Here is a 183304-nt window from a genome sequence, read left to right on the forward strand (position 1 = left end):
GCCCTGCCTTCATGCGCCAGCCGTCCGGAGATCACTCGTGCGGGAAACCTGTTCGACCTCCACGTTCCATGATCGGTTGAGATACGGCTTCTCAACCTGTTCCGACGGCCAGCCTCAGCCGTTGACTTCCCGTCGCAGCATCTCCAGTGCCTCGGGACAGGCGGCTAGTTCGGCGGCCCCGGCCGGGCCCAGGAACGCGGCGCCGTCGCCGCAGTGGAAGAACCATTGGGGTTCCTGCCACGCGATGAAGCCCGGAGTGTGCCGGTCCACCGCCGCGAAGACCTCAAGGGGGACGTCGTCGCCCAGGCATGTTCCCGCCGTGAAGTGAGCGTCGAACCGTTCGGCGGCGCTGCCGTCCGCGATGCACCACGGACACAGTCGGCCCCCGAGCTCGTCGGCGGCGTAGACCGGGCCCTTGTAGACATACCCGCGTTCCCGCCCACAGCAGGTGCAGGCCGTGTCCGAGGGCGCGATCACGCCCGTGGCAACGGGGTCGGGATGGTACGGGAACTCAGGAAGCAGCTCAGTCACAGCCCATAACCGTAGCAATCGACACGAACAGTCAGCGAAGTCGTCGGGAGGACGCAGCCCCGTGGTCGGCCGGGGCATCGGAGGTGATTTGGGGGAGCAGCAGGATGGTGTGGGTCCACGCGTGGTGCCTCAGCATGCTGCACATGACGAGTCGGGCTGCTGGCTTTACAGGGGAGCCGTGGCGCCGCCGCGTCCTGGCAGCGGTCCGGTTGCCCCGCTGCCCCCAGCCCGGTCCACATCAGCGATGAGATGTCGACTTTCCAGAGCGATGCCGATGCCTCCGAGGAGCGTCGAGTGATTGGCGTCGCGTCAGATATCCGGCGTACCGCCGCCTACTTGCACCCCACGCTTGCCCCGGGCATCTACTTCTGATTCACTCCACTCCCAAGATTGCTTCACACAATCTTTACGTGTTGCCTGCAAGGAGCTACACGCGATTCCGCATGGGCGTAACGATCACGCCGCCGCGCCGCTCCCGGTGTTCACGGCTCTGACCGCGAACACGGCCGGCCAGGCGTGCCGTTGCTGAGAGAAGGAGAATCACCACATGGGTAGACGGATAGCGCTGTCTGTCGCCGCCGCGCTCGGAGTCGTCGGCATGGTGGCTCCGTCGGCGTACGCCGACGGCGGCTACGGCGACACCGAGATCCTCGGCGTGACCGTCAACAATGGTTCCAGCGTGATCATCGGCACCACCTATGCGAAGACGTTCGACGTGGAGATCGACGCCTACGACGACTCGGGTCTGTTGTCTGCGGACACCGACCTGGACGGCCCAGGTGCCGGGTACGAGAACGACAAGACCGTCTGCGAATCCGACTCGTCCTGCACGCACTCGTTCACCATCGACCCCCGCGTCGACCTGGACAACAGTCGCGCCGGAACCTGGTACGTCGGGTCCTGGGTGGATGCCATCGACGGCGACTACCGATGGGACGAGCGCATCGACAGCTTCCGCCTCAAGCGCGCCAGCAGGCTCACGACGAATGCGTCCCCCGAGCCGGTGACGAAAGGCAGGACGCTCACCGTCACGGGCACCCTCCAGCGCGCAAGCTGGGACGACTACAAGTACCACGGCTACACCAGCCAGTCGGTCACGCTGCAGTTCCGCAAGAAGGGCTCCAGCAGCTACAAGAACGTCAAGACGGTGAAGACCAACAGCACCGGCGCGTTGAAGACCACGGTCACCGCCTCCGCTGACGGCTACTGGCGATGGACTTTCGCCGGCACGACGACCACCAGCGCCAAGACCTCCACCAGCGACTACGTCGACGTGCGCTAAGTCCAGTCTCCGGGCCGCCGGCCCGCTATCAACTCCCGTTCACTTGCTCGATTTCCCAAGGGGGGATCCTTTTGCGCGCTCGTCTTGCTGCCGCAACCGCGGCCGCCGTCGCCGGTGTCTTCTTCAGCGCACCGGCCGCTTCCGCGGCGACGCTGCCGTCGACCAACACCGCGCACCGCTGCGTCCACCACACCACCGGGGTATGCGGCTGGACGCACAACAAGAAGCCCAAGGACAAGTACGAGACGGCCAAGTGCAAGGACGCCTCGCTCTCGTACTCGCGGCACTCGCAGGGCACCTGCTCCCACCATCACGGCGTCCGCTACTGGTTCAAGTAGATCCACCTTCGCGGACGCCGGCCGCCTGCTGTGCACACCAGCAGGCGGCCGGCGTCCGTCCGCCGCGCCCGACCCGGCCTGCGCGCGGATCCGCAGGGAGCGACCAGGACGAGCCCGAGGGCCTTCAGAGCGAGGGTGTCCGCGCACGGCTCGCCCGCATCCGTGCCGGGCAGTGCGGTGACGCGGACGACGATCCGTTCGGCGACGTCGACGAACAGCTCAGGCATCCGTGGCTCGGTACCGGCGAACTCGCGGGCGGCTTAACTCGCGGGCGGCTTCGATATATGCCTCCGCCGTCTGCGGACATCATCCTGAAGCGATCAGCTGGCTACGCTGAACCACCCCGGCCGCACCTCGGATAGAAGCGGTTGCAGCGACCGCACTGCGGACCGCAGGTCCTCATCCGTGACGTCAAGAGGATCCGGCCCTCATGGCCCCGTCAATTGCGTTCAGAGCACGGACGTAACCGAGCACAGGGCATCGCCGTCGGGCGACGGGGCTACCCGACGGCACCAGGGGAGCCGAACGGGGGTTCACGCCGAGCTCGGCGGCGATGTGTGAGACGGGCCGGACCGACGAACGGGCCGGCGCCACCGCGTCGGCCCGGAACTCCGCCGAGTAGTCGTAGGTCCCCACCCGGGACTCCTCTCCCTGAATTCAAGATCCAGTGCCTGTGTCGGGCTGCGACGTCTTCACTTGTGGTCGCGCAGGAAGGCAGGGATCTCCTCGCGGGTCGGGTAGTTCGGCAGGGGTGCCGGCTTGTCCTGAAGGAACGCGGTGATGACAGCGGCGGCCCGGTCGTTGTTGTCGTCGAGGCCGTTCCACATGTGGTGTCCGACTCCGGGCAGGTACTGGGTGCGCTGGATGGCGGGGTCGTTGGCAAGGACGGTGGTTTCCCACTGACGGATCTGGGAGGAGCACTCGGCGATCAACAGCATGGCGGGGGTCCGGGACTTCCTCAGTTGTGCCGCGATGGACGGTGAGTCCTTGACCGTCTGCTGGATGCGGAGGCTGGCGGCGGGGCTGAAGGAGAAGTTCCGTGGGATGTCCTCGGCGGGGAGGCGGTGCGCGTCGCGCGCGCAGTAGGCGGATGCGGTGTCGCTGCCGAGGTCGGCGGCGGCGAAGGCGTTGTCGCCTTCAGCCTGTCCGATCAGTCCGGTTTCGGGGCTGAGGAGTCCGAGTCGCATGAGGCCGAATGCCACGGCGTACCGGGGGACGTGCGTCGATCGCCGTCCGCTCGGGGCCGGCGCGAAGCCGCGTGCGGATCTTCTGCCCTTGTGCCCGGTGATGTGTGCGGTGGGGCCGTCCATGGGACCGGGCTCGGCGATGATCGCCCGGTGCAGGTGTGCGGCGACGCTCGGGTCGGCCAGGGATCGGGTGAGCACGGCCCCGCCTGAGGAGAAACCGAGGATGTCTACCTTGCCTTTGTTCAGGCGGTCGATGAAGGCGGCGAGGTCGCTGACCGTTCTGGAGATCGTGTACTGGCGCATGGGGAGCAAGTTGCTGCGTCCGCCGCCGGCTTGTTCGTAGGCGTAGACGTCGTAGCCCTGGCGCCCCAGGAGTTGCAGGAACCGGTGGTCGAGCACCGAGATGCCGCGGACCGGTCCGCCGTTGAGGTACACGAGCGGGATGGGATGCCGAGGGCTGTGGTGCGTGGGCGGGTAGTGGTACACCGCGACCCGGCTGCCGGTGGTCAGGCTCCAGTGTTGCGTGGTCACGAAGGGCAGGGCGGGCGGGTACCGCCGGGCCGTCGGCACGGTCGGGATGCAGACCGACGCCGTCAATGCTGCCGCGACAGCCACCGGCAGGAACGGCGCGAGCCGCCCTGGCCAAGTGCGGCGCCGCCCCCGCCACATCGCGAGGACAGCCCCGACTCCAAGGGTCGTCAACCATGCGGCGAGCCCCGAGCCTGCCCCGTCTGTGAGAGCGATCAGCGCGAGAAAGACGACGACCAGCACCGTGACGGCAGCTACGGCCAGCAGTAAGCGCCCGGCGAAGTGGACGAGACGTATGGCGGACGTGGGCATGGCGGACCTCCAACAGTTTCAGAACGCTGTTTCAAAACGACGTTATCAGAGAGGGTAGGCTGCTGGTCGTGGGTAGGCCGAGAACAAACGACGAAGCCGTCAAAGAGCGGCTTGTGGAGTGCGCGACCGAGATGCTCGCCACCCGTCCGCGGGAGTCGCTCACGGTCCGCGCCGTGGCCGCTGCTGCCGAGGCGTCGACTACGGCGGTGTACTCCTTGTTCGGTGGCAAGGAAGGGCTGATCGGTGCAGTGCGCGACAGAGCCGTCACCGGCCTGTTCCAAAACCTGTCGACGGCGCAGACCTCCGCTGACCCTCTCGCCGACCTCTACGCGCTGGCCGTCGCCTACCGTCGTTGGGGGCGCGGACACAGCCACCTGTACACGGTGCTGTTCGGTGGTGTGCAGTCCTTCGACCCGTCGGGGGAGGTCGGTGCCAGTGACCCGATCCTTCCGCTCCTCGCAGCGATCGATCGCGCGCTGGAGGCGTCCGTCCTGGTCGGCGAAGCAACGTCGATCGCCCTGTCGATCTGGGCCACCCTGCACGGACTGGTGACTCTCGAACTGGCTGGGGCCCTCGACGACGCCACCGCCGAAACCGCATTCCGATCGGCTATGCACGCCACATTGCGCGGATGGGCGACCCCGGCGGTGTTCCGCAGCCTTCGCCAAGCCGACGTCGCTCATTGACAGGAGGAATCGCCCTACCACCTGAGCGGTGACATCACCTCGTACACCGAGAGAGACGCGCCGACTCCCCGTCGGCCGTCGCCAACTCACACCACCCGAGTCACACCGTTTAGCTGGACAGACCCGATCTCGGTGGTTGCCGGCTGGGTCTCAGCTGACGGCTTCGATGGTGACGTCGGCCGTGCCGTCGTACTTCTTGAGGGCATCGGCGGTTCCAGAGCCCGATCGACTACGGACACGACTACTGGGCCGGCCTCGGTGAGGGGCTGGCTGCACGGGAAGGTCTCCACTATTCGAGGGGATCGGCAGGTCTCCGCGGCGACTGGCGGAGTAGGAACAGCGTGGTCACGCGCTCAGGGGGTAACGGATCTACCAGGAGATCCCGGAAGGGCCGTCGGCTGGAAGGGCTGCCACGTGGAACGTGACGACTGGCTGCTCACCCCCGCTCAGCGGGGGAATCCCGCGTCGCGCGTGGACCGCCGTCATGCCGACGGTGCGGCGTGGTCCACGGGCAACGACGTCCGCCCCCTGGTACACGGGGCGGTGTACTTCGCCGAGCTGCTCGCGGCCGTGCGGGCGCAGCGGGCCGGCGACATATTGATGTTCACGGACTGGCGCGGTGACCCTGACGAGCTGCTGGATGGTCCGAACAGCGCTATCAGCGACGTGTTGTGCGACGCCGCACGCCGGGGTGTCGTCGTGAAGGGGCTGGTGTGGCGCTCGCACCTGGATCGGTTCCAGTTCAGCGAACAGGAGAACTATCACCTGGGGGAGGAGATCGAGGAGGCGGGAGGGGAGTGCCTGCTCGACATGCGGGTGCGGCCGGGTGGCTCGCACCATCAGAAGTTCGTGGTGCTGCGCCACCCCGGTCGGCCCGAGCGGGACGTCGCCTTCGTCGGCGGGATCGATCTGTGCCACAGCCGTCGGGACGACGCCGCCCATCAAGGTGACCCGCAGGCGCAAAGCATCGCCGACGCCTACGGTTCCCGTCCGCCCTGGCATGACGTCCAGCTGGCGGTGCGCGGGCCCGCCGTGGGCGATGTCGAGGCCACGTTCCGTGAGCGGTGGACGGACCCGGCTCCGCTCAGTCGCAGCCCGCGCAGCCGACTGAGAGCGGCGCTCCGGGGCGAGGACACCAAGGCGGATCCGCTCCCGGTACAGCAACCCGACCCGGGACCCCGCGGTTCCCACACGGTCCAGATCCTGCGCACCTACCCGAACCGCCTCAGGGGCTATCCCTTCGCTCCCGAGGGTGAACGCAGCATCGCCCGCGCCTACATCAAGTCCCTGCGGCGGGCACGCCGGCTGATCTACCTAGAAGACCAGTACTTGTGGTCGGAGAGTGCCGCCCGGCCGTTCGCTCAGGCTCTCGCAGACCAACCGGACCTGCGGATGATCGCCGTCCTGCCGCCACTGCCGGACCAAGAAGGGCGGATCAGCACACCGATGAATCTGCTGGGCCGGATCCGCGCCCTGGAAGTCCTGCGACGGGGTGGCGGTGACCGGGTGGCCGTCTACAGCCTCGAGAATCACGCCGGGACGCCCGTGTACGTCCATGCCAAGGTCTGTGTCATCGACGATGTCTGGGCCTCGGTCGGTTCCGACAACGTCAACCGACGCTCCTGGACCCACGATTCGGAACTCAGCTGCGCTGTCCTCGACGAGACCCGTGACCGCCGTGAACCGATGGACCCCGGCGGCCTGGGTGACGGCGCCCGTGTCTTCGCGCGCGAGCTGCGGTTGTCGTTGAATCTCGAACACCTTGACCGCGACGGGGACGGGGAAGCGGCTGCACTCTGCGACCCGGACCGCGCCTTCGCGGCCTACGCCGACTCGGCCGCCGCTCTGGACGCGTGGCACGACGGCGGCCGTCACGGGCCACGACCGCCGGGACGGCTGCGCACCTATCACCCGCCGCATCTGTCCCGCATCACACGGGCCCTGACCGACCCGCTCTACCGGGTCGTCGCCGATCCAGACGGCCGACCGCGCTCCCTGCGTCGGCGGGGTGCCTTCTGACAGTGTCCCGGAGGTGGACCAGGCAGGAGAGCCGGGCACACCCCGGTCCAGAACCCCTGGCGGGGGAACGCGACTGTCCAACTGGCAGCCGTGGCAGACGATGGTGCAGCGGCCCGTTGGCATCCCGCGGGCTACGGCGTTCCGGCTGCAGGCCTCCGAGGGCGTCTTCGGGCGTCGCCCGTGCAGCAAGTAGGCCGGTCCCACCAGACAGCGCCCCGAGATACGACGCGGGCCGCACCGGCGCCTCCCACCCGACGACGGTCAACGAAGCCGAGCTCGTGCTGCTGCGCCCGAAGCCGGACCTGTCCCAGATCGCCAGCGAGCCGGTCGATGCCCGCGCCGCCGCGCAGGCCGCCGTCGACGTGCCCCCGCCGGGCTGGACGTCATCGCCTCCTACGCGACCGAGGTGGCGCTGCCCGCGACCGGCGCCTGGTCTACCCCCGGCAGGGGTGGCGCCCAGGCGGACATAGTCATCACCGCGTCCTAGGACGGGGTGCAGCCGCCGTTCGTGGAGACCGACTACTGCTTCGAGTCCGCGCGGATCCTCGCCGCGAAGATCGCCAAGTACAGGCCGGCGGCGAAGGCACGGGCCAGTGGGTCGCGAAACAGGGGGTTCTCCCGCTCGGTCTCCAGCGCCCGCGCCCGGGCCCCCGGACCGCCGTGGCCCGCCCACACTCCCGACGTCCACACCCGCTCGCGCTCCTCAGTCACCGTGCCGGCCTGGAGCCACCGACTCCCCGGCAGAAGCCTGGTCGGTCGCCGTGGCCCCCGCCGCCCAGGGAGGGCGGTGGGGCGGGTGGGTCAGCCGTGGAACTGGTTGGGCGGGACGGGGAGCCCGTGGTGCTCGCGCAGGGTCGTGCCCTCGTACTCCTCGCGGAACAGGCCCTTGCCGCGGAGGATCGGCAGGACGTGCTCGGCGAAGGCCGCCAGGCCCGAGGGCAGGGCGGGGGCCATGATGTTGAAGCCGTCGGCGGCACCGCCTTCGAACCAGGCGATGATCGTGTCCGCGATCTGCTCGGGCGTACCGACGAACTCGAAGTGGCCGCGGCCGCCGCCGAGCCGGGAGATGACCTGGCGGACGGTGAGCCGTTCACGTACCGCGAGGTCGATGATCAGGTCGGCGCGGCTCTGTGCGCCTTCGAGCTTGGGCCGGGCGAGGATGAAGTCGGGCAGGGGCCGGTCGAGTTCGAAGACGGAAGGGTCGGTCTCGAACACGGCGGCCAGCTGCCGCAGTCCGTACTCCGGTACGCGCAGCTCGTCGAAGTCCCGGGCGAGCGCGCGGGCTTCCTGTTCGGTGGAGCCGATGTAGGGGACGATGCCCGGCAGGACGATGACGGACTCCGGATCGCGTCCCGCGGCCCGCGTGCGGGCCTTGATGTCGGCGTAGAAGTCGGCGGCGCGCTCGTATGTCGTGTGGGCGGTGAAGATGGCCTCGGCGTGGCGTGCCGCGAAGTTCTTGCCGTCCGGTGAGGAGCCGGCCTGGACGAGGAGCGGGTGGCCCTGTGGGGGGCGTTCGACGTTGAGAGGGCCGGCCACTTTGAAGTGGGTGCCGTCGTGGTCGAGGCGGTGCAGTCGTGCGGGGTCGGCGTAGCGTCCCGTGGCCCTGTCGGCGATGACGGCCTCGGACTCCCAGCTGTCCCACAGGGCCTTGGCGACGCGGAGGAACTCGTCGGCGCGGGCGTAGCGTTCGGCGTGGCCGGGACGGTCGGCGAGGCCGAAGTTGGCGGCTTCGTCCGCTCCGGCGGAGGTGACGATGTTCCAGCCGGCGCGGCCGCCGCTGACGTGGTCGACGGAGGCGAGGCGGCGGGCGAGGTTGTAGGGCTCGTTGTAGGTGGAGGAGACGGTCGCGATGAGGCCGATCCTGCTGGTCGCCTGGGACAGGGCGGTCAGCAGGGTGAGTGGTTCGAGCTGGCCCGGGGGGCGGAACTCGCCGGTGCCGATGAGGGCGGGGCCGTCCGCGAGGAACAGGGAGTCGAACTTGGCGTTCTCGGCCAGCCGGGCCAGCTCGATCCAGTGCGTGAGGTCGAAGTCCGCGCGGGGGTTGCTGTGCGGGAGCCGCCAGGCTGCTTCGTGGTGGCCCGCTTCCATGAGGAACGCGTTGAGGTGGAGTTGGCGGCGTGGGGTGCTCATGAGGTGACCTTCAGCTTGGAGCTGTCGTAGCCGGCCGGGAGGAGGTTGTCGGTGATCGACTTGACGTCGACCTTCTTGGTGATCTGCCCGGCTTCCCGGAAGGCGTCGGCGAGTTTCTGCTCGAGTGCGATGTCGGAGGGTCCCACGGGGGTGAGCCGGTTGGAGTAGGCGGCCAGTTCGGCCTTGGCGTCGGCCAGCGGGATGCCCTGTTCCTGGGAGAGTGCCTGTGCGTACTTGTCGGGGTTCTTCACCGCCCAGGCGAACTCCCGGGAGAGCCGCTGGAGTACGTCGGTGAGAGCCGCCCGCCGGGTCTTGTCCTTGAGGAGCTTGTCGTTGGCGATGTAGTAGTTGCTGGTCTGGTCGATCGGCGGCAGGCCCTTGACCAGGACGCGTGCGCCGTTCTTGACGGCGATCGCCGACTGCGGGTTCCAGATCGACCAGGCGTCCACCTTGCCGGTGTTGAACGCGGTCGCGCCGGCCGCGGGGTCGAGGAAGACCAGTTTCACGTCTTCGGGGGTGAGGCCGACGCTCTTGAGGGCGTTCAGGGCCAGGCCGTGGGCCGAACTGCCCTGAGGAATGGCGATCTTCTTGCCCCTGAGGTCGGCGGCCGTCTTCAGCTTCGACCCCTTGGGCACGATGATGTTCTCCGCTGCCTGATCGGGGCGGAGCGAGCGGTTGACGGCGACGATCTTGAAGCCGTACTCCTTCGCGGCGCCGGTGATCGGGGGGACGTCGCCGACGCTGCCGAGGTCGATGTCGCCCGAGGCGGCGGCCTGCACCAGCGGCGGACCGAAGGTGAAGCGGGCGAACTTGACGTGGTAGGGGGCGTTGTCGAACACACCGGTCAGCTTCGCCAGGGCCTCGCTGCCGTCACCGCCGTTGTCGCCGACGGTGAAGGTGTACTTGCTCCACTCGGGGTGCTTGGCGTCACTCGCCTGGGCGGCGTCGCTGAGCGGTGCGGCGGTGTCCGACTGCGAGCCGCAGCCGGTCAGGACACCGGCGAGGGCGAGTGATGCGGCGGCGCCGATGACGCGGCTGGTTCTGTGATGCATGGTATGTCGTGCCTTCTGTGCTGGGGGTGAGGTGCTGGCGGGAGGTCAGTGCCGGCCGGCGAGACCGAGGTCTTGCAGGAGGCGGGTGCGCAGGTCTTCGCGTGCGGTGCTCGCTTGCCGGTCCGGGGCGCTGAGGTGGACCTCGTGGGAGGCGCCGATGCGGCCGTCGCTCATGACGACGATGCGGTCGGCGAGGGCGATCGCCTCGTCGACGTCGTGGGTGACGAGCAGCATGGCGGCGTGGTGCCTGGTGCGCAGTCCCCGCACGAGGTCGTGCATACGCAGCCGGGTGATGGCGTCCAGGGCCGCGAACGGCTCGTCGAGCAGGACGAGTTCGGGTTCCGAGACCAAGGCCCTGGCGAGGGAGACACGTTGCGCCTCGCCGCCGGAGAGCTCCTTGGGCCATGCCTTCTCCCGGCCCGCGAGCCCGACTTCCGCGAGTACGTCGCGGGCCCGCTGTTCGGCGTCCGCGCCGTGCAGGCCGAGGGTGACGTTGCGCAGGACGCGCTGCCAGGGCAGCAGGCGATCGGCCTGAAAGACGATCGCCCGCTTCGCCGGGACCTCGACACGCCCCGCGTCGGGCCGGTCGAGTCCGGCGAGCAGCCGCAGCAGGGTGCTCTTGCCGCAGCCGGACGGGCCGAGCAGGATCACCAACTCCTCGTCGTCGAGGGTGAGATCGAGGTGGTCCAGGACGAGGCGGTCACCGAAGCGGCGGACCACCTGCTCGACGACGGCGCCGGTGCGGCGGCGCGGCTGTGTGAGGGGCGTGCTGCTCATGACGCCTCATAACTGGGCCGCCACCGCAGCAGCACCCGCTCCAGAGCCCGGACGAACTGGTCGGCGAGCAGGCCGAGCAGTGAGTAGATCACCAGCCCCACGAACACCTGGTTGGTCTGCAGATAGGTCTGCCCCTGGGTGATGAGGAAGCCGAGTCCCTTGTCGGCGTTGACCGTCTCGGCGGCGACCAGGCCCAGGACGCTGTAGGCGAGGGAGAAGCGCAGGCCGACGAGGAAGCCGGGCAGGGCTCCGGGCACCAGCACACGCGTCACCAGCCGCAGCCGGCTGGCGCCCGTGGTGCGCGCCATCTCGATCAGGCGCTGGTCGACGGCGCGGATCGCGGCGAACAGGTTGAGGTACATCGGGACTCCGGCCCCGAAGGAGATCAGCAATACCTTCGTGAGCTCGTCGATGCCGAACCACACGATCATCAGCGGCAGCACCGCGAGGAGAGGGATCGTGTTGAACACCTGCACGATCCCGTTGAACAGGTACTCGCCGCTGCGCAGCAGTCCACCGAGCACCCCGGCGGCGATGCCGGCCGTCAGGCCGAGCGCCAGACCGGTGCCGGCCCGCTGCAGCGAGATGGCCACGTCCGGTCCCAGGACGCCCTGTTGCCACAGGTCGATCGCGGAGGAGACGATCGAGGTGGGTGCCGGGGCGCTGGTCTTCGGCAGCACTCCCGCCCGGGCGAGCACCTCCCAGGCGAGGAGGATCACGGCGGGGGTGGTGTAGATGCCCAGCGGCCAGCGCAGCCGCTCGCGGAGCGTGGTGAGCGGCGTGCGGCGGCGGGCGCCGTCCGGTACGAACACCTCGCGCTCGGGTTCCTTCGCTCTCTGGGCGTCCGGGGCCTTGGCCAGGGCCGGCGCCGGGATGCGGACGTCGCTCACGCCGCCACCGCCAAAACCTTGCTGTAGTGCGAGGCGTCGCCGACCAGTTGCTCGCTGCGGTGGCCGTCGGGGCCGACCGGTACCTCTCCGGCGACCGTCACCCGGTTGAGGCGGCGCGGGTGGTCGTCGTAGTTGTCGACCGCGTAGTGCTGGGTGATCCGGTTGTCGAAGATCAGCAGCTGGTTCGGGGACCAGCTCCAGCGCAGGATGTTCTCCGGACGCGTCACGTACGACTGGAACAGGCGCAGCAGGTCGGCCGAGTCACTGGGCGACAGGCCCACGATGCGTTTGGCGAACCCGCCGATGAACAGGCCGCGTTCGCCCGTCAGCGGATGTACCCGCACCAGCGGGTGCTCGGCCTCGTACGGCGTCGCGACGAACACGCGGTCGTACTGCTGGCGTTGGGTCGTCGTCGCGGTGGGGCGCGCGTAGTCGTACTGGTTGGTGTGCACCACGCGCAGCGAGTCGGCGAGGGCCCGCAGCGGCGCGGGCAGGTCGCGGTAGGCCGCGGCGGTGTTGGCGATGAGCGTCTCGCCGCCGTAGGGCGTGGTCACCAGGGAGCGGAGCGTGGTGAGCTGCGGCGGGTTGACGACGAAGGTGACGTCCGTGTGCCACTCGTTGGCCTTGGACGTCTCGCTGTCGACGGCGAGGACGTGCGCCGTGCCGTCGGCGGCCGGCACGTTCGGGTGGGCGGTGGTGAGGTCGCCGAACCAGCCGGCGACGCGTTCCTGGCCGGCGTTGTCGAGGCCGGCGTCGTCGAAGACGATCGCCTTGTGCTCGTCGAGGGCGTCTCGCAGCGCTGTGACCGTCGAGGGGTCGGGCGTCGCCGTGAGGTCGACACCCTCGACGACCGCGCCGATACGGCCGGTGAGCTTACGGATGGACACAGGCATGGAGAAGTCCTTCTGGAGGTAGGTGGGCGCACCACCAGGTGCTTGAGGGGTGGCGTGGCGAGTTGACGTGCGGGTGCGGGTGCGGGTGCGGGTGCGGGTGCGGCTCGGGCCTCGGGCGAGGGAGCACGTGGCAGGCCGGCGCGATCCGTGCCTGAGGAGCGGCCGCCGCCGGCCACGGCGCAGGACCGCTCGCCGGTCCGCGGCGCGGGAGCAGCCTGGGACGGCGGGGATCAGGGGGAAAGCGTGGCCGGGCGGATCGGGCCGCCTGAGGAGTGCTGCTGAGTCACCGGATGCGAGGACGCGCCGGGCAGGCGCTCAGCCTGCCAGGACGACGGTGCCGGGGGCCGTGTGCCGGGTCAGCGACAACAAAACGCGCTGGAGACGTGCGCCAGATCGATGTGGCGCCGCCGGGTGAGGTCCACGCGCGGGTTCATGGGACGAGAGTTCAGCAGAGGTCCACCACGCCGGTCAATGTTTTCCCGGGCAGGTCTTGCATGGCGGACACGCAGCCGGCGCCCCGGCGCGGAGCGTCCGAGGGACTGGCAGTGGCGCGGTCGGTGACGCGACGTGGGGTCAGTCGGGCAGGTGGTCGGCTCCGGCCGCGCTCTCGGGCAAGGTTTCGGGGCGCGCGGCAAGGGCGTCGGCGACGGTGGCGTACACGGGCAGCAGGCGGGAGATGCCGGTCAGGGTCACCATGCGCATGAGGCGGCCGGGGATCCGGGCGAGGCGGAGCGAGCCGATTGCTTCTCGCGTCGCGTACAGCAGGGTGATGAGAGTGCTCAGGCCGGTGGAGTCGACGCGGTCGATGTGGGTCAGATCCAGGACGAGGTGGCGGGAGGCCCTGTTGGACGACGGCCAGGGCGCGCGTGTGCAGGGGGGTGCGGTGTGCAGGCCCAGGTTCCCGTTGTTCATGCGGGGGGCCCGGGGAGTGCACGGTGGCAAGGTCGGCGAGGCCTGGGACGGTCAGGATGGGCTCAGCAGGGGGTGACGATGAGCCAGGGGGTGACGATGAGCTCCAGCCGGTCGGCGTGGGTGAAGGGCACGCTCAGGCCCCGCGCTGTCGAGGTACTCCACCTCGGTCAGGTCCAGGACGGGGGGCCCGCGCGTGCGTCGGGGACTTGGCTTCGGTGAGGAAGCCGGCGTTGTTCATGTCGATCTCGCCGCTGACCATGAGGCGCAAGGTGCCGTCCGGGTGCCGCCCGGAGGTGAGCATGAGCGGGGTGGCCGTCAGGAGATCGACTTCTGCGTGCCGACGATGGTGCCGGACGGGCCGGGCGTGACGGTGACCTGCTGCGTCATGGCCCGCATGAGGGTGATCCCCCGGCCCCGGTGGGGGTTGCGCTCGGGCCGGGGGACCTTCCACAGGCCGCTGTCGGCGACCGTCAGGTGCAGGTGGTCGACCAAGGCTTCGGCCCGCAGCCGACGGGACTCGACCAGATCCTCACGTTGCACTCCAGCGTCGAGGAGGCGGTCGACGCCTTCAGCGCCGGCTGAGCAGGAGCCGGCCGCAGACCCGACGGCAGCTCACCGGGGGCGGGGGCGGGGCCGGACTCGTCAGGGGCGGGGCGTGAGGATTTCCAGGGCGCCGGTCTCGGTGTCGTAGCTGCGCAGGGTGACGAGACGCGCCGACAGCGGTGGGGGCGGCAGGAGTTGGGGGATCTGCCGGGCGCTGAAGGCGCCGGCCCGGCGGGTGCGGCCGAGGGTGATGTGCGGGCTCCAGCGCGCGGGGGCGTGGAAGGGGTTGAGGGTCTCGGGCGGGCTGTCCGAGGCCACCGCCTCCCACACCCGGCGGTGCAGGCCGGCCAGTGCGGAGTCGAGGTCCAGCGCCCAGGCCAGAACCGAGGTCGGCCGCTCGAAGCGGATCACGCCGGTGAACCGCACCGGCAGCGGCAGAGCGGCGGCCACCTCGGCGAGCTCCCAGCGGATCGGGGCGGTCAGCTCCGGACAGGCGGCCAGGGTGAGGTGCGGGCTGTTGGTCGGCGAGCGGTGGCGGGCCTGGCTGGGCAGGCCCGCGTCCGCGAGTCGCCGCCAGGCCTGTCGGACCGCCAGCTCCGCCGCTTCGTCCAACAGGAGCTCGACCGTGCGCACCGCCACAGCTTACCGGCGATCACCCGCGGCCGTGCCGGGCGGCAGATCGGTGTGCCTTGCTCTGAGTCTGCTCAAGTCGCTTGGCAGACAGCGGGCATGGCCGTCAGGCTGATCTTCATGACAGGGATCATGGGACTGGGCAGGAAGAGCGACGTCGTGCTGGCCCTCCGGGACGCGGACGTGGTCGCGGCGGCTCTGCGTCAGGCGCTGGCAGAGGCTCCACCGCAGGAGCGTCCCGGCCTGGAACGTGCCGCCGCGCTGGTGGAGTCCACGGCCGCCGCGACCGAGGACCAGCTGCGTGCTCGCTGGGTCCACGCCCGGCTTGCCGCTGTCGGCTTCACCGGCGACATCGCCTCCGTCGCGGCGGTCAGGGCCCTGCGCCAGGCGGAGCCGAGGCTGAGCCTGCTCGCGGCGGTACAGCTGCAGAAGGACGCCGTGGCCCATCCGGAGTAGCCCCCGGCGCGGGCGCCGCGCGCAGTGGATGTGGCGCCGGTTCACCGGGGTGTTCCGGCGCGAGCGACGGTTCCCCACTGGCCGGGTTGCTCGGTGATGATGTCGCACGCCTCGGTGGTGACCCGGTCACTGATCCAGCCGAGGGGTTCGACGGCCGTCACGAGGGGTTCGTTGTCGGGGCCGCGGGCCGTCTCGCGGCCGCGCAGCAGCCACGGCCGGGTGCGCGGGTCCTTGAGCCGGGGCAGATGGCAGTAGCCGTACAGCCGGCGGCGACCCAGATGTTCGCGGGTGCCAGGGGGTGGGGGCCGTCGGCCGGGGGAGAGGCCCCTGGAGCGCGAACCGGCGACGGAGGTGGAGCGGCGGGTGCCGGCGCGGAAAGCGCACAGCCTAATCCGGAGTTGAGAGCGCCCCGGCAGGACAAGCAGCGCCGAGGCCCAGCTGGACGATGTGGGTGTGCCGCTGTGGCTGACCAACTGGAAGACCGATGAGGGCAGGGCCTGGGCGGACCGCCGCATCATGGCCCTGGTAGGAGGCGCCTACGCCGGTCGTTTTCGACGCCTACTTCCACTCCGACGGGCAGGCCGTTCGCACCAAGCAACTGGAGCCGTAATGTGCGTCCATCATCACCGAGGCCAAGCCCGCCTGCGGTAGCGGGGCTCAACGCTACCCCACCGCCTGGATCGACCACGGCGGGTGGGGCCCGCAGACAACGCTGTGGTGGGACCGCTACGACGAACCCGCGCCGGAACGCAACATCCACAACCTCCCGCCAGCCGAGTGGGCGAGATACTTCGACCCGGTCGGTGGCGCGCGGGCCAGAAAGCCTGCAACGCTCACCAGAACCGGTATCAGGGCGTGAACGGTCACCAGGAAGCGGCGTTCGGGTTTCGTAACGCGTCCGATCTCGTCGCTCGTCCGAGCGATCCGGTAGAACGCCGTACGCGAGATGGTCGCCGCATGACTGACACCCCCCAACACACCGACCCGCAGAGCGCCCCCGACCCGGCCGAGGGCCCGGCCGGCGCCACCCGCAGGTCCGTCATCGCCACCCTCGGCGGCGCCGCGCTCGGCGTGGCCGCACTGGGACTCACCGCCACGCAGGCAGCGGCCACGGCACCCCGGAGCGCGGACCGGCCCGTTCCCCCGCTCGCCGCGGCGTGCGTCCTCACTCCCGAGCAGACCGAGGGCCCCTACTACCTGGACCTGGAACGGGTCCGCAAGGACATCACCGAGGGCAAGGCCGGCGTTCCGCTGACCCTGCGCGTCACGGTCATAGACAGCACCACGTGCGCCACGCTCCCCAACACGGCCGTCGACATCTGGCACTGTGACGCGCTGGGTTATTCCGGCTACGTCGCCGGCGGATCCACCCCCGACACGACCTTCCTGCGCGGTGTGCAGCTCACCGACGCGTCCGGGGTCGCGGAATTCACCACCGTCTACCCGGGGTGGTACGTCGGCCGGGCCCTGCACATCCACGTCAAGACGCACGCCGGCGGCACCATCTCCAACGGGACTTATCACGGAGGCCATGTGTCCCACACCGGCCAGCTCTACTTCCCCGAGACGTACAACACCAGAGTCGCCGCCCTGTCCCCCTACCGGAACAACACGGCCACGCGCACGCTCAACGCGAGGGATGGCATCTACCGCAACGGCGGTTCGGCCACCCTGTTGACCCTCACCCAGTCGGGCAGCGACCTGAGCAAGGGCGTGACCGGGACCGTCGTGCTCGGGATCGACCCCGGCGCCACACCCTGACGGTCCTCCGGGAGCGGTGGCCGGCCCTGGGACGGTTCCGGCCGCCGCGCGGACCGCCCACTCACCGCGCGTGGTTTCGGCGCGAGAACGCGCGGCCAGGAATCGGGGATGAACCGGAGTCGAACGTGCGAGGTTTGCGGTACGGCGCTGATCACGAGGCCGCAGGGCGGCCGGCCGGCTCGGTACTGTTCCAACGCCTGCCGACAGCGGGCGCTCCGGCGGCGGACGGCAGCGCGGGACACCGTCCGTGCCCAGGGTGCCGCGTCGGTTGCGGCTCGCACTGTGGCACCCGCCGTGGTGACCGCGGCAACCCGTGACCACGCTCTGCCACCCGCGCTCGACTCCTTCGTCGGCCGGCGGCGGGAGCTGTCTGGCCTGCGCGCACTGCTCAGGAGCACACGGCTGCTCACGCTGACAGGTGCGGGCGGTGTGGGCAAGACGCGGCTGGCGTTGGAGTTCGCCAGAGGGTTATCGAGCCGGTACGCCCGGCTCGACCTGGTGGAGCTCGGCTCGCTGCGGGACGGAGCGACTCTGACGCAGGCCGTGGCCGCCGCGCTGGGCGTGCGCGAACGGGCAGGCCACACCGGGATCGACCTCCTGGTCGGTGCCATCGGTGACGCCTCCCAGCTGCTGCTTCTGGACAACTGCGAGCACCTCGCGGAGCCGTGCGCCCGGTTGGTCGTAAGCCTGCTGGGCCGCTGCCCCCGGCTGCGGATCCTGGCCACGAGCCGTGAGGCGTTGCGGGTGCCCGGGGAGACCGTGTTCCGGGTCGGCGAGCTGTCCCTGCCGCCGGCGGACGCCGGGGACGACGTGACGGCCCTGCTGAGAGCAGACGCGGTACGGCTGTTCGTGGAGCGCGCCGCGCGCCGCTCGCCCGGGTTCGCGCTGGAGCGGAACAACGGCCGGCTGGTCGCGGAGATCTGCCGACGGTTGGACGGCCTGACCCTCGCCGTGGAATTAGCGGCCGGTCACATCGGCACTCTCGCGCCGGGCGACATCCTCGCGGGCCTGGACGACCAGTTGTGCCAGCTGGACCTCCTGGCCGGTGGCAGCAGGACCGGGCCCTTGCGGCACAGCGGGCTCGCCACCGCCGTCGATTGGAGCCACCGGCTGCTGGATCCGGCGGAACAGGCCGTCTTTCGGCGCCTCGCTGTCCTTGTCGGAGGATTCGATCTGGCCGCGGCGCGCTCGGTGTGCGTCGGCGGCGGCATCGGGCCGCGAGAGGTGTTTCCCCTCTTGTGCGCGCTTGAGGAGAAGTCACTGATCGTGCGGCTGCCGGGGGACGCGGCGCCCACCCGCTTCCGCCAGCTCGGTGTCATCCGCGCGTACGCCATGGAACGTCTGCGCGCATCCGGCGAGCTGGGCTCCACCCTGCGCAGTGCCCTCGCGTGGCTTCACGAAGTGGCCGAGCGAGATGGCGGGGATGTGTTCGCCGACCAGGCGAGCAGCCCGCTGACGGTGGAACGGGACAACCTCGCCTCGGTGCCGGCCCACGCCACCGGCCAGGGCGAGGCCGCGCGGGTACGGCTGACCCTGGAGCTGGCCCGGGTGCACTACCAGCAGGAGCAACCGTCGGCCGCGGGCGCACTGCTGAGCGGACTGCTGCGGGAACCTTGCGGTCGGACACTGGGCGGGGAGGTGGCCGCGCTCGCCGCACGTGTGGCCGCCCAGCAGGCCGACCCGCACCGAGCACTGTCCCTGGGGGAGCGGGCGGTGAGTCTGGAGCGGCGGCGAGACGTGCCCGCCGGGCTCGCCAACGCACTCGACGCCAGGGCCGCGGCGTGGCTGTGTCGTGGTGCCTTCGCGGAGGCCGTCACGGATCTGCGCGCGTGCCTCGACATCGTCACCCCGCTCAGCTCGCCCGAGGACGTCGCGTGGTGCACCCAGCACCTGGCCTGGGCGCTGCTCCAGGCGGGCTGGGAGTGCGAGGCCGACGAGCTGATGGCGGATTGCCTTCCGGTGCTCAGGCAGGCGCCCTGGCCCCGGGCCGCGGCCGCGCTGCACACCGCGGGCGCCGTACGGTTGGCTCTGGGGCAACTGGAGAGCGCCGAGGCCCTCTTCGTCGAAGCGCTGCGCATTGCCCCCGGGGGGAGCTTCCACGCGCTGTACCCGGTCGAGGGTTTGGCGCTGGTGGCCACAGAGAGCGGTGACATGCAGCGCGCTCTGCGCTTGTGCGAGGCGAGCGCCCAGGCGCGACGCCGGCTGGACACCGAGCCCGAAGCGCCCTGGCGGCGCAGGATCGAGCAGGCGGCGGCCTGTGCCCGGACCCTGCTGCCGACGACGGCGCGGGAGGCCGCGGTCGTCAGCGCTCGCAAGTTGCGCGGGGACCGGCTCGTCGCCTACGCCCTGCGAACAGGGGGCGGTGAGCAAGTCCGGCGTGGGCCGGACACCTTGAGGATCGACGAGGAGCGGTGGCGGCTGACCGCAAGGGAGTTGATGGTGGTCGAACGCGTCGCGAAGGGGCTGACCAACCGGCAGATCGCGGAGGTGCTCGGGCTTTCGGCTCATACGGTCGCCACGCACCTGAACAGGGTGCGCGACAAGCTGGGTCTTCGCTCCCGCACACAGATCGCCCTGTGGTTCGGTCGAAGGGATGCCGAAGCCTCGGTTCCCCTGCGGCCGCGCTGAAGGTGGCCTTGTCGCGCTGGAAATCTTCGAGGGCGGCATCGCGCCGGTGCAGGGCACGGCGCAGCTGCGCCTCCCGGATGAGGTCGGCGGTGGCGTGCCGGGCGGTGTCGGTGAGCGGGGTTCCGTTCTCCTGGGCGGGGCGCCCACCCGGGATGCTCCTCCCGACACCAGGCGAGCCCCTGCTGACGGGCATGGAGTGCGGCATACAGCTCGGCGAGCCGGAGCTGCGCGGCGATCAGGTTCGGCAGGGAAGGCCTTGGGTCGGAACTCCCTCCCCTCTGCCTCTTCGGGGGTGTTCTTGACCTCCGCGTCGGGGGCGGGGTGCTCATGAGGCGGAGCTTGGTTCGAGCCACCGACAATCCGCCCCGGCTGGGGGACGACGCGACGCGAACCCTGAGTGCGTCCCAGAGCGTGTACCGCGTCGAGGTCAGGCCGCGCCGAAGCACCGCAGGGGCGCCGCGACGGCGGTGCCGTGGACGGTGCGCCGTCTCTGCTGGGCGTGGCGGCGATCATCGGGTTGCCCCCCCGGTCGGGGCCCGCTGATAGACAGATCCGATGGCGGATGACGACGCGCAGGGATTACCGGCTGGGCAGTCGGGGCTGATGGCGAGGGTTCCGGAGGCGGAGGCTTTGGCGCGAGCGGGGCGTGACCGGCTCGACCCTTCCGGCCCGTGCGGGTGTTCCCGCGCATGTCACGGTGCTCTTTCTCTTCCTCGACGCGAGCCGCATCGACGAGGGTGTCTGCGCCGCGATCGGCCGGCAACCGTCCTTGAGGGGCTGGCGTCACTGTGTGTGGCCGCCGAGTTGGAGGCGCTGGCTCTTGCGGACTCTCCGTAGTGAGGCGAGCGGTCACGCCACTGGCCGGATCCGGTCACCGGTCGCCTGGCGCAGTGCGGCCTGGAGGCGGTCCCGGACTGCGGTCTGGGCGGCGATGCGCTCGTTGAGGACCGCCAGTCGCTCCACTGCGACCTGGATGCCCTTGTCAGACGGCGGCGTTGTGGTCATGTCTCCGTCCAGACACGGTAGGAAGACCTGCACGTCGTCCAGGGTGAGCCCGGCGGCCAAGAGGTAGCGGATGTTGTGGACCCGCACCACCGCCCGCTCGTCATAGACGCGGTAACCATTGAGGGCACGTGCCGAGGAGATCAACCCCGCCTGCTCGTAATGCCGCAGCGCACGGGCGGTCACCCCGGTCGCCTTGGCCAGCTCACCGATCTGCACTCACTCCCCCTCCGGGGTGCAATTCCTATCACGCCACCACCGCCCCGCCGTCGACCGGGAGTACGACCCCGGTGACAAACGACGCGGCCGGTGCGGCGAGCTGGGTAATCGCCCAGGCCACCTCCTCCGGTCGGCCGATCCGGCCCAACGGGGTGTGTGCCAGCTGCCACTTTCGGACTGTGGCCATCCGTTCAGGCGTCAGCCCCTGGTGCTCGCCGATCGGGGTGTCGATCGCGCCTGGCGCGACCGCCGCTACTCGAATCCCGCGAGGTGCCAGCTCGACCGCCCAACTGCGGGTCAGCGTCTCCAGCGCGGTCTTGGTCGCCGCGTAGACAGAGCTGCCCGGCCAGGCCCGCTGCCCCACCGACGTACTCACGTTGACGATCACTCCGCCCGACGCTTCCAGGGACGGCAGCGCGGCCTGGGCCAGCAGGATAGGTGCGATCAGGTTGGTAGCGATCAGCGGCGCGATCATCTCCGGCGTGAGCGCGCCGAGGGCACCGCTGTGCACGATGCCGGCATTGTTGACCAGCACGTCCAACCGGCCGTGCATCTCCAGCGCGGTCCGGACAATCAGCTCGGGGCCATCGGCGGCTGTGAGGTCGACCGCCAGCGGGGTGATTCGGTCATGCCCGGCGGCGGTCTCGTTGAGCGGTTCGGCCCGTCGTCCGACGGCGAGGACGTGTGCGCCCTCGGCGGCGAAAGCGCGGGCTGTGGCCCGGCCGATCCCGGTGCCGGCCCCGGTGACGGCGACGATCCTGCTGATCTGGGGTGTGGTGCTGCTGTCCATGCCGGCCATCGTTCAACCCTGCCGCCAGCGGTAAGGTCAAGCGGCGCCTGGTGGGCTTGTGATCAGCGGGTGTGGTCACCGGGCGCATAGTGACACCAGGTTCCTCCAGCCTCTTCGGCGAGCCGGGCTGTGGTTTCGCCGTTGTAGCCGAGCATCCGGGCGGTCACCGGAGCTGGGGCGGGCCCTGGAGGACGAGTTGGCGGATCGCCGATTGTGCGTCCTTGCCCGGTCGGGAAGCCCAGTTGGCGGAAGAGGAGCTGCAGGCGCTCCGGCTCGCCGAGCGGGAGATGACCGAGGCGCTGATCGGCAACTAGCGCCGTGTCCTGCCATGGAATGAACCATCAGGATCATCAGCTCCACGAGGAACAGCCGACAGCATGTCGTTCCTCTCGGCTTGGAGGAGCTTTACATGACTGCAGAACCGGAAGGATCGACCGCTCTTGTCACCGGCGCCACCGCCGGCATCGGCAGGGCCGTTGTCCTGCGCCTGGCAGCGTTGGGGGCCTCGGTCATCGTCCACGGGCGGGACGAGCAGCGAGGCGCTGAGACGGCCGAGCGGCTGCGGTACCTGCGGGACATGTTCACCAGGGCGACCGCCGACTCCTGCGCTCGCGCGGACCGCCACGCCGACCGGGGGCGATGTTGACGCAGGGCACCCAGTGCGCCAGGACGACCAGCAGGCGCACTGTCTGCAGCAGCCCGGACCCGCACCCTGGCAGGGAGGCCTTGACTCCTTCGATCGAGCCGATGGGGGCGTGAGGAGGAGAGCAATCGCCCATACCTGTGGATGAGCTGAAGGAAAATCGGGTTGTCGTTCACGTGTGGCAGGCCGAACGATTGCGCCTTGTGACGACTGCTGATGAGAAGCCGCTGTTCGATGGCGCCAGGCCGGTCGCGTTGGTGACCGGCGTCGGCCGGTCCATCGGAATCGGTGCGGGGATCGCCCGCCGACTGGCCGAAGCGGGCTGGAACGTCGCCTTCGCGTACTGGACGCCGTACGACGCGGGTATGGCCTGGTGTGACGAAGAGCGATAGATGGGATCGCAACGTTCAGTAGCCGGTGATCAGCAGCTTGCGAAGAAGGGTTGTTGGCCCCGATGACGGACGACAGGTGGCTCCGAAGGGCATCGGCTGGTCCTGCTCATGGGGGCAGGCCGCAGCCCGAACGCCGGCAAGGCTATGCGGCCGCTGATACCGGTCAGAACGGTCAAGGTCGGCTCGCCCACTGATCTGCTCTGTGGCTGGGGTTCGGCGAAACGGCGCGGGGCAGGGTCGAGTCCTGACTACGGTCTGGCCGTGCCGGTGGAGTTTCCGGAGGGACAGGTGACGGCCCAGGCCGCCTCGATCATCTGAAAGATCTCGCCCACCGCGGCCTGCGGATCGGCCGCCTCACGGGCCAGCGAATGGGCGTCGATCACGAACCTCGCGATCGCCCGGCAGGCCGTTGGGGTCCTTGACAGGTCGGGATCGGCGGCGATGGCCGTTGCCAGCGACTCCGCGTGGCGCAGCCGCATCGACTCTTCGTACTCCCGCAGGGCGGGTGATGCGTCGATCATGCGCCAGATCGGGGCGGCGCTGTCCGCCGTGCAGTGTCGCACCAAGGCCTGGATCTCGCGGCGCAGCGCCGGGACGAGCGGCTCGTGCGGCGCCCGGTCGGTGACCGCCCGCGCGAGGCGCTGCTCGAAGTCTTCGTCCTGGTCGAAGACCAGGGCCTCCTTCGAGGCGAAATGGGAGAAGAGCGTGGTGACGGCCACGTCGGCCTCGGCGGCCACGTCACGGATGCCCACCGCGTCGTACCCGTGCTCCAGGAAGAGCCGCAGGGCGGCGTCAGCGATCTTCTGGCGGGTCGCGGCCTTCTTGCGCTCACGGCGTCCGATCGGCACGGTCATGCCCTCACAGTATCAGGTACGAATCCATAACCGATTCAAAACCCTAACGGTTAGTGTTATGTTCGGCGCATGAAGAAGGTGAGCTTCGCCGAGTTCGGCGGTCCGGACGTTCTGCAACTCATAGATGCCGAGGATCCTCACGCAGGCCCCGGCCAGATACGCATTGCCGTACGGGCGGCAGGCGTGAACCCCGTCGACTGGAGGCTTCGTGAGGGCCAGGTCCTGGGGGCCCATCCGATCGAGTTGCCCGCCGGAGTCGGGCTGGACGCCGCCGGGGTGGTGGACGAGGTCGGTGAAGGCGTCGAAGGGGTCGAGGTCGGTGACCGCGTGTTCGGCGAAGGCGCGAGCACGTATGCCGAGTTCGCCGTGCTGTCGGCCTGGGCCCGTATGCCCGAGGGCCTGACGTTCGAAGAGGCGGCCGGCTACCCCTCCGTGGTGGAGACCGCGCTGCGCATCATCCGCGAGGTCGGTGTGCGGTCCGGGCAGACGCTGCTGGTCAGCGGCGCGTCCGGGGGAGTCGGATCGGCGGTGCTGCAGATCGCCCGCGACCGCGGCATCACGACGATCGGGACCGCTGGGGCAGCGAACCAGGACTATCTGCGCAGCCTGGGCGCCCTCGCCACGACATACGGCGAGGGCTGGGTCGAGCGGGTGCGGCAGCTCGGCCATGTCGACACAGCCCTCGACCTGGCCGGCTCGGGCGTGATCCGCGAGCTCGTCGAACTGACCGGGGACCCGCAGAAGGTGGTCTCCATCGCCGATCCCGGTGCGCCGGAGCTCGGTGTCCGATTCTCTGGCGTGGCCGGGAGCGTGCCGGAAGCGCTCGCCGAAGCCGTCGGCCTCATCTCGCGGGGAAAGCTCCACATCCCGGTCGAGAAGTCGTACGCACTCGCCGAGGCCGCGGCGGCGCACATCGACAGCCAGGCCGGTCACACACGCGGGCGGCGGGTCCTGGTTGTCTGAAAACCAGACTGTGCGTCGTCCTCAAACAGAAATTGAGGACGGCGCCGGCCAGGATCCCGCTATTTGATCGGAAGACAGCGGGCCCAGGTCGCAGCGGGGCCAACAACCGACCGGAAGGGCCAACTATCGGTCGACGTCACGCCTGGGGCATCGAGACTGACGCCGCGGACACGATCGCAAAGACCCCGGGGCGCCGACACGGTGGCGATCGAGGCGGACCTCGCCGATCCTGAAGCCCCAGCCCGAGTCTTTGACCCGGCCCAGAGCCGTCTCGGCCACCTCAGCGCCTTGATGATGTGCCACTGCGAGTCGGCGGAGTCCGGCCTGGTCGACACGACCCTGGAGAGCTTCGACGGCCACTTCGCGGTCAACTCTCGTGCCTCCTGGCTGCTGATCCGTGAGTTCGGCCGACGCTTCCAGGGCACCCCAGGAACCGGACGGGTGATCGCCCTCACCAGCGATCACACCGTCGGCAACCTGCCCTACGGGGCGAGCAAGGGCGCACTCGACCGCATCACCCTGACCGCTGCCCACGAACTCGCCCACCTCGGGATCACCGCCAACGTGATCAACCCCGGCCCGGTCGACACCGGCGGGATGTCCGACGACTTCCGCGACCACCTACTGCGCCAGACACCGACGGGACGTCTGGGCAGCCCGCAGGACACCGCCCACTTGGTGGACTTCCTGTGCTCACCGCAGGGGCAGTGGATCAACGGACAACTCCTGAGGAGCAACGGTGGTTTCGCCAGCTGACCGGCCTGACTATGCGGCCTCCTCGCGCTCGGCCAGGACGCCGTTCTTGAGCCTGGCGCCGGACCGGACCAAGGCGACGAGGTGGGCTCCGATGATCGCCCGGCAGCGGTCCCGGGCGGACTCGACGAGCTTGAACACCATCGCCAGGGCGGCGGCCGGGCTGCCGGCCCCGCGGGTGACCTTCGTGCGGAGCTTGACCGTGGAGAAGGTCGACTCGATGGGGTTGGTGGTCCGCAGGTGGACCCAGTGCTCGGCCGGGAAGTCGTAGAACGCCAGCAGCTCGTCCGAGTCGTCGGTGATCTTCGCGGCGGCCTTGGGCCACTTGGTGCCGTAGGTGCGGGCGAACTGCTCGATTGCCTTGTCCGCGTGGGCGCGGTCCTCGGCGTTGTAGATCTCCTGCATCGCCTTCGTTGCGCCAGGCTGTGCGGACTTCGGTAGGCAGTTCGTGATATTACGGGCTTTGAGAACCCAGCAGCGCTGATGCCGGGCGGCCGGGAACACCTCGACCAGCCTTCCACAGGCCCATCGTGCCGTCGCCGATGACCAGCTCGGGGTCGCGCATGCCGTGGCGGCGGCAGTCCCGGAGCAGGTCGGCCCAGGACTCGGTGGACTCCCGCAGCCCTTCCGCGAGTGCGATCAGTTCCTTGGTGCCGTCCAGGCGGACGCCGAGCAGGACCAGGACGCACGAGTGGGCCTGACCGAGCCGGACCTTCGGGTGCACACCGTCGGCCCACACGTAGACGAAGTCGGTCTGCGACAGGTCCCGCTGCTGGAAGGCCGCGTGGTCGTCCTGCCGCTGCTTCGTCAGCCGGGTCACTGTCGCGGGCGACAGGCCGGCCGTGCCGCCGAGGAACTGCTCCAGCGCGGGCACGAAGTCCCCCGACGACAGTCCGTGCAGGTAAAGCAGCGGCAGTACCTCCGAGATCTTCGGCGACTTGCGGCACCAGGGCGCCAGGATCTTCGAGGAGAACCGCTTGCGCTCGCCGGTCGCATCCTCGACGAGGCGGTCGTTCACCCGCGGAGCCCGCACCTCGACCGGTCCGGCCGAGGTGACCACGGTCCGGGCGGCTGCGTCCCGCCCTGGAACTGACCCACAAGTCCTGAGCATTGCTCTGAGGAGGAGCCCCTCGGGTTGTAATCCGCTCTGATTCGGCGTGATGTGGTGGTTGAAGCGCTCATCCGAGCGGCCCGGCCAGCGCGCGCGTGGGCTTCGGTCCGGGTTCTGGTGGGGGTGAGTATGTGCGACACGGGTGTCTGCCATCGGAGGCGTCATGCTTTCCGTTCCACGCTGCCATGCCTCACCATGGCATTTGTCCTTGTCTTCGGTGCCCTGATGAGCGCCTGCACCAGCGAGCCTCAACCACGAGGACCGGGGCATGATGGCCGGTCCTGGACATCGAGAAGTGACGCGCACGGCCCTGAGCGGGATCAGCTGACGGCGCCGAGGGCGGCGCTGATGCCGGCGATGACCGCACCGCCGATCGCGATGGAGACGAATGAGCGCATGACGGGTTGGGGCGGCGCTTTGGGCGCTGCGCGGAGCCGTGCCGGAGGGATCGGTTACCGCTCGAGGAGTTCGGCCAGCATGGCGCTGGTGGCTGGGTCAGCCGGTAGGAACGCCTCAAGTCGTAGTTCGGCGATGGTGACGTCTATAGCGGTGCCGAAATGGGTGAGCGTGGTGATGAGCGTGAGCTCCCTGCCGTCGGTCGGATCATGTGCTCGGAGGCGCAGAGGTACGGCGAAGCCGAGGTGGTGCGGTGTCTCGTGCGGACGTGGTGGTGCCAGGCCGGTGAGTTCGGAGGCCAGGCGTTGGAGTTGGTCGTCTGGGTTGCGCACGCTCTCGGCCTTGATGCGGTCGATGATGTGCCACGCCCACTCGGCGAGGTTGACGATGCGTGGCGCGAGGCCCTGCGGATGCAGCAACACCCGGGGAATGCTTACCGGCGGTGCGAGCAGATGCGGGGCCGCACCGGCGGTGAGCGAGTGGAAGGCGGCGTTGGCCGAGACGAGGTCACCGTGCCGGTCGACGACCACCGCCGGGTACGGCAGGTGGCCGTGCAGGATCCGTTCGAGGGCGGTGCGAATCGGTTCGAGCTGGGGGTCGTCCAGGCGGGTCTGCGGGTAGACCGGTGCGAATCCGGCTTCAAGAAGCAGGTCATTGCGCTCGCGGATCGGCACCTCCAGGGCTTCGGCCAGCCGGATGATCATTGATCGGCCGGGGGCTGACCGTCCGCTCTCGATGAAGCTGATGTGCCTCTGTGTGGTTCCGGCACGCACGGCCAACTCCAACTGGCTGACGCGTCGCCGAGTGCGCCACTCACGCAACGCGCCGGCGAGCCCGCCTCTGGTCGGTTCGATGAACACTCCTCTTGTGTAACCCACTTGGCTGCCCGCCCGCGATTCCCTGCGAGGAATTGCCGCGTCACGGCCGGCGGCTGCACGGTCGTTGCCGCACGCCGAGCACGCGCAACCGAGGGGAACAGCCATGGCGGACATCGACATCCACGACCACACCGACCGCTACGTTGCCGTGTGGAACGAACCCGATGCGGAGCGACACCGCGTCGCGATTCGCGAGCTGTGGTCCGCCGACGCGGTCCATGTGTTGCGACCTCCCCGGGAGAGCCTGCAGACCGCTGATGGGCTGGGCTTCGACCGTCTCGTTTTGGAGGCGCGCGGGCACCACGCGTTGGAGTTCCGGGTGACGCGCGCCCACAAGGAGTTCGTCGCGCCGGGCACCTTCGTCTTCCGGTCGCGCGGCAACACCGAAAGGCTCCACGACGTCGTCAAGTTCAACTGGTCGATGGCGCCCCAAGACGGTGGTGAAATCGCCGGTGTCGGGCTGGAGATCCTCTTGCTCGGCCCCGACGGCCGCCTCGTCAGTGACTACCAGTTCATCGAAGGGTGACCGAAATGATGGCAATGCTCCCATCGATGGTGCGCAGTTACCACGTCAGCACCGGCGCCGGTATCGATGGCCTGTCGCTGCGCACGCACGAACCACGCACACCCAAGGTGGGGGAGGTCGCGGTCGCGGTCCACGCCACCTCGCTCAGCTTCCGCGAACTTCTCGTACTACGAGGACGGTACGTGCTGCCCGTGAAACCGGGCGTCATACCGGTCTCGGACGGTGCGGGCGAGGTCGTCGCCGTCGGGCCGGATGTCCGGCGGGTGCGCCCAGGGGACCGCGTCACCGCCGCACTGTTCCCGCGGTGGCTGGACGGCCCGCTGGAACCGGCATACCTGCCGCAACTGGGTGGCTCGCTCGACGGAATGCTGACCGAGTTGGCGATCCTCCCCGAGGATGCCCTCGTGCCCATCCCCGACCACCTCTCCTACGCCGAGGCGGCAACTCTTCCCTGCGCCGCCGTCACGGCATGGAACGCCCTGACCGGCGACGGCCGCGGGACCCAGCGCGGACAGACCGTGCTGGCCACCGGATCGGGCGGTGTATCGCTGTTCACGGTGCAGTTCGCCAAGCTTCTGGGCGCGAGAGTAATCGCCACGACAAGCCGCGCGGACAAGGAACAGCGCCTTCGCGATCTCGGAGCCGACGAGGTCATCAACTACCGCGACATCCCGAACTGGCACACCGCAACCCGCGAACTCACCGCCGGACGAGGGGTCGACCGCATCGTCGACACCGCCGGGACGCTGGAGCAGTCGCTGAAGTCGGTGGCCGTCGACGGGCACATCGCCTTGGTGGGATCCGTCTCCGGCAACTGGCCACCGGTCGACCCTCGTCTGCTGTTCGGCGTCGCCGCTACGGTCCGGGCGTTGGCCGTCGGCAGTCGCTCTCAGTTCATCTCAATGAACAACGTCATCACCGCGCATCAGCTCCGACCAGTCCTCGATCAGGTGTTCCCGTTCGAAGAAGCCGTGGCAGCGTTCCGGTACTACGAATCGGCCAGCCCGTTCGGAAAGGTAATCATCAAGCTCAGATAGCCTGCGAGCGAGCGTGGCAAAGGGAATCCCGCGCACGCGGGAGCTGGTCGCCGACAGAAAGCTGACGATAGGAGACCCAGAGCGGCGCAGCCGTGCCGTGCATCCGATCGGCGGCGCCGCCTTCGCCCACATGCTCAGCGGCAACGACCTACCCACCGGCGAGTGGCGGGACCGGCAGGCGCCACCACCACTCGTCGGCGGTCCTGGTCCACGGCTTCCACGACGAAGGCGGTCTGGAGCGTGGGGGCGCCACATAGAAGGCTGCGTCCTGGCGAGGGTGCCCCCTCGTCGCCCACCCGGCAACGTGCACATCCGTACCCGCGACGCGGACGCCGTCCCCGCTGGCCGCCACATCTGCAGCACCGGCCGGCAGCGTGCCGCCCGCTCGGGAACGCGATGACGACCACGAAAGCCGGGGCAAGCACGGACGGGGGAAAGACAAGAGACAGCACTCCGACGAGACGCCCCCCTGCTGCAAGCCGGCCCGGCGGCGTTGATCGCAGCGCCGCTCGTCTGGAGGTGAGGTACAGCCGAGCTTGAGCGCGCGGCGCCCTCCTAACACGACCCAGTTCATCGGATCCGCAGCGACGCGCCGTCACGACGCTATGAGCAGGCATCAGAAAGTCACCTGGAAGGCCTAATAGTGTGTCAATATGCCTTGGACGTCACTGAAATGATACTTCGTCAGTTACCGATGAGACCCGGAAAATACCCTGTTCGGAGCCCAAAGGCTGATCTCCCGATATGCCAGTCATGTCAGCTGTAGGTAATTTCGTTCACGAGCCGGTCCGACGGGCCGGCGCCTCTCTGTGCGACAGGAGATCGTGAGATGAAGCTTCGTTCGACCGTGGTCACCGCCGCTGTGTCGGCTGCCGCAGCTCTGGCCGCGACCGGCATCACGTACGCCTCGGCCGCCTCCGCTTCGGCGCCCCAGGAGGTCCCGGCCGCCGTCGCCACAGCAACCAGCGGCAACGGGCAGAACAGCAACAGCAACAGCAAGGGCAACGAAGGCAACAACAGCAAGGGCAACGAGGGCAGGAGCAACGACCGGGACGACGACAACGACGGCCGGGGCGACGACGAGGGCCGTATCCAGATCAACGAGCGGTCGTACTCCACCCACCCCGGCGACTGCATCACCGTGGTCAGCGGCCTGGGCGCAAAGACCCTGAACGTCCGCAACGAGAGCCGCAAGGCCGTCGAGGTCTTCCGCGGGGCCGTCTGTGACAACGGCGCTCCCATCGCCACCGTCGGCCCGCACAGCTCCAGCTACGGCGTGGACCCGGGCTGCGTAGACGGCATCGACATCGACGAGGGTGTGGTGGCCAGCTTCCGGGTGGTCAAGCGCCACCACGACGAGTACTAGGCCGCGGACACCCGCATACTGTGGAGCCCCGGCCCGCCGGAATCGGGCCGGGGCACCAGTTTGACCCATGTGCGTAGCGGTCACGTCCCCCACGGCCCTGCCGGTACCGGATCCCGGGCGCGCGTCATCCGGTGTCCGTGCGGCCACCCCTTGCCTTCACCGGCCCGCCGCCTGCGGTTTTGTGCCCGCCAGTGCGTATTCTCAGGCCGCCGCCACGGGTATGTGCCCGGCGCTTTCCCGGCCCGCAAACGGGTGACGAGTGACATGAGCCTTCACCTCGTGGAAGGCGTGGGCAACAGCACCTACGTCCTGGACCACCTCGCCGTCACGCTGACCCCGGCGCTGCCCTGGCTGGGACACCAGGCTTGCTGGGAGGTGAACGGCCACCTCAAAGAGCCCGTCGACCTGACCCGGGGCACCTGCAAAACGATCATGAAATTCCGGCCTGTGAAGATGCTCGAGAGAAACTGCACACTGGCCGACCTGCTCGAGAGCCTGGGCGCGAGGCTTTCGGGCGACCCCAAGCCGGCTGCCGGACCCCGGCAGCAGACATGGAACCTCCGGCTCCCCGAAGCGATGCCGCTGGCCGAGCGCCGAATCCGTGAAGGCTCCAGGGCCACCGCGCCCGCCGCACCACGCACCCATCCCGCCGCAGAACAGGTTCACCAGGCCCACACCCCCTCCGCTCAACAGCACGTACGCCAGCCTGACCGCCCCAGACAAGGCCACCGACGCACCCGGCCACGTGCATCCGCGGTGGATGCCGTCGGTGGTGGCGGCCACGATGGGCGCCTTGCTCGGACCGCGTCCTGCGCCGCGCGGACCCGCCTCGCGAGCCCGGTGTCCGGGGCCGAGCGCCCCGCCCTGCCGATGATGACCGTGTACACGTCCTCCAATAGCGCCGTGCAGAACCTCACCGAGGGCCTGGCTCGGGAGTTGCAGCCGCTCGGCATCAAGGTCCTAGTGGTGGAGCTGGCCGGCTTCAGCATCAACTTCACGCCGAACTCGGCGATGCCCGCCAAGTCCATCGCGGACTCCTACGCGCAGATGGCCGAGTTCGAGAAGCAGGCCGTGCGCGGCGACCTCGTGAAGTCGATGTCCGCCATCGCCGACCTCATCGGCACCGATGAGCCACCGCTGCACCTCTCGGTGGCCACCGTCGGCCTGGAGATGGTCCGCGGCCACTTCGCCCCGCTCCTGGAGGAGTACGCCCGCTGGGAGTCCGTCACGGCCACGACCGATTGTCCAACCGATCACCGCTGCATCACCAGGTCATACCGCTCCGCCGCCCTTGCCGCCGGGCAGCGGTGCGCCGTTACTCTCGCGCGCACCCGCGCAGAGCAGAGGCGATCACGTCCTCCAGCCCTGACTGGACCAACTCGGGCGGCAGGCTTCGGCTCACAACCCCGCATTCGCGCACCGGTGCCTCCACGATCACATCATCACCCGTGGGCCGGTCACGAAGAAGGAACCGCTATTCGAGCAGTGCCCGCACTCCATGGTCCCTGCGCTCTGCGACTTCCACACGCCGAACCACCTCAGCGAAGCCCAGCTCCTCGAGGCGAAGTACCGTCTCCGACGTATGCGGTCGGCAACCCCGCTGACCGACGACGAACAAGCCGCCGTCGACGGGGCAACCGATTCCATTCTGTGGGAGTGTGCCTCAACTCAGCTTGGCTGGCAGCGATCTCCTCGCCTGCGACAGGGCTGCCGGTTTCGGTGACGAGACCGAACACATTCCGATAGGAGTTCTCACCCCGCCAAGATTGGGGGCAGCGGTTCACGGGCTGCGTGCCAGGCAGGGGGAAGGGCGGCGACGCCGGTGCGGGCGGCGATGACACCGCCCGCGATAGCGCAGGTGGTGTCGATGTCGCCGCGCCCGGCGACCGTGAACCACAAGCCGTCGTGCAGGTCGTCGAGGTGCCCCGCGGCGCACCACAGGGCGTACGGGACGGTATCGGGCCCCGACATCTGGTAGCCGGAGCCCAGGACTTGTGCGGCGTGTCGGACCGAAGTGTGCGCCGGCATCCGCGCAGCGACCCGTATCCCTGACCGGACGTCGCTGTCAGGGAGCCGCTCGGCGACTGCCCGAAGGAAGTCCGATCTGGCCGGGGCGTTCCCGCCCCGGCTGCGGGTGGCCAGCGCTGCGGCCACGGCGACCGCCACCGCTGCGGTGACCGCCTCCGGATGATGGTGCGACACCGCACTCTGACGGGCGGCCTGCTCAGCGACCGCATCGAGATCGGCGCAGTGCCAGGCACCCAGCGGAGCGACGCGCATGGCCGCGCCATTGCCCCAGGAACCCTGGCCGCCGAACTGTCCGGCGACCACCTCCTGCCAGGGCTCGCCCGCACCGATCCGGCGGAGCACGTCATGCATCGAGGCCCCGTACCCGCGGTGCGTGTCCTCTGCGTAGGCCGCCGCGAAGCGCCGGGCGAGCCGGCCCTGGTCGACCGTGCCGCCGCCCTCGACGAGTTCGCGCACGAGAACGAGCGCCTGGGCGGTGTCGTCACTCCACCGCCACAGCGGCTCAGAGGGCAGCGTGCGCGCCTCCAGACTCGCCGGACCCTCCCGGCGCAAGATGCCGAACCAACGGTCACCGAAGGCATCGCCGAACGCGAGCCCGCACAACGAATCAAGCACAGCAGTGGGGACAGTGATCACCGGGACAGTTTCGCAGCACGACGACGCTTCCGCGCCCCGATCGACAACGGCGGATACTGGCGTACCTTCCTACCAATCATCGGAGGCTGAAGTGCAATTGATCGGTTTCTATCAGGAAATGGATCCACGGTATTCCCCATCTTGGGGTGGCTCCGTGCCCCCGCCTGAATCGGGTGCAGGCTCGTACGCGGTCCGAGACATCGTCAGCTACCTGAAGTCCGGCTATCCCATCCTCGACGTGACGGAGTTGACCACTGATGTCATTGGTGGTGCCTTTCGGGTGCCGGGCGGATCGTCCGTCCTCACGGACGGGCAGTATGTATGGCGAGAGGACTTGGCATGGTACGTCGAGGGATACAATATCGACCTTCCGCGGGAATTCCTGGAGACTGCTCGTAGTCATGGCTTCCGCACACCGCCAGCCGACCATGAAGCATTGCTCAGTGTCTCCCTCGAAGTGAGCCGAGCGCTGGGGTTTCAGCAAAAACCATGAGAGGGACGCTGAACAGGGACTTCCCACGTTCTCGCAATCGCAGGAATGGCCCATGTCACGGTAGGCGATGAGTTGATCAGGATGTGCTCCCCGCGCCCGTGGGGGATGGTTGCTGAGAGCTGTGCAGCCAGACGTGCAGCAGGATCACCCCGGGTGGCAGTACCGGTGAGAGCCGGGAGGGCACCGTCGTCACACCGAGGCCGCCGGTGACCAGCTGGAGCTTCGTCAGCCAGTCGCGGAGTGGATGATGCGCGGTCGTCCGGGCAGGCCGGGCCGGACGCCGAGCAGCGGCTCGAAGTTCGTTGACGGGGTGGCGAGTCACGCGGCGTCGACCAGCCCGTCGACGTGCGCTGTGGTGCGTCCGGCGAACTCTCCGGTCGTTGGTACCGCCCGTGATCGGGAGTTACACCGAATGTTTTACAGTCCGCCCTCGGAGGCTGCCTCACTGGCACCGGCCTCCGATGCCAGCCGCCATGACGGCATCACGCACTGAATGCGGTAGTCGGAGAGCCCTTTCGGTACTCAGATGTGCTGCATCCAGATATTGGGCTCTACGTAGGTGCCCAGATCAGCGGAGCGGTCGAGCTTTAGCAGGCTCAGCCCTTCAGGGATGACGTAGCAACCCGTTTCGGGGAACACCATGCTGGTCCACCGCTCCCACTCAGCGATCGTGCCGGTCATGGTTTGCGACTGGGGAGCCGCTGCGAGAATGCGGGCGCCCAGGCGCTGGTGCGTCCGGATCCATGGATCCAGGGCCATACCGTCCTGGCGGGTCCACCTCATGAAGGCCTCGATGGACGTGAGTGGGTAGCGGGCTTTCAAGGTCGGGCGGACCGGTGCTATGACGCGCGGCCATCCTGCGTCCGCGGCGAGCTGGCGCAGCGCCTTGAGTGTCTCCCCGGCCAGGCCGCGTCCTTTGAGTGACGGGGTGACGATTGCCCCGCAGATCACCAGGGTGTCGGGTTCGACGCCTTGTTCGCGGCCCTCCACGGCGCGGATCGTGGCCTGGGTGTAGCCAGTCGGGAGTGTCTCCGTTCGCCCATCCCACCGGATCGGTATACGCCAGCCGGTCGCGACAGGCATGCCGTGGTCGTCCACCAGCATGAGATCAAGGTCGGCGAACCACTCCCTGATCCTGCCGATGTACTGCTTGGCCAGCCGATCGGCTGTGATGAACTCCGGGAAGCCCTCGCGGAGCCGGACGTGGCCGCTTTCCTAGAGGCGGAGGCCGACCGGGGCCGGCCTCTCGGTCAGCTGCCTCAGGCCTGAACAGTACGGCGACTCGGGGCTCGGCTGATGACCGTCATCGTTCCCACCAACTGCCCACCCGGCCTGAGGGCGCTTTCTCACCCGCTGGCTCCCCCAGGCGTGGCCTCGGCGTCTGACGGTCACGTGCTCCCCGCACCCGCGGGGATAGTCCCCGCAGGGTGGGCATCTGATGGCACCACTCTTCGTGCTCCCTACACCCGAGGGGACGGCCCCTCGACGGAACCGAGGGACATGGCCGGGCGCCTCTGCCGGTGTGCGGCGTCCCGGGTGCCGGCGGGCCGCTCAGCGCCGCAGGTAGGCGAGGACCGCGAGGACCCGCCGGTTGTCCTCCGCCGACGGGGCGATGCCGATCTTGGCGAAGATGTTCGCGGTGTGTTTGGCGACGGCGCTCTCGCTGAAATGGAGGGTGGCGGCGATGGCGGTGTTGGAGCGGCCCTCGGCCATGAGTTCCAGGACGTCGCGCTCGCGTGGGGTGAGGGCGGAGATCGTGCCGCGGGCCTCGCCGCGCGCCAGCAGGCGTCCGATCACCTGCGGGTCCAGGACGGTGCCGCCCGCGGCGACGCGGCGTACGGCGTCGATGAACTGGCCGGTGTCGGTGACGCGGTCCTTGAGGAGGTAGCCCACCGCGCCGTCGTCGCTGGAGAGGAGTTCGTTGGCGTAGAGCTGGTCGACGTACTGCGACAGGACGAGCACCGGCAGGCCGCGGTGGTGGCGGCGGGCTTCGAGGGCGGCCTGGAGGCCCTCGTCGGTGTGGGTGGGCGGCAGGCGTACGTCGACGACCGCCACGTCCGGCCGTTCCTCCAGCAGGGCGCGCAGCAGGCCGGGGCCGTTGTCCACCGCGGCGACGACGTCGAAGCCGTGCTCGGTCAGCGTGCGGACCAGGCCGTCCCTCAGCAGGAAGAGGTCTTCGGCAAGGACGACACGCACGGGATCTCCAGGGTCACGGTGGTCGGGCCGCCCTGCGGGCTGTGCAGGACGAGGGTCCCGTCGAAGGTAGCCAACCGCCCGCGGACTCCGAGCAGCCCGGTCCCCCGGGAGGGATCCGCACCACCGCGGCCGTCGTCGGTGATGGTGACGCGGAGCCGCGGCCCGTCGACGCCCGTGTCCTCGTGCACCAGCAGCACGCCCACGCGGTCGGCACCGGAATGCTTCGCCGCGTTGGCCAAAAGCTCGTTGACGGCGAAGTAGGCGGCCGACTCCACTGCGGCCGGCAGCCGCACGGGGATACGGACGTCGACGTCCACATCGAGGAAGCTGTCGAGGGCCAGGGAGCGCACGGCATCGCCCAGGCCGCGGTCGATGAGGACCGGCGGCTGGATGCCCCGGACCAGGCCGCGCAGGTCCTCCAGGGCCCGCCCGGAGAGCTCGCGCACCTCCAGCAGTACCGCCCGGGCGGCCGGCGGATCGTCCTCCAGCAGCCGGGTCGCGCTGTCCAGGCGCATCCCGAGGGCGACGAGCCGCGCCTGGGCCCCGTCGTGCAGATCCCGCTCGATCCGCCGCAGCTCGGCCGCCTGCCCCTCCAGCACCTCGGTCCGGCTGTCCGTCAGTTGCCCGACCCGGCGCTGGAGCTCGGTGACGCGCGGGGCGGCGAGCAGCCGCCGTCCCCACCGCGCGTGCAGGCGCAGCACCAGCGGTGCGAGGAGCAGCCCCGCCGCCGTGAAGCCGAGGCCCAGCACGAGCGCCGCGAGCATCAGCCCGGTGCTGTGGACGGGCACGAATGCGTACCAGTTGCCGTCGTCGAGGAGCCGCCACGCGAACGGCTGTACGAGCGCCCCGAACAGCCCGTACACCACCAGGGACGGCGGCACTGCCACCAGCAGGCCGCCCACCAAAGGCTCCAGCCACGCCCAGGACAGGTCCCGCCACAACCCCGCGTCGGCCAGGACCGCGCGCGCCCCCGCGGCTCGGGGAAGCGGATCCGGTGCGGTGACTCGCACCCCCGACCACCGCTCCGCCCTGTGCCGGGCGATGTCACCGCACCGGCGTAACGCGCCCGAGGCGGGCGGCAGCAGCCACAGGCCCAGACCGACGGGCAACAACAGCAGCGCACCCACGACGCCCGCACCGGCCGCCACCACCCGCAAGCCCAGCAGACCGGCGAGATGGCAGCGGCCGACGGCGGCCAGGTGGTGGAAAAGCCCCGTACGGAGCGCGGCGGATCTCGAACTCATGTCCCGTGCAGAGTAGTCGCCCCGGGCACCGCCCTCGCCGCTCTCCGACCGGCCCGCAACGAGACGGCGACCACCGAGGCGGCCACCGCCAGGCAGGACAGCCCGAAGCACACCATGGGCAGGACCGCACCCGACTCCTCGTCCAGGAACAGAAGCAGCCCGATGTTGACCAGCGCGTGGAAGCCGCCGGCGAGCAGCAGCCTCCGCCATCCGCCCGTGCCCTCCAGCGCGACACCCAGGACCACCGACATCGCCACCGTGGCCACGAGGAACCCGGCGGCGTAGAGGGGCGCCTGCGCGAACACCTGCACGTGCCAGGCCCCCCACAACACACCCACCACCACCGAGGAGGCGACCGTCCCCAGCCGGCTGCGCAGCAGCGGCAGGAGGAAGCAACGCCAGCCCGCCTCCTCCCCACAGGCCCCCACCAGCTGCGCCACCACGATCAGCGCGAACGCGTGCTGCAAAGACCCGGGCGACGTGAAGGGCACCACCCCGCGGACCGCGTAATACCCGAGCACGCAGAGCGCGACGATCAGCCCGGCCGCACCGAGCAGCACCGCACCGCCCAGGGAGCGGGGACCCGAACCCGCCCCGGCGGCACCCCGCAACAGCTCGCGCGTCCGCCGGCGCCGGTACAGCGCGACCACGCCCACCGCTAGGGCCGGCCCGAACTGGGTCAGCTGCACGACCTCTTCCGGTATGCCGGTCGCCGGCTGCACCGCCCCCAGCGCTCCGGCCGCCACGGAGGCCACGACAGAGAACACGACCACCGTGCCCCACACGCCGCCCCGCCGCTCCGTCCGCCCCGCGAAGTCCGCACGCATGCCCCCCATGAGCACCTTCCTCTCCCTGGTGATGAATCAGCACGCGGAACACGATGCCGCCCGGCGCCCGGCAGGCCACTGCACCTGGCAACCGGGCCGGGGTGGACCTGGATACACCCCACGCACCGCGCCCTACGCCGAGGTACGCCTGGCCGCCCCGGACACCCCGGAGCCGCCCTCCCCACCGAACCTGGCCACCACGCCGTGCCCGCCGCGGCGTCGGTACGCCAGCCAGACGCCCACCACCACGACGGCGCTCGCCGGCCAGGTCGCGCTGCTCAACGGCCCGGCAAGCACCGGTTCTACGAACGCGCCCGTGACGTTGCGCCGCTGCTGCGCGGGCAGCGCTGCGGCAGCCCGGCGGATACCGTCGATGCGGCTCTGCCGTGTCAGGACGGCGGGGCTGGGGGCGGCCCCTTCGCACGCGCCCTGGTACGGGGGCCGCCCCGACCTCTGCGCGCCAGTCGGACAATGAGCGCCCGCGCGCCCTCGGACACGTTCATCGCGGACAGGGCGATGCCAGCTGCGCGGCAGCCCCGGGCGATGGCGGCGCCGTCCCCTCCCCCCGGACCCAGCCTGCGCCCGGCTCGGCAACTGGGGCCCCGCGCAGGTGCAACCTCACGGTCGAGCCGCACCTGACCTACCTGGGCGAAAGTGAGAGCATCGACCCGGCCGCGGTGTACGAAATCACCTATGAGATCCACGGTGACGAGTCCGGCCCGGTCATCGAAACGGCCGAGCTGACGGAGCAGACCAGCCTGAACTACACGCCGTCCATGATCAGCACCACCTCGGCAGCGACGAAGGTGTCCGTAGAGATCACGGACGTGTCAGCACAGAGCAGTTGAGGCGCCTAAGGGAGGTCGCGCCATGACGCCGCCTGGATTCTCCGGGCGGGGCCCTGGAGCCCGCTGAGACTCAGCCATTGGGGGTGGGGGGGGGGGGGGGCGGGGGGCCGCCCCCCCCCCCCCCCCCCCCCCCCCCCCGCCACGCCGCACGCGGCGCTTCCCAGTACAACGCTCGCAGCATCCAGTGACAGCCGTACAGAATCCGGGCGCCGAGCCACAGCTCCAGCCACAGCAGGTAGAGCGTGACCTTGATCGCAGCCACGCCCAGGCCGAGGAAGCCTCCCACTGCTGGCAGTACCGGCATGGACACGCGTAGAGGGCCGATCCCGCCGGACAGTCGAACCCCCGTCACACCCCCAACGGGCGCCCCCTCCCGCGTGCCGTGACGCGGATGGTACCCATTGGCGTCGGCGCACCCACCCCGTTCACTTCGAACGCACGGTCACAACACCGTCATGCCGCCTTCACGATCCCCGCCCAGCCGCCACGATCGCACGCATGAAGCGAACCGCCCTCACCACTGCCACGGCCGCCGTACTCCTCGCCGCGCTCACCGCATGTAGCAGCAAGACCGCCGCCACGGACGCCGCCGGAAAGCCCGCCGCGCCCGCTGCCCAGGCGAAGCCACTGACTGCGAGCGGCGCCTTCACAAAGCTCTCTGCGAGAGTCGCCCCGGCGAAGCTGTCCGGTACCGTCACCGCTGCCAACGACCCCGACCACCTGCTGGGCCGGCCGGGCCAATACACGTCGAAGGTCACCTTCTCCGACAGCCGGATCAAGGCGGCCGACGTCGAGTACACGCACAAGGGCGATGTCGAACGCGGCGGAGAGGTGGAGGTGTTCGGCAGCCCGACGGACGCTGAGGCCCGCGCGAAGTACATTCGGGCCGTCACGAAGAGCATGCCCGCGCTGGCCGAGTACGACTACGTCCACGGCACGGTGTTGGTCAGGGTCTCCCACTACCTCACCCCGCAGCAGGCGGCCGTGTACAAGGCCGGGCTCAACGGGCTGAGTTGAGGTCGACCATGAGGGGATCAGTCGCCGTCGCTGCAGCCGCGACCCTCGTTAGCTGTGTCAGCGAGGCCCCCAGCACCAAACAGAAGGAGTGCGCCGACGCGGGGGTGCCCGACCAGCGGCCTCGGCTGGACCACGTGCAGCGTGTCCTTCCCGCCGGCACGGGGGTGTTCCGACGGCGACGACCTCGCTGGTCGTCTGGTAGCTGCAGTAGTCGGCGTGCCGCCCGTTCCTCGGCGTGCTCTGCGAGCTGGTGTTTTCCGCCTGGCGCGTGAGGGCCCGGCGCGACTTGAGGCGCGACCAGAGCCGCGCTGTCGCGGTGAACGAGCCGCCGCCCCCCGGCCGTTCCCGTCCATCACGCACGCCACGTGCCCGGGCGTCGGACGCTTCTCGGAGTCCGTGTTCCGCGGAGGAACGGAACCGGAACCCGTGTCCGACGCGGCGGCAGCCGGCGGCGATTCACTTTCGGCACGCGCGTCCGAGCCGGGACGTCGTGAGTATTGACATGTACATGCCTCAGTATTACATTGCGGCAGTACTCCAACCTGGTGCGTCTCCCAACGCCCTCATGGAGAACGTAAATCCTGAGACAACGTTGTCAACCACCCGTGACCGAACCTCAGGAGGCCAGACCACCATGTTCCCGACTCCAGCCGGCGAGCACCTGCCCGGCGAGCACTTGCCCGGTGCGCGCAGACGTCCGTCCCGCACGCATCGCGTCCGCATGACCCTGGGGAGTACCGTCGGCGCCCTCCTGCTGGGCGCCTACGCCCTGCCCGCGCCCGCCGCCTGGGCGGCGGCACCGACGAGCACGCCCCAACTCGTCTCATCACCCGCCGACTTGGTCAACCCCTTCATCGGCACCTCGAACGACGCGAACGACTTCCCTGGCGCGGACGTGCCCTTCGGCATGGTGCAGTGGAGCCCCGACACCTCGTCCCGGCCGCCTGGCGGCGGTTACGAGTACAAGGACTCCTCGATCACGGGGTTCAGCCTCACCCACCTCGCGGGACCCGGCTGCGGCGCGGCAGGCGACATACCCGTGCTGCCCACGGTGGGCGCCGTCGACAACGCGGCGACGGCCTCCTTCTCGCACGCCGACGAATCCGCGACGGCCGGGTCCTACAAGGTGGCCCTCGGCAACAAGGTGACCACCGAACTCACCACGACCACACGCAGCGGTATGGCGCGCTTCACGTTCCCCTCGACGTCCCAGGCCAACCTGCTGCTCAAGCTGTCACACAGCCAGAACGGCGCGTCCTCGACGCAGTTCGACGTCGTCTCCGACACAGAGGTCCGCGGTCAGGTCACCAGCGGGCGGTTCTGCGGGGCCGGGAACACGTACACCGTCTACTTCGACATGGTCTTCGACCGGCCGTTCTCCTCCAGCGGCAGCACGCTCGCGGGCGCGACGCCGCTCCGCCCACCGACCGCCGCCCGTTCCGGCCGGCACGACGCCGACCAGCCGAACAAGCCCCGGCTGCACGGCGCGATGCCGAAACGCGCCTCCCACGCGGCGGCGCGCGATTCGGGCGCCGCGGCGCAGGCCGCCGCATCGAACGCGCACGTCACCTTCGACACCCGCAGCAACCCGGTCGTGCAGGCCAAGGTCGGCATCTCCTACGTCTCCGCGGCCGGCGCGGTGGCCAACCGCACCGCCGAGAACCCCGGATGGAACTTCGCCGACGTCCGCACCGCGGCCCACGCGGCCTGGGACACCACCCTCGGCAAGGTGCGGATCGCCGGCGGCACGGCGGACCAGCAGACCATCTTCTACACGGCGCTCTACCACTCGCTGCTCCACCCGAACGTCATCAGCGACACCAATGGCCAGTACTACGGCTTCGACGGGAAAACACACACGGTCGACGCCGGACACAGCGCCGCCTACGCGAACTACTCCGGCTGGGACATCTACCGCTCCCAGGCCCAGCTCGAGGCGCTGGTCAGTCCCCAAGTCGCTTCCGACACGGCCCAGTCGATGACCGACGACTACGTGCAGACCGGAATCTTCCCCAAGTGGTCCGAGTACAACGGCGAGTCCTACGTCATGGTCGGTGACCCGGCGGCCGCGATCCTCGCCGACTACTACGCCTTCGGCGCACGGAACTTCGACACCTCGACGGCACTCTCCGGACTGCTGAAACAGGCGAGCACCGCCAACAACGACCGGCCCGGGGTGAACTACTTGGACAGCCCGGGCTACGAGCCGCACGACGGCAGCTACGGCTGCTGCAACTTCTACGGCCCCGTCGCCACGACACTGGAATACGACACCGCGGACTTCGCCCTCTCCGCCTTCGCGGGCGCCCTCGGCGACACCCGCAGCCGGCAGACGTACGCCCATCGCGCGCAGGACTGGCGCAACGTGCTCGACCCGGCATCCGGATTCGTCCAGCCGCGCAACGCCGACGGCTCCTGGACCGGCGGTTTCGACCCCACCTCCGGGACGGACATGGTGGAGGCGGACTCCTGGATCTACTCGGGCATGGTGCCGTTCGACGTGGCAGGGCTCGCCACCGCCAAGGGTGGCGACAAGGTGATGGGCGACTACCTCGACACCGTGCTGCGCAGCTACACCGGAGCCAACGGCTACGCCTGGGTGGGCAACGAGCCGAGTGTCGAGCTGCCCTGGGAGTACGACTACATCGGCAAGCCGTACAAGACCCAGGCGGCCGTGCGCTCGATCCAGGACCAGATCTGGTCGAACACCCCGGCAGGACTCGCCGACGGCAATGACGACCTGGGCGAGATGAGCGCCTGGTACGTGTGGTCGGCCCTGGGCATGTACCCCATGACACCCGGCACCTCGGACCTCGCCCTCGGCTCACCGCTGTTCTCCCAGGCCGTGGTGACGCTACCGTCGGGCAAGACGCTGACGATCAACGGTGACGGAGCCGCGGACAACGCGCCCTACGTCCAGTCCGCGACCTTCGACGGGGCAGCGTGGAACAACGCCTACGCGCCCACGACCGCGATCGCCTCCGGGGGGACGCTGAACTTCACGCTCGGCACCGGCGCGAACACCGGCTGGGCCTCGGCCGCCTCCGCCGCCCCGCCCTCCTACCCCGGTGACACATCCGCCCCGGCGAAGCCCCGGGTGGGTCCCGTGACGGCGGGCGTGAACTCCGCGCTGTGCGTCGACGACGCCGGCTCGGGCACGGCCGACCACACCGCGATCAGGCTGTGGAGCTGCAACGGCACCTACGCCCAGGACTGGACGATCGCGACCGACGGCACGCTGCGCACCCTCGGCAAGTGCCTCGACGTGTCGAACAGCGGCACGACCGACGGCACCCTCGTCCAGCTGTACACCTGCAACGGCACCGGCGCCCAGAAGTGGACGCTGGGTTCCGACGGTTCCCTGAAGAACCCCAACTCCGGCCGCTGCCTGGACGATCCGAACTCGTCCACGACTCAGGGCACCCAACTCCAGATCTACACCTGCAACGGGACGGCCGCGCAGAAGTGGACGCTGCCGCCGGCCTGACGCTCCGCTCTCCGGGCATCCGTAACGTCTGAGTGCTCGTGACCCCGCCAGCCGGCGGGGTCACGAGCGCGTGCGGCCCCGGTTTGCGCTGGAGCCGGCGCCCCAGCCGGTGCCGGGCACGGACCGGTTATGGATCGTGGACGGCACTATCATCCCGATCCGTGACCGTAAAATCGCAGACGCCGACACCTGCCTGGTGGTGGCCTCAGCCCGGCCGACACCCGGCAACAAGGCAGACGCACATGTCTGGCGCGAGTCGGACCTGCCGGCTGTGGCGGCGGGCACGACGATGATCCCGGACGGCGCCTACCTTGGCACCGGGCTGATCGTCCCGCACCGCAGACGAGCCGGACGTTCCCGACTGCGCGGCCAAGAGGACGACAACGCCGAACACCGGCGAGGTGGGGCCCTTTAGTACGAGGCGGCGCTGGGCGACGAGTTGCTTCGCGTCAGCCGTACAGCTCCGCGAAGTCTTACACGCTCTGAGACTGGCCCGAGTTCTAGGATGTGCGACAAAGGAGTGCCGAGGCTGTCGTGACGGCGGAGGCTGAGGGAAGGAAAGGGAGCTGGTCATGCCGAGCCCGCACGATGGGGCGATGCCGCCGAGGCGGGGACCCGGCGTCCGGCCGGGGCGCTGGAGGCCGAGGTCATGGCCGCGCTGTGGGCCGATGACCGCCGCCGACGTCCAGGGGCGACTGGGCGACGGGCTGGCGTACAAGACCGAGCTGACCGTGCTCGGCCGGCTGCATGCCAAGGGTCTGGTGGACCGTGAGCCGGCGGGTCGGGCGCATGCCTACTCGCCGTGTCGGGGAGCCGCGGAGGCGGCAGCCGAGGAGATGAACACCGCCCTGCGCCGCACCGGTCACCGCACCGAGGTGCTCCAGCCCTTCGTCGGCCCCTTGGACGCCGACGAGCAGGCCGCCCTGCGCGCCTTGCTTGACTCGGCCAACTGACCGCCGGGGAAGGTGACGACGTCCGTGTATTTGACCGTCTACCTGCTCCTCTTGGCGCCCGTCGTGCCGGCTGCCGCAGGGCCCCGGTTGGCTCGACATCTCGCCCCAGCTGCCGCGACACGCATGCTGGCGGCCATCACGGCGGTTGCGGCCGTGGCCGGCGTGTGGGGGCTGGTGGTATTGGCGGCCGGTGGCCTGGGACGCGTCGCGGAGGTCCTCGCCTATGCGCACCCCGACCGGGCCGTGCTCGCTGCGGCCGATCCGGTGCCGCGCGTGCTGGGCATGCCGGCCGCCGTGCTGCTCGTCGGCGGTCTCCTCCGGCTCGGGCGGACCTTCCGGAGGCGGCGCCGTGAGGTGCGGGCCGTTGCCGCTCTGCGGAATCAGCCGACGGCCGACGACCTGATCGTGCTCGCCGACGACCGCCCGGACGCCAACGCGCTGCCCGGCCGGCCCGGGCGGATCGTGATCACCTCCGGCATGCCGCGTGCCCTTCCCGCCGCCGAGCGCGCCGTGCTGCCGGCCCACGAGCGTGCCCACATCCTCCCTCGCCATGACCGCTACAGCGCGCTGGGTGATATGGCCTGCGCGCTCAATCCGCTGCTGCGCGGGCTGCGCGACCACCTCGGTTTCGCCCTGGAACGGTGGGCGGACGAAGACGCCGCCCAGCGGGTGGCCAGCCGGCCGCTCGCTGCACGATCCCTGGCTCGCGCCGCACTTGCCGGCGCCGGACCGGGGCCCGCCACCGCATTGGCCTACCTGCGTCACCAAGTCACGGCACGCGTGCAGGCGCTGCAGGGCACCCGCCCGGAAAGCCGCCGTAGCGCCGCCGTTCTCGCCGCGGCTCTGGTCGTGGCGACGGCTCTGGCCCTGATCGATGCCGCCTCGGCGCTCGGCCGCCTGTTGGAGATCCGGTACCCGTGAGTAAGCCCCCCACCACACCGAACCCGGCGGGCAAGCGCCCGGCGTGGCTGACGCGCAACGTCAAGGTGCTGTGCGGGGTGTCCTTCCTGCAGGACGCGGCCAGCGAACTCCTCTATCCGATCCTGCCGATCTTCCTGACCGTTGTGCTCGGCGCCCCGCCCGCCGTGGTCGGCGCCATCGAGGGCCTGGCCGAGGGAGCCGCGTCGGTCACCAAGGTCGCCGCCGGGCGCCTGGCCGACCGCTTTGCCCGCCGGCCGCTCATCGGCGCGGGCTACGGGCTGGCCGCGCTCGGCAAGCTACTCATCGCCCTCGCCACCGCCTGGCCCCTTGTACTTGTAGCCCGGGTGGTCGACCGGCTCGGCAAGGGCATGCGCGGCGCTCCCCGCGATGCCCTCCTTATCGACGGCGTCCCAGGCGGGCAGCGCGGCAAGGTGTTCGGGCTGCACCGGGCCGCCGACACCGCCGGCGCCGTAGTCGGCCCGCTGGTGGGGCTCGCGCTGTATGAGGCGCTCGACCACCGTTTGCGGCCCCTGTTCTGGGTTGCCGTTCTCCCGGCCGTCGCGTCGGTAGCCCTGGTCGCCGCCGTCCGTGATCCCCACTCCCGTCGCACAGCTGACGACGGGACAGGAGCCGTGGACCGCCGCACATCATGGCGCGCGCTGCCCCGCCGCTACTGGCGCGTTCTGACCGTGCTCCTCGCCTTCAATCTGGTCAACTTCCCCGACGCATTGCTGCTGTTGCGCGCCCATGACCTGGGCCTGACCACGGCTGGTGTGGTGGGCGCCTACGCGGTCTACAACCTCGCCTACGCGGCCTTGTCCTACCCGGCGGGCGCCCTCTCGGATCGGCTGCCCCGGCCTCTGGTCTTCTCCGCCGGCCTGGCCTGCTTCGCCGTCGGCTACCTCGGGCTGGGTCTCATCCGCAGTCCATGGATGGTGTTCGTGGTGCTGCCCCTGTACGGCGGCTTCAACGCCTGTACCGACGGGGTCGGCAAAGCGTGGATCTCCACGCTGGTCCCCGACCGCCAACAGGGCACCGCCCAGGGCCTGTACCAGGGGGCCACCGGTGCGGCTGTCCTGATTGCCGGCCTGTGGGCGGGGCTCGCCTGGGGCACCGACGGCCGCCTCCCGCTGCTGGTTTCGGGCGCCGTCGCGCTTGCCCTCGCCATCGCGCTCTCGGCCCGGACCATCAGGATGAACCGCACGCCCCGCTTCAAGTGACAGGTTCTGGTCAAAGTTTTGTCCAAGTGCCGGACGTCTTCTGTAGCCGGTGATCGGGTTCTCCACGACGGCTGTACGCCCACCCGTTATCGGAGGATCTGGTGTCAGCACCAACCCGCAAGAGACGATGGCTCACGATCTGTGCCATCGCCGCATCCACCGCGCTCGTCGCGACACCCGCAGGCGCCGCGGCAGGTAAGACAAAGCGCCCGTTCGGGGCGCGCACCCTCGCCCAGCTCGCCGCCGAACGCGAGCACACCATCAGCCCCAAGCTGAAGGCTGATGACGGCGGAGACGACGGCAACGAGGCGGACGAGATAGCCGAGGGCGCGGACCAGTACGCCGAGGCCCGCACGTCGCCGGGCATCGTCGCGCCCGGCGCGTACGGTGCCGCCTGGAGCAGTCTGACCCAGCTGCCCCGCACCGGCGGCAGTTGGCGCAACATCACCGACCTGCCCTACAACTCCGACGACTCCCGCTACCGGGACATCGACTCCAACTCCAGCGGCGGCTCGGGCAACGTCACCGGCCGCATGGCCGCGATCGCCGCCGACGACGACGGATACGTCTACGCGGGCAGCGCGGGCGGCGGCGTCTGGCGGTCCAAGAAGGGCGGCGGCCACTGGAAGGCCATCAGCGACAGGCTGCCGTCCCAGTCCACCGGTGCGCTCGCGCTGGACGGCGGCGGGCGACTGTGGCTGGGCACCGGTGAGGCCAACACCAACGCGGACGCCTACCTCGGTAGCGGCGTCTACGTCCTGGCCCACCCGCACCACGGCAGGTTCTCCACGCGCAGCCGGGTCGGCGGTGACGAGCTGGAGTCGACCAGCGTCCGCCAGCTGCGCTTCGGCGACGGCAAGGTGTGGGCGGCGACCAGCGAGGGCGTGTGGAGCCACTCCACCAAGACCCTCAAGGGCGCCTGGAAGCTGGAGTTCGCGCCCAACCCCGACTATCTGCCGGGCGGTCCGAAGGCGCACGACGACTCGGCCGCGTACAAGAACATCACCAACGACATCGCCTTCGACCCCAAGGACTCCTCCAAGGTGGTCCTCGCGGTCGGCTGGCGCAGCGGCGACGACTACAACGGCTTCTACACCAAGAACTCCAAGGGCAGCTGGACGCGGATCAGCAGCGGCTTCGGCGACCTGCCGACCGACGCCGACAACGTCGGCACGGTGACCTTCGCCCGTGCCGCAGGCGGCTCGCGCTTCTACGCCATCGACCAGTCGCCCAAGCAGATGGCGTCCAACCCCGACAGCGGTCTGGGGGGCATCTACAGCGCCGCCTCGCCGTTCGGGCCGTGGACGAAGGTCGCCGACTACAAGCAGCTGGCCGCCGACGGCTCGGCGCTGACCTCCAGCGGTTATATGCCGGGCGTGCAGGCCTGGTACAACCAGTTCCTGACCGTCGACCCGGCGGACCCGCAGCACGTGTACGCGGGTCTGGAGGAGGTCTACGAGTCCAAGGACGGCGGCTCCACCTGGTCGACCGTCGGCCCGTACTGGAACTTCGGGTTCTCCTGCTGGAGCATCGACCCGGCCAAGCAGACCGGTGACTGCAACCAGACCACCCACTCCGACCAGCACGGCGTCGCCATCGGCCGCTATCACGGCAGGAGCTTCGTCTACGTCGGCAACGACGGTGGCGTCTACAAGCGCCAGGTCAACGGCTCGCAGGACACCTCCGGACACGCCACCGACTGGACCTCCCTCAACGACGGCACCATCGACACCCTCCAGTACTACTCGGTCGGCATCGGCAAGGACCTCGACCACGGCGGTGTGTCCGTCACCGGCGGCCTCCAGGACAACGGCCAGTCCATTCTGCGCAGCAACGACAAGGTGATGGGTTCCAACTTCGGCGGCGACGGCGGCGACACGCTCACCGACCCCGCCAACGGCTGCAACATCGCCCAGGAGTACGTCTATCTCGCGATCCAGGTCACCAACAACTGCGCGGTCAACGACGGCAGCTGGACCACCGACGCGAGCAAGGCGACCTCGTACAACGTCGCCCCGGCGGACAACGCCACCAGCGAGGCCCGCTTCATCGCCCCGCTCGCCACGGACGCGAAGGACAGCAACACCTGGATCGCCGGCGGCCGGCACATCTGGGTGCAGACCCACGGCTACGCCATCCGCAGCGGCTCCGAGTGGAAGAGCGTGTACGACCTTGGCGCCGGACGTACCGCGACCGCCGTCGCCGCTTCCGGCGGCAAGGTGTACGCGGCCTGGTGCGGCCCCTGCAACGAGCACGGCTTCGCCCGCGGCATCTCCGTGGGCAACGCGGACGGCACCGGCTGGCACGACATCACCCTGCCCGTCAACGGGACGGTGCCCAACCGCTACCTCAGCGGCTTCGCGATCGACCCGAAGAACGCCGACCACGTCTTCGTCGCCGTCAACGGCTTCTCCCGGCACTGGACCGAGGGCCCCGGCGCCGGTGTCGGCCACGTCTTCGAGTCCACCGACGGAGGCACCACCTGGAAGGACGTCTCGGCGAACCTCCCCGACGTGCCGACCAACTCCGCGCTCGTCACCCCGAACGGCGGCCTGGCCGTCGCCACCGACCTCGGGGTCGTCTACCGCGCCCCGGGGCACACCAAGTGGCAGCGCGTCGGCTCGCTCCCGGCCGTCGCCGTGCTCCAGCTGAAGCTGGGCCCCGACGGTCGCACACTGTACGCGGCCACTCACGGCCGCGGCATCTATGCCGTCAAGGTCCGCGACTGCGACTGACACATACGGTGCCATGAAGGGAGGGGTGACCTCGTTCGCGGGGTCACCCCTTCTGCAGACGTGGGGTCGGGTCCTCGTCGAGTGCCGACCCAGCGTGTGCCGCACCCGTCGCATCCGGCGTCTTTGCCAGCGCGGTGACCTTGGCACTGCATGGCGGTGGTGTCCTGGGCGATCACCGTGTCGCGGGGCTCACTCCACTTCCCCCAGCACGCCGTCCGCGTCCATGAACCAGCTTCCGCTCTCGACGCCGTACACCTTCTTGTCGTCGAGCCACTTCCAGGCCATGTGCTGCAGGATCTTGGCACCGTGGCGGTCCCAGACCGGGTTGTGGTCCCAGCCCTCGACACGGAACATCAACTTGTGTGTGCCGGGGATCCCCTCGTAGAGCTTGGGAACGGAGAAGTGCAGATTCGACCCCAGCTCCGCCGGGGTGTTGGCTGTCTTGTCCTGATCTCCGTAGACGATGCACACGGGTATGGCGTTGCCGAGCGTGGAGTTGTGCGGCACGGTGCTGGTGTTCCAGCCCCACCAGTAGGAGTTGCGCCACCGCATGACGCCCTCGGGTGCGCCCGCGGTCGGGCCGCCCCACTTCTGACCGATGCTGTCGCAGTCCATGATGGCCTGCCACACCTGGTCGGCAAGATTCTTGTCGCTGACGGTGGCTTGGATTCCTGCCTTGCTGGTCAGGTTCATCGGGAAGCCGAAGACCGCCGGCGGCGTGGACTCGGGCTGTGTGGGCAGGCCCGTGCCGGCAGGCGGATCGAAGGGTGCTGCGGTGTTCTTCGACCATCGGCCGTCCGGGGGGAACATGGGCGCGAGGAGGAACAAGCTCGTCACGTCGCCGGGATTCTGCAGGGCGTACGGGCCCATGACGAACGAAGCTGCGGACCAGCCGATGAACGCGACCTTCTGGTTGTTGCACCGTGTCCGGATGAACTTGACGACGGTGCCCAACTCGTCCCACTCGCTCTTGGAGTTGCCCAGTTGATGGGCGTAGGTGGCCGTCGATGAGCAAGTTCCCGTTCCGGGGTTGGGATTCAGAAGGGCCCGCTGGGCCGGGTTGGCGTTGCACGGGTCGTCCATCTTCGGACGGGGGGAGAGCCCGGATCCCTGAAGGTCCATGATGTACACGTCGTAGCCTTTGCCCGCCAACGCTTGTGCCCAGCTCAAGCTGGTGTCTGGCTGAGTTGAGCCACCGTGCGGAGGCAGCACGAGGTCGAAGCCGGGGAGCGCCGGAACGCTCCTGCCGTGGAGCATGAGGACCGGTTTCGAGGTGCCGCTGGATCCGGAGCTCTTGTATTCCCGCACGAAGAGGTTCACCGGCTCGCGGGCGTTCGCTGGGATGGTCGATGTGTGCGCGACCGTGGGGTGGACTGGGATGATGTTCGGCATGGTCACCTCCGGTATTCGTTTGCCTTGGGGAGGCGGTTGTCTGGTGGGGGGTAGGCATCACCGCCACTGCCGGGCGGTATGAGGAGCTCGGACCGGCTCCCGGCCTGCAGCGCAGTAGGGCCGCCCGACCAGACACCGGTCTACCCTCCGGTGCCGCTCATCCGGACCGGCACCGTCGGGTGTCCTCGAAAAGCCGGTCACGCTGAGGGGTGTCGATCCGGCGTTGAACACCTTGGCGACCATGGTGGCCGAGCTGCCCGATCGTGCTCCAGGTCTCGCCGCCGTCGTCGTCGGAGCGGAACAGCGATGGGCCGGGTCCGATGACGCCTCCCGCGTACACGATGTCCGGGTAGACGGGGTCGAGGGCGACCGCGCCCATCTGACTCCACGGCAGGCGATCGATCTTCGGCGCCCAGGTGGCGCCGCCGTCGAGACTCTTCCATATGCCCCCGACAGTGGCGGCGTAGATGGTCTGGTCGCTGCTGCCGCGCGGATCGATGGCGATGTCGTACACGCGGCCCGCCACGGGGGTCGGCCCGGCGCCCAGGTGTTCGCGGATCGGCGCCGGCCCCTCCTGCTGCCACTGCGCGGCGACCGGCGGAGCACTACCGGGGCCGCCACCGCCGAAACCGGCGTTGCGCAGGGCGTGGCGTTCCACCCTCTCGATCTGCTGCAAGGCCTTCAGCAGCGTCTCACGGTCGAGCACCCCGTCCGCGCTCGTCCTCGCCAGCCCGCGCACCTGGCGCATACGCTTCCTGACGGCGATCTCGATGGCCGCATGCTGAGTCATGGCCTGCCCCTCCGCCATACTCGCCGAATTCCGCGTGACTGAGGGCATCATGTGCCGTCCGCCGCGACGGCTTTACTTCCAGCGTGGCGCCTGGAAGGGACCACCGCCACCGGAGGCCAGGCTCCGGCACGACATGCCGGCGGTGCCTGGCGCCCCGCCGGGTACCAGTACGTCTGTCGTGCCTGGGCCACAACCGGTGCCGTGGGCGGACGAGGATCACGGCCAGGAGTTGGCACTCAGCAAGTAACGTCGCTCTGCGAACGTCTGTACGCCGAAGACCTCAAGTTCCTTTGAAAACGCCTACTTGGTTATCCTCAGGACGGATCGTCGTGTGGGCGCTCTACTGCACCGGGTATGCCGCGACACTCAGGCGGAGCGTGAACAGGGGCGCGCTCTGCGCACCCCACATGATGCTCACTGAGCCGGTGCGTGCGGCCCGCACTGTGACTCGAGTGACGCCCGCGCTGTCCGTTGCGGTCGAAGTCACCAGCGCGAGCATGGGGTTGCTGCTGCGCGGCTGCGGCCACGTCCCGCGGGCTCGGGGCTTGAGAAGCACAGTCACTGTCGTACCGGATCGCACGCACAGCGTGCGGGCGGAGGGGTCCTGGGGGCCCTGGGTGATGGTGGCGGTCCCGGCCACGCATTCCGGGGCGGTGGCTGTCCCGTGTGGGCTGGCGACTCGTGTCGAGGGTGGCGACGGGGGCGTGGGCGACCTCGTCGCGGAGGGCGAGGCGGGACTGCTCGACGTGCCGGCTCCGCTCCGCGAAGACGTAGTGGTGGGTGGGGTGACGGAAGGGCGTTGCGGTGCCGGGTCCGCCTCCGAGTCGCCGCCGGTGCCTCGGCAGGCGGTCATGAGGCAGGCGAGGGCAATAAGGGCGGCCGCGAGCGAGGGCCAGGATCCTCGGCCACCTCTGCGGTCCTCCGTCATCATGACCACTCCTCCGTGCCACTCGACGCCTCTGCGACGTCCTTGGGCGAGGTTCGGTTCCCGTCGTGGTGGAGGGAAGACCGAGAGCCTCAGCGGATGCCCGAGTCGAAGTGGATGACGATCGCGGTGAACCGCCCGTCGCTGACGGTGACGGTCACCGGTTGGGCGATCGGGGCGACGGCGCCGGTGAGGTTGGCGGGGCGGACGGTGTAGGTGCCCGGGGGCAGCGAGAGGCGGAAATGGCCGTCGGTGTCGCTGATGATCTGGGCGATCGTCCGTTGCGGATCGCCGCCGGTGATCGTCAAGTGGGCGCTCAGCGGCCGGTCGGGACACGGGCTCCCCTCGCGGACGAGTGGGCAGCCGCCGTCGACCATCGTGCGGCCCTTGATCCCGGAGTCCGGCGCGCCCGGCGAGCCAGCGCCGTGAGAAGCTCGTCCGCACCCACCGGCCAAGACCGCAGTGGCGAGCGCCAGGGCGGCGAGCGCGGTCCGGACGGGATTCTTCATAGGGGTTGGACTTCCCATGGCGCTGGTCGGTTCCTCGGCTATATGGCCTGGGGGCCGGGCGGAGACGTCCCCCCGCCCGGCCCCCGGCTTGCTTGCTGCGGGGGGCTAGGAGAACAGGACGTTGTGCGGTTCGGGGTAGGCCCCGCTCGCGCCGCAGTTTCCGCCCTTCATCGCATAGCCGGCGGCGACCCAGCGGGTCGGGTCGGCCTTGTAGGTGCGGACGGTGAGGTAGTCGCCCCAGCGGGGCAGGCCGGCGTAGGTGCAGGTGTTGCCGGCGCCCCACAGGTAGTAGTTGGGGCTGGTGTCGATGGCGTTGGCGGGCTGGGAGTTGATCCCGCTGCCGGGGTAGTAGTGGGCGCCGCCGGTGCCGCCGCCCCAGGCGAATTCCAGGCCCACCCGGCCGAGCGAGTTGGGTGCGAGCGAGGCGAACTGGATGGCACCCCAGCTGCCCCACAGGTCATCTGAGCCGTTGAGGTTCTTGTCGGATTCGTTGAACCAGACGAACCGGGTATAGGGGAACGGATGGCTGCCGTCCTGCTTCGCGTTGAAGGAGAAGCCGATCAGCCCGCCGGCTCGGTAGGCACCGAGGACACGGGAGTCGGCGTACTGGCACCAGTTCGTCACCACGCCGTCGGTGCTGGCGCAGTTCTGGCCGCTGTTGCGGGTGTAGAAGCCGTAGGAGGGGACGGTGCGGTCCCACCAGGAGTAGTTCCCGGAGTTCTCCGGCCACGCGAAGACGCGGAAGGAGCTGCCGTTGGTCTGGCCCCAGTTACTGCCCCAGTAGAGGGTGTCGGTGGACCCGGGCACCAGCTTGAAGGTGAGGTTGTCGGTGCGGGTCAGGTAGCTGTAGTTGAAGCCGCTACAGGTACTCATCGGACTCTTCGGTAGTCGTAGCAGCCCGGCACCGCTTCCCCCGCCGCTGGGGAAGAAGTTGGTGGAGATGTTGACGTTGCTGTTGCTGATGGACATGTCGTTGAAGTCCAGCGCCGTGGTGTTCGCCAGGCCCATCCAGCTCGGGGTGATGTTCCGGTAGCACCAGCCGGTGTACGCGCCGGAACCTGAGGCCGAGGCGTTGGCGATCGTCAGGTGGTCGCTGAACTGCAGCAGCCAGAACTGCCGGCCGGTCGCCGGGTCGTACTGGGTGACCTGGTCGCAGCAGAAACCCGACCCGAACAGCGAGTACGGGTCGAGGTAGGACCAGGTCGCGCCGTTGTCGGTGGAACGGGTGGCATACCAGTTGCCGGTCTGGAAGATGTTGGATCCGTTGGCGTCGGTGCTCGGCTCCTGCGTCGACGAGAGGTACGAGGCGCCGCCCGATATCCCGGACGTGGGAATGGCGCTGTCGCGCGCCACGGTGGCGAAGGACCGCACCGAGGTCGGCTGGGCGACCGCGGTAGTGAGCGGGGCGTGCCGGGGCTTGGGCCCCGCCTTGCCCTTGTCCATGGTGTCCTCGTCGTAGAGCCGGGCGTTGAGCTGGGCGAGTTCCTCGGCTGTGTACTGACGCGGCTTGTCGGAGACGGCGGCTGTCACCCGAGCACCGCTGCCGGTTACCGCCTGGGCGGCACTGCCGTCGCCGTGCGGGGCGGCGGACGCGGGCGTCACCGCGATGCCCGCCAGCCCGAGCGACAGGATCAGGAGCAGGACCGCCCAGACGGACAGTCTTCGCCGTCTGGCCCTGGCCAGGGGCATGCGGATGGATCCGGACATGCTGAAACCCCCCTTGATGGTGGACGCATCGGATGCACGACGGCCTCGATCGCCCCTCCCCCCACACGTGCCGGGCAGAGCACTGCCGCCGCACGGCAGCGAACCTAGCGATCCGATGGCGGGCCCACCAAGGGCCTTGGGGCAGGCACCGAAAGCAGTCCGGATTCCCCTCCTGTGAAAGGGAACGGGAGCCCCACCAGGTCCGGAAGCGGACGGATGTCACGTGCCTTGGGGAGGCAACAGCGCATCCCAGCCACAGCCTCCCCCTCGCACGTGGCCGAGGTGTGTTCCGCCGGACACCGGAACACACCTCGACAGCGGACAGGGGCGGGATCAGTTCCGCGTCGGCAGCGGCTTGGTGAGGTGCGGTGACGGGACGGTAGCGGCGCCCCGCGTCGTGCAGCGTGCACTGCCCCCGGCGACGGCGAGGGGTCCGGCGGTGTAGAGCGCCTCGTCGAAAGCCTGGCCGTTGGCCGATGCCTTGCCTACGGCGAACGCGGAGACCGCCTTACCGCCAACGACGGAGGTGGACAGGTAGTCGCCGACCATACGGCCCTGGGTGGAGTCGGCGACCCGCGACAGCGACATGGGTCCGGCGACGGCTGCCGGGGTGCTCCACGTGCTGCCGCCGTTGGCGGAGGAGATGTAGCCGACCTCCAGCTGGCACGCCGACGCCGTGCAGTTGGCCGTGGTCAGAAGTAGTAGAGGCCGATCTTCGCCGTGGCACCGGAGGTGGCGGGGTCGATGCCGATGCCGGGGATGAAGTGGTCGGCGCCGCTGGTGGTGGTGTCGATCGGAACCCGGGTCACGGCCGACCAGGTGGTGCCGTTGGTCGAGGTGGCGTAGACGATGTCGTTGGCCGGGCAGCCGGAGCGGAAGCGGCAGTCCTGCCAGGTGACGTAGATCTTGCCGGAGCCGTCGATCTCGGCGGACGGCAGTCCCTCACCGTCGCGCAGATTGCCGGCCACACCGTGGCTGGAGACGTTGGCGATCAGCGTCGTGGACGACCAGCTGGAGCCGCCGTTGGCGGAGCTGAAGGCACGCACGGAGCTGCCGTTGGCCGAGTAGGGGACCACGACAGTGCCGTTGGGCTGGACGAGGGGCTGTCCGCCGAGCCCGCTGGGGCTCCCGGAGGGCGAGACGGGGCTCGACCAGGTGGCGCCGCCGTCGGTGGAACGGCTCATGACGATGCGGTCCCGAGGAGGTGACGTCGACCTCGACGTAGCAGGTGCCGTAGTACGGGCTGGATGCGGTGTTGTCGCAGCCGATCCATTCCTTGTCGTAGCCCTGGCCGTCGTTGCCGACCGCCATGACCGGGTTCTGCCAGCTCGTGTCGTTGGTGGAGCGGCTTACCGTCACGCCCGCGCCGTTGATGCTGGAGTCGACGGGCAGCCCGGCGACCATCCAGGTGCCGTGCCTCGCGTCGTAGGCGACGGCCGGGTCGGAGACGCGGGCTCAGGTGCCGCCCTGGTAGGTGGTGATGCCGGGGAGCATGCCGTGCTGCCAGGTGCTGCCGCCGTGGGTGGAGGTGTTCCAGCCAATGTCGGAGGCGCCGCCGTCGGTGAACCGTCCGACCTGCGAGGAGGCGACGATCGTGTTGCCGTACGCGAAGGTGTCGGGTTCGAGTTCGGTGGCGTGCTGGCTGGAGGTGTTGGTGAAGGGATCGGTGCTGACCTGCGTCAGGCCCGGCGGCGGGGTGGCGGTGGTGAAGGCGACGTCGTCGTAGAGCGTGTAGGTGGCATCCGCCGGTGTAGTTGTCGTCGTGGCTGACGAGTTTGAGGGTGTAGCTGTGCCCGGCGGTCACCGAGGCGCCGGCCTGCTTCCAGCCCTGGCCCCGTTGGTGCAGCTTTTGCCAGGACGGTCGTTGCGGCCGTAACCCGAGCACGCGCCTGCTCCACGATCGCATGGGTTCGAGGGGCGTATCCGCCCTCGGCGCGTTGGCCGTTCTGCTAGTGGCCGGGCGGCCCGGAGGCCCGCAGCGGAGTGAGGAAGGCGTCGGCTGCCGCGGCCTCCTCGCTCCAGGTGCCGCGCCCTGCAACCCGGGTACTTGGCGGGCCGCTGCCGGCGGTCGTCACCTCAAGGCCTGTCACGGCGGTGGACGCAAAGGCCGAAATGCACGGGAAACACGCTGACTTTGCGGTTGGGAGAGTGCAAGCGCCTGCGGAAAGCCCACGGCCTGATGGTGGAGGAGGTCCTCGCGGGGGAGGGGAGAGGGGACCGCTGGCGGTCGCGTCCTAGACGTGCCCGTCACTTCGCCTAGGCGGGGTGCCCGGCCCGTGGCGGGGTGCTCAGTCAGTCGAGGCGGGGTCGGCGTCTTGTTCCATCAGGTCGCGGACCTGGGCGCGCAGCCAGGCGTGGGCCGGGTCGGCGTCGTGGCGGGGGTGCCAGGCGAAGCCGACCGGGGCGGCCGGGAGGGGTAGCGGGACCTCGAAGACGGTTAGCCCGAGGGGTTCGGCGAGCGGGCGGGCCCAGGGGCTGATCAGGCCGATGAGATCGGTCTCGCGTAGTACGAACAGTGAGGCCGGGTAGGTGCCGACGCTGCCCACTACCCGTCTGCTCAGCCCCAGCCCGGCCAGCGCCTCGTCGACCGGTCCGTGCAGCCGGCCGCGCCGGGACACGATGAGGTGACCGGCCGTGCCGGCGAACCGCTCGGGGGTCAACTCGCCCTTCAGCAGGGGGTGTCCGGAGCGTACGACGCCGAGCATGCGGTCCTCGTAAACCGTCTCCTGGTGCACCTCGGGGGAGGTGGTGTCGATCACGCCGATCTCCAGGTCGGCGGTGCCCTGGCGCAGGAACGGGGCGTCGAGGTGGCTCTCGGACAGGAAGCGCAGCCGGATGCCGGGGGCCTCGCGCGAGGTGCGGGCGAGGAGGGTGGCGCCGTGGGTGGCGGCGATGGCGTCGTGGCCGAGGATCGTGAAGGTACGGCTCACGGTGCGCAGGTCGGCGTCCCGGCCGGGCGCGAACAGGGCGCGGGCCCGCTCCACCACGGCGCGCACCTCGGCGCGTACGGCCAGGGCGTGCGGGGTCGGCACCATCTGCCGGCCGGCCCGCACCAGGACGGGATCGCCGAGCGCCTTGCGGATGCGACCGAGGGTGCGGCTCATGGCCGGCTCGGACAGATGCAGCCGGCGTGCGGCGCCTTGAACGCTCTGCTCCTCCAGCAGCACGTCCAGCGCGACCAGCAGGTTCAGGTCGAGGCCCGTGGATTGCGTCATGCGCATTCATTCCTTGCATAAGTTGCACTGGAGTGCAGGTCGAGGCTGAGCCTACGGTGAGCCGTGTATCCCCTTCCACCGTCCAGCTCCCAGGAGGAGTCGTGTCACCGCACGCCCTGAAACGCCCCACCCTGCTCGCCCTGTGCGCCTGTGTCCTGGTCGCGCAGAGCATGGTGGCGGCGATCAACCTGCTGATACCCCAGCTCGGTTCGTCCGCGTTGCGTCCCTCGCACGCCGAGATTCTGTGGACGGTCGACGCCTACGTCATCGTCTTCGCCGGGCTGCTGATCCCCGCCGGTGCGCTCGGGGACCGGCACGGACGCAAGGGTGCGCTGCTCGCCGGGCTCGCGCTGTTCGCGGCGGGCGCCGCGACCAGTGCCCTGGCGGGGGCGCCGCTCGTCCTGATCGCGGGCCGGGGACTGTCGGGCGCGGGCGCAGCGCTGATCACCCCGGCCACGCTGTCCCTGCTGATGCAACTGGCGACGCCCCCGCAGCGCCTCGGCGCGATGGCCGCGTGGACGCTGTCGATCGGCCTCGGCGGGGCCGCGGGCAATCTCGGCGGCGGGCTCGCCGGTCAGTTCCTCGGCTGGCAGGCGCTGTTCTGGGTGATGGTGCCGCTCGCCGCGCTGCTGATCGCGGCGGTGGCACGCGTCGTGCCCCGCACGGAGCGCCCGGCCTCGGGCCACACCGATCCGCTCGGCGCGGTGCTGCTGATCGTGGGGCTGGTGGCCGTGCTGTTCGGGATCATCGAGGGGCCCTCATACGGCTGGCTGTCCGCGCGGATCGTCGGCGCGTTCGTCGCGGGGGTGGTGCTGGTGGCGGCGTTCACGGTGCACGCGCTGCGCGTCCAGGGCCCGTTGTTCGACCCGCGGGTCTTCGCCTCGCCCCGGCTGCGGGCGGCGTCCCTCGGCACGGCGACCGGGTTCTTCGGCCTCTTCTCCCTGTTCTTCGTCAACTCGCAGTACCTCCAGGAGGTCAAGGGCTACGGTCCCGCCGTCACCGGGGTGGCGATCATGCCGCTGGTGATCGGGATGGCGGCCGCGCAGAAGCTGGCCGCCCGCTGGTCCGACCGGCCGCGCGCGCTCGTTGGCAGCGGGCTCGCGCTCATCGGGCTCGGTCTGCTCGGCGCGTCCACGGCGTCCGGGTCCACCCCGTACGGACTGTTCGTGTGCTGGCTCCTGGTCATCTCCACCGGCGCGGGCCTGTCCATGCCGCCGCTCACCATGGGCGTCGTCACCTCCCTGCCCCCGCACCAGGCGGGCCTGGGCTCGGGCCTGGGCACCACGGCCCGCGAAACGGGCGCGGCCCTGGGCGTCGCCGTGACCGGCACGGTGCTGTCGGGCCACGCCGGCCTGGTCCACGGAATGGGGCCGGCGTTGCGTGTGGTGGGGGTGGTGGTGCTGGTGGCCACGGCGCTGGTGGTGAAGGGGTACGCCGAGCGCACCCCGGTGCCGGAGCGGGCGACGTCGGCCGCGACTCCCTAGGGACGCGGGGCGGTATCGGCGAAGGCTGTGCTCCGCCCCGGGTGCGGGGGGAACCCGGTCAGCGGACTTCCGTGAGCCTGCCCGTGGCCACGTCGAAGACGAAACCTCGGACGCGGTCCTTGTGGACGACGAACGGGTCGGCCTTGATGCGCGCGACGGACTGCCGTACGTCCTCTTCCAGGTCGGGGAACGCCTCCGCCGCCCAGGGCGGCCGGATCCCGGTGTCCTTTTGGACCGCGTCCTTGAACGCGTCGTCGGTGAAGGTCAGCATGCCGCAGTCGGTGTGGTGGATGAGGATGATCTCCTCGGTGCCAAGAAGGCGTTGGCTGATGGCGAGCGAGCGGATCTCGTCCTGCGTCACCACCCCGCCGGCGTTGCGGATGACGTGCGCCTCGCCGTCGTTCAGGCCGAGGATCGCGTAGACGTTCAGCCGGGCATCCATGCAGGCCACGACGGCCAGTTGGCGGGAGGGCGGCAGCGGGAGCGGACCGGAGAAGGTCTCGGCGTAGCGGGCGTTGTTGGCGAGCAGCTCATCGGTGACGGACATGACGGACCTCGGTTCTCTCGTACGGGGAAGGACACGGACGGGGTGATGGCGCGAAGCGAGATCACGAGGCCCGGCTACAGAAACCGTCGAAGAGATACACACGACGTGAGGGCCAGAAGCCCGTCAACGTCGCGACCAAAGTCGGCATCACACCAGTGAACTCCTCAACGCCGGGCCAGGCAAGAGAATGGATGTTCGGGGCCGCGACGGCCGTCGGACCGTCGTAAAATCCGACAGATCAACCCCGCGGCGGCGAGCCTGTCAGTACGGCCGCCCAGCCCAGCGGAGAACTGGTCAGTGACCCGCTCCAACGCCACTGCGACCAACACTCAAGGGGGGGTGGGGGAGGGGGGTTTGTCGGTGTGTCGGGTGTTTGCTGGTCGGGGAGCGGGATGCCGAGGATGGCGTCGGGGGAAGTGCGGGCGATGTCCCGGACCCTCTGGCCGTCTGCCGGTGTGCGCGGCACGCGGCGGAGGGTCACGGACAGCCAGGCCCGGTCGTCCTCGGTATGGGACGCGCGAGCCCACTCCTCGTCGAAGACCCCGTCATCCAGAGAACGCAGGTAGCGGTCCATCAGGTCGGTGATCTCAGCGCGGTCGGTCAAGGCCTGCAACTGTCTCTGCATCTCTTCGGTGTCCATGACGGAAGACTTCTCCCTCAAGCGCACTTGAGGTCAAGCAAGCTGCGCCCCCGCCCCCGAGCAGTGCACCTCGTGGGAGGAGCTGCGCGAAGCCCACCTTGCCTGCCTCGCCGCTCGGCCATCGCCTGACGGCCGCACAGCACGGCCCGCGCGCCCTGATCGCGTTCTCCGATTCCGCCGCGAGGCAGCTGGAGAGCCTGACCAGCGAGGCGGAAATTCACGCCTTGGACCGCGCCCCGATCGTCGTCTCCGTGGACCCCATTGTCATCGAGCCGATCCTCGGCGACGCTGCGGCTCGCAGTTGCGCGAGTACGTCGACGAAGTCGAGCACGTACGGCTGCTGTACTGGGTGACGGGTCTGCGGACCGTGGTCGTCGTCGTATCGAGGTTTTCGTCGCCGTAGTGGACCGAGTACTCAGTGGTGTAGTCCTCCACGGGGCGAGCCATATCTGCGGCGTACTGCTCACGTGCCTGCTGATCCTCCTTGCTGAGGGGAGGGTGCACGGGTTCGGTGGCTGGTGCGTGCCAGAGCTGGATCAGGTGGCGCTCTCCGTGATCGCCGATGCCGGGTTCGGGATCGTCGGCGTGGCAGTACAGACGCATGCGGACCCAGTCGCCGCTGTCGGTCGAGGATGGTCGCATCTCCAGGGGCGGTTCCTCTTCGGGCCAGGCGTCCCAGAAGTCGCCCTGCCCGATGGTGGCGAGGTAGAGGGTGTCGGCATCGGCCAGCAGGCTCAGTTCCTCCGCCGGTTCCCAGACGGCTTCGGTTTCCGGGCCGGGCGGGCCGTCGTGTACTTGGATGGTCATCTGCAACGGGCCGGTGTCGGTGGTGGGAAGGACAACGGCGAGCGCCTCGGTGGCGGGTCCACAGCGCCAGCCGTAGGGCATGGCCTTGGGGAAGTCGTAGTCGTCGTCGAAGCCAACGAGGTAACCGTGTTCGCCGACGTCGACGGTGAACGTCACTTCGCGCAGCAGCATGCAAGCCTCCTTCAAGCGCCGCAGGTGCCCCGCTTCCCCGGGCATTCCGGGGGAGCGGGGCACCCTGCTGGGGCGGGTGAGTGTAGCCGCGCTTAGAAACGACCACGTAGAGGCGCTGCTGGCCCACTCGCCCGTGTCAGCAACGTTGTCCCTGAAGGTCTTCCACTGACTGCCTTCCCGCTGCGGAGATCCGTCCAGCTCCACGTCGTGGTCCGCCGTCGGCTTGACGTGGTAGAGCCTCACTCCGGCCGCGAAGGGTTCCTCGGCCACTCTCGGCCGGAAATCCAGCGAAGCCCGCCACAAGAACGACCGAAGGCAGTACGGAATGCTCGGCGTGTTGACGAGCAACGCGCCGGGTCAAGCAACTGCAACAGGCCACGAAGTCCTGCGGTCGCCGAGCTGCTGACCCGTTCCGCGGCCCGCATCCCCTGGGCCCGCACCGCCCCCACCGCGAAGCTGGCCGTCATCGCACGCTCGACGGACCCGCCCTCGCCGCCGGGCTGCGCGCGCCTGCGCCTGATCTTCAGCTCCTGCTGCGCCGATCTGCCCGCCGGGACCGCGGCGGCTGCCGACCGCGACGAGGTCCTGGCGCTGCCGGAGAAAGTGCACGCCGCCCGCCACGACCACACCGGCCAAGGCCGTTGGGTCCAGCCGGTCCAACAAGGTGTGATCAGTAGATTTGCCGGCCTTCCGGGACTTCTTCGCGTGCTCGCGCCGTGCCCCCTGCACGCACGCTGCGCTTGCTCCGTCCCCGGCCCCGCCGACGCGGGGGTGTGCGGACCGAGACCGGGGATCGGGAGTTGCGCTTACAGTCCGTCCCGCCGATGCGGGGGTGTGCCGACGAACGGCTACCTGGCCGACCTGTTGGTGACCGCATCTGCATTGGTGGAACGTTGCGACGCCGCGGAGCCTTCCGCGGGCTTGGACCTCGCCAGCCACAGGCCGGTGAACACGGCGGTGGCCAGAGTGACGGTGCCGGCAGCGAAGAAGGTGCTGTTGAGGCCGGTCTCCAAGGAGGCGCCGCCGGATTGCCGGGTGCGGACGACGGCTCCGAGGACCGCGACGCCGAGTACAGCGCCGATCTGCCGGGTGGTGCTGCTGATGCCTGATGCGAGGCCGCCTTCCTGCGGGCTGACTGTTTGAATGGCGGCGCCTGTCAGTGGGGACATGGTCAGGGCGAAGCCGGTGCCGACGAGTCCCAGCCGCCACCACACGTTCCCGTAGCCGGTGTCGGCGTGCACCGTTCCGAGCGCGAGCAGTCCCAGGCCGGCCAGGGCCAGGCCGGCGGTGACCACGATGCGGAAGCCGTACCGGGCGGCGAGTCGGCCCGCGTACGGGCTGACGATCACCATGGCGAGGGATAGCGGCAGGGTCTGCAGGCCGGCGCGCAGGAGTGAGCTGCCCTGGACGTGCACGAAGAACTGGGAGAAGAAGAACGACGAGCCCATGAGCGCGAAGCCCACCACCACCATCGCGGTGTTGGACACGGTGAACAGGCGCTGCCGGAACAGCCGCAGCGGCAGCATCGGAGCGGAACGACGGGCCTCCACGGCGACGAAGGCCGCCAGGAGGATCACTGCGGTGGCGAAGCTGCCAAGGATGACCGGTGAGGTCCAGCCGCGGGCACCGCCCTCGATCAGCCCGTAGGTCAGTGTCCCCACCGCCAGAACGGACAGCACCGTGCCCGGGACGTCGATCGCGGGGGCGCTCGGGTTGCGGGACTCGCCGAGGTGGCGCAGGCCGACCAGCAGCAGGACCATGCCGATGGGCAGATTGACCAGGAAGATGGCGGGCCAGCCGAAGGCCTGTGTCAGCACGCCACCGGCCACCGGACCTGCGGCCAGGCCGATTCCGCTGAGCCCGGCCCACAGCCCGATCGCCTTGATCCGTTCTTGCGGCACAGGATGGGCGGCGGCCAGCAGGGCGAGCGAGGCAGGGCTGAGCGCCGCGGCCCCGATGCCCTGCAGCACCCGGCCGACGACCAGCCAGCCGAGCGAGGGCGCGAGGCTGCACAGCAGCGACGCGGCGGTGAACACCGTCACGCCGGTGAGATACACCCGCTTGCGGCCGAATCGGTCGGCGAAGACACCGCCCGACAGCAGCAGCATGGCGACCAGCAGTACGTACGCGTCGACGATCCATTGGAGTCCGGTCAGCTGAGTGTGCAGCCGGTTCTGCATATCCGGCAGTGCCGCTCCGACGATCGTGTTGTCGAGCAGGACCATGAACTGGCCCAGGCAGGTCACCGTGAGCAGCGCGGCCCGGTTTGATCGACTGCCTGCGATCGCATGCGATGCAGCCATGGGATCCCCCTCAATCATTGGTTGCGTCCGGTCGCGGTCGACGCGGGTGGTGATACATCTGATCACCTAACGCAGTCAGTGACTGCGTTAGGTGATCATAGGGAGGGTCATCCTTCAAACGCAAGTAGTCACTGCGTTAAGGTGGGGGCATGAACGAGCGACAGCCAGCCCGGCGGCCCGGCGGGCGCAGCGCCCGCGTCGGTGCGCAGGTGCACCAGGCAGTCACCGAACTGATCGGTGAGCGCGGCTACGGCAACTTCGCCGTCGGCGACGTCGCAGCCCGCGCAGGCGTAGCCGACAGCAGCATCTACCGCCGGTGGGGCAGCCTGGAATCCCTGCTCACCGACGTGGCGCTCACCCGCCTCAACGCGCAGTCGCCGATGCCCGACACCGGGAGCCTCGTCGGCGACCTACGCACGTACGCGGCCCAAGTGGCCCGCGAGATCACCGGACCTGACGGTCCGGCGGTGCTGCACCTGGCCATCGCCCTGTCGAGCAGCGGTCAGCAGGGTCTGCAGGCTGGTGCCGGCCTCCGCGCCGAACGCACCCGGCAACTGCAAACCATGCTCGATCGCGCCCGGGACCGTGGCGAGCCCGCGCTCAATGCGTTCGACGTGCTGGACCACATCCTGGCCCCGATGTACATCCGCGTCTTGTTCGGCATGATCCCGCTCACCCCGGACTACATCGACGGGCTGGTTGACCGATTGCTGTGACCTCACGCCGGTTCCCGCGCTCAGCCCTCGGACGCGGTGCCAGGGCCGCGCAAGGTCGCTGGCCCCGCTCCGGCCCCCGGCCGTGCTGGTCACGGCGAACTGCCCGGTGCCTTGTTCGTCCCCATGCTGACCGTCGCCAGCCTGCACGTCACCGCCCTCACACCGCCGGGCACCTCCACGGAAGCAGTTGGCTGGATATCCAGCGCTATGCGTCTGGGCGTGACCGGCGGCACCGCCCCGGCCGGCCCGCTGGGCGGACACTTCACCGTCCCGCTGCGGACAAGTGGGCCCAGCCGCTGACCTGTTCACCCACCTGCGGATGCGCGTCGTTGTGACAACCTGCAACGGGACGAGACTTCAGAGGTGGAACCTCCAGCCTGCCGACTGGCTCGCCGGGCTGTCCGGGCTGCCGCTGGTGCGTCGTCGCCTGGCCGCTGTGGGTCGCGTCCCTGATGCAGTGCCGCGCCCCGTTCGGTTGCCCGCCGTGGCCCGGCCGCTCTGCCCGCCGTGGCCCGGCCGCCGGTTGTCGGCCGCCGCTTGGTGCCCGGCCGTCAGGCCGCCCCTTTGGTTCCGCCGTCAGCCGTCCGATACCCGCTGCGCCGCCGCCGGCTCGTCTGCTCGCTGACGTTGTGCCGGGCTGTCGAGCTGTTCGCGCTGTCGTCCCGCGGTCACCGGTGGGACACGGACGGGGCACAGCACAGTGCCCGGGACGACCCAGCAAACCAACCGGCAGTCGGACAAACTGCGTCGGCGGCCCCACACCGGGCCGCTGTGCTGACCGGTGGCCGTGGTGCTCCCGCCCCGTCCGGTCCTGTTCTGCGCCTGTCACCCGCAGCAGGGCCCTCACGGGGGCCCGGGTCACACGACGGTGGCCTGCCGGGCCCGGCCGGGGGCCAGTGGCCTCAGAACCGCACGACGCCCAAGTCGCGGACGGTCTGGGCCAGGGCCCGAATGCGGTCGTTCTCGGCGTCCCTGCGCCACACCAGTAACCGTCCTCCCAGTAGTCCGGCATCTCGGGAGCCATGGCGTGGCCGAAGTCGGCCAGGGCCTCGACCGGAACGACGAGTCGGTCGGCGAGTTCGTGGACCGCGGAGACGGCCAGGACACGACGGTCGTGGAAGAGAACCGGACCGACGGTGAGATCGGGCTCGTCCACTGGCAGCCAGGTGATGAACACGTCCATCTCGCCCTCGCGGAGTCTTCCGAAGGGATCGACGTAAGGCGCTCTGCGGACCTGCAACTCCCACTGGGGACGGCGAGCCTGGAACGTCTTCCAGTAGTGATGCAGCTCTATCACGTTGAAGGGCATCATGCCCACGCGCAGGCGGGCGGTCTTGCCGCGGGAGGCCATCCGGGCGCGCTCGAGACTGTCACGCAGATCCGCGTAGACCGGCAGCAAGTCCGTACGCAACTGCCGGCCGAGCGGGGTCAGTCGGATCCGACGGCGGTTCGAGCGGTCGAACAGCAGGCCCCCCAGCTGCCGCTTCTGGCGGCCGATCACCTGACTGATACGCGCCTGCGTGAGGTGCAGCCGTACGGCAGCCCGCCCGAAGTGCAGCTCCTTCGCCAGCGTCAGAAAGATCTCGATGTCACGCACTTCCACGTGTGGCCGCCACCGGTCACAAGCCTGACTTATCAAATTGGTCCATCCAGTGGAAGGCCCGCGCGCAGGTGACCAGATCAGCCCGGTAGCCCTCGTCGGGCGCGGTGAACTCCCCGGCCCGGACGGGATGGAAGGCGGCGGCCCGGCCCGCGAGAAGAGGGTGGATGGCGAGATCGGCCTGGTGGAGCATGTCCCGGTTGGCGTCCACCAGGTCCAGGCGGGCGAGCTGCGGCAGGACAGGCGGCAGGGCGGCCGGCACCGGCCCGTCCCGGTGCCCAGATCGAGCAGAGCCGGACGGCGGATGCCGCGCGGGGTGCCCGCAAGCAGGTGGACGACTTCGTCGGGGAGGCCGGGGCGGTGCCGGCCGTAGGCACCCGCCGTGGCGTGGAAGAGGCTCACAGGGCTTTCTCCGTGTGGTGCTCGGTCGGGCAGGGGCGGCGGGTTGGTGGGGCATCGGCGCGAGCGGAGGAAGGACCCACTTCAGGGCTCGCAGGCCGGTGCCGGAGGCGACGTGCTGCGGCCCGCCGCCTTCCGGCACGGTCACCCGGTACCTGTCGGGCCGTCCGGCCAGGACCCAGCGGGCGTGCACGTCCTCGAGTTCGGCCCACACGTCCCGGGGTCCGTGGACACGGACGGTGTTCTCGCCGGGCCCGGCGACCGCCCAGGAGTCCTCGCCGGGGGCTGCGATCGTCATCGTCTCGGCCTGGAAGTCGCGGATGAGCCCGGGCGCGAGGTAGGCGGCCGCGAGCCAGAAGCCGTACGCGTCGTCCGGCGGCGACGCGAGCCGGGTCGGGCGCGGTACGCCGGGGTCGGCCGTGATTCGGGGCCGCATCGGCACGGCGTTGAGCCACCGGTAGCCGAGCATGGGCCGGTATCCGCGCGGCCGCCCTCGCAGCACTGCCTCGATCTCGCCGGCCCCGGTACGGGTGGCCAGGAGCTGTCCGGGCCAGCTCGGGGTGCGGGTGGTGAGCGTCGTCAGCAGCCGCCCGCCGGGCGCGAGCTGCTCCACCCACGCCGGCGGGACGCAGGGCACGCCGATGCCGGAGTGGATCCGGTCGAACGCTCCTCCCGCCCGTTGTCCGTCGAGAGCATCGCCTTCCACAACCGTCGCGCACAGACCGAGCCCGTCGAGGTTGCGCTGAGCGAAGGCGGCCATGTGACCGTCCCGTTCGACGCCGACGGCGAGGCGGGGGCCGGTGACTGCGGCGGCGAGCGCGAGGGAGACCCCCGGGCCCGGGCCGAGTTCCAGGTACCGCTGCCCGGTACCCAGTTGCAGCGTCTGGAGAGCTTCCACGGTGGCCTGGCCGTAGGTCGACATCGACGTCATATTCCCGCCGGTCACCGGCCCGCGTACGAGCGCGTCGAGCGGCTCCCCGTCGCGCTGCAGCAGGACCGACTCACCGCTGTGGATCAGGTCGAGCCACTCCTCCCGGTCGTCCGGGTGCGCGCCGTCGAGCAGGCGCCACTCGATCGGCTCGACGCCTGGATCGCTCACCCGAACGTACGCGTGGGGAAGCAGCACCTCCCGCGGTACCGACAGCAGCGCCTCGCGCAGCCGGACATCGGTCAGCACGCCGTCGGCCTCCAGACGCTCCACCATCGCGGCGCGGCGGGCACCTGTCGTGGTGGACGGGTCAGCGGACATGACGGCCCTCTTCCTGACGCGGTGGATAGCAGGGCGCCGCCGCAACGGGCATGACGGTCAGGCAGCGGGCCCCAGAAGCCTGCAGCAGGCGGCCCGGCGTGCTGCGCGAAGGAGCGGCGTAGGCGGCGCCGACCGCCGTGAAGTCGTTCACCGGGACCATCCCAGCTCGCTGTAGGAGAGGCCGGCCAGGATGCCCTCGATCGCGACACGGGTGTAGGGGACGATCGGCTCCGGCAGGTCCTTCGCGTCCCACCACTTCCAGGCGAGACACCGGTCGGGTTCGCGTTCCTCGGGGGTGCCCTCCCAGTGGCGGGGGCGGAAGAAGAGCTGGATTCTCGGCCGGGCTCCGGGCCGGTCCACCGTGTGCACCGTGTGGACGAGCTCGAGGTCGGCCGGATCGATGACCAGCCCGGCCTCCTCGAACGCCTCGCGGACAAGACCGGCGGTCGCCGCCTCCGCCTCCAGGTGTCCGGCGAGGGCGTGCCACGATCCGCCCGCGTACGCCGAGTCCGGATGCCGCAACCCCAGCAGGACCTTGCCCTCGTGCTCCAAGTAGAGGTGGACGCCGACGACGTGCAACACGGTCCCGGCCGGGGCCTCGCCGGGCAGCGGACGAGCAACGGCCGGGGGCTCTTCCACGGTGGGATGTTCGGCCGCGTGGCGGCGGATCAGGTCTCCGAGTCCGGGGCTGAGCCGGAGCCGGTCAAGGGTATCGACGGTGAACCACTTCAGCAGGACACCTTCGCGGAGATCCACCGCTTCGGCATCCCCGCTCCAGCGCCCGGCGTAGACGCTCATGGGCACGGCAAGGCCGTCGACGCTCGTCGCCTCCTGGACGGCGAACGGCACCAGTTCCGCGGGCTCCAGACCCGGTGCCTCCTCGGCAAGCTCACGTCGAAGTGTCGCCTCGAGGCCGGCATCGTCCCGCGACCTTTTGCCTCCCACGAGGGCCAGGACCCAGGGCTCCCACATGCCCTCCCGGTCATCGCGTAGATGAAGGAGGTACCGGCCAGCTCCGTCATGGATCAGGGCGTTGGCGCTAACGGGCTCCGGGCGCCCGTCGAGGCCATCCGCCTCGGCGGCCAGGAGCTTGGCCCGCAACGTGGGGGACCGCACGTCGGCGTACGGGAGCCACTGGGCTCCGGCGACTTCCTCGCCCTGCGGAGCGAGCGCAGGCGGTTGCTCGGCGGCGAGGTAGAACGCGAAGCGGACATCGAAGTGCTGGTGAGCGGGCTCGCCCTTGGCAGGGTTGGCGTCAATGTCATGCACGTCCACGTCGATCGGCTCGTCGAGGAACTGCGGGGTCAGGCACAGGTCGCCGGGGCGCAACCCGGCCTCTTCGCACACCTCGCGCACGGCCGCGGCGAGGAGCGTACGGTCACCCGCCTCAACGTGGCCTCCGGGACAAAGGAGTAGCCCTGTCACCCGATGGCCGATGTGGAGCACCCGGCGGTCGCGGTCGATGACTACGGCGCTGCAGGTCACGTGACCAGGCAGCGTGGCGCGGCTGGACGGCTCCTCGGTGCCGTCGAGGACAGCCAGCAGCCCTTCCAGGGACGGTCGTTCCTCGGCAAGCCGGCTGAGATAGGTCTCGATGGTCGCACGGATATCAGAGCGGGACGGCGGCACGTGATCACCTCGGGACGTGTGGGACGGGATGTGCAGGCTGGGAGGGATGGGCGTGCCTGGCGGCGGCTCGCCGATGAGGGCTCCGGGCCGGGGGCCGTGTGCAGGTGGATGCTCACCCGAGCTGGGCATGTCCAGCAGACTGCGCAGCGGGGAGCGGTAGAGGACCACGAGGGGGACGAGGAGGAGGCAGGTGCCGGCGACCAGGGTGGGGCGCACGCCGATCCAGGTGCCGAGCCCGCCGGCGAGGAGCGCGGCTACCGGCCGTGCACCGGAGGTGAGCCAGGTACTCACGGCCTGCATGCGGGCCTGCATGCCGTCGGCGGTGACGACCTGGCGAATGGTGCGCTGGGTCGTCCCCGCGGCCGCGGCACAGGCCAGCTGCAAGAACAGCGCACCACCGATGGCGAACTGCCAGACCAGGCCCGGGGAGGCGAGGAGTAAAGGGATCTGGGTGAGCGGGGTGATCGCGAGGGCGGCGAGCATCATCGGCCCGGGCCCGTACCGCGCCGCGAGCGAGGGGGCGGCCAGAGCGCCGGCCGCCGCGCCCAGGGCTCCGATGCCCAGGACCACGCCGAAGGCGGTCGCGCTCATCGCGAGGGACCGGAGCAGGTACAGCGCCCACAAGGTATTGAGGAGCGCCAGGGCGAACGACGTCGTCGCGTTGACGAGGGTCAGGGTGCGCAACCGGTGGTCGCCGTTCACGTAGCGCAGGCCCTCACCGATCTCGGGGTGCAGACGGCGGCCTTCCGCTGCCGGCCGGGAGCTTTCGGGGGCCTGGATGCTGACGGTGCACCAGGCGCTGACGAGGTAGGACAGGACATCCCCGAGAAGCGCCCGGGCCGGGCCGAGGAGCGCGGTCAGGGCGGCGCCGAGGTTGCTGCCCGCGGTGGCGGCGACGGCGAAGAGGCTGCCGACGCGGCTGTTGCTCCGCTGGAGCAGGGACCGGTCGACCAGGCTGGGCAGGAGACTGATCGCGGCGGCATCGTGCAGCACCCCCGCCGCGCCTTGCACGACCGCGACCACCATCAGCTGGGTCAGGGACAGCCGGTCTAGCGCGGCCGCCACCGGCACGCTGGCCAGCGCGGCGGCGCTGCCCAGGTCGCCGATGATCATCTGCCTCCGCTTGGAGTGTCGATCGGCGAGAGCCCCGGCGTGCAATGCCAGCAGTGCGGGCGGCAGTTGGCCCAGAAACGTCAGCCAGGCGACCTCGGCGGTGGTCGCGTCCAGTTCGAGCACCGCCAGCACGGGGATCACCATGCTGCTGATCGAGCTGCCGGTCACGCTGGCTGCCTGCCCGGTCAGGTAGCGGCGGAAGTTGCGGTGCCGCCACAACGACGGCCGGGTGCCAGGAGAGGAGGGGGGCTCAGTAAAGGAGGTCATGGAGCACCTCCTCGGCTTCCGTCATGCGCTCGCACAGCTCGGCCATGGCGGCCTGCCGGTTGCGGCCGTAAGCCTCGAGTTCGGGGGTGACCGCGGCCGGGTCGTCGACGGCCTCGGACAGCGGATACACCGAGCAGGCCAGGTATCCGGCCGCAAGGCGGGGCACGGCGAGGAGTTCTTCAGCCGACAGCGCCGGGTTGGCTGCCCGGTAGGCGGCGACTCCTTCGGCCAGGCCGGTGGGCCACTGCGGCTCTGCGAGAACGGTGCGTGGGTCAAGGACGATCCGCCCGAGCTCCCAGGCGGGGCTGCGGTGACCGGGCGGCCGAAAGTCGATCAATGCCGCCACCTGGTGTCCGCGCAGGAGCAGATTGGGCGAGGCCAGGTCGCCGTGGACGGTCTGCACCGTCAACGTCGTCGGCAGTCCTTTGACCATGGCGGCCACGACAGGCAGCGCGGCGAGCCGCCGGGCGGCGGTCTCGCGTGCCCAGGCGGGAAACCCGGAGGTGGGCGGGCTCTTGGCGAAGGGGGCGAGTAACCGGTCAAGGCGCTGCCGGGCCCGCTTCACGTCGCAGACTTCCCGGGCGGGCACGCGACGCGGAGGTCCGGCCGGGTGCCGGGCCAGGATCTGGTGAAGGCGCCCGACGGTCTCGCCCACCGCGGCCCACCGTTCGCCGGACAAGCCGCCCTCCGCTGTCTCGGTGTTCTCGACGTACGCCGCGACCGACACCGCCATGCCGCCGGCGGCCGCGATGAGGTCACCGTCCAGGGTCCGCCGCACTACCGGGACCGGAATCCGGCCGAGCCGCGCGAACTCGCCGAGCTCGAGCGCCTGGCGCTCCGCGTCCAGATCGGTGCCCGCCGGGTAGGCCTTCACGAACCACCGGGCTCCGTCGCTGTCCTGGGCCACGTAGTTGCTGGTCGCGGTCCCCGCAGGACCTATCCCGACCGCGGTCGGGATGATCCGGTAGAACAGCGTCAGGATCCCCGCCACGACCATCACGTCCGACTCTGCGCCGTTCATAGCGGCGCCCCCGGTCGGCCGGAGAGAGGGAGCAGCTGGCGTAGTGCTCGGGCATCCGCCTGCAGCTGCTCCTCGTCCTGCCGTCCGAGATCGAGCGCGTCGAAGGGCAGCGGGCCGCCCGGCGCCGGGTCCTTGTCGGCTTTGCGGCGTGGAACGCAGTGCCAGTGGGCGTGCGGAATCTGGTTCCCCAGCAGCAGGTAGTTCATCTTCAGTGGCTCATAGAGCGCCTCCACCGCCCGGCCCAGAACGAGGACGTCGCGCCAGAAGGCGGCCGCCTCCTCCTCGTCCAGCTCGGTGGTTTCGGCGACATGACGGCCGGTGTAGATCACGACGGCGTACCCGCGGACGGGGCCGCTGCGCCACAGGTAGGCGTTGCTGACCTCACGGCGCCGGAGAAGGAGGCCCCAGCCGATGTCCTCGGCATCGAAGTCGTTCCGGCACATCGGGCAGCCGGCGCCGACCCGGTGCGCGGTGAAGTCCGCCGGCCAGGCGCTGCCGGCTGGTGAGTGCGCGGACTGGGACAGAGGGAGGCCGGGGATCATGCTGCCTCACCGGTGGTGCGCTGCTGGAGTTCCCAGAGGGAGCGGAACAGGCCCGGCTCGCGGGTGAGCTCCTCGTAGGAGCCTTCCTGGACGATGCGTCCCTGGTCCAGGACGATGATCTTGTCCGCGATGGCGACGTTGGCGAGCCGGTGCGTGATCAGCAGGATCGCCCGGTCCTTGGCCAGGTCGCGTAGCCCGGTGAAGATGCGATGTTCGGCCCGCGCGTCCAGAGCAGCGGTGGGCTCGTCCATCACCAGCAGAGCCGCCTGCCGGTGAAACGCCCTGGTGAGCACGACGCGCTGCCACTGGCCCCCGGACAACTGCTGGCCTCCGAACCACTCGGATGTCAGCAGGGTGTCCAGGCCGGACCGCAGATGGGGCAGCATGTCCGTCGCCCCGGACGCCTCGCACGCGGCGAGCACCGCGGCGTCTTCGGTATCCCCCTGCCCGAACGTGATGTTGTCCCGCATGCTTAGGGGCAAGTAGGTGTACTTCTGCGGCACCAGGGCGACATGCTTCCACGCCTCCCACGGGTCCATCTCGGCCGTAGCCACGTGGTCCCAGGCCACCTCACCTGCCGTGGGCAGCAGCAGACCGCAGATCAGCCGCGACAGGGTCGACTTGCCCGACCCGTTCTCACCGACCAGCGCAATGATCTCCCCGCGCCGCACCTGGAGGGAGACGCCGCTGAGACTGTCCTTCGGGGCACCGTCGTACCGGTAGGTGACGTCGCGGACCTCGAACCGCTCCGGCGGAGCAGGCAGCATCTTGGTACCGCGGGAAGCGGTCATGGCCTGCCCGTGGGCGTTGTCGAGGAAGTTCTGCCAGTCCTGTACGTACCAGCCGGTGCGCACCAGTCGGGCCCCGCCGTTGATGATTCCGCGCACGGAACCGCTCGCCGTCTGCAGTGCGAAGACCGCGCCGCCTCCGGCCGCGAGGCTCATGCGGCCGGAAGCCAGGAGCCACAGCAGCGCGGCCCACACTGCCGACGCCGCCACTCCGCCGGCAACCGCGCCGGCCAGTCCCATCCACGCGCCGGTGTTCGCGGCCTTGCGCTCCGCGGCGTTGACCGAGGCGGCGAGGCGCCGGTACCGGGCGGTGAGGAAGGGCCCGGCCAGGCAGGCTCGCATCTCCTCGCTGGACTCCATGTACGCCATGTGCCAGCGCAGCTTGTGCAGCATGCGGCGGCGTCCGGAGGTCTCGAGGCCCGCCAGATACACCACCCGGGCGGCCCGTACGTACGCGGCGGCCTGCGGCAGGCAGGCCAAGAGGAGCAGAGGAAGGAGCAGCGGGTGCAGCACGGCGAGAACGGTCGCGCCGGCGGCGAGCGTAGCCGTTGCCGCCAACACGTCCTGCGCCTCGTCCACCAGGTCCGGAGTGACCTGAGCCCCGCGGTCGGCGATGTCGTAGAAGTCGTTGTAGCCGGGCTTGTTGTTCGCCGCCAGCTCCGCGCCGAGCGCGGCCTCGATCATCGTCAGCTCCGCCGCTCGGCCCAGCACCGGCCGCAGCCGTCCGGTCAGCCACGTCACCGTGATCCCCAGCAGCGCCCGCAGCCCGGTGGCCGCGGCGACGACCGCCAGCTGTGGCGCCGCCTCCCACAGGCGTTCGGTGATGTCGCCTGACGAGATCAGCGCGGTGATCGACCCCGTGACGGCGAGCAGCCCCAGCGCGGCGAGCACGCCGGTGCCGATCTGGCACGCGAGCAGTCCGGCCGTCGCGCCTCGGTCCACCTGCCAGGCCATCTTCAGTGACCGCAGAACCAGTGAGGGCAGCCGTCGCGCCATGGTGCCGGTGGTCAGTTGCGCCCCAGCCTGATGCCTCGATTCGTCCCGGTAGAGGAACTCCTCGTCCTGGGCTCTGCTCGTCTCGTCCGGAGCACCCGCCTCTGGTGTGCCGGTATCCGGCTGGTCCTGTGTGCTGGCCGAGGTCAACGTGGCCCCCTGACGGTCGCTGCGGCTGGGTCGTGAAGCTCAACGACTCGACACGGATTTCGAACACCTGTGTTTCAGTCGAGCTGGGAACCCCGGAATAGAGCGCGCGGAGGAGACTGCGGGATGCACCGACCCTTGGGGTCTACGGGTGCGGATCCTTCGTGTAGTTGGCCGAAACGCCGAGGCTCGCGTCGGGGTCCGTATGTCCAGAGGCCCGGTGCGACCGAGATTTCTCACTGGCGTACGAGCGCAGTACTTGGCGGATCTTGCTTCCGGAACGCTGTGTTGTTGAGACTTAGTGTTCTCGTGGCCCTTGAACGGTGCAGCCGGCCCGTGCCTACCCAACTCGGGCCCACACCGCCCCAGCTCTTGAGGTTGCTGAGCTGGGCGTTAGCCTCAGCGGACGATTCCTGAGCCGCCTTCGCACTCCATCACCCCACCTCGCCCACGTCCTGCGCGGCCGCCCCCGCGACCCCGGCCTGGACGACCAGGTGGTGGCCGCCGCCATCTCCGCCCACTGCCTGGACATCAGTGAGCCGAAGACGCTGCGCGGCCTGGAGGCCTGCTACTGCCTATACACCGCCCGGTGGTCCCTGTTCGACCTCCCCGCCCGCCGCCGAGCCCCGGCGCCCGCCTCCGGCCCGGCCCGGCAGCCCCCGGCCGATCCCGGCGAGCCGGCCGAACCCCGGCCGGGCCAGGAGGGGGGAGTGGGAGATCCCCCGCATTCCGCTCCGGTACGAGCGCGCCGTGCTCACCGGGGCGGGGGTGCGCGAGAGGCTGCGCGCCACCACCACCACCACCGCCACCGCTGTGCGGGGCCGGGCGTACGACGTCGTCGCCCACCAGCAGGCGGCGATGCCTGAGCAACTGCTCCCGTCCGAGCCGGCCGACCCCGAGCACCACGACCAGGAGCCGGACCCCGGCCGCCGCGAGGCGCTGGACCTGACGGCGCTGCGGGCCCTACGGGAGTCCCGCACGGACGTGGAAGCCCTCGACAGGAGCCCGGACCGCACCGCGGCCGGGAGCCGGCCACTGACAGCGCGGCCTGCTGGTCGACGTTCGGATCTCCACGGCTAGGTGCCGCTGCCAAGGCCCCCGGGCTCCCGGGCTCGACCTGCCCGGTCAGTGCGTGGCGCGTCGGGGGGAAGACGGCCGGTCTCACCGGGCCCCCCACCCCGTCTCACCGAGCCGGTCTTCGCGATGGAGTGGTCCGACTGGGCCGTGCAGGTTCTTTGGGACCGAGGGCCGGCGTCCCTCACTGTTCGGCGCTCGCCGCGCACATGCAACCGGTCGATCGACGCTTAGGCCGGATCAGTTGTGCGTCGTGGCCGGTGGGCCGGCGATGGCGGTGAGCCGGAGCTTGGTCTCGTCCTCACTGCCGGGCACGGCGGTCATGATGACGATCTTGAGCTCGGAGTCGCCGTCGGTCAGGACGTCGCAGTCCACCGTGACCGTGCCCACCGACGGGTGGTCGATGGTCTTGTGGTCCTCGCGGTGCGCGGCCACCTCTCCGGTCGCCCATAGCTCGGCGAACCTCCTGTTCCCCGCGTTCAGATCGCGGATCAGCGCGGCCAAGCGGCTGTCCTGGGGGAAGCGGCCGGTGGCGCGTCGCAGGTCGGAGACGACGGCGGCGTCGGTGGCGTCGCGGTCCGCCTCGGTCACCGGCCACAGCGCGAGGTGGGCGGGGCCGGCGTGCACCGGGAACCTGTCGCGGGCGAAGTTGCGCAGCCGCGGCGGCGAGGCGGAGGGGTCACCCAGCAGCGCGGCCCAACCACGATTCCACCACACCAGTTGCCAGTCCGCCGCGAACACAGCGACTGCCACGTCCCCGAGGCGGGCGAGCACCCGCTGGACGCCGGGCGGGAGATGGTCAGAGATCGCGCCGTCCACCGGCCGTACGAGCTGGGCCAGCCGGTACAGGTGGTCCCGCTCGGCGGTGGACAGCTGCAGGGCGCGCGCCAGGGACGCCACCACCGACGCCGAGGGTGTCGTGGCCCGCCCCTGTTCCAGGCGCACGATGTAGTCGACCGATACTCCGGCCAGGTCAGCCAATTCCTCGCGCCGCAGCCCGGCCGCCCGGCGCCCGCGGGCCACCGGCAGCCCGGCGGCCGAGGGAGGCAGCCGGTCCCGCCACGTGCGGATCATCACGCCCAGTCCGGTACCGGGTGTCGTCGACATGGCGTCCATCCTCCTGCATCCCCGGACGTGCATGGGCACGCGAGGGTGGTACTTGTCTTCCTACCGTCGAAGCGTCCCTGGTCCGCCTCCTTCGTCGGGATCAGTATCGAACGCATGACCATCACCTTCATCACCGGAGCCAACAAGGGTCTCGGCCGCGAGACCGCCCGCCGCCTGATCGAGTGTGGCCACACTGTGCTCGTCGGAGCCCGCAACCGCGAGCAGGGCGAGGAGGCTGCCGCCGCGCTCGGCGCACGCTACGTCCCCATCGACGTGACCGACGACGCGTCCGTGGCCGCCGCGGCCGCGGACGTCGCCGAACACGAGGGCAGGATCGACGTCCTGATCAACAATGCTGGTGTGCACGGCCCCGTCGGCGATCCCAGCGACCTCACCGCCGCCGACGCCCGCGCCGTACTCGACGTCAACGTCATCGGGGTCGTCCGCACCACGACTGCGTTCTTGCCGTTGCTGCGCCGCTCGGACGACCCTGTGATCGTCAACGTCAGCAGCGGTATGGGCTCCCTCGCCCTCACCCACGATCCCAGCCGGCCCGAGTCGCACGTCGTTGCGCCGCTGTACACCTCCTCGAAAGCGGCACTGACGATGTTGACCACGCAGTACGCCAAGGGACTCAAAGGCATCCGCGTCAACGCCGCCGACCCTGGCTACACCGCGACCGACCTCAACGGTCACAGCGGCTTCCAAACCGTCACCGAGGGCACGGACGCGATCGTCGCCCTCGCCACCGAGGCGTCCAGTGCCGGCACCGGACGCTTCGTCTCCCGCCACGGCGAGATCGCTTGGTCCTGAAACCGGCCGTGCCGGATCAGCCACTGGCGACAAGGACATCACGTAGTCGTCGCAGTATTCGGGCAGCTCCAGGGCGCAGATCGGATCGTGATCAATCTGCGGGATTCGTCCTCGCGGCGTGCCCGAACCGGTAGATCTTCTTGCGTGACTGGAGTGCAACTGGAGGACGTCGAATGGGAGTTCATCGAGCCGTACCTGCCGATCGGCGGTACGGCCCCTACCCCGAGCGGCTGCGGCAGCAGTTCGAGGGCGTGATTCGGCGGTTCAAGACCGGCGGCCAGTGGCGGGAGATGCCGCAGGACTTCGGCGCCTGGCCGACCGTTCACAACCGCTTCCGGCAGTGGCGTGACGCAGGCGTCTTGGAGGGCCTGATCGCGGAAGCCGCTCCGACGTCGGCGCAAGCTCCGGCTGAAGGCCGCGGGCCGGAAGCGCCCCCCGCTGGCGTGCGTCCTGACCGCGGGTCAGGCCGCGGAGAGCCCGCAGTTCATCCCCGTGCTGGGCGAGATTCGGGTCCGTGGGCTCGTCGGCCGCCCCCTCATTCGGCCCGGCCGCGGTCGCTGGGGACAAGCCCTACTCGTCCCGCAACAACCGGTCCCATCTGCGTAAACGCGGCATCAAGGCCGTCATCCCGGAGAAGAAGGAGCAGGCCGCCAACCGGAAGAAGAAGGGCAGCGGCGGTGGTCGGCCTGTCAGGCACGACGCCGACCTGTCCAAGGAGAGGAACACCGTCGAGCGCCTGATCAACAAGCTCCCTGGGCTGCGCCGGTGCCGTGTGCGACGCAGTGGGGAGTGAAGGCGAGGGCCTCGCAGGTGAAGGCTGGGCCCGCACGCTCGTGGGGTGTGTGCGCCGCACTGAACCGTCGTGGTGTGCTCAGGCTCCCCGGTCCGGGGCGACGGCGCGGCTTACGCAGTCTCGGAGCAGGGTGCGCCGCTGGTCGTGCACGCTCGTGGACTCCTGGATGGAGGCGGCGTAGACGTTGCTCACCGGAGACCAGGCCATGGACATGGCGATGACCATGGCCATCACGTCGAAGGGGTCTCCCTGTCTGATGCGTCCGGCGGCCTGGGCCTCTGCGATGGCGCGAAGTTTGTGGTCGTCGTAGCGGTCGTGATCCGCCACGAGATACCCGGTCGGGCGCCGCTCCAGGCGCGCCCAGGTCGCGAGCCGGATCAGATCGGGGCGGCTGAGGTACTCGTCGTAGAGGCGCACCGCCCAGTCGGCGAGGTCCGTGGCGTCGATGGGGACGACATTGGTGATCCGCTCCAGTGAGGCGAAGAAGATCGCGTCGAAGAGCTGTTCCTTGTTGCCGAAGTAGCCATAGAGCTGTGCCTTGTTGGTGCGTGCGGCGGCGATGATCCGCTCGATGCGTGCACCGGCGATGCCGTACTGGGCGAACTCCTGGGTGGCGGCGTCGACGATGCGCTGGTAGGTCGCGGCTCCGCGGCTGCTGGATGGCTGGTCAGGCATACCGGGACTTTAACAGACAGACTTGTCTGTTTGCTTCTTGGCTCGCATGCCTCTACGGTCAAATAGACCGAACAGTCTGTCTTAGGAGTCAGAGATGCGTCCCACGACCGGATGGCAGGCAGACAGCGCGACGCGGACTCTGCACCGCTCTGCGCTGGAGCGCCGAGACCTGCGCCAGGACGACATCGCAGTACGTGTCGACTACTGCGGTGTCTGCCACACAGACCTCCACGCGCTGCAGGCGCACGAGAGCGACGCGAACGGCGTGCTCGTACCCGGACATGAGTTCACAGGCGTGGTAACCGAGGTCGGCAGCGCGGTTCCCGACTTCTCCCCGGGCGACCCCGTGGCCGTCGGCAACATCGTCGACTCGTGCGGCAGGTGCCGCATGTGCCAGTCCGGCCAGGAGAACTTCTGCCGAGAGTTCCCGACACTGACCTACGGCGGAGCCGACCGACAGGACGGATCGACCACACTGGGCGGGTACTCCCGCGAGTACGTCGTGAGCAGTCGGTTTGCCTACCATCTCCCTGCGAACCTCGACGCAGCCGCTACAGCCCCCCTGCTCTGCGCCGGCGTCACCGTCTGGGAACCGCTGCAGGCGCTCGGAGTGGGCCCGGGCAGTACCGTTGCCGTGGCCGGGCTGGGCGGCCTGGGGCACCTCGCGGTCAAGATGGCGACCGGGCTCGGCGCCGCGACCTCCGTCATCAGCCGGACCCCGGACAAGGCTGACGAAGCGCGCAGCCTGGGGGCGCAGGGATTCGTCGTGTCCACCGACCCGAAGCAAATGAAGGCGGTCCGCGATCAGTTCGATGTGGTCATCGACACCATCTCCGCCCCCCACGACCTGGCTCCTTACCTACGTGTGACCGCCATGGACGGCACCCTCAGCCACCTCGGCAACCTCGGACCGGTCACCGTGGAAACCATGGACCTCCTCATCGGCCGCAAGAAGCTCAGCTCCGCCGGCAGCGGCGGCCGCCCGTCCACCGCTGCCATGCTGCGCTTCTGCGCTGAGCACGGCATCACCGCCGACATCGAGCTGCTGCCGTCGTCCCAGGTGAACAGGGCTCTCGAACGCCTGCAGCACAACGACGTCCGCTACCGCTTCGTCCTCGACATGTCCGACCTGGACTGACCGACGGCGCGGCTTGTCCAGCAGCAAGTCCGGCGACAACCACGAGAGCCGCCCGGACGCAGATCAGGTGCCGCATGGGTGGGGAGATCCATCGAGCAGGTCCGGGGTCACCCCCGAGCAGGGAGTGGTCGTTTTCGACGAGCGCCATCACGTGGGATGGGCATCCTGCTCACCCGCGCTGGCGGCAGCGCGCGGATCATGCAGTTGCGCGCGACCGCCCGCAAGCACCGCCGGGCCGACCACAGGGCTGTGAAGACTGGAGCCAAGGCCTCGCCGAAGGCCCGGCGGCAGCCCGGACTACCGGGAGCCCGCCACAGGCTGCCGCTTGTAGAAGGACTCCTCCAGGTAGGCGGCCTCGTGCGGCTGGTAGGGCTCCTCCAGGTAGGCGGCCTCGTCTTCGTCGAGTTCGACGTCCACCGCGGCGACCGCGTCGGTCAGTTGGGCCGGCTTGGTGACCCCGACGATGGGCGAGGTAACCGCCGGGTTGCGCATGACCCACGCCAGTGCCACCTGGGCCGCGGACAGACCCCGCTTGCCCGCGATCTCGTGGACGCGCTCGACCACCGCCTGGTCCCCGTCGCGGTAGAGGATCTTGCCGCCCGGGTCTGTTGCGGCGCGCGCCGTGGCGGTGTCCCGGACCCGCGTCAGCCTGCCCCGCGCCAGCGGGCTCCACGGGAGCACGCCGATGCCCTGGTCGGCGCAGAGCGGGAGCATCTCCCGCTCTGCTTCCCGGTGGATGAGGTTGTAGTGATCCTGCATCGACACGAACCGGGTCCAGCCGTTCAGGTCAGCCAGGTACAGCGCCTTGGCGAACTGCCAGGCGTACATGGAAGAGGCTCCGATGTAGCGGACCTTCCCGGACTTGACCGCGTCGTGCAGCGCCTCGAGGGTTTCCTCGATCGGAGTGTCGTAGTCCCAGCGGTGGATCTGGTACAGGTCGATGTAGTCGGTCCCCAGTCGCTTCAGCGAGGCGTCGAGCTCGGCGAAGATTGCCTTGCGGGACAGCCCCGCGCCGTTCGGGCCGGGGCGCATCCGCATCCAGACCTTGGTGGACAGAACGACCTCCTCGCGGCGGGCGAAGTCCCTGACCGCCTGACCGACGATCTCCTCACTGCTTCCGGCGCTGTACCCATTGGCCGTGTCGAGGAAGTTGACGCCGCCCTCAAGGGCCTGCTTGATGATGTCCCGGCTGGCCTCCGCGCCCAGCGACCAGGGCTCGCCGCCCCGGTCCGGCTCGCCGAAGCTCATACAGCCGAGGGTGATGGCGGAGACTTCCAGTCCGGTCGTTCCGAGTTTGATGTATCGCATGCCTCGGAACCTAGGAGTTGGAGTGCGCCCTAACGCAAATACGTCTTGGTCCGGAATTCGGAGGCGGGTGGCATATGCGCCCTGCCAGGTTTCGACCGTTTCGGCCAGACGTGCCAGAGAACCCAGTGGTAGCGAGTATCAAACTGTCAATTCTCAGCCGAGCGCGTGGGATACTACTCAGCCCCCCGACGGCAAACCCCCCTGGCGGGTCCGTCGCCACGATCGATCTTCGCTCGATCACCAACTGATCGTTTCAGAATGAAGTTCGTTGTGGGGCTTGGCAGTTGAGTGGCGTGTCGGCAGGATCTGCTGGGTGTCTGCTGATCTTGTTCCTGATGACCTGTGGGAACGTGTGGCTCCGCTGCTGCCTGCTCATCCGGCGAGGCGGTATCGGTATCCCGGGCGGTTGCCCGCGGATTACCGGGCTGCGCTGCGGGGCATCGTTCATGTGCTGTGCAAGAGCGTGAGCCGGCGGGATGTTCCGGCCGAGCGGGTCGGCTGCAGTGGTGTGACGGCTTGGCGGCGTCTGCGGGACTGGATCGAAGCGGGCGTCTGGCCGCATGCTGTCGGCGGAGTTGCGGGCGGCGGGCTTGCTGGACATGGATGACGCGCGCCGACGAGGGCGACACTGGTGCCCATGCCGCTGAGGGGCGAGGCGCAGTAGGCGGCGTCTCCGACGAGGGCGACGCGGCCTTTGTGCCGAGTGGGCAGGCGGATCCGTCCGACAGCGTCGAAGTAGTACGGCGCAAAGTCGAGTTTTCGAGACTGCATGGGGCTACGGGGGCGGACCGGGCGAAGGCGCGGCGCAGAAGAGTCGTCTGTGCCGGACGGTCGAGTTGTTCCAGGCCGCGGACGTTGGGACTGAAGGCGAGCACGGCGCGGATGGTGCCGAGGTTGTCGGGGCGCAGGGTGATCTGGCGGGCGCGGTTCCGGATCGGGCTGCCGGGCGCTGCTGGACGAGCGACGGCACCCTCGTCCAGCTGTACACCCGCAACGGCACCGGCGCCAACCTGATCAGGTGGAGAAGACGGATTCCCGGGCGTGCCGTACCTGCGCAACCACGCCGTCGCCGGGGCGAGCGGTCACTTCGGCATCGACGCGACGGTGACCGCACTCGCACCGACACGGTCACCACCGTCCACCGCCTCGGCCAGACCCTGCCCCGGACCACTGGCCACACCGACTGACCAGACACCCTGAACCGGCGGTAGGGCAGACCCTCTTCGGGCCTGCCCTACCGCCCGACCCTGCCGGTGACGTGGGGGAGGGATCAACCGCTCGGAGCCGGTAGAACGGTTCCCACAGGACTGGGAGGAGGGCAGGCGAAGTCCCAGGTCCGCGTGTGCACCTGCTTCCACATCTCTGCCCAGTCCGACGGGCACGAACGGGTAGGTGTCGGCGCCGCAGTCGGCGACACGGAGGCCGGGGCACTGCTCGGGTGCCGGTACACCGGATGGCACTCCACCTCGTACGCACCACCGGTGCAATCGGTGTCCGACTCGCCGGAGCACGCGGACATGCCGAACGCCAGTGCCGCAGCGACGGCGACGGCCCCCACTGCCCTCGCCGGACGCGGCCGATCACGCTTGCTCGTCATGTCCGGCCTCCCGGTCCGCGCGACAACAGGACGGAACGGTCAGTGTGGCGCACCGGGCGTCGGGTGAGCACCGGGGGGAACAAGCCGCCGAATTCAAGCCAGGCCCTTCCGAGACGTGGCTGGACTCATTGGGCGCCGGACGGAACGGCTCCCGTAGTCGCCTCGCCACACCGTGATGCGGTCGATCAGCCCCTCCTCCGCCACGCCGCCCACCTACCGAAGGACAACGTTCTTTGCGCTGCCTGTTGCGCCAAGGGTTGCGCTAGGTGCTGCACGGACCACAGGACGTCCCTATCTCCGCGCAGGTCACCACGCCGTTTTGCCGTGGTCGGCATGGTGACATCCCCGTTGCGGATGCTCTGCCCATGCCCCTTGGCTGGAGTGAAGGAGGACGGGTTGGGAAGGACAGGCGGCGCGGCTGCGGCCGGGGTCGGGACGCCGTCAGCCGGTTGCGCGTCGGCCTGGCCCGCCGCGCCTCGCTGCCGTCAGCCCGGAGGCGGAGCCAGGACGGAAGTCGCCGGCGCCCCGGTGCCGTCCTTCCGGTGTCGAGCCCCACCAAGGGGTGAGCCGGGCTCGTCTCGTCGGATGGAGGTGCCACTGTGAGGCGTCCTGGAGACCCCGGCGCCCCGTGAGCCGGATGCCGGCTAGCGGCCGGTGACGCCGACTGGGCCTACACGTTCCGATGCACCGCGAGCCGGTGACCGGCGTCGTCCTGGTGAAGGCTCGGGTCGCCGGCTCTGTTCACGAGTGACTCGTGAACAAAGCCACCGCCAGGTCAGGCTGAATCACCGAGAACCCGCCGTGCTTCAGTCCACAGCCGCTCGAACTCCTCCGCGGGGATCTCGGCCGCCTCCGGCTGGTCCTGCCAGCCGTCCATGGGACTTTCGGCGAGAACCCCGTACTGCCGTTCATAGCGAAACATCGCCCGCCTCGGCCGCCGGGTCCTGGTACTGGCCCACGAGTGGGCCCACGGACGCGTTGGCCCAGGTGACGGACCCGGACGGCACACGGTTCGCGCTGCTCCAGCGCCCTCGCTGACGTCCGGGTCTCCGGGTGGTGACCAGCCGTTGAAGTGGCCGGTGGCACGCGTGCGACCGTGGGTGCGGGACACACGGACGTACGCCGTGGCCTCAGGAGCCGGTCCGCTTCTCGATCCGCTCCAGGGCCTGCCCCAGGTATTGGGCGAAGCGCGGGTGGTTCTCGCTCATCGGGAAGTGGCCGATCTCCTTCATCTCGATGAACTCCGCTCCGCGGATGGCCTCTGCGGTCCGGCGCCCGTCCTTGGGGGTGGTGAGGTAGTCGTACTCGCCGGTCAACATGATCACGGGACACCGGTCGCCGTCGATGTCGTCCAGCCGGTCCCTCAGATCGTGGTCGACGGAGTAGAAGTACAGGTCGCCCTTGAACGCCTCCGATCCCTGGGTGTAGTAGAACCAGGTGGCCCAGCGGTCCTGATCCGGGGACTGCGGTGCCATGAGGTCCCACACGCCGCTGGCGCACACCTGGGCGGCATTGGCGTGGGGATGCTGCCACCAGTCGAGGTAGAAGCCGGGTGAGTAGTCCGCGCCCTCGACGGGGATCACCGCTTTGAACCGGTCCGGGTGCCGCAAGGCGAGTTGCAGGGCCACGTTCCCCCCGAACGACGACCCCATGAAGATCGGGTCCTGCAGTTCGAGGGCGTCGCAGAAGGCGACGATGAAGGACGTGAAGTGGTCCGCGGTGAGCCGGTACTCCTCCTTCCACCACTCCTGGTTCGACGGCGGGTCCGACTTGCCGTGCCGGGGAAGGTCGTAGGCGATCACCCGGTAGCGGCCGGTGATCTCCTCGTCCTCGAGGAGGCCCCGCCACTGGTGGTTGTGGCAGCCTGCGGTGTGCTGGCACACCAGAGGCGTGCCCTGCCCGTTCTCCAGGTAGAACACCTTGTACTGTGCGTCCTCCACGTCGACATCGACGTAGTGGCCGGTGACCGGAGAGATCCTGCCGCTGACCATGGGGAGCTCCTACGTCTCACTAGAGGATGGGGCGGGCCCGGCCTCGTCCGCCGGCCCGAGGGGGCCCGTGACGCGCAGCAGCTCCAGCTGCCGGGTCACGCAGCGCAGGTTTTGCATGAGCACGAGCAGATCGCCCTCCAGGCGCATACCCCGTCGGAATGTGGCCGCCCAGATGCCGTGGCACATCGGCGGAGGCGTCTGCCGGCAGAAGCCCTGCCATGTCTCCGCGTCCGCGCGGATCGCGAAGTCGTAGGCCGCCAATGGCTCGGGGTCGGTGATCAGTTCTTCCACCTTTCCTTTGTGCATCCGCACGAGGAACCGGTGGGGGTCCATGTCCAGCAGGAAGCTGCACGAGTAGTACGTGCCGTGGGCCTGCAGTTCCGGATCGTCGTCGCTCAGCCGGCGGAACTCCTCCGCCGCTTCGGTCGTCGTCGCTGATGTCATGTGCCACCTCGAGACGTGTCGTCGCTGCCGTACGCCGGGACGTCGCACCGGCACGGTGATCGGCCGGTCGTCGGCCGTCGCGGCCGACGACCACTTCCCGGCCTCGCCCCTTCCAGCCTGGGCATCCTGTCGGCCGCCTGCAATCCGGGTGCGGGCCCCTGGCAGACCGAACCCTTCGCAGAGGTCCTCATCCTGCTCTGGGGCGAAGACCTCTTCCGGACGGAGCGGCTCCACGGTGAGGAGATGCGGCCGGCCCCGGCGGACTGCATGATCCAGTACGGCCTGAACCGCTCGAAGGAGCAGGGTGTGGGGAGCGGCCGGGTTGCCGGTGACCGCGCCGACGATTGCCTCGGTCGTCTCGTGGCTCTTGTACTCGTGCCACCCTCTGGCCAACGGTGGTAGGGGTCGTCGAGCCGCTTGAAGACGATGCCTTCCATGCCGACGGCCGCGCTCGTCGGCCGCTCCCGCACGGTGTCCGGGGTGGTCGACGACGGGCAGAGCATCCACGGTGCTGACGGGTGCCGGGTGGCGAACACCCGCGAACACCGACTCCAGCGCGGCCCGGCGCCGCCGGTAGCGGTGCGACCAGGTGGCACAGGCCATGTGTCGTGGGCAACGGACAGCCGGAAACCCTGTCCATAACTTCCCATAACTTCGGATCCGCAGCACAGCCAGGCCGGAGATCAGGCACGGACACGGGGGTGGTCAGCATCGGCTCTGGCAGCGTCCATGTCACCTCCCATCCCTTCCAACCGCCATGTCCGCCACCCGAGTGGCTGCGCATCGCCCGGCGAGCCGAGGTGTGACCCCGCTCGCCGGACGACACGAGGGCCCCGGCCACAGCCCCGAGGGCGTGGGCACCCCGGTCACCGGGGTACTGCTTACGGGCAGCTACGACGACCGCGCTGCGGCGGTCACTTCCACTCGGCGGCCGAACTGCACCGCGCCGGGATCGGGCACCGGCTCGGCTTCGCCACCGAGGTCTCGCACCGGCTCGTAGGCGGGTACGTCCAGCGGGCGGACCTGGTGGTGCGGGCGCCGGCGGCCGGGGTGCCGGTGATCCTGCTGAGATCGACCCCCGTACTGAGGACGCCGATGACCTGGTGCACACGCTGCGCCGGTATTGGGAGTGGGGACGGCCGCTGGCACCGGACGCGGACAAGCACACCGTGAACCTGATCCGCTCCCGACCGGACGCGATCGCGAGCATCCGCGGTCGCTGATCGTCATGTGTATTACCACACCGTCGATGTCTGCCGCGCCGGCTGACGGCGGACGCCGAAGTCGGCGCGGCTTTGCCTACCAAGACGCGGTGACGCTTCTGGACTGCCTCGACATGCATGAGGGCATGTGGACTCAGGTCCGCTGGGAGGACCTGGAAGACATCGTCTGTAGGAACGGTGGCGCGCCCGCATACCGCCAGGTGAAGACCATCGAAGAAGCCGGCAAGCGGCACAGTGTCGCCAACCGCGTCTGCCTTGGCCTGGAGCGGGGTGAGGATCCTCGCCAGGTGCCGTCCCGCTGCAGCGCCGAAACAGGTCATAGACCCGGTCCCACGGCCCATAGCGTTCGGGCACGTCCCGCCACGGGGCACCGGGTCCGCCACCGCAGCCCGAACAAGATCCACTTTCGCAACAGACCCTAGCGGACCACTTCACACATGGGAGACCAGCCTCAGCAGCAGCTCACCGGTGTTGGCCGCGTCGATGGCGACGAGCGTGGCGTTGGTCATGAGGCCCACCATCGTGCGGGCGGCGAGTTCGAAGCGCTGCTGGGTGGACGGTGTCCATCCGCGGTGTTGGGCGTGACGCCGGGCTGCGCGGCCGACGGCTTCCGTGATCAGGGCCCGTACCGGTACGCCGAGCGTGAGAGAGAGCGAGACTGTCATGGCGATCCCCATCGGATATCCGAACGACGGCCGCTCGGTGCGGACCGTCTGCTCATCAATCTCGGGCGTGATCTGTCCCGGAACGGAGGTGCGCGGAACGCCTCATTATGGGATCTCGCTTGCTCAAGACGGGGATTGGAGTTCTCCTGCGGACGTGGATGGGAACGGACTGCCCATTCCCGCACGTTGGGCGAGCGCGATCAGTTCCGCGCGGGTGCGCAGGCTGGTCGTCTCCTTTATCTCCGAGACACGGGAACGAATCGTCTTCAGTTGCAGGAAGAGCAGGCGGGCGATGGCTGGGTCGTCGTAACCGTCGGCCATGAGGGAGAGGATTTTCAGCTGTGTGGTGCTGAGGTCCTGCAGGGCGGCAGGGCGGGGTTGTTCTGGGATTTCCTGAAGCAGTGCCACCACATGGTCCGCGGTTCCAGGGCCGAAGTGGGCCTCGCCGCCGGCCAGGGCCTGCACCGCTCGGATAAGGTCGTCGCTCTCACGGTCTTTGAGAACGAATCCGTGTACTCCGGCCCGTACGGCTGCGCGCAGGTGCCGGATGTCGGAGAACGAAGTGAACGCCAGAACCTTGGTGTGGGGCCGGGTCCGGCGGATCTCGCGGGTGGCCGTGATGCCGTCTTGGCCCGGCATGTTGAGATCCATGACCACGACGTCGACGTGATGCGACCGCGCCATTTCCACGGCCTGCACGCCAGTGTCGGCTTCTGCGACAACCTCGATGCCGCTCTCTTCGAGCCAGACGCGCATCCCCTGGCGTGCGACGGGCTCGTCCTCGGCGATGAGTACGCGGATAGGGTTCACGTCAGCTCCGATCTCCGGTATCCGATGCAGGACCGTCTCCTGCCTTGGCTGAGTGGTCCGCCAGCGGCAGACAGGCCTCGATACGGGTGCCTCCGCCGCGGGGGGTCGTGATGTCGAGGGTCGCGCCGATCTGGGCGCAGAGCTCGCGCATACCGGTGATCCCGGCGCCCTCGGGGGCTCCGTCGAGTCCTCGTCCCTTGTCCTCGATGGTCAGGACCAGCATGCTGTCCCGTACGGTTACACCCAGCTGGCACCGGTCGGCCTGCGCGTGCCGCGCGACGTTTGTCAGCGCGCCCTCGCCGATGCGGAAGGCCACGGTTTCCACGTCGGTGGGGAGCAGAGGCAGCGAAGCAGCTGACTTTACGTCGAGGCGAAGGCCTAACTGTTGCGCGCTGTTACGGAGTGCGCCGATCAGACCGAGCACGATCACATCCGTGGGCCGAAGCCCCGCGACAACCTGCCGCAGCGCCGACTGTGTCGCGGCGATGCCGTCCAGGGCTTGGGCCAGGGCGCGGTCCGTCCGGTCCGGGGCGCGGTCCAGGCTCGCGCGCGCGGCCCGGACGCTGAAGCCGATGCCCACGAGTTTGGGGCCGATCCCGTCGTGCAGATCGCGTCGGAGCCTGTTGCGTTCCTGCTCGGCGGCCCGTACTGCGGATGCCGCGGTGGCCACGTGCCGGGCCAGTTCGCGCAATAGACGGAGATCGGCGGGTGTCAGGCATTTCTCGCCTGGACGGGGTCCCACAAGCAGGGCGCCGAGTCGCCGTCCCCGGTGGATCAGGGGCAGGCACGCCGGCACGGACGTCGGCCAGCCGTAGCGGGCGACTTCGAGGGCTTCCCCCTGTTCCTGGGTCAACTGGATCGCCAGATAGGGCAGATGCAACGCCCTTGCGGTTGTGTGCACCGCTTCCGGCAGGACACGGTCCGCCTCCGCCGTCGCCTCAAGGCAGCGGCCAAGGTCGGCCATGACAGCGTATGGGTCGTCGCGCAGGCCGTACACCAGCCGGCTGACGAGCCGCTGCAGTATGCCGCGCAGTGGCTGTAGTGCAACGGCGACGACTGCGGTTCCCAACAATGGGGCGGCGCCGGAGAGGGAACGCTCAAAAACCAGCCCGAAGACGCTGACGAACCCGGCGTATAGCGCGGTCAGGCTCACGCTCAAGAAGACGAAGAGAAGCGACCGACTCAGGACGCGGTCGATGTCAAGCAACCGACGCCGAACGATGGCGATCACGACCCCCGTACTGAAGACCACCATCGCCACGTCGACCAGGACTGATCCGAGAGCGTTCTGCCAGATCGCGCTGGCGCCGACCAGCACTGTGGCCACCAGGGCGGCCAACGCCACCCACTCCAGCTGCTGGCGCGCGACCCTGTCACTGCCGCGGAACCGAAACAGCAGCGAGGCCACTGCTAGCAGGAACGGGCACACAATGAACAGCACCGTGACGCCACCGATGACGGGGCGCACGAACGACAGCGCCGGGACGCCGAGCGGGTTCTCCACGGATGGGAAGTAGTCGTAGGCACCCGGACCGGGCAGGAAAGCGCCCACCATCAGCACCAACACAGCAGATCCGCCCGTATACCAGGCGGCGAACCGCCAGCGCGCCGACGGCAGGCGTCCGTCAGGAAAGCGGAGCAGCAGGAAGAAGAACGGGAAGCTGACGAGCACGAACAGCCAACCCGATGCCCACACTGCCAGGACACCGCCCGGAACGTCGTGCACGAGCGCATAGGCACCGTAGGCGCGGGCCAGATCGTCCACTGACATCCCAGTCCCGCATAGCAGGAGCAGCCATCCGGCAGGATTGCGCGGGCGCCGCGCGGCAAGAATCAGCCCGGGCACGGCGAATGCGATGATCGACACCGGCTCACCCAGCGCGAACGCCCATGGATGCCAATCAGGCCGCGGCGCCGACCGGGATAACGCCACCAACGCGACCGACAGGCCGGCGAACACCACGATGAGCACCCATACCGCCCACGCGAGCCTAGAGCCCGAACCCCTTCCCCTGTCCCGAACGACCGTGAACAGCCGCCACTTGAGCCAGTCCTGCATCTTCTCGATCATGCTCACTCACCCTCACCGTTTCACTACGCTTAGTAGGGAGAGCGTCAACGGTGCGTGATCCCGATGACAAGGGATGAGCGTCCCAGATGTGCGGGACACCTGCGCGGCAGCCGCCCGACAGGGGGCCTGCTCCAGGCCTTCGGCGACAACCGCGCCTGCCGCTGCTCCAGACCCCGGCCGTGCCCGGTCCGGCGCAGCGAAACACTGTCGAGCGCTCTATTGGGCATGAGGGGGCTCACGGCACAGGTGAGGAAACTGAACGCGCTCCAGCAGCAGCGTCTGTCGGCCCCGCGGCGCTGGCACGGCGTCGACGCCGTGCGCCCGCTCGCGTGTCAGGCAGGTGCAGAACGCAGCGTCGCCCTGCCCGCTGTCCACTCCCGCTCCGCAACCCCCGTTTTTAACGGCTATGCCGGTAGTGGGAGGCGCCTTCCGCCGCACGTCCACCACGCGCATGCCCACCAGCAGTACTGCCTCTTTGGAAGAAGTCTGGCTGGTGTTGTCGACGAGTGCCGGCCCCAGGCGCCTTTGCCCCGTCTGCCGTCCCTTCTCGTAGTCGTCCGCGATCTCCGCGTAGTAGTTGACGCCGGAGCCGCACTGCTCCTGCGCCTGGAGGTGTACGTTGGACGGGAGCTTGGCATGACCGGGATTCACCAGCCGCGGCACCGGGATCCCCTCCGGTGCGGCGGACGATCCCAGCGCGCACACCGTGTACGCGCCTCCCGCAGCCACAACCAGCGCCAGTGCCGCGAACGCCCGGGTCGCCCGCCGCCGTTACCACTTCCGTGGCTGAGGCGTGGCCGGGGGCGCGCCGTAGTAGATGTGCTGGACGCCCTCGGTTTGGAAGGGGCCCTGGAAAGTGTTGTCGCGGAACTCGAACTCGTCCTGCGCGCCGTACTGTCTGTTGCCGTCAGTCATGATGCGGCGCCGCGGTGGATGTGCTGGACGCCCTTGGCCTGGACGGGGCCGCTGAAGGTGTTGTGGTGGAACTCGATGTGGTCCCCACCCGGTTGGCTGCCGGGTGTCGGGGCAAGGGACTGCAGGTGCGCTAGTGCCTGCTCGAGTTCGGCGGCGAAGCCGGTATCGGTCTCGTCGGCTTCCTCCAGCGCGAGCAGTACTCGCTGGCGGGTCCGGTCGCTGGGCGACTCGCGCCCGCTCGCCGCCTCCTCCGTCAGCCGGTGCAGTGCGGGGTCGTTGCCGAGTTTCCGGCTCACCAACTCGTGTAGGCGGTCCATCCCGGCGTCCAGCGTCCGGTCGACCTCCCCGTCCACCCGTCCGGCCACGCGCTGAGCCTTCCGGACAGCCCACGCGAACAGGTACCCGACCGCGATCTCGATGCCCGTCACCACACCCCCCACGTCAGTGCCGACTTCACATCAAACGGTAGCGTCTAGAGGGCGGCGAATCAGCCCGATCGGCCCGGAAATGCGCCTTACAGCGAGGTACGTTCGTCCGTACGCAACCGTTCCGGCCGCGGCCCGCGTCAGGATCGGCGCGGGGAGATGCTGGGCGCGTGGTCAGTTCCGTGAGCCATCGGGATGTCCCTCCGGGAGGACCAAGCGGTGAAACCCGATGGGTTACTCATCTGCGTATAGGGGGCGTCCTGCGGCCGCGGCAAATCACGCTGGGCAGTCACGGCGCGGCTCCGGCCGGGCGGTCAGAGCGCGGCGGGCCAACGTGTCGAGGCCGCGGGCGATGACGAGTTGTGCGCTGCCGTCGGCCAGGCGGTAGCACGGACCGACCACGGCTGCCTGCCCGGCGGTGACCTTCTCGGCGAGGACTCGGGAGCCGTCCCGGAGCAGGTCGACGGTGTGCCTCATGTGCTCGGTGAGGATCTTTTCGGGCTCAACGTGTCCGGCGGCCCGTGCGGCCAGCACGCTGGGGTCACCCCTTCCACGACGTCCCGGATGTACCCGGTCGGGGTCATGCCGTTCTCCACGGCGGCACACGCGGCGCCGACCGCGCCGCACGAGTCGTGGCCGAGGACGATCACCAGCGGGCAGCCAAGGATGCCCACGCCGTACTCGATACTGCCCAGTACCTCCGGGCCCATGACGTGGCCGGCGGTGCGCACCACGAACAGGTCGCCCAGGCCGCGGTCGAAGATGATCTCGGCGTCCAGCCGGGAGCCGGAGCAGCCGAACAGCACGGCGAAGGGCTGCTGGGACGGAGCGATGTCGGCGCGGCGGGTGGCGTCCTGGTTGGGGTGCTCGGGGGGCCGGCGACTAAGCGCTGGTTGCCGGCCAGCAGCAGTTCGAAGGCGTGGACCGTGACGCCCGGCTCCGCGACCGCCGCCTCCGCCAACCGCAGCAGGATTTAGAAGTCATGCACTTGGGGAATGTCCGTCCCGCCCGAGAAGAGGGTGGCGGCGTGTGTGCATACGGTTTCGCCGCAGTCCACGCAGACCGGCTCCGTATCGGTGTCCGGCACAGCGAGCAGTGCCGCTCGAAGGGACTGTATCCGGGCCTCAACGCCCTCAGTTTTTACCGGCAGTTCGTTCCGCATCGCGCATCAGTCCTTCCATCAGAAGTTGCCTGCTGTTGCGGCAGAAGACGGTCTCGGTGACGTCGAGTCGCCCGGTCTCGAAGTACTTGTTGGCGGCCTGCCCGCCCCGACAGTAGGCAAACAGATCACATACGGTGCGACAGGCGTCGATCCCGGCGAGGGCCTCGGCGACCCAGGGGGTGTCCTCGGCCCGCGCCAGGCAGCCCACGAGTCCGTGCTCCCGTACGTCGCCGACCGTGAAGCGGCCGTGGCGCGTGGAGGAGAACCCTGCGAGGTCCGGTGCGACGGGCACGACCTGCCCGTCCCAGGTGACCATGGGCAGGGGATCGACCGGTTGACTCGCCCACTGCCCGGCCGTACCGGCGAGCTCCGCCCTGACGTACCGACGGGCGTGCTCCACATCGCGCAGGCGCATGCGCGGGTCGGCGCGCCCGCAGGCGGCCAGCGCGGCCCAGAAGTCGGCGACGTTCTGGTCGTCCTGGACGGCCTGGGTGTTCACGCCCTTGCGTTCCACCAGATTCATGCCAAGAATGCGGCAGCCGAGGTCGGTGAACCACTGGTGCAGTTCGGCCGCTCTGTGAGGGGTCGGGTCGGCCACGACGGCGATGGCGCCGAATGCGATGCCGTGCTCCCTGAGCAGACCGATACCGCGTAGCGCGCGGCCGGTGGCGTCCCGGCCGCCGCGGTCCACCCGGCCGCCGCGGTCCACCCGGCCGCCGCGCTCCCCCCGGCCGTCGCCGGGGCCGGGACCGTCGACACTGACGGAGACCTCTATCCCTCGCTCGCGGAACAGCCGGCACCACGCTTCATCGATGAGCGTGGCATTGGTCTGCACGGCGTGTCGTACCGGATACTCGCGGCCTGAAGGGAAGCGGTCGAGCAGCGCCGTCAGGCGGCACACGCCCGTGGCGAGCGGCTCCCCGCCGTGCCACAGCACGGTGACCGGGTGGCGTTCCGACCAGAAGCCGACGGTCTGCGCGACGGCGTCGGCGACCTCGTCGGACATGACGCGGGTCAGATCTCGGGCGGGCAGGTAGCAGTAGCGGCAATCGAGGTTGCACAGCGGCGTCGGCTGGAGGAGGACGAGGGAACTCGTCCTCGCCAGCCGGGCGCGGGGGAGCGGCGGCGTCATCAGCTGCCGGCTTCCCCGAGCGGTTCCTCTTCACGGTGCCCGGCGCCGGCGAGGAGTTTCAGCATCTCGCTCTCGCCATAGTGGTCGGCCAGCTCACGGTAGAGGCGCAGCGCCAGGAGATGCGCCTCGACGGCCTCCTCGCGGTGGCCCGCACGCCCGAGGGTGACGCCGAGGCTGTGGGCCGCGATCGCCTGACCGTGCCGATGGCCGAGATCCCGCTGCTCCCGTAGCGCGTGCCGATGCGCGTCGACGGCCGCGTCGAACAGGCCCAGCGCGGAAAGGGTGACACCGAAGTCGTTCCACGACGTGGCGAGGCGTTCACGATCCTCCAGTTCTTCGAAGACCGCACGAGCGGTGGTGTGCGCCGCCAGGGCCTCCGCCAGACGCCCGGTTTCGCGGAAGGCGCGCCCCAGGTTGTTCCGCGCGGTGGCCTCGCGGAACCGATCGCCGACCGAACGGAACATCGCGCAGGCCCGGGAGAGGGCGACGATCGACTCGTCGAACCGGCCGAGCTTGAACAGGGCGCGGCCGAGGTTGTTCCAGGTCGACGCCTCGACCTGTGCGTCTTCGACCGCCTGCGCCAGCTCACGGGCGCGTTCGTGGGCCTCGATCGCCTCGTCGAACCGGCGCGCTTCGGTCAGGGAGACACCGAGCATGTCCCAGGCCTTCCCCTCCTCGGGCCGGTCGCCGCGCTCCCCGTGGATCCCGCAGGCGCGGGTGTGCGCCGCTATCGCCTCCTCGAGCCTGCGGTTTTCGCGCAGGGCGAGACCGAGATAGCGCAACGCCCTGCCCGCACCCAAGCCGTCGCCCAGCGCGAGCGCCGCCTCGGCCGCGCACTGATAAACGGACACCGCGTCGTCGAAGTATCGCCGCCGGTTGAGATACCCGAAAAGGCCCAGGGCCAGTCCCAGCCCGGCCGGGGCATGGACAGGGTAGGCAGCCCACAAAGCGGCGGAGATGAGGCCGGTGCGCTCGCGGTCAAGCCAGCTCAGAGCCTCCTCCCGGCTGCCGAATCCGGAGGACGGGACCCGGCCGGGAAGGTTCTGCACATACCAGTCAGCCGCCTCGGTCCGCCGCTGGTAGTGCGCCAGCAGCCGGGCCCGCGCTGCCGTGCCCTCCGCGCGCAGCGGCTCCTCCCGCGACACCTGGTCCAGGGCGTAGGCGCGGACCAGGTCGTGCATGCTCCAGCAGCCCCGCACACTGCCGGGGCCGACCAGATGGGCACGCACCAGGACGTTCAGCTCCCGCCGCGGCGGAGTGTCGGCGCCGGACAGCACGGTGAGCGCCTCGTCGCTCGTCTCCGGCCCCGGCGCGAGCGCCAGGAGGCGGAGGAGGCGTGCGGGTTCCGGGCCGAGGCGGCGGTACGACAGATCGAAGGCGGCCCGCACACCGCGCTCGCCGTCGTCCAGGTGATCGAGGACGGTGGCGGAGCCGGCCAGCTCCGCCACCAGTTCCGCCACCGGCTTGCCCGGATCGGAGATGAGCAGCGCGGCCGCGATCTGCAGCGCCAGCGGCAGATGACCGCACAGCTCGCACAGCCGCCCGGCCGCATAGGGGTCGTCCCGGACGCGTGAGTCGGCGGTGGCGGCGGTGCGCAGCGCCGCGCACAGGACGTTCCGCGCCACCTCGGGCCGGAGGATGTCGAGGTGGAGCTGATGGGCGCCGAGCTGTGGCATGGTGTCGCGCGAGGTGACGAGGACCCGGTGTGCGGGGTGGCCGGGCAGCAGCGGTCTGACCTGCCCAGGATGCGAGGCGTTGTCCACGACGATCAGTACACGGCCGCCGGTGCGGGCACGCTCCGCGAGCGCCGAGCGGTAGAGCACGGCACGCTCGTCCAGCGTGCTCGGCATATGCGCGGCGGCCACTCCCAGGGCGCGCAGCAGGGCCTCTAGGAGCTGCTCGGGTCCCGCGGGCGTCTCGTCGTAGCCATGGCAGTCGACGAACAGGGCGCCGGCCGGGAACCAGCCGCGTTCGCGTGCCGTGTGGGCGGCCCGTACGGCCAGCGCAGTCTTGCCCACGCCGCCCAGCCCGGCCACCGCGGTGACCGGCACCGCGGCGTGGTGTGCGCCGTCGGGGGCCAACGCCACGAGCAGTGTGGCCAGTTCTTCGTCGCGCCCCGTGAACTCGGCCGCCGCCGGCGGGAGCGCGTCCTCTACACGAGGCATGGGTCCGTAATGGCGGTGATGCTCCACCTTCTTTCCGATCACCTCGCCCCGGAACGTGTTGTTGCTGAAGTCGATCCGATCCCCGCCGTATCTGCCCCCGCTCACACGGCACATCCTGCCCTACCGGCGGTGCCGAAAGGGGATCTCGAGCATGAGGTGATCTCGATCTGGGGCGCGCGGAGATCAGATAACGCTCGGAGGGGAGTTTGTTGGTGTGCCGGGTGTTTGTTGGCCTGCGGTGTTGTGGGTTCGTTGAAAAGCCGGGGTGGGCGGTTGGCGCTGGATGGGCGGGGCGGGTGAGCTGGGCTTATGTGTTGTGTGTGGAGTGTGGCCCGGGTGGGGGGTAGGTAGTCCCAGCGCGTAAAGACTCGGTTGGTGTTTTCGCTCGTCAGCGCTGTTTTGCCTGGTTGGGGGTGGGGGTTAGCGGTTGCGGGTGGGGCGTCTAGCCGGATCCTCATCGCCGAAGTAGAGCTGCCCGGTGGCCAGTTCACGGAAGGGGCGGCCCGTTTTCGGGACCGCGACATGGCCGCGGTCATCGCGGGGCGGTGTGCGGTCGGTGGAACGCTGGCGCCGGGCCTGACGCGAAGGCGGCGTGGCGGCTCTGCGATCCACGGGCCCGGCCAAGCCTTGCGGCGCGGCGGGTCCGCGGCCGGCGTGCGCTGCCCCGGGACGCTGCCGCGCGGCGCAATCCTCACCCCGCGCGACTTTGCCAACCCTTTACAACCTGTGCTGATCCTGTCTCGTCTCTCCGCTCGATCCATCACGCAGCCGCCCCGGCCATCCGCCGGGTCGGCCGACGAAAGAGAGCGATACATGCGCCGAACAGTCCTCAGCGCCACGGCAGCCGCGTGCGTCGCCGTGCTGGCGAGCACGGTGCCCGCGTTCGCCGACGGCCCGAGCGCGTCCCCCACCCGTCCCTCCGCCACCTCCGAACCGTCGGCCCGGCCGAGCGCGCCGACCAGCGCGGAGCCGAGCTCGGTCCCCACCCGGGCGCCGAGCCGGGCGGCCACCCCCGTGCCCTCCGTCGTGCCGAGCGAGGGACGCGGCCAGGTGGGCGTCGTACCGAGTGGCGCTCCCAACACCGGCGTGACCACGGGCTCCGACAGCTCCGGCTCGGACGGCGCGCTGATCGGCGGCAGCGCCACCGGTGCCCTCGCGCTGGGCGGCGCGGCCGTCTTCCTCGTGCGCCGCCGGCGGGCGACCGGGGCATGACTCACCTCTCCAGGCGCGCTTTCGTCACCGTGACACTGGCCTCGCTGCTCATAAGTTGCGCCGGCCACAATGGCGACGGGGCATCTGCCACCCGCCCGAGTGGCACGCACGTGCCCGCCCGGTCCTCGGCGGGCCCGGCCAACGCATCGGCCCCGTTGAGCCGTTCGGTCCCGGCGCGGCTGCGGATTCCCGAGATCGGCGTCGACACCCCCGTCATGCGACTGGGGCTGGCGCAGGACGGTGGTGTGCAGGTGCCCCCGATCACCGCACACGACCAGGCGGGCTGGTACCAGAACTCCCCGGCGCCGGGCCAGACCGGTCCGTCGGTGATCCTCGGCCATGTCACGGTCGGCGCCTACGGGGACGGCGTCTTCCGCCGCCTCGACCGGCTGCGCCGGGGTGACGGGATCACGGTGCGCCTGGAGAACGGCAGATCGGCCGAGTTCAGCGTCACCTCCGTGCGGACCGTCGCCAAGGCCGACTTTCCGACGAAGGCGGTCTACGGCGACGTCGACCGGCCGGAACTGCGGCTCATCACGTGCGGCGGGCCTCGTACGGGCGACGGCTATCTCGACAATGTGATCGTCTTTGCCACGTTGAGCGCCACACGCCACTGAGCGGTTGCCGGCCGCCCCGATCCCGGGCCGATGGAACGTACGCCGTCGGTCCGGGGTCTTTCCTGCGGGTGCCCCCCGCGCCCCCGGGCGCGAAGAGCGCCCCCATCCCCCCATGGAGAGTGTTGAAACGGTCCCGTGAGAAGGCGGCAGCCGAACTGTTCGCCGTTCTCTACCCGCGCCTGGCCGGCTGGTGCCGCCGTCTGGTCGACGACGACGAGACCGCCCACGAGATCGCCTCGGAGGCGTTCACCCGCCTCTGGGCCCGCTGGACGACCGTGTCGGAGCCCCGGGGCTTCCTCTACGTCACGGCCGCCAACATCGTCCGGGACCACTGGCGCCGCCTGGAGCGCGAGCGCAAAGCCATGCGTCGCGTCACCGTGGAGGCGTCCGTGTCTCCGCCCACCGAGCAGACCGACGCCTCTGTCCGCCTGCTCGTGCAGGGGCTCCCCGAACGACTGCGCATACCGACCCTGTTGCACTACTACGCTGACTTGCCGATCCGGGAGGTGGCCGTGCTGACCGGGCGCAAGGAAGGAACCGTCAAGGCCGACCTGCACGCGGCCCGCGAACTGCTCCGCGCCCACCTGAGGAGAAGCCTTGATCACATACAGTGACGACGGACCGGACTTCGAACCCGACGACCCCCTCGCCGTCATCATGCGGCCGCCCTCTCAGCACCTGGCCCCTCCCGCCGGCCGGTACGAGGAGATCCGCCGTGGCGCGACCCGCCGCCGTATCCTCCGCGCTGCCGCCGGAGCCGGCGCGACCTGCACGGTCGCCGCCCTCCTCGCCCTGCCACTGCTGCGCACCGCCCACCACGACCCCGCCTCCCCGACGGTGCCCCTCGCCCCACCGCCCGCGAGCAGCCCCACGGCCCTGCCGACCCCGACCGATTCGACTTCCGCGAGTGCCACCCCTCGCCCCAGCGTCCGCCCCTCGACGGATACGACACCCGTTCCCACGCGCCCCCCGGCCACCACCGCCTCGCCATCCGCCGTCCCCTCCACACCCCCGACAGAACGCCCACCCACGGCCCCCACGTCACGCTCCCGGACAGCAGCGCCGTCGACGGACCCAAGGCGCTCTGATGCCACAGCGGCCTCTGGAACGAGGTGACATGTCGCGCATCAGCACTGAACGAAGCTCCCACGACGCACGAGGTTCTCGCACTCACGGGCAGATTCCGCGAGCTGAGCCGGGAACTTGCCCGTGAGTACGGGAATCCGGAAGTCGCGCGTCAGTCAACCCACCTCTCGCCGTGTCGATGCCGGTCCAGCCCCACAGCCGAGAACTCGTCCTCGCCAGCGCCTGCCACTACGCCCAACCACCGCAGCGCTTGAGAGATCGGGCTGCCGGCCGGCGGGAAGGGCTGGCCCTCCTCCACGTGAAGCGGGCCGAGCACGAGGGTGCCGCCATCCCACACGGCAGCCCGCTGCTCGCCTACGCCGCCGAAGTACTCGGCTTCCACGTAGGCCACCGGCCCACCGGCTGACCAGGCAGCCAGGGGCTTCTCAAACCCCCCTGGCAACCGCCAGAACCCCAACGCGCCTGCGCCGCTCCCGTCTGCGACGGAATCGAACAGGGCGTCCGTCATCGGCATCAGCGACAGGCCCTGACCGATCGACGCCAGCCGAGCGGCAGGCAGGTCCCGCGCCACACCCCGCAGCGCCTCCCCTTCAGCGATCACTGCTTGCAGGTCGTAACCCATCCCAAGCCCCGTCCAGATCCGAGGCCCCATCTTGTCCCAGACAGCGAAGGCGAACCCGCGTGGTACTCCCTCCCAGGACCACCACGCCCCAGGTGGGTTCTCGCCTGAGCACCGTCCAGATCCCTCGAACCCGCTGGTTCGGGTAGGCCTGCCGCCGCCGCAGGGCCGCTGCTGCCGGGCCGATACGACACCGACGGACGCCTGCAGGCATTGGGCGCAGTACGACGCTCCCGCATACCGCGCGGGCCGGGCCATCGCCGGGCTCCTCGCCCCGGCCGGACGACCACCCCTGGACGGGCTGGACATTCTCCCGCCGGGTGGGGCTCACGCGAGAGACTGCACGTCACCCTCGTCGAGCCGGAGCTGGTCGCTCGGTCGCGGCAGACGATCTCGATGCCGGGCGCGAGGACGCAGTTCGTATGTGACCGGCCCGGCATCTCCGTCTTGACGTGAGCTCCCCCGACACTGAGCTACGAAGCACCTCGTGCCCGCTCATCGAGCGGGCATCTCGCGTACCAACCCCGCATGATGCCAGCTTGCCGGGTGCCGCCACCGGCCTGCACTGTCACGGGCAACGTCGACTCCGAGCATGATCCGCCCGGTCACGCCCAGGAAGCCTGCCCGCCATGCCGAGCCAGACGATCCGGCCCTGGGCGTCGACCACGAGGTATAAGCCAGGGAAGAACGCCCTGACGGTGTCGACCCGGAACCACACAGGATCGGCGGCGCTGTAGCTGCCGAGGACGCGCGCCGGCAGCGGGTTGCGGACCCGCTGGAGAAGAGGGCCGGGGGGAGGAGCATCTTCGCGCATGCGCTGAGGGACTGCGGCGTCCCCCTGATCAGTACGGTCGGGTCGTTCGCTCCAGCCGGACCACGACCATGGCGATGTCGTCGTCCGCGCCGCTGGCGAGGCCCAGGCGGGCGAGGAGGGCGTCGGCGAGGTGTTCCGCGCCGAAGTCGGTGCAGGTGGCGAGGGTGGTGGTCAGGCGGGTCAGGCCGGTGTCTATGTCCTCGTCGCGGCGTTCTATCAGGCCGTCGGTGTAGAGGATGAGGGTGTCGCCGGGGGTGTAGGGGGCATTGGCCTGGGGGCGGGGGACGTGTTCGGGGCGGGCGCCCAGAGGTGGGTCGGTGGCCTGGTCGAGCAGGTCGCAGGTGCCGTCGGGGTGCAGCAGGACAGGTGGGGGGTGGCCGGCGCTGCTGTAGATGAGCAGGTGGCTGTGGCAGTCGATGAGGACCTGGACGGCGGTGGCGGCCAGCGCTCCCTCGACCGAGCGGGCGTACAGGCCCAGGACTTCCAGGGCTTGGGCGGGGCCGTGGACGGTGCGGGTGGCGGCGCTCAGCGCGCTGCGGAGCCTGCCCATGACGGTGGCTGCCGTCAGGCCGTGGCCGACCACGTCGCCGACGGTGACGGTGAAGCGGTCCGCGGGAAGGTCGACCGCGTCGTACCAGTCGCCGCACACGTTCAGTGATCCGGTCGCGGGGAGGTACCGCACAGCGATGTTCGGGTGCCGGGCCAGGTCGGGGGAGTGGAGCATCGCTTCTTGGAGGGCGACGGCGATGCGCCGTTCACGGGCGTGGGCTTGTCGCAGTTCCTCGTTCAGCTGCTGCAGCTGCCGCGCCCGGGCGTACAACTCGGCTTCCATGGCCGCCTCCCGCCCGGGGCGGCCCGAGGGCAGGTGCGCGGCTTGGTGGGCGTGGACGACGTCGGTCATGTCCTCGGAGCGGTGGATGATCCAGGCGACTTTGCCGTCCGGTCCGAGGACGGGCACGTTGATCGCGGTCCACCAGCGTTCCTTGAACACCTCGGGGTTCCCGGTGACCGGGATATCGTACTTCTGCAACGCCATGTGATCGGTCTGCCCGGTGGACAGGACACGGTGCAGTGAGGCTTTCAGCGTGTCCACCCCGTCGGCATCCGGGTCGGCGGGGTTGTCCGGGAAGACCTCGAAAAGGTACTGCCCCAGTAGCTCGGCCCGGCTACGTCCCGTCACCTCGCAGAAGGCCCGATTGGCAGCCGCGATCACCAGGTCCGTGCCGAGCACCAGGCACGGGCTCGGAAGGGCGGCGAACACCCCCGGGTAGTCGATCTTCGGTTCCACGCGCATTTCCTGCCAGTCGCTCACTCTTCAATCTACGAAAGGTCCGGCTCACACGCCTGCCGATCTCGCTAGACCGCAGCGCTGTACGTCCGCCACGGCTACTCCGAGATCCCGGCATAGTGCACGGGGCTGTACGTCGATATCTGCTATGGCAAGGACCTCGGCCGGCCCGACTGAACCAGAGTTCATCTCCCCGCAACGGCCGGGCCGACGCCACCGAAGCCGAGCCCACTTCCTCTGCGGACCTGCGCACGGTGCTGGAGGACCCCGGCACCCTGCGGGCTGTGCAGGCCAAGGCCGCCGAGCTTCAGGCCGACACGGAGCGGCCGCCACGGAGCGGCCGCCACGGAGCAACGCCTCCGTCGGGCGGCTGAAGCCCTCGCCCACCGTGACACCGACACCAGCGCAACGCCCCCGCAGCATGCCTTCAGGCCGAGCGCGGCCAGCAGCCCCTGCCCCCGGCCGCTCCACCACAGGAGGGCCCGCGCCCGTAGAAGCTCCCCGGCTCACTGCCTTCCGTTGCGCTCGCCTGGTGCCGCGGTCGGGGTCCCGGACGTCGCTGGCGGCACGTCGTGCACGGACCATGTACGTCTCCGGGGCGTGAAACCGCAAGGTCGGGGCGCAGCCGACGTCTTCGTCCACCGGCAGATTGGCTTTGTTCGCGAATTCGGACAGCACTTGTTCATCGCTTCGGGAGGCACCTGTGCCAGCCGGTGTTCGATGTTCACGAGAAACGACAGCACCGCAGTGGCCGTATGCAGCAGCGGCTTCCGCAGGACTGTTCAATAGAGCGGGAAGGCCCAGCCGCCGGGGTACCAGGGTTCGCGTTCGCCGCGGAAGGCCGCCGAGGCTCGGGATAGCGCACCACTCCGCAGTTCCTCGACGAGGCCAGCGGCCGCGAGGGCCGTCAGCGAAGTGCCGCCGAGGAAGACCGCGCCGAGTTCCGCCGCCGTCAGCCGCAGGTCGGCCGGAGCGGTCGTGGGCTCGCAGACGGCGCTCCCTGCTTCCGCCTGCAGTCGGTGGCGGCCGCTATTCCACGGGCAGAAGTCGTCCCGCACATCCAGCACCAGGTCCAGCGGAAGGCTGTAACTCCGGCCGACCAAGGCCCTGTCCACGTCGGCCAGCCGCAGCCACAGTCGGTCCACCGGCGTGGCCTGGACCGCCCGGGGTTCGATGAGCAGGTGGGGCAAGGGCTCGTCCACAGAGCCCTCGTAGTCGATCCGGCTCACCAGATCGATGCCGGCGAGGAAGCGCCACAGCGCCGCATACGCCTGGCGCGAGCACGCCGCCAGTTCCACCACCTCCACCACTCCGGCACTGCCGCCGCACCGTCTGGGGCGGAGCCGTGCCGGTACAACGCGTAGCCGGTGGCACGTCCGTCGCACTCCTGGTGCACGGCGAACCGCAGCGAGGTCGCGCCGCCGCGCCGATGCGGATGGTCGGCGAGGCGCACTGCCCAGTGGGCCGTCTGCCGGTCAGGCCAGCCGACCGTAGTGGTGCGGACCCGGTCGTAGATCTCCTCAAGAAGGGGGCGGGCCTGGTCGGCGTGCTGCAGCCGGACGGTTCCGTCACCGAAGTCGGTATCCGGGCGGAACCCCATGGCGGGTCGGTCGCAGCGCATCCGGTTACCGACGGTCGCGGGGCCGTAGCCGTACCGTCCGTAGATGCCAGCCTCCGAGGGACGGAGCGCGGCGATCGCCTCTCGTCGCTGCTCGTGCAGGTCGGTCAGCTGGGCGCGCATCATCGAGGTGAGGATGCCGCGGCGGCGATGCGTCGGGGCCACGCCCACCGAGGCGATCCCCGCCACGGGCAGGACGCCACCGGGAACGGTCAGCATCCGGCTGTAGACGGAGGCCCCGCCAACCGGCTCGCCCTCGTCGAACACGGCCAGGGTGCGAGAGAGATCCGTTGCAGCTCGCTGATCAGCAAGCTCCTCCTCCGAGCGATCCAGACCATAGGTGTCGGCAATCATGCGCGCCCAGGGAACGAACTCCTGCTCGCCAACGCAGCGAAGCTGGAACTGAGAAGTGGTCATCGGACATGTGTACAACACATCTGACGGAGCTGATCGGCCCACCTGCACGCAGTTCGCTGTCGGTGCCGCCTGAACTCCTGCACAGTTCGATTCGTCCTCGGCGCCCTCCGCCTCCGACATCGATGAACATCTGCTGTCCGTTCTCATGGACCAAGTCAGGCAGATCGAGATAGCTGAGCAACCCCAGAAACGACCGCATCCCATGAACGTGACGTGGATCTGGTGCGGTTGGCAGGACGTGCAAGATGAACCGTGCAGCGTCCTGGCGGGCCGCGCCCGACGGGCACGCTCAGCCGGTCGGGCCGGGCTCGAAGGCCGGGACGTCGGCGGGTGACAGCTCCGGGCGTGCCCGGTGCCAGCTTGCGGGGTGTCGCCACCGGCCTGCACTGTCGCGGGCGATGTCGACGCCGACCTCCTCCACCACCAGTTCCGGTGCCACGAGTGTGACGTTCAGCCTCTAGCGTGAGCCCCAGCGGGCGGAGAATGTCCAGCCCGTCCACGCGTGGTCGTCGCCGGCCGGGGCGAGGAGCCCGGCGACCGCCCGGCCCGCGGTCTGCGGGGGCGCGGACCGGGAGCCCGGAACGCACGCGAAGGGCAGCGCTGTGCACGGCAGGCGGATACCGTCGATGCTGCTCTGCCGTGTCAGGACGGCGGGGGTGGGGCGGCCCTTTTCCGCATGCGCCCTGGTACAGGCCGCCCCGACAACCCGGCCCAGTAGCCCAGCGACGCACGGCCCTGTTCCAGATCCCTCAACCACAGCCCCACCTGGCCGACCGGCAGACCGGCAGAGGTCACGATGACGAACGTATACCCCGCCCTCGTGGTCGCCCGGCCCCACTGCCGTTCGACAAACGCGACGCTGCCGGCTCGCCTCAAGGACCAGCGGAAGGTCAGACAGACGCCACGACCGCAGCGCGAATCCCGCGTCAGTGACGAGTTCAGACACCTCAAGGGATTGCTCCATCCGCCCCATCCTGCCGTAGTCCGAGTTCGGCCCGCACTCGGGTTTCGAGCACCGCCAGTCCTCGTCGCTCCGTTTCAGCGCCGCCACGGCAACGAACCGAAATCCTCAACTCACCGACTTGGAAGTCCTCAACTCGCGCACTACGCAGACCACTTGACTTGAAGAACAGACAGCCCGCCACCCGCTACGACGTGGGCAAGACCGCGAAACGACCCGAGAGCAGCACTGAACGAAACCGACTCAGACCATAAAGAACAAGCGACCCCGATCACCCAGCCCAGCCCAGGGCCCCGGTGGCATCCATGCCCGTGAAGTCCCTGGGCGTCCGGGTGCATTGGGCTGCGTACGAGAGGTCGGGCGCGGTGAAATGCGGGCGTGGCTCGCGGCGGTCACATGGCTTGAAATCCGCGTGATCAAGGTCACTGATCACTAGTCAGATGATCTGTTGCTGTAATGTCGGGACACCCAGGGCAGGGCTATTGGTGGCCCGAGTTCTGGCTCTTGACCCCCCACCAGAAGGAGCGTGTTCATGAAGCGCCGAATGATAATTTCTCTGGGAGCGGTTGGATTGACTGCGACCGTTCTGATATCAACCCCCGCAAGCGCCGAGGAATCGCCTCAGCCGCGGAGTGTCAAGTTTGCTGCTGCTGGTGGCGCGAGTTGTACCGCGACACCACAGAACCCCCACCGGTCTTCAGGGCAGCCCGATGGGCGGATTCTGTTCAAGACCCGGGTTACCTGCCAAGGCACCTACCCGTCGGTTACCGTGCACCTCAACGGCAGGCTGGAATTGGGGCCCCGTATGGGACCGAGGCAGGTCATGACCACTTCCAGTCAGACCCAGGTGATCAAGAATGGGAAGACTGCAACGTTTTACACGCCCCTGGAAGGCGGAAAGCAGGTGCGCAAGGCGGGGCGGTACACTGGCGTGATCAGTGGTCAGATCACGGCCCCGCAGCCCGGGAACATCGACACCGGCCTCAGCCAGACGCTCTACGTGAAGTAGCTCTCTAAGAGGGCGTGCCAACGTGACCCAGGTTCTATGATGAGGTCATGCATATTTGCACAGTAGACCCTAGGGACACCACCTGGGAGCAGGACCACGCCGTGTATCGCGTTTATTTCTGGGACACGGCTAGTAATCACTCGCACGAATACGAAGTGTCAGACGCTGATATTGACGAAGTGCTGACCTGGGCGCGGCGCGAAGCGGAGTCACGGGGATGGTCTTACACCGTCTATGTGAAGGTCAGTGACGGCGGGCAGCCAGGGCTCGTGCGGATCTGTGGTGTGATAGGCGACCCCTTTGCGGTATGACGCAAACAAGAGGTGTGGCACGTTGTGGCTTCCACTATTTACCCCCCGTGCGGCATTCTCCTCCTCCCTCGTGTAGGTGGGCGGGACCAGTTGCTTTCATTCAACTGGCCCCGCCCACCTACAATTTCAGGTGCGGGTAGGCGGCGGCGTCATCGAGACCCGGCCGCTTCTCGAAGACGAGCCAGGCGTCGAGCGCCGCTCGTCGAGCGTCGAGCGCCGCCACCTCCGGTCTGATGGCCAGTCCAGCAGTTTCCTTCCAGCCCCCGCGCGACCCACACCAACCGCAGCAGCGGATCGATCTCCTGGGGAAACTGGCCTTTGCGCAGCCAGTCCCCCGATCGTCGTTGGGCTGGCCTGCGCGGCCTCGGCCGGGGTGCGGTCCGATGGGCCGCCTTCAACAGGCCGTCACGGAACCGGACCAGCTCGTCGATCAACGCGGTGTATTCGGCTCTTGTGCCACTGGTCTCCTCACCACGATGCCTTGCACCCCCCGCTGGTTCGTGCGCGGGTGTCTACGGTGCCCCTGGACACCCAGGTGGTTACGCCACCTGCAGTGACCTGACCCCTAGCGCCCACCAGCGCACTTCCGGGCCGGTGTGTCCAATCGTCATTGGACTCCTGTGGGACGGCCCCGTGGACAGTCACCCTTGTCCCGGCAGCGCGGCGGGCAGATCTGGGCCCTGGCACTGGGCACCCTTCTCGACGAGGACATGCTCACGCACCTCACCGCCCGCTTCACCAGCCCACAGGCCGAAGGCACCGAGCTGCTGCGCACCGGCGCCGCCGAGATGCTGGACGCTCTCGCCCTGGCCGAAGCGCCTGCCCAGGGCGAAGCCGCCCAACCGCCGGCCACCCCTTCCCTGTTCAATCGAATGACCTTCGGTGTCGAGACCAGCCAGCTCGACACACTCGCCGAGGACGCCCAGCGCAGCGTCCTGAATCACCTGATCACCGTGCACCCGGCGACCGCCGGTGCGGCCGAAGCCCACCCCCGCCCCGGACACCCTGCCGACGAGGCGGCCCGCGCCTACCTGCGCCGTCTGTCATGCATCGGCGTGGGCGGGGAGCAGAGGCTGCTCGACCATGCTGTCGCGGCCCTGTCCGAGCGCGCCGACCTCGGTCATCCACCGCGCGCTGGCTCAACCCGGTGGACGGGGGCGGCGGCCGGCTGCCCTCGGGGAGCACGCTGCCGCATTGGCTGCACCTCAAGACGGTCTTCGTGGGCACCCTTCCAGGATTCTCCCGGCCGTCCCTCACGACCAGGAGGACGACACCGTTCGCGGCACTGGGGCGGCATGATGCGTGGCATGGATCAGGGGGATGCAGCCGTGTGGGCTGCTGCGCTGGGGATTGCTGGAACGCTGGCGGGTGCACTGGGAGGCGCCATCGTCCAAGGACGATTGATCCGGCGGCAGGTGCAGGACCAAGAAGCCGTGGATGTAAGGCATCGGCTGAGGGAAGAGCGGCAAGCGGCGTTTGTGGCCGTCCTTGATCGATGTAGCGAGGCAGAGGCCACCTTCAGCTCGATCATCGTTGCTCGTGTCCAGCCTGGGTGGGATGACGATGCTGACCACCGGGAGCTATGGGCTCCTACCAACGCCGCCTTGGAAGCACTACGGCGAGCAGTGACAGCGGTGGCGATCACCGGCCCTGACTCCATGGCCGACTTGGCTTCTGCCATCCATGAAGCAGTCCAGGCGAAGGCGAACGCGATGCGCCTTCCCGCGGCCGACTTCGCGCAGCGTGTCCGCATGTTCGGAGAGCACAGCACGGTACTGGAACAGGCGCAGCGCAACTTCATACGGCAGGCCAGGGCTGTACTCGCCGCTCCGGCGCGATAGCGGCCAAGGCCAGCCCTCAAGGGCCCTCTCCGGGACGCAGCGCTGGCGCCCTCAAGGGGCCCTCTCCGGGACGCAGCGCTGGCGTGGGCGCAGCGAGGCACTCCTAGGCGCTGCTGAGCCCTCAGACCCCCACTTTTCGGGCGGGTGGGGCGGGGCGCGCCACCGGAGCCCGCCTGTCAGTGACGGCTTGTTAAGCCTTGTCCCGGAAATGATCTATGAGTCGTCGCATGACGTACCACCCACAGGCGTGCCTATATCCAGTGAGGGCCAGGTTGTGTAGGCGTGCGACGCCGAGCATGGCGTGGTGGACACCATCGCCTTTCAGGCGGCAGTCGCGAAGGATCTTCCAGGTCTTCATGCGGGCGAGGACGTGCTCGACGCGGGTGCGCACCTTGCGATGGGAAGTGTTGTGTTCCTCTTTCCAGGCTGGGAGTTCAGTCTGGCCTGGTCCGCGGCGGTGTGGGATGACCAGGCCGGTGCCCCGGTAACCGCCGTCTGCGATCGCGGTGGTGCGGCCGACGGAGGCCCTCGCGCCTGAACAGCTCCCATGCCCTGCAGTCGTTGCGGTTCCCGGGCACCGGCCGTCCGACCACAATGACCATCCGTGTGTCTGCGTCGATGACCACTTGGTGGTTGGTGGAGCGTAGTTCTTGGACTGCTAGGCCGTGTATCGAAAGTGGATCTTGAGCGGTGAATGATCACGGTTCATGGGGCGGGGGGATCTCACAGACGAGCAGTGGGCAGTGCTGGAGCCGTTGTTGCCGAGGGGGACCAGGGGCGGGTCGGCCGCCCGTCTGGCCTCGCCGGCAGCTGATCGACGGCATACGGTTTCGGGTACGAACTGGTGTGTCGTGGCGGGACGTACCCGTCGAGTACGGGCCGTGGGGCCGGGTTTACGACCTGTTCCGTCGGTGGCAGCGGAACGGCACCTGGCACCGGATCGTCACCCGGCTCCAGTCCCTGGCCGACGCGAAGGGGGCGATCACGTGGGACCTGAATGTCGACTCCACGGTCTGCCGCGCCCACCAGCATGCGGCCGGGGCCCGCAAGCAGGGCGACCTGCAGAAGGAACCACCGGGCGGCGTGTTCACCGAGCCCTGCGATCACGGGTTGGGGCGCTCGCGCGGCGGGTTCACCACCAAGCTGCACCTGGCCGCCGAGCAGGGGCAGAAACCCATGGCGATCGTGATCACGGCCGGGCAGCGCGGGGACTCGCCGCAGTTCGAACCCGTGCTGGAGAGGGTCCGAGTGCCCCGCATCGGACCGGGCCGGCCACGCCTCCGCCCTGATCGCGTGCGGGCTGATAAGGCCTACGCCTCCCGCAAGAACCGCGCCTACCTGCGCCGCCGTGGAATCCTCTGCACCATCCCCGACAAGGCCGACCAGGCCCGCAACCGCCGAAAACTCGGCTCCCGCGGCGGCCGGCCGCCGCATTTCGACCCGGCCGACTACCGCGAGCGCCACGCCGTCGAGTGTGGAATCAATCGCCTCAAGCGCCATCGGGCCGTGGCCACCCGCTACGACAAGCTCGCGGTCCGCTTCGAAGCTACAGTCCTCGTCACGGCCATCAACGAGTGGCTGTGATGAGCACTCGTCGCTACAGCTCGTAGTCCTGGGCCAGCTCCTCCCAGGGAATGCTGCGCAGCGCAAGGTCAGCATCCTCACCCGCCGGTACCTCTGGTGCTGGCTGGAACCAGGCGACGATGAGGGAAGAGCCGTCCATTGCCGGGTCGAGCGCCGTGGAGTCGAAGACGCCGACGCAGGCCACGGAAGGCAGCACCTCAACGGGACCGAAGGCGCCGGCGGTCTCGTCCGGGTACTCGCGCGAGGGCGGAACGAGATGGACCGGCGTGGAGGGAAACGCAAGCTCGGCCTGCCGCTGGACCCAGCTGACCTTCCGGTCGTTGATGCGCTTGCACGGGTAGCCCTCCAGCATCCCCCCGTAGGTCGAAGACATCCGTAGCTCGGTGAGCCGGATCGATCGACCGGACAAGAGGACTATGCGACCCAGTGACATGCCGACACCCTATGCGCACGATCCACTTCCGATACACGGCCTAGGCGGCGCAGTGGTCGCGGGTGGGCACGAGCGTGCCGTCGACGATGAGCACGGCGCCGGCGCGGAAGCGTTGCCGCTGTTTGAGCGCCAGCAACGGCCAAATGTGGTCGATGATGCGGTCGGCGGCTGACTTGGAGATGCCGAACAGCGGGGCAAGCTGGCGCAGTGTCAGGTTGGCCCGCCAGTAAGCGGTGACCAGCAGCACGCGGTCTTCCAGCGGCACTGACCAGGGACGTCCCCGGCGAGTCAGCTCAGCACCTTCTCGGCGCAACATAGCGATCAGCCTGGGGAAGTCGCGCGGTTGCAGTCCGCTGAACGAGGCTATCCAATGCGGTTCCGACGCCGTGATCACACCAGCCACGTGAAGAGATCGTTCGTGTCTTGTGTTACGACTCGGGGAGCGATAGAGGCGCGTCCTCGGCCGTGACGTGAAGGCGGCCGTGCCATGCTGCTGTTCCTCCAGCACCCCACCCGGTGACAGACGCGGCCCGAAAACTCCCTGGACCGTCCGACCCGGCTCGGCCATGATCCTCACGTGACCACCTACCTCGAGTCCGAGCGCCTGACCCTCCGCCACTTCGCCGCCGCCGACGCGGACCTGCTGATCGAGCTGGACAGCGACCCGGCGGTGATGCGCTACCTGACCGGCGGCGCTCCGACCCCGCCAGAGGAGGTCCGCGACCTCGCCATCCCCAGCATCCTCGCCGGCTACGAGCGCTGGGATCATGACCTCGGCCTGTTCGCCGCGCACGAGAAGGACGGCGGCGCGTTCGTTGGCTGGTTCTGCCTGCGTCCGCTGCGCAGCGGCCCGCGTGAGGAGGCCGAACTCGGCTACCGCCTGCGCCAGGCGGCCTGGGGCCGGGGCTACGCCACCGAGGTCTCGCAGGCGCTGCTGGCGAAGGGGTTCGCCGAGCTCGGCATCCGCATGGTGTGGGCCGAGACGATGACCGTGAACCGCCCTTCGCGCAACGTTATGGAGAAGCTCGGGATGACGCTCGCGGAAAACATCCCCACGCCGGACGACATGATGGCGGTTGAGGGTTCCGAGCACGGGGGTGTGCGGTACGAGATCACGAAGGAGCAGTGGGAGCTGCGGCAGGCGTAGGCGGCGCGAGGCGCGGCGCCCGTGGATGTGAAGTCATCAGCCCGCGTGGCCTTGTCTCATCGTGCCCTATCGGGCTTATCCCGGCAGCATCTTGCAGAACTCGTCGCTGAGCTCGTCCGTGCGTGGGAGACGCAGCAGGAGTCTGCGCTGCGGGAGCGGCGCGGCGGCGACCGCCGCCGCGAGGCCGGTGCGGGCCCGAAGCATCGTCTGGTGTTCGTCGACCGGGTGCTGGTCACGCTCGCGCACCTGGGACACGATCTTCCGCACTCGGCCCTGGCTGTGCTGTTAGGAGTGGACCGCTCCACGGCGTCCGCCGCGATCCGGCAGGTCCGGCCGCTGCTGGCGGCGCGCGGGTTCGCCGTGCCCGATCAGCCCGGCATCCGGCTGCGCACCATCGAGGACGTGTTCGCCTACGCCGAGGCCGAGGACGTCGAGCTGCGTATCGACGGCACCGACGTGCAGGTGAGACGCCGGAAGGCCGGGCGTCCGGGCCGCAAGGCGTTCGTGTCCGGCAAGCGCAAGCAGAACACCATCAAGGCCACCACGTTCAGCGATGGCCAGGGCCGCACCCTGTTCTCCGGGGTCGCGCGGCCAGGACGGATGCACGACCAGACCGCGGTGCGCACCGAGGGCATCGCCGAGCAGCTACGCTGCCGCCCCGGCGTCAAGGTGCATGTCGACGAGGGCTACCGGGGCCTGACAAACCAGTTCCCACACCAGGTCACCGCCCCACCCCGCAAGCCGAAGAAGGACGCGACCCTCGGCGAGCAGCACGCCTGGCGGCACGAACGCCGAGCACAGTCCTCCAACCGGATCTGCGTGGAGCACGCCAACGCCGAGTACAAGCAGTGGCGGCCCCTGCAGCGCTACACCGGCCGCCGCGAATACTTCGCCGAAACCCAAGCCGCCATAGCCGGCCTGGTCTCCGACCGGTCAGCCCGCCGGGCCACCCGCCGCAAGACGAGCAAAGAACTCGTCCTCGCCGCCGACGCCCGCCCGACGTCCTGCTGATCAATCCCAGGCGGATTGCTCAGCCGAGCCTCCCCAAATTCTTATCGCTCCCCAAGCCGTTAGGGGCGGGGGCCGGAGAACCGGGGCATGGCGCGCCCAGCCGCCCCCGGGAATAACCGGTGGGGGTACGGGTCACCGGTGACTAGTCTCACGCCCATGGAGATCCGCACGTTCGAGGAGTCCGATTGGCCGCAGGTCTGGCCGATCGTCGAGCAGATCGTCCGCAAGGGGGACACCTTCTGCTACGACCCGCTGCAAAGCGAGGCACAGGCACGCGACATGTGGGTGGTGGCGCCGCCGGGGCACGTTGTCGTCGCCATGGAGGACCAGCGCATTGTCGGCACCTCCAACATGTACCCCAATCGTCCCGGCCCCGGCGCGCACGTTGCCAGCGGAAACTTCATGGTCGCGGCAGAGGCGCGGGGCCGGGGTGTCGGCCAGGCGCTGGGCGAGTACCTGCTGGACTGGGCGCGCAGCCGCGAATTCGTCGGCGTGCAGTTCAACGCAGTCGCTGCCTCCAACGCCCCGGCCGTCAGGCTGTACGAGCGTCTCGGGTTCACGATGATCGGCACCGTTCCGGGCGCCTTCCGGCATCCGACGCTGGGGCCGGTCGGCCTACATGTCATGTACCACGACTTTGCCTCGTGACCGCGGGGGCAGGCAGTCACGGGCTACTGCGAACGTGAGGGTCTGCGTCACCCTCGTGGGGATGGAGCTGGTGGGCGAGGCCGGCGTCGCCCCTGCAGTGCAGGTCGTGGGCAGCACCCGGCGAACTGGCATCGAGCGCGCCTGACTCAGGCCTCGACCCCACCACAGCGCGCGAGGCGGTGTTGTGACGCGTGAGGGACGAGGCCGGGCAGGGTGGGATACGTCGGGTGGGACGGCTTTCGTGGGCTGCCGTGAGGAGCTGTCCGCTCGAGCTTAGGCCGATCTTCCCGCTCAGTGGCTGACTGTCCGGCCGTCTTGGTACACGAGGAAGTAGTCCCTGGCAGGGAAGGTGAACTCGAACACCATGCCGTACTTGCGGCGCAGGTTCGTGACGCTGGGTGAGGCTGGCTCACGCAGGCAACGCTGGACAGGTGAATTGCTGGGGGTGAGGGCCTTGCGAAGGTAGGCGGGCAGTGCCTGGCACCCGGCCGGATCCGCTTCCCAGCCGGGAAAACGAGACCACGGCGGATCTTGGACCGGCACACGGTCTATGGCCGTGGAAGGCATGGTTCATGACCTGGAGGTTGCCGGATCCGATGCTCGCCGCCACCGTGTCCGACCCAGCCCTGCCCCCGGATTGGGCGGCGGAGCCGAAGCCCGCACCGGGTCGCTCCGGTGCGGCTGCCCCGTGAGACCGGCTGCGCTGACGCGGACGATGCAGTCGGTGGCTCACACAGTCTGGGTTCCTGCGTCGATCTGCGAGTGCCTGATTTGCGATCGCAGCCGCCTACTCGTCCATAACGATCCGCCTAGCACATGGCGCGCCCGGCCACGCGCGGGTGGGGGCGTGGATGACGAGGCGGTGCCGCACCCCCCCCCACGGCGATCTCGCCGGTCCGGGCGCTGTCCTGACCGACCCGGTGGCCGTCGACCCCTCGCGTCGGAGTTCGTCGGTCACGGCGGCTGGGCACGAGTGGCTGCACGTTCGGCCCGGCTCTGCATCTGCGAGAGGGGGCGGGATCAGGTCGACACAGATCTTGGGCGAAAACGTTGCCGGCGCAGGTGGATCTTGGGTTGACCGTCAGACGCGACCATGTTCGCCACAGCGAAAAGCCGCACGCCGGTCACGGCGAGCCGCAAGGTTTGTCGAAAGCGTCTACGCCGGCGCTTTCGCCCAACGGCTTGCAGCCCTGGGGCGGTGACCGCGAGCTTGTACACGCTGAAACCCCGACCGGCAGTACGCGCGACAACCTCGCATGCGGCGGCGCGATCCGGGGGACTCGTGGATGGCGACGGAATGGACCGGAGGGTAGTTCGATGGCTGCCGATACCGCTTCCTCGACGACGCGGAAAAATCCACCTACCAGTAGCTCGACACCGTCCGGGCATGACGGCCGACAGGTGGAGGGCAATGCGGCCGACCGCGACACTGTTCGGTTGACCCTGCCCCTGGTGGGTGAATTCGCCCTACCGGCTTCGCCGGACCAGCTGGCGTTCTTCGGCGGGGTTGGCCTACTCACGGTGACCGGCTTGATCGAATGGCCGGTCGCTGGGGTGATCCTCGTTGGGCACCTACTGGCGGCCAACCGGAACCACCAGGCTCTACACGAATTCGGGGAGAGCCTCGAACAGGCTTGAGTCCCGGCAGGCGGAACTGCCCTCCCGGCGATAAGGCAGGCCGCCCCGGTCGTACGCGGGCGGGATGCATGACTGGCCGCTCGTTCGCCGCGTGCGTGTGGACTGGGGCGCCATGCCGCTCCGGGTTGTCGCTGGGACCCCAGAAGCCGGACGGATCGGCGATGCGTGCGGTCCGGGAGCATCACTGTCTCTTGCCCGCCGCGCGAGCGAGGGCGTAAGCGGCGAGTGAGACCGCGAGCCAGGCGGTAGTGGCCACGGTCAAGGCGAGCCAGGCCGAGTGGCCGCGCAGCAGCGTGGTGGCGAGAAGGGAGAACGCCAGCAATCCGAGCGTGCCCAGGGTCGCTCCGCGGGTGTCTTCGCGAGCGCTGCGAAGGCCCTCTTCCTTGGCCACCAGGGTGAGGCTCGCCAGCAGGATGGCGGGGAAGGCAAGGAATGCCCCGCCTGGGAATGGACCGAACACCGTGGAGACGATCGCGGCGAGAAGGGACACGCCCGCCCCGAAGGCGAAGCGGACGAGCAGGTCCTTGCGCGGTATCTGTCCCGCGGCGCCCGGCGTCAGCCGTACCCGGTCGGCGTTCTCCGCGTTCTGGGCGGGTTGCGGGGCGTTCATGGTGCCACCGCAAAGGTGACGGCGGCCGCCAGGGCGAGCCACATCACGAGCGCTGCCGCCGAGCCGCGCAGTGCCCCTAGCCTGCTCAAGGCGGGCACATCGACGATGGTGTAGGCGGTGAACGCGACCGCTCCGCCGATCATGCCGCGGGCTGCCAGCGAGGCGTCATGGTTGCCTTTGAACACGACGGTCAGGATCAGACTGGCCAGGGCCACCGAGGGTGCCGCGGCGAAGATGCCGGCCAGCCGTTTGGGCTGGACGGCCTCGGCCAACAAGGCGAACGCCACGACGAACAGGCCACCGGCGCAGGCTTTCAGGACGATCTCCGGCAAGGATCTCATCCGAACAACGTGGGCCTGACTCGTCGTGCAGGCAACGGGCCACGCCGTTCGGCTGCCTTAGCACTGAGCGGCCGGATCGTCACGGCGCGCACCGCTCCAGCGCCCAGTGCCCGGTGCCCGGTGCCCGGTGCACCAGCGTCGTCGAGTGGTATGCCCTCACGCCTACCAGTAATGGCGTCGACCCCCGACGGCGTGTCCCACGGAGCCGAGAAGGAACAGGATGAGCCCGATGACGAGCAGGATGATCCCGATCGTCCACAGGATGCCGATATGCAGGAGGAATCCGACGATGAGCAGGATGATGCCGAGGGCGATCATGGTTGCCTCCTTCGTTTGCGGTCGGCGTGATAACAGCCACCGCTGAGGGCGGCGACTGGTAGGCGTCGGCTGTTGTGCTGGCGGCGTCGCGTGAGGCGGTGAGCAGGCGGTCAAGATTGACCGGTGGTGGCGCAGGGCTGTGCGTTGGATTTCAATGTCCAATTGGGGCAATGTGACCCAAAAGTGTGATACCCGGTCGTGCAAGATTCATAACTGGCCTGGGCGGCAGCCCAATTTCTACCTCGATCCGGTGGACATTGGTATCGCGATCGAGGCTGCAGGAGCCATGGAGGCGTAGAAGGCATCCCCACACAGACTTGTGAAGGTCGTGGGCGGGGCAGGAGGTCTCCGAACAGCTTCTGCGCCACTGATCCGGACATGGCGCGGGTCTTCGCCCGGACCACTTTCCTGTCGGACTCCCGGCGCGATCTGAAGAGCGTGCGGGTGCCTGCGCTGGTGCTGGAATGCACCCACGATGTCATCGCTCCCCGGGAGGTCGGTGCCTTAGTCCACCAGGAGATCCCCGGCTCGACGCTGGTCACCCTGGAGGTGACCGCGGCGTTGCCCGCATCTGTCGGCGCCCGAGGCGACCAACGATGCGCTCACGGGTTTCGTGGCAGATCTGCGCTGATCGCGGGGCTGGTCGGAATCGCCTGTGCACCCCGCACCATGTTCCACGGTGCGCGCCGCTCGCCCCTCCGTACCCAGCCGCGCGTGCCCGGCCGTACCCGTGATGGCCTGCCCGCGTCCGCCGCGGAATCCACGGAAGTGATCAGCGCGGCGGGCACCTGAAGGGCGCCGACCGGGTTCTGCGGCTCGGTCAGGGAGCTGGTGATCAGCTCGGAGTCCTCCTTGCTGATCAGGCCGAGCCGCTCGGACTCGACCACCAGATAAGTGAGCTGCTCGCGGTTGTGGACGGCCGTCAGCTCGTCGCGCGGGGTGACCCGGCACAGCCGCACTAGCGCGTTGCTCATCCGGTTCAGCAGCCAGAGCAGCGGGCGGACCCCCCTGACCAGACCGCGGAAGGCCGGTGCCAGCAGTATGGCGGAGCGCTCCGGATGAGCGATGGCCCACGACTTGGGCGCCATCTCGCCGACCACCATGTGCAGGAACACCACCACCACCATGGCGACGGCGAACGCGAACCGCCTGCTCGTGCGCGATGCCACCGCCGTCATCGGCTCCGTCCACGCCCGCGACGCGCTGATGGCCCGCACGCAGGGCAGGCCGGTCAGCGCCCGTGACCAGGCCCGACCCGTGCCGGAACTGACCAAACGGGACACCATCAGCCACGCCATCGAGCAGCTGCGCCAGCGGCGAGCGTCGCTGGCCGTCGTCCGTGACGCCGACGGACAGCTCACCGGCATGGTCACCCCGGACGACCTGCTCGCCCGGCTCCTGCACCCGCAGGCGGCGTAAGAACGTTCTGGTAGGGGGCAGGAAGCAGCGGCTGACCGCGTAGGCCGCCCGCAGTGTTCGGGGTGTTGGCGGTATGCCAGCATCCCGATCACGCTGCACGACGGCGTTGGCAGACCCTTCGGAGTCCTCTGGATGACCGGTGAGCCACACTTGGCCAGTGTTTTCACGAATAAACGGCAGCGCCGCGTTGGCCACGTGGCGTCAACGGCGAGCCCTGGTGTGGACAGTAGTGGGAGCGGTGGCTCTTGGATTCCTCGTCACACTGGAGATCGCCGCGCGCCGCTACGGTCAATCGGGGCCGATCACCAACCAGGTGGAAGGGCTGATATCCGCCCCGAAGCCGGGGCCGCTGTACGGCGGTTTGGCGTTGATGATGGTGGTGCTCACCTGGCGGCAACGGTTCATCGCGGCTGGTGTCGCCATCGGCATCGACGTCGTCTTCGTGCTGGTGCGGTGGGCGGTCGGCGCAAAGATGACCGATGGGCATTTCTTCGGCAACGGCGCGTTGTGGGTGATGTTGGGCTGTGCGGTCATCGCCCTCACGCGCCGAACCGGGCGGGAACGCGCCCTTTTGTTGAAGGGCGTCGGGCTGGGCCTGCTGCTGGTGGCCGGCCGCAAGACCGGTGATACGTGGCTATTCATCACCTCGCAGGCTCGCCCGGTGGTGCTCGACCAGTACGTGGCAACCGCCGATCACGCGCTGGGCAACCCGTCATGGCTGATGGGCCGGATGGTCAACGCCACCGGCCCGATCGGCCTCGGTCTTCTTCACTTGGTCTACGCTCAGCTAGCGGTGGCCGCGGTCGTCGTCGCGCTGTACCAGCTGCGCAACGTGGCCGTCGAGCGCCGCTTCCCGAGCCATCATCTGGTGCGTACGTTCCTGGTGATCGGTCTCCTCGGGCCGGCCATCTACATGGTCTTCCCGGTGGTCGGACCGGTCTTCGCCTACGGCCCGGGCGCCTCCGGCACCGGCGGCGTGCACTGGGCGGTGGCCAATCTCTGGCCGCACACGCCCCCGCCGATCAACACCCCGCACCCGGTGTCATACGACGAAATCACGCCGCGCAACTGCATGCCCAGCCTGCACACGGCGTGGGCCACCGTGATCTTCATTCATACCCGCAGCGGCCCACGGATTCTGCGGTTCGCGGGCACGTTCTGGCTGCTCGCCACGCTCAGCGCAACGCTGGGATTCGGCTACCACTACGGCGTGGATCTCGTCGCCGGCGTGGTGTTCGCGCTCACGATCGAGTCAGCGCTGCGCTCGCTCGACCGTGGGTGGGACCGGCCGGGAATCCAGTTGGTCATCTACGGCACGATGGTCTTCGCGGCGCTCTTGGTGTCGTACCGCTGTCTGTCGATGGAGATGGCCGGACACCCGTGGGTGTTCGGCCCACTTCTCATTCTGGCGATGACCTCAGTGGTCTACGGCTACGTACGGACCACCCACCTGTGGGAACCGACGGCTGCACCGAAGCAACATCGGGAACCGCAACTCGAACCGGTTTGAGTCTGCCTCCGGCCAGGCCGATGCCTCCTCCCGTTCCTTTGCCTTTACAGGTCACTCCTGACGGCACTCGTGCGGCTGGTTCGTACGCCGTGCGGACTAGCGAGGCTTCCTTGGTCGGGGAACCCGAACTGCCTGGGGCAGAGGTCTATGCGACGTTCGAGCAGGTTCTCGAGCAGGGGTTGCAATCCCAGCGGGTCACTGACACGCTGCGTCGCCCTGGCGGGACACTTGACCGCGGACAGCTGCGTGCACGAGCGCTCAAGGCGCGGGACGACATCGCCGTCGCCGCGGCTGTCGAATATTGGAGGTACGTCGAGGCACGGGCGGACGTGGTCGCCAGGACGGGGGAGCGCAGCGTCATCGGATTCACGCTACTGACCCTTGGAGCGCGCCCCTAGATCGGCAACGGACTGATCACAGCCGGTCTGGTTGCCGCGGCCGTGGCCGGGGGAGGGGCGATCGGGGATCTGGGCTACCTGATCGGGGTGGCGGTTCGCAATCGGGCGGCTGATCTTGCTGACGTGTCACAAGATGCCGCGTCGGACGTGACCCGGGCACGTGAGGAGTGGGAGCTGGCCCTGCTGGAACGGGGAGTCCTGCCGTTCCTGCTCGGGCGGCTCGAAGAGAGTTCCGCGGCAGAACGCGAGGGCCGTCCTGCCCGCCGGTCCGCACGCGACCCCTGATGGGGGCCTCGCGAGGTGTGTGCGCTGCCCTCGGGGCCGATCCGCTCGTCCTGTCCGCTGGCTGTACGGAGTCCGCTCACCCCATCGGGCCGGCTCCAGGGCGGGAACGCCGCACGTAGCGAGCACGGGGAGTACGGCGCCGAGCAGCAAGCCCGACTCGAACACGTGAGGTGACGGGAAGCCTCGCGATGCCATGCATTCCCCTTAGCGTTCCCCCACAGCTGGGACCGTGCTACGGCCGAGTGCCGCACCCCGGGCAGAAGGTCGCGCCGTCCGGCACGACGGCTGAGCAGGAGGTGCATGCGGTGGACTGCGCCAGGTGATACCCGCAGCCGGAGCAGAACGCGGCGCCGCGGGTCTCGGTGCGGCACTGGGGGTAGACCGGCTGCCGGGGCGTGTTGGGGTCGTAGCCCTGACCGGCCTGTTGTCCTACAGCGCACGCCCGCTGCGAGGCCACGTCGTTCAGGCCGCGCTGCTGGGCCGCCATGGCCTCGGCCGCGGTGTCCGGGGCGCAGTTCAGACACAGTCCCTGCGCCGCGTGCCAGCAGCGTCCGCAGACGTAGTGGGTGCATCGCGCACAGCGGTTGAAGTGCCCTTGCGCATTGCCGATCGCCCGTTCGAAAGCCTTGTCGCGGGCGGGCCCCCAGCCGGCGCCCGCGAGTCCGTCGGCCGCGGAGGTGAGCCCGCCGCCGGCTCGGCCCAGCAGGCTCCAGGCCATGTCTACCCCCTTGCGAGCCAGGTGGTGGCACGCTCACCGGCGTACGGCTCGAAGGGCGAGCGCCAGGCCGGAGGCGTACGCCTCAGGGGCTGGCGATGTCGAAGCCGTACGGCAGTGGTTCGCTGGTCCCGCCCTAGTTCCGGCGGTAGACGTACACGCCTTCCGCGCTCGCGCCGTGCGGCGCGCCCTCTACCTGGCATTCGTAGGCCACCTGGATGATTCGCTGCCGGCCGGAACCCCGCATCCGGATGCCGTCCGCCGGGTACGCCAAAGGAAAGCCATGTGTGCAGGGTGCGGAGACGGGTGCGGCCAGCGTTGATCATCGTATGCCGCTGTCCGGCCCAATCACGGCCCGGCCCACCGGCTCTGCTGGTCCGCCTGGCGGCGCCGCCATCAAGCGCGAGGCTACTTAGGGGACATGACCTCATAGAGGTTTCCGGCGTCATCGGTGAAGTACAGGCCGCGAGGGCACAACGGGTGGTCGATCCGGCCGTTGCCAGGCTCGCTGGGATCGTTGCCATAGGGCACCCCGGCGGAGTTGAGCCGGGCGAGGATCTCGTCGAAGGACGACGGGTCCACGTCGAAGGCCAGGTGGTGGCCGACCGGATTCTCGACGGACATGAAGTCCAGCGTCAGGGAATCGTTGACCTGCACCGGCGCGAAATGACGGTCTGCGCCTCGATAGTCCAGTCCCATGACGGAGGCGAAGAAACGTGCTGCTGCCTCGTTGTCTATGGCCGGAACGATGGTGTGGTTCAGCGTGATGGACATGCTCTGTCTCTCAGATCTCGGCTGGCTGGGACAGGACGCCGTGCAGGAAGACGTCGACGAGGTCGCGCACTCCCAGTTGCGGCGCCGGATCCGTCGGCTCGCCTCCGGTTGGCGGCCTGCCGGCCCCGACGAACAGGAGACCTAGGAAGATCAATGCTGCCTGCTCGGGAGGCAACCGCAGCGACTCCCGTTCAGGCTCGAAGAGTTCGGCCAGCGCCTCTCGAACGGGCAGGGAACCGGCCGCACGATCAGGCGGGGTCCCTGCGCTGCCGGGACGGCCACTTCGTCCCCGCCCGCCCGTCGCGTGAAGCGCCCCGACCACCGCGCCTACCCGGTCCAGGTGGGCGTGCAGCGTCGAGGCGGCCTCGGTCAGCCGGTCGGCAAGCGGCTGGTCCATAGATACCAGGGTGAGTTCCTCGAGGGCGTGGGCCGGACTGAGCGCCTCGGTCACGCACGCGTCAAGGAGTTCCTCCTTGTCCGCGAAGACGCGGAAGATGGTGCCCTCCCCGATGCCTGCGGCCCGGGCGACCTGGCGCATCGTCACCGCGCTGCCGCGCTCGATCACGAGGGGAAGCGCGGCACGAACGATCATCTCCCGACGGCTGTCGGGGTCCATCGCCGCTGCTCTTCGCCGACTGGGTGCGGTCGTCATGGAGGCACGTATCGGAGTGAGTGCTCACTCCGGTCAAGGGATTGCCGACGTCGGGCGTCAACTCCGCTCGATCACGGCACAGGCACGGTAGCGGCTATCTCCACTAGCACGGTCGGGGCGCAGCCATCGTCTTCGCCCACCCGGTCGATATAGCTGAGCAAGAGCAGGACGTGCCAGACGAACCGTGCAGCGTCCTGGCGGCCCGCGCCCGACGCGCACGCTCAGCGTTGAAGCCCACGACGGCCGGAGAGGCGTCCCCGTCCGGGCCGAGCTTCTCCTGGTCCATCGCGTACACCGTGAAGACGTAACGGTGCGGGCCGTCGCCCGGCGGGGGAGAGCACCCCTCGGCTGCTTGAACCAGTATGTCGTCCTGTCGCTGGGACCCGAGCGGTACGCGGATACCGGCATCACTCCACTGAACCCGGCCTGACCTTCAGGCTTCCGGGTCGGCTGCGAGAGCCCGGGCCGGGGGAACCGAAAGGCGGGCGGGTCCCGGTCCTAGCGGCCGGCTGTCGGCGTGGCCGCCGGGTGCCACTCGCGGCGAAGGAGGCCAAAGACCCAGGAGTCGGAGACGTCGCCGTTGACGACGCAGTCCTCGCGAAGGGTGCCTTCGCGGACGAAGCCGAGCTTCTCCAGAACCCGGGCGGACGCCGCATTGCGGGTGTCGGTCTCGGCCTGGACGCGGTTGAGGTCCAGGGTGTCGAACGCCCACCGCAGGACGGCGTGCGCGGCTTCCGTGGCGTAGCCGTGACCCCACGCGGCGGCATCGAAGACGTAGCCCAGCGACGCGCTGCGGAAGTCGGGGTTCCAGCTGTTCAGGCCGCACCAGCCGATGAACGCGCCGTCGAGGACGCGGTCGACGGCCACCCGCGCTCCCGTACCTTCCGCCTCCATCGTCCGGCAGGTCGCGATGAAGCGCTGGGCGCGGGCCGGTTCGGTCCACGGCGGGGAGTCCCAGTACCGCAGCACGTGGGCACTGCCGTGCAGCGCGTAGAGCGGCGCCGCGTCGGCGTCGGTGAACGGCCGCAGTCGCAGGCGGCCAGTGTGCAGCTCGGGAGCGGGCAATGCCATACGGAGTATCCTGCCGCGTCACGCCCGCCCCCGACCATCCGTTTTCCTGCCTGGCCGGCCGGACGGCCCGAGCACCGCTTGACCGACGACCCTGACGCGAGGCTTGCCGCGTTCCTGGCTCGGGAGCAGCAGCACAGAAGCCGAGCCAGAGCCACATTCCGTGGACAAAGCCGATCGCCGACTTGCGCAGCACGTAGGGCCGGTCGGGCCCGCGGTGGTGCCGTGCCCGGGCCTTACGGCAGGCCGGCGGATTTGATCAGGTAGCCGGATCGTGAGGACGCGCTCGGCAGTTCGCCCGCGGGCACTCCCGCCGGCGCTCCCGCTCGACCGCCCCCGTGATCCCGGGACAGCGCACGACCCGCGGCTCCGCGCTGATGTCCGTCATCGGCACGAGGTCCGGCGGACTGCCCGGCCCTGGCCGGACCGTGGCCGTCCGCGACGGAGCCCGCGCCCTTCTGGACGCCTACACCTGCGACAACCCTCTGGCGTCCCACCGGCCCCAAGGAGCTGGATCTGGTTCGGGAGCTGAACTGGCGTGCCTGGCCGCCCAAGCTGCCCGAGCAGCCGATCTTCTACCCGGTCCTCAACGAGGACTACACGGTCAGGATCGCGCGGGACTGGAAGGTGAAGCACGACGGCGCCGGCTTCGTCACTCGTTTTGAGGTCGAGTCGGGGTTCTTGAGCCGGTATCCCATCCAGCAGGCCGGCGGGCAGGCAATCCTCGAGCTCTGGATTCCTGCCGGGGAGCTTGACGACTTCAACGCCCACATCGTCGGCGAGATCCAGGTCATCCACGAGTTCCGCTGAGGCGGGAAGGCTCGCTGACGGAAACGCTGGCCCGCTGCAATCTCGGCGTGGCTGGAGCGCCCCGTCCACCGGGTTGAGCCCGCGCGCCTTCAGGAAGCTGGTGACTTCGCTGCGGCGACCCGTCGGGCGAGTGCTGAAACTCGCCCGACCCGTTCGCGCACCCGACGCACCAGCTCATCCGCGGCCTGCGGCCACTGTGCGTACTGAAAGTCGAAGCCTGCCTGGCTCAGTCGGCCCGGGACGACATGGCGGCTCTTCAGCAGCAGTTCGGTGTCGGAACGCAGCGCGAACGCGCCGACCTCGGTCATCCACTTGGTCGCAGGGAGACCCACCGGTACACCCCAGGCGGAGCGCAGGGTGCGCATGAATGCACGCTGCGGCAGGGGATGGGGAGCCGCCAGGTTCACCGGCCCTGCGATGTCCTCCCGTTCGATCAAGAACTCCACCGCGCGCACGAAGTCGTGTTCGTGGATCCACGACACGTACTGTGCTCCACCGGCGACCGGGCCGCCGAGACCCAGGCGGGCCAGTCCTAGCAGGACGGCGAAGACCCCGCCGGGGTCCGGGCTCATCACCATGGCCGAGCGTAGAGCGACCTTGCGCGTGGCCGGCGTTTCGGCCTGCTGCTGAGCCTGCTCCCAGGCCTTGGCGATCTCGACGCTGTACGCCCAGTAGTCCGGCACGCCCGGTTCGGTACCGCCGATCACACCGGTGGCCTCGTCGTTGGGGGCGTCGAAGCGGTGCGCGTACACCGTGGCGGTGCTCATCTGCAGCCAGAGCCGTGGCGGTCGGGCAGCTCCCGCAATCGCGGCGCCCACGACCCGGGTGGAGTCGACCCGGGAGTCCATCATTTCCTGCAGATTGGCCGCCGTGTATCGGCAACTCACAGTGCGCCCGGCCAGATTGATGACGACGTCGCTGCCGTCCACCGCCGCCGTCCATGGCCCCAGGGTCTGACCGTCCCATGGGACCTCGCCCTCGCGCCTGGGGCGTCTGGTGAGAATCACGACCTCGTGGCCGGCGGCGTCAAGTGCCCGCTTCAGGATCGCGCCGACCTGTCCGGTGCCCCCAGGAATCACAACCTTCATCGGCTACCCCTCCTTCGTCTTGGATGAGCCTAGACCAAAGAGTTGAACATGTTCAAAATTTGGGTGCGACCGGTCCCACCTCGGCAGAGTATGTCTCGGCATGGTGAGCAAGACGGTCGAGGCTGTGCTGTTGCTTGGGATCGATGTGCGGGTGGAACGCGTCAGCGACTCGTCCGACGTCCTGGTGGTGGAGGCGGTGTCCACCGCTTGCCCGGGCCGGTGTCCGGACTGCAGGAAACAGGCGAGGCGCACGCGCAGCTCGTGTCAACGCGACCTGATTGAGGGGTTGTTGGGTTCTCACCGGGTCACAGTCCGGCTGCGGGTCCGCCGGTATTTCTGTGACCGGAAGAGCTGTTCCCGCAAGACGTTCGTGGAGCAGGTGCCGGGCCTGTCCGAGCGGCACTGTCGCTCTGACAGCCTGGCTGCGGTCGATCGCGATCGAGCTCGGCGGACGTCCGGCCGCGCGGTTGTGCCGCCGCCTGCGGCTGGTCGCGGGCCGGACTCGGCTGCCCAGGCTGCTGACGGTGCCGGCGGTGCCGGACCGGTCGCCGCGGGTGTTGGGGGTGGACGAGTTCGCCTTCCGCGAGGGTTGCACCTACGGCACCGTGCTGGTCGACGTTGAGGCTGTCCGGGTCGTGGACGTACTGCCCGACCGCACCTCCGAGACGTTCGCGGCCTGGCTCAAAGAGCACCCCGGTGCCGAGATCATCTGCCGGGACCGGGCCAGCGCCTACACCGAGGCGGTCAAGGAAGCCGCCCCTCACACGCTCGAAGTGGCCGACCGATGGCACCTGTTGCGGAACCTGTCCGCCGCGGTTGAGAAGACCTGTCACCAGCACCGCGACTGCCTGCGTAAACGTGTCGAGGAGGAGACGGTGACCGCGGTGCCAGAGCCGCCCCCGGATGCTGTTACCGCCCCCGGAACTGCCCCGCACCCAGATCATTGACAGCACCCGCCACCGCTACGAGGACATCCACCGCCTGCTGGAGAAACGCTGGACGATCAGCGCCATCGCCCGCCGCCTCAGCCTCGACCGCAAGACCGTGCGCCGCTTCCGCGACACCGACCTCGACGAGCTGCTGGCCTCGGCCCGCCAGCGCCGCCCAGGCGGCGTCCTGGGGTCGTTCAAGGCGTACCTCAACGCCCGCTTCACCGAAGCCCAAGGCCAGGTCAGCGGCGCACGACTGTTCTTGGAGATCCGTGCCCGTGACTACCGCGGCAGCCGCCAGGTCGTCCGCAAACACCTCGCCGCCTCCCGTGCGGGCACCGCCGAACCGGTCCGGGCCGACATTCCGAGCCCTCGCGAGATCACCTCATGGATCATGCGGCACCGGGAGACGCTCTCCGAAAGCCAGGACGAGCGGCACCTTCAAGTCCGTCTCGCCTGCCCGGACATCACCCGGGCCTGCGATCTCGCTCGGGCGTTCGCCGACCTGGTTCACCACCAGCGCGAATACCTGCTGCTGGAGTGGATCCGGCAGGCCGAGCAGGACGCACCGAAGCCCATGAAGGGCTTCGCCGGCTTCCTCCGCGAAGACCTCGACGCTGTCACCGCCGGCCTCACCCGCCCGTGGAGTTCTGGCTTCGTTGAAGGTCACGTGAACCGAATGAAAACACTCAAGAGGGTGCTGCCCGAACGGTCGCCGGTCAGGGCTGGATGTTCTCCAGGTCCTCCAGGAGGCTTGGGTGCTTGGGGTCCCAGCCGAGCGCCTGCCTGGTGTAGGCGCTGGACGAGGGCTGGTCGCTCGCGAAGACCTGGCCAAGGGGGCCGAAGGTCTCCGCCGGTACCGACTCGACCGGCAGGTCCAGCCGTCGTCCGATGACCGTGGCGATGTCGCGAACGCTGTCCCCCTCGTCGGCCACGGCGTGCCAGGAGGTACCCGCGTCCGCCTGTTCCAGGGCGAGCCGGAAGAGGACTGCCGCGTCGAGCGCATGCACGGCCGGCCAGCGCTGTGAGCCGTCACCCGGGTAACCGGACACTCCGGTCCGGCGAGCGATGTCGGTCAACAGGCCGGCGAAACCGCCGGAGCCCTGGTTGTGAACCGTGCGCGGCAGGCGTACGGCGCTGCTGCGGACCCCGCGCGAGGACAGGCCCAGGACCGACGTGACCGCACGACCGCGACCGCCGACGGGCCCCTCGGTCATCAGCGGGTCGGCCTCGGTGGAGGCGCGGCCGGGTACGTAGGGCGTACCCGAGCAGGTGACGAAGGGGCGGTCGCTGTCGACGAGTTCCTCGCCGAGGGCCGCGAGGGCGGCACCCTCCTCCGCGACCGACTTCGCGAGGGTGTCGGGGGTGCTGAAGTCGTGGTCGAACGCGAGGTGAATCACCCCGTCGGCCCGGGCGGCGCCGTCGCGAAGGGTGTCCAGGTCGGCGAGGGCTCCCCGGAAGGGCTCGGCACCGGCCGCCTCCACGGCTTGCGCGGATGCGTCGGAGCGGGCGAGTGCGAGGACAGTGTGGCCGTGGTCGAGCAGTTCGGCGACGACAGCGGAACCGATCAGACCGGTGCCGCCGGTGACGAAAACGCGCATGGAGAACTCCCCCAGAAGTGATGGGACTCTTATCCCATCACTCTAGCGTAGTGATGGGACAAGAGTTCCATCGCTTAGGATGGTGACCATGGGCAGATGGGAACCGGGCGCGCGTGAACGCCTCGTCGTGGCTGCCGTCGACCTGTTCACCGAGCAGGGGTACGACGCCACGACGGTCGCGCAGATCGCCGAGCGGGCGGGAGTCACCAAGAGCACCTTCTTCCGGTACTTCCCCGACAAGCGCGAGCTGCTGGTGGCCGGACAGGAGACGCTGAGCCGCCTGCTGTCCGAGGGGATCGCCGACGCACCCGTTGACGCCGGCCCGCTTGAGGCGGTCGCCGCCGGTCTGGAACGCGCGTCGAGCGCGATGGGCCCCATGAGCCGCGAGCTCGCGCCTCGCCTGAAGGCGGCCGTCGCCGCCAGCGCCGAACTCCAGGAGCGTGACGCCCTCAAGAGCGTCGGCCTCGCGGCCGCGATGACGGCCGCTCTGGTCGCCCGCGGCATACCCGATCCGACCGCGGCTCTGGCGGGCGAGCTGGGCGTCCTCGCCTTCAAACGGGGATACGCCCAATGGTCCGAGGGCGACCATGACGGCAACGGCGAGCTCGCCAAGTACACCCTGGCAGCCCTGGACGAACTGCGTGCCGCGAGCGCCTCGCTGGGCTGACCGGCAACCTCACCCCGCCGTTCACGGAACTGCGGCCAGAGCCGTGAAACGGCCAGGGTCGCTCCTCGCCTCACTTGGTTGGTTCTTGATGTGTGTGGGGAGGTTGGGGAGCGAAGAGCGGGCCTTGATCACCGGTGGCTAAGTTTGGGGCCATGACCGGTGACTGGCGGATGGATCGGATCGGGACTGCTCTGCGAGGTGAGAACCCGACCGTGCTGCGGCGGCTTGAGTCGGGGTTCGCGGTGATCGGCGACGTTCAGTTCTTGCCGGGTTACTCGGTTCTCCTCGTGGACGAGCCAGGTGTTCAGCGGCTGTCTAATCTGCCGAGGGCGAGGCGGCTGTCGTTTCTGTCCGACATGGACCGGCTCGGAGAAGCCGTTGAGCGCGTCTGCCGGCGCCTGGACCCCGATTTCCGCCGGGTCAACCTGGAGATTCTGGGGAACACTGACCCGTTCTTGCATGCCCATGTCTGGCCGCGGTTCGAGTGGGAGCCGGCCGAGCTGGTGGGCAAGCCTGTGTGGCTGTATCCGGGCGACCGGTGGAGAGACGAGGGCTTCAGGCTGGGTCCGCAGCATGACGTGCTGAGGGACGGGATCGGGAGCGAACTGGATCGGTTGCGTTCGATGGGCTGACGGCGGGCTCGGTGATCAATGACGGTCAGTGCCCCTCCCGAACGCGTCAGGACGGGGACCCGTCCGAGCACAGACCAGCCCGCCCCGGGCCGGTTGCCACCCAAGGACGCCGGTGCGTGGGGCGCAAGCCCAGGTCGCGCCCTTCCGTGAGTACTTCGCCCGCGCCTGCGAGCGCACCGCCCAGGTGCTGCGCGCCAGAGCCCCCGACCCGGGCGCGGCGCCCGCGGCCGGCGCCCGAGGACCCGCCTGGCCGGAACGGCCGCTCTAGTCCAGGACGCCCAGTGCGGTGTCGGGCCGGCAGTGCGGGCACGGCGGAACCTGCTGTCGCAGCGCGTCGAGTGCCTGCTGCCGGGTCGGGGGACGGCACCGGCCGCTCGTGGCTGCCGCCCAGCAGTCGCCGGTGTGCACGGCGTCGATGTTTGTACGGTTCGGCCCGTACTGGATCAGCCAGTTCGGGGGAGTCGGTCGCATCAGCTCACCCTGGCGCCGCTCCGCCTCGCGTCGCTCTTCCGCAGCGATCCAGCCGTCGAGCTGGGCCGGCGTTGCCGTCGCCTGCTGCTCGATGACGCGGCGGGCGAACCGCAGCGCGTCCAGGCGTGAGAGCGGCTGCTGCCACTCACCTGACCTGCTCCGTTCCTGCCTCACCGGGCCTGCCGTGCCTCCGCTTGCCCGCACAATCGAACACACGCTCCAATTCGATTAACACCGCGTCGACCACCTCACCCACACCCAGTGAGACTGAGCACTGCAGATGGCGGATGAGCACTGGACTGGATCTGTCGGGCTGTGCATTTGAGGTGGCGGGCATAGTCACGGCTCGAAGGGTTGACCTGGGCTCTTTCTCCGGATCCTCCGTTCGGCGCTCTGCGGGCGTGGTGTGCTGTTGGTGGCAGAAGCAGCCCGGCAGCGCCGCGGCGTATCAGCGAGCTCTCGTCCAGGTGGCCGAGATCGCCATCGCCGAAGGGTGCCTGACGAGGCTGCCGGGCTGAAGCTGAACCCGCCGACGACCGAGAAGGAACATGGGGACCAAAGGTGGCGTAGAGCCACCGGTGGCCGACCGGCCGGCCGAGGCCGACGCGACTGCTGGCCCGTGGCGAGTAGGCTGATCGTTCGTCATCGGACCGGGGAGGTCGGCGTGGACTATGGCGACAAGCTCTTCTGGCTCTCGGTTTTGATTCAACGCAAGTACGCGCAGATCTGCGCCGGGTTTGACCTGACCCCCTCGCAGGCCACGCTGCTCTGCGCAGTCAGGAACGAGCCGCGGCAGATGGCTGACCTCGCAGCGTCATTGGGTATGACCAAGAACGCATTGAGCCAGCTGGTCGATCGCACCGCGCGGCGAGAGTTGGTCGGCCGGGCAAGCTCGGCGCAGGACCGACGGGTCGTCATGCTCAGTGTGACGCCCACGGGGAAGGTGCTCGCCGACGCCCTTTACGCCGAGGTCGCCAAGCGCCTGCCCGAGATCGCGAGGAACCTCGACGCTGACGACCAGCGCGACTTCGAGCGCGTGGCCACCGCCATCGTGGACACCTCGGACCTCTCTACGCCCACCCCGGACCAGCCCATCACACCGTAAGGCTTCGCTAGCCCGCGCCTTGACGAAGTTCATGCCGTGAACTAATTTCGTTCACGGCATGAACTAATGAGGGGTGGCAGCGATGAGCACACAGACGACCGGCACGATCGCAGTCTTCGGCGCGACCGGGCAACAGGGCGGGGCGGTGGTCGACGCGCTGTTGGACCACGAGACGCGGGTGCGGGCTTTGGTCCGCAATCCGCAGTCCGACCGGGCTCAGGCGCTGGCCTCTCGCGGCGTCGAACTGGCAGCCATTCGGCCCGACGACCCGGCGTCGCTGGCCGCCGCCCTGACGACGGTCGAGGGGTTCTATTTCATGACCCCGGAGGCGAACAGCCTCGAAGAGGTCGAGGCCGAGATCCGCATCGGTACCGCGCTCGTCGACGCGGCGGTCGAGGCGGGTGTCCCGCACGTCGTGTTCAACTCGGTTTTCGGAGCGGACCGAGAGTCGGGTGTGCCGCACCACGACTCGAAGCATTCGATCGAGGAGCACCTTAGGAAGTCCGGCCTCAGGGCCACGATGGTTCGCGCGACCGCCTTCATGGAGAACTTCGCGAGCGTGATGGCACCGAGCCTGGAGCATGGGGAGATCGTGCTGAGGCTGCCGCTGCCGGAGGACGTCGCCCTGAAGATGATCTCGGTCAGGGATATCGGCCGGGTCGCCGCCGCGCTCCTGCTCGACACCGCAGAGGCGCCCGGCGGAGCCGTCGAGCTCGTCGGCGACGAGCTGACGGGCCCCCAGATCGCCGCGGCGTTCGGCGCGCGCGCCGGGCTCCCGGCACGGTACGAGGCACTCCCGTTGAGCGTGCTTCCCAACGACCTCGACAAGGTGATGTTCCGTGAGTTCGCCAAGGCGGCGGACTACCCCTCAGACCTCACGGTGGTGCGCTCGATCGAGCCGGCCACTCTGGACCTGGTCGAGTGGATCCGAGCTACCGGCTGGACCGCGCCCACAAACGTGGCTGGTTGCTAAGCCTCCCGCCCTGACCTCGGCGCTCAGCGGCGGTAGAAGGCGTAGAGATTGTTGTGGCTGGTGGCGGCAGGTTGGTCTTGGGGCTGGGTGTGGATGACGGTGTCCAGGTCGCTCCAGCCGGCGTCGTGGCGGACCAGGGTGGTCTTGCGGGTGCCGTTTAGGTCGCACATGAAGTACCAGAGCTGGCCGGCGTGGGCGGTCAAGGCGGGGGCGTGGCGCACGGACGGGAAGGCAGGGGTGCTCATCAGGCCAGGGCGCCATCGTCGGTGAAACGGGCGGTGGGCTGCTGCCCGGCGTGGGGGACGATGACCTCATCTTCGCCCGCGCCGGCCGGGCGGCTGAAGGCGGACTCAAACATCTGGAGTTGTCTTTCCCGTGGTGGGGACGGCTGCCCTCGCCTGGCGCCGCCGGATGAAGGCAGCCGTCGACTCCAGCGCTTCGCACCGCTAGACAAGGGCCCTGCCCGCCTTCAGCGTCGAGCGATGCGGAAACCGCTACCTGCTGAGGCGGGCAAGGCACGTCAGGACGAGGCACACGATGCGCGAGTGTGTGCCGGCCGGTCCGCGCGGAGGGGGCGACTGCGTCGGCGTCGCCTTCCACGACTGCGGCGGGGGTAGGTCACACGGGAGGCAGGCAGGGAGTCAGGGTCCCGGTGGCCTGGACCGGCGTACCGTTGACCGTGGCGGAGGCGGTGTAAGTGCCGCTCAGGATCTGCAGGAGCGACAGGTTGGCGTTGAACGTGGCTGTACCTGTGGCGTCGGTGACCGCGGTGCCGACCACCTGACCGCCCACGGAGAACGTCACGGTCACGCCGGCCGTGGCGGGGGTCACCTTCGCGCTCAGGGTGGCGGTGAACAGATTCGGCAGGGGGAACGGTACGTTCACCCGCCAGCAGGCGGGCAATGCCTGCAGAGGCCCGCTGCCGGACTGCTGTACCAGGATGGTGATCGGCAGGGAGACGACGCCGCTGCAGGAGCACGAGGTGCCGGCCGCCGTGACGGTGGCGGTCACTGTGGCGGTGCCCGCCGTACCGAACGTGAGCAGACCGGTGGCGATGCCGAGGGCATTGGTGGTGACAGGCACCGGCGATGTGCCGCCGTTGAAGGTCACCGTTGCACCGGCCACCGGACTGCCGCCACAGGTCACGATCGCGGTGACCTGAACTGCCTGACCGACGCTCACCGGGGCGAAAACCGGCAGCACGACCACGGAGCAGGTCGCTTGAACCGGCACCGTGACGGTGATGGGTGCGAACGTGCAGGCCGAGCACGTACCCGCAGCAGGTGTGAAGCTGACACCGACACTTTGTCCCGGCTGAAGGCTCACCCCCAGCGGGACCGTGGCCACCACACCGTTGGTGACCGTGGCTGTGACGGTCGCCCCACCGGGCAGGGTGTAAGTGATCGTGCCATTGAGGCCGGACAGTCCGGCCGGGCAGGTGAGGGTGGTGGCCGCCGTCGTGATGCCCCCGACGGTGGTCAGCGTCGTGCTTAGGGTTCCGGCCGGGACCGCAGTGACCGTGACGGTGCCGGCGTCGGCGCCCACGACCGCCCCGCCGGCGTTGGTGTAGACCACCACCACCAACTGGGCGCCGGAACCGGTTGCGGTGAAAGTGACAGGACCGGCGGTGCCCGCCGTCACCGCCACGGTCTGCGGGGGCACGCCGTCATAGGTGAACGTTGCGTTCACCGCCGTGGTCGGAGCCCCCGACGCTGAGACGGTGAAACTGGAACAGGCGGAGACGGTGAGAGGAGTGATGGTAAGTGCCATGAGAGTAGACCCCTTGGAGGGAGGAAATGGAGAGCGGGGGAGGTTCCCATCCACGAGGCTGCGGACCCGGATACGACGCACTCGCGACGCATCCGCGGGGAGCCCCCTACGACACAGCCACCGTTCGCGGGTATGGCTGGTCGATTCCGGCTGGGATGGGCGCCCCGCCTGCCGACACTGACGATTACAAGCACAGCCGAACTCGAGAGGGCCACCCCCCGGCGAGTGCTGTCACTCGATCGGCCCAGTGGGCCGGCGTGGGGGACGCAACAGCGCCTGATGCGTTCCACGTTGCTGTCGGCACACCCAGAGCGGTTTCCGGTTACGCCGAACGAGTGGCCCAGGGCCGCCACTGTTGGCGCATGGGCCATCCGGTGGGTTACTGGGTGCGGCACCGTGGGCTGCCGCGCCCACCGGCTCAGTTCACGCCCGTGTCCAGCGAGAGCTGGACGCTCCGTGCCGTGAACATGCCGCGCATCCGTGTGGGCAGCCGGTGCCTGGCAGTCGGCCCCGCCCACGGCACAGCACCTGGCGCTGACCACTCGCGCCACGCTCTGTCCTGTGAACCAGGCCTCCGGCTCCCCGAGCAGTTACGGCGACACCGACACCGCGCGCTCGACTTCACCGAGCCGGTTTCCTCATCACTTCTCAGCGAAGGAACCCATAACAATGACCGTGAATGCCCCACCCTACGAGCTCACCGGCTCATGGCCCGTACCGCCCGCCGGTCCGCCCCTCCTGCTCGCCGCGATCCCGCCCGACGGACCCGCCACGGGCGGCAACACAGTCCGGTTGGTCGGGCAGAACCTGCGTGACGCGAGGAGCGTCTCCTTCGGCGGCACGCCGGCCACCATCATCCAGTGGGGCCACCCCGGCTACCCGGATGACCACTGGCACGGGCCGACGAGCGCGGCCCCGGCATATCCGGGTCGGGAAGAAGGGAACGACGGCCGCAGCGGAGAACATTCCGACGGTGGCCGGCCGGGAGGGGCCTATCCGGTCCTCGACATCCTGGTGGTGATCGCGCCGCCGCATGCCCCGGGCACCGTACAGGTCACCGTGACCACCCCGGTCGGCACCAGCAACCCCATCCCCTACACCTATGTGGCACCACCGCCGGCCCCCAGCGGGATCAGCCCCAGCAGCGGGCCCACCACCGGTGGCACCCCCTTCACCATCACCGGTACCAACCTGTCCGGTGTCACCGGTGTCCTCTTCAACGGCGTACCAGCCACTGGTGTGACCGCCACGGCCACCAGTGTCACCGGCACCACACCTGCCGGCGCGGCCGGGAACGCCACCGTCACCCTGATTAGCGGCTCGGGAGCTACCACCGTTCCCGGAGGCTTCACCTACACAGCACCACCCCTCCCGCCCACAGCGGCGGCCATTCTCCCGGCGGTCGGACCGTCCACCGGCGGTACTCCGTTCGTCATCACGGGCACCAGGCTCACCGGGGTGACGAGCGTCATCTTCGGCGGCACACCAGCAACGGTGCTGTTCATCGATCCGACCGGAACTCTCCTGCTCGGCCTCACCCCTGCGGGTCCGGGAGCCGGCGGAACCGTATCCGTCACGGTGACCGGCCCGGGCGGCAGCACAACGGTCCCCGGAGGGTTCACCTACTTCCCGGCGCTGCCCACCCCGTCGCCGACGGGAATTGTTCCGGCGACCGGCCCGGTGGCCGGTGGTACCGGCTTCACCGTCACGGGCAGCAACCTGGGCGCCACTGTCGCCGTCCTGTTCGACGGCGTCGCCGCGACAGGGGTGACGGCCGGTGCGACAACCGTCACCGGAACCACCCCGCCCCATCCCATCGGATCGGCGACGGTAACTCTGGTGACCCCGTTCGGCCTCGTCACCGTCCCGGGGACCTTCCTGTACGTCTGATCCCACTTGCGGCAAGAAGAGGCGGCGCCGGTGTGCTCGTGAGGGCACACCGGTCCGCCGTGCGGGTCCGTAAGAGGGGGAGGCGGCGATGGACCGGATGACATGTCGGCCGGCCTGCCTGCCGCGGTGTTTCCGAAGGCCCGCGTTCGGTCGGCAAAACCCGTTCGAGCGCGGCACGCTGACGACGACATCGGACCGGCCGGGGCCACGAAGCAACGCCTGGGTATCCCCGGCCGATGCACCCGCTCCGGCCTTTCCGCCGCCGCTCACTTGGCTCTTTCTCTCCGGGGTGAGGGCGGCGGCTGTGATGGCGGTCATCCGGTTCGGTCTGCAGCGAGCTCGACGGGAGATGCGCCATGACTTCGGTCGCGTGATGCTTCGTTCGACGGGTGCGCGTGTCGCCGACAGGGCCCGGTTGATCGTTGGCTGGGTGGCGGTGAGGTCCTGGTGCGCAAGGCGTCTGATCGGTGTGGTGACCCGAGAGCCGGCGCCGATGTGGGCGGTCGGCGAGGACGGGCACGTTTTGCCGTTCGAAGAGCCGGATGATGCGGTGGGTGCGGGCTGCGGTCGGGTCGTGGGTGCGGCCGGGCAGGGCGGGCGAGATCCGCGGCAGTTCGCCCGCGGGATCGACGATGACCTGCACGTTCACGCCGTGGCGGCGGTGCTTTTTGGAGAGGTCGGCCTGGCCGTCACCGGCGCGGTCGCACTCGGCAAGCGTTCCGTCGAGCAGGACGTGATCGGGATCGGTTTCCCGCGGAACCCGCAGTAGGCCGGGCGCTCGGCGTGCGAGGTGGCCGGCGATGGCGGTGACGTAGGCGTGGGCGGTGCCGACGGATGTTCCGAACCCGGCGGCGATCTGCGTAAGCGGGTCGTGTCGGCGGAGGTAGATCAGGGCGACGAGAGCACGCTGGTGCGGCCGGGGCCAGCAGCGGCGCTCGCCCTCACGGGTGACGGTGAGCATGGTTGCCCACTCGACCAGGGCGTGAGACACGTCGAGCGAGACAGAACAGAGAACCAACCAGGCTCCTGCGCTGATGAGTTGAGGCGTCGCATGCCTCTGTCAACGGCACAGGAGCTTCGTGCGTTGCGGGACACCGGCCGGCCACCCGCCCCCTGCTCAGCTCCACGTTCCGGGCCACCTTGCGCGCCAGTTCGTCCTCTCCGACGACGCGCCCAGGCGGGACTGCGTGTTGGTCCATCCGGGTGGTAGTCGAGTCAAGACGATGGTGCTTTGTTGGCCATTTCGGGTTAATGGTGGTGACCGTTTTCCGGTGGGTTGCCCATCTCTCCGGGGAGAGATGGGCAACCCTTCCGGGGAGCCGGTGCGTGGTACATGCCGGTGTGTCCTCTCTCTGTCCCGGTTGTAAGCGGTGATCCGGTTCACGTATGCGGCGCCGTGCGACGCGGGCCCCGGTGGGAATTCTTGGGCGGCCCTCTCATCTGAGAGAGGTTTGTCATGGAACCGACTACATGTGGGTGGGGAGCTCCGGCGGTAGCCGGCGGGTATCGGCCGGTTGTACCGACCGGTGGATCTGAGGTGGGCGCCGTACGGGGGCTTGTGGCCGCACCCTTGAGTACGGCGTTCTCCACGGTGACGATCCCGGCGGGCACGACCCCGCTGGCGGTGGCGGTGGCGCCGAACGGCAACGTCTACGTCGGCAACGCCAACTCGAGCAATGTGACGGTGATCAGCAGCACTACCAACACGGTCCTGGCCACCGTCCCCGCCGGCTCAGACCCGGCCATGATTGCGGTGGCAGCGAACGGCAACGTCTACGTCACCAACCAGAGCTCGAACAACGTGACGGTGATCGACAGCGCCACGAACACGGTCCTGGCCACCGTCCCCGTCGGCGGGGGCCCGTTCGCGCTGGCGGTGGCGCCGAACGGCAACGTCTACGTCGCCAACAGCACTTCCAACAACGTGACGGTGATCAGCAGCGCCACGAACACGGTCCTGGCCACCGTCCCCGTCGGCGCGGTCCCGGACGCGGTGGCAGTGGCGGCGAACGGCAACGTCTACGTCGCCAACCGGAACGCGAACACCGTGACGGTGATCAGCAGCGCCACCAACACCGTCCTGACCACCCTCCCCACCGGTGGGTTCCCGGGGGCGGCGGCGGTTGCCCCGAACGGCAACGTCTACATCGCCAACCAGACCTCGAACAACGTGACGGTGATCGACAGCGCCACGAACACGGTCCTGGCCACCGTCCCCGCCGGCACGGTTCCGGGGGTGATCGCGGTGGCGCCGAACGGCAACGTCTACGTTACCAACACCATTTCGAACAACGTGACGGTGATCGACAGCGCCACGAACACGGTCCTGGCCACCGTCCCCACCGGGTCGGGCCCCTTCGGGGTGGCGGTGGCGCCGAACGGCAACGTCTACGTCGGCAACAGCAATTCCAACAACGTGACGGTGATCAGCAGCACCACGAACACCGTCCTGGCCACCGTCCCCGTCGGCGCGTTCCCGTTCTCGGTGGCGGCGGCGCCGAACAGCAACGTCTACGTCACCAACGCCAATTCGGCCAGCGTGACGGAGATCTCGCCGTTGACGGTGACGCTTTTGCCTGCGGCGCCGGTGTGCGGGCAATCGGTGACGTTCAGCATTTCCGGGGGGACTCCGAACGGAACAGCGGTGGTGGACTTCGGGGACAGCAGCCCCACGGTCACCGTCCCCCTGGATGCCACCGGGAGCGGGCAGACCACCCACACCTACACTGCCGGCACGTTCACCGCGACCGTGAACGGCAACCCCACCTCCGTCACCGTGAGCCCCAACCCCACAACGACGACGCTGTCGGTGATGCCGAACCCCTCCACCTGCGGGCAGAGCGTGACGGTTTGCGCCACCATCACCCAGGCACCAGCCACCACCACAGTGCCGACCGGCACGGTCACCTTCACCCTCCCCAACGGCCAAACCCAGATGGTCCCCGTCAACGCCTCGGGGCAGGCCTGCTTCACCACCACCGCCCTGACCACCGGCACCCTCACTGCCGCCTACAGCGGTGACAGCTGCTTCACCGGCTCCACCGCCAGCACCCCGGTCACCGTGAACCCCACCCCCACAACGCTGACCGCGCAGCCGGGCACGATCCGGCTCCGGCTGACCCCGCTGCCCGAGTTCTACATCCCCACCCTCAGCGCCACCCTGAAGACCACCTCGGGGGTGCCGGTGCCCGGTCAGCCGGTGACCTTCACCGCCACCACGCTCTTCGGCCCGGTCAACCTCGGCACCGCCGTCACCGACGCCAACGGCACCGCCACCATCCACAACGCCATCGTCCCCGTCTTCGCCACCCCCTTCTACACCGCCACCTTCCCCGGCACTGCCTGCTACACCGCCGCCACCGCCCACGGAATCCTGCTGTTCATCCCCCTTCCGGGCTGATCTCACCGGCTCCGAAAACCCCACGTCGCCTGGTCTGCTGCGACGGGAGGAATACACCGTGGCCCAACGGGACGAGCCGGCCGACCAGTCGAGGGCGTCGGGGACACGCGCGAATTTCAGAGGCGGGGCTCCGGCCGCGGGGGCGGCTCCAGCATCGGTACGGTGATCGGCAGATCACGGCGTAGGAAGGGCGGCGGAACTTTCCGACTCTGCGCTGATGACGGTGCACATCGGCTGCCAAACAGCCACTCGGTCAGCACAGCCTTCAGGAGCGGGAGGGTCAGGCGTAGAACTCTCCCGACTCTGCTGAGTTCTTTTGGAGTGGCTACTGATCGGGTGGCCGGCCGGTGTCCCGCAACGCACGAAGCTCCTGTGCCGTTGAGAGAGGCATGCGACGCCTCAACTCATCAGCGCAGGAGCCTGGTTGGTTTTCTGTTCTGTCTCGCTCGACGTGTCTCACGCCCTGGTCGAGTGGGCAACCATGCTCACCGTCACCCGTGAGGGCGAGCGCTGCTGCTGGCCCCGGCCGCACCAGCGTGCTCTCGTCGCCCTGATCTACCTCCGCCGACACGACCCGCTTACGCAGATCGCCGCCGGGTTCGGAACATCCGTCGGCACCGCCCACGCCTACGTCACCGCCGTCGCCGGCCACCTCGCACGCCGAGCGCCCGGCGGCGAACTGCCGCGGATCTCGCCCGCCCTGCCCGGCCGCACCCACGACCCGACCGCAGCCCGCACCCACCGCATCATCCGGCTCTTCGAACGGCAAAACGTGCCCGTCCTCGCCGACCGCCCACATCGGCGCCGGCTCTCGGGTCACCACACCGATCAGACGCCTTGCGCACCAGGACCTCACCGCCACCCAGCCAACGATCAACCGGGCCCTGTCGGCGACACGCGCACCCGTCGAACGAAGCATCACGCGACCGAAGTCATGGCGCATCTCCCGTCGAGCTCGCTGCAGACCGAACCGGATGACCGCCATCACAGCCGCCGCCCTCACCCCGGAGAGACAACGTCGAAACAGCTCGCTGGGTATCGGTGGCCTGTACAGGGGTCGACCACACCCCAGGAGGAGGCCACGGGGGGAGTGGAAATGCCTAGAAGAGATCGAAGCGCCCTGTCCCGGCACGGGGGACAAGGCGCTCTTGGTCGCGTCGGTGCGGAGTCGGCGTCAGCGTCAGCGTGCCGACGATAGGCCGTTCTCATGCTGCCGTTCTCATGGTCGTTGAAGCCACGCGATGTGCCCGCGGTCCCACCAAGCGCATATCGAGTGGTGGCGAGTGGAAGGGGCGGTCCGGATGGCGTCCTCGATCCAAATATCCAGGTCTGCAGGCGCGGGCCGGCGAAGTGGCAGCACGCAGTCTTGTGGGCCGAACGCTCGCGGGAATTGAGTCGCGATCCAGTGGATGCCGCGGCGCGTGCTGACCGTGGTGTCGGCCGATGCCGACGACATCGTCGGCCTCTCGGAGCAGCCGCGAAGTCCGTCCCCTGGGCATGGCAACCGGCCGGGGACCATGGGACAACCGCTTTGGCGCAGTCCGCCTCTGGTGGGTGATGTCAGGGCTCTTCGGGCCGGCAGAGCGCCTGGTCGTCCGTCAGGGAGATGGTTGCCCAGATGGTCCGGGCTCCGTCATCGGCGACGTAGGTTCCCAGCGCTCGAGTCGAACTGGCGATGATGCCGAAGCCACGACCGAATTGCAGGCCGTTGTGCCAGTGGTGCTTGTCCGCGGAGGTGATTCCCTGGTCGCGCACCTGGATGCGGAGATCATTGCGACGTCGCCGCAGCTTGGCGGTGATGACGGTACTGTCCGTGTGGACGACGGCATTCGTGGCGAGTTCAGTCGTGACCAGCAGGGCTGTGTGACGAACACTTTCGTCCGCTAAGCGCTGCTGGTCCAGCCATAAGCGAGTCAGGTGCCGGCAGATGGGGACGGCCCGGTCCACCGCTGGGAGCTGCACGACGATCGTGTGTGAGCGGCGCAGTGCCGGAACCGTTGACCGGACCGCGCATGAGTCGGGCCATTGCTCGATGTCTTGGGGGGAAAGGCTGATCCGCGCGCATTCGAAGTCGGTCGCCATGTTTGGTCTCTCCTGGTGCTGTCGGGGTGCAGGCATCAGTGAGAGGTGCCGGTACCCCTGGGGGTGCGGGTCGGCGCCCGACGCGCTGGGATGCGACCGTCGCGTCAGGCATGCACGGCATATCCGTGTTCGACGACGGGATTCGGTGCTTCCCGCGTCGGCGGGACGTGCATGAATGCGTCCGTGATGACGGGAACCAGTGCCATGGCTTTCCCGCGTGTTCCCTTGGTGGCGGAGCCGCATGTCGCGTCAGCCGGCGCCGGCCGACGCCGGCTGACGGATCCAACACTTCTCTCGGGGTGCCCATCGCGGCGATCCGACATGCAGCGGCCGGCAAGCCGACGCGCGGAAGATCGGATGACCGCTTCCCCGGAGAAGAAGGGCAGCCCATTGTTGGATGCCACTGTTATCCGCCTTCGCTGCATATGGCAGCAACACTTGTCGGGTGGATGACACCCGAACGGTGCAAGGTGAAATGATTATAATTCTGGTGTGCATGCCGGGCGCGCTAGGATCGAGTGTCCCTTATGGGCGTCGTTCATATTGTGTGCCTGTGCTTTTCGCTTCTCGGGTCGGGTAGCGCATAGCGCTATAAATATCCAACCGCTTTTCTCTCGAATTGCAAGCGCATCGGTAAACCTGCTCGGTGGATGGCAAAGATCGCGCCATCCCGTACGCGGACGCCGGCCGGTGCTCCGTCGAGACGTGTCCCGCCCCGTGTGCGCCGTCTTTGCGCCCTTCGGAACTTCGTGTGCGCCGTCCTGGCGGCCTACGGTAATTTTCGAGGTGCGTTACCTATGGTTGAACCGGAAAGAAGGAGGCTCTGCCTCCGTGCGCGCGGCTGACCGATATGCCGGGGATTATGAGCCGATGCCGTACGCCAATCGGGTGATGCGGGCGGCATTCCCTTGAGAAGAGGCTGGCGCTTGAAGCATTACTGGAGCACGAACCGGCGGGTTGCCCATCCCTTTCCGGGGACGTGACCGCTACCCGTTCCGGTCGTCACTCCCAGTGTGCAGTGCGCAGTGCGCAGTGCGCGGCGATCAGGTCGAGTCCCTGTTTCAGCAGTCACTCTCCGAAACGTCACCTTGGGATCGCTCCCACCGGCGTCGTGACTCATCAGCGCGATAACCGTCTCCTCTAGGGAGTGCACAATGATCCGTTTCCGTCTCGCCGCTGCCGCCGTAGTCACCACCATGGCGGCCGGCGCGATCGTGGGCATCGCCCCGCTGGCCTCTGCGGCTCCCGCCGCGGCCGTCTCGTCCTGCGTCGCCGACCTGCAGGCCGCGCAGACGTCCAACAACGCGGCCATCGCGGCCGACCAAGCCAGCAACCCCGCCGGCGCCCGCTCGCACAACGTCGCCACCGCCACCTACCTGCTGTCTGCGATCGGAGACTGCCAAGGGCAGCCGCAGGTTGTGGGGTCCAACGTCCTCACGGCGACCGCGACCAACGCGACCGCCCTGGTCTACAACCTGCTCGGCGCGTCGAGCGCGGCGCTGAGCTCCGAGCAGGCCACCGCGTCGGCCATCACCCAGGCCCTGGCCAACGCATCGTGACCTGAGCCGGGCGGGTGGTCAACGCGTCCCCTGGCCCCCGCCCTTCCCCGGCGCAAGCCGGGAAGTACCGCCTGCCGGACGCCTCTCCCCCCAGTCCGGCAGGCGGTACACAGGCCGGGCACCAACCACGGACGGCTGGTGCCTGGCCCAGTCGGCACCCGTGGGCCCTTGCTCCACGGTGCGCTCGTAACCTGCTTCCGTTCACATCTGGCAGGACATCATGATGCTCCGTTCTTTCATGAATTCTCTGTGCCGGTCCCTCCTCATGGCCGGCCGAGGTCGCCCTCCCCTGCCCCCTTTCTATCGACGATTCCTCTGCAAAGGGGAGTAGGTCGGTGGAAAAACCGGTCCGGATCATACTTACCGGAGGCCCGAGCTGGGCTGTGGTTCCCGATATATGGGAAGTCGCCTCCCTGGAGGACGAACCCAAAGTCAAATTGCTGTGCGGCAATGCCTACGAACACTTCGAATTCTCGGGTTCCTACTCCCTCCATGAAGGTGAGCAGTTGCCCGTCTACCGCTGGTGTCGCCGCACGTATGTAGCCGAATAGTCACGCACTTCACCCTGAGGGGAAACCCATGATCGACTGTCCGTCACAAGCGGGTGCTTCGTGAGGCGCCGCACCGGCGTGCGCGCGCGGGACGCCGTCGTCACCGGGATCGGGCTGTGCCTTCCCGGTCCGCAGAACCCGGTTTTCACCGCCGAGGACCTCTGGAAGGTCGCTTCCACCGGTACGTCCTGCCTGGTCAAGAAGGGCGTCTACTACGGCAGCGTGAACTTGTCCTCAGCAGCGTTCGACGAACACGTACCGGGCATCCCGGAATTCTTCTCACGCCACTACACGGACGCGCACCGCTTCGGCCTGGTGTCACTTGCGGAGGCGTGCCGGGACGCCAGCCTGGAGGTACAACGCGACCTGCAGGACGCGGCCATCCTGGTCGGCCGCGGTGGCGTGGACGCCAACATCGACAGCTACCTCGCCGTGCTGCGGGCCGACCCGGCCACTTACCCGGTGGCCGAGGCGCTGGAGATGTTCGTCGCGGCGGAGCAGGCCGTCACCCCTTCCGACGTCGCCCTGGTCCAGGGGGCGCTCACCCGGTCGAGAGGCGCCAACTTCACGGTGTCGTGCGGCTGCGCCTCATCGGCACTCCAGCTCGGGAACGCCCTGAGCATGATCGCCTCGGGGGAGACCGACATCGCGGTGGTGACGGGAGTCGACGTCTTCAGCATCACGATGATCCGCAACATCCAGCGTCTGCTGAGTGGAGCGCAGCAGGCGTACGACGCCATGCGCTCCGAGGACATGCCGAGCCTTCTGCCATCGTTCGATTCCCTCATGCGTCCGTACGACCGGCGCGCGGACTGCATCAACCACGGCGAGGGGTCGGCGACCGTCGTCGTCGAGAGCCGGGAACACGCCTTCGCACGGGGTGCGCGCCTCTACGGCCAAATCCTGGCTCAGGCCACCACGCGCGACGGACTCGCCAACCCGTTGGCCTGCGAGGAGACCGGCAAGGCACTGGTGTCCGCGGTGGGAAGGTGCCTTGGTGACACCTGGAACCTGGGTCAGGTGCCCTACATCCACGGCGGCAGTGACGGCAACGTGGTCGTCACGACGTTCGAGGCGAACGCCATCAGGGAGCTGTACGGCCCTGCCTCACGCGACCTTCTCATGTCCTCGCAGGAGGGGTGCTTCGGCCACAACGGCGCACCCGCCGGCTGCCTGGGGGTGGCACTGACCCTGCTCATGATGCAGAACGGGCAAGTATGCCCGACCGCCAACTGCGAGCAACCGGACGAGAAGCTGACCTTCGACCCAGTCCCCGGGACACTGTCGCGTCCCCTCGACTTCGACCACGCGTTCACCTTCAACTACCAGGTCGGCGGAGTGAAGAGCGCGATCCTGCTGGGCGGGCCGGACGTCTGATCACCGTGGCTGCCCTCCGATCGCCCTCGCCTGTTGCGGGACCGCGGACCCGGCGCGGTCAGGCGGTCCGAGGTGCCACTGCTCCGGAGCGGTCCGCGCTTGCCCACCCACCCCAGCAAGGAGAGTTCTGTGGTCAGCGAAAGAAACAACCTAGGGCCGGTGAACGCGCCCATCGCCGTCATCGGCATGGGATGCCGACTTCCCGGACAGGCCGATTCCCCGGCCGCCTTGTGGCGTCTGCTGTCGCAGGGGCGCGACGCCGTCGGCGCTCCTCCACCCGGCCGCGAGGCGGCCGGGCCCGGGAACGGGCCGCCCACCGGCGCGCAGCCGGCCCTTCGACACGGTGGCTATCTCGCCGACGTCTCGCGCTTCGACGCGGACTTCTTCGGGGTCGCGGGCCGTGAGGCGGACGTCCTCGACCCCCAGCACCGACTGCTCCTGGAGGTGGGCTGGGAGGCACTGGAACATGCCGGGTTGCCCCCCGACCGGCTTGCCGGCTCCTCGACCGGCATCTTCACGGGGCTCAGTTACAACGACTACATGGACCAACTGGCCGGCCGCCCCGAGGAACTCGAAGGCTCCATCCTGACGAACGGTCATTGCGTCGCCGCCGGGCGGATCTCCTACCTCCTCGGTCTGCACGGCCCGAGCCTCGCCCTCGACACCGCGTGTTCGTCCTCCCTGGTCGCCTTCCACCTGGCCTGCGAGGCGCTGCACCGCCAGGAGTGCGACCTGGCCCTCGCCGGCGGCGTCACCCTCATGCTCGCCCCCCGCGTCACCCGGTCCTTCGCCCGGATGGGCATGCTCTCGCCGAGCGGGCACTGCCACACCTTCGACGCCGCGGCGGACGGATTCGTCCGCGGTGAGGGGTGTGGCGTCGTCGTCCTCAAGCGTCTGTCCGAGGCCCGCCGGGACGGTGACCGCATCCTCGCCGTCGTCCGGGGATCCGCGGTCAACCAGGACGGCCGCTCCGACGGACTCGCAGCCCCCTCCGCCACCGCTCAGCAGGCCCTGTACCGCGCCGCGCTCAACCGGGCTGGTGTCGATCCCGCGCGGATCTCACTCATCGAGGCCCACGGCACGGGCACCCCCGTGGGCGACCCGGTGGAGTTCGCGAGTCTGGCCGCCGTGTACGGCTCGGGTCTGTCACCCTGCGCCCTCGGATCGGTCAAGACCAATCTGGGCCACTTGGAGCCAGCCGCCGGAATCACCGGGCTGATCAAAACCGTCCTGTGCCTGCAGAACGGTGTCATCCCGCCGAATCTGCACTTCACACGGTGGAACCCTGCCATCCGTGCCGACGGCACGCGCCTGTTCATTCCGTTGCAGAACACCACGTGGCCAGGGAAGGAGCCGGTCAGACTCGCCGCCGTCTCCTCATTCGGTTTCTCCGGAACCAACGCCCACGTCATCCTTCAGGAACCGCCGCGTCCCACCCGCCGGACCACTCTGCCCTACCCACGCAATCCCCGGACAGCACCGCCCGAGGTGATCCTCGTGGCCGCCGGGTCCCACAGGACGCTTCCTGAAGCCGCCCGCAGACTGGCGGACTGGCTGGAGACGGAGGGCAGGAGCGTCCCGCTCCGGGATGTCGCCCACACCCTGGCGGTGCGCCGCAGCCCCGGGCGGGGACGCCTCGCGGTGATCGCCCGGTCCCGCGGCGAGACCGCCGAGGCGCTACGGCTGTTCGTCAGCGCCCTGCCGGCACCCGCACTGATCTCCGGCACGGGCGACGTCACCGCCCCCCGCCGTCCCGTCTGGGTGTTCTCGGGCCAGGGTTCACAGTGGACCGGCATGGGCCGCGAACTCCTCGCCCACGACCAGGCGTTCCACAAGGCCCTGACCGAGGTCGACGCACTGATCCGAAGGGAGGCGGGCTTCTCCTGCCTGAACCTGATCCAGGCAGACGAGCCGCTCACCGGATGCCCGAAGGTCCAACCGGTCCTCTTCGCCCTGCAAATCGCCCTGGCCGCCACCTGGCAGGCACATGGTGTCCAACCGGCCGCCGTCATCGGCCATTCCATGGGAGAGGCAGCCGCCGCGGTCGTGGCCGGAGCCCTCACCCTCGCCGGCGGGGTACGCGTCATCTGCCGGCGCTCGGCCCTACTGGAGCGGATCGCCGGCAGGGGAGCCATGGCCAGTGTCGGCCTGGACCGGACCACGGTGGAAGCGACACTCGTCGACGCCGGGGCCGACGCTGTATCCGTGGCGGTGCTGGCGGCACCCGACACCACCGTGATCTCCGGCGACGCCGACCAGGTGGCCCGCCTGATCACGCGGTGGGAGGAGCGAGGCGTCCACGCCGTGCCCATCGCGGTGGACGTCGCCTCGCACAGCCCGCATGTCGATCCCCTGCTTCCGGACCTCCACCAGGCACTCGCCGACCTGACCCCCCGCCCGCCCCACATCCCGTTCTACTCCACCGTGAGTGACGACCCGAGGCAAAGCCCGCTGCTCGACGCCGCGTACTGGTGCGACAACCTCCGCCGACCCGTCCGCTTCCACCCGGCCGTGACCGCCGCGGCCCTGGACCGGCACCAGATCTACATCGAGATCTCGCCCCACCCCGTGGTCACCCAGTCCCTCACCGATTGCCTGGCAGAGCAACTCCCCGACGCCGTGGTCATGCCCACTTTGCGCCGTGGGCTGGACGAGGTCACCGTCTTCCGCACGCAGCTCGCCACCCTCCACTGCCACGGCGGGACCGTCGACTGGAGACCGCTGTACGGCAACGGCTCACTGGCCGACGCGCCCTCCATCACGTACGACCGCACACGTCACTGGGCTGTCGGCCGGCCGGCACCCGCCCACGACGGAGCACTGCCCGGCCGGCACACCGAGGTTCCCGGCGACCCGGTGTGCCATAGCTGGCACACCACCGCTCCGGTCCAGCACCTGCCGTGGCTCGAGGATCACCGCGTGCACAGCGCCCCCGTCCTGCCGGGAGCCGGTTTCTGCGCGGTGTTCCACACGGCCGCCGTCACCGCGCTGTCCGCCACCGCCACGGACATCGACCTGATCGACGTCACTTTCCACGATCTGCTGCGCCTGAACCATGACACCGAACTGAGCACCACCGTCACGCTCGCCGACGGCGGCCAAGCCACGTGCGAGATGCACTCCCGCAACCCGGACGGGTCGTGGCAACTGCACGCCTCGGCCATCGCCCGTCGCGCACTCGCGACCCGCGCCACCCGCACCGCCTCCATCCCCGGCCTGCACCGCAGGCATCCCGTTTCCCTCGACCCCGACAGCCTCTACGCCGGACTGCGCGCCTGCGGGCTGGAACACGGTCCCGCCTTCACCGGCATCACCGCCTTGCGGACCACCAGGCAGCGGGACAGCTTCTGGGCCCGCGTCCGAGTGCCGGAGACGGCGCGGGAGCCGGCGCCCGCACTCAGCGCACACCCCGTCCTGCTGGACCTTTGTTTGCAACTGCTGGTCGCGGGAGCCGCGGCAAACAGCACACCCGCGGCGATCCTGCCGGTCGGGATCGGCACCCTGCGCCTGCTGGGCGACCCTGCCCAAGCCGTTCACGCCCACGCGCTGATCACCGAGAACAGTGGTACGACCCTCTCCGGGAACGTCCGGGCACTGGACCCACATGGCCGCCCGGTCATCGCCCTCGACGACGTGCGCTTCCGCCGCGGCACACCTGCCGAGGACAGTGCCGTCGAGCAGTGGTTCATGGAACTCGGCTGGCACCGCTCGCCCCGCCCGGCCGTCACTGCGACGGAACCCGGGAACTGGCTGGTACTCGGTGAGGGCGACGGCCGGGCCGACAGCCTGAGCGCGATCCTGCGGGCCGCCGGCGCCCGAGTCCGGGTGCGGGACGTCTCCTTGGCGGCCTCGCAGGATCTTGGCCCCCTGACCCAGGTCTTCGCCCAGTACCTCGCCGCCGACGGCGATCCCTGGCGCGCCGTCGTCCTGCTGTGCGGCTCGTCCGCCACGGCCGACACCGACCCCACCAAGGGCGCGCAGCAACGCGCACGGCGGTTGCTCGCCCTCGCCCAGGCGGCTGACGAAACCGGCGGGCCACGACGGCTGTACGTGGCTACCGGGAGGGCGTACGCCGTCCTCGCGGGCGAGGCCGGCCACCCCACCCAGAGCAGCGTGCGTGGTGTGACCCGGGTCCTCGCGGTCGAGCGGCCCGAACTGCGGCCCACGCTCGTCGACACCGATCCCGGCGAGGACGGACTGCGGGCACTGGCCGCCGAGCTCCTCGCCGGCGCCCCCGAGGACGAGGTTGCACTGCGCGGCGGCACCCGATACGTCGCACGCATCGATCGCGCCCCCCTCACACCCGCCGAGACGGCGGCCCGCACCACCCGCACCGTCCGGTTCGGCCACGACGGCTTCCGCTTGCGTATCGGCCGGTTCGGCGACCTCGACAGCCTCGAACCGGCGGCGACCGGACGCCGTAAGCCCGGTCCCGGCGAGGTGGAAGTGCAGGTGCAGGCAGCCGGCGTCAACTTCCGTGACGTCCTTACGTCGCTCGGCATGCTCGGCTCCGAGCCGGCCGCCGTCTACCGCATCGGCTTCGAGTGCGCGGGTGTAGTCAGCGAAATCGGTCCGGGCGTGGACCACCTCCGTCGGGGAGACGCCGTGCTGGCCGTGCAACTGGAGGGCGGCGCCTTCGCCTCCTTCGTCACCGTCCCCGCCACCGCCGTCGTCCCCATGCCACGGGACGTCACACCCGCCACCGCGGCCGGACTGCCCACGGCCTACGTCACCGCGTGGTACGCCCTGCAGCACATCGCACGGCTCGCTCCCGGTGAACGCGTACTGATCCACTCCGCCACCGGCGGAACCGGCCGTGCCGCGATCGCCGTCGCTCGCCTGCTGGGTGCGGACGTCCTGGCGACGGCCGGGACGGAGGAGAAGCGGCACCAGCTCCGCGCGTCGGGCATCCACTGTGTCATGGATTCACGCACCCTGGCGTTCGCCGAAGAGGCGCGGCGGGCCACCGGCGGCGAAGGGGTGGACGTCGTCCTCAACTCCCTGACAGGACCCGCGGTCCGCGCCGGCCTGGAGACCCTGCGCCCCTTCGGACGCTTCGTGGAGCTGGGCGTCCGTGACATCCTGGCCGACGCGGCCCTGAAGCTGGGCCCGCTGCGCCACAACATCACCTTCAGCACCGTGGATCTCATCGAACTGCAGCAGAGCCGACCGGAACTGTTCGCCACGGTGCTGGTCGAAGTCATGGAGCACATCGCCGCAGGGCGACTCAAGCCACTGCTGTGCACCGAGTACCCGTGGGAGAGCGCCGCGGAGGCCTTCCGCCTGATGGCGCGGGCCGCGCACACCGGCAAGATCGTGCTGACCGTGCCCGACCGGGGCGAGACCACCGCCGTGGTGCCCGAGGGCCCACCCGTCGTGAGTGCCGACGGCGCCTACATCATCACCGGCGGGCTGGGCGGGCTGGGCCTGGCCACCGCATGCTGGCTGGCGGAGCAGGGAGCCCGCCGGATCGTCCTGAACGGCCGCCGCCCTCCGTCGCTGGACACGGCGCGGGTGATCAGCGAGCTCGCTGCCGAGACCACCGTCGTACTGGGCGACATCTCGCGGCCGGGCAATGCCGAACGGCTCGTCAAGGCCGCCACCAAGGACGGTGTGCCGCTGCGCGGTGTCGTGCACTGCGCGATGGTCCTGGAGGACGCGGCGTTGGCGACCATCCGGGAGTACCAGCTCAAAAGGGTGTGGGCTCCCAAAGTCGCCGGTGCCTGGAACCTCCACAACGCCACGGCGGGGCGCTCGCTGGACTGGTTCGTCCTGTTCTCTTCGATGAGCTCCCTGCTGGGCAACGCCGGCCAAGGAGTGTACGCAGCGGCAAATGCCTGGCTCGACTCCTTCGCCACCTGGCGTACGGCCCAGGGCCTGCCCACGCTGGCCGTCGACTGGGGGCCGTGGGGAGAGACGGGCCAGGCCACCGACTTCGCCGAGCGCGGGTACGAGACGATTCCCACCGGCAGGGGTCTTGAGGCGCTGCACCGTCTCCTCACCCATAGAAGGGTGCAGACGGCCGTGATCCCCGGGCCGCCTGCGACCTGGATCCCCCGGGCAGCCGCCGACTCCAGCCTGTTCGCCCTCCTGACGCGCGAAGGTGTCCCCGAGGAGCGGCACGGACCCATCGGCGGTAATGCGGACATCCGCGCCCGCATCGAGGCCCTGCCCCCGGGTATTGCCCGTCAGACCGCCTTGGAAAGCTATCTGACCGACCACATCCGGGCGATCCTGCGTACCGGGAGCACCACACTGGACCCGCAGACACCCTTGAAGTCGCTCGGATTCGACTCGCTCCTGGCCACCGAGCTACGCATCCGTCTCGACTCGGATCTCGATGTCCGTCTGGCGAGCAACTTCGTCTGGCAGCACCCGACCATCGCATCCCTCGCCACCGCCCTGGCCGTTCACATGGGCCTGGTGGCGCGGGAGGACGCCTCGCACTCGGACGCCTGACGATCGGCCGAACGCGTTACGGCCGCCGGCCGGCGGCGTCTCACGCCGCTTCGCCCCGCCGAGACAGAGCCGGAACCGGCCCGTCTCGGCGGGGCCTCCTGCCTCCTGGCCGCGGCCGGTGACGGTCACGCCACCGCGGCCCCCGGTGAGGAACGAGGCCGGTACGTGTCCGCTCCGGCCGAGCTGCTGCCCGCCTTCACGCGGACGAAGTCGACCGCGGCGACCGAAGACCCGGTTGGCCGGTTGTTGTCTCCGCTCCGGGTCGCCGTTCGCCGACGTCGGTGACCGTCGTCCCCATGGGGGACCTACCGTCCGCAGTGGCCGGCACTGCGCCGGACCCGGCGGCGGCCGAACCTTCGATCAGTGTCTCCGACGGAGCACCGAGGCCCGGTGGTCCCCGGGTCATCTGTCCGACCACAGGCCGACGAGGGCATGGCCGCCCCGTCAGTCGGCCCGCGCGTGGGGAGCCGATGCTGCGGTTCGGCGCCCGCGCACGCTCCGCATCCGCCCACGCCACGTCCCCCGCGGCGACTCCTGCGGGCCCACCGCGAACATGGCGCCCTTTTCCCGTGTCGGGGGCGTCAGTGCGTCACGACGGGGTTGTTGATGTCCCCGACGACGAAACCGATCAGACTGCCGCAGGTGAGCAGGCACAGTCCGGGGAGCCCGGGGGGCGGTGGGGTGGGGGAGACCGCGGACACCTGGACCGCGGTGGTGCTGCTGGACGCGTCGCATGCACCGTTGCCGTTGTAGGCGGCTGTGATGGTGTGCGTGCCGGCCGTGCTGAAGGACGTGGTGTACGTGGCTTGCCCGTTGGTCCGCACGGGGACGGTGGTGAGGAGGTCACCGCCGTCGAAGAAGGACATGCCCAGGCCACCGCTCGGGTCGGAGCCGCAGCTCACGGTCGCGGCGAGCTGAACGGGACTGCCGATGCTGGTGGACGCCGGCGAAGCTGTGACGCTGGTGGCGGAGGGCGCGGCGGCGGCCGGGCCGGCCGTGACCAGAACGACTGTCAGCGCCGCTGACGTGACGGCCCATCCACCACGAGTACGCCTGCGTAGCACGAGGAACTCCTCCGGGTCGGTTGGTCTGAGTGCCGATGCCGTGCACGCTAGGTCCCCTGCCACGGATCCATGGGGAGGGTGATCACGGAATGAGCCGACCGGGTCAGCAATGGAGAACGTTCGTGTGAAGGGATGGGCGGCTCGGGTGAAACCCGCTCAGATCACGGGGGCCGCGATGCGGTGGAACGTGACCGCGCCGGAGGTCCCCCCGGCCGTCGTCGCCCGGATGGCGGCGTCTCCCGTGGCTCCCGTCGGAACGACCGCCGTCACCTGCGTGTCCGAGACCACGGTGAATCCCGTACCGACGCCGTCCACCTTGACATCGGTCGTGGTGGCCAGCCCGGTACCTGTCAGTGTCACGACCGTGGTGCCTGATGCAGGACCACTCGACGGGAAGACGCTGCTCAGAGTGGGAGCGCTCACGTACGCGTAGAACAGGGAGTTGCTCGATCCCCCTGGTGTCGTCACGGTCACCGCGATCTGGCCGGCGCCCGGTGGGGGCGTGGCGGCGATCTCGGTGGACGACACGACGGTGAAGCTCGCGAACTGAGTGCCGAACCGCACGCCGGTGGTGTTCAGCAGATTGGAGCCCGTCAGTGTGACCGTGTTGTTCCCGGCCGCCGGACCGGCAGTGGGGGACAGCGCTGTGAGCGCCGGGACCGCGGCGTAGAAGAAGTACGACTCCGGCGCGGCGGCGCTGCTTCCCGCGGGCGTCGTCACGGTCACCGGTACCGAACCCGCGATTCCGGGCGGTGACACGGCGGTGATCTGTGTCGGCGACACGACGCTGAAGGACGATGCGTTGACGGAACCGAAGCGGACCTGGCCGGCTCCGGAGAAGTTCGTGCCCGTCACGGTCACGACGGTACCGCCACTGGTGGCACCGCTGGACGGTGAGACGCCGGTCACCGTCGGAGGGGAGGACGTGTAGGTGAACGTGACCGTGGTGTTGCTGGTGCCGCTGGGAGAGGTCACCGTCACCGGCACCGAGCCGGTGCTCCCGGCGGGAGTGACCGCGGTGATCTGCGTTGCGGAGTTGACCGTGTAGGAAGAGGCGTTGGCGGATCCGAAACGCACGGCGGTGGCGCCCGTCAGACCGGCGCCGGTGATGACAACCGTGGTGCCGCCGGACACGGGTCCTTGTCCGGGGTTCACGGAACTGACGACGGGCGGCATGAGGCCTCCTGGAACAAGGGGACGGCGGACGCGGGAAGGCCCGGACGGTCGCGCGGCCCGCGTCGTCTTCCGGGTGGGCGGGGACCGACCGGGTTCGGACCCCCGCGCCGGATGGCGCTCACTGAGGTAGGGACAGGGCACGACGGTTGACGGTCGGTGCCCGACCCGGTGGGCACCACGACGGTCTGTGAACCGGCGGACCGCTCCGCTCGGCAGCAGGGGGGCTGACACCGACCGCCGGCCGGGAAGTCCACAGTGGTAGGCCGCCGGTCAGGTGCGTGCCGAACGGGGGGCATCTGCGTCTCACCGTCTTACTGCACGGGACCGGTGGACAGCCACGGATGTCATCCGCACGGGCACACGGCGGCCCCTCCACCGGCTGCTGCTCGGACGGGAAGGGCGGCCCGCCGGTGCGACACGATCAGTGACCCACACCCTCCCGCCGGCGACAAGACCGCCCTCATCGCGGACACCCGAATGGGCTAACGGGCCGGGGTGGCCGTTCCCACAGGACTGGCTGCCACACGGCGGGGGCTGCTTCGAGGGCAGACCCGGACTGTTCGTCCTTCCCACAAGGATCGACGCGAACCCGAGGCTGGCTTGGGGGTGCCCGGCGCCGGCCATCCGGTGCCGTGTCACGTCACGGTCACGGTGCCGCTGCCGGTGGAAGCCGCGTAGTTGCCGTCGCCGCTGTAGGCGGTGTCGATCGTGTGCGCGCCTTTGTTGAGACGGGGATAGGCAACGGACGCCGTACCCGAGACGAGGGTGACGGTCTGTGGCTTCTCTCCGCTGACCGCGACGGTCACCGTGCCGGTGGGCACTCCGGCTCCGGGTGCCGTGGGCGCGACGGTCACCGTCACGGTGACCGGCTGGGTGTGGGTGGCGGGGTTGGGTGAGGCGGACACGGTCGTGGTGGTGGCCGCCTGCCCGACCGCCTGCGTGGTCGTGCCGGTGGACCCCGTGTAGTTGGTGTCGCCGTTGTACGCGGCCGTGTTCGTGAAGGGGCTGCCCGTGACGCTGGTGTACGCGTGGGTGACGGTGGCGGTCGAGCCGGTGAGCGCGGCGGTGACGGGGGACGTGCCGTCTCCGAAGCTGAAGGTCACGTTGCCGCTGGGAGTCCCCGCCCCCGGCGCGACGGCGGAGACGGTGGCGCTGACGGTGACCGGCTGGCCTGTCACCGCCGGACTTGGACCGCTGGTGACGGCGGTGGTCGTGGAGGTCTGGGCGACCGTCTGGGTGGTCGTGGCATTGGAGGCCGTGAAGTCGCCCGTCCCGTTGTAGGTCGCGGTGACGATGTACGGGCTGCCGGCCCGGGTCGTGTACGTGTGACCGGCGGTGGCGGTGCCAGCGTTGAGCGCTGTGGTGACGGTCGCTCCGTCGCCGAACGAGAAGGTGACCGTTCCGGTGGGGGTGCCGGCCCCGGGGGACAGGGTCGTGACCGTCGCGGAGGCGGTGACGGCCTGGCCTACGCGCGAGGGGCTGCTGGACGTGCTCACCGCGGTGCTGGTCAGAGCCGGGTTCACGGTTTGTGTGACGCTCCCGGAGGACGGAGCGCGGTCGCTGTCGCCGCTGTATGCCGCAGTGACCGTGCAGGGGCCGCCTGCGGCCGAGGCGTAGACGTGGCTGGTGGTGGCTGTCCCCGCGGTCAGGGGAGCGGTGACGGACGGGCTGCCGTCGCCGAAGGCGAATGTCACGGTGCCGGTCGGGGCGCCGGCTCCGGGCGGGTTGGAGGCCACCACCGCCGTGAGCGTCACGGGCTGGCCGGACACCGACGGTTTCGGCGAGGAGACGACCGTGGTGGTCGTGGCGGTCCTGACCACCGTCTGTGTCGTGGTGCCGCTGGAGGAGCTGAAGTCGCTCGCGCCGTTGTAGGTCGCTGTGACGGTGTACGGGCTGCCCGATGTGGTGGTGTACGTGTGGATGAGGGTCGCGATCCCGGCGTTCAGAGCGGCGGTGACGGACGGGCTGCCGTCGCCGAAGGCGAATGTCACGGTGCCGGTCGGGGCGCCGGCCCCGGGGGGTGCTGTCACGACCGTCGCGGTGAGCGTCACGGGCTGGCCGGACACCGAGGGGCTCGGCGAGGAGACGACCGCGGTGGTCGTGCCGGCGGGGTTCACCGTCTGTGTGGTGGTGCCGATGGAGGAGCTGAAATCGGCGTCACCGGAGTAGACGGCGGTCACCTCGTAGGCGGTGCCGGACACCGAGGTGTAGGCGTGGGTGGTGGTGGCGGTGCCGTCGGCGCTCAGGGCGACGGTGGAGGAAGTGCCGTCGCGGAAGAAGAAGGTGACGCTCCCGGTAGGGGTGCCGGCGGCCGGAGGAACGGGTGTGACGGTGGCGGTGAAGACGACCGGCTGACCCGTGACCGAGGGGTTGGGTCCGGAGGTGACCGTGACGGAGGTCTGCGAGACGCTCGCGGAGACCACGTGGTCCACGGCCGGTGAGGTGGAGGGGGCGAAGTCCTGGTCACCGGCGTAGACGGCCTTGATGGCGAAGGGGCTGCCTGCCGTGCCGGTGAAGGTGTGACTGACGGTGGCGATGTGATTGACGACAGGTGCCGTTACGTCCGGTGTTCCGTCGTCGAACGTGAAGGTGACCGTTCCGGTGGGGCTGCCCACTCCCGGGGCCGCGGCGACCACCCGTGCGAGCAGGGTGACCGGTTGGCCCACGGCAGACGGATCGGGCGAGGAGGTCAGGGTGGTCTCCGTGCCCGCCCGCGCCACGCTGTGGAACGTGGAACCGGACGACCCGGTGAAGTCGATGTCGCCGCCGTAGGCGGCGGTGACGGTGTACGGACTGGAGGAGGTCGTGGCGTAGGAGTGGGGGAGGGTGGCGACGCCGGCGACGAGCGGTGAGGTGACGGGGGCCGTGCCGTCGCCGAAGTCGAACGTCACCGTGCCGGTGGGTGTCCCGCCTGCCGGAGCGGTGGGTGTCACGGTCGCGGTGACCGTCACGTCCTGTCCGGTCACGGACGGATCGGGTGAGGTGCTGATCGTCGTCACGGAGGCGCCCCGGTCGACGGTGTGGCTCGCCCCACCGCTGGATCCGGTGAAGTCGGGGTCGCCGCCGTAGGTGGCGATGACGGCGTACGGGCTGGCGGACGCGGTGGTGTAGGTGTGGGTGGCGGTGGCGGTCCCGGCAATGACCGGGACGCCGACGGACCGGGTGCCGTCGCCGAAGTCGAAGGTGACGGTGCCGCTCGGGTCGCCGCTTCCCGGTGGCACCGGGTACACCGAGGCGGTGACGGTGATCTGCTGGCCGGTGACCGACGCCGCGGGCGACTGACTCACCGTGGTGGTGGTGAGTGCCTGCCGCACGGTCTGCACGGCGGTGCCGCTGCAGCCTGTGAAGTCCGGGTCGCCGCCGTAGCTTGCGGTGACGGTGCGGCCGTCGGAAGCGGATGTGTAGGCGTGCTGGACGGTGGCCGTCCCCGCGACGAGCGCGGCCATGACGGGCGGGGTGCCGTCCCCGAAGTCGAAGCGCACCGGCCCGCTCGCGGTGCCGGTGCCGGCCGACGGCGCGACGGTCGCCGTGAAGGTCACCGGCTGCCCCACCACCGAGGGCTGGGGCGCCCCGGTCACTGACATGGTGGTCGAGGCACGGCCCACCGTCTGGGTGGCGCCGCCACTGGACGGGGCGAAGTCGGCGTTCCCGCTGTATGCGGCGGTGACCGGGTAGGGGCTGCCCACGGTGCCGCGGTAGGTGTGAACGGTGACCGCGGTGCCGCCGACGAGGGTGACCGTGTCGGGGGCGGTGCCGTCACCGAAGTCGACGGTGACGGTGCCCTCCGGCGCCCCGGACCCGGGCGGCCGGGCCCCCACGGCGACGGTCACGGTGACCTGCCGGCCTGCTGTGGAGGGGTTCGGGGCGGTGGCGACCGTGGTGGTCGTGGCGCTCTTCGCCACGGTCTGTGCGGCTGTGCCGCTGGAGCCGCCGAAGTCGCTGCCGCCGCCGTAGGTGGCCGTGACGGTGTAGGGGCTGCCCGAGGTGCTCGTGTAGGTGTGCGCGGTGGTGGCGATTCCCGCGATGAGGGGAACGGTGACCGGGTCACTGCCGTCCCCGAAGGTGAACGTGACGGTGCCGCTCGGGACGCCTGCCCCCGGGGAGAGCGGAGCCACGGTCGCTGTGATGGGCACGGCCTGGCCGGACACCGAGGGGGTCGCTCCGAGGGCGACGCTCGTCGTGGTGGTGGCCGGCTGCACTTGCTGTGCCGTGCCGCCGCTGGAACCGGCATGGGCGGTGTCACCGTTGTAGGTGGCGGTGACGGTGTAGGGGCTGCCCGATGTGGCGGTGTAGGCGTGGGCGACGGTGGCCTTGCCTGCGGTGACGGGAACGGTCAGGGGCGGCGTCGCGTCTCCGAACGCGAAGGTGACGGTGCCGGTCGGCGTACCCGCTCCGGGGGCCACGGTGGCGACGGTCGCGGTCACGGTCACGGTTTGACCCGTGACCGAGGGGCTCGCCTGAGCGGTGACGGAGGTGGTGGTGGCCGCCTTGCCCACCGTCTGCGTGGTGGTGCCGCTGGAGGAGCTGAAGTCGGCGTCGCCGCTGTAGACGGCCAGCGCGGTGTAGGGACTGCCCGTGACGTCGGTGTAGGCGTGGGTGGTGGTGGCGGTTCCGTCCGCGTCCAGGGCGACGGTGAAGGAAGTGCCGTCGCGGAAGAGGAAGCTGACGCTTCCGGTGGGAGTGCCCGCGGCCGGAGGCACCGGGGTGACTTCGGCGGTGAACGTCACCGCTTCGCCGCTCACCGAGGGGTCGGGCGCAGAGGTGAGCATGGTGGAGGTCTCGGAGATGTCGGCCGCGACCACATGCTCGTCGGGTGGTGAGGCGGAGGCGGCGAAGTCCGCGTCGCCCCGATAGGTGGCCGTGATGACATACGGACTGCCCGCGGTGCTCGTGAAGGTGTGGGCAGCCGTCGCCACGTGGTCGGCCAGGGACGCGGTGACGGGCGGAGTCCCGTCGCCGAAGGTGAAGGTGACCGTTCCGGTGGGGTTGCCCGCTCCTGGTGCCGCGGCGTCCACGTGCGCGATGATTGTCACGGACTGTCCGACCGCCGACGGGTCCGGCACCGAGGTCATGGTGGTGACCGTCGCCGCCCGCGCCACGCGGTGGGACGTCGACCCGGCGGACGGGGCGAAGCCGGTGTCGCCGCTGTAGGAGGCGCTGATCAGATAGGGGCTGCCGGAGGTGGCGGGGTAGCGGTGGACGCAGGCCGCCGTGCCGTCCACCACGGGTACCGGGACGGGGGCGGATCCGTCCCCGAAGTCGAAGGTGACCGTGCCGCCGGGGGTGCCGGCGCCGGTGGCCTCGGGTGTCACGGTGGCCGTGACGGTCGTCTCCTGCCCGGTCACGGAGGGATCCGGTGAGGACGTCACCGTCGTGCCCGTGGCGATGGTGTAGACGAAGGCGCCCACCGCCGTGGCGGTGCCGGAAGGGCTCGTCACGGTCACGTCCGCAGGGCCCGGGGCTCCCGGGGGGACTACTGCGACGATCAGGGCGTCGGAGTTGGGCCTGAAGGAGCGCACGGGAGTGCCCCCGACGGAGACAGCCGTGACGCTGCCCAGTCCGGACCCCGCGATGAGGAGCACCGTACCGCCGGATGTCACTCCCGAGGCGGGGTAGACACCGGAGATCGTCGGTGAGACGTCGTACGTGTAGGCCATGGGGTTGCTCACACCGCCGGCCGTGGTGACGGTGACCGCGACCGTGCCGGGAGCCGCCGACGGCGGTGCCACCACAGTGACCTGCTGACCGGAGGCTGACACCGGAGTGACCACCACCGAACCGAAGCGGACGGAGGTGGCCGTACCGAGGTTGCTCCCGGTCAGGGTGACCGTGTTGCCGCCGCCGAGCGGACCGCTGCCGGGCCGGGCGCTCTTCAGGCCGGGCTGCGGCTGGTAGAAGAACTGCCCGAGCGTCGCAGTGCCGCCAGGCGTGATCACCGTGACCGGAACGACTCCGCTGCCGGCAGGTGTGACCGCGACGATCGTCCGGTCGTCCAGCACGCTGAAGCCGGCCGCGCTGCGAGAACCGAAGCGGACTGCGGTGGTCCCGCCGAAGCCGTGACCGGTGAGCGTCACCCGTGTCCCGCCACTGGAAGGGCCCTGACTCGGGGTGACACCCCCGGATACGCCCGGTTCGGGCAGACCGCTCAGGGCCTCGGCGGGCCGCGGGCGTCGGGAGACCGGCTCCGGAAGGACGCCGGGACGGGGGACGGGGGGCATCGCTATCACCTCGGCTCGGGGACGGCATGCCCTGACCGGCTCGCGCCGGTTCACATGGGGGAGCTCCCGTCACCTCGGTGCTGCCGGACACGACCTGGCAGGCCGGTGGGACTGCTCCTCCCGGGAGGGGTGGGCAGCCACTGGACGGGGTCCCTCCACTAACCCAGCCATCCGCCGCAAGGACAAGGGAATTCACCCGAGCAGCGGAGCGCACGGGGTTGCCGGCCGGCGTGGCACCGGCGCGGAACGCAGGGACTCGCCCAGCTCGAGCCGAGGCAGCGACAGGTTGACCGCCGGACCGAGGGCGCGGTGCACCTGAAGCTCCTCGGTCCGTCGGCGCGGCGGTGAGCGCGCACCGCGCCGCTACGCCGGTCTGCTCCGTTCGGGTGATGGCGATTGACGGGGTCTTGTCCCTCATATGGCCGTGTGGGTCACTGGGACCGTGAATCGGCGGGCTGCCCATCCCGAGCCGAGGAAGGCGGGAGTGGACGGGCAGCGTCAGCCGTACCTCGTTGTGGAGAGAGACGTCCCGGCGGTCCGAGTCGCGCGCTGGCACGCAGATCTGCTCCCCCCCATTTCGGCAGTTCCGGTACCGGCCGTTTCCCCGGCGCCTTGTCCCAGCACGTCGCCGTCCCCGCGCTTTCGACGGTCTCCGGATCGTTCGGGTGGGACCACCCCCGCCGGTTCGCCGCAAGGTCCATCAACAACGAGGAGCATTCTCATGCCCATCTCTCCCAACCAGGGCTCGACCGGCGGTGGAACGCTGGTCACCATCACGGGAACGAACCTGGCGAACACCAGCAAGGTGATGTTCGGCAACAAGCCGGCCACGAACGTCACACAGGTCTCCCCGACCCAGGTCACCGCCGTCTCCCCGTCAGGAACCGGCACGGTCGGTGTCACCGTGACCACACCGGGCGGGACCAGTAACCCGGTGCCGTTCTTCTACGTGGGCGCACCGTTCAAGTCCGCCCTGGGCACTGTGTCCGGCCCATTGGCCGGCGGCAACACCATCACCATCAGCGGTACCGGGCTGTCGACGGCCACCAGCGTCTCCTTCGGAGGCGTGACGGCCACCCCCACTGTGAACTCCGACAGTTCCCTCAGCGTCACCGTTCCCGCCGGAGCAGGAGCGGGCCCCGTCCCGGTGACCGTCACCACCGCCGGTGGCAGTAACAACGGCCTGACCTACACCTATGTCGACGCGCCCACGATCGGGAGCCTCACTCCGACGTCCGGACCCACCTCTGGCGGTACCGCCGTGACGATCACCGGCACCAACCTTGACACGACCGATTCGGTCACCTTCGGCGGTACCCCGGCACCGTTCGCGGTGATCAACTCCACGACACTGTCGGCGGTCACCCCGCCCGGTACGGCGGGAGCCGCCGATGTGGTGGTGACCAACCCGGCCGGATCGGACACCGATGTCGGTGCCTTCACCTACGTCGCCAGCCCCGGTATCTGACCTCGCCGCGATCAGGTGATGGATCCCGTCAGGGTGCCACCCCTTTGTCCCGGACGGGATCCGTCACCATCGGCTCGGGTATGCATCCGGGCCGACGGGCGCGCCGAAAGGGCCGTCCGGCCCCCTTCGCCGCCGCGTCCCCTCGGGCCCTTCTCCGGCCAGGGTGGGACGCGTTGCCCTCGCCCGGGGCCGTCGGCGGGTTGAAGGATGAAGCGTGACTGCCCACCGGGTGAAGGACGGGGTGACGCATGAACTCGAAGGATGGTTTCCGTGAACTCGGTCGTCATGAGTGCCTGCGCCTGCTGGCGACGGCTCCTATCGGCCGTATCGTCACCACGCGCCACGCACTGCCCGCGGTCGTTCCGGTCAACTTCGGCCTGGACGCCGACGGATCGGTGCTCCTGCGCACCTCGGTGGCCTCCGAGCCGGCCCGCGCGATCGACGGAGTGGTCGTCGCCTTCGAAGCGGACACGGCCGACCCGGACACGCACTCCGGCTGGAGCGTCGTGATGACCGGCCGTGCCGAGATCGTGACGGATCCGAGCGAAGTGACACGCCTGGAGCGGGTCGCTCCGCGCTCCCGGGCTCTTTCACCCGATGAGGTCCTCGTGCGCATCGCGCCGGAACTGGTCACCGGGCGTGCACTCGTCGACGGCCGCACGATGTACGGCCTGCCCCTCTCCACCTGACCGCCGGGCACCGGCCGCGGCTTGGCCCGAAGGGCCCAACGGTGACAGGCCGGACGGCTTGGCGACCGGTCCCGCAGCCCCTGCCCCGGGGCCGGGGCACGCGAGGAGCATCATCAGCGGAGCCGCCCACGGAACCGTCCGTGTGCGGTGTCGCGAACGATGCGGAGGCAGTGACGACTGTGGCAACCCGTCCAGACGTGGACGCACCCGCCGATGCCTGGCGTGGATTCGCCGGCCGGCGCTGGCGCGAGCGGATCGACGTACGCGACGTCATCCAGGCCAATTACACACCGTACGAGGGCGGTCCGGAGTTCCGGCGGCTGTTCGGCGCCACGCTCCCCGGGCTGCCGGGCCGTCACCGTGGTCTGGCCCCGCTCTGGCAGCCCCGCCAGTCCACCAACCGGCCCGCGGGGCTCGGACCTTGTACGCCTCGGGGAAAGCTGACGCGGCCCCGACGCCAGAGCGCGGAATCGGGGGCCGCGGACTGCACCGGCCCGACGTGGGGCGTCCAGACCAACGCGCGTCACCGGCTCAACACCAACCCGGACCGCAAGGTCACGCGCGTACGGGGGAAACAGCCCGGTGGCGCGCGGGCGGCGATGGGCGTAGACGGAAGGTATGGACGGCTCGCAGCGGGCCCGCGCGATGTGCCACGAGGCGCTGACCCCAGGGGCGGCGCCGCGACGGCTCGACCGCGTGTTCCTCGGTGCCTTGCCGCGGATGTAGTCGGGCAGGTGTCGCACGGAGCCGTCGACGGCGCGTTTGACGTAGGGCTGACCGTTGACGGCGGGGAGGGGTGCGAAGCAGCGGCCATGGGACCTGGGAAGTTCCTACTCTTGCTTCCCCCGGCGGTCAGGCGAGGGCGTTGCGCAGGTAGGTGGGCAGTACCTGGCAAATTGCTGGATCCGCGACCCAGCAGGTGTCGGCTAGTTGCCCGGCAGTGATAACGGACTGGTAGCCGTTGTCGGTGCGGACGACGACGCGGAACGTTTCGTCCCGGGTGGACCGTCCGGCAAGGTACGCCGCGAGAACAGTCCGGCCCACCTCGGTGGGGTCGGCAGCGGTGATCGCACGGCCGAAGCCTTTGCAGATCAACACGCCACTGAACGGTTCATGCAGCAGGATTTCCCACCGCACGCAGCAGGACATGTCTTCGCCGTACACGACCGTGATCATGCCCTCACATGCCTGCCCCCTCTCGCTACCTGTGAGTACTGGCCGGAAAGCATGCCCCCTGCGCCCGATGACTCCTCTAGCGCGCGCGGGCGGTGCACCGATGGAGTAGGGGCGAACCGGTCAGCACGCGATTTCGTCGTGGTCGGAGTGCTGACATCCCCGTCGGCTTGCTTGGCTGACCCTTCCCTCGCACGCAACCGCACACGGCCCCCCCCGCCCCCCTACCAGGAGGAACTGAGGCCGTCGGCATGGGTGCGGGAGGGTGAGGGCGGTGCACGAGGAGGAGAGCGGGGAGACCGGTGGGACCTGGGACGGCCTCGACCGCCGCGGCAAGGTACTCGTCTCCATGGCAATGACCGGGATCGGCCTGTTCTCGGCGGCTGCCGTCGGCGTGCTGCTGGCCGTGGTGGCGATGACCGTGACGGCGTTCCCCGGGGCCGCCGAGGTGGACGGCGTCGGCGCACTGCTATGGGCCGTGCTGCTGGTGGTCCCGAGCGCCCTGCTCGTCTCGGCCCTGCTGACCCCCGTCCGCCTGCTGCTGCGCGGTCTGCTCCCGGCGCGATCGCTGCGCTACATGCTGGGCTGGTGCGGCACCTTCCTCACCGCCGGGCTGGTCACGGCCACCGCCCCAGGCCTACGCTGCCACTCCCTGTGGCCGCTGCTGTGCGTGGCGACGCTGGACGCGTTGCTGGAGGCCCTCCTGGAGGCGCGTAGCCAAGGACCGGCGGCGGCCCCGCTCTCCTCGGGGATGGCAGGCCCGTACGCGCGTCGGGTGCGCTCAGTGCCAGCTGGGGGGGTGCGGAAGCCGGGCTCGCGCTCCAGGCGGCGCCGGCCCGCCTTCGCGCGGCCGCGGTGGACCTGGGCCGTGGGCTCGACCTTGAACGCGAACGCATGCCCGTAGCCGACGAGTTGTGTCGGCAGTACGAGCACCTCCTCGATGTGCTCATCGGCGGTGATGGGAACGCCGACAGCGATACGCCCGACGAGCGGAGCATGGACCACCCTGGGGTCGGGTGCGGTGCGCTCCGGGCCCATATCGGCGCCGAAGCCGACCTTGACGCTCGCGGTTGCGGTGGGGACGTAGACGCGAGGCGGCTTCGGGTCCTGGCGCAAATGCCCTTCTTCCCTGACCGGTTCGCTCTCGGATCGCGACGTCGAAGGCCCCGTCACTGTGATCCGACTGCGCCTCCTTGCCCTCCATGGCGTGCAGAGTACGGCGGGTGCGGGGGCCACGCGGTCAATCGCCACCATGGCCGCTGCCGTGACGCCGCTCTGGACCGCGACCACCATCGGAGGGATGGTCCCAAGGCGGCTCGGCACACCGAGGCAGAGCCGAACTGGTTCCCTTGCCTGCAGGGGTGTGCCGACGATCAACTGGATCGATGAAGGCGCCCACTCCGCACTGTTGGACCACTTGCTGGAACGGCCGGACAGACCATGCCGGCCAGCGCTGTGTCCTCGGACCACACACATCCGTTGGTCCACCAAGTGGCTGCGTCCGCACTGTCAGCGATGTTCGACAGAGATGGTGCCTCCTCCCCCCGCGCGCCTGTTGGCGGCCTCGGCCTCCTGCAAGGTCGTGTATTCGCGGGACACGCCGTTGGGTAGCGTCAGTCGGTAGACGGTGACGTTCGAGCGGGGGGTGCCCCCACAGTTGCATGGCACTGCGCTCTCCTTCGCTGAGGGCCCCGGAGCGGGACAACTTCGATCAGGACGGTTGCTGCCTCCGCTCCAGGGCAAAGGGCCCGCTGCGGGGCGGATATGAAGACGGGCGGCTTCCGGTAGCCCTCGGTCGGCGCAAAGGATGCTGAGATCATGTGACGGCATGTCGATGCGCGAGGTTCCACATGCGCGCCCGGATGGCTGCGGCTCTATCCGACAGTCCAGTCGATCGAGGAAATTCCCTAGGCTCTCGACTTATACACACGAGCGCGGGATAGTAATATTACGTGAAAAGTCCACGCTGGAGTGTGCGGGAACGTATAAGTCAGTCCACGTGGCTGGACGCTAGGCCGGTGATGTAGGAAAGGGTGAGAGCCGTGGCACCTATCTTGAAGGCCAGGGTATCGCCGGCCATGAACGCTGTGGGCGTGACCGCTGCGGCCACCCAGATGCTGGCACACCAACCGCAGGACACCAGATAGGCGGCTCTAGAGTCGTCACCGAAGCGATCTGCGGTCCAGACACGAAATCCCGCGGCCAGGGTGTCCTTGGTGATGAATCGCGTTATGCGACACGTGGCACCCAGGGAGATGAGGAACACGGCTACGTTCATGCTGGCATCGTACGGACAATCCACCGTACGAGAAGGTCCCGCACGTAGCAATGACGTTGCCGGAAATTGAATCGCCAGCGGCTGCACTCCTCTGCGTGCGCCGGTGAATTCGAGCAGCGTGTGCGTCGCTACTGTACCCCCGGGGCGTGCTCATCGGCGCTCCGGGCGCCCTTTCCGACTTAATGGGCTTCGCTGTGTCACCGGCGCATCGGAATGCTGAATCACTGCCGATGAAACAGGTCGCTGGCCCGCTCGCCGCGGCGCCGGCACGGCCAGGACCTGCCGTGCCTCCCGGAGTAGGAAATTCTCGCCGCGGGGCCCGCATGCCAGGGGCAACCACAAGTCGCCTGGCCATGACCAGCCTGGCAGCGCCCGGCGGTGAGTTCGATGGGTGTGAGCGTCCGGGCGCAAGGCGGTGGTACAGCACGAGCGTACGCAGCGCTTGCCCAATTTTTGCTGACGGCTGACGTGCCGATACCTCATGCGGAAGACAGCCCGTACGCGGCCTGCACACGCCTCCTCCCATGGGCCCGTACGGGCATTTGGGAGGTTACGTCGTCTTCGAACGCTCGCGCCGGAGCACATTGTTGACATATGCAGAGCGCATGTACCCCCGGCTTTGCGCTCGGCCGTTGCGGTACTTCTGGCGTCACCCGTCTGGCTGACCTTCCGAGGGTCGTCGCCTACTGGACTCAGCCGGCGCGCGCCGCTCCTCTCACCGCGACGTGATGTCAGCCGACGAGATCGGCACGAACCGGTGTCTCCCTGCCCCCTGCCCACGATTCCAGGCAGGAGGGCAGAGCCGAGGACGCAACCGAATCCAGCAAGGAGCCATGTCATGGCCGCTGTTGTCACCCTCACAGTGGAACCGGCCCGGCCTGTCGCCCGTCAGCGGGTCACGCTGACCGCCCAGGTCCAGTCGGCCGCCGCCGCTCAACCCGACCAAGTCCCCGTGGGCACCGTCAACTTCCTCCTCGACCAGTCCCTCCTGGCGAGCGTCCCCGTGGACACGGACGGATTCGCCTCCTTCGACACCGAGATGCCGGCCGGTGCCCACACCGTCGGTGCGGTGTACAGCGGCGTCGAAGGCACCGCATCGGACGAGGCGTTCCTCACCGTCGCGCCGGCGTCGACGACCACGACCCTCACCAGCGCACCGAATCCGTCGTTCTGCAACGGGACGGTGACTTTCACCGCACAGGTGAGCCCGGTACCGCCCGCGACCGGCGTTCCGACCGGAACGGTCACCTTCGTCGTCAGCGCGGACGGGCCGTCGCTCACCGCATCCGTGGACGCCACCGGCCAGGCCCAGGTCACGGAGAGCGGCCTGTCGATCGGCACCCATCAGGCCATCGCCAGCTACAGCGGCGACACGAACTTCGCCCCCTCCAGTTCCAACCTGGTGAACCAGAGCGTCACCCTGGCCCCGTCCCAGACGAGCGTGACGGTGAGCCCCAGCCCGTCGGTGTGCGGACAGACCGTCACCGTGTGCGCGATGGTGACGGCCGGGACCGGCGCCTCGGGCATCCCCACGGGCAGCGTGACCTTTACGGGCCCCGGCGGCCTGAACGTCACCGTGCCCCTCGACGCCAACGGCAACGCCTGCTTCACCACCAGTTCCCTCAGCACCGGCACGATCAACGCGCAGTACAGCGGCGACGGGTGTTTCGACACCTCCACCGGCTCCGCCTCGGTGACGGTCAACCAGGCCGGGAGCGCCCTCGCACTTTCCGTATCGCCCACCCCGTCGGTCTGCGGCCAGGCAGTCACGGTGTGCGCGACCGTCACCGCGGTCGCCCCCGGCACGGGCACCCCCACCGGGACGGTCACGTTCACCGGACCCGGCGGCTTCAGCGTCACGGCGGCCCTGAACGCCAGCGGTAAGGCGTGCGTCACGACCAGCGCCCTCACGTCGGGAACCCTCACCGCGGTCTACAACGGTGATTCCTGTTTCGGCCCGAGCCAGAACACCACCGGGGTGACGGTGAACCCCGCATCCCCGCACGTCCAGGTGACCGTCAGCCCCGCTCCCTCGGTGTGCGGGCAGCCGGTCACCGTGTGCGCGACCGTGACAGCGGCGCCGCCGAGCACCAGCACGCCCACCGGAACGGTGACGTTCACCGGGCCCGGCGGCCTGAACCAGACCGCCACCCTGAACACCGCCGGTCAGGCATGCGTCACGACCACACTCCAGTCCGGTACCGTCACCGCCACCTACAACGGTGACGGCTGCTTCACCACCGGCAGCGCCGCCGTCCCCGTGACGGTGAACAAGGCGTCGACGACCACTACCGTGACGGTGAGCCCCTCGCCCTCGGTGTGCGGCCAGCTCGTCACCGTCTGCGCCCAGGTGGCGGCGGTCCCACCCGGATCCGGCATCCCCACCGGGACGGTCACCTTCACCGCCGGCAGCGTCAGCGTGACGGTCAACGTCGACGCCACGGGGAAGGCGTGTCTGGCTACCGCCTTCCATGCGTCGACTCCGGTCACCGCTGTCTACAACGGTGACTCCTGCTTCAACGGTTCGTCCGGCAGCGGCACGGTGACGGTGAACAAGGCGTCATCCACGACCTCCTTGCTCGTCTCGCCCAGCCCGTCGGTGTGCGGACAACCGGTCACCGTCTGCGCGCAGGTGGCCGCGGTCGCACCGGGCTCGGGAACACCCACCGGCACCGTCACCTTCACCGGTCCCGGCGGCTTCAGTCAAACCGTCACCCTCGACGCCAACGGCCGCGGTTGTGTCACGACCAGCTCCCTGCAGTCGGGCACGGTCACCGCCACCTACAGCGGAGACGGTTGCTTCACCGCCTCGGGTGCCGCCTCGAACCTGACCGTCAATCCGGCGTCTTCGACGGTGGCGGTGACCGCGGCGCCCAATCCGTCGGTGTGCGGGCAGTCGGTCACCGTGTGTGCGCAGGTCTCCGCCGTCGCGCCCAGCACCGCCGTCCCCGGCGGGACGGTGACCTTCACCGGGCCCGGCGGCCTGAACCAGACCGCGACCCTCGACTCCACCGGCAAGGCATGCATCACCACCACCGCACTCCAGTCCGGTGCGGTGACCGTCACCTACAGCGGCAACGCCTGCTTCACCGGCTCCACCGGCACGCTCCCCGTCACCGTCAACGCGGTGAACACCACACTGACGGCCGGCCCGGCACAGATCCGGTTGCGGGTCAACGGCTCGTTCGTGATCCCCGCGATGAGCGCCACACTCAAGACCACGGGCGGCGCCCCCGTCGTCGGGCAGACCGTCACCTTCCGCGCCAACGCGGTCGGCGGCCCCATCCTGCTGGGCACCGCGACGACCGACGGCTCCGGCGTCGCCACGCTCGCACCCCCGCCACTCACCGTCCCCAGCACGGTGATCACCGCCACCAGCTACACGGCGTCCTTCGCGGGCACCCCCTGCTACAACGCCTCCTCCGTCACGGCACCCCTGACCCTGGTCCTCTTCCCGCTCCTGCCCTGAGCGGCTGATACCGGCCAGGCCGGAATCCCCTGCCCCTGCCCCTGCCCCGGTAAGCCCGGGGCAGGGGCAGGAGTGTCGAGGCCACGTACGGTCATCGTCGGATCCTCGAGCAGCAGCAACACCTGAGGACGCGGCGGCAAGAACCGCGACGGTCCGACCTGCACCGTCATCGAGGCGCATCAGCTCTACCTAAGCCGGATCCGGGACACGGCAGCGACGCTGACACCCCCGCAGATATTGCTTGGCGGCGCTCTCACGGCCGCTGCCCCGCCACCACATCAAATACCCGCCGCCGGGGCGGGGGACGACCTTCACAGCCCCACACAGCCGATCGGAAAGAAGGTGCCCGTCCGAGCATGGTCGCCGACGGCCTGGCTGCGGGTACAACGCGCGTTCACGTCAACACCGGGCCCCCGGGCTGCCGCAACGTAGGGCGTCGCAGGAACCTTCGCCTTGGAAGCCGCAAGCGACGGCCTGCAGACGGACCCGCTGCTGCTGGCGCTCGACGACCTGAAGGCGGAGCGTGAGCGAGTCGATGCCGCCGTGCGGCTGTTGCTGGCCTACGGACGGGAGTTCCACGGCAGCCGCCCCTACGGGCTGGAGGAGCTCGGCCGCCGCGCCGGGTACAGCCCCTCGGGGGTGCGCACCGCCTACGGTGAGACGGAGATCAGGCAGGTTGCCGCCCAGATCGGCCGGGAGGCGAACCGGCCTTGCAAGGACACCTCCCGCGGCCGACGGTGAACGCGGTGCACGGCGGGGCGCACCTGCCGGCGGCCAACCAGGCGAGGATCTGCTGCTTGATGTAGAGGTGGTCGACGCTGGCCACGCCCACCGACGCCCGCCCGATCTCCCCAGCCTCCACACCCTCGCCGCAGGACTGGAACGCGACCGGGGCGCCGCCATCGCTGGCGTGACCGTGCCCCGGAACTCGGGTGTGGTCGAAGGGCATGTCAACAGGATCAAGGTGCTCAAGCGCCAGATGTTCGGCCGCGCCGGCTTCAGCCTCCTACGCAAGCGGATCCTGCTCGCCTAGCGATCCAATGTCGGTGGTGGGTGCGACGATCCCCGCGTCAACGACCGGAAGGAGGTGCCAATGGGCACCTGGGGAATCGGTCCCTTCGACAACGACACAGCCGCCGACTTCGCTGGCGACCTGGACGAGGCGCTCATGGAACAACGCGAGCCCATGATCCGCAGAGTCCTCAAACGTGCTGCCGACCCCGCGGACTACCTATGGAACGAAGCCACCGGTCTACGACCAGGCCATGATGATGGCCAGCCGACGCTCATACACAGCCCTGCCCGATCAGCTCGTCCCGGTCTTGATCTGCGCGGCGACCTCACGCACCGGGAGCCCGTCCCGGGCGGCGCGGGCCAAGGGGAGGACGGTGTCCAGGCCAGGACTGACTGAAAGGCCGCACGCCGAGAGGTAGGCCGCGGTCACCGCGGCTGCGAAGAGGAGGTGCCTCACCTCCAGGCTGGGGTTCCTCGCCAGCTCGCACAGCAGCGCTGCCGCCTTGTGATGAGGCTCGGGGTAGACCTCGTGGTCCAGTACTTCCGCCCGGTGACGTGCTTCCGCCGCCACCGGGACGCCGTAGTCCACGACCAGGGGGTCGCCCGGAATCTGCTGCGCCACGCCAAGATCCAGGCGAGATCGATGCGGAGATTCACGCGGCGTCCCTTGGAGCATGCTCCTCCAGCCCGTCCGGAAGTACTTTGACAACAGTTCCCCTGGACGCCGCGTCCCCCCGTGCGCTGCGTCCGGGGGCGTCCCGCCGGGGCCGGCGTGATCAGCGGCCCCGCCCTCCGACCGCGGCAACCAACTGACGCGACTGGCTCTCTCCGTTCACGGGGAGCTCACCGGCTCGCCAGGTGTGGGGCCCAGCCAACTCGGCGGGCCCCATAGGGCCAGGCGTGAGCCTGGCGCATCGGCGTGGCCAGCCTACGGCCCTCCGTCGTGACCGTTGATGGCGGTTCCGCCGCGGCGTGCGAACGGAGCGCGGAACCGCCTACCCGGCTGTCCTGTCAGAACCGGGAACTGAAACCGTATGGAATCACCCCACTTTTCGCACGTACATCGGTGGCGCGCGGACGGCCCCTCCCGGAGGCCAGGGGGTGAGGGGCCGTCGCCCGGGCGAGAGGCGCGTGGAGCGCGAACCGGCGACGCAGGCGGAGCGGCGGGTGCCGGTGCAGAAAGCGCACAGCTTGCGTCAACGCTCAGAAGTCAGTTCGCGACGCTTTGATGGTCTTGCACTCGACCTTCTTGGCGCCCTTGATCTCGTCCGCGGTCACCAGCGCACCAGCGTTCTTGTCAGTGAACTTCTGGCCCGGGGCGAGGTTCTCGGCGGTTGACATGAAGTCGTTGACCTTCTTGCCGTCGGCCAGGACCTCGCCCTCGACGAAGTACGAGTACCGGCGGTCGCCGCGGTTGGCGTAGTCGACGTGGATGGCCATCTCCTTGATGCCGAAGTCGCCGGTGACCACGTCGCACTTAGTGACCTTGAAGTCCTTCATGACCTCGGACTTCTTGGCGCCACCGGCCTTGGACTTACCGTCGCCGACGGTGGTGGAGTCGTACGACTTGTCCAGCTCCTTACTGGCCTTGTCGACGGCGGAGAAGAACAGGGCGTTCATGGCGAAGAACATGATGATCGCTACGGCCGACGTGACGAGGCCGGTGATGCCGGCGCCCTTGCCCTTGCGGACCTTGCCCGCCTTGGAGAGGCCGATGGCGCCGAAGATGATGCCAAGGATCGCGAGCGGCCAGACGACAACGTTGAGGACAGGGATGAAGCTGACTACGACGGCGATGATGCCGAGGACGAGTGCGGTGGTGGCCAGGCCGTTGCGGCCGGGCTGCTGGGGCTCGCCGTAGCCGGGCTGCTGGGGCTGGGGCGGGTACTGCTGGCTCATGGTGCTCCCCACGGGTTTCTGTTGTGTTTGCGCCTGGGTGACCGGTGAAGGACCTGTGTGGTTGCCTCACAGATACCTAAAGTGATTAGTTCGTGATTAAACTTTCCTGGTAGGCAAAAGAGTTGATGTGCAGGCCGTGGCTGTGGTCTTTTGAGAGGTCATCGGCGGTGACGGCGGGATCGGGCAGGGGTCTCACCTCGGCGTCCGACCGCGATGCGGCGCGCGGCTCCACCGTTGTCACCCGCAGTGCGGTGTGATGCCTCGCGTGGAGGAAAACGAGTCGTCCTGGTCTCCGGCGGCGTGCCCTGCTGGCCCAACGGCAGTGGTCCGCTACTCGTCGGACCACTGCCGCTTAGCAGCCCACGCAGGGGCACGCCTGTCGAGCCGGCTGCCTGAACTCATGTGCGCCGGACGCACGGCTCCCGAGTCATGAGGCCGCGCCGGCCAGGGTGAGGAACCCGCTGCGGGAGCGGGCGTCGGAGCGCAGCAGACCGAGCAGGGTGGAGGTCATAGTGCTGGAGCCGGTGGCCTGGACGCCGCGCAGGGTCATGCAGGAGTGCTCGGCTTCGATGACGACGCCCTTGGGCTCAAGGTACGTCTGCAGCCAGTCGGCGACCTGTTTCGTGAGCCGTTCCTGGACCTGGGGGCGGCAGGCGAAGTGCTCGACGATCCGGGCCAGCTTGGACAGGCCGAGGATGCGGGCGCCGGGCAGGTAGACGACGTGGGCGATGCCGACGAAGGGGAGCAGATGGTGCTCGCACACCGACCGGACGAGTATGCGGCGTCAGGTCGAAGGGGCGGGGGCTGAACAGTTCGGCATACGCGCGTGCCATCCGCCCCGGTGTGCCGCGCAGGCTTTCCGAATCGGTGGAGATGCCGAGAGCGCCGAGGAACTGGCCCGCCACAGCTTCCGCGGCGGCCAGGTCGACGCCATCTGGCTGGTACACGACCCGCAGGGCGGGCCGCCGTTCCGCAGGGACGGTTCCTTCGGCTCCGGGGCCCGCGGCCGTCGCCGGCGCGCCGGCCGTGGCACGGCCGCGGTGGACGGGGATTCAGCGGGCCAGCATCACGAATCCCAGCAGGGCGACCGGCAGCAGCAGGCCGAGGGCGGTCCAGGCCAGGGCACTCTTGTCGGCGACGACGTAGATGATCCAGACGACCAGTCCGATCGCGGCCAGGGCGAACTGGCTGAAGACCACGGGTGCGGGCAGGCGGCTGGTCCCGGTCTGTTGCTGGCGGATGCCGCCGCGTTGGATCCAGGTGCCGAGCATGTAGAAGCCGCCGAGAGCGGTGACCACCCAGGTGATCAGTGCGGCGATGTCCATGGGAATTCCCAGGTGAGGGTCGCTGCCAGGATCGACCTCTACACCGCGCGCGCCGAGGCCCTCACCGTCCTCGCCTCCGACTGGCGTCTGCCGCATGGAGCGGACTGGTACTGCAAATACCGTTGACCTCCGATGTTTCTTGTTCCTGGTCGCCGATCCCCGCGATGCGCGAGGACTGCGCTATCCGGCCCTCGCGTTGCTGTGCGCAGCCGTCTCGGCGGTGCTGACCGGGGCACGGTCGCTCATCGCGATCGGTGAGTGGATCACGGATGCCCCACAGCATGGGCTGGGTGTCCTCGGCTTCGCTGTCGACCCGCTTACCGGTCTGTGGCCGGTGCCGCACGCCGCAACTGTGCGCCGCCTGCTGCAGCGTGTGGACGGTGACGCGCTGGACGCGGCGATCAGTGCATATCTGCAGGCCAGTACGCTGTCCCCGGTCAGGCCTGAGGCGCGGAAGGTGCCAGTGCAGCGGGTGATCGCGGTCGACGGCAAGGTGGTCCGCGGATCGCGTACCCGGGCGGCCGCGGCAATCCAGCTGCTGGCGGCGATGGATCACCACGGCGTGGTCCTGGCCCAGAGGCAGGTCGCTTCCAAGAGCAACGAGATCCCTTCCTTCGCACCGTTGCTGGACGGTCTCGGGCTGGAGAACACGGTGGTGACTGCTGACGCCCTGCACACCCAGCACGGCCACGGGGCCTACGCTGGCTTTGATGTTGAACGGGTAGCGGCCCATGAAGTTGATGTGCCGGTCCTTGAGCGGGGAGAGCCGGGCGACGTCCTCGTCCTTGATGTCGTGGCCCTCCGTGCGGAGCTGGGCGACGGCCGCGTCCAGGTAGCGGGTGTTCTACAGCACCACCGCGTTGAAAACCAGGCCGAGGGCGGCGAGCTGGTCCTCCTGGCCCTCGCGGTACGCCTGGCGAGTCTGCCCTCGACGGCTGTGGCAGATCGCGCGGGCCAGGCGGTGGCCGGTCTCCTGCACGGTCAGCTGCCGGTTCATCAGGCGGCGGTAGGAGTCGTCTATCGGGTCGACCAAGGCGAGCAGGTGCATGGTCTTGTCTATGCGCCAGTAGCCGGCCTGGCATGTCCTGCGCGGACGGCAACACCATCTGGGCACGCCGCCAGGTCACCTGCGACTCTGCGCCTCTGTGGGTGATCCGCAGCAGGCGCTGCCCCTCATCGCTATCGAGCTCGCGGACGCGTACTGGTTCTGTCACCCACAGCGTGAGGACACCGTGGCGTCCGGACCAGCCGCCGAACGGCGCGTCGCCTCACTTCAGGACGATGGCAAACGCCGTTGTCGAGTGCGCGAGGTCGGTGAGGAACCGAGCACGATCAAAGCCCTCGTCTTCAACCGTGCCCGGCGGAGGCGTATCCATGTAGCTGAAGTGACCAGCTCCCGGCACGACGCGAAGGTCGACCTGGGCTGAGGCGCTCTTCAAGTGGTTGGCCTGTTCGACGGGCGTGACGGTGTCCCTCTCTCCCGCAAAGACGAGCATCGGCGCCGTCACCGCGTCCAAGGCGCCCGGAGCGGCGAACCAGCCGGCAGCGGGGCGCGTACAAGACGAGGCGGTCGACGCGTGGCTCTCGTGGGACATCCGGCGGTGCCGTCCCGCCCCCAGGGCGTCGCACCGGCGAGACAGAGGCCGGCCCATCCACCGATCGAGTGGCCGACGACCATGACAGCCGCGTCCGCAGACGCCCACCGGTGGAGCGACTCGACCAGCCCGACGGGACGGGCAAGCAGCTCAGCGGTGGTCGCCTCCCGCGCGACAAAGCGCTCAGTGGGCCAGCGCACTACTTGACGTCGACCGGGGTGTGGACGCTCGTCGAGTTGAGGTGGTGGGTATCGGGAGACTGGTAAGCGACGTACCAGGTACCGCTGTTGGTGTCCTTGGCACTGAGGCTGTACTGGCCGCGGGCATCGGTGGCGGCCGTTGAGATGAGGTGCCAGGTCTTGCTGCCGGACGGTAGGAACCACAGTCGCACGGTGGCATGACCGTAGGCGTGCCATGTTCCCGCGGAGAACTGCTGGAGGCTCCCGGAGAAGGACAGCTTCTGGTTGCGGCTCGCGTGCGTGGTACTCGGTCTGCCGCCGGTGATCCGGGTGGGAGTGCGCATGAGGTGCACAGCCTTGGCGGTGACGGGCAGCCAGTCGCGGTTGCCGAGGAAGGAGACACGCCAGTAGCCGTTGGCGTTGCTGCCGTGGCGGACGTCGCAGAGGAATTCGTCCTTGCCGAGGCCCTGGCGTCCGACCGTGGTGGTAGCCGCGTTTTGCCAGGTCTTGCCGTCGGCGGAGTACTGCACCTGGACTGTGGTGCCGGTGGGCGAGGAGCCGGCCTGTCCCAGGGTAAGATGCCCGGCGATCAGGCCTTGGCCTGTGGCATCCTCGGAGATGCTGAGGCTGGTGAACAGGGCTCCGGGCTGGGGGATGTGGACTCGGATGCCTTCGGCCGGGCTCTGCTGCAGGAAGTCCGTCGCCTCGTCACGGACCTGGTAGGTGCCGGCCTGGGAGATCGGGATGCTGAATGCTCCCCGGTCGTCGGTGAAGCCACTGGAGATCCAGCCGAAACCAGTCTCCGGGCCTGACAGGTCGAAAAAGGTGCGTGGAGCGGGGAGCCAGACGTCGCCGACCTTGCGCTCCACGACACCGGTCACGGTGGCTGTGCTGCCAGCGGGGACGTTGACGTCTGGTGGCGAGGTCAGCCGGATCCGGGTGGGTTCGGACGCGGGACGGTCCGGCTGGGAGAGGTACGCATACGCGTGCGTGTGGGTCCAACTGTCCTCGCGGATGGGCTCGTATGCGACGGAGGTCTGGATCGCACCGTCGGCGTCGAGCGAGGTCATGAAGGTGCCGTCGGCAGCCGTCGTCGCCTTCCGCGCAGAGCCGCTGGTGTCGCCGTGGACGGACACGGTGGCGCCAGGAAAGGGGCTGACCTGGCCTGTGCCCGGGTCGGCCACGGTGAGGGCCCCCTGGACAGTGACGGTCCGGTGGTCGAAGTCGAAGTTCGACGGGACCGTCTGCGTGTATGAGCTGAAGTGCACGACCTGCTGGTAGTCCACCGTCCCGCCGGCGGGCAGGGTGACGTCGTAGCCGTGGTCGTCGCGAACGTCCAACGCAACCCGGTAGGCCCCGAAGGCAGGCAGCACGACCGGGGTCGTCGCTCGCCACACATGCGCGTCCGTGTATTCGAAGTCTGTCACGGTGAGTACGGGTGCCGTGTCCGTGGGCGCGTTCAGCGGGTAGAAGCGGGCGGTGAGCGCTGTGACTGTTGCACCGTCGCCCGACGACCATGCGGAGACACGGAAGTTGGCGCGGTCATTGGTGTAGTCGATGGGGGAGGCGGCTGCCCAGGGCAGACCCGACACCCGCTGGGCGAGTGTCACATGACCCTGGCCGCCCGACGGAGCGGGCGCGTCGCCGACTGTAGCCGCTCCCGTGGCGCCAGCCGTCGGCGTGTCGTCGATGGTCACGGGCGTAGGGCTTGGCGCCGAGGTCTCGGCCAGGGCCTGGCCCGGCAGGGCCAGCGTGGCGAGGAAGCCAGCCGCGACCGACGTGGAGATGAACAGGCGTGGTCTCACGTAGAAGTCCCCCGGGCAGCGAGTCGTACATCTGTCATGCGCAGATCGACAGCGCAGCATACCGTTCGCCGCCGCCTGGCGAGGGCCGGGCTGAATATCAACCCAGGCAAGGTGCCCGCGCGGTGAACGGGAACGCCGACACCGTCATGTTCGCGAAGAAGAGGACCGCCGCCAAGAAGACCGCCTCGACGGCGGCGCGCAGACCGCGCAGCGCTTGACGCATCCATACGGCCACGGCGCGTGGAAGATGGAGGCAGGGCTTCCGTTCCGCGTTGTTCGTCACGGGCCTGCGTCCGCAGCCGCTGCGGCTGCTGTGCCTGGCCGCGGTGACGAACCCGGCCACCTTCCCTCTCGACTGCCTGTTCTGCGGGTCGAGGTAGACCCAGCAGCAGTGGTGAGTGGTGCCGCCGGGTCCCACACGCGCCCTGGCGGCCGGCGGTCGCGCCCTGTACGACCCCGGCATCGGTGAGCCACGCATAGGCTTCGGGTTCGCCTGCCCCTTCTACTACGCCGGCGGCACACCCTGACCACAGGCCTGCCCACCGCAGTTGAGGGGGTGGTGCTGCGGCGCGTGCGGGGCGGGGCCGGGGGAACGCTGCATGGCACGCAAGCCCATGAATGTGCCCCGTGTCTCGCGGAAGTAACTCCCGCTTTGCGGGCTTGTCAGCGGCAGGTAAGGGCATGCGGTGGCCAGGAGGTTGATAACTATGGTTCCCCTGCTTCTGGTTCTTCTGCTGGCTCTGATCCTCTTCGGTGCGGGTTTCGCGCTGAAGGCGCTGTGGTGGATCGCGGTGATCGTGCTCATCGTGTGGCTGCTGGGCTTCGTCGTCCGAACGGCGGACAGCGGCGGCCGCAAGGGCCGCTGGTACCGCTGGTAGACGCCCGGCGCGAGCAGCGCGCCACACGGGAGTAAGACTGGGCCCGGCCAACACGGCCGGGCCCACTGGCGTGAAAGGAACGCTCTCTTGCGGGGGTTGGGAGGGATCGGGCGTATCGGGCGCACCGCAGGGTACGTGAGTGATGCACCGGCCCCGCAGGTCCAGCAGTGGAACCCTGCTCCTCCTGCCTGCGGGGCTGTTGCGCGCGAGTGGCCGACGGCTTCCGACGGTGCGCTGGCTGATGCCGAGCAGTTGGGCCACCCGTCGGGTGCTGCGCTGGTGCTGGCGGACCACGTAACGCATCTGTGCTCCGGCGGACTTCGGGATCGGGCGCGTGAACGCCCCTTGTACCGCCTTGTCGAGTCCTTCCCCGACCGTGACCATCGCTGTAACGCTCCCTATTCTCCGGTGTACTTGGCGGTGACCTCGCCGGTTTTGATGTAGCGGGCGAGGTTGGCGACGTGGCCGTCACCGGCCAGTTGCTCAAGGACGTTGGCTCCCCACAGCACGCTCTGGGTGCCCTCGTGCTTGACCATCCCGGGGGAGACGCCGAGCCGGAAGCTGCCGGGGACGGCCTTGCCGCCCGAGCCGTAGGGCAGGACGTCGAGCGGGCTGGGGCCGTCGGCGGCGTAGACGGCGCAGTCGGAGAGGACCGCGACCGGATACTGCCCGGTGGCCGCGGCCAGGTGCAGCATCTTGCGGTGCATGTTGATCAGGGGCCGGGAGGTCACCGCGGCGCGGTCGGCACGTCCGCAACCGGCTTGGATCGCGGCGCACACACCCGGGCAGCGCCCGTGCGCCGGGCGCATCCGGCACGATGCTGCTGTGTCCGGCCGGATGGACCTCCAGATCGTGCGGCTCCCACTCGCCGAGCAACCTGCCGGGCCCCGGCCGCCCACCGCCGCATCCCGCTGCAGAACCTGTAACTCGCCGACCGGCAGCCCCAGAGCGCGGGCCAGTGCCGCCACCGTCTCCACCGACGGCGGCAGCCCACCAGCCTGGAAAGCTTGCGAGACGGCCGTACGCCACAGGGCCGCCCGACGGGCCAGGTCAGTCCACCAGTCGCGGCCGTTTCCGGTGACGGCCGCGCTCTCCCGGGTCCGGGAGGGCAGTCGGCCGCCCCGGGCACCGGCGCACAGCTCGCAGGCGCAGTTCCACCGCGGAAAGCCGCCCCCCGGCGACGGTGCCCAGCAGGACGACCCTCACGACCATCCGCTCCCTCGTGCTCGCCCGGACTTGCCCCCCCCCGCTGGGATCTTCCCTGCGGAGGGACGGGAGCCAAACCAACCCACTACGACAGGCTCGTCGCCCGAAACGCCAAGCTCAAGCGTCGCAACCGCGAGCTCACCGAGACCCTCACACTCGCCGCCTGCCACATCCAGCGCATCACCCTGGAAAACCAGAAGCTGAGAGAAGAACTGGAAGCCGCCACGGGCGTCGCTCGCCTGACCTCTGTCGCCGGCCTCGGACATCAGTACAGCCGTTGAGGTTGCGATTGACAACGTCTGATCGCGCTCGGCAGGCGCCGGGAGTGTCCAGGGTAAAACCCCCAATGTGGTTGCCTTACTGAGGTTTTCGTGTTGTCGTCGGGTGGTGACGGTTCATGATCCCTGCGGTATGCCGGTGGGGTGAGGTATCCGGAGGGTGGGGGCCTGACCGCTGAGCGGCGGGCGTTTCGTGAGGGGATCCGGTTTCAGGCCGGTGAGCGGTTCGCGGCGGGTGAGAAGACCGCGGTGATCGCGAGGGATCTGCGGGTGAGTGTGCGGTCGGTGGAGCGCTGGCGTCGTGCCTGGCGCGAGGGCGGTATGGAGGCCCTGCGCTCGGCGGGTCCGGCGAACTCCCCGACCGTCACAGACGGCCAGTTCGCCGTGCTCGAGGAAGAGCTCGGCAGGGGACCGGCCGCACACGGCTTCGAAGACGAACGCTGGACCCTGGCACGGGTGCAGACGGTGATCCGGCGGCGTCTGCGGGTGAGCCTGTCGGTGGCGACGGTCTGGCGGCTGCTGAAACGGCACGGCTGGACCTGGCAGGCACCCGCCCGCCGTGCCCTCGAACGCGACGAACACGCGGTGGAGCTGTGGAAGAGGGAGGTGTGGCCGCGGGTAAAAGACTCGCGGCGGCGTCCGGTGCCTGGATCGTCTTCGAGGACGAAGCCGGATTCTCGATGACTCCTCCCCGCGCCCGCACCTGGGGCCGGCGTGGACACACTCCTGTCATCCGTGTCCGTGGCAGGTCCCGCCGCCACACCTCGGTCGCCGCATTGTGCTGCTACAAACCCGGCGAGAAGAGCCGCCTCATCTATCGGCCCCGCGCTCATCCCCGTCTCAAGGGCGCACGCAAGAGCTTCTCCTGGCAGGACTACCGTGACCTGCTGGTCCGCGCCCACATCCAGCTCGGCGGGCCGATCGTGGTGGTCTGGGACAATCTCAACACCCACCTGGCCACCGGGCTTAAGCGCTACGAAGCCGAGCACGACTGGCTCACCACCGTCCGCCTCCCGCCCTACGCGCCCGACCTCAATCCCGTCGAGGCCGTCTGGTCGCTGGTCCGCAGGGCGATGGCCAACACCGCCTTTGACACCGCCGACGACCTCGACCGCACTCTTCGCCGCGAGTTACGCAGGATCCAGCTCCGACCCCACCTGGTCGACGGCTGCCTCACCGCCACAGGGCTGGCCATCACCCCACCGACCTCGTCGTGAAAACCTCAGTAACGACCACCTATGGAATGGCAGCGCGGTCCGGGCCGCCGCCGCTACTTCAGCGGGCGCCGGGCGGCCAGTGCCGTCAAGGCAGCCAAGAGCGTCAGGCACAGCCAGGCGAAGGTGTCGCCGATGCGGTCGTAGAGCGTGGTGGTGCCGCGGGTCGGGATGTAGGCGACCATGGTCTGGCGGCCGCCGGAGGTGAAGTAGTCCGCCGTGGCGAGGACGTGGCCCTGGTTGTCGTAGGCGGCGGAGACGCCCTCCGCGTCCTGGCGGACCAAGGCGTAGCCGGACTCGACGGCGCGCAGGGCCGCCTTGGCGGTGTGCGGGGCGCCGAACTCGCGCCAGTCGTGGGAGGGGACGAGCATGATGTCGGCGCGGACCCGCATCATGGCGGGGAAGTCCGCGTCGTAGCAGATGACGTTCGCCAGCCGACCGTATGGGGTCTTCACGACGGGGACGCGGCCGTCGCCTGGCGTGTACTTCTCGGAGCCCGGGATGGGGTGGGCCTTCTGGTAGGTCCACAGCACCTTGCCGTGCGGGTCGATGAGGATCGCCTCGTTGCGGCCGTACGCGGGTGGGGTGGCGGTGTGGACGCGGACGCCGATCTCCAGGTAGACGCCTGAGCGACGGGCCTCGGCCTGTGCGGCGGCCACGGTGGCGGCCTCGTGCGACTCCTGGGTGCGGACGGCCTCCTCGGGCCAGACGACGATCTTCGCCCCGGCGGCGGCCTCGCGCCGGGTGGCGGTCAGCAGGTCGTCCTCGACGGCCGTCATCGCGGGCTGCACCTGTGCGGCGGGGGCGGTGGCGACGCCGGCCGGGGTGTCGGCGTACCGGCTCAGCACCGTCTTGAGGTGCCGCGTCACGGCCGAGGTGGGGCTCACGCCCGCGATGCGTACGGTCAGGCTCGTGGGCGGGGTGAGCGCGAGCCGGGCGCCGCCGGCGGCGAGGACGAGGGTCGGCAGGAGGGCTGCGTACAGCAGGCCGGCGCGCCACGAAGGGCGTTCCCAGCGTTCCCAGATTCCGTTGACGGCGGCGGCGACGTAACCGATCAGGAACCCGATCCCCCACGGACCTGTCACCGAGACGAGTTGTAGGAGGGGCAGGTCGCCGTGCTGGGTGACGGCCAGGGAGCCGTAGGCCGTGCCGAACGGGGAGACCACGGTGATCAGGTACTCGGTGGCCGCCACACCGGCGGGGAAGGCCAGGGTGGCGAGCGCGGGGCGCAGGCGGCTCGCCAGGAGCCGGTCGGCCAGGTACGGCAGCGTCTGCAGGGCGGCGAGCGCGGTGGCGCCCGCGACGACCACGGAGTTGAAGCCGATCTTCGACTCCTGTACCCAGAAGACGGCCGCGGCGGCATGCGCCGCCCAGAGCCACAGCGGTCCTGACCAGGCGCGGCCAAGTCGTGCGAACCGCAGCAGGAGCACGGGGTAGAGCCAGGCCGCCGCCGCGATGTCACACCGGCCGCCCACCGCGAACAGCATCGTCCCCGCGCCGAGGACCAGCAGGCCGCACTGCCGTATCAGGTGATTCTTCAGTATCGGGTGATTCTTCACAGGGGACGACGCTAGGGAGAGGGGGTGTCGTCGCGCCTCGGCCGGTGTGGCGAACTCCGGTCGCGGGCGCGGAACTTTCGGTGCCCTACCGGAGGATGATCCGCCGCGCCCCCGGGTCGTCTAGCCTGACCGACCAAGATGGTCACTGACTTGAAGGCCGCGCCACGAGCCGCGCGGCGCTGGATCGCCTGCCGACCGTGGGCGGCGGACGCCGCGCTCGGCGGTGGGCTGACGTTGTTCGACGTGGCAACCGTGGTACACCGCGCCCCGGAACCCGCCGCCTGGGGCGTTGTCCTGTGGGGGGCGCAGACCGTGCCCCTGCTGTGGCGGCGGACGCACCCTTGCCTCGTGCTGGCGGCGATGACCGTTATGTACGCGGCCTTCCAGGCGACCTCCCCGATCGCCGGGAAGGTGCCGGGCCCGTTCCTGCTCATGCTCGGCGTGTACGCCCTGGCCGGACACGTCCGTGCCCGCGTGAGCCTGCCGGGGGCGGTGCTGTGCCTCGTCTCGGCGCTCACCACCGATGCCCTCACCGGGCACTGGCGGCAGCCGCCGAGCCTCGGTTCGCTGGAGCCGATCAGCGCTACGACGTTCGTCTTCTTCCTCGGTCTGGCCTGGACGTTGGGGTACGGCAGACGCAGGATCGGGGCTGACGCCGACCGGCTGCGCGATCTCAACCGGCGGCTGGCCGCCGAGCAGGAGCGCAACGCCCGCCAGGCGGTGGTCGCCGAACGCGCCCGTATCGCCCGTGACCTGCACGACGTGGTGGCTCACCATGTGAGCGCCATCGCCGTGCAGGCGCGGGCCACCGAGGACGTCCTGGCCGCCGGGCCGCTCCCTGACACGGCGGTGGTGGAGGGCGTCGGACTCATCGCGCGGAGCGCCGACACCGCGCTCGTCGAGATGCGGCGACTGCTAGGGCTGCTGTCCTTCCGTGACCAGCGGCTCGCCCCTGAACCGTCCCTCGACCACCTCGGCCCGCTCCTGGACACGGCCACGGCGGCGGGCTGCCGGGTGACGAGCCGGGTGGAGCCGGGGGCGGAGAGCGCCCCGTCCCCGGGGATGCGGGTGTCGGCCTACCGGATCGTCCAGGAGGCGCTGACGAACGTCGTCAAGCACGCCGGTCCCGTGGGCGTACGCGTCACCGTGCGCGGCGACGCCTCGCGGCTCACCGTCGAGGTGGTGAACGGTCCGGCCGCCCCGGGCCACCAGCCCGTCCCCGGCAGCGGGCGCGGGCTGGTGGGCATGCGCGAACGCGTGGCGGCGTTCGACGGCGAGCTGACGGCCGGGGTGTGCGAGGGCGGGGGCTGGCGGCTGTACGCCGTCCTGCGGGCGCGGGCGCCGCTAGCCGCAGAGGTGGCCGTATGACGGTACGGGTGCTCGTGGCCGACGACCAGGAGATGGTACGGACTGCGCTGCGGCTGGTCATCGACCGCCGCGAGGGGCTGATGGTCGTCGGCGAGGCGGGCGACGGGGAGCAGGCGGTCGCCCGGGCGGCCGAACTGCGGCCCGACGTCGTGCTGATGGACATCCGCATGCCCGGCACGACCGGTGTCGAGGCCACCCGGCGCATCACCGGCTGCTGGCCCGGGCCGGGACCGGCGCCGCGGGTCCTGGTCCTCACCACGTTTGACCTGGACGAGTACGTGCATGCCGCGCTGCGGGCGGGCGCCGCCGGGTTCCTGCTGAAGAACAGCCCGCCCGACCGGCTGGCCGAGGCTGTACGCGCGGTCGCGGCCGGGGAGGCCGTGCTCGCCCCGGACATCACCCGCCGCCTGATCGACACCGTCACCGCCCTGCCCGCCGGACTGCTGCCCGGGCCTCCCCCGGCCGCCCGGCCGGACCGGACCGAGCTGTCGCGCCTGCTGACCGCCCGCGAACTGGAGGTCCTGGTACTGGTCGGGCGCGGCCTGTCCAACGCACGGATCGCCGCCGCCCTGGGCCTGAGCGAGGCCACCGTGAAGAGCCGCGTCAACCGCATCCTCACCCGCCTCGGCCTGGAGAACCGGGTACAGGCGGCGCTACTCGTCCACGGGGACGGCCAGGCTCCGCTCGTCGGCCGGGACGGTGAGTGATCAATCTGTGTGGACCAGCCGCCTCTCCGGCTCGATGCAGTTGCTCAGGAAGTGGTCAACGGTCAACGGCAAACCCTGGCCACAAGCACCCCGACCACCCCTGCGGCTGTGAATGGGAGGCGCCTTCCGCGCACGGCCGCCGCTGACTTGCGGCGGCCGCGGGCCCGGCCGGCTCACCCCAGCCCGAGTCCGCCGCGGGTTTCGGAACCTTCACCCACACCTCACCTGGCCGGCCCGTGCACCTCAACTCACAGACCTGGAAGGTCCTCAACTCATTGCCCTGGAAGGACACTTGGCTTGCAGAACTGACAGCCCGCCACCCGCTACGACGTGGGCAAGACCGTGAAACGACCCGAGAGCATCACTGAACGAAACCGACTCAGATCATAAAGAACAAGCTAATGACCGTTGCATCGCTCGAGGGACCCGATCACCGAACCCAGCCCAGGTCCCCGGTGGCATCCAAGCCCGTGAAGTCCCTGGGCGTCCGGGTGCAGTCGGCTGTGTACGAGAGGTCAGGCGCGGTGAGGTGCGGGCGTGGCTCGCGGCGGTCACATGGCTTGAAATCCGCGTGATCAAAGTCACTGACCACTAGTCAGATGATCTGAGGCTGTAATGTCGGGTCGCCCAGGACAGGGCTATTGATGGCCCGAGTTCTGGCGCTGCTGGTGGTGCGAGTTGCACCGCGACACCACAGAACCCCCACCGGTCTTCAGGGCAGCCCGATGGGCGGATTCTGTTCAAGACCCGGGTTACCTGCCAGGGCGCCTACCAGTCGGTTACCGTGCACCTCAATGGCAGGCTGGAATTGGGGCCCGTATGGGACCGAGGCAGGTCATGACCACTTCCAGTCAGACCCAGGTGATCAAGAATGGGAAGACGGCAACGTTTTACACGCCCTTGGAAGGCGGAAAGCAGGTACGCAAGGCGGGTAGGTACACTGGCGTCATCAGTGGTCAGATCACAGCCCCGCAGCCCGGGAACATCGACACCGGTCTCAGCCAGACGCTCTACGTGAAGTAGCTCTCTGAGAGGGCGTGTCAACGTAGCCCGGGTTCTATGATGAGGTCATGCATATTTGCCCAGTAGACCCTAGGGACACCATCTGGGAGCAGGACCGCGCCGTGTATCGCGTTTATTTCTGGGACACGGCTAATAATCACTCGCACGAATACCAGGTGTCAGAAGCTGATATTGACGAAGTGCTGACGTGGGCGCGGCGCGAAGCGGAGTCACGAGGATGGTCTTACACCGTCTATGTGAAGGTCAGTGACGGGGGGCAGCCAGGGCTCGTGCGGATCTGTGGTGTGATAGGCGACCCCTTTGCGGTATGACGCAAATAAGAGATGTGGCACGTTGTGGCTTCCACTGTTCCCCCCCGTGCGACATTCTTCTCCTCCTCCCTCGTGTAGGCGGGGGGGGGCGCGGTAGGCCCCATCACATGGCACCCCCCCCCAGCCAGTAAGGGGGGGGGCGGGCCCC

General features: G+C 69.5%; 150 protein-coding genes and 28 pseudogenes. 79 read left to right on the forward strand and 99 right to left on the reverse strand.

Annotated features, from left to right (window positions below):
- Positions 1-114 precede the first annotated feature (114 nt).
- Positions 115-531 (reverse strand): CbrC family protein, encoded by a 417-nt coding sequence (locus ACIBA9_RS29565; protein ID WP_399367744.1) that lies wholly within the window; start codon positions 529-531, stop codon positions 115-117.
- 547 nt (positions 532-1078) lie between these two features.
- On the opposite strand from ACIBA9_RS29565, the gene ACIBA9_RS29570 reads away from it, so the two are divergent.
- Both ACIBA9_RS29570 and ACIBA9_RS29575 read left to right on the forward strand, forming a co-directional pair.
- Positions 1079-1813, forward strand: coding sequence for a calcium-binding protein (locus ACIBA9_RS29570; RefSeq protein ID WP_399367746.1), 735 nt, complete (start codon positions 1079-1081; stop codon positions 1811-1813).
- Between the two features lie 71 nt (positions 1814-1884).
- Positions 1885-2151: a DUF3761 domain-containing protein gene (locus ACIBA9_RS29575; protein ID WP_399367748.1), complete on the forward strand. Its 267-nt coding sequence runs from the start codon at positions 1885-1887 to the stop codon at positions 2149-2151.
- Here the strand turns inward: ACIBA9_RS29575 and ACIBA9_RS29580 are convergent.
- On the reverse strand, positions 2136-2378 hold the full coding sequence (locus ACIBA9_RS29580; RefSeq protein WP_399367750.1) for a hypothetical protein: 243 nt from the start codon (positions 2376-2378) through the stop codon (positions 2136-2138). The two genes, ACIBA9_RS29575 and ACIBA9_RS29580, sit on opposite strands and share 16 nt — an antisense overlap.
- A 465-nt stretch (positions 2379-2843) precedes the next feature.
- Entirely contained in the window at positions 2844-4178 is a 1335-nt protein-coding gene (locus ACIBA9_RS29585; RefSeq protein WP_399367752.1) for an alpha/beta fold hydrolase, read from the reverse strand.
- Positions 4179-4246: 68 nt separating this feature from the next.
- Between ACIBA9_RS29585 and ACIBA9_RS29590 the strand changes: the two genes are divergently transcribed.
- A complete protein-coding gene (locus tag ACIBA9_RS29590) occupies positions 4247-4864 on the forward strand; it encodes a TetR/AcrR family transcriptional regulator (RefSeq protein WP_399367754.1) in 618 nt (205 codons plus the stop codon).
- A 414-nt stretch (positions 4865-5278) separates the two neighbouring features.
- Complete coding sequence (locus tag ACIBA9_RS29595) at positions 5279-6883, forward strand: phospholipase D family protein (protein WP_399367757.1); 1605 nt, start codon at positions 5279-5281, stop codon at positions 6881-6883.
- Positions 6884-7456: 573 nt separating this feature from the next.
- On the opposite strand, the pseudogene ACIBA9_RS29600 reads toward ACIBA9_RS29595, so the two are convergent.
- The 9 genes and pseudogenes from ACIBA9_RS29600 to ACIBA9_RS29640 all read right to left on the reverse strand — a co-directional run.
- Positions 7457-7558 (reverse strand): annotated as a pseudogene (locus tag ACIBA9_RS29600) (SAM-dependent methyltransferase); the annotation flags it as partial.
- Between the two features lie 126 nt (positions 7559-7684).
- Complete coding sequence (locus ACIBA9_RS29605; RefSeq protein ID WP_399367759.1) at positions 7685-9013, reverse strand: LLM class flavin-dependent oxidoreductase; 1329 nt, start codon at positions 9011-9013, stop codon at positions 7685-7687.
- Positions 9010-10065 (reverse strand): aliphatic sulfonate ABC transporter substrate-binding protein, encoded by a 1056-nt coding sequence (locus ACIBA9_RS29610; RefSeq protein WP_399367761.1) that lies wholly within the window; start codon positions 10063-10065, stop codon positions 9010-9012. Before ACIBA9_RS29610 ends, ACIBA9_RS29605 begins: the two co-directional genes overlap by 4 nt.
- Positions 10066-10110: 45 nt before the next feature.
- Entirely contained in the window at positions 10111-10842 is a 732-nt protein-coding gene (locus tag ACIBA9_RS29615) for an ABC transporter ATP-binding protein (RefSeq protein ID WP_399367763.1), read from the reverse strand.
- Entirely contained in the window at positions 10839-11732 is an 894-nt protein-coding gene (locus ACIBA9_RS29620) for an ABC transporter permease (RefSeq protein ID WP_399367765.1), read from the reverse strand. Before ACIBA9_RS29620 ends, ACIBA9_RS29615 begins: the two co-directional genes overlap by 4 nt.
- Positions 11729-12625 (reverse strand): TauD/TfdA dioxygenase family protein, encoded by an 897-nt coding sequence (locus ACIBA9_RS29625; RefSeq protein ID WP_399367767.1) that lies wholly within the window; start codon positions 12623-12625, stop codon positions 11729-11731. The genes ACIBA9_RS29620 and ACIBA9_RS29625 overlap by 4 nt, the downstream gene beginning before the upstream one ends.
- Positions 12626-13198: 573 nt before the next feature.
- Positions 13199-13537, reverse strand: coding sequence for an STAS domain-containing protein (locus ACIBA9_RS29630; protein ID WP_399367769.1), 339 nt, complete (start codon positions 13535-13537; stop codon positions 13199-13201).
- A 315-nt stretch (positions 13538-13852) separates the two neighbouring features.
- Complete coding sequence (locus ACIBA9_RS29635; protein ID WP_399367771.1) at positions 13853-14077, reverse strand: ATP-binding protein; 225 nt, start codon at positions 14075-14077, stop codon at positions 13853-13855.
- A gap of 102 nt (positions 14078-14179) precedes the next feature.
- The gene (locus tag ACIBA9_RS29640) at positions 14180-14713 is read right to left on the reverse strand and encodes a 2'-5' RNA ligase family protein (protein WP_399367773.1); all 534 of its coding nucleotides are present in this window, start codon (positions 14711-14713) and stop codon (positions 14180-14182) included.
- A gap of 117 nt (positions 14714-14830) precedes the next feature.
- Between ACIBA9_RS29640 and ACIBA9_RS29645 the strand changes: the two genes are divergently transcribed.
- Positions 14831-15166: a hypothetical protein gene (locus ACIBA9_RS29645; RefSeq protein WP_399368064.1), complete on the forward strand. Its 336-nt coding sequence runs from the start codon at positions 14831-14833 to the stop codon at positions 15164-15166.
- A 41-nt stretch (positions 15167-15207) separates the two neighbouring features.
- Here the strand turns inward: ACIBA9_RS29645 and ACIBA9_RS29650 are convergent, their stop codons facing one another.
- Positions 15208-15684, reverse strand: coding sequence for a DUF6098 family protein (locus ACIBA9_RS29650; RefSeq protein WP_399367775.1), 477 nt, complete (start codon positions 15682-15684; stop codon positions 15208-15210).
- Between the two features lie 439 nt (positions 15685-16123).
- On the opposite strand from ACIBA9_RS29650, the gene ACIBA9_RS29655 reads away from it, so the two are divergent.
- Both ACIBA9_RS29655 and ACIBA9_RS29660 read left to right on the forward strand, forming a co-directional pair.
- On the forward strand, positions 16124-16927 hold the full coding sequence (locus ACIBA9_RS29655) for an intradiol ring-cleavage dioxygenase (RefSeq protein ID WP_399367777.1): 804 nt from the start codon (positions 16124-16126) through the stop codon (positions 16925-16927).
- A gap of 297 nt (positions 16928-17224) precedes the next feature.
- On the forward strand, positions 17225-19555 hold the full coding sequence (locus ACIBA9_RS29660) for an ATP-binding protein (RefSeq protein WP_399367779.1): 2331 nt from the start codon (positions 17225-17227) through the stop codon (positions 19553-19555).
- An 849-nt stretch (positions 19556-20404) separates the two neighbouring features.
- On the opposite strand, the gene ACIBA9_RS29665 is transcribed toward ACIBA9_RS29660, so the two are convergent.
- The gene (locus tag ACIBA9_RS29665) at positions 20405-20776 is read right to left on the reverse strand and encodes a MerR family transcriptional regulator (protein ID WP_399367781.1); all 372 of its coding nucleotides are present in this window, start codon (positions 20774-20776) and stop codon (positions 20405-20407) included.
- A gap of 28 nt (positions 20777-20804) precedes the next feature.
- Positions 20805-21575, reverse strand: a complete 771-nt coding sequence (locus ACIBA9_RS29670) for an SDR family NAD(P)-dependent oxidoreductase (RefSeq protein WP_399367783.1) — start codon at positions 21573-21575, stop codon at positions 20805-20807.
- 400 nt (positions 21576-21975) lie between these two features.
- Here ACIBA9_RS29670 and ACIBA9_RS29675 point away from each other — a divergent pair, with 400 nt between their 5' ends.
- Both ACIBA9_RS29675 and ACIBA9_RS29680 read left to right on the forward strand, forming a co-directional pair.
- Entirely contained in the window at positions 21976-22212 is a 237-nt protein-coding gene (locus tag ACIBA9_RS29675; protein ID WP_399367785.1) for an SDR family NAD(P)-dependent oxidoreductase, read from the forward strand.
- A gap of 200 nt (positions 22213-22412) precedes the next feature.
- Positions 22413-22583 (forward strand): annotated as a pseudogene (locus ACIBA9_RS29680) (short-chain dehydrogenase); the annotation flags it as partial.
- A gap of 266 nt (positions 22584-22849) precedes the next feature.
- Here the strand turns inward: ACIBA9_RS29680 and ACIBA9_RS29685 are convergent.
- Positions 22850-23455: a TetR/AcrR family transcriptional regulator gene (locus ACIBA9_RS29685; RefSeq protein WP_399367788.1), complete on the reverse strand. Its 606-nt coding sequence runs from the start codon at positions 23453-23455 to the stop codon at positions 22850-22852.
- A 69-nt stretch (positions 23456-23524) separates the two neighbouring features.
- On the opposite strand from ACIBA9_RS29685, the gene ACIBA9_RS29690 reads away from it, so the two are divergent.
- Both ACIBA9_RS29690 and ACIBA9_RS29695 read left to right on the forward strand, forming a co-directional pair.
- Entirely contained in the window at positions 23525-24418 is an 894-nt protein-coding gene (locus ACIBA9_RS29690; protein ID WP_399367790.1) for an NADP-dependent oxidoreductase, read from the forward strand.
- 201 nt (positions 24419-24619) lie between these two features.
- On the forward strand, positions 24620-25174 hold the full coding sequence (locus ACIBA9_RS29695) for an SDR family oxidoreductase (RefSeq protein WP_399367792.1): 555 nt from the start codon (positions 24620-24622) through the stop codon (positions 25172-25174).
- Between the two features lie 9 nt (positions 25175-25183).
- Here the strand turns inward: ACIBA9_RS29695 and ACIBA9_RS29700 are convergent.
- A pseudogene (locus ACIBA9_RS29700) lies at positions 25184-26237 on the reverse strand (IS256 family transposase); the annotation flags it as partial.
- A 497-nt stretch (positions 26238-26734) separates the two neighbouring features.
- Complete coding sequence (locus ACIBA9_RS29705; RefSeq protein ID WP_399367794.1) at positions 26735-27538, reverse strand: helix-turn-helix domain-containing protein; 804 nt, start codon at positions 27536-27538, stop codon at positions 26735-26737.
- A gap of 121 nt (positions 27539-27659) precedes the next feature.
- Between ACIBA9_RS29705 and ACIBA9_RS29710 the strand changes: the two genes are divergently transcribed.
- The 4 genes from ACIBA9_RS29710 (at position 27660) to ACIBA9_RS29725 (ending at position 32231) form a co-directional block, all read left to right on the forward strand.
- Positions 27660-28082, forward strand: a complete 423-nt coding sequence (locus ACIBA9_RS29710) for a hypothetical protein (protein WP_399367795.1) — start codon at positions 27660-27662, stop codon at positions 28080-28082.
- A 5-nt stretch (positions 28083-28087) separates the two neighbouring features.
- Positions 28088-29119, forward strand: coding sequence for an NAD(P)-dependent alcohol dehydrogenase (locus ACIBA9_RS29715; RefSeq protein ID WP_399368066.1), 1032 nt, complete (start codon positions 28088-28090; stop codon positions 29117-29119).
- An 829-nt stretch (positions 29120-29948) separates the two neighbouring features.
- The gene (locus tag ACIBA9_RS29720) at positions 29949-30485 is read left to right on the forward strand and encodes a hypothetical protein (protein ID WP_399367797.1); all 537 of its coding nucleotides are present in this window, start codon (positions 29949-29951) and stop codon (positions 30483-30485) included.
- A gap of 264 nt (positions 30486-30749) precedes the next feature.
- The gene (locus ACIBA9_RS29725) at positions 30750-32231 is read left to right on the forward strand and encodes a hypothetical protein (protein ID WP_399367798.1); all 1482 of its coding nucleotides are present in this window, start codon (positions 30750-30752) and stop codon (positions 32229-32231) included.
- Positions 32232-32237: 6 nt separating this feature from the next.
- Here the strand turns inward: ACIBA9_RS29725 and ACIBA9_RS29730 are convergent, their stop codons facing one another.
- On the reverse strand, positions 32238-33149 hold the full coding sequence (locus ACIBA9_RS29730) for an ADP-ribosylglycohydrolase family protein (protein WP_399367799.1): 912 nt from the start codon (positions 33147-33149) through the stop codon (positions 32238-32240).
- A 91-nt stretch (positions 33150-33240) separates the two neighbouring features.
- Between ACIBA9_RS29730 and ACIBA9_RS29735 the strand changes: the two genes are divergently transcribed.
- Positions 33241-33642: a hypothetical protein gene (locus ACIBA9_RS29735; protein WP_399367800.1), complete on the forward strand. Its 402-nt coding sequence runs from the start codon at positions 33241-33243 to the stop codon at positions 33640-33642.
- Positions 33643-33772: 130 nt separating this feature from the next.
- On the opposite strand, the pseudogene ACIBA9_RS29740 reads toward ACIBA9_RS29735, so the two are convergent.
- From ACIBA9_RS29740 to ACIBA9_RS29760, 5 genes and pseudogenes are all read right to left on the reverse strand, one after another.
- Positions 33773-34032 (reverse strand): annotated as a pseudogene (locus tag ACIBA9_RS29740) (LysR family transcriptional regulator); the annotation flags it as partial.
- 132 nt (positions 34033-34164) lie between these two features.
- Complete coding sequence (locus ACIBA9_RS29745) at positions 34165-34746, reverse strand: hypothetical protein (RefSeq protein ID WP_399367802.1); 582 nt, start codon at positions 34744-34746, stop codon at positions 34165-34167.
- 447 nt (positions 34747-35193) lie between these two features.
- The gene (locus tag ACIBA9_RS29750) at positions 35194-35838 is read right to left on the reverse strand and encodes a response regulator (protein WP_399367804.1); all 645 of its coding nucleotides are present in this window, start codon (positions 35836-35838) and stop codon (positions 35194-35196) included.
- The gene (locus ACIBA9_RS29755) at positions 35802-37082 is read right to left on the reverse strand and encodes a histidine kinase (RefSeq protein WP_399367806.1); all 1281 of its coding nucleotides are present in this window, start codon (positions 37080-37082) and stop codon (positions 35802-35804) included. Before ACIBA9_RS29755 ends, ACIBA9_RS29750 begins: the two co-directional genes overlap by 37 nt.
- The gene (locus tag ACIBA9_RS29760) at positions 37079-37918 is read right to left on the reverse strand and encodes a CPBP family intramembrane glutamic endopeptidase (RefSeq protein ID WP_399367808.1); all 840 of its coding nucleotides are present in this window, start codon (positions 37916-37918) and stop codon (positions 37079-37081) included. Before ACIBA9_RS29760 ends, ACIBA9_RS29755 begins: the two co-directional genes overlap by 4 nt.
- A 668-nt stretch (positions 37919-38586) precedes the next feature.
- Here ACIBA9_RS29760 and ACIBA9_RS29765 point away from each other — a divergent pair.
- The 8 genes and pseudogenes from ACIBA9_RS29765 to ACIBA9_RS29800 all read left to right on the forward strand — a co-directional run bounded on the left by ACIBA9_RS29765 (position 38587) and on the right by ACIBA9_RS29800 (position 49090).
- Positions 38587-38757, forward strand: a complete 171-nt coding sequence (locus ACIBA9_RS29765) for a hypothetical protein (protein ID WP_399367810.1) — start codon at positions 38587-38589, stop codon at positions 38755-38757.
- Between the two features lie 498 nt (positions 38758-39255).
- Positions 39256-39774 carry a hypothetical protein gene (locus ACIBA9_RS29770; protein ID WP_399367812.1) on the forward strand — a complete coding sequence of 173 codons (519 nt, stop codon included), beginning with the start codon at positions 39256-39258 and terminating at the stop codon, positions 39772-39774.
- Between the two features lie 721 nt (positions 39775-40495).
- Positions 40496-43261 (forward strand): lectin, encoded by a 2766-nt coding sequence (locus ACIBA9_RS29775; RefSeq protein WP_399367814.1) that lies wholly within the window; start codon positions 40496-40498, stop codon positions 43259-43261.
- A 67-nt stretch (positions 43262-43328) separates the two neighbouring features.
- Positions 43329-43661, forward strand: a pseudogene (locus ACIBA9_RS29780) (IS5/IS1182 family transposase); the annotation flags it as partial.
- A 268-nt stretch (positions 43662-43929) separates the two neighbouring features.
- Positions 43930-44214: a BlaI/MecI/CopY family transcriptional regulator gene (locus ACIBA9_RS29785; protein ID WP_399367816.1), complete on the forward strand. Its 285-nt coding sequence runs from the start codon at positions 43930-43932 to the stop codon at positions 44212-44214.
- A gap of 123 nt (positions 44215-44337) precedes the next feature.
- On the forward strand, positions 44338-45135 hold the full coding sequence (locus tag ACIBA9_RS29790; protein WP_399367818.1) for a M48 family metalloprotease: 798 nt from the start codon (positions 44338-44340) through the stop codon (positions 45133-45135).
- Positions 45132-46355, forward strand: a complete 1224-nt coding sequence (locus ACIBA9_RS29795; RefSeq protein WP_399367820.1) for an MFS transporter — start codon at positions 45132-45134, stop codon at positions 46353-46355. The genes ACIBA9_RS29790 and ACIBA9_RS29795 overlap by 4 nt, the downstream gene beginning before the upstream one ends.
- A gap of 101 nt (positions 46356-46456) precedes the next feature.
- Positions 46457-49090, forward strand: coding sequence for a glycosyl hydrolase (locus ACIBA9_RS29800; protein WP_399367822.1), 2634 nt, complete (start codon positions 46457-46459; stop codon positions 49088-49090).
- Between the two features lie 189 nt (positions 49091-49279).
- Here the strand turns inward: ACIBA9_RS29800 and ACIBA9_RS29805 are convergent, their stop codons facing one another.
- The 6 genes from ACIBA9_RS29805 to ACIBA9_RS29830 all read right to left on the reverse strand — a co-directional run bounded on the left by ACIBA9_RS29805 (position 49280) and on the right by ACIBA9_RS29830 (position 55597).
- Positions 49280-50482: an alpha/beta fold hydrolase gene (locus tag ACIBA9_RS29805; RefSeq protein WP_399367824.1), complete on the reverse strand. Its 1203-nt coding sequence runs from the start codon at positions 50480-50482 to the stop codon at positions 49280-49282.
- 157 nt (positions 50483-50639) lie between these two features.
- On the reverse strand, positions 50640-51272 hold the full coding sequence (locus tag ACIBA9_RS29810) for a WD40/YVTN/BNR-like repeat-containing protein (protein ID WP_399367826.1): 633 nt from the start codon (positions 51270-51272) through the stop codon (positions 50640-50642).
- Between the two features lie 1017 nt (positions 51273-52289).
- Entirely contained in the window at positions 52290-52706 is a 417-nt protein-coding gene (locus tag ACIBA9_RS29815; protein WP_399367828.1) for a hypothetical protein, read from the reverse strand.
- Positions 52707-52811: 105 nt separating this feature from the next.
- Complete coding sequence (locus ACIBA9_RS29820) at positions 52812-54413, reverse strand: hypothetical protein (protein WP_399367830.1); 1602 nt, start codon at positions 54411-54413, stop codon at positions 52812-52814.
- 333 nt (positions 54414-54746) lie between these two features.
- Positions 54747-55001, reverse strand: coding sequence for a hypothetical protein (locus ACIBA9_RS29825; RefSeq protein ID WP_399367832.1), 255 nt, complete (start codon positions 54999-55001; stop codon positions 54747-54749).
- A 104-nt stretch (positions 55002-55105) separates the two neighbouring features.
- A complete protein-coding gene (locus ACIBA9_RS29830) occupies positions 55106-55597 on the reverse strand; it encodes a sialidase family protein (protein ID WP_399367834.1) in 492 nt (163 codons plus the stop codon).
- 338 nt (positions 55598-55935) lie between these two features.
- On the opposite strand from ACIBA9_RS29830, the gene ACIBA9_RS29835 reads away from it, so the two are divergent.
- Complete coding sequence (locus tag ACIBA9_RS29835) at positions 55936-56139, forward strand: hypothetical protein (protein WP_399367836.1); 204 nt, start codon at positions 55936-55938, stop codon at positions 56137-56139.
- Between the two features lie 562 nt (positions 56140-56701).
- Here ACIBA9_RS29835 and ACIBA9_RS29840 read toward each other — a convergent pair.
- Complete coding sequence (locus ACIBA9_RS29840) at positions 56702-57634, reverse strand: LysR family transcriptional regulator (RefSeq protein WP_399367838.1); 933 nt, start codon at positions 57632-57634, stop codon at positions 56702-56704.
- 95 nt (positions 57635-57729) lie between these two features.
- On the opposite strand from ACIBA9_RS29840, the gene ACIBA9_RS29845 reads away from it, so the two are divergent.
- Positions 57730-59112: an MFS transporter gene (locus ACIBA9_RS29845; RefSeq protein ID WP_399367840.1), complete on the forward strand. Its 1383-nt coding sequence runs from the start codon at positions 57730-57732 to the stop codon at positions 59110-59112.
- Between the two features lie 58 nt (positions 59113-59170).
- Here ACIBA9_RS29845 and ACIBA9_RS29850 read toward each other — a convergent pair whose 3' ends face one another.
- Both ACIBA9_RS29850 and ACIBA9_RS29855 read right to left on the reverse strand, forming a co-directional pair.
- Positions 59171-59659 (reverse strand): beta-class carbonic anhydrase, encoded by a 489-nt coding sequence (locus ACIBA9_RS29850; protein WP_393902435.1) that lies wholly within the window; start codon positions 59657-59659, stop codon positions 59171-59173.
- 238 nt (positions 59660-59897) lie between these two features.
- A complete protein-coding gene (locus tag ACIBA9_RS29855) occupies positions 59898-60299 on the reverse strand; it encodes a hypothetical protein (protein ID WP_399367843.1) in 402 nt (133 codons plus the stop codon).
- Between the two features lie 125 nt (positions 60300-60424).
- Between ACIBA9_RS29855 and ACIBA9_RS29860 the strand changes: the two are divergent.
- Both ACIBA9_RS29860 and ACIBA9_RS29865 read left to right on the forward strand, forming a co-directional pair.
- A pseudogene (locus ACIBA9_RS29860) lies at positions 60425-60702 on the forward strand (hypothetical protein).
- Entirely contained in the window at positions 60702-61373 is a 672-nt protein-coding gene (locus ACIBA9_RS29865; RefSeq protein ID WP_399367845.1) for a hypothetical protein, read from the forward strand. The pseudogene ACIBA9_RS29860 and the gene ACIBA9_RS29865 overlap by 1 nt, the downstream one beginning before the upstream one ends.
- A 752-nt stretch (positions 61374-62125) precedes the next feature.
- On the opposite strand, the gene ACIBA9_RS29870 is transcribed toward ACIBA9_RS29865, so the two are convergent.
- Positions 62126-63580, reverse strand: coding sequence for a DHA2 family efflux MFS transporter permease subunit (locus tag ACIBA9_RS29870; protein ID WP_399367847.1), 1455 nt, complete (start codon positions 63578-63580; stop codon positions 62126-62128).
- Between the two features lie 149 nt (positions 63581-63729).
- Between ACIBA9_RS29870 and ACIBA9_RS29875 the strand changes: the two genes are divergently transcribed.
- Positions 63730-64296, forward strand: a complete 567-nt coding sequence (locus tag ACIBA9_RS29875; RefSeq protein ID WP_399367848.1) for a TetR/AcrR family transcriptional regulator — start codon at positions 63730-63732, stop codon at positions 64294-64296.
- A 123-nt stretch (positions 64297-64419) separates the two neighbouring features.
- Positions 64420-64596 (forward strand): hypothetical protein, encoded by a 177-nt coding sequence (locus ACIBA9_RS29880; RefSeq protein ID WP_399368076.1) that lies wholly within the window; start codon positions 64420-64422, stop codon positions 64594-64596.
- Here the strand turns inward: ACIBA9_RS29880 and ACIBA9_RS29885 are convergent.
- From ACIBA9_RS29885 to ACIBA9_RS29910, 6 genes are all read right to left on the reverse strand, one after another.
- Positions 64559-65899 (reverse strand): LysR family transcriptional regulator, encoded by a 1341-nt coding sequence (locus ACIBA9_RS29885; RefSeq protein ID WP_399367849.1) that lies wholly within the window; start codon positions 65897-65899, stop codon positions 64559-64561. The two genes, ACIBA9_RS29880 and ACIBA9_RS29885, sit on opposite strands and share 38 nt — an antisense overlap.
- Positions 65900-65915: 16 nt before the next feature.
- Positions 65916-67544: a methyltransferase gene (locus ACIBA9_RS29890; RefSeq protein WP_399367850.1), complete on the reverse strand. Its 1629-nt coding sequence runs from the start codon at positions 67542-67544 to the stop codon at positions 65916-65918.
- Between the two features lie 147 nt (positions 67545-67691).
- Positions 67692-70553, reverse strand: a complete 2862-nt coding sequence (locus tag ACIBA9_RS29895; RefSeq protein ID WP_399367852.1) for an MFS transporter — start codon at positions 70551-70553, stop codon at positions 67692-67694.
- Entirely contained in the window at positions 70537-71574 is a 1038-nt protein-coding gene (locus ACIBA9_RS29900; protein WP_399367854.1) for a phosphotransferase enzyme family protein, read from the reverse strand. Before ACIBA9_RS29900 ends, ACIBA9_RS29895 begins: the two co-directional genes overlap by 17 nt.
- A complete protein-coding gene (locus tag ACIBA9_RS29905) occupies positions 71571-72116 on the reverse strand; it encodes an HIT family protein (RefSeq protein WP_399367856.1) in 546 nt (181 codons plus the stop codon). Before ACIBA9_RS29905 ends, ACIBA9_RS29900 begins: the two co-directional genes overlap by 4 nt.
- Positions 72113-74047 carry an ATP-binding cassette domain-containing protein gene (locus tag ACIBA9_RS29910; protein WP_399367858.1) on the reverse strand — a complete coding sequence of 645 codons (1935 nt, stop codon included), beginning with the start codon at positions 74045-74047 and terminating at the stop codon, positions 72113-72115. The genes ACIBA9_RS29905 and ACIBA9_RS29910 overlap by 4 nt, the downstream gene beginning before the upstream one ends.
- Positions 74048-74794: 747 nt before the next feature.
- Here ACIBA9_RS29910 and ACIBA9_RS29915 point away from each other — a divergent pair.
- A complete protein-coding gene (locus ACIBA9_RS29915) occupies positions 74795-75124 on the forward strand; it encodes a hypothetical protein (protein ID WP_399367860.1) in 330 nt (109 codons plus the stop codon).
- A 234-nt stretch (positions 75125-75358) separates the two neighbouring features.
- On the opposite strand, the gene ACIBA9_RS29920 is transcribed toward ACIBA9_RS29915, so the two are convergent.
- Positions 75359-76225 (reverse strand): helix-turn-helix domain-containing protein, encoded by an 867-nt coding sequence (locus tag ACIBA9_RS29920; RefSeq protein ID WP_399367862.1) that lies wholly within the window; start codon positions 76223-76225, stop codon positions 75359-75361.
- A gap of 114 nt (positions 76226-76339) precedes the next feature.
- Here ACIBA9_RS29920 and ACIBA9_RS29925 point away from each other — a divergent pair, with 114 nt between their 5' ends.
- Entirely contained in the window at positions 76340-77038 is a 699-nt protein-coding gene (locus ACIBA9_RS29925) for an SDR family NAD(P)-dependent oxidoreductase (protein ID WP_399367864.1), read from the forward strand.
- Positions 77039-77182: 144 nt separating this feature from the next.
- A pseudogene (locus tag ACIBA9_RS29930) lies at positions 77183-77816 on the forward strand (transposase); the annotation flags it as partial.
- A gap of 93 nt (positions 77817-77909) precedes the next feature.
- Here ACIBA9_RS29930 and ACIBA9_RS29935 read toward each other — a convergent pair.
- A complete protein-coding gene (locus ACIBA9_RS29935; protein ID WP_399367866.1) occupies positions 77910-78506 on the reverse strand; it encodes a TetR family transcriptional regulator in 597 nt (198 codons plus the stop codon).
- A gap of 94 nt (positions 78507-78600) precedes the next feature.
- Here ACIBA9_RS29935 and ACIBA9_RS29940 point away from each other — a divergent pair, with 94 nt between their 5' ends.
- Positions 78601-79644, forward strand: coding sequence for an NAD(P)-dependent alcohol dehydrogenase (locus ACIBA9_RS29940; protein WP_399367869.1), 1044 nt, complete (start codon positions 78601-78603; stop codon positions 79642-79644).
- Positions 79645-79941: 297 nt separating this feature from the next.
- Here the strand turns inward: ACIBA9_RS29940 and ACIBA9_RS29945 are convergent, their stop codons facing one another.
- Entirely contained in the window at positions 79942-80952 is a 1011-nt protein-coding gene (locus ACIBA9_RS29945) for an aldo/keto reductase (RefSeq protein WP_399367872.1), read from the reverse strand.
- 313 nt (positions 80953-81265) lie between these two features.
- Here ACIBA9_RS29945 and ACIBA9_RS29950 point away from each other — a divergent pair.
- Positions 81266-81581, forward strand: a pseudogene (locus ACIBA9_RS29950) (transposase); the annotation flags it as partial.
- 1743 nt (positions 81582-83324) lie between these two features.
- Here ACIBA9_RS29950 and ACIBA9_RS29955 read toward each other — a convergent pair.
- The 3 genes from ACIBA9_RS29955 to ACIBA9_RS29965 all read right to left on the reverse strand — a co-directional run bounded on the left by ACIBA9_RS29955 (position 83325) and on the right by ACIBA9_RS29965 (position 84984).
- Complete coding sequence (locus ACIBA9_RS29955; protein ID WP_399367875.1) at positions 83325-83471, reverse strand: hypothetical protein; 147 nt, start codon at positions 83469-83471, stop codon at positions 83325-83327.
- 208 nt (positions 83472-83679) lie between these two features.
- Entirely contained in the window at positions 83680-84540 is an 861-nt protein-coding gene (locus ACIBA9_RS29960) for an alpha/beta fold hydrolase (RefSeq protein ID WP_388074588.1), read from the reverse strand.
- Positions 84541-84549: 9 nt separating this feature from the next.
- Positions 84550-84984, reverse strand: coding sequence for a hypothetical protein (locus ACIBA9_RS29965; protein ID WP_399367877.1), 435 nt, complete (start codon positions 84982-84984; stop codon positions 84550-84552).
- Positions 84985-86233: 1249 nt separating this feature from the next.
- Between ACIBA9_RS29965 and ACIBA9_RS29970 the strand changes: the two are divergent.
- Positions 86234-86419 (forward strand): annotated as a pseudogene (locus ACIBA9_RS29970) (dsDNA nuclease domain-containing protein); the annotation flags it as partial.
- Between the two features lie 27 nt (positions 86420-86446).
- On the opposite strand, the pseudogene ACIBA9_RS29975 reads toward ACIBA9_RS29970, so the two are convergent.
- The 10 genes and pseudogenes from ACIBA9_RS29975 to ACIBA9_RS30020 all read right to left on the reverse strand — a co-directional run.
- Positions 86447-86579: pseudogene (locus ACIBA9_RS29975) on the reverse strand (transposase); the annotation flags it as partial.
- 59 nt (positions 86580-86638) lie between these two features.
- Positions 86639-86872: a hypothetical protein gene (locus ACIBA9_RS29980; protein WP_399368078.1), complete on the reverse strand. Its 234-nt coding sequence runs from the start codon at positions 86870-86872 to the stop codon at positions 86639-86641.
- A gap of 123 nt (positions 86873-86995) precedes the next feature.
- Positions 86996-87682: a response regulator gene (locus ACIBA9_RS29985; RefSeq protein ID WP_399367879.1), complete on the reverse strand. Its 687-nt coding sequence runs from the start codon at positions 87680-87682 to the stop codon at positions 86996-86998.
- Between the two features lies 1 nt (position 87683).
- Positions 87684-89753 (reverse strand): sensor histidine kinase, encoded by a 2070-nt coding sequence (locus tag ACIBA9_RS29990; RefSeq protein ID WP_399367882.1) that lies wholly within the window; start codon positions 89751-89753, stop codon positions 87684-87686.
- Positions 89754-89969: 216 nt separating this feature from the next.
- Positions 89970-90416: a hypothetical protein gene (locus tag ACIBA9_RS29995; RefSeq protein ID WP_399367884.1), complete on the reverse strand. Its 447-nt coding sequence runs from the start codon at positions 90414-90416 to the stop codon at positions 89970-89972.
- A gap of 108 nt (positions 90417-90524) precedes the next feature.
- Positions 90525-90668 carry a hypothetical protein gene (locus ACIBA9_RS30000; RefSeq protein ID WP_399367886.1) on the reverse strand — a complete coding sequence of 48 codons (144 nt, stop codon included), beginning with the start codon at positions 90666-90668 and terminating at the stop codon, positions 90525-90527.
- On the reverse strand, positions 90665-91096 hold the full coding sequence (locus tag ACIBA9_RS30005) for a hypothetical protein (protein ID WP_399367888.1): 432 nt from the start codon (positions 91094-91096) through the stop codon (positions 90665-90667). Before ACIBA9_RS30005 ends, ACIBA9_RS30000 begins: the two co-directional genes overlap by 4 nt.
- A 273-nt stretch (positions 91097-91369) precedes the next feature.
- Positions 91370-92054, reverse strand: a pseudogene (locus ACIBA9_RS30010) (carbonic anhydrase).
- 172 nt (positions 92055-92226) lie between these two features.
- Positions 92227-93387 carry a cyclophane-forming radical SAM peptide maturase AmcB gene (gene amcB, locus ACIBA9_RS30015; RefSeq protein WP_399367890.1) on the reverse strand — a complete coding sequence of 387 codons (1161 nt, stop codon included), beginning with the start codon at positions 93385-93387 and terminating at the stop codon, positions 92227-92229.
- Positions 93387-95552, reverse strand: coding sequence for a tetratricopeptide repeat protein (locus tag ACIBA9_RS30020; protein ID WP_399367892.1), 2166 nt, complete (start codon positions 95550-95552; stop codon positions 93387-93389). Before ACIBA9_RS30020 ends, amcB begins: the two co-directional genes overlap by 1 nt.
- Positions 95553-96365: 813 nt before the next feature.
- Here ACIBA9_RS30020 and ACIBA9_RS30025 point away from each other — a divergent pair.
- The 3 genes from ACIBA9_RS30025 (at position 96366) to ACIBA9_RS30035 (ending at position 97995) form a co-directional block, all read left to right on the forward strand.
- Positions 96366-96764: a sortase-dependent protein gene (locus ACIBA9_RS30025; protein WP_399367894.1), complete on the forward strand. Its 399-nt coding sequence runs from the start codon at positions 96366-96368 to the stop codon at positions 96762-96764.
- Positions 96761-97381, forward strand: coding sequence for a class F sortase (locus tag ACIBA9_RS30030; RefSeq protein ID WP_399367896.1), 621 nt, complete (start codon positions 96761-96763; stop codon positions 97379-97381). Before ACIBA9_RS30025 ends, ACIBA9_RS30030 begins: the two co-directional genes overlap by 4 nt.
- 122 nt (positions 97382-97503) lie before the next feature.
- Positions 97504-97995: an RNA polymerase sigma factor gene (locus tag ACIBA9_RS30035; protein ID WP_399367899.1), complete on the forward strand. Its 492-nt coding sequence runs from the start codon at positions 97504-97506 to the stop codon at positions 97993-97995.
- Positions 97996-98618: 623 nt separating this feature from the next.
- On the opposite strand, the gene ACIBA9_RS30040 is transcribed toward ACIBA9_RS30035, so the two are convergent.
- The 6 genes from ACIBA9_RS30040 to ACIBA9_RS30065 all read right to left on the reverse strand — a co-directional run bounded on the left by ACIBA9_RS30040 (position 98619) and on the right by ACIBA9_RS30065 (position 104174).
- Complete coding sequence (locus tag ACIBA9_RS30040) at positions 98619-99089, reverse strand: hypothetical protein (protein ID WP_399367901.1); 471 nt, start codon at positions 99087-99089, stop codon at positions 98619-98621.
- An 839-nt stretch (positions 99090-99928) separates the two neighbouring features.
- Positions 99929-101194, reverse strand: a complete 1266-nt coding sequence (locus tag ACIBA9_RS30045) for a SpoIIE family protein phosphatase (protein WP_399368068.1) — start codon at positions 101192-101194, stop codon at positions 99929-99931.
- A 776-nt stretch (positions 101195-101970) separates the two neighbouring features.
- Entirely contained in the window at positions 101971-102486 is a 516-nt protein-coding gene (locus ACIBA9_RS30050; protein WP_399367903.1) for a sterol carrier protein domain-containing protein, read from the reverse strand.
- Positions 102414-103223: a GNAT family N-acetyltransferase gene (locus tag ACIBA9_RS30055; protein WP_399367905.1), complete on the reverse strand. Its 810-nt coding sequence runs from the start codon at positions 103221-103223 to the stop codon at positions 102414-102416. The genes ACIBA9_RS30050 and ACIBA9_RS30055 overlap by 73 nt, the downstream gene beginning before the upstream one ends.
- A gap of 289 nt (positions 103224-103512) precedes the next feature.
- Positions 103513-103662 (reverse strand): ATP-dependent DNA ligase, encoded by a 150-nt coding sequence (locus ACIBA9_RS30060; RefSeq protein ID WP_399367907.1) that lies wholly within the window; start codon positions 103660-103662, stop codon positions 103513-103515.
- Positions 103663-103865: 203 nt separating this feature from the next.
- Positions 103866-104174 (reverse strand): GNAT family N-acetyltransferase, encoded by a 309-nt coding sequence (locus ACIBA9_RS30065; RefSeq protein WP_399367909.1) that lies wholly within the window; start codon positions 104172-104174, stop codon positions 103866-103868.
- 833 nt (positions 104175-105007) lie between these two features.
- On the opposite strand from ACIBA9_RS30065, the gene ACIBA9_RS30070 reads away from it, so the two are divergent.
- Entirely contained in the window at positions 105008-105193 is a 186-nt protein-coding gene (locus ACIBA9_RS30070) for a hypothetical protein (protein ID WP_399367911.1), read from the forward strand.
- 958 nt (positions 105194-106151) lie between these two features.
- Positions 106152-107345, forward strand: coding sequence for a hypothetical protein (locus ACIBA9_RS30075; protein ID WP_399367913.1), 1194 nt, complete (start codon positions 106152-106154; stop codon positions 107343-107345).
- A gap of 190 nt (positions 107346-107535) precedes the next feature.
- Here ACIBA9_RS30075 and ACIBA9_RS30080 read toward each other — a convergent pair.
- Positions 107536-107986, reverse strand: a pseudogene (locus ACIBA9_RS30080) (transposase); the annotation flags it as partial.
- A gap of 66 nt (positions 107987-108052) precedes the next feature.
- Between ACIBA9_RS30080 and ACIBA9_RS30085 the strand changes: the two are divergent.
- A protein-coding gene (locus tag ACIBA9_RS30085) for an IS5 family transposase (RefSeq protein ID WP_399367915.1) occupies positions 108053-108929 on the forward strand; the annotation gives its coding sequence in 2 pieces (ribosomal slippage) (positions 108053-108109 and positions 108111-108929; 876 coding nt in all).
- A gap of 13 nt (positions 108930-108942) precedes the next feature.
- On the opposite strand, the gene ACIBA9_RS30090 is transcribed toward ACIBA9_RS30085, so the two are convergent.
- Entirely contained in the window at positions 108943-109362 is a 420-nt protein-coding gene (locus ACIBA9_RS30090; RefSeq protein WP_399367917.1) for a hypothetical protein, read from the reverse strand.
- Positions 109363-109405: 43 nt separating this feature from the next.
- A pseudogene (locus ACIBA9_RS30095) lies at positions 109406-109765 on the reverse strand (transposase family protein); the annotation flags it as partial.
- A gap of 174 nt (positions 109766-109939) precedes the next feature.
- On the opposite strand from ACIBA9_RS30095, the gene ACIBA9_RS30100 reads away from it, so the two are divergent.
- The 3 genes and pseudogenes from ACIBA9_RS30100 (at position 109940) to ACIBA9_RS30110 (ending at position 112168) form a co-directional block, all read left to right on the forward strand.
- Positions 109940-110509, forward strand: coding sequence for a GNAT family N-acetyltransferase (locus ACIBA9_RS30100; protein ID WP_399367919.1), 570 nt, complete (start codon positions 109940-109942; stop codon positions 110507-110509).
- A 27-nt stretch (positions 110510-110536) separates the two neighbouring features.
- Positions 110537-111445, forward strand: a pseudogene (locus ACIBA9_RS30105) (transposase family protein); the annotation flags it as partial.
- A 231-nt stretch (positions 111446-111676) separates the two neighbouring features.
- Positions 111677-112168: a GNAT family N-acetyltransferase gene (locus tag ACIBA9_RS30110; protein ID WP_399367921.1), complete on the forward strand. Its 492-nt coding sequence runs from the start codon at positions 111677-111679 to the stop codon at positions 112166-112168.
- A gap of 291 nt (positions 112169-112459) precedes the next feature.
- On the opposite strand, the gene ACIBA9_RS30115 is transcribed toward ACIBA9_RS30110, so the two are convergent.
- Positions 112460-112735 carry a hypothetical protein gene (locus ACIBA9_RS30115; RefSeq protein WP_399367923.1) on the reverse strand — a complete coding sequence of 92 codons (276 nt, stop codon included), beginning with the start codon at positions 112733-112735 and terminating at the stop codon, positions 112460-112462.
- A gap of 870 nt (positions 112736-113605) precedes the next feature.
- On the opposite strand from ACIBA9_RS30115, the gene ACIBA9_RS30120 reads away from it, so the two are divergent.
- Positions 113606-113806, forward strand: a complete 201-nt coding sequence (locus ACIBA9_RS30120; protein WP_399367925.1) for a hypothetical protein — start codon at positions 113606-113608, stop codon at positions 113804-113806.
- Between the two features lie 181 nt (positions 113807-113987).
- Here ACIBA9_RS30120 and ACIBA9_RS30125 read toward each other — a convergent pair whose 3' ends face one another.
- The 3 genes from ACIBA9_RS30125 to ACIBA9_RS30135 all read right to left on the reverse strand — a co-directional run bounded on the left by ACIBA9_RS30125 (position 113988) and on the right by ACIBA9_RS30135 (position 115075).
- Complete coding sequence (locus ACIBA9_RS30125; RefSeq protein WP_399367927.1) at positions 113988-114416, reverse strand: DUF3147 family protein; 429 nt, start codon at positions 114414-114416, stop codon at positions 113988-113990.
- Complete coding sequence (locus ACIBA9_RS30130) at positions 114413-114748, reverse strand: DUF3147 family protein (RefSeq protein ID WP_399367929.1); 336 nt, start codon at positions 114746-114748, stop codon at positions 114413-114415. The genes ACIBA9_RS30125 and ACIBA9_RS30130 overlap by 4 nt, the downstream gene beginning before the upstream one ends.
- A gap of 171 nt (positions 114749-114919) precedes the next feature.
- On the reverse strand, positions 114920-115075 hold the full coding sequence (locus ACIBA9_RS30135; RefSeq protein WP_167528460.1) for a DUF6131 family protein: 156 nt from the start codon (positions 115073-115075) through the stop codon (positions 114920-114922).
- Positions 115076-115411: 336 nt separating this feature from the next.
- On the opposite strand from ACIBA9_RS30135, the pseudogene ACIBA9_RS30140 reads away from it, so the two are divergent.
- Positions 115412-115706 (forward strand): annotated as a pseudogene (locus ACIBA9_RS30140) (alpha/beta fold hydrolase); the annotation flags it as partial.
- 112 nt (positions 115707-115818) lie between these two features.
- Here the strand turns inward: ACIBA9_RS30140 and ACIBA9_RS30145 are convergent.
- Positions 115819-116223, reverse strand: a pseudogene (locus tag ACIBA9_RS30145) (CNNM domain-containing protein); the annotation flags it as partial.
- Here ACIBA9_RS30145 and ACIBA9_RS30150 point away from each other — a divergent pair.
- The 3 genes and pseudogenes from ACIBA9_RS30150 to ACIBA9_RS30160 form a co-directional block, all read left to right on the forward strand.
- Positions 116210-116494: pseudogene (locus ACIBA9_RS30150) on the forward strand (CBS domain-containing protein); the annotation flags it as partial. The pseudogenes ACIBA9_RS30145 and ACIBA9_RS30150 overlap by 14 nt on opposite strands.
- A gap of 217 nt (positions 116495-116711) precedes the next feature.
- The gene (locus ACIBA9_RS30155) at positions 116712-118004 is read left to right on the forward strand and encodes a phosphatase PAP2 family protein (RefSeq protein WP_399368070.1); all 1293 of its coding nucleotides are present in this window, start codon (positions 116712-116714) and stop codon (positions 118002-118004) included.
- A gap of 545 nt (positions 118005-118549) precedes the next feature.
- Entirely contained in the window at positions 118550-118687 is a 138-nt protein-coding gene (locus ACIBA9_RS30160; RefSeq protein ID WP_399367931.1) for a hypothetical protein, read from the forward strand.
- A 232-nt stretch (positions 118688-118919) separates the two neighbouring features.
- On the opposite strand, the gene ACIBA9_RS30165 is transcribed toward ACIBA9_RS30160, so the two are convergent.
- The 5 genes and pseudogenes from ACIBA9_RS30165 to ACIBA9_RS30185 all read right to left on the reverse strand — a co-directional run bounded on the left by ACIBA9_RS30165 (position 118920) and on the right by ACIBA9_RS30185 (position 121899).
- Entirely contained in the window at positions 118920-119405 is a 486-nt protein-coding gene (locus tag ACIBA9_RS30165) for a zinc ribbon domain-containing protein (RefSeq protein WP_399367933.1), read from the reverse strand.
- 405 nt (positions 119406-119810) lie between these two features.
- A complete protein-coding gene (locus tag ACIBA9_RS30170; protein ID WP_399367935.1) occupies positions 119811-120176 on the reverse strand; it encodes a VOC family protein in 366 nt (121 codons plus the stop codon).
- A gap of 10 nt (positions 120177-120186) precedes the next feature.
- A complete protein-coding gene (locus tag ACIBA9_RS30175; protein WP_399367938.1) occupies positions 120187-120792 on the reverse strand; it encodes a TetR/AcrR family transcriptional regulator in 606 nt (201 codons plus the stop codon).
- A 235-nt stretch (positions 120793-121027) separates the two neighbouring features.
- Positions 121028-121171 (reverse strand): annotated as a pseudogene (locus ACIBA9_RS30180) (YbhB/YbcL family Raf kinase inhibitor-like protein); the annotation flags it as partial.
- A 155-nt stretch (positions 121172-121326) separates the two neighbouring features.
- Complete coding sequence (locus tag ACIBA9_RS30185; protein WP_399367940.1) at positions 121327-121899, reverse strand: GNAT family N-acetyltransferase; 573 nt, start codon at positions 121897-121899, stop codon at positions 121327-121329.
- Between the two features lie 414 nt (positions 121900-122313).
- On the opposite strand from ACIBA9_RS30185, the gene ACIBA9_RS30190 reads away from it, so the two are divergent.
- The gene (locus ACIBA9_RS30190) at positions 122314-122706 is read left to right on the forward strand and encodes a hypothetical protein (protein WP_399368072.1); all 393 of its coding nucleotides are present in this window, start codon (positions 122314-122316) and stop codon (positions 122704-122706) included.
- Positions 122707-122795: 89 nt separating this feature from the next.
- Here ACIBA9_RS30190 and ACIBA9_RS30195 read toward each other — a convergent pair whose 3' ends face one another.
- Positions 122796-123794, reverse strand: coding sequence for a TIGR01777 family oxidoreductase (locus tag ACIBA9_RS30195; protein ID WP_399367942.1), 999 nt, complete (start codon positions 123792-123794; stop codon positions 122796-122798).
- Between the two features lie 563 nt (positions 123795-124357).
- Between ACIBA9_RS30195 and ACIBA9_RS30200 the strand changes: the two genes are divergently transcribed.
- Entirely contained in the window at positions 124358-124741 is a 384-nt protein-coding gene (locus ACIBA9_RS30200; protein ID WP_399367944.1) for a transposase, read from the forward strand.
- On the opposite strand, the gene ACIBA9_RS30205 is transcribed toward ACIBA9_RS30200, so the two are convergent.
- On the reverse strand, positions 124704-125039 hold the full coding sequence (locus ACIBA9_RS30205; RefSeq protein WP_399368080.1) for a hypothetical protein: 336 nt from the start codon (positions 125037-125039) through the stop codon (positions 124704-124706). The genes ACIBA9_RS30200 and ACIBA9_RS30205 overlap by 38 nt on opposite strands.
- 78 nt (positions 125040-125117) lie before the next feature.
- Here ACIBA9_RS30205 and ACIBA9_RS30210 point away from each other — a divergent pair.
- Positions 125118-125360 (forward strand): annotated as a pseudogene (locus tag ACIBA9_RS30210) (hypothetical protein); the annotation flags it as partial.
- Positions 125361-125442: 82 nt separating this feature from the next.
- Here ACIBA9_RS30210 and ACIBA9_RS30215 read toward each other — a convergent pair.
- A complete protein-coding gene (locus ACIBA9_RS30215) occupies positions 125443-126324 on the reverse strand; it encodes an SDR family oxidoreductase (protein ID WP_399367946.1) in 882 nt (293 codons plus the stop codon).
- A gap of 88 nt (positions 126325-126412) precedes the next feature.
- Between ACIBA9_RS30215 and ACIBA9_RS30220 the strand changes: the two genes are divergently transcribed.
- From ACIBA9_RS30220 to ACIBA9_RS30230, 3 genes are all read left to right on the forward strand, one after another.
- Positions 126413-126991 carry a TetR/AcrR family transcriptional regulator gene (locus ACIBA9_RS30220; protein ID WP_399367948.1) on the forward strand — a complete coding sequence of 193 codons (579 nt, stop codon included), beginning with the start codon at positions 126413-126415 and terminating at the stop codon, positions 126989-126991.
- A 152-nt stretch (positions 126992-127143) separates the two neighbouring features.
- Positions 127144-127623: an HIT family protein gene (locus ACIBA9_RS30225; protein ID WP_399367950.1), complete on the forward strand. Its 480-nt coding sequence runs from the start codon at positions 127144-127146 to the stop codon at positions 127621-127623.
- Positions 127624-127735: 112 nt separating this feature from the next.
- Positions 127736-127891: a hypothetical protein gene (locus tag ACIBA9_RS30230; protein ID WP_399367951.1), complete on the forward strand. Its 156-nt coding sequence runs from the start codon at positions 127736-127738 to the stop codon at positions 127889-127891.
- Here the strand turns inward: ACIBA9_RS30230 and ACIBA9_RS30235 are convergent.
- Positions 127888-128268: a DUF6233 domain-containing protein gene (locus ACIBA9_RS30235; protein ID WP_399367953.1), complete on the reverse strand. Its 381-nt coding sequence runs from the start codon at positions 128266-128268 to the stop codon at positions 127888-127890. The two genes, ACIBA9_RS30230 and ACIBA9_RS30235, sit on opposite strands and share 4 nt — an antisense overlap.
- Before the next feature lie 490 nt (positions 128269-128758).
- Here ACIBA9_RS30235 and ACIBA9_RS30240 point away from each other — a divergent pair, with 490 nt between their 5' ends.
- On the forward strand, positions 128759-129199 hold the full coding sequence (locus ACIBA9_RS30240) for a MarR family winged helix-turn-helix transcriptional regulator (protein WP_399367955.1): 441 nt from the start codon (positions 128759-128761) through the stop codon (positions 129197-129199).
- An 82-nt stretch (positions 129200-129281) separates the two neighbouring features.
- On the forward strand, positions 129282-130172 hold the full coding sequence (locus tag ACIBA9_RS30245) for an NmrA/HSCARG family protein (RefSeq protein WP_399368074.1): 891 nt from the start codon (positions 129282-129284) through the stop codon (positions 130170-130172).
- Between the two features lie 23 nt (positions 130173-130195).
- Here the strand turns inward: ACIBA9_RS30245 and ACIBA9_RS30250 are convergent, their stop codons facing one another.
- Positions 130196-130417 (reverse strand): hypothetical protein, encoded by a 222-nt coding sequence (locus tag ACIBA9_RS30250; RefSeq protein WP_399367957.1) that lies wholly within the window; start codon positions 130415-130417, stop codon positions 130196-130198.
- Positions 130418-130790: 373 nt separating this feature from the next.
- On the reverse strand, positions 130791-132023 hold the full coding sequence (locus ACIBA9_RS30255) for a hypothetical protein (RefSeq protein ID WP_399367960.1): 1233 nt from the start codon (positions 132021-132023) through the stop codon (positions 130791-130793).
- Positions 132024-132503: 480 nt separating this feature from the next.
- Here ACIBA9_RS30255 and ACIBA9_RS30260 point away from each other — a divergent pair, with 480 nt between their 5' ends.
- On the forward strand, positions 132504-133832 hold the full coding sequence (locus tag ACIBA9_RS30260) for an IPT/TIG domain-containing protein (RefSeq protein WP_399367962.1): 1329 nt from the start codon (positions 132504-132506) through the stop codon (positions 133830-133832).
- 276 nt (positions 133833-134108) lie between these two features.
- On the opposite strand, the pseudogene ACIBA9_RS30265 reads toward ACIBA9_RS30260, so the two are convergent.
- Positions 134109-134793: pseudogene (locus ACIBA9_RS30265) on the reverse strand (transposase family protein); the annotation flags it as partial.
- Between the two features lie 597 nt (positions 134794-135390).
- Here ACIBA9_RS30265 and ACIBA9_RS30270 point away from each other — a divergent pair.
- Together ACIBA9_RS30270 and ACIBA9_RS30275 are read left to right on the forward strand one after the other, a co-directional pair.
- A complete protein-coding gene (locus ACIBA9_RS30270) occupies positions 135391-137232 on the forward strand; it encodes an Ig-like domain repeat protein (RefSeq protein ID WP_399367964.1) in 1842 nt (613 codons plus the stop codon).
- A 481-nt stretch (positions 137233-137713) separates the two neighbouring features.
- Positions 137714-138251: pseudogene (locus ACIBA9_RS30275) on the forward strand (transposase family protein); the annotation flags it as partial.
- Between the two features lie 541 nt (positions 138252-138792).
- On the opposite strand, the gene ACIBA9_RS30280 reads toward ACIBA9_RS30275, so the two are convergent.
- Positions 138793-139314 (reverse strand): ATP-binding protein, encoded by a 522-nt coding sequence (locus tag ACIBA9_RS30280; RefSeq protein ID WP_399367966.1) that lies wholly within the window; start codon positions 139312-139314, stop codon positions 138793-138795.
- A 1154-nt stretch (positions 139315-140468) separates the two neighbouring features.
- Here ACIBA9_RS30280 and ACIBA9_RS30285 point away from each other — a divergent pair.
- From ACIBA9_RS30285 to ACIBA9_RS30300, 4 genes are all read left to right on the forward strand, one after another.
- On the forward strand, positions 140469-140873 hold the full coding sequence (locus ACIBA9_RS30285; RefSeq protein ID WP_362164134.1) for a hypothetical protein: 405 nt from the start codon (positions 140469-140471) through the stop codon (positions 140871-140873).
- Positions 140874-141208: 335 nt separating this feature from the next.
- Positions 141209-141424, forward strand: coding sequence for a DUF5988 family protein (locus tag ACIBA9_RS30290; RefSeq protein WP_399367969.1), 216 nt, complete (start codon positions 141209-141211; stop codon positions 141422-141424).
- Between the two features lie 60 nt (positions 141425-141484).
- On the forward strand, positions 141485-142801 hold the full coding sequence (locus ACIBA9_RS30295) for a beta-ketoacyl synthase N-terminal-like domain-containing protein (RefSeq protein WP_399367972.1): 1317 nt from the start codon (positions 141485-141487) through the stop codon (positions 142799-142801).
- A 159-nt stretch (positions 142802-142960) separates the two neighbouring features.
- Positions 142961-149260, forward strand: coding sequence for an SDR family NAD(P)-dependent oxidoreductase (locus tag ACIBA9_RS30300; protein WP_399367974.1), 6300 nt, complete (start codon positions 142961-142963; stop codon positions 149258-149260).
- A 581-nt stretch (positions 149261-149841) separates the two neighbouring features.
- On the opposite strand, the gene ACIBA9_RS30305 is transcribed toward ACIBA9_RS30300, so the two are convergent.
- The 3 genes from ACIBA9_RS30305 to ACIBA9_RS30315 form a co-directional block, all read right to left on the reverse strand.
- Positions 149842-150324: an Ig-like domain-containing protein gene (locus tag ACIBA9_RS30305; RefSeq protein WP_399367976.1), complete on the reverse strand. Its 483-nt coding sequence runs from the start codon at positions 150322-150324 to the stop codon at positions 149842-149844.
- Positions 150325-150480: 156 nt separating this feature from the next.
- Positions 150481-151500 carry an IPT/TIG domain-containing protein gene (locus ACIBA9_RS30310; protein WP_399367978.1) on the reverse strand — a complete coding sequence of 340 codons (1020 nt, stop codon included), beginning with the start codon at positions 151498-151500 and terminating at the stop codon, positions 150481-150483.
- A 635-nt stretch (positions 151501-152135) separates the two neighbouring features.
- Positions 152136-157718: an Ig-like domain repeat protein gene (locus ACIBA9_RS30315; protein WP_399367980.1), complete on the reverse strand. Its 5583-nt coding sequence runs from the start codon at positions 157716-157718 to the stop codon at positions 152136-152138.
- Positions 157719-158439: 721 nt separating this feature from the next.
- Between ACIBA9_RS30315 and ACIBA9_RS30320 the strand changes: the two genes are divergently transcribed.
- Both ACIBA9_RS30320 and ACIBA9_RS30325 read left to right on the forward strand, forming a co-directional pair.
- Entirely contained in the window at positions 158440-159186 is a 747-nt protein-coding gene (locus ACIBA9_RS30320) for an IPT/TIG domain-containing protein (RefSeq protein ID WP_399367982.1), read from the forward strand.
- A gap of 248 nt (positions 159187-159434) precedes the next feature.
- On the forward strand, positions 159435-159875 hold the full coding sequence (locus ACIBA9_RS30325) for a pyridoxamine 5'-phosphate oxidase family protein (protein ID WP_399367984.1): 441 nt from the start codon (positions 159435-159437) through the stop codon (positions 159873-159875).
- A gap of 852 nt (positions 159876-160727) precedes the next feature.
- Here the strand turns inward: ACIBA9_RS30325 and ACIBA9_RS30330 are convergent.
- Positions 160728-161051: a hypothetical protein gene (locus ACIBA9_RS30330; protein ID WP_399367986.1), complete on the reverse strand. Its 324-nt coding sequence runs from the start codon at positions 161049-161051 to the stop codon at positions 160728-160730.
- 271 nt (positions 161052-161322) lie between these two features.
- On the opposite strand from ACIBA9_RS30330, the gene ACIBA9_RS30335 reads away from it, so the two are divergent.
- Positions 161323-161952 carry a hypothetical protein gene (locus tag ACIBA9_RS30335; protein WP_399367988.1) on the forward strand — a complete coding sequence of 210 codons (630 nt, stop codon included), beginning with the start codon at positions 161323-161325 and terminating at the stop codon, positions 161950-161952.
- A 1086-nt stretch (positions 161953-163038) separates the two neighbouring features.
- Here the strand turns inward: ACIBA9_RS30335 and ACIBA9_RS30340 are convergent.
- Positions 163039-163326 carry a hypothetical protein gene (locus ACIBA9_RS30340; protein WP_399367990.1) on the reverse strand — a complete coding sequence of 96 codons (288 nt, stop codon included), beginning with the start codon at positions 163324-163326 and terminating at the stop codon, positions 163039-163041.
- Positions 163327-164164: 838 nt separating this feature from the next.
- On the opposite strand from ACIBA9_RS30340, the gene ACIBA9_RS30345 reads away from it, so the two are divergent.
- From ACIBA9_RS30345 to ACIBA9_RS30360, 4 genes are all read left to right on the forward strand, one after another.
- On the forward strand, positions 164165-166795 hold the full coding sequence (locus tag ACIBA9_RS30345; protein WP_399367992.1) for an Ig-like domain repeat protein: 2631 nt from the start codon (positions 164165-164167) through the stop codon (positions 166793-166795).
- A gap of 453 nt (positions 166796-167248) precedes the next feature.
- Complete coding sequence (locus tag ACIBA9_RS30350) at positions 167249-167536, forward strand: hypothetical protein (RefSeq protein ID WP_399367994.1); 288 nt, start codon at positions 167249-167251, stop codon at positions 167534-167536.
- A gap of 169 nt (positions 167537-167705) precedes the next feature.
- Entirely contained in the window at positions 167706-167828 is a 123-nt protein-coding gene (locus tag ACIBA9_RS30355; protein ID WP_399367996.1) for a hypothetical protein, read from the forward strand.
- 60 nt (positions 167829-167888) lie between these two features.
- On the forward strand, positions 167889-168206 hold the full coding sequence (locus ACIBA9_RS30360; RefSeq protein WP_399367998.1) for a DUF4259 domain-containing protein: 318 nt from the start codon (positions 167889-167891) through the stop codon (positions 168204-168206).
- Here ACIBA9_RS30360 and ACIBA9_RS30365 read toward each other — a convergent pair.
- The 4 genes and pseudogenes from ACIBA9_RS30365 to ACIBA9_RS30380 form a co-directional block, all read right to left on the reverse strand.
- The gene (locus ACIBA9_RS30365; RefSeq protein WP_399368000.1) at positions 168102-168431 is read right to left on the reverse strand and encodes a hypothetical protein; all 330 of its coding nucleotides are present in this window, start codon (positions 168429-168431) and stop codon (positions 168102-168104) included. The genes ACIBA9_RS30360 and ACIBA9_RS30365 overlap by 105 nt on opposite strands.
- A 581-nt stretch (positions 168432-169012) precedes the next feature.
- Positions 169013-169708, reverse strand: coding sequence for a DUF4190 domain-containing protein (locus tag ACIBA9_RS30370; RefSeq protein WP_399368002.1), 696 nt, complete (start codon positions 169706-169708; stop codon positions 169013-169015).
- Between the two features lie 427 nt (positions 169709-170135).
- A pseudogene (gene folE, locus ACIBA9_RS30375) lies at positions 170136-170664 on the reverse strand (GTP cyclohydrolase I).
- A 96-nt stretch (positions 170665-170760) separates the two neighbouring features.
- Positions 170761-171033, reverse strand: a complete 273-nt coding sequence (locus tag ACIBA9_RS30380; RefSeq protein WP_399368004.1) for a hypothetical protein — start codon at positions 171031-171033, stop codon at positions 170761-170763.
- A gap of 94 nt (positions 171034-171127) precedes the next feature.
- On the opposite strand from ACIBA9_RS30380, the pseudogene ACIBA9_RS30385 reads away from it, so the two are divergent.
- Positions 171128-171706, forward strand: a pseudogene (locus ACIBA9_RS30385) (transposase family protein); the annotation flags it as partial.
- A 42-nt stretch (positions 171707-171748) separates the two neighbouring features.
- On the opposite strand, the pseudogene ACIBA9_RS30390 reads toward ACIBA9_RS30385, so the two are convergent.
- The 4 genes and pseudogenes from ACIBA9_RS30390 to ACIBA9_RS30405 all read right to left on the reverse strand — a co-directional run.
- Positions 171749-172108 (reverse strand): annotated as a pseudogene (locus ACIBA9_RS30390) (Tn3 family transposase); the annotation flags it as partial.
- Position 172109: 1 nt separating this feature from the next.
- Positions 172110-172247: pseudogene (locus ACIBA9_RS30395) on the reverse strand (IS630 family transposase); the annotation flags it as partial.
- Between the two features lie 54 nt (positions 172248-172301).
- Positions 172302-172628 (reverse strand): alpha/beta hydrolase, encoded by a 327-nt coding sequence (locus ACIBA9_RS30400; protein ID WP_399368006.1) that lies wholly within the window; start codon positions 172626-172628, stop codon positions 172302-172304.
- A gap of 199 nt (positions 172629-172827) precedes the next feature.
- The gene (locus ACIBA9_RS30405) at positions 172828-174612 is read right to left on the reverse strand and encodes a hypothetical protein (RefSeq protein ID WP_399368008.1); all 1785 of its coding nucleotides are present in this window, start codon (positions 174610-174612) and stop codon (positions 172828-172830) included.
- A 707-nt stretch (positions 174613-175319) separates the two neighbouring features.
- Here ACIBA9_RS30405 and ACIBA9_RS30410 point away from each other — a divergent pair.
- Positions 175320-175490, forward strand: a complete 171-nt coding sequence (locus ACIBA9_RS30410) for a hydrophobic protein (RefSeq protein ID WP_093682652.1) — start codon at positions 175320-175322, stop codon at positions 175488-175490.
- A 225-nt stretch (positions 175491-175715) separates the two neighbouring features.
- Here ACIBA9_RS30410 and ACIBA9_RS30415 read toward each other — a convergent pair.
- A pseudogene (locus ACIBA9_RS30415) lies at positions 175716-175874 on the reverse strand (XRE family transcriptional regulator); the annotation flags it as partial.
- Between the two features lie 14 nt (positions 175875-175888).
- Positions 175889-176230, reverse strand: a pseudogene (locus ACIBA9_RS30420) (transcriptional regulator); the annotation flags it as partial.
- Between the two features lie 888 nt (positions 176231-177118).
- Between ACIBA9_RS30420 and ACIBA9_RS30425 the strand changes: the two are divergent.
- Positions 177119-177658, forward strand: a complete 540-nt coding sequence (locus ACIBA9_RS30425) for a winged helix-turn-helix domain-containing protein (protein WP_399368010.1) — start codon at positions 177119-177121, stop codon at positions 177656-177658.
- On the forward strand, positions 177655-178191 hold the full coding sequence (locus ACIBA9_RS30430) for a transposase (RefSeq protein ID WP_399368012.1): 537 nt from the start codon (positions 177655-177657) through the stop codon (positions 178189-178191). Before ACIBA9_RS30425 ends, ACIBA9_RS30430 begins: the two co-directional genes overlap by 4 nt.
- A gap of 53 nt (positions 178192-178244) precedes the next feature.
- Here the strand turns inward: ACIBA9_RS30430 and ACIBA9_RS30435 are convergent, their stop codons facing one another.
- Complete coding sequence (locus ACIBA9_RS30435) at positions 178245-179747, reverse strand: nitrilase-related carbon-nitrogen hydrolase (RefSeq protein WP_399368014.1); 1503 nt, start codon at positions 179745-179747, stop codon at positions 178245-178247.
- Positions 179748-179885: 138 nt separating this feature from the next.
- Between ACIBA9_RS30435 and ACIBA9_RS30440 the strand changes: the two genes are divergently transcribed.
- The 3 genes and pseudogenes from ACIBA9_RS30440 to ACIBA9_RS30450 all read left to right on the forward strand — a co-directional run.
- The gene (locus tag ACIBA9_RS30440) at positions 179886-181115 is read left to right on the forward strand and encodes a sensor histidine kinase (protein ID WP_399368016.1); all 1230 of its coding nucleotides are present in this window, start codon (positions 179886-179888) and stop codon (positions 181113-181115) included.
- Positions 181112-181822 carry a response regulator transcription factor gene (locus ACIBA9_RS30445; protein ID WP_030338457.1) on the forward strand — a complete coding sequence of 237 codons (711 nt, stop codon included), beginning with the start codon at positions 181112-181114 and terminating at the stop codon, positions 181820-181822. The genes ACIBA9_RS30440 and ACIBA9_RS30445 overlap by 4 nt, the downstream gene beginning before the upstream one ends.
- Positions 181823-181942: 120 nt before the next feature.
- Positions 181943-182212: pseudogene (locus ACIBA9_RS30450) on the forward strand (transposase); the annotation flags it as partial.
- Positions 182213-183304 lie beyond the last annotated feature (1092 nt).

Origin of the sequence: Streptomyces sp. NPDC051452 (genome assembly GCF_044454765.1) — a bacterium.
Classification (GTDB): Bacteria; Actinomycetota; Actinomycetes; order Streptomycetales; family Streptomycetaceae; genus Streptomyces.

Coding starts and splice junctions, on each gene's coding strand:
- amcB (WP_399367890.1), bottom strand. CDS start 93,387: ATGACGCCGCCGCTCCCCCGCGCCCGGCTGGCGAGGACGAGTTCCCTC.
- ACIBA9_RS29840 (WP_399367838.1), bottom strand. CDS start 57,634: ATGCGCATGACGCAATCCACGGGCCTCGACCTGAACCTGCTGGTCGCG.
- ACIBA9_RS29770 (WP_399367812.1), top strand. CDS start 39,256: ATGAAGCGAACCGCCCTCACCACTGCCACGGCCGCCGTACTCCTCGCC.
- ACIBA9_RS30445 (WP_030338457.1), top strand. CDS start 181,112: ATGACGGTACGGGTGCTCGTGGCCGACGACCAGGAGATGGTACGGACT.
- ACIBA9_RS29980 (WP_399368078.1), bottom strand. CDS start 86,872: ATGACAGTCTCGCTCTCTCTCACGCTCGGCGTACCGGTACGGGCCCTG.
- ACIBA9_RS30245 (WP_399368074.1), top strand. CDS start 129,282: ATGAGCACACAGACGACCGGCACGATCGCAGTCTTCGGCGCGACCGGG.
- ACIBA9_RS30195 (WP_399367942.1), bottom strand. CDS start 123,794: ATGAAGGTTGTGATTCCTGGGGGCACCGGACAGGTCGGCGCGATCCTG.
- ACIBA9_RS29745 (WP_399367802.1), bottom strand. CDS start 34,746: ATGCTGGTGGACGACCACGGCATGCCTGTCGCGACCGGCTGGCGTATA.
- ACIBA9_RS29725 (WP_399367798.1), top strand. CDS start 30,750: ATGAGCCTTCACCTCGTGGAAGGCGTGGGCAACAGCACCTACGTCCTG.
- ACIBA9_RS30410 (WP_093682652.1), top strand. CDS start 175,320: ATGGTTCCCCTGCTTCTGGTTCTTCTGCTGGCTCTGATCCTCTTCGGT.
- ACIBA9_RS29790 (WP_399367818.1), top strand. CDS start 44,338: ATGCTGGCGGCCATCACGGCGGTTGCGGCCGTGGCCGGCGTGTGGGGG.
- ACIBA9_RS29710 (WP_399367795.1), top strand. CDS start 27,660: ATGGCGGACATCGACATCCACGACCACACCGACCGCTACGTTGCCGTG.
- ACIBA9_RS30345 (WP_399367992.1), top strand. CDS start 164,165: ATGGCCGCTGTTGTCACCCTCACAGTGGAACCGGCCCGGCCTGTCGCC.
- ACIBA9_RS29585 (WP_399367752.1), bottom strand. CDS start 4,178: ATGCCCACGTCCGCCATACGTCTCGTCCACTTCGCCGGGCGCTTACTG.
- ACIBA9_RS29925 (WP_399367864.1), top strand. CDS start 76,340: ATGACCATCACCTTCATCACCGGAGCCAACAAGGGTCTCGGCCGCGAG.
- ACIBA9_RS29935 (WP_399367866.1), bottom strand. CDS start 78,506: ATGCCTGACCAGCCATCCAGCAGCCGCGGAGCCGCGACCTACCAGCGC.
- ACIBA9_RS30325 (WP_399367984.1), top strand. CDS start 159,435: ATGAACTCGAAGGATGGTTTCCGTGAACTCGGTCGTCATGAGTGCCTG.
- ACIBA9_RS30135 (WP_167528460.1), bottom strand. CDS start 115,075: ATGATCGCCCTCGGCATCATCCTGCTCATCGTCGGATTCCTCCTGCAT.
- ACIBA9_RS29830 (WP_399367834.1), bottom strand. CDS start 55,597: ATGAGCCGTTCCACCGACGGCGGCGCCACCTGGTCGAGCCCCGTCTCG.
- ACIBA9_RS29870 (WP_399367847.1), bottom strand. CDS start 63,580: ATGGCTGCATCGCATGCGATCGCAGGCAGTCGATCAAACCGGGCCGCG.
- ACIBA9_RS29625 (WP_399367767.1), bottom strand. CDS start 12,625: ATGCCTGTGTCCATCCGTAAGCTCACCGGCCGTATCGGCGCGGTCGTC.
- ACIBA9_RS30025 (WP_399367894.1), top strand. CDS start 96,366: ATGCGCCGAACAGTCCTCAGCGCCACGGCAGCCGCGTGCGTCGCCGTG.
- ACIBA9_RS30285 (WP_362164134.1), top strand. CDS start 140,469: ATGATCCGTTTCCGTCTCGCCGCTGCCGCCGTAGTCACCACCATGGCG.
- ACIBA9_RS29615 (WP_399367763.1), bottom strand. CDS start 10,842: ATGAGCAGCACGCCCCTCACACAGCCGCGCCGCCGCACCGGCGCCGTC.
- ACIBA9_RS30110 (WP_399367921.1), top strand. CDS start 111,677: ATGGAGATCCGCACGTTCGAGGAGTCCGATTGGCCGCAGGTCTGGCCG.
- ACIBA9_RS29755 (WP_399367806.1), bottom strand. CDS start 37,082: ATGAGTTCGAGATCCGCCGCGCTCCGTACGGGGCTTTTCCACCACCTG.
- ACIBA9_RS29690 (WP_399367790.1), top strand. CDS start 23,525: ATGAAGAAGGTGAGCTTCGCCGAGTTCGGCGGTCCGGACGTTCTGCAA.
- ACIBA9_RS30250 (WP_399367957.1), bottom strand. CDS start 130,417: ATGAGCACCCCTGCCTTCCCGTCCGTGCGCCACGCCCCCGCCTTGACC.
- ACIBA9_RS29895 (WP_399367852.1), bottom strand. CDS start 70,553: ATGACCTCCTTTACTGAGCCCCCCTCCTCTCCTGGCACCCGGCCGTCG.
- ACIBA9_RS30030 (WP_399367896.1), top strand. CDS start 96,761: ATGACTCACCTCTCCAGGCGCGCTTTCGTCACCGTGACACTGGCCTCG.
- ACIBA9_RS30020 (WP_399367892.1), bottom strand. CDS start 95,552: ATGCCTCGTGTAGAGGACGCGCTCCCGCCGGCGGCGGCCGAGTTCACG.
- ACIBA9_RS29805 (WP_399367824.1), bottom strand. CDS start 50,482: ATGCCGAACATCATCCCAGTCCACCCCACGGTCGCGCACACATCGACC.
- ACIBA9_RS29580 (WP_399367750.1), bottom strand. CDS start 2,378: ATGCCTGAGCTGTTCGTCGACGTCGCCGAACGGATCGTCGTCCGCGTC.
- ACIBA9_RS30090 (WP_399367917.1), bottom strand. CDS start 109,362: ATGTCACTGGGTCGCATAGTCCTCTTGTCCGGTCGATCGATCCGGCTC.
- ACIBA9_RS30170 (WP_399367935.1), bottom strand. CDS start 120,176: ATGTCCATCACGCTGAACCACACCATCGTTCCGGCCATAGACAACGAG.
- ACIBA9_RS29905 (WP_399367856.1), bottom strand. CDS start 72,116: ATGATCCCCGGCCTCCCTCTGTCCCAGTCCGCGCACTCACCAGCCGGC.
- ACIBA9_RS30115 (WP_399367923.1), bottom strand. CDS start 112,735: ATGCCTTCCACGGCCATAGACCGTGTGCCGGTCCAAGATCCGCCGTGG.
- ACIBA9_RS29645 (WP_399368064.1), top strand. CDS start 14,831: ATGACAGGGATCATGGGACTGGGCAGGAAGAGCGACGTCGTGCTGGCC.
- ACIBA9_RS30310 (WP_399367978.1), bottom strand. CDS start 151,500: ATGCCGCCCGTCGTCAGTTCCGTGAACCCCGGACAAGGACCCGTGTCC.
- ACIBA9_RS29630 (WP_399367769.1), bottom strand. CDS start 13,537: ATGAACAACGGGAACCTGGGCCTGCACACCGCACCCCCCTGCACACGC.
- ACIBA9_RS30125 (WP_399367927.1), bottom strand. CDS start 114,416: ATGAACGCCCCGCAACCCGCCCAGAACGCGGAGAACGCCGACCGGGTA.
- ACIBA9_RS29570 (WP_399367746.1), top strand. CDS start 1,079: ATGGGTAGACGGATAGCGCTGTCTGTCGCCGCCGCGCTCGGAGTCGTC.
- ACIBA9_RS29960 (WP_388074588.1), bottom strand. CDS start 84,540: ATGGTCAGCGGCAGGATCTCTCCGGTCACCGGCCACTACGTCGATGTC.
- ACIBA9_RS29610 (WP_399367761.1), bottom strand. CDS start 10,065: ATGCATCACAGAACCAGCCGCGTCATCGGCGCCGCCGCATCACTCGCC.
- ACIBA9_RS30165 (WP_399367933.1), bottom strand. CDS start 119,405: ATGGCCTGGAGCCTGCTGGGCCGAGCCGGCGGCGGGCTCACCTCCGCG.
- ACIBA9_RS30440 (WP_399368016.1), top strand. CDS start 179,886: ATGGTCACTGACTTGAAGGCCGCGCCACGAGCCGCGCGGCGCTGGATC.
- ACIBA9_RS30055 (WP_399367905.1), bottom strand. CDS start 103,223: ATGACCACTTCTCAGTTCCAGCTTCGCTGCGTTGGCGAGCAGGAGTTC.
- ACIBA9_RS29875 (WP_399367848.1), top strand. CDS start 63,730: ATGAACGAGCGACAGCCAGCCCGGCGGCCCGGCGGGCGCAGCGCCCGC.
- ACIBA9_RS29760 (WP_399367808.1), bottom strand. CDS start 37,918: ATGGGGGGCATGCGTGCGGACTTCGCGGGGCGGACGGAGCGGCGGGGC.
- ACIBA9_RS29785 (WP_399367816.1), top strand. CDS start 43,930: ATGACCGCCGCCGACGTCCAGGGGCGACTGGGCGACGGGCTGGCGTAC.
- ACIBA9_RS29650 (WP_399367775.1), bottom strand. CDS start 15,684: ATGATGCGGCGGTCCGCCCAGGCCCTGCCCTCATCGGTCTTCCAGTTG.
- ACIBA9_RS29940 (WP_399367869.1), top strand. CDS start 78,601: ATGCGTCCCACGACCGGATGGCAGGCAGACAGCGCGACGCGGACTCTG.
- ACIBA9_RS29920 (WP_399367862.1), bottom strand. CDS start 76,225: ATGTCGACGACACCCGGTACCGGACTGGGCGTGATGATCCGCACGTGG.
- ACIBA9_RS29955 (WP_399367875.1), bottom strand. CDS start 83,471: ATGTTTCGCTATGAACGGCAGTACGGGGTTCTCGCCGAAAGTCCCATG.
- ACIBA9_RS29880 (WP_399368076.1), top strand. CDS start 64,420: ATGCTGACCGTCGCCAGCCTGCACGTCACCGCCCTCACACCGCCGGGC.
- ACIBA9_RS30280 (WP_399367966.1), bottom strand. CDS start 139,314: ATGGCGACCGACTTCGAATGCGCGCGGATCAGCCTTTCCCCCCAAGAC.
- ACIBA9_RS29820 (WP_399367830.1), bottom strand. CDS start 54,413: ATGTCCGGATCCATCCGCATGCCCCTGGCCAGGGCCAGACGGCGAAGA.
- ACIBA9_RS29850 (WP_393902435.1), bottom strand. CDS start 59,659: ATGTCCGTCACCGATGAGCTGCTCGCCAACAACGCCCGCTACGCCGAG.
- ACIBA9_RS30225 (WP_399367950.1), top strand. CDS start 127,144: ATGACCGGTGACTGGCGGATGGATCGGATCGGGACTGCTCTGCGAGGT.
- ACIBA9_RS30400 (WP_399368006.1), bottom strand. CDS start 172,628: ATGTCCCACGAGAGCCACGCGTCGACCGCCTCGTCTTGTACGCGCCCC.
- ACIBA9_RS30320 (WP_399367982.1), top strand. CDS start 158,440: ATGCCCATCTCTCCCAACCAGGGCTCGACCGGCGGTGGAACGCTGGTC.
- ACIBA9_RS30220 (WP_399367948.1), top strand. CDS start 126,413: ATGGGCAGATGGGAACCGGGCGCGCGTGAACGCCTCGTCGTGGCTGCC.
- ACIBA9_RS30070 (WP_399367911.1), top strand. CDS start 105,008: ATGACCACTTCCAGTCAGACCCAGGTGATCAAGAATGGGAAGACTGCA.
- ACIBA9_RS29670 (WP_399367783.1), bottom strand. CDS start 21,575: ATGGCCGGCATGGACAGCAGCACCACACCCCAGATCAGCAGGATCGTC.
- ACIBA9_RS29890 (WP_399367850.1), bottom strand. CDS start 67,544: ATGTCCGCTGACCCGTCCACCACGACAGGTGCCCGCCGCGCCGCGATG.
- ACIBA9_RS30215 (WP_399367946.1), bottom strand. CDS start 126,324: ATGCGCGTTTTCGTCACCGGCGGCACCGGTCTGATCGGTTCCGCTGTC.
- ACIBA9_RS30380 (WP_399368004.1), bottom strand. CDS start 171,033: ATGGACATCGCCGCACTGATCACCTGGGTGGTCACCGCTCTCGGCGGC.
- ACIBA9_RS30360 (WP_399367998.1), top strand. CDS start 167,889: ATGGGCACCTGGGGAATCGGTCCCTTCGACAACGACACAGCCGCCGAC.
- ACIBA9_RS29945 (WP_399367872.1), bottom strand. CDS start 80,952: ATGCGATACATCAAACTCGGAACGACCGGACTGGAAGTCTCCGCCATC.
- ACIBA9_RS29825 (WP_399367832.1), bottom strand. CDS start 55,001: ATGTCGCTGTCGCGGGTCGCCGACTCCACCCAGGGCCGTATGGTCGGC.
- ACIBA9_RS29900 (WP_399367854.1), bottom strand. CDS start 71,574: ATGAACGGCGCAGAGTCGGACGTGATGGTCGTGGCGGGGATCCTGACG.
- ACIBA9_RS29715 (WP_399368066.1), top strand. CDS start 28,088: ATGATGGCAATGCTCCCATCGATGGTGCGCAGTTACCACGTCAGCACC.
- ACIBA9_RS29990 (WP_399367882.1), bottom strand. CDS start 89,753: ATGATCGAGAAGATGCAGGACTGGCTCAAGTGGCGGCTGTTCACGGTC.
- ACIBA9_RS29605 (WP_399367759.1), bottom strand. CDS start 9,013: ATGAGCACCCCACGCCGCCAACTCCACCTCAACGCGTTCCTCATGGAA.
- ACIBA9_RS29810 (WP_399367826.1), bottom strand. CDS start 51,272: ATGACTCAGCATGCGGCCATCGAGATCGCCGTCAGGAAGCGTATGCGC.
- ACIBA9_RS30175 (WP_399367938.1), bottom strand. CDS start 120,792: ATGGACCCCGACAGCCGTCGGGAGATGATCGTTCGTGCCGCGCTTCCC.
- ACIBA9_RS29775 (WP_399367814.1), top strand. CDS start 40,496: ATGACCCTGGGGAGTACCGTCGGCGCCCTCCTGCTGGGCGCCTACGCC.
- ACIBA9_RS29685 (WP_399367788.1), bottom strand. CDS start 23,455: ATGACCGTGCCGATCGGACGCCGTGAGCGCAAGAAGGCCGCGACCCGC.
- ACIBA9_RS30370 (WP_399368002.1), bottom strand. CDS start 169,708: ATGAGCCAGCAGTACCCGCCCCAGCCCCAGCAGCCCGGCTACGGCGAG.
- ACIBA9_RS30330 (WP_399367986.1), bottom strand. CDS start 161,051: ATGATCACGGTCGTGTACGGCGAAGACATGTCCTGCTGCGTGCGGTGG.
- ACIBA9_RS30315 (WP_399367980.1), bottom strand. CDS start 157,718: ATGCCCCCCGTCCCCCGTCCCGGCGTCCTTCCGGAGCCGGTCTCCCGA.
- ACIBA9_RS30340 (WP_399367990.1), bottom strand. CDS start 163,326: ATGAACGTAGCCGTGTTCCTCATCTCCCTGGGTGCCACGTGTCGCATA.
- ACIBA9_RS30000 (WP_399367886.1), bottom strand. CDS start 90,668: ATGACTGACGGCAACAGACAGTACGGCGCGCAGGACGAGTTCGAGTTC.
- ACIBA9_RS30040 (WP_399367901.1), bottom strand. CDS start 99,089: ATGGGTTACGACCTGCAAGCAGTGATCGCTGAAGGGGAGGCGCTGCGG.
- ACIBA9_RS30185 (WP_399367940.1), bottom strand. CDS start 121,899: ATGGCATTGCCCGCTCCCGAGCTGCACACTGGCCGCCTGCGACTGCGG.
- ACIBA9_RS29965 (WP_399367877.1), bottom strand. CDS start 84,984: ATGACATCAGCGACGACGACCGAAGCGGCGGAGGAGTTCCGCCGGCTG.
- ACIBA9_RS30045 (WP_399368068.1), bottom strand. CDS start 101,194: ATGCGCGTGGAACCGAAGATCGACTACCCGGGGGTGTTCGCCGCCCTT.
- ACIBA9_RS30430 (WP_399368012.1), top strand. CDS start 177,655: ATGACTCCTCCCCGCGCCCGCACCTGGGGCCGGCGTGGACACACTCCT.
- ACIBA9_RS29855 (WP_399367843.1), bottom strand. CDS start 60,299: ATGGACACCGAAGAGATGCAGAGACAGTTGCAGGCCTTGACCGACCGC.
- ACIBA9_RS29815 (WP_399367828.1), bottom strand. CDS start 52,706: ATGAAGAATCCCGTCCGGACCGCGCTCGCCGCCCTGGCGCTCGCCACT.
- ACIBA9_RS29720 (WP_399367797.1), top strand. CDS start 29,949: ATGAAGCTTCGTTCGACCGTGGTCACCGCCGCTGTGTCGGCTGCCGCA.
- ACIBA9_RS29675 (WP_399367785.1), top strand. CDS start 21,976: ATGACTGCAGAACCGGAAGGATCGACCGCTCTTGTCACCGGCGCCACC.
- ACIBA9_RS29655 (WP_399367777.1), top strand. CDS start 16,124: ATGACTGACACCCCCCAACACACCGACCCGCAGAGCGCCCCCGACCCG.